Origin of the sequence: Flaviaestuariibacter flavus, from assembly GCF_004337505.1 — a bacterium.
In the GTDB taxonomy this organism is placed as follows: domain Bacteria; phylum Bacteroidota; class Bacteroidia; order Chitinophagales; family Chitinophagaceae; genus Flavisolibacter; species Flavisolibacter flavus.
This window is the reverse complement of record NZ_SJZI01000008.1, coordinates 354438-585123: the sequence shown is the minus strand read 5'-3', so window position 1 is coordinate 585123 and position 230686 is coordinate 354438. Positions and strand designations below refer to the sequence as shown.

The 230686-nt window shown below is 58.2% G+C and carries 171 protein-coding genes and 2 tRNA genes (1 of these 173 running past the window's edge); 80 read left to right on the top strand and 93 right to left on the bottom strand.

Going from position 1 to position 230686, the window contains the following annotated elements; translation table 11 throughout:
- Positions 1-610: the 5' portion of a 1,4-dihydroxy-6-naphtoate synthase gene (locus EPD60_RS06675; RefSeq protein WP_131448099.1), read on the bottom strand. Its footprint begins 212 nt before the window's first position; only the first 610 of its 822 coding nucleotides appear in the window; it begins with the start codon at positions 608-610; its stop codon lies beyond the left edge, outside the window.
- Positions 607-1251, bottom strand: coding sequence for a futalosine hydrolase (mqnB, locus tag EPD60_RS06670; protein ID WP_131448097.1), 645 nt, complete (start codon positions 1249-1251; stop codon positions 607-609). The genes EPD60_RS06675 and mqnB overlap by 4 nt, the downstream gene beginning before the upstream one ends.
- Positions 1252-1410: 159 nt before the next feature.
- Here mqnB and EPD60_RS06665 point away from each other — a divergent pair, with 159 nt between their 5' ends.
- The 7 genes from EPD60_RS06665 (at position 1411) to EPD60_RS17240 (ending at position 7702) form a co-directional block, all read left to right on the top strand.
- Positions 1411-1827, top strand: coding sequence for a 6-pyruvoyl trahydropterin synthase family protein (locus EPD60_RS06665; RefSeq protein WP_131448095.1), 417 nt, complete (start codon positions 1411-1413; stop codon positions 1825-1827).
- A 120-nt stretch (positions 1828-1947) separates the two neighbouring features.
- Positions 1948-2364, top strand: a complete 417-nt coding sequence (locus EPD60_RS06660; protein WP_131448093.1) for a 6-pyruvoyl trahydropterin synthase family protein — start codon at positions 1948-1950, stop codon at positions 2362-2364.
- 57 nt (positions 2365-2421) lie between these two features.
- On the top strand, positions 2422-3021 hold the full coding sequence (folE, locus tag EPD60_RS06655; RefSeq protein WP_131448091.1) for a GTP cyclohydrolase I FolE: 600 nt from the start codon (positions 2422-2424) through the stop codon (positions 3019-3021).
- Between the two features lie 81 nt (positions 3022-3102).
- Positions 3103-3534, top strand: a complete 432-nt coding sequence (locus tag EPD60_RS06650; RefSeq protein ID WP_165871439.1) for a four helix bundle protein — start codon at positions 3103-3105, stop codon at positions 3532-3534.
- A 113-nt stretch (positions 3535-3647) separates the two neighbouring features.
- Positions 3648-4538, top strand: coding sequence for an ACP S-malonyltransferase (gene fabD, locus EPD60_RS06645; RefSeq protein ID WP_131448087.1), 891 nt, complete (start codon positions 3648-3650; stop codon positions 4536-4538).
- Positions 4539-4715: 177 nt separating this feature from the next.
- Positions 4716-5213, top strand: a complete 498-nt coding sequence (locus EPD60_RS06640) for a hypothetical protein (protein ID WP_131448085.1) — start codon at positions 4716-4718, stop codon at positions 5211-5213.
- Between the two features lie 209 nt (positions 5214-5422).
- A complete protein-coding gene (locus tag EPD60_RS17240; protein ID WP_131448083.1) occupies positions 5423-7702 on the top strand; it encodes a pre-peptidase C-terminal domain-containing protein in 2280 nt (759 codons plus the stop codon).
- A gap of 117 nt (positions 7703-7819) precedes the next feature.
- Here EPD60_RS17240 and EPD60_RS06630 read toward each other — a convergent pair whose 3' ends face one another.
- Both EPD60_RS06630 and EPD60_RS06625 read right to left on the bottom strand, forming a co-directional pair.
- A complete protein-coding gene (locus tag EPD60_RS06630; protein WP_131448081.1) occupies positions 7820-8275 on the bottom strand; it encodes a GNAT family N-acetyltransferase in 456 nt (151 codons plus the stop codon).
- Positions 8276-8423: 148 nt separating this feature from the next.
- A complete protein-coding gene (locus EPD60_RS06625) occupies positions 8424-9632 on the bottom strand; it encodes a trans-sulfuration enzyme family protein (RefSeq protein WP_131448079.1) in 1209 nt (402 codons plus the stop codon).
- A 49-nt stretch (positions 9633-9681) separates the two neighbouring features.
- Between EPD60_RS06625 and EPD60_RS06620 the strand changes: the two genes are divergently transcribed.
- Positions 9682-10173 carry a DinB family protein gene (locus EPD60_RS06620; protein ID WP_131448077.1) on the top strand — a complete coding sequence of 164 codons (492 nt, stop codon included), beginning with the start codon at positions 9682-9684 and terminating at the stop codon, positions 10171-10173.
- A 303-nt stretch (positions 10174-10476) separates the two neighbouring features.
- Here EPD60_RS06620 and EPD60_RS06615 read toward each other — a convergent pair whose 3' ends face one another.
- Positions 10477-11238: a DUF6261 family protein gene (locus EPD60_RS06615; RefSeq protein WP_131448075.1), complete on the bottom strand. Its 762-nt coding sequence runs from the start codon at positions 11236-11238 to the stop codon at positions 10477-10479.
- A gap of 576 nt (positions 11239-11814) precedes the next feature.
- On the opposite strand from EPD60_RS06615, the gene EPD60_RS06610 reads away from it, so the two are divergent.
- Positions 11815-12723, top strand: coding sequence for a phytanoyl-CoA dioxygenase family protein (locus tag EPD60_RS06610; protein WP_131448073.1), 909 nt, complete (start codon positions 11815-11817; stop codon positions 12721-12723).
- 342 nt (positions 12724-13065) lie between these two features.
- Here the strand turns inward: EPD60_RS06610 and EPD60_RS06605 are convergent, their stop codons facing one another.
- From EPD60_RS06605 to EPD60_RS06590, 4 genes are all read right to left on the bottom strand, one after another.
- Entirely contained in the window at positions 13066-13596 is a 531-nt protein-coding gene (locus tag EPD60_RS06605) for a hypothetical protein (protein ID WP_131448071.1), read from the bottom strand.
- Positions 13596-14399 carry an ABC transporter permease subunit gene (locus tag EPD60_RS06600; RefSeq protein ID WP_131448069.1) on the bottom strand — a complete coding sequence of 268 codons (804 nt, stop codon included), beginning with the start codon at positions 14397-14399 and terminating at the stop codon, positions 13596-13598. Before EPD60_RS06600 ends, EPD60_RS06605 begins: the two co-directional genes overlap by 1 nt.
- A 23-nt stretch (positions 14400-14422) precedes the next feature.
- Complete coding sequence (locus EPD60_RS06595; protein ID WP_131448067.1) at positions 14423-15319, bottom strand: ABC transporter ATP-binding protein; 897 nt, start codon at positions 15317-15319, stop codon at positions 14423-14425.
- 191 nt (positions 15320-15510) lie between these two features.
- Positions 15511-17226 (bottom strand): capsule assembly Wzi family protein, encoded by a 1716-nt coding sequence (locus tag EPD60_RS06590; RefSeq protein ID WP_131448065.1) that lies wholly within the window; start codon positions 17224-17226, stop codon positions 15511-15513.
- Positions 17227-17248: 22 nt separating this feature from the next.
- Between EPD60_RS06590 and EPD60_RS06585 the strand changes: the two genes are divergently transcribed.
- The 3 genes from EPD60_RS06585 to EPD60_RS06575 all read left to right on the top strand — a co-directional run bounded on the left by EPD60_RS06585 (position 17249) and on the right by EPD60_RS06575 (position 21840).
- Positions 17249-18598, top strand: coding sequence for a dihydroorotase (locus EPD60_RS06585; protein ID WP_131448063.1), 1350 nt, complete (start codon positions 17249-17251; stop codon positions 18596-18598).
- 145 nt (positions 18599-18743) lie between these two features.
- A complete protein-coding gene (locus EPD60_RS06580; RefSeq protein WP_131448061.1) occupies positions 18744-20072 on the top strand; it encodes a MutS-related protein in 1329 nt (442 codons plus the stop codon).
- 106 nt (positions 20073-20178) lie between these two features.
- Complete coding sequence (locus tag EPD60_RS06575; protein WP_131448059.1) at positions 20179-21840, top strand: M1 family metallopeptidase; 1662 nt, start codon at positions 20179-20181, stop codon at positions 21838-21840.
- Positions 21841-21933: 93 nt separating this feature from the next.
- Here the strand turns inward: EPD60_RS06575 and EPD60_RS06570 are convergent, their stop codons facing one another.
- The 4 genes from EPD60_RS06570 to EPD60_RS06555 form a co-directional block, all read right to left on the bottom strand.
- Positions 21934-23598, bottom strand: a complete 1665-nt coding sequence (locus EPD60_RS06570) for a pyruvate dehydrogenase complex dihydrolipoamide acetyltransferase (protein WP_131448057.1) — start codon at positions 23596-23598, stop codon at positions 21934-21936.
- 155 nt (positions 23599-23753) lie between these two features.
- Positions 23754-24398, bottom strand: a complete 645-nt coding sequence (gene rsmG, locus EPD60_RS06565; protein WP_131448055.1) for a 16S rRNA (guanine(527)-N(7))-methyltransferase RsmG — start codon at positions 24396-24398, stop codon at positions 23754-23756.
- Positions 24399-24499: 101 nt separating this feature from the next.
- Positions 24500-25615: a glycosyltransferase gene (locus EPD60_RS06560; protein ID WP_131448053.1), complete on the bottom strand. Its 1116-nt coding sequence runs from the start codon at positions 25613-25615 to the stop codon at positions 24500-24502.
- Between the two features lie 48 nt (positions 25616-25663).
- Complete coding sequence (locus EPD60_RS06555; RefSeq protein ID WP_131448051.1) at positions 25664-26041, bottom strand: four helix bundle protein; 378 nt, start codon at positions 26039-26041, stop codon at positions 25664-25666.
- Positions 26042-26170: 129 nt separating this feature from the next.
- Between EPD60_RS06555 and tgt the strand changes: the two genes are divergently transcribed.
- A complete protein-coding gene (gene tgt, locus EPD60_RS06550; RefSeq protein WP_131448049.1) occupies positions 26171-27310 on the top strand; it encodes a tRNA guanosine(34) transglycosylase Tgt in 1140 nt (379 codons plus the stop codon).
- Between the two features lie 115 nt (positions 27311-27425).
- Here the strand turns inward: tgt and EPD60_RS06545 are convergent, their stop codons facing one another.
- Positions 27426-27665: a DUF6434 domain-containing protein gene (locus tag EPD60_RS06545; protein ID WP_131448047.1), complete on the bottom strand. Its 240-nt coding sequence runs from the start codon at positions 27663-27665 to the stop codon at positions 27426-27428.
- 110 nt (positions 27666-27775) lie between these two features.
- On the bottom strand, positions 27776-28498 hold the full coding sequence (locus tag EPD60_RS06540) for a hypothetical protein (RefSeq protein ID WP_131448045.1): 723 nt from the start codon (positions 28496-28498) through the stop codon (positions 27776-27778).
- A 589-nt stretch (positions 28499-29087) separates the two neighbouring features.
- Here EPD60_RS06540 and EPD60_RS06535 point away from each other — a divergent pair.
- Both EPD60_RS06535 and EPD60_RS06530 read left to right on the top strand, forming a co-directional pair.
- A complete protein-coding gene (locus tag EPD60_RS06535) occupies positions 29088-29834 on the top strand; it encodes a DUF6261 family protein (protein WP_131448043.1) in 747 nt (248 codons plus the stop codon).
- 191 nt (positions 29835-30025) lie between these two features.
- Positions 30026-30493 (top strand): hypothetical protein, encoded by a 468-nt coding sequence (locus tag EPD60_RS06530; RefSeq protein ID WP_131448041.1) that lies wholly within the window; start codon positions 30026-30028, stop codon positions 30491-30493.
- Between the two features lie 255 nt (positions 30494-30748).
- On the opposite strand, the gene EPD60_RS06525 is transcribed toward EPD60_RS06530, so the two are convergent.
- The 3 genes from EPD60_RS06525 to EPD60_RS06515 form a co-directional block, all read right to left on the bottom strand.
- Positions 30749-31723: an alpha/beta hydrolase family protein gene (locus tag EPD60_RS06525; protein ID WP_131448039.1), complete on the bottom strand. Its 975-nt coding sequence runs from the start codon at positions 31721-31723 to the stop codon at positions 30749-30751.
- Between the two features lie 331 nt (positions 31724-32054).
- A complete protein-coding gene (locus tag EPD60_RS06520) occupies positions 32055-33257 on the bottom strand; it encodes a family 1 glycosylhydrolase (RefSeq protein ID WP_131448037.1) in 1203 nt (400 codons plus the stop codon).
- A gap of 15 nt (positions 33258-33272) precedes the next feature.
- Positions 33273-34001: an SDR family NAD(P)-dependent oxidoreductase gene (locus EPD60_RS06515; RefSeq protein ID WP_131448035.1), complete on the bottom strand. Its 729-nt coding sequence runs from the start codon at positions 33999-34001 to the stop codon at positions 33273-33275.
- Between the two features lie 366 nt (positions 34002-34367).
- Between EPD60_RS06515 and EPD60_RS06510 the strand changes: the two genes are divergently transcribed.
- Both EPD60_RS06510 and EPD60_RS06505 read left to right on the top strand, forming a co-directional pair.
- Complete coding sequence (locus tag EPD60_RS06510; protein WP_131448033.1) at positions 34368-35453, top strand: LptF/LptG family permease; 1086 nt, start codon at positions 34368-34370, stop codon at positions 35451-35453.
- 272 nt (positions 35454-35725) lie between these two features.
- On the top strand, positions 35726-37051 hold the full coding sequence (locus EPD60_RS06505) for a citrate (Si)-synthase, eukaryotic (RefSeq protein ID WP_131448031.1): 1326 nt from the start codon (positions 35726-35728) through the stop codon (positions 37049-37051).
- 175 nt (positions 37052-37226) lie between these two features.
- On the opposite strand, the gene EPD60_RS06500 is transcribed toward EPD60_RS06505, so the two are convergent.
- Positions 37227-37565, bottom strand: a complete 339-nt coding sequence (locus EPD60_RS06500) for a response regulator (RefSeq protein ID WP_165871438.1) — start codon at positions 37563-37565, stop codon at positions 37227-37229.
- Positions 37566-37788: 223 nt separating this feature from the next.
- Between EPD60_RS06500 and EPD60_RS06495 the strand changes: the two genes are divergently transcribed.
- The 4 genes from EPD60_RS06495 (at position 37789) to EPD60_RS06480 (ending at position 39221) form a co-directional block, all read left to right on the top strand.
- Complete coding sequence (locus tag EPD60_RS06495) at positions 37789-38046, top strand: YtxH domain-containing protein (protein WP_131448027.1); 258 nt, start codon at positions 37789-37791, stop codon at positions 38044-38046.
- Between the two features lie 58 nt (positions 38047-38104).
- Complete coding sequence (locus EPD60_RS06490) at positions 38105-38446, top strand: phage holin family protein (RefSeq protein ID WP_131448025.1); 342 nt, start codon at positions 38105-38107, stop codon at positions 38444-38446.
- On the top strand, positions 38439-38888 hold the full coding sequence (locus EPD60_RS06485; protein WP_131448023.1) for a hypothetical protein: 450 nt from the start codon (positions 38439-38441) through the stop codon (positions 38886-38888). The genes EPD60_RS06490 and EPD60_RS06485 overlap by 8 nt, the downstream gene beginning before the upstream one ends.
- A gap of 84 nt (positions 38889-38972) precedes the next feature.
- Positions 38973-39221: a hypothetical protein gene (locus EPD60_RS06480; RefSeq protein WP_131448021.1), complete on the top strand. Its 249-nt coding sequence runs from the start codon at positions 38973-38975 to the stop codon at positions 39219-39221.
- 181 nt (positions 39222-39402) lie between these two features.
- Here EPD60_RS06480 and EPD60_RS06475 read toward each other — a convergent pair whose 3' ends face one another.
- Positions 39403-39570: a DUF1328 family protein gene (locus EPD60_RS06475; protein ID WP_131448019.1), complete on the bottom strand. Its 168-nt coding sequence runs from the start codon at positions 39568-39570 to the stop codon at positions 39403-39405.
- 206 nt (positions 39571-39776) lie between these two features.
- On the opposite strand from EPD60_RS06475, the gene EPD60_RS06470 reads away from it, so the two are divergent.
- The 5 genes from EPD60_RS06470 to EPD60_RS06450 all read left to right on the top strand — a co-directional run bounded on the left by EPD60_RS06470 (position 39777) and on the right by EPD60_RS06450 (position 45171).
- On the top strand, positions 39777-39977 hold the full coding sequence (locus tag EPD60_RS06470; protein ID WP_131448016.1) for a hypothetical protein: 201 nt from the start codon (positions 39777-39779) through the stop codon (positions 39975-39977).
- Between the two features lie 252 nt (positions 39978-40229).
- On the top strand, positions 40230-41651 hold the full coding sequence (gene rpoN / locus EPD60_RS06465; RefSeq protein WP_131448015.1) for an RNA polymerase factor sigma-54: 1422 nt from the start codon (positions 40230-40232) through the stop codon (positions 41649-41651).
- A 79-nt stretch (positions 41652-41730) separates the two neighbouring features.
- A complete protein-coding gene (locus EPD60_RS06460; RefSeq protein WP_131448013.1) occupies positions 41731-43284 on the top strand; it encodes a sigma-54-dependent transcriptional regulator in 1554 nt (517 codons plus the stop codon).
- The gene (locus tag EPD60_RS06455; protein ID WP_131448011.1) at positions 43284-43739 is read left to right on the top strand and encodes a hypothetical protein; all 456 of its coding nucleotides are present in this window, start codon (positions 43284-43286) and stop codon (positions 43737-43739) included. The genes EPD60_RS06460 and EPD60_RS06455 overlap by 1 nt, the downstream gene beginning before the upstream one ends.
- A complete protein-coding gene (locus EPD60_RS06450) occupies positions 43726-45171 on the top strand; it encodes a hybrid sensor histidine kinase/response regulator (protein WP_131448009.1) in 1446 nt (481 codons plus the stop codon). Before EPD60_RS06455 ends, EPD60_RS06450 begins: the two co-directional genes overlap by 14 nt.
- Positions 45172-45333: 162 nt before the next feature.
- On the opposite strand, the gene EPD60_RS06445 is transcribed toward EPD60_RS06450, so the two are convergent.
- From EPD60_RS06445 to EPD60_RS06425, 6 genes are all read right to left on the bottom strand, one after another.
- Positions 45334-45585 (bottom strand): hypothetical protein, encoded by a 252-nt coding sequence (locus EPD60_RS06445; protein WP_131448007.1) that lies wholly within the window; start codon positions 45583-45585, stop codon positions 45334-45336.
- Positions 45586-45643: 58 nt separating this feature from the next.
- Entirely contained in the window at positions 45644-46855 is a 1212-nt protein-coding gene (locus tag EPD60_RS06440; RefSeq protein ID WP_131448005.1) for an NAD(P)/FAD-dependent oxidoreductase, read from the bottom strand.
- A gap of 62 nt (positions 46856-46917) precedes the next feature.
- On the bottom strand, positions 46918-47841 hold the full coding sequence (locus tag EPD60_RS06435; RefSeq protein ID WP_131448003.1) for a YihY/virulence factor BrkB family protein: 924 nt from the start codon (positions 47839-47841) through the stop codon (positions 46918-46920).
- Positions 47842-48171: 330 nt separating this feature from the next.
- Positions 48172-48492, bottom strand: coding sequence for a four-helix bundle copper-binding protein (locus tag EPD60_RS06430; RefSeq protein WP_131448001.1), 321 nt, complete (start codon positions 48490-48492; stop codon positions 48172-48174).
- Positions 48493-48496: 4 nt separating this feature from the next.
- Complete coding sequence (locus tag EPD60_RS17295; RefSeq protein WP_262708829.1) at positions 48497-48631, bottom strand: hypothetical protein; 135 nt, start codon at positions 48629-48631, stop codon at positions 48497-48499.
- A 14-nt stretch (positions 48632-48645) separates the two neighbouring features.
- Entirely contained in the window at positions 48646-49113 is a 468-nt protein-coding gene (locus EPD60_RS06425; RefSeq protein WP_131447999.1) for a ferritin-like domain-containing protein, read from the bottom strand.
- Between the two features lie 235 nt (positions 49114-49348).
- Here EPD60_RS06425 and EPD60_RS17235 point away from each other — a divergent pair, with 235 nt between their 5' ends.
- On the top strand, positions 49349-49906 hold the full coding sequence (locus EPD60_RS17235) for a DUF6496 domain-containing protein (protein WP_243647777.1): 558 nt from the start codon (positions 49349-49351) through the stop codon (positions 49904-49906).
- Between the two features lie 95 nt (positions 49907-50001).
- Here EPD60_RS17235 and EPD60_RS06415 read toward each other — a convergent pair whose 3' ends face one another.
- From EPD60_RS06415 to EPD60_RS06405, 3 genes are all read right to left on the bottom strand, one after another.
- Positions 50002-51084, bottom strand: a complete 1083-nt coding sequence (locus EPD60_RS06415) for a DNA topoisomerase IB (protein WP_131447997.1) — start codon at positions 51082-51084, stop codon at positions 50002-50004.
- Complete coding sequence (locus EPD60_RS06410) at positions 51056-51619, bottom strand: low affinity iron permease family protein (RefSeq protein ID WP_131447995.1); 564 nt, start codon at positions 51617-51619, stop codon at positions 51056-51058. The genes EPD60_RS06415 and EPD60_RS06410 overlap by 29 nt, the downstream gene beginning before the upstream one ends.
- Positions 51620-51771: 152 nt before the next feature.
- A complete protein-coding gene (locus EPD60_RS06405; RefSeq protein ID WP_131447993.1) occupies positions 51772-52521 on the bottom strand; it encodes a YciE/YciF ferroxidase family protein in 750 nt (249 codons plus the stop codon).
- Between the two features lie 201 nt (positions 52522-52722).
- Between EPD60_RS06405 and EPD60_RS06400 the strand changes: the two genes are divergently transcribed.
- From EPD60_RS06400 to EPD60_RS06385, 4 genes are all read left to right on the top strand, one after another.
- The gene (locus tag EPD60_RS06400) at positions 52723-53226 is read left to right on the top strand and encodes a hypothetical protein (protein WP_131447991.1); all 504 of its coding nucleotides are present in this window, start codon (positions 52723-52725) and stop codon (positions 53224-53226) included.
- Positions 53227-53241: 15 nt separating this feature from the next.
- The gene (ku, locus tag EPD60_RS06395) at positions 53242-54018 is read left to right on the top strand and encodes a non-homologous end joining protein Ku (protein WP_131447989.1); all 777 of its coding nucleotides are present in this window, start codon (positions 53242-53244) and stop codon (positions 54016-54018) included.
- A 175-nt stretch (positions 54019-54193) separates the two neighbouring features.
- Complete coding sequence (gene ligD, locus EPD60_RS06390; protein ID WP_131447987.1) at positions 54194-56959, top strand: DNA ligase D; 2766 nt, start codon at positions 54194-54196, stop codon at positions 56957-56959.
- 73 nt (positions 56960-57032) lie between these two features.
- Entirely contained in the window at positions 57033-57908 is an 876-nt protein-coding gene (locus EPD60_RS06385; RefSeq protein ID WP_131447985.1) for an SMP-30/gluconolactonase/LRE family protein, read from the top strand.
- Positions 57909-57917: 9 nt separating this feature from the next.
- On the opposite strand, the gene EPD60_RS06380 is transcribed toward EPD60_RS06385, so the two are convergent.
- The 3 genes from EPD60_RS06380 to EPD60_RS06370 form a co-directional block, all read right to left on the bottom strand.
- Entirely contained in the window at positions 57918-58457 is a 540-nt protein-coding gene (locus EPD60_RS06380; protein WP_131447983.1) for a GDSL-type esterase/lipase family protein, read from the bottom strand.
- Positions 58458-58642: 185 nt separating this feature from the next.
- Positions 58643-58891 carry a hypothetical protein gene (locus EPD60_RS06375; protein WP_131447981.1) on the bottom strand — a complete coding sequence of 83 codons (249 nt, stop codon included), beginning with the start codon at positions 58889-58891 and terminating at the stop codon, positions 58643-58645.
- 199 nt (positions 58892-59090) lie between these two features.
- Entirely contained in the window at positions 59091-59957 is an 867-nt protein-coding gene (locus EPD60_RS06370; RefSeq protein WP_131447979.1) for an SDR family oxidoreductase, read from the bottom strand.
- Positions 59958-60066: 109 nt separating this feature from the next.
- Between EPD60_RS06370 and EPD60_RS06365 the strand changes: the two genes are divergently transcribed.
- Positions 60067-60140: transfer RNA gene (locus EPD60_RS06365), tRNA-Ala, on the top strand.
- 510 nt (positions 60141-60650) lie between these two features.
- Here EPD60_RS06365 and EPD60_RS06360 read toward each other — a convergent pair.
- The 3 genes from EPD60_RS06360 to EPD60_RS16875 all read right to left on the bottom strand — a co-directional run bounded on the left by EPD60_RS06360 (position 60651) and on the right by EPD60_RS16875 (position 62715).
- A complete protein-coding gene (locus tag EPD60_RS06360) occupies positions 60651-60917 on the bottom strand; it encodes a MazG nucleotide pyrophosphohydrolase domain-containing protein (RefSeq protein ID WP_131447977.1) in 267 nt (88 codons plus the stop codon).
- A 26-nt stretch (positions 60918-60943) separates the two neighbouring features.
- Entirely contained in the window at positions 60944-62122 is a 1179-nt protein-coding gene (locus EPD60_RS06355) for a THUMP domain-containing class I SAM-dependent RNA methyltransferase (protein ID WP_131447975.1), read from the bottom strand.
- 428 nt (positions 62123-62550) lie between these two features.
- On the bottom strand, positions 62551-62715 hold the full coding sequence (locus tag EPD60_RS16875; RefSeq protein ID WP_165871437.1) for a hypothetical protein: 165 nt from the start codon (positions 62713-62715) through the stop codon (positions 62551-62553).
- 125 nt (positions 62716-62840) lie between these two features.
- Here EPD60_RS16875 and EPD60_RS06350 point away from each other — a divergent pair, with 125 nt between their 5' ends.
- On the top strand, positions 62841-65096 hold the full coding sequence (locus EPD60_RS06350) for a YCF48-related protein (protein ID WP_131447973.1): 2256 nt from the start codon (positions 62841-62843) through the stop codon (positions 65094-65096).
- Between the two features lie 97 nt (positions 65097-65193).
- On the opposite strand, the gene EPD60_RS06345 is transcribed toward EPD60_RS06350, so the two are convergent.
- The gene (locus EPD60_RS06345) at positions 65194-65757 is read right to left on the bottom strand and encodes a DUF1543 domain-containing protein (protein ID WP_131447971.1); all 564 of its coding nucleotides are present in this window, start codon (positions 65755-65757) and stop codon (positions 65194-65196) included.
- Positions 65754-66479, bottom strand: coding sequence for a pirin family protein (locus EPD60_RS06340; RefSeq protein WP_165871436.1), 726 nt, complete (start codon positions 66477-66479; stop codon positions 65754-65756). Before EPD60_RS06340 ends, EPD60_RS06345 begins: the two co-directional genes overlap by 4 nt.
- A 119-nt stretch (positions 66480-66598) precedes the next feature.
- On the opposite strand from EPD60_RS06340, the gene EPD60_RS06335 reads away from it, so the two are divergent.
- Complete coding sequence (locus EPD60_RS06335; protein WP_131447967.1) at positions 66599-67996, top strand: alpha-amylase family glycosyl hydrolase; 1398 nt, start codon at positions 66599-66601, stop codon at positions 67994-67996.
- Here EPD60_RS06335 and EPD60_RS06330 read toward each other — a convergent pair whose 3' ends face one another.
- The 3 genes from EPD60_RS06330 to EPD60_RS06320 form a co-directional block, all read right to left on the bottom strand.
- Complete coding sequence (locus EPD60_RS06330) at positions 67997-69523, bottom strand: hypothetical protein (protein WP_207896550.1); 1527 nt, start codon at positions 69521-69523, stop codon at positions 67997-67999.
- On the bottom strand, positions 69514-70164 hold the full coding sequence (locus EPD60_RS06325; RefSeq protein ID WP_131447965.1) for a DUF4396 domain-containing protein: 651 nt from the start codon (positions 70162-70164) through the stop codon (positions 69514-69516). The genes EPD60_RS06330 and EPD60_RS06325 overlap by 10 nt, the downstream gene beginning before the upstream one ends.
- 81 nt (positions 70165-70245) lie before the next feature.
- Positions 70246-70809 carry a helix-turn-helix domain-containing protein gene (locus EPD60_RS06320; RefSeq protein WP_243647776.1) on the bottom strand — a complete coding sequence of 188 codons (564 nt, stop codon included), beginning with the start codon at positions 70807-70809 and terminating at the stop codon, positions 70246-70248.
- A gap of 106 nt (positions 70810-70915) precedes the next feature.
- Here EPD60_RS06320 and EPD60_RS06315 point away from each other — a divergent pair, with 106 nt between their 5' ends.
- A complete protein-coding gene (locus EPD60_RS06315) occupies positions 70916-71524 on the top strand; it encodes a peptidase associated/transthyretin-like domain-containing protein (RefSeq protein WP_131447963.1) in 609 nt (202 codons plus the stop codon).
- A 44-nt stretch (positions 71525-71568) separates the two neighbouring features.
- On the opposite strand, the gene EPD60_RS06310 is transcribed toward EPD60_RS06315, so the two are convergent.
- The 5 genes from EPD60_RS06310 to EPD60_RS06295 all read right to left on the bottom strand — a co-directional run bounded on the left by EPD60_RS06310 (position 71569) and on the right by EPD60_RS06295 (position 79409).
- A complete protein-coding gene (locus EPD60_RS06310; protein ID WP_131447961.1) occupies positions 71569-75099 on the bottom strand; it encodes a beta strand repeat-containing protein in 3531 nt (1176 codons plus the stop codon).
- A 349-nt stretch (positions 75100-75448) separates the two neighbouring features.
- Positions 75449-76588 (bottom strand): M20/M25/M40 family metallo-hydrolase, encoded by a 1140-nt coding sequence (locus tag EPD60_RS06305; protein WP_207896549.1) that lies wholly within the window; start codon positions 76586-76588, stop codon positions 75449-75451.
- Positions 76576-77079 (bottom strand): zinc-binding metallopeptidase family protein, encoded by a 504-nt coding sequence (locus EPD60_RS17140; RefSeq protein ID WP_207896548.1) that lies wholly within the window; start codon positions 77077-77079, stop codon positions 76576-76578. Before EPD60_RS17140 ends, EPD60_RS06305 begins: the two co-directional genes overlap by 13 nt.
- A 125-nt stretch (positions 77080-77204) precedes the next feature.
- Positions 77205-78014: a DUF1206 domain-containing protein gene (locus EPD60_RS06300; protein ID WP_165871435.1), complete on the bottom strand. Its 810-nt coding sequence runs from the start codon at positions 78012-78014 to the stop codon at positions 77205-77207.
- Positions 78015-78194: 180 nt separating this feature from the next.
- Positions 78195-79409, bottom strand: coding sequence for a GAF domain-containing protein (locus EPD60_RS06295; RefSeq protein WP_131447957.1), 1215 nt, complete (start codon positions 79407-79409; stop codon positions 78195-78197).
- Positions 79410-79791: 382 nt separating this feature from the next.
- Here EPD60_RS06295 and EPD60_RS06290 point away from each other — a divergent pair, with 382 nt between their 5' ends.
- Positions 79792-92193: an Ig domain-containing protein gene (locus EPD60_RS06290; protein ID WP_131447955.1), complete on the top strand. Its 12402-nt coding sequence runs from the start codon at positions 79792-79794 to the stop codon at positions 92191-92193.
- Between the two features lie 80 nt (positions 92194-92273).
- Here the strand turns inward: EPD60_RS06290 and EPD60_RS06285 are convergent, their stop codons facing one another.
- Positions 92274-93083 carry an FkbM family methyltransferase gene (locus tag EPD60_RS06285; protein WP_131447953.1) on the bottom strand — a complete coding sequence of 270 codons (810 nt, stop codon included), beginning with the start codon at positions 93081-93083 and terminating at the stop codon, positions 92274-92276.
- On the bottom strand, positions 93083-93655 hold the full coding sequence (locus tag EPD60_RS06280) for a hypothetical protein (RefSeq protein ID WP_131447951.1): 573 nt from the start codon (positions 93653-93655) through the stop codon (positions 93083-93085). The genes EPD60_RS06285 and EPD60_RS06280 overlap by 1 nt, the downstream gene beginning before the upstream one ends.
- A gap of 99 nt (positions 93656-93754) precedes the next feature.
- On the opposite strand from EPD60_RS06280, the gene EPD60_RS06275 reads away from it, so the two are divergent.
- On the top strand, positions 93755-94798 hold the full coding sequence (locus tag EPD60_RS06275; protein WP_131447949.1) for an NAD(P)-dependent alcohol dehydrogenase: 1044 nt from the start codon (positions 93755-93757) through the stop codon (positions 94796-94798).
- A gap of 195 nt (positions 94799-94993) precedes the next feature.
- On the opposite strand, the gene EPD60_RS06270 is transcribed toward EPD60_RS06275, so the two are convergent.
- Positions 94994-96094: a fatty acid desaturase family protein gene (locus EPD60_RS06270; protein WP_131447947.1), complete on the bottom strand. Its 1101-nt coding sequence runs from the start codon at positions 96092-96094 to the stop codon at positions 94994-94996.
- 177 nt (positions 96095-96271) lie between these two features.
- Here EPD60_RS06270 and EPD60_RS06265 point away from each other — a divergent pair, with 177 nt between their 5' ends.
- Positions 96272-96847: an RNA polymerase sigma factor gene (locus EPD60_RS06265; protein ID WP_243647775.1), complete on the top strand. Its 576-nt coding sequence runs from the start codon at positions 96272-96274 to the stop codon at positions 96845-96847.
- Between the two features lie 4 nt (positions 96848-96851).
- Positions 96852-98273: a porin family protein gene (locus EPD60_RS06260; RefSeq protein ID WP_165871433.1), complete on the top strand. Its 1422-nt coding sequence runs from the start codon at positions 96852-96854 to the stop codon at positions 98271-98273.
- Between the two features lie 189 nt (positions 98274-98462).
- Here the strand turns inward: EPD60_RS06260 and EPD60_RS06255 are convergent, their stop codons facing one another.
- On the bottom strand, positions 98463-101105 hold the full coding sequence (locus tag EPD60_RS06255; protein WP_243647774.1) for an MGH1-like glycoside hydrolase domain-containing protein: 2643 nt from the start codon (positions 101103-101105) through the stop codon (positions 98463-98465).
- Between the two features lie 436 nt (positions 101106-101541).
- Between EPD60_RS06255 and EPD60_RS06250 the strand changes: the two genes are divergently transcribed.
- From EPD60_RS06250 to EPD60_RS06225, 6 genes are read left to right on the top strand one after another with little or no spacing between them, the layout of a single operon-like run.
- Positions 101542-102579 (top strand): LacI family DNA-binding transcriptional regulator, encoded by a 1038-nt coding sequence (locus EPD60_RS06250; RefSeq protein WP_131447943.1) that lies wholly within the window; start codon positions 101542-101544, stop codon positions 102577-102579.
- Entirely contained in the window at positions 102576-103622 is a 1047-nt protein-coding gene (locus tag EPD60_RS06245; RefSeq protein ID WP_131447941.1) for a glycoside hydrolase family 53 protein, read from the top strand. The genes EPD60_RS06250 and EPD60_RS06245 overlap by 4 nt, the downstream gene beginning before the upstream one ends.
- 2 nt (positions 103623-103624) lie before the next feature.
- On the top strand, positions 103625-106150 hold the full coding sequence (locus EPD60_RS06240; RefSeq protein WP_165871432.1) for a glycoside hydrolase 5 family protein: 2526 nt from the start codon (positions 103625-103627) through the stop codon (positions 106148-106150).
- The gene (gene galA / locus EPD60_RS06235) at positions 106131-109514 is read left to right on the top strand and encodes a beta-galactosidase GalA (protein WP_131447937.1); all 3384 of its coding nucleotides are present in this window, start codon (positions 106131-106133) and stop codon (positions 109512-109514) included. The genes EPD60_RS06240 and galA overlap by 20 nt, the downstream gene beginning before the upstream one ends.
- Before the next feature lie 27 nt (positions 109515-109541).
- Complete coding sequence (locus EPD60_RS06230; RefSeq protein WP_131447935.1) at positions 109542-111200, top strand: sodium:solute symporter family protein; 1659 nt, start codon at positions 109542-109544, stop codon at positions 111198-111200.
- A gap of 3 nt (positions 111201-111203) precedes the next feature.
- The gene (locus EPD60_RS06225) at positions 111204-111404 is read left to right on the top strand and encodes a hypothetical protein (protein ID WP_131447933.1); all 201 of its coding nucleotides are present in this window, start codon (positions 111204-111206) and stop codon (positions 111402-111404) included.
- Between the two features lie 68 nt (positions 111405-111472).
- On the opposite strand, the gene EPD60_RS06220 is transcribed toward EPD60_RS06225, so the two are convergent.
- Positions 111473-112504 (bottom strand): branched-chain amino acid aminotransferase, encoded by a 1032-nt coding sequence (locus EPD60_RS06220; protein WP_131447931.1) that lies wholly within the window; start codon positions 112502-112504, stop codon positions 111473-111475.
- Positions 112505-112797: 293 nt separating this feature from the next.
- Between EPD60_RS06220 and EPD60_RS06215 the strand changes: the two genes are divergently transcribed.
- The 4 genes from EPD60_RS06215 (at position 112798) to EPD60_RS16870 (ending at position 115662) form a co-directional block, all read left to right on the top strand.
- Positions 112798-114237 carry an aminotransferase-like domain-containing protein gene (locus tag EPD60_RS06215; RefSeq protein ID WP_131447929.1) on the top strand — a complete coding sequence of 480 codons (1440 nt, stop codon included), beginning with the start codon at positions 112798-112800 and terminating at the stop codon, positions 114235-114237.
- Between the two features lie 61 nt (positions 114238-114298).
- Entirely contained in the window at positions 114299-115153 is an 855-nt protein-coding gene (locus EPD60_RS06210; protein WP_131447927.1) for an FRG domain-containing protein, read from the top strand.
- 99 nt (positions 115154-115252) lie between these two features.
- Entirely contained in the window at positions 115253-115435 is a 183-nt protein-coding gene (locus EPD60_RS06205; RefSeq protein ID WP_131447925.1) for a hypothetical protein, read from the top strand.
- Positions 115436-115500: 65 nt separating this feature from the next.
- Positions 115501-115662 carry a DUF6728 family protein gene (locus EPD60_RS16870; protein ID WP_165871431.1) on the top strand — a complete coding sequence of 54 codons (162 nt, stop codon included), beginning with the start codon at positions 115501-115503 and terminating at the stop codon, positions 115660-115662.
- A gap of 149 nt (positions 115663-115811) precedes the next feature.
- Here the strand turns inward: EPD60_RS16870 and lpxB are convergent, their stop codons facing one another.
- The 3 genes from lpxB to surE all read right to left on the bottom strand — a co-directional run bounded on the left by lpxB (position 115812) and on the right by surE (position 118181).
- On the bottom strand, positions 115812-116930 hold the full coding sequence (gene lpxB, locus EPD60_RS06200) for a lipid-A-disaccharide synthase (protein ID WP_131447923.1): 1119 nt from the start codon (positions 116928-116930) through the stop codon (positions 115812-115814).
- Positions 116931-117103: 173 nt separating this feature from the next.
- Positions 117104-117424, bottom strand: coding sequence for a hypothetical protein (locus EPD60_RS06195; protein ID WP_131447921.1), 321 nt, complete (start codon positions 117422-117424; stop codon positions 117104-117106).
- On the bottom strand, positions 117396-118181 hold the full coding sequence (gene surE, locus EPD60_RS06190) for a 5'/3'-nucleotidase SurE (protein ID WP_131447919.1): 786 nt from the start codon (positions 118179-118181) through the stop codon (positions 117396-117398). Before surE ends, EPD60_RS06195 begins: the two co-directional genes overlap by 29 nt.
- A 106-nt stretch (positions 118182-118287) precedes the next feature.
- Here surE and EPD60_RS06185 point away from each other — a divergent pair, with 106 nt between their 5' ends.
- Both EPD60_RS06185 and EPD60_RS06180 read left to right on the top strand, forming a co-directional pair.
- Positions 118288-119037 (top strand): XRE family transcriptional regulator, encoded by a 750-nt coding sequence (locus EPD60_RS06185; protein WP_131447917.1) that lies wholly within the window; start codon positions 118288-118290, stop codon positions 119035-119037.
- Between the two features lie 368 nt (positions 119038-119405).
- The gene (locus EPD60_RS06180; RefSeq protein WP_131447915.1) at positions 119406-121907 is read left to right on the top strand and encodes a DUF5916 domain-containing protein; all 2502 of its coding nucleotides are present in this window, start codon (positions 119406-119408) and stop codon (positions 121905-121907) included.
- Here EPD60_RS06180 and EPD60_RS06175 read toward each other — a convergent pair.
- The 9 genes from EPD60_RS06175 to guaA all read right to left on the bottom strand — a co-directional run bounded on the left by EPD60_RS06175 (position 121904) and on the right by guaA (position 135321).
- Positions 121904-123289 carry an N-acetylmuramoyl-L-alanine amidase gene (locus EPD60_RS06175; protein WP_131447913.1) on the bottom strand — a complete coding sequence of 462 codons (1386 nt, stop codon included), beginning with the start codon at positions 123287-123289 and terminating at the stop codon, positions 121904-121906. The genes EPD60_RS06180 and EPD60_RS06175 overlap by 4 nt on opposite strands.
- The gene (locus EPD60_RS06170) at positions 123286-124698 is read right to left on the bottom strand and encodes a hypothetical protein (RefSeq protein ID WP_131447911.1); all 1413 of its coding nucleotides are present in this window, start codon (positions 124696-124698) and stop codon (positions 123286-123288) included. Before EPD60_RS06170 ends, EPD60_RS06175 begins: the two co-directional genes overlap by 4 nt.
- A 123-nt stretch (positions 124699-124821) precedes the next feature.
- The gene (gene pdeM, locus EPD60_RS06165) at positions 124822-125502 is read right to left on the bottom strand and encodes a ligase-associated DNA damage response endonuclease PdeM (RefSeq protein WP_243647773.1); all 681 of its coding nucleotides are present in this window, start codon (positions 125500-125502) and stop codon (positions 124822-124824) included.
- An 18-nt stretch (positions 125503-125520) separates the two neighbouring features.
- The gene (locus tag EPD60_RS06160; protein WP_131447909.1) at positions 125521-128082 is read right to left on the bottom strand and encodes a ligase-associated DNA damage response DEXH box helicase; all 2562 of its coding nucleotides are present in this window, start codon (positions 128080-128082) and stop codon (positions 125521-125523) included.
- Positions 128082-129455, bottom strand: a complete 1374-nt coding sequence (locus EPD60_RS06155) for a c-type cytochrome (RefSeq protein WP_131447907.1) — start codon at positions 129453-129455, stop codon at positions 128082-128084. Before EPD60_RS06155 ends, EPD60_RS06160 begins: the two co-directional genes overlap by 1 nt.
- A gap of 155 nt (positions 129456-129610) precedes the next feature.
- Positions 129611-131275 carry an ATP-dependent DNA ligase gene (locus EPD60_RS06150; RefSeq protein ID WP_131447905.1) on the bottom strand — a complete coding sequence of 555 codons (1665 nt, stop codon included), beginning with the start codon at positions 131273-131275 and terminating at the stop codon, positions 129611-129613.
- Positions 131272-132303, bottom strand: a complete 1032-nt coding sequence (locus EPD60_RS06145; RefSeq protein ID WP_131447903.1) for a ligase-associated DNA damage response exonuclease — start codon at positions 132301-132303, stop codon at positions 131272-131274. The genes EPD60_RS06150 and EPD60_RS06145 overlap by 4 nt, the downstream gene beginning before the upstream one ends.
- Before the next feature lie 195 nt (positions 132304-132498).
- Entirely contained in the window at positions 132499-133665 is a 1167-nt protein-coding gene (locus tag EPD60_RS06140) for an ABC transporter substrate-binding protein (RefSeq protein ID WP_131447901.1), read from the bottom strand.
- Between the two features lie 123 nt (positions 133666-133788).
- A complete protein-coding gene (guaA, locus tag EPD60_RS06135) occupies positions 133789-135321 on the bottom strand; it encodes a glutamine-hydrolyzing GMP synthase (protein WP_131447899.1) in 1533 nt (510 codons plus the stop codon).
- Positions 135322-135705: 384 nt separating this feature from the next.
- Between guaA and EPD60_RS06130 the strand changes: the two genes are divergently transcribed.
- Positions 135706-136416: a head GIN domain-containing protein gene (locus EPD60_RS06130; protein ID WP_131447897.1), complete on the top strand. Its 711-nt coding sequence runs from the start codon at positions 135706-135708 to the stop codon at positions 136414-136416.
- 44 nt (positions 136417-136460) lie between these two features.
- Here the strand turns inward: EPD60_RS06130 and EPD60_RS06125 are convergent, their stop codons facing one another.
- Positions 136461-136937 (bottom strand): hypothetical protein, encoded by a 477-nt coding sequence (locus EPD60_RS06125; protein ID WP_131447895.1) that lies wholly within the window; start codon positions 136935-136937, stop codon positions 136461-136463.
- Between the two features lie 279 nt (positions 136938-137216).
- Between EPD60_RS06125 and EPD60_RS06120 the strand changes: the two genes are divergently transcribed.
- Entirely contained in the window at positions 137217-138065 is an 849-nt protein-coding gene (locus EPD60_RS06120) for a diacylglycerol/lipid kinase family protein (protein WP_165871430.1), read from the top strand.
- Here EPD60_RS06120 and EPD60_RS06115 read toward each other — a convergent pair.
- From EPD60_RS06115 to EPD60_RS06080, 8 genes are all read right to left on the bottom strand, one after another.
- A complete protein-coding gene (locus tag EPD60_RS06115) occupies positions 138040-138825 on the bottom strand; it encodes a rhomboid family intramembrane serine protease (RefSeq protein ID WP_131447891.1) in 786 nt (261 codons plus the stop codon). The two genes, EPD60_RS06120 and EPD60_RS06115, sit on opposite strands and share 26 nt — an antisense overlap.
- Positions 138826-139129: 304 nt before the next feature.
- Positions 139130-139546 carry an RNA recognition motif domain-containing protein gene (locus EPD60_RS06110; RefSeq protein ID WP_131447889.1) on the bottom strand — a complete coding sequence of 139 codons (417 nt, stop codon included), beginning with the start codon at positions 139544-139546 and terminating at the stop codon, positions 139130-139132.
- A gap of 346 nt (positions 139547-139892) precedes the next feature.
- Positions 139893-141008 carry a T9SS type A sorting domain-containing protein gene (locus tag EPD60_RS06105; protein WP_131447887.1) on the bottom strand — a complete coding sequence of 372 codons (1116 nt, stop codon included), beginning with the start codon at positions 141006-141008 and terminating at the stop codon, positions 139893-139895.
- Positions 141009-141284: 276 nt separating this feature from the next.
- Positions 141285-141731 (bottom strand): 50S ribosomal protein L9, encoded by a 447-nt coding sequence (gene rplI, locus EPD60_RS06100; RefSeq protein WP_131447885.1) that lies wholly within the window; start codon positions 141729-141731, stop codon positions 141285-141287.
- A gap of 102 nt (positions 141732-141833) precedes the next feature.
- Positions 141834-142100: a 30S ribosomal protein S18 gene (gene rpsR / locus EPD60_RS06095; RefSeq protein ID WP_131447883.1), complete on the bottom strand. Its 267-nt coding sequence runs from the start codon at positions 142098-142100 to the stop codon at positions 141834-141836.
- A gap of 2 nt (positions 142101-142102) precedes the next feature.
- The gene (gene rpsF, locus EPD60_RS06090; RefSeq protein WP_131447881.1) at positions 142103-142459 is read right to left on the bottom strand and encodes a 30S ribosomal protein S6; all 357 of its coding nucleotides are present in this window, start codon (positions 142457-142459) and stop codon (positions 142103-142105) included.
- A 355-nt stretch (positions 142460-142814) separates the two neighbouring features.
- Positions 142815-143714: a DNA/RNA non-specific endonuclease gene (locus EPD60_RS06085; RefSeq protein WP_165871429.1), complete on the bottom strand. Its 900-nt coding sequence runs from the start codon at positions 143712-143714 to the stop codon at positions 142815-142817.
- A 101-nt stretch (positions 143715-143815) separates the two neighbouring features.
- A complete protein-coding gene (locus EPD60_RS06080) occupies positions 143816-144904 on the bottom strand; it encodes an endonuclease/exonuclease/phosphatase family protein (RefSeq protein WP_131447877.1) in 1089 nt (362 codons plus the stop codon).
- A 190-nt stretch (positions 144905-145094) separates the two neighbouring features.
- Between EPD60_RS06080 and EPD60_RS06075 the strand changes: the two genes are divergently transcribed.
- The 4 genes from EPD60_RS06075 (at position 145095) to EPD60_RS06060 (ending at position 157323) form a co-directional block, all read left to right on the top strand.
- Positions 145095-147695: a TonB-dependent receptor gene (locus tag EPD60_RS06075; protein WP_131447875.1), complete on the top strand. Its 2601-nt coding sequence runs from the start codon at positions 145095-145097 to the stop codon at positions 147693-147695.
- Between the two features lie 24 nt (positions 147696-147719).
- Positions 147720-149129 carry a DUF5689 domain-containing protein gene (locus tag EPD60_RS06070; RefSeq protein WP_131447873.1) on the top strand — a complete coding sequence of 470 codons (1410 nt, stop codon included), beginning with the start codon at positions 147720-147722 and terminating at the stop codon, positions 149127-149129.
- 36 nt (positions 149130-149165) lie between these two features.
- Positions 149166-150677 (top strand): DUF5689 domain-containing protein, encoded by a 1512-nt coding sequence (locus EPD60_RS06065; RefSeq protein WP_131447871.1) that lies wholly within the window; start codon positions 149166-149168, stop codon positions 150675-150677.
- Between the two features lie 70 nt (positions 150678-150747).
- The gene (locus EPD60_RS06060) at positions 150748-157323 is read left to right on the top strand and encodes a T9SS type A sorting domain-containing protein (RefSeq protein WP_131447869.1); all 6576 of its coding nucleotides are present in this window, start codon (positions 150748-150750) and stop codon (positions 157321-157323) included.
- 149 nt (positions 157324-157472) lie between these two features.
- Here the strand turns inward: EPD60_RS06060 and recJ are convergent, their stop codons facing one another.
- Together recJ and EPD60_RS06050 are read right to left on the bottom strand one after the other, a co-directional pair.
- Positions 157473-159152 carry a single-stranded-DNA-specific exonuclease RecJ gene (gene recJ / locus EPD60_RS06055; RefSeq protein WP_243647772.1) on the bottom strand — a complete coding sequence of 560 codons (1680 nt, stop codon included), beginning with the start codon at positions 159150-159152 and terminating at the stop codon, positions 157473-157475.
- Between the two features lie 41 nt (positions 159153-159193).
- On the bottom strand, positions 159194-160156 hold the full coding sequence (locus tag EPD60_RS06050) for a polyprenyl synthetase family protein (RefSeq protein WP_207896547.1): 963 nt from the start codon (positions 160154-160156) through the stop codon (positions 159194-159196).
- A gap of 314 nt (positions 160157-160470) precedes the next feature.
- On the opposite strand from EPD60_RS06050, the gene EPD60_RS06045 reads away from it, so the two are divergent.
- The 8 genes from EPD60_RS06045 to EPD60_RS06010 all read left to right on the top strand — a co-directional run bounded on the left by EPD60_RS06045 (position 160471) and on the right by EPD60_RS06010 (position 167560).
- Positions 160471-162042 carry an OmpA family protein gene (locus tag EPD60_RS06045; RefSeq protein ID WP_243647771.1) on the top strand — a complete coding sequence of 524 codons (1572 nt, stop codon included), beginning with the start codon at positions 160471-160473 and terminating at the stop codon, positions 162040-162042.
- 251 nt (positions 162043-162293) lie between these two features.
- A complete protein-coding gene (locus EPD60_RS06040) occupies positions 162294-163106 on the top strand; it encodes an outer membrane protein assembly factor BamD (RefSeq protein ID WP_131447863.1) in 813 nt (270 codons plus the stop codon).
- Complete coding sequence (locus EPD60_RS06035; RefSeq protein ID WP_131447861.1) at positions 163081-163422, top strand: DNA-directed RNA polymerase subunit omega; 342 nt, start codon at positions 163081-163083, stop codon at positions 163420-163422. The genes EPD60_RS06040 and EPD60_RS06035 overlap by 26 nt, the downstream gene beginning before the upstream one ends.
- A gap of 181 nt (positions 163423-163603) precedes the next feature.
- Positions 163604-164794, top strand: a complete 1191-nt coding sequence (gene coaBC, locus EPD60_RS06030; RefSeq protein WP_131447859.1) for a bifunctional phosphopantothenoylcysteine decarboxylase/phosphopantothenate--cysteine ligase CoaBC — start codon at positions 163604-163606, stop codon at positions 164792-164794.
- Positions 164791-165702, top strand: a complete 912-nt coding sequence (gene porD / locus EPD60_RS06025; RefSeq protein WP_131447857.1) for a type IX secretion system protein PorD — start codon at positions 164791-164793, stop codon at positions 165700-165702. The genes coaBC and porD overlap by 4 nt, the downstream gene beginning before the upstream one ends.
- Complete coding sequence (locus EPD60_RS06020) at positions 165699-166082, top strand: DUF4296 domain-containing protein (protein ID WP_131447855.1); 384 nt, start codon at positions 165699-165701, stop codon at positions 166080-166082. The genes porD and EPD60_RS06020 overlap by 4 nt, the downstream gene beginning before the upstream one ends.
- 71 nt (positions 166083-166153) lie before the next feature.
- Positions 166154-166852 carry a CoA transferase subunit A gene (locus EPD60_RS06015; protein WP_131447853.1) on the top strand — a complete coding sequence of 233 codons (699 nt, stop codon included), beginning with the start codon at positions 166154-166156 and terminating at the stop codon, positions 166850-166852.
- A gap of 51 nt (positions 166853-166903) precedes the next feature.
- Complete coding sequence (locus tag EPD60_RS06010) at positions 166904-167560, top strand: 3-oxoacid CoA-transferase subunit B (RefSeq protein WP_131447851.1); 657 nt, start codon at positions 166904-166906, stop codon at positions 167558-167560.
- A 255-nt stretch (positions 167561-167815) separates the two neighbouring features.
- Here EPD60_RS06010 and tamL read toward each other — a convergent pair whose 3' ends face one another.
- Both tamL and EPD60_RS06000 read right to left on the bottom strand, forming a co-directional pair.
- Complete coding sequence (gene tamL, locus EPD60_RS06005) at positions 167816-170134, bottom strand: translocation and assembly module lipoprotein TamL (protein ID WP_131447849.1); 2319 nt, start codon at positions 170132-170134, stop codon at positions 167816-167818.
- Positions 170135-170143: 9 nt separating this feature from the next.
- Positions 170144-175312: a translocation/assembly module TamB domain-containing protein gene (locus EPD60_RS06000; protein ID WP_131447847.1), complete on the bottom strand. Its 5169-nt coding sequence runs from the start codon at positions 175310-175312 to the stop codon at positions 170144-170146.
- Between the two features lie 399 nt (positions 175313-175711).
- Between EPD60_RS06000 and EPD60_RS05995 the strand changes: the two genes are divergently transcribed.
- Both EPD60_RS05995 and EPD60_RS05990 read left to right on the top strand, forming a co-directional pair.
- Complete coding sequence (locus EPD60_RS05995; protein ID WP_131447845.1) at positions 175712-176059, top strand: RNA recognition motif domain-containing protein; 348 nt, start codon at positions 175712-175714, stop codon at positions 176057-176059.
- A gap of 331 nt (positions 176060-176390) precedes the next feature.
- A complete protein-coding gene (locus EPD60_RS05990; protein WP_131447843.1) occupies positions 176391-182753 on the top strand; it encodes a T9SS type A sorting domain-containing protein in 6363 nt (2120 codons plus the stop codon).
- A 123-nt stretch (positions 182754-182876) separates the two neighbouring features.
- Here the strand turns inward: EPD60_RS05990 and EPD60_RS05985 are convergent, their stop codons facing one another.
- From EPD60_RS05985 to EPD60_RS05975, 3 genes are read right to left on the bottom strand one after another with little or no spacing between them, the layout of a single operon-like run.
- Positions 182877-184241, bottom strand: a complete 1365-nt coding sequence (locus EPD60_RS05985; RefSeq protein WP_131447841.1) for a glycosyltransferase — start codon at positions 184239-184241, stop codon at positions 182877-182879.
- A gap of 21 nt (positions 184242-184262) precedes the next feature.
- Complete coding sequence (locus tag EPD60_RS05980; protein WP_131447839.1) at positions 184263-184880, bottom strand: diheme cytochrome c-553; 618 nt, start codon at positions 184878-184880, stop codon at positions 184263-184265.
- 26 nt (positions 184881-184906) lie between these two features.
- Positions 184907-185587, bottom strand: a complete 681-nt coding sequence (locus tag EPD60_RS05975; RefSeq protein WP_131447837.1) for a hemerythrin domain-containing protein — start codon at positions 185585-185587, stop codon at positions 184907-184909.
- 304 nt (positions 185588-185891) lie between these two features.
- Here EPD60_RS05975 and EPD60_RS05970 point away from each other — a divergent pair, with 304 nt between their 5' ends.
- A complete protein-coding gene (locus EPD60_RS05970; RefSeq protein ID WP_131447835.1) occupies positions 185892-188933 on the top strand; it encodes a ligand-binding sensor domain-containing protein in 3042 nt (1013 codons plus the stop codon).
- A gap of 142 nt (positions 188934-189075) precedes the next feature.
- Here the strand turns inward: EPD60_RS05970 and EPD60_RS05965 are convergent, their stop codons facing one another.
- The 3 genes from EPD60_RS05965 to EPD60_RS05955 are packed head-to-tail and all read right to left on the bottom strand — an operon-like array spanning position 189076 to position 192013.
- On the bottom strand, positions 189076-189858 hold the full coding sequence (locus tag EPD60_RS05965) for a LytR/AlgR family response regulator transcription factor (protein WP_131447833.1): 783 nt from the start codon (positions 189856-189858) through the stop codon (positions 189076-189078).
- Positions 189859-189881: 23 nt separating this feature from the next.
- Complete coding sequence (locus EPD60_RS05960; RefSeq protein WP_131447831.1) at positions 189882-190949, bottom strand: sensor histidine kinase; 1068 nt, start codon at positions 190947-190949, stop codon at positions 189882-189884.
- Positions 190946-192013: a sensor histidine kinase gene (locus EPD60_RS05955; RefSeq protein ID WP_165871428.1), complete on the bottom strand. Its 1068-nt coding sequence runs from the start codon at positions 192011-192013 to the stop codon at positions 190946-190948. The genes EPD60_RS05960 and EPD60_RS05955 overlap by 4 nt, the downstream gene beginning before the upstream one ends.
- Positions 192014-192224: 211 nt before the next feature.
- On the opposite strand from EPD60_RS05955, the gene EPD60_RS05950 reads away from it, so the two are divergent.
- The 7 genes from EPD60_RS05950 to EPD60_RS05920 all read left to right on the top strand — a co-directional run bounded on the left by EPD60_RS05950 (position 192225) and on the right by EPD60_RS05920 (position 214109).
- The gene (locus EPD60_RS05950) at positions 192225-192473 is read left to right on the top strand and encodes a hypothetical protein (RefSeq protein ID WP_131447827.1); all 249 of its coding nucleotides are present in this window, start codon (positions 192225-192227) and stop codon (positions 192471-192473) included.
- Positions 192474-193199: 726 nt separating this feature from the next.
- Positions 193200-202736, top strand: coding sequence for an Ig-like domain-containing protein (locus tag EPD60_RS05945; RefSeq protein WP_131447825.1), 9537 nt, complete (start codon positions 193200-193202; stop codon positions 202734-202736).
- A gap of 19 nt (positions 202737-202755) precedes the next feature.
- Positions 202756-209415 (top strand): PKD domain-containing protein, encoded by a 6660-nt coding sequence (locus EPD60_RS05940; protein WP_131447823.1) that lies wholly within the window; start codon positions 202756-202758, stop codon positions 209413-209415.
- A gap of 38 nt (positions 209416-209453) precedes the next feature.
- Positions 209454-210458, top strand: coding sequence for a PorP/SprF family type IX secretion system membrane protein (locus EPD60_RS05935; protein ID WP_131447821.1), 1005 nt, complete (start codon positions 209454-209456; stop codon positions 210456-210458).
- 56 nt (positions 210459-210514) lie between these two features.
- Entirely contained in the window at positions 210515-212500 is a 1986-nt protein-coding gene (locus tag EPD60_RS17340; protein ID WP_165871427.1) for an OmpA family protein, read from the top strand.
- Positions 212501-212531: 31 nt separating this feature from the next.
- On the top strand, positions 212532-213548 hold the full coding sequence (locus EPD60_RS05925) for a PorP/SprF family type IX secretion system membrane protein (protein ID WP_131447819.1): 1017 nt from the start codon (positions 212532-212534) through the stop codon (positions 213546-213548).
- A gap of 105 nt (positions 213549-213653) precedes the next feature.
- Positions 213654-214109: a GNAT family N-acetyltransferase gene (locus tag EPD60_RS05920; RefSeq protein WP_131447817.1), complete on the top strand. Its 456-nt coding sequence runs from the start codon at positions 213654-213656 to the stop codon at positions 214107-214109.
- Here EPD60_RS05920 and argH read toward each other — a convergent pair.
- The 8 genes from argH to EPD60_RS05880 all read right to left on the bottom strand — a co-directional run bounded on the left by argH (position 214106) and on the right by EPD60_RS05880 (position 222389).
- A complete protein-coding gene (argH, locus tag EPD60_RS05915) occupies positions 214106-215410 on the bottom strand; it encodes an argininosuccinate lyase (protein ID WP_131447815.1) in 1305 nt (434 codons plus the stop codon). The genes EPD60_RS05920 and argH overlap by 4 nt on opposite strands.
- Positions 215407-216477 (bottom strand): M20/M25/M40 family metallo-hydrolase, encoded by a 1071-nt coding sequence (locus EPD60_RS05910; RefSeq protein ID WP_131447813.1) that lies wholly within the window; start codon positions 216475-216477, stop codon positions 215407-215409. The genes argH and EPD60_RS05910 overlap by 4 nt, the downstream gene beginning before the upstream one ends.
- Positions 216470-217252, bottom strand: coding sequence for an acetylglutamate kinase (gene argB / locus EPD60_RS05905; RefSeq protein ID WP_131447811.1), 783 nt, complete (start codon positions 217250-217252; stop codon positions 216470-216472). The genes EPD60_RS05910 and argB overlap by 8 nt, the downstream gene beginning before the upstream one ends.
- Entirely contained in the window at positions 217249-218208 is a 960-nt protein-coding gene (locus EPD60_RS05900; protein WP_131447809.1) for a Rossmann-fold NAD(P)-binding domain-containing protein, read from the bottom strand. Before EPD60_RS05900 ends, argB begins: the two co-directional genes overlap by 4 nt.
- 10 nt (positions 218209-218218) lie before the next feature.
- A complete protein-coding gene (locus tag EPD60_RS05895; RefSeq protein WP_131447807.1) occupies positions 218219-219385 on the bottom strand; it encodes an aspartate aminotransferase family protein in 1167 nt (388 codons plus the stop codon).
- Between the two features lie 20 nt (positions 219386-219405).
- Positions 219406-220380, bottom strand: a complete 975-nt coding sequence (gene argC / locus EPD60_RS05890) for an N-acetyl-gamma-glutamyl-phosphate reductase (protein WP_131447805.1) — start codon at positions 220378-220380, stop codon at positions 219406-219408.
- Positions 220370-221569, bottom strand: coding sequence for an argininosuccinate synthase (argG, locus tag EPD60_RS05885; RefSeq protein WP_131447803.1), 1200 nt, complete (start codon positions 221567-221569; stop codon positions 220370-220372). Before argG ends, argC begins: the two co-directional genes overlap by 11 nt.
- Positions 221570-221693: 124 nt before the next feature.
- On the bottom strand, positions 221694-222389 hold the full coding sequence (locus EPD60_RS05880) for a GNAT family N-acetyltransferase (protein WP_243647770.1): 696 nt from the start codon (positions 222387-222389) through the stop codon (positions 221694-221696).
- 477 nt (positions 222390-222866) lie between these two features.
- Between EPD60_RS05880 and EPD60_RS05875 the strand changes: the two genes are divergently transcribed.
- Positions 222867-223697 (top strand): SDR family oxidoreductase, encoded by an 831-nt coding sequence (locus EPD60_RS05875; RefSeq protein WP_131447799.1) that lies wholly within the window; start codon positions 222867-222869, stop codon positions 223695-223697.
- A gap of 2 nt (positions 223698-223699) precedes the next feature.
- Here EPD60_RS05875 and EPD60_RS16860 read toward each other — a convergent pair whose 3' ends face one another.
- On the bottom strand, positions 223700-223870 hold the full coding sequence (locus EPD60_RS16860) for a hypothetical protein (RefSeq protein WP_165871426.1): 171 nt from the start codon (positions 223868-223870) through the stop codon (positions 223700-223702).
- A gap of 172 nt (positions 223871-224042) precedes the next feature.
- On the opposite strand from EPD60_RS16860, the gene EPD60_RS05870 reads away from it, so the two are divergent.
- The 3 genes from EPD60_RS05870 (at position 224043) to EPD60_RS05860 (ending at position 226877) form a co-directional block, all read left to right on the top strand.
- Positions 224043-224714, top strand: coding sequence for a DUF6766 family protein (locus EPD60_RS05870; RefSeq protein WP_243647769.1), 672 nt, complete (start codon positions 224043-224045; stop codon positions 224712-224714).
- A 124-nt stretch (positions 224715-224838) separates the two neighbouring features.
- Positions 224839-226095 (top strand): putative DNA modification/repair radical SAM protein, encoded by a 1257-nt coding sequence (locus tag EPD60_RS05865; protein WP_131447797.1) that lies wholly within the window; start codon positions 224839-224841, stop codon positions 226093-226095.
- On the top strand, positions 226095-226877 hold the full coding sequence (locus EPD60_RS05860; protein ID WP_243647768.1) for a TIGR03915 family putative DNA repair protein: 783 nt from the start codon (positions 226095-226097) through the stop codon (positions 226875-226877). Before EPD60_RS05865 ends, EPD60_RS05860 begins: the two co-directional genes overlap by 1 nt.
- On the opposite strand, the gene EPD60_RS05855 is transcribed toward EPD60_RS05860, so the two are convergent.
- Complete coding sequence (locus EPD60_RS05855; protein ID WP_131447795.1) at positions 226871-228625, bottom strand: M61 family metallopeptidase; 1755 nt, start codon at positions 228623-228625, stop codon at positions 226871-226873. The genes EPD60_RS05860 and EPD60_RS05855 overlap by 7 nt on opposite strands.
- 166 nt (positions 228626-228791) lie before the next feature.
- Between EPD60_RS05855 and EPD60_RS05850 the strand changes: the two genes are divergently transcribed.
- Positions 228792-228865 (top strand) — tRNA-Met (locus EPD60_RS05850).
- 332 nt (positions 228866-229197) lie between these two features.
- Here EPD60_RS05850 and EPD60_RS05845 read toward each other — a convergent pair.
- Positions 229198-229656 carry a DUF4265 domain-containing protein gene (locus tag EPD60_RS05845; protein ID WP_131447793.1) on the bottom strand — a complete coding sequence of 153 codons (459 nt, stop codon included), beginning with the start codon at positions 229654-229656 and terminating at the stop codon, positions 229198-229200.
- 333 nt (positions 229657-229989) lie between these two features.
- Entirely contained in the window at positions 229990-230289 is a 300-nt protein-coding gene (locus EPD60_RS05840; protein WP_131447791.1) for an RNA recognition motif domain-containing protein, read from the bottom strand.
- Positions 230290-230686: the final 397 nt, after the last annotated feature.

Here is a 230686-nt window from a genome sequence, read left to right as displayed (position 1 = left end):
GCGAAGCCCGGATGAGGGCGTCTACCTTTTGCGCCGTTTCCTCGCCAAGTTCGCGCTTGATGGCGATGCACCCCAGCGGGATGGCCGCCCCATTGTGCTGCTCCCAGATATCGCCGAGGTCGGCAACCTTCAGCAGCCCGCGCTGGTGGTAGGTAAATCGGTTCTCATGAATGATCACGCCGAGGTCGACGGCCCCGCTGAGCACAGCGTCCTCGATCTCCGAAAACAGCATCGGCACCCGCTGCGTTACATCCGGGAAAGCGTGGTGCAGCAGGAAGTTGGCGGTGGTGTTCACCCCCGGGATGGCTACCCGGCAGTGCGGCAGGTCGGGGAGGTCAACGAGCTTTTTGGCGATGAGCAGCGGGCCAACGCCTTTGCCGAGTGCCGCGCCCGACTGGAGAAGGCGGTAATTCTGGCTGGTGCCGAAGAGTGCCGGGAAGCTCAGCTTGGTCACATCGAGGCGACCCTGGGCCGCCCATTCGTTGAGGGTCTGCACATCTTCAAGCACCGGCTCGAAGGTGATGCCGCCGGTGTCGATACCACCGTTAACGAGGGCGTCGAAAATAAAAGTATCGTTGGGGCAGGGCGAAAAGCCGAGTGTCAGTTTCATATGGAGTCGAGTTTCGTAAGCACGTCAAGGAGGTGCACATTCAGTTGTTTAATAGCGGGGCCGATGCTCCAGCGCGACTTATCGCGCACGCCGGCCGCATTGGAGAACGACCGGAGTTGTACAAAAGGCAGGCCGCTGCGAAGGGCGGCATAATGAAAGGCGGCGCCTTCCATCGACTCGGCGCTTGCGCCCAGCGCCGCGTAGTGCCCGATGCGCTCCGGCGCCGTAGAGATCTCGTTCACCGTCACCGCGTCGCACCAGGCGAGGCCCGGGAAGAGGGGCAGCACCGAGTTGTTAACGAGCCAGCCGTCGGTCCAGGGGGCGGCGGCGGGGTCGCCGAAGCCGAGGTCGAAGACGCTGCGGAAGCCTCCGCCTTCTTCCACCCCCAGGTCGCCCACGGTATCGCGGCGGATGAGCACCGTTTCGCCAAGCGCCTGGCCAGGGGCGACGGCGCCTGCGATGCCGGCCTGTACGAGGTAGCCCGGGCGGTCGGAAATGAGCCGCGCGGCCAGGTTCCAGGTCGATTCCAGCATGCCCACGCCCGTGATCAGCACATCCACACGCCCTTCAAAGCGGGGCAGGGACTCCAGCACAGGAGCGATCTCAAATTCGGTGGCGGCGCAAAGCAGGATGCGGGGCATGGGGCAAAGCTAAGGCAGGGAGAATGTGCTAGTGTGCTAACAGGGAAATGTGCAAAAAGCGGTAATGCGATGTGGTTGCGTTCGAGTTACCAATTACCAATTACCAATAGACCAATTAACCATTTTACCGGTTTATCTTTGCCGAAATTTTCAGCTGCAATGGTATTTCTCACGCGTGTGGAGCATTTTAATGCAGCACACAAGTTATATAACCCAAACTGGTCGGAAGAACAGAACGAAGCCGTGTTTGGTAAATGCGCCAATTCAAACTGGCACGGGCATAATTACGAGCTTTATGTAACGGTAAAAGGCCGGCCGAACCCCGACACGGGATTCGTGATGGATGTAAAGCGGCTGAGCGGCATTATCAAGGAACAGGTGATTGAAAAGGTGGACCACCGCAACCTGAACCTCGACGTGGATTTCCTGGAAGGACAGTTCTGCTCTACCGAAAACCTGGCCATCGGCATCTGGAACCAGCTCGTGCCGCATCTCCCCGAAGACGTTCGCCTGCACTGCATCAAGCTTTATGAAACCCCGCGCATCTTCGTGGAGTATTTCGGCGACGAAGGATAATTTTCGCTTCGCAGCCAACGATTGCTACATTTATACGTTTAATGGTTCTGTGGTCTGTTCCGGGCACTCTTTCCAAAGATCCAGCCAACCCAGGACCCTAGAACCCAAGAACCTTTTTTAATGGGAGAAAAAGTTTCCGTTTTCCGGCGCGAGCATTTTAATGCGGCCCACCGACTGTATAACCGTGCCTGGAGCGACGAGGTGAACGCCAAGGTATTCGGGAAGTGCAGCCTGCCGCATTTTCATGGCCACAACTACGAGCTCGAGATCCGCGTTACCGGCGAGGTAGATCCGCGTACGGGCTTCGTAATGGATATGAAGGTGCTCAGCGACCTCGTGCAGCAGCAAGTGGTGGAGCGCTTCGACCATAAGAATCTAAATCTCGATACAAAGGAATTCCGGGAGCTCAACCCAACGGCCGAAAATATCGCCATCGTTATCTACCGGCTTCTGCGTCCGTACATCGACCAGAACCTTGACCTGAAGCTGCGGCTCTACGAAACACCCCGCAACTACGTGGAATACCCGGTAGATTAGATGTTCCGATCGCTGATGTGCGATGTCTATTTTTTTTGAATACAATACTTTTTTGCAATGGCATATCATAAGAAAGAATACTACGACGAAGACGTAACCGAAGGCATGATGGCGGCCTACCGCAACATCATCGGGCTTGCCGGCGACGACGTGTCGCGCGAAGGTCTCGCGAAAACACCCGAGCGTGCCGCCAAGGCGATGCAGTTCAACACGCAGGGCTACAGCCAGGACGCGGTGGCCATCCTCAACTCGGCCCGCTTCCGCGAAGACGTGAGCGAGATGGTGATCGTAAAAGACATCGAGCTCTATTCCATGTGCGAGCATCACCTGCATCCTTTTTACGGCAAGGCCCATATCGCCTATATTCCCAACGGCTATATCACCGGCCTCAGCAAGCTGGCCCGCGTGGTGGATGTATATGCCCGCCGCCTGCAGGTGCAGGAGCGACTTACCACCCAGATACTCGGCGCCATCAAGGAAAGCCTCAACCCGCTCGGCGTCGCGGTGGTAATCGAAGCAAAGCACCTGTGCATGATGATGCGCGGCGTGCAGAAGCAAAACTCGGTCACCACCACATCGGCCTTCGACGGTGAGTTTCTCGACAACCATATCACGCGGAATGAATTCCTGAAGCTGATCGGCTCGAGCCTGTCGTAAAGAGTCTATTGGTCTATTAGTCTATTTGTAAACGGCCGGCTCTGCGTCCCATTATTCTGCATGGGAAAAACACTTCAATCCATGGGTAAAATCCCATGGATTTTTCTTTTAGCCAAAATAGGTTCACAGGAAAATGGAACTATGTATTTTCTGGATGATCTTGAAGTGTATCAACTTGCGCAAAAATTCAGTGAGCGAATTTGGGAAATCGTCGACAGGTGGGAGAGCTTTCCAAAATGGAGAATCGGATCGCAACTGACCGAAGCCGCCGATTCCATTTCTTCAAATATCGCGGAAGGTTATGGCCGGTACTTTTTCAAGCAACAGATTCTTTTTTGTCTATATGCTCGCGGTTCAATGATGGAATGCCGGAACTGGCTGCTAAAATCCAAAAGGCGTCGGCTGATTACTATCGATGAATATGATTCCTTAATGGAAGAGCTCAGGGATATTCACGGGAAGCTAAACGGCTACATCAGCAAACTAAAAAGGAATTTGCGAAAGGGGAAATAAGTCCCGTGAGCCTACCTTTGTCCACTTTGGCAGGTTCGGACTATTTCAGAAGCCAGCGGAAAAGTTAGCCTTACCAATAGACTAATAGACCATTAGACCAATAAACACTCTACATGAAGCACGCATTTGTTTTTCCCGGCCAGGGCGCCCAGTTTCCGGGTATGGGCAAAGCGCATTACGATAACAACGCTTTTGCCAAGAAACTGTTTGAGCAGGCCAACGAGCTCCTCGGCTTTCGTATTTCGGATGTCATGTTCACGGGCAGTGAGGAAGACCTGAAGCAAACGAAGATCACGCAGCCTGCCATCTTCCTGCACTCGGTGATCGCTTTCCGCAGCATCGAGGGCGCACGCCCCGAAATGGTGGCGGGTCACTCGCTGGGTGAGTTCTCGGCGCTGGTGGCCAACGGCACGCTTTCCTTTGAAGACGGGCTGCGCCTGGTGAGCCTGCGGGCGCAGGCGATGCAGAAAGCCTGCGAGCAGACGCCTTCTACGATGGCGGCGGTGCTGGGCCTCGACGATGCGAAGGTGGAAGCCATCTGCGCCGAGGTGCAGCAGGAGACCGGCGAGGTGGTGGTGCCCGCCAACTACAATTGTCCCGGGCAGCTCGTGATCTCCGGCTCGATGAAAGGAATTGAAGTTGCCTGCGAGCGCCTCAAGGCGGCCGGCGCCAAGCGCGCCCTGGTGCTGCCGGTGGGCGGCGCCTTTCACTCGCCGCTGATGGAGCCCGCACGCGCCGAGCTGCGGCAGGCCATCGAGGCCGCTTATTTCAACTCGCCCTCCTGCCCCGTGTACCAGAACGTAGTGGCCAAAGGTGTGATCGACAAAGACGAGATCAAGCAAAACCTGATCGACCAGCTTACCGGCCCCGTGCGGTGGACCCAGTGCGTGCAGGCTATGGTCGCCGATGGAGCTTCGCGCTTTACTGAATGCGGTCCGGGCAAAGTGCTGCAGGGACTTATCGGCAAGATCCACAAAGAAGCGGTGGCCGAGTCGGTGAGTTAAATGATCGAAACCTATTTTTTTGAGCGAAGACCGGTTCCCGGTCTTTTTTTATGTGCGATTGCCGGAAGCCTGCTCTGTTTCGGGTGCGCATTAACGAAAAAACCCGGAAGAAATTTTATATCATTTTTTTCGGGTTGTGATTTTTTCTCTATTTTAACAACCTAAACTAAAACAACAATGAGAAAATTGTTCTTTCTTTTCGCAGCACTGCTTGTAATGGCAACGTCTTTCGCTTCGGTATCTCCGGTGAGCATCCCGAAGAATGCCAAGACCATCATGATCCCGGTAGGTAACACCGGAAAGTCGATCTCGCTGATGGATCTCTCCACGATCTCCATCGCCGACTACGAAGCAATGTCGGGCCGCAAGATGAGCGGCATCGACAAGATGGGTTTCCGCAAGGCCCAGAAGAAGCTTAGCAAGAGCATCAATGCCGACGGAACCCTGAAGGGCAAGCTGGCAAAGGCTACCGAAGGTGAAGGCTTCAGCTTCGGCGGTTTCGCACTCGGCTTCTTCCTCGGTCTGATCGGTGTACTGATCGCCTATGTTGCTTTCAGCGACGAAGGCAAGCGCAACCGCATCAAGTGGTCCTGGATCGGTCTCGGCGCTGCCGTTGTACTGTCGATCATCCTGGTTGTTGCCGTATTCAGCTCGGTGAAGAACAGCGTTAACTAAGCCTGTTTTTACTTCGGGTACCACGAAATACCCGACCTCATTTTCCCGAAAGGGCCGGATGCAGATCCGGCCCTTTTTCGTGCACTTTGGATGCCAGACCGTTACTGATAGAAGCGAACGCGTTTTTACTCTATTTCAGCGTATATCTACGATAAACGTTTTTTTGTGCAGCGAGCTGCTTAATTTAATAAGCTAAATCCTTAACACACATGAGAAAACGATTACTTGTATTGGGGCTTATGGCCACATCCCTCTTTGCGTCGGCGCAGCGCAAGTGTGCTTCCTTCGAACACTACCAGCAGCAGCTGGCACGCGATCCGCAGATGGCACCCAACCAGGCGGCCATCGAGCGCTTTACCCAGGCGCATCCTTACGTGGCAGGCCCTAACGGCACCCAGCGCGGCACACCGGTATATAACATACCTGTAGTGGTGCACGTACTCTGGAATACCAGCACCCAAAATATTTCCGACGCACAGATCCAGACGCAGATCGATGTGCTGAACCGCGACTACCAGCTTAATAATTCCGACACCGGGCTCGTACCCGCAGCATTCAAAAGCTTTGTTGCGGATTGTAAAATTTCTTTCTGCATGGCGCAGCGCGATCCTTCGGGCAACGCAACTACGGGTATCATCCGCAAGCAGACCACCAAGACCTCATTCAGCGCCGATACCGATGATGCCAAGTCGAGCACCACGGGCGGCGACAATGCATGGGATCGCAATAGCTACCTGAACCTGTGGGTCGTGCCGGCCATCACTTCGGGCGGCCAGGGCGGCATCCTCGGCTACGCCCAGTTCCCGGGCGGCGCCGCGGCCACTGATGGCGTTGTGATCGGCTACAATTATTTCGGCACTACCGGCACCGCGGCCGCGCCCTTCAACAAAGGCCGCACCGCTACACACGAAGTGGGTCACTGGCTCAACCTGCGCCACATCTGGGGCGATGAGGCTGCCTGCGCCCAGGACGATCTTATCAGCGATACCCCGCTGCAGGGTGCCGAAAACTACGGTTGCCCCACCTTCCCGAAAGTGGATGCCTGCACGGGCGGCAACGGCGTTATGTACATGAACTATATGGACTATGTGGACGACGCCTGTATGTATATGTTCACCGCCGGCCAGAAGAGCCGCATGTACGGTGTGCTGCAAGCCGGCGGCGCCCGCGCTTCGCTCGCTTCTTCGCTGGGCTGCCAGGCCCCGTCCACCACTACCTGCGGTGTACCCACCGGCCTGTCGGCATCGTCGGTTACCTCCAGCAGCGCCACCGTGAGCTGGTCGGCCGTAAGCGGTGCCTCATCGTACACCGTGCAGTATAAGACGACGGCCGCTTCTACCTGGACCACCGCCGCCAGCGCCGCCACGGGTACTTCGGTCACCATCAGCGGCCTCACCGCTTCCACGGCCTACAACTGGCAGGTGAGCACCAATTGCAGCGCCTCCAGCAGCGCCTTTGCGAGCGGCTCCTTCACCACCACGGCCGCCAGCCCGGGCTGCGGCACCAACTATGAGCCCAACGAAAGCCTGGCCGCGGCGGCAGCCGTTGCCACCAACACCGCGCTGTCGGCGGCGATCACCACTACCACCGACCAGGATTGGTTCAAGGTGACGCTCTCGGCTACGTCGAATTTCAACATCTCGCTTACCGGTCTTGCCGGAGACTACGACCTCGTGCTCTACAACTCGGCCGGCACCCAGCTCGCCATCTCCGAGAACGGCGGCACCACAAGCGAGTCGATCACCACGGCCAGCTCCGCGGCGGGTACGTACTATGTGAAAGTGTTCGGCTATAACGGTGCCAACAGCGCCACCTGCTACAGCCTCAACATCGGCGCCACCGCAGTTGCCGTACCCACCTGCCCCGGCACCTACGACAACAGCACCAACGGCACCACCACCGGCGCCGCGCAGATCCCCTTCAACACCGACATCAAGGGAACGATCAGTAGTACTACGGACGTGGACTACTACAAGTTCGTGATCACCACCGGCGGCACCATCACCATTACGCTGGGCACGCTTCCCGGCGACTATGACCTGAAGCTGTTCAACAGCGCGGGCACCCAGGTGGGCATTTCTCAGAACGGCGGCACCACCGGCGAAACGATCAGCTACACCGCCGCAGCCGGCACCTACTACGCGCAGGTATATGGCTACAACGGCGCCAACAGTGCCACCTGCTACACGCTGAAGGTTGCCCTCGGCACCGCCACGCGCCAGATGGACCCGTCGCTGGTGCAGGGTGCCGTGAAGCTGCAGGCTTATCCCAACCCCGCCACTACCACGCTCAACATCAACGCAAGCGGTCTCACCGGTCGCGGACAGCTGCGCCTGATCGACGCCAGCGGCCGCCCGGTGGCGCAGCATTCGATGCTGAAGCCGAACGCCTCGCTGGGCATTCAAACCCTTGCCCGTGGTGTTTACTACGTGCAGCTTGTAGATGCCGAAGGCGTTGTGGTGGGACAAACGCGTTTTGTTAAGCAATAAGCGTGAGCCGTGAGCCGTCAACCGTGAGCGGTTCGATGGCAATGGACCGCCAGACCCACACACACACAATGAAAAGCCTCCGCAATGCGGAGGCTTTTCTTATTCACGACTGACGATTCACGCCCCCGCCGGGATCGAGCAGTTGAACCACTCTCCGTCGAAGGCTGCGTTGTATTTTTTGTAAAAGCTGATGGCGGGCTCGTTCCATTTGAGCACCTGCCACACGATGCCGCTGAACTCGTTGTCGCGCGCTTCTTCAATGAGGCGGTCGAAGAGGAGCTTGCCGATGCCGTGGCAACGCATCGCTTCGGTTACGTAAAAGTCTTCGAGGTACATACGCTGCCCCTTCCAGGTGCTGAAGCGTATGTAGTAAAGTGCGAAGCCCTGCACCACACCATCCACTTCGGCTACGAAGGCCCACCACACGGGGTTTTCGCCGAAGCCGCTTTCTGTGAAATGTTCCAGCGATACCGTTACTTCTTCGGGTGCTTTTTCATAAAGCGCCAGTTCGTTCACGAGTTCGAGGAGGCGGTGACAATCGGAGCGTACGGCGCGACGGAGGGAGATGTTCATGATGCGGCAAAATTAGGGTGCCCGCAGGGAGAGAAAGAACGCGGATTTTTTATGATCTGTCAGGATGTGCGCAGATATCGGTACCACCATCCGCTCAAATCATAATCAATCTGCTGATCCCGCTTCAGCGGGATCAGCGTTCTTTCTCTTATCCGAGCGCCTGCTTCAGGTCTTCCAGGATGTCCTCGATATTCTCGATCCCCACGCTCATGCGGATGAGGCCGTCGGTTATACCGTACTGCTCGCGTTGTACTTTGGCTACGCCGTGGTGCGTCATCGACGCGGGATGGCAGAGGAGCGTATCGCAGGTGCCGAGCGACACGGTGCGGGTGCACAGCTGCAGCTTGTTCATGAAGTCGATACCGGCCTGCAGGCCGCCCTTCAGCTCAAAGGAAAGCATGGCGCCGGGGTGCTTCATCTGCTTCATGGCCACGGCATGATCGGGGTGGGAGGGAAGGCCCGGGTAGTTGACACGCGCCACCGCGCCCTGTGCGTCGAGGAAGCGCGCCACGTCCATCGCGTTGCTGCAGTGACGCTCCATGCGCAGCTCGAGCGTCTTCACGCCCGTGAGGAGCAGGAATGCATCGAAAGGCGATGCGCTGCCACCCAGGAGGCGGTGGGCCTTCGTCATGCCCTTGCTCATGAACTCCATGTCGCGGCCCAGCAGGATGCCGCCGATGGCGGTGCCGTGGCCGTTGAGAAACTTGGTGGTGGAGTGCATCACGAAGTCGGCGCCCCATTTAAAGGGCTGTTGCAGGTAAGGTGTAGCGAAAGTGTTATCGCAGGCCACGAGCAGGCCGGCTTTCTTCGCAGCCCCGATCAGCACTTCGAGGTCCACGCACTGGAGCGTGGGGTTGGCGGGCGTTTCGAGGTACAGCATTTTGATGGCGGGATCGGAGGCGATGAGCGCGTCGATCTTAGCATCGTCGCGCAGGTCGGCCACGATATACTCCACGCCGAAGCCCGGGAGCAGGTTGCCCAGCAATTCGTCGGTGCCGCCGTAAAGCGAGAAGTGGGTGAGCACCTTGTCGCCCTTTTTGAGCGTGCCCATGAAGAGCGATGCCAGCGCGGCCATGCCCGAGGCATGCAGGATTCCTTTTACTTCGAAAGGCAGCCCGAAGCTTTCGAGGGCCGCGATCTTGTCTTCGGCTTCGTTGCTCGTGGGCGATCCCCAGCGGCCGTAGATATAGCCTTCCTCGGTGCCGCTGAAGCGCCGCATGCCCTGCTCGGCGTCATCGTATACATAGGTGCTGGTGGCGTAGATGGGCACCAGGTGGGCGTGGCGCGGGTCGGGGCGATGGCCGGCGTGTACGGCCGTGGTGCCGAAGCCGGAGTGTGTATTTTTTTTGCCGCTCATGACAAGCAATGTTTGTTAATTAGTGTTCCAAAAGTAGAACCATTTCACTATGAAGGAACTCCTGCTTTCCTACGCTGCCTACAACGCCTGGGCCGACGAGCAACTGCTGCAAACGATCGCTACGCTGACGCCCGAACAGCAGGAGCAGGAGCTGGTGAGCAGCTTCCCCACCATCCGCCGCACGGTGCTGCACCTCTGCGACGCGGCCGGCATCTGGTGGCAAAGGATCCAGCTGCAGGAAAAGATCGTGCGGCCCTCCGACAACTTCGCCGGCGACTTCACCGCGCTGGCCGCGCTGCTGCGCCGCCTCGACGCGCAATGGCTCGACTACGTGCAGCGCGCGCCGCAACACCTCTTCACCCACGAATTCATCTACCGCGACGGCAAAGGCGTGCAACACAAATCGCCCACCTGGGAAGTGTTGCACCACATCTTCAACCACGGCACCTACCACCGCGGACAATTGGTGACGATGCTGCGGCAGGTAGGATGCACGCAGGTGCCGGGGCTGGACTTTGTGTTGTGGTCGTGGAAGAAATAGACTTCGCTCAGCCTGACAAAATGCTTGTCATCGCGGGGGCAGCAGTGGAAGGAGCATGTGCCGGAAGTCATTTCTGATTGTCCTTTTGCCTTGCTGCCTTTCAGATCCTGATGCCGCGCATCGGGACGCCAGCGGCCCCGATAGTAGATTACATGATCACAGAATACATGAGCAAATGAATACATGATGTAGTCCTACCTCATGTAATCATGTATTCATTTGTTCTGTGATCATTTGCTCTTACCTCCTTCGTGAAAAAGAGCCGCCCGTAGGGCGGCTCTTTGTTTTATCTTCTGTGACGTATCAGGCTTCGGTTGACTTTTCTTCGGCTTTGGCGGCGTTGCGGCCGGCGCGCTGGGCGAGTTTGAGTTTATAGTCTTCAACGATCTGGTTGATGGCGGCCACCATGCCGAGCCAGGGCTCGGAGCCGCCGGTAAAGTTGTAAGCGCTCTGGATCTGCTCGATGAGCTCGCGGTAGGCTTTGCGGGCCTCGCGGCGGAGCGTGACCATTTCAAAAGCTTCGGGCTTGTTGACGTCTTCGTCGATGCTTTGGCGCTGGAGGTTTGCAAATGCTTCGTTCGAGAATTTGAGGGCTTCCACGAGTGACTCGAGGCCGCAGGTAACGAGTGCGGCGTGCAGGTCGGGGCGGCCCTGCAGGTCGCGCACGAGGCCATTGAGCAATTGGGTTTGCTTGTCGTAATCGGCATCACGCAGGTCGGAGGCGGTGCCATAGGGACGAAGCGCATCGAGCAGGAGCCTGCCGGCGGTGCGGCGCCGGTCGTCTTCACATTTCGAAAATCCTTCGCAAAGCAAGTAGAAGGATTGTGTGCGCTCATCGCGAACGGCATCTTCGGACTGCAAAGCGTCGGTAAAACGTGAGTGTCGTGCCTGCTGGATGAGGAGGTCCATGCGCCCGGTAACGGAGGCGAATGCATCGCGTTTCGTTTGCACCGGTGCCGGTAATGGATTGGCGGAAACAACGCGTTCGATAATCATTTTGGAGAAGTGTACCGCTTCCGCGTTCTGCAGGTGCTGGTACTGGAGCTTTGTAATTGAAGTGAGCATAACAGTGGGTTTTGGGATCAGAAGGTAGAAAGCATTCCGGAGACGGCGAAGCGTTTTTTGAAGAAAATTTCTTCTTTGGCGTTTCGGCGGGAACCTACCTAATTCTGGGTATGGGGCTATCCTGCTTTATAAACGGCTGAATTTCAATGCGTGAAGGTTAGCCGGAATTTCCGGGAGCATTTCACGCCGGCGTGAAGAGCCGCCGGAAATACCGGGAGCATTTTTCGGGAGCGTGAAGGTGTGCCGGAAATCCCGGGAAGGGTTCACGGGCGGGTGAAGGGGTTGCCGGGAATTCCGGGAGGGCTGTACGGGTTTGATTTGGCTTGCTGGATGTTCCGGGGTCCGTGCCCGGGTTTGCACGACGCGCAATAGGTTTTGGGCGGGTTGGTATATTTGAGGTAGGCATTGCACGTAGTGCCATAGCGTCTCCTTAGCGTAAGTGCAAGTGTTGACCGCCATCCGAAAACATACCAACCTTTCCCATCAATGTGTATCGTCCTGACAGCTTAACCTTAGGCGGTTTCCCTATATTTGTTTGAAAGCCAACATACATGTCGACCCCCCCCCCCTTATAATATGCCATGGATCGAATCTCCGTTCTTCGATTCTGAACTAGCTGAAGCAGACCTGGCGGCCTCAGACAAACAGTTCGTCCAAACTTTTGCAGACCAAGGGTATGTCGCGTTCGATACGGGAATTGACACGAAAGTGTTCGATCGCATAATAACAGCCTTGGCACCTAAATATGAAGAAGGACTTATAAAAGGTGAAGCTATTGCTCAGCATAGACTTCAAGATGCCTGGAAATACAATGACGACGTAAAAGCTATCGCTGCAGACCCTTTTATTCTCGGGCGTTTGGAATTGCTGTACCGCCGGCGACCTATTCCTTTTCAAACACTGAATTTTGATGTCGGTACGCAACAAAGGACGCACTCGGATATGATGCACTTTTCTTCAATCCCGGAGCGATTTATGTGTGGAGTTTGGGTTGCTTTAGAGGACGTAACTCTTGACAATGGGCCCTTGCATTATTACCCGGGTTCCCATAAGCTTCCCTTCTATAATATGACGGATGTTGGAATAAAAGCTACGCGTAGTCTGGAGGCTTCCAACCGTTATATGGACTACGCAGACCACTATGAAGAATTCATAGCGAAGGTGGCGGTTAACAAAGGGCTCAAGAAAGAGTTGGCGCTTATCAAAAAGGGGCAGGCGTTGATTTGGGCTGCGAACTTGCTACACGGCGGAGAGCCTATTACCCGGCCGGGGAGTACGCGACATAGCCAGGTGAATCACTACTATTTCGAGGACTGTGTGTATTATTCTCCGATTTTCACGGACTTCGCATTACAAGATGTTTTTTTGCGAAAGATTGTCGATATCGGAACCGGCAAAGAGGTGCCCAATAGATACCTCGGCGAAACGGTCTCTGTAAAGCGAACAGGAAGTAGTCGTTCAAACGCGTACTCACGAATTTTTTAACGTGTGCAAAAGTTGTTCAAGGGAAAGTAGGATTAGTGCGTGAGTGGGCGGTGTTCGCAACGATTCGCCGAGTAGCGGGACGGCGGCCGACAGGGGATTTGAGCTTGCTTACTGTCCTGCATTTTTTTTCAACCAGTCCAATTGCCGGTCATCGCCCCTTCTCCGTTGCGGCACCCCGCTGGGGTGCGATTTTCATTCTTCATCCGTTTACCCCAGGCTTGCGCCTGGGGCTATAAAACCGCCGCCCCTCCGGGGCGTACGCTACAAACACGGCTTCGACAGATTAAATTTCGACAGCCTCTTAGCACTTTCCTACGCGACCATTTAGGGCGGCAGAATTACTTAATTCGCATTCGCCGGCTGCACCAGCTTCGGCTTCGACCGCGCCGGCAACACGATATCCGGGCTCAGGTCGGGCAGGATGCTTTTCAGTTTGTCGGCGCGGTACACGTTGGTGTCGATAAACCACCAGCTTTTACCACCGTCATTCGAGATCACGATCATCGCCGTTTCCACCGACAGGTCGCCCATCGGCGTTTTCATTACCGTGCTGACGGGGAGCACCGATTGCAGCTGGTTCTTGTACGATACGATCGCGGACGGTGTACCGATCAGGTACTTCTTAAAGCTGACGCCGAAACGCTGCATCATGGTGTAGGCGGAATCCATCCGGGTTTTCATCTTCTCCTGGCCACCGGCGAACCCGATGATGTTGGGGTGCATGTATTTCACAAAACCATTGAAGTCATTTTTCATGAAGTTCCTGCCCATATCCATTGCCTGCACCTTGATGGTGGTGGCGTGGTTCTGGGCAGAGGCCCCGATGCACAGGAGCAGGGCGAAAGCGAGGAGGAGTTTTTTTACCAGTAACATCAGAGGTCGCGTTTCTTGATGATCCAAAAGCAAAGTGTCCATACGATCAGCAGGAAGATCAGCGTATAGCCAATGTGGCTGTTGCTCTGTGCCACGATCTCCTTCCAGTGGGCTTCGTCGCGGGTAAACCAGCGCGGGTAGGGGATGAGGCGGTCGGAAACTTCCAGCGGCATGAATTCGAGTTTTACGCCCCATTTTTCCCGGCTGATGCCTACGATGGCCGGCTCGAGCGGGAAATAGTAAAACATGAAAACGCCCAGCGCGATGAAGGCCTTGCGTACCACGAGCGCTACGAGCAGCGCCAGCGACAGCTGCGCAAATACCTGCAGGAAGAACAGGCCGATGTAGCGGCTTCCTTCCCAGGGGTTAACGCCGGGCGTGTTGATGCTGCCGATCGCGAATGCAGTTGCGGCATACAAAAGGGTAACGATTGTGCTGACCAGGAGCACATCGATCAGCTTGCCCAACATGAAATCCTTACGTCCCCAGCCGTCGATGATGTTTTGCCGATGGGTTTTATAGGTGTACTCGTTGGTGATGAACATGATCACCATCAGGGCGGGCAGAAAGATGAACAGGGAGGAGATGTACGCTACCGTTTGCCATGCGTCCGGGAAGGTGAAGGGGTTGGGCAGCATCATCAGGATGGGCCCCATTTTTTTATCCGTCAGCTGGTCCTTGTACCCGGAGGAATAAAAGAAATAGTTCATGCCCGGGTAGGAAGTCGCCACGATGGCCAGCATTGCCCAGAAGGCCGGGTAACCCTTCATTTTGAGCCATTCGGTTCTAAGTATCGATATCATTTCTTGTCGTTGTAATCGGCGATCTAATTGTTGGTAAGCTCGAAGAAGCGGGTTTCGAGGCGTTTCTTTTTCAGCAGGAGATGACGGAGCACGAGGCCTTGTTCAAAGCAGTGGCGGTTGATCTCTTCGAGGTGCGCGCTGCCTTTGGGGAGCGCGAAAGAAGCGGTGTTGGAAACCGGGTCGACGTGCACGGCGTTGCTGAAGGGCGCCAGCGCGCGGGCGAGCGCGGCGAGGTCGGCGGCGCCCGCTTCCACGATGTCTTCGTCCTGCATCACCTCGTTGACGTCGCCGGTGGTGAGCAGCTCGCCTGTCTTCAGGATGGCCACGTGCGTGCATACCTTTTCCACTTCATCCAGCAGGTGGCTGGCCATGATGATGGTATGCCCGGAGTTGCGGAGCTCGGTGATAAGTTCGCGGATCTCGGCGATGCCCACCGGGTCGAGGCCGTTGGTGGGCTCGTCGAGTACCAGCACCTTCGGGTCGCCGAGGAGCGAGGCCGCGATGGCCAGGCGCTGCTTCATGCCCAGGCTGTAGCTCTTGAAGCGGCTCTTGCGGCGCTCAAAGAGGTTCACCTTCCGGAGCACGCGGTCGATGTCTTCGGGGGTGCCGCGGCCGCTGATGCTTTGCGTCACGCGGAGGTTGTCTACCGCGGAGAGATAATGGTAAAAGTTCGGCGTCTCCAGCAGCGAGCCGATCTTTTTGCGCTGTGCCGGCGAGCCCGGCTGCCCCAGCCAGCTATAGTCGCCCCGATCGGCTTTGAGCACGTCGAGCACGATGCTGAGCAGGGTGGTCTTGCCGCTGCCGTTCGGCCCGAGAATGCCGAAGACGCTGCCCTCGGGCACCGAGAAGGATACGTCCCTGAGCGCCTGGACCTTGCCATACGACTTGCTGATCTGCGAAAGGGAGAGAACGGTACTCATGGCGGTTGTTTTCGGCTTCCGTTTGTCTGTTTAGAAAGCACTTTGTATTGCAAAGTAAATAGAAACTTTTCACTTCGCCAATGAATGAAATAAATAATGTGTCGGGTGCGTCGTTCCCGGGCTGGATGGCGGCATGAAAAAGCCCCGGCGCCAGGGCCGGGGCTCATGAAAGGAAAAAAATCAGAAATGGATTAGAAGTCGAAATCCCTCCGGTGAATATTCCAGCGAACGCCCCCGGTAAAGATGAAGGTGCTGGCGTCGCTAACCCCGGCTACGTTCACGCTCTGGCGGCGGTAGGCGCCGTTGAGCTCAAAGAACAAGTTCGGGCGCAGCTGGTAGGAGACGAGCAGGCTGGCCATCGCCACCTTGTTGCGCAGGCCGGAGCCGACGTAGTAGCCGTAGTCAGCAGTGCGGTGGGGAATGCTGTTGCGCACCGGGTCGGCCGGGTCGGGAACCTGGTTGGGGAGGAAGATATTGCCGCCGAATGAAACAAGACCCGTGTCACGCCCCTGGTAATAATACATGGCCTTGGCCAGCAGGAGCCATTTCGGCGCGGGCTGGTAGCGCACGGTGCCGATCACTTCCTGGAAGTTGGCGCCAAGCGGGTGTGCCAGCGGCTGGTTGTAGTGCGTGTAGTTGGCCACCGAGTCGTTGTGCGAGTAGGTGAAGGGCCGCACGCGGTTTACTTCCAGCTGCAGGTCGAGGTTGCGTACGTTGAAGGCATCGATGTATTTGGCACCGAGCTGGTAACCGAATTTGTTGGCCCACCAGCCGCGGTTGCTTTTGATCTCCGACAGCTTGAACTCGTCGAGCAGCAGCTGGCCGTAGAACTGGAAGTGCTTCGCTGCGTTGGCTTTGAAGTCGATGCCGGCAACGGAATTGTCGAAAGAACCGTTCTGCTGCTCCAGCGAGCGGTAAAATATAACGGGGTTGAGGTAGCCGAATTCGAAATGGTTGGTGCGCCCGAAGATCACGCCTTCGAAGAGACCGACGTTAAGCCACTTCGTAACACCGAGGTCGAGGTGGTGCATCACGGCATATTTCTTCGGCTGCAGCTTGTCGGCATTGAGGCGGTTGGCCGAATTAAGCTCCATGAAGAGGTTCTGGTAGTGAAACTTCCAGATGCGCGTGTTGAGGCGGAGAAAAGTTGTAGGAGCGGAGAAATCGCTCAGGAAGAGGCTCCGGTAGCCCGCACCGATGAAGTTGCGGTCGAAGCCGAAGGAGATGTCGATGAACTTTGCCGCGTTGAAGGTCACATAGCCGCGGGCATCGAAGTAGTCGACGCCGCCGGCCGCCTTGAAGTCTTTGTAGAAGCCGGCCCCAGGTACCGCGCGCCTTTCGGCGATAAACTGCTGCACATAGCCCGGTTCGCGCTCCTGGTTGTCGGTAACGATGGCATAGAAACCGATCTTGTCGGCAATTCTGCCGCGGAGCGTGGCACCGCGCGTATTCAGGAAAAGATGCTGTTCATTGTCCTGCTCCTTCGACACCGTGTATTGCAGCACGGGGTTGACGGCAAGGAAGAAATTGGGCTCGTGTACTTCGAACAGGGTGGCCGGCGTGCGGTAGAAGTTTTTCAGGACGGGCTTCCGGCTGGCGTAGTTCGTCCAGTCTTCGGGTACCCATTCCAGGTTGTTGATCTTCGCCAGGTAAAGGTTGTAGCGATCCACCCGGCTCAATTGCGTGCTGTCCTGGCGCAGCAGGGCGGGGATGAACTCCTTGCGGGAAAGCGGGCGGACCGTCGAGTAATTAAGTACGGAGTCGCGCTGGGCCTTCACTTCAAGCCGTTCGATGAGGATCTGCTCGGGCGCGCCCTGCGGCAGGTAGGTGGTCTGTGATGAGGCCAGCACCGGTGCCAGCAGGAGGGCCGCACCGAGTGCCAGCCCCCGTCTTTGTTTATATTGCATCAATTCGGGTTAAATAACAACAATGCAACAAAAATACTACCTGATCAGGGATATACAGGTTGTCAACGAAGGGCGCATCGACACATGCGATGTGCTGATCGGCGATGGCCGCATCGAGCGTATCGGCGGGCGCATCGATATGGGCAACACCGCGGTGACGGAGATCGATGGGAGCGGCAAATACCTCCTGCCCGGCGCCATCGACGACCAGGTGCACTTCCGCGAGCCGGGGCTTACGCATAAGGCTACGATTTATACAGAAGCCAAAGCGGCCGTGGCCGGCGGCGTTACCTCGTTCATGGAGATGCCCAATACGCAACCGCCGGTGTTCACCCAGGAATTGCTGGAAGACAAGTACGCCATCGCCGCGCGCAGCGCCCTGGCGAATTACTCGTTCTTCATGGGCACGTCCAACGACAACCTCGAGGAGGTGCTCCGCACCAATGAAAAGAAAGACGCGGTTTGCGGGGTCAAGATCTTCATGGGCGCTTCCACCGGCAACCTGCTGGTGGATAATTACCTCACGATCGGCAATATTTTCGCCGGCAGCGAGCTGCTTATTGCCACGCACTGCGAAGAGGAAAGCATCATCCGCGCCAACTATGCGCGGCTGAAGGCGGAGAAAGGTACGCTCACCCCGGCCGACCACCCGCTGGTGCGCGACGAGGCGGCCTGCTTCGAGTCGTCGCTCAAAGCCGTGCAGCTGGCGATGAAGCATGATGCGCGCCTGCACATCCTGCACATTACCACCGAGCGCGAGCTGCAGCTGTTCACCAATATGGTGCCGCTGCGCGACAAGCGCATCACCGCCGAAGTGTGCGTGCACCATTTGCATTTTACTTCCGACGATTATGCGAAGCACGGCTACGATATCAAGTGCAACCCGGCCATCAAGGCGCCGCACAACCGCGAGGCCCTGTGGCAGGCGCTGCTCGACGATCGCCTTGACGTGATCGCGACCGACCATGCGCCGCACCTGCGCGCCGAGAAGGCGGGCGACTACGAGCATGCCCATGCGGGCCTGCCGCTGGTGCAACACCCGCTGCTGCTGATGCTGCATTATTACAGGGAAGGACGCATCTCGCTGGAGAAGATCGCGCAGAAGATGAGTCATGCCGTGGCCGACTGCTTCGGCATCCGCGGGCGCGGCTATATCCGCGAAGGCTATTGGGCCGACCTCGTGATCGTGGACCTCAACGAAAGCACCACGGTCAGCAAGGAAAACATCCTCTACAAATGTGGCTGGAGCCCGCTCGAAGGGTTTACGTTCCCCGCCCGGATCACCCACACTTTTGTAAACGGGCATCCCGTTTATGCAAACGGGGTGTGGGATGAATCTCATTGGGGGCAAAGGCTGCGCTTCGACCGGTAGAAAGAACGCGGATTTCTTATGATCTATATGATTAACGCAGTTACTGTTGCCGGCGTCAGCCAATCATAATAAATCATAAAAGATCTGCGTATTCCGCCCGCGGAATCAGCGTTCCTTCTCTCCAGCCCACGACGAAAACATCATTATGCAGATCGACAAAATCACCACGCACGACCTCGCGATCTTTCAAAGCGAAGAGGAGTTCTCCGTTTTTCACCGGCTCAATTTTACCAAGACCGCCGTTGGAAAGGAGTGGCTGCGCCGCTTCTTCCAGCAGCCGCATGGCGACCTGCAGAAGATCCGCGCCACCCAGGAGGTGCTGCGCCTGTTCCAGGAACGCGGGGCGCAGTGGCCGCCCTATATCACCAACGGCACCATGCTGGTGATCGACAAGTTTCTCGACTACGAGCTCGACGCAATCCCTGCCTCGCTCAATCGTATCAACAGCTTCTCGTACCGTGTGCTGCATCCGCAGGATTATTCCATGGCCCGTTTTTCGGTGCGGCATTTCGCCGACTTTTATCGTGGCCTGCGGCAGTTGCTGGTGCTGTTTGCCGATGTGGAGCTGCCGCGGCAGGTATCGTATTTTACCGATCGCATCCGGTCCCTGCTGCGCGAGGAGCCGCTGGAGCGGCTTGCGGCGCTGGAGCCGGGCGCTGTGTTGTCGATCCAGGAAACATTGTATTATGCCTACCATGTCCGGGGACGATACAAGAACAGCACCCTCGAGCTGATCGATGTATTCGGCCGCCTGGAGGCCTGGTATTCGATGGCTGCCGCGATGACCCATTTCGGCCTGCAGTTCCCGCGCTTCGTGGACAGTGCCGAACCCCAATTCAATGCCCGCGGACTTTATCATGTATTGATTCCAAACCCGGTAGCCTACGACCTGGTGATGGATCCGCAGCAAAACTTCGTGTTTCTTACCGGCGCCAATATGGCCGGCAAAAGCACGCTCATCAAAGCGGTGGGTGCGGCGGTGTACCTGGCCCACCTCGGCATGGGCGTGCCGGCGGCGGCCATGGAGCTTAGTCTTTTTGACGGACTGCTGTCCAATATCAACGTGACCGATAACCTCGTGCGCGGCGAAAGCTACTTCTTCAACGAAGTGCAGCGGATCAAGAACACGATCGTGAAGATCAACGACGGCAAGAAGTGGCTGGTGCTGATCGACGAGCTGTTCAAGGGTACCAACGTGCAGGATGCGATGAAGTGCTCGCTCGCCGTGATCAAGGGCCTCGTGAAGATGCGCAATTCGCTGTTCATTCTTTCCACGCATCTCTACGAGATCGGCGAGGAGCTGAAGGTGTATCCCAATATCGCCTTCAAGTTCTTCGAAACGAAGGTGGCCAATGACCAGCTTTCCTTCAGCTATCAGCTCCGCGACGGTATCTCCGACGACCGGATCGGCTACGTCATCCTGCGGCGCGAGAAGGTGGTGGACCTGCTGGAAAGCCTCGGAGAGAATGGCTGATGTCCGATGTCTGATGTCTGATGTCTGATTTGAGCAAGGCGCGGACCTCAGGACGGATTGCAGATTTTTAAGAATTCAGATTTGGGATTTCCGTTTACCTTCCGGTATGCTCAAACGACTTCCGAAAGTCTTACTTCTCCTGCTGGCAGCTGTAAATGTCGGGGCCCAGGATATCGACGTGCTCCATTACAATTTCAACCTGACGCTTTCGGATCAGAGCGACAGCATCAAGGGTATTGCGCTGATCAATTTCGAGACGGTGAAGCCGCGGGCCAGCGTCACCTTTGACCTGGCGGCTCCGCGACGCGACGGCAAAGGCATGGCGGTGCGTTCTGTGAAGGGAGCGGATGTGGAAAGCTGGTCGCAGCGGGATGATAAAGTAGCGATCGTCTTTGATCTAGGCAGCATCGCCAAAACTTCCAAATTGGTTCAGATCGAATACGGCGGCATACCGGCCGACGGCCTGATCATCTCTAAGAACAAATGGGGCGAACGCACCTTCTTCGCCGACAACTGGCCGAACCGGGCGCACCAGTGGCTTCCGTGTAATGACCGGCCGGATGACAAGGCAACCTTCGAGTTTCAGGTAACGGTGCCCAAGGGATACCGCGTTATCAGCAACGGCGAGCTGCAGATGCCCCGGCCGGGCAACACAGGCATCGTACCGCCGGACACGTCGCGCAGCTTCGCGCACTGGCGCTGCGAAGTGCCGCTGCCCACCAAGGTGATGGTGATCGGGGCGGCGCGCTTTGCCAGCAAGACTTTCGAGGACAGTCCGCCAGGGATACCCGTCAGCGCCTGGGTGTTTCCACAGGACAGCGCCAAAGGCTTTTACGACTATGCGCTCGCGCCCTCGATCCTGAAATTCTTCAGCAGCTACATCGCCCCTTTTCCCTATAAGAAGCTCGCCAACGTGCAGTCGAAAACCATCTTCGGCGGTATGGAGAACGCTTCCGCGATCTTCTATGCCGAAGAGAGCGTTACCGGCGACCGCAAGTGGGAAGACGTTATCGCCCACGAGATCGCCCACCAGTGGTTCGGCGATATGGCCTCGGAAAAAAGCTTTGCGCACCTGTGGCTGAGCGAGGGCTTTGCCACGTATATGACCAACATCTATATCGAGCAGAAGTATGGTGTGGACAGTATGAATAAACGTCTTGCCGCCGACCGTGAGGCAATCCGGAAATCCGGTCGCGTAGGCCTGCGCACCGTTGTGGATGATACGACCAACCTGATGTCGCTGCTCAATACGAACAGCTATCAAAAAGGCGGCTGGGTGTTGCATATGCTCCGCCGTGAGGTGGGTGACTCCGTGTTCCGGAAGGTCATCCGGACCTATTACGAGCAGTATAAAGGAAAGAATGCCACGACCGAAGATTTCGGCTCCGTTGTGGAGCAGGTTACCGGCACAAAGTGGGGTTGGTTCTTCGAGCAGTGGCTTTACCGCCCTTCCATGCCCGGTTTGAATATCCAGGAAACCCTGCGCAAGGGCAAGGTGAAGCTTTCCATCAGCCAATCGTCCTTTGCCCGGCAACCTTTTTACTTTACCCTGGAGATCGGGGTGGTGGATGATGCGGGTAAGATGACTATCCATGACATCCCGGTAACGGAGTCGTTGACGGAAGTGAAACTGGACATCGGCGAACGGAATCCGGTAAAGATCGTGGTCGACCCCAATACCAACCTGCTTTTTTATACGCAGGGAGCTACCTACTGGAAGGCGGTCAAGCAAAACCGGGCTACCGGCGAGCAGATCCGGGTGAACTAATAAAGAAAAAGCCTCCACATCGCGGAGGCTTCTTCTTTTATCGTCTATCAGATCTGACATCTGACATCATACATCTGACATCAGTCATGCTCGTTAAACAAGCATGGTTACCGGGTTCTCCAGGAACTTCTTGAACGTTTGCAGGAAGGCGGCACCCACGGCTCCGTCCACCGAGCGGTGGTCGCAGGAGAGGGTCACCTTCATCACGTTGCTTACGCCGAAGCCGTCGCCCTTGCGCACCACTACTTCCTTGATGCGGCCTACGGCCATGATGGCCGAGTCGGGCGGGTTAATGATGGCGGTAAACTCCTCGATGTCCATCATGCCGAGGTTGGAGATGGTAAAGGTGTTGCCGGTGAATTCGTTGGGCTGCAGCTTCTTGTTGCGGGCCTTGCCGGCGAGCTCCTTGCTTTCGGCACCGATCTGCGACAGGGTCTTCTGGTCGGCGAAGCGGACAACAGGAACGATGAGGCCGTCTTCGATGGCCACGGCTACGCCGATGTGCACGTGCTGGTAGGTGCGGATGAAGTCGCCCATCCAGGAGGAGTTGACGGCCGGGTGCTTGCGCAGGGCCATGGCGGCGGCTTTCACCACCATATCGTTGAAGGAGATCTTGACGTCGCTGACCTCGTTCATTTTGGCGCGTGCTTCCATGGCTCCGTCCATGTTGATCTCCATGGTGAGGTAGAAGTGCGGGGCGCTGAACATGCTTTCGCCGAGGCGCTTGGCGATTACCTTACGCATCTGTGATACGTTGGTGTCGCTGTGGCCTTCCTGGCCGGCCACGAACTGCTGTGCAGCCGACGCGGTGGCTGCAGGTGCGGAGGCCGCCTGTTGCTGCGGCTGTGCCGAAGGCTTAAAGTTGTCGATATCGCTTTTGGTGATGCGGCCGCCGTCGCCGGTGCCCTGCACCTGTGCGAGGTCAATACCTTTTTCTTTGGCAAGAGCCTTAGCAAGCGGAGAGGCCTTCAGGCGGCCATCGTCGGAGTTGTTCGCCGCAACGGGAGCGGCGGCAGCCTGGGCGGGTGCGGCAGCTCCTGCTGTATTCCCGGTTGATTGTTCCTGATTCGATTGTGCTGCGGGTGCACCGCCGCCCTTGGCGGCCGCCACGATCGCATCCACATCCACCTTGCCCTGCTCGCCGATGATGCAAAGCAGGTCGTTCACGGCTACCTTTTCGCCGGGCTGTCCGCCCTGGTAGAGCAGCGTGCCGTTCTTATACGATTCAAGTTCCATGGTGGCCTTGTCGGTTTCGATGTCGGCCAGCACGTCGCCTTTCTTTACAGTATCACCCACCTTTTTGTGCCAGGAGGCGATCACGCCTTCGGTCATGGTGTCGGAGAGGCGGGGCATGAGCACCACTTCTTCCATTTTGGTGAGGTCGATGGGAGAGCCGCCGGCAGTGGGTGCTGCAGCGGGAGCCGGCGCGGGCGCAGACCCTTCGGACTTCGGCGTTCCTTGTTCGTTATTCTGCGGTTCGGCCTTTTGGCCACCGGCCAGAAGGCCGCTGACGTCTTCGCCGGGTGCGCCGATGATGCACAGCAGGTCGTCCACCTGGATCTTGCCGCCTTTGTCGGCGCCCAGGTGCAGGATGGTGCCATCCTTGTAGCTTTCCAGCTCCATGGTGGCTTTATCGGTTTCAATATCAGCAAGGATGTCCCCTTTCTTCACGGCATCGCCCACCTTTTTGTGCCAGGCGGCGATCACGCCTTCGGTCATCGTATCGCTCAATCGGGGCATCTTGATCACTTCAGCCATCGGTCTAATTTGATTTTAGGGGCCGAAAATAAGCCAAAAACGAGGAAAATGCCGGGAATCCACGCAAACGATAACGCAGAGAATCCGGTAATGCGGTAATGTGGTAATTCGGTAAAGGGCCGCTGTCGCTCAAATCAGACATCCGAGATCAGACATCAGACATACACGATGTATTTATCGCGGAACCACTCTTCTTCGAAGAGATCGCTGAGCTCGATCATCCTGGGGCGGGTGCCGGTGGCGTTGATCTCCTCGGCGAGGTCGCCGCCCTTGAGGCAGATGAGGCCGGAGCGGAAAACGGTTTCGCTGCCGTCGCCTTCTTTTATGGTGAAGGAGCCTTTCCGGAGCAGGGGCTTGCTCCAGCGGAGCAGGTCGCCGAGCGGGGCCACGGCGCGGGAGACGGCAAAATCGAACTTGCGGCCTTTGATCTCCTCGGCACGGCTGTGCTGGGTGGTGACGTTGTCGAGCCCGATAGCCTCTTTCACGGCCTCGATGATCTTGAGCTTCTTGCCGATGGAGTCGACCAGGTGGAATTTGACGTTGGGAAAGAAAATAGCCAGCGGGACGCCCGGGAAGCCGCCGCCGGTGCCGATGTCGACGATCTCCACGCCGTCGGGGAAGGGCACCGTCGCCGCGATGGACAGCGAATGCAGGACATGCTTCTCGTACAGGCTGTCGATATCCTTGCGGGAGATGACGTTGATCTTCGCGTTCCAGTCTTTATAGAGATCTTCCAGGGCAGCGAACTGCTGGAGCTGGCGCGGGGAGAAGTCGGAGAAGTATTTGAGGAGGATGTCCATAATTGAATAGCGAATATCGATCAAGGAATATCGAAACACGAAGGTAAGTCAGCTGGTAACTGTATTCTTAATTCGGCGTTCCCTGATCGATATTCATTATTCTACCAGGTCTTCTTCGGCTTCCGCCACACCGCCGGCGCAAACCAGATATAATAAAAGAACAGCCACAGGTCCCAGAAAAGAAACATGGGGAAGAGGTCGCGCTCGCCGAGCTGGCTCATGCCTTTGCGCCAGACGGCGGCCAGGGTGATCACGCGCAGGAGCAGCGGGATGAGGGCCAGGCGCCAGTCGAAAAGGAACAGCGCCGCCACAAAGAGCGGGTAGAACAGGAAGTAGGAAGCCGTATAGCCGCCGAGCAGCCACTTGATGCCGGGCTTGTAGTATTTGCCGGTGCTGTAGTGGCGGTTTTTCTGGCGGCGCCACTCCTTCCAGCTTTGCTTGGGTCGCGAAAGCGTAAAGGCCTCCGGATCAAGCACCACGGCTGTGTTCTGGGGGGTGGCCACCTTGTTGATGAACAGGTCGTCGTCGCCGCTGGGGATATGGTTGATGCTCGAAAAGCCCTTATGCCGGAAGAAGAGCCCCTTGCGGTAAGCCAGGTTGCGGCCCACGCCCATATAGGGCTTGCCGGCGAGGGCATAGCCGAAATACTGCAGGGCGGTGTGGAAGGTCTCGAAGCGGATGGCCTTGTTGAGAAAGCCCTTTTGCTTATGGTAGGCCCCGTAACCCAGCACCACCTCGATGCCTTCGTCGAAGGCGTCCTGCATCTTGTAGATCCAGTGCTCGGAGGCCGGCACACAGTCGGCGTCGGTGAGCAGCAGCACCTCGTACTTGGCTTCCTTGATGCCCATGGAGAGCGGGAACTTCTTGCCCGCGATCAGCTTGGCCTCCTGCGTGAGGTCGATGATATTGAGAAAGCGGTAGGTCTTCTGGAAGTCTTCGAGCACGTAGCGGCTGTCGTCTACCGAGTTGTCGTTCACCACCACCACCTCGTGGGTGGAGCGGTACTCCTGCACCAGCACACCGGGCAGGTGGCGGGCCAGGTTTTCGTCCTCATCGCGGGCGCAGATGATCACCGACACCGGGTGCTGCCGCGATACTTCCTTCGGGCGCGGCTTCCACTTGCCCACGCGGCGGAAAAAATAGAGGTAATAAAAGATTTGTATCGCCGCAACCACACAAAAGACGGCGAAGACGGCCAGTCCCCAGCTCATAAGCATACCACGAAGGTAATGCGGTAATGCGGTAATGTGGTAATGCGGTAATGCTTAGGAGGGTTGGTGCCGGGTTGTCTTCCGCTTTGCCGTCAGGATGCTGCTATTGAGCATTTTTTGAATGGATGGAAGACGTTGTAATAGTTTGTCTGGATTCGGAAAGCCCGGACTGAATTTGCACATCAACAGCCATCCTTCTGTTTCGGATGCTTCCTTTTCGCCTATTTTGAACTTATGGATGAAATCAGCGCTGCTTTCCGGCTTCTGCCCTTCGCGAACCTGGGAATGAATAGAGGTTCCGCTTTTAAATAACTGGCGCGACATTTCATACTGCCGGATTCCCTTCAGTTCCTCGCAATAGGCGATGATCCCGAGCGCAAATTCAAAAGTCTGCTGGAGTAATGGGTTTGCGGGATATAAAATCGGAGTCATAGCGGTGTTTTTTCAAATTTCTTTTATTGCCGTTGTATCGACAAAGGGGTTTCCTCAGAATTTCCTGTTGTTTTTACCACATTACCGCATTACCACATTACCGCATTATCACATTAATTTCGCCCGCTTATGGCCGCACTTTCCTTCCAGCTTCATAAAACCGACGATCAGAGCAGCGCCCGCGCAGGCTCCATCACCACCGACCATGGCGTGATCGAGACGCCCATCTTCATGCCTGTGGGCACCGTGGGCTCGGTGAAGGCGCTCTCGCAGCAGCAGCTCAAGACCGAGGTGGATCCCCACATCATCCTGGGCAATACCTACCACCTTTACCTGCGCCCGGGCATGGAAACAATGGAAGCTGCCGGCGGCCTGCACCAATTCATCAACTGGGAGCGCCCCATCCTCACCGACTCGGGCGGCTACCAGGTGTTCTCCCTCGCCGCCAACCGCAAGATCACCGAGGAGGGCGTCACCTTCCGTTCGCACATCGACGGCTCGAAGCACCTCTTCTCACCCGAGCGTGTGATGGACATCGAGCGTACCATCGGCGCCGACATCATGATGGCCTTCGACGAGTGCCCGCCTGCCAACAGCGAGTACCGCTACGCGCTCGACTCGATGAAGCTTACCCACCGGTGGCTCGACCGCTGCTGGACGCGCTTCAACGATACACCGGATAAATACGGGCACACCCAGAATCTCTTCCCCATCGTGCAGGGCGCGGTATTCCACGACCTGCGCAAGGCTTCCTGCGAATACATCGCCTCCAAAGGCGCCACGGGCAACGCCATCGGCGGCCTCTCCGTGGGCGAGCCCGAGCCGGTGATGTACGAAATCGCGGCGCTCTGCTGCGAGCACCTGCCCAAAGACAAGCCCCGCTACCTCATGGGGGTGGGCACGCCCTGGAACATCCTCGAAAACATCGCCCTCGGCGTGGATATGTTCGACTGCGTGATGCCCACCCGCAATGGCCGCAATGCCATGCTCTTCACCACGCAGGGTGTCATCAACATCGACAATAAAAAGTGGGAGCGCGATTTCTCGCCCATCGACCCGGGCCTGAATTGCGAAACGAGTCAATATTATTCAAAGGCCTACCTGCGTCACCTGTTCAAGGCCGGTGAATACCTCTCGCTCAGCATCGCCTCCATCCAAAACCTGGCCTTCTACCTCTGGCTGGTGCGCGAGGCGCGCAAACATATCCTTGCGGGTGATTTCAAAAGCTGGAAAGACGAGATGGTGCCGCGCCTGAAGACAAGGCTGTAAAGGACAAGTCGGGGAGAGAAAGAACGCAGCCTTCGACTACGCTCAGGCTGACACCTGTCACGGTGAGCTTGCCGAACCGGGGCAGGTGTCCCGCCTGCGGACCCGAAGCTTCGGGTCAGCGTTTCTTCGCTCCGCTTTCTGCAGACGTACCTTGCCGGTACGCTTCCAGTGCATCACCCAGGTTGCCGCCGGTGTTGGCGCGCAGCCACTCCATGAACCCGCGGCTGAAGCGAACCTCGCGGTGTAAATGCTCCTGAAAAAAGCGGCGCACATTCTGTGTAAGCCGGAAGTTTTCTGTGATGACGGTTTCCTTTTGGAGCGGGGCATGGTGCCAGTCGATGGTCGGCTTTTTCATTGCTTATTTTGAAAAGGGGGGGAGGGGCTTGCGGATGGCAGGAATGCTGCCCTGTACCCGGTGAACGAAAGCGCGTTCCGACATCCGATGACGATTCCTTCCACGCGGGCCTATTTTTCCTGGTAATAGCCAAACTGGTAGCCATGATGCCCGGAGTTCAATACGGGAACCGTTCCGTTGGCATTTAACAGGAAGCTCGGCGGGTCGGCTGGGTTGTCGGTGGTTTTCCGGTACAAACCGGCAAAGCCTTTCAGCGGACCGGTAGCGAAACGGATCGCTTTGCTTGCCGGATCATATGTGCAGTTTCCAGCCTTGCCGTTGAGCAGATAGGTGGTGTACGACTTCAGGTAAAACGTATACTGGAAATTGAAGCCCTGACCGTTATCCTGGTAAACGTTATACTTGCCCAAAGGCGCATTCTCCGGCGCCGTGCTTTTTTTTGTCACGGCTTTAGATGATGCAAACGAGCAGTTGCTCAGGAAAACCGCATCGCTGATGTTTGATGAACTCGTACCGGTTACCGTCACGATATCGCCTGCCTTGAAGGCGCTCAAAAGCGCCGAGTCTTTGTACGGAACCTGGCATACCACGAAGTTTTCATAACCCGTGGCCGTAAGGTAAACGCGATGCACGTCCTGCTCCTTCCAGAAACTGCTCGCGGGACTGATGCTGCGCACCTTGCCCGTGACCGTCACCGTTTGATTCCGGTACTTGTTTTGAAACATACTCCGGTTGCCGCGGTACTCGTCGTAGAGTTGCTTAACGGTATGCGTTTGTGCGAACGATGAGTGGGAGAATAGAAGGATATAACAGCAGGCGAAATATTTCATCATGTGTCAAAGTTGCTTATGTGACCTAAAGCGTAAACTAATTCAACGGTTATAAAGTAAGCTATTTCTGAACAACCGGATAGGGCATCTCGCTCTGGCAGGTGGGTTTTTTCCGACCAGCGCCATCACCTTGCCTTTGTCCCGACAGGAAGTTCCTCCGGTACTCCAGCATGGCGCGGGATTTCCGAGCCGCTTTATTCTTTGTTGAGCATCGCGCTGCGACGCGGTTCCATATACGTACAGACATATCATTTGAATTGTGCCTGGCATCGGCATTTATTCGATTCGGATCCTACAACCCTTCCGGCACGCCAGTATCTCTTTACCTACCCTGGTAACGTTGTTTCCTGCCTGCCGTTATCATTTTCCATAGAGTAGAAGTGGCCTTTCCGGCAAGCCGGATACTTTTCTTCCAGGGTAGGGGTGGCACTCCCGGCCCGCCGGAAGCTCCGCACCCGGGGTAAGGCGCACCTTAAAACATTGATTCTGAAGTGCCGGCGCGAATTGCCGATTTTTTTCGGGGCAAAAGCTTGCAGAAGTCAGTGTGCCGGAGTATTTTACTGAAACATCTTTTAACCTAAACCCCCTACTTATGATTCCTGAATTCAACCTGCGGCCGTTGCACAACGGCGAGTTCCTCACCTTCACAAAACAGGTTCTGAAAATTACTGACGATCCCGTTCTGCCGCGTACGGTGGTTTCGGTGCGGGCCGACCTGCAGTTGTATTACGACCGGATCGAAAAGGCGCACGTGCTCGAAGACGATTCGGAGATCAACAAAGAGCGCCGCGCGATTGATGCCGCCCGCGACGTGCAGTGGTCGGGACTGTCGCAACTGGCAAAGGCCTTTGCGACCAACCCGGTGCCGGAGAAGGCGGCGGCCGGCAGCCGCCTTGCCACACGAATGGCTGATTACGGCACGGTGGAAGAAGTGACCGACGGTGGCGACGCCGACGAGAGCGCGGACATTACAGGATTGCTTCGCGACTTGCAGCAGCCCGAATATGCCGCTGCCGTAACCCTCATCGGTGCCGGCGACTGGGTTGCCGAACTTACCCGCCTGCAGGCCTTATTTGAATCGAAAAGCAACCAGCGCAACCGTGAACGCACCGAGCGCCAGCAGGAGCGCCCCGAGAACATCGACGCACTGCGTCTGAAGGCAACGAACGCTTACCGGGAGCTCTATCGGAAAGTGAACTCTTTCTATATAGCAGAAGAAGGCGCCGCACCCTGGCAGCGCATCACCAGCGAGTGGACCACCCTGGTGGCCGATACCCGGAACCTCCTCAAATCCCGCCGCGGGCGCGCCGCCGCTGCCAGTACACCTCCGACCGCATAGCGCACATCACCCTTCGAATTCATAGCCCCGGCAACGGGGCTTTTTTGTGCCGATGGGCGCAAAGGGAAAGAACGCAGTTTCTATAAGATCAATATGATTTTTTAAGAGCCCGTTTTTCGCCGGCAATTTTCTGCGCTTATCTTACCAATCATAAAAAATCTGCGTTCTTCGGCCCGCTACTTTTATCCTCCATGCCGCTCATCGCCACCCGCATCCACCTGCTCCGCGCCAGCATCGAATACGGGCTGCTGCTCCTGCTCCTCGCAGGCGGGATGACGTATTACCAGGGCAGCGCCTACCGCGACCGCTGCCGCATGGTGCCGGGCCTCGTGTTCGACCAGGTGGGTAAGACGGCCTACAACGTGGGGGGGAGCCCTTTCAAGCCGCTGCCCGTGTTCCGCTACATCGTCAACGGGGAGCAGCTCGAGGCCGTGCCGCCCAATGCCGACCTGCCCGTCGGCGCCCGTGCCACCCTGCTGGTGGATCCCGTGAACCTTCATGACATCCGGGTGTACAATGCGGGCTTCTGGGTGCACTTCGGTTTCAATACCTTTCCCATCTTTTTGTTCGGGGGAATCCTGTACGCGGTGCTACGGGTGCAGGCGTATAAGGTGGAGGGGAAGATGCGGCAGATGGGGCGCGGGGATCGTCAATCGTGAATCGTCAATCGTGAATGCTGACGCCGGCGTGCGAAGCGACAGCGCAGCTGTCATTGCGAGCGCAGCGAAGCAAACTCCAGCGTTACGCAGGGTGTTTATAGCCGAAGACTTTGCGCATCAAAGCCCTCCTCGGCGCCGACCAGTCTTCAGGTCATGGAGGTTGCTTCGCTACGCTCGCAATGACGGGCATTCGCCCGTCGCTTCGCGAGCTACCAACAGCATTCGCCCTTCGCTTCGCGAGCTACCCCAATCCTCTTACTTAATAAACTTCACAATCGCCGCCACCACCGCCGGCATTACCGGCAGCGCCGGGTTGCTGTACGCCTCCAGGTTGGTTTGCGGGTCGCGGGCGGCCACGAATTTCAGCGCGTGGTTCATCCCCGGCACCACCAGCAGCTTCGCCTTGGGGGCAGCGGCCTTGAGGGCACGGCCATTTTCTTCGGCTACCTGGATGTCGTTGTCGCCCTGGATGATGAGGACGGGCATTTTCAATTTAGCAACGATCTGTGCCGGGTCGTGCGCAAACCAGGAGATCATATAGGGTTGCACGCTGGGGCGGAAGATGGGGATCAGTTGCCGCGGCGCGCGCTGCACCCGGTGGCCGGCGGCAAGCGAATCGATGATGATGGTTGCCGGGCGCATCAGGCTGTCGGGCAGCTGCGCGGCGAGTTGTTTCTTCAGGATGTCTTGCGCGGGGAAGCCCGCGCCGGCGATAGAGACATATCCTTTCGTGCCGTCGGCGGCGAGTGCCCCGATGAGGGCGCCTTCGCTGTGGCCGATCACGTAGCGGCGGGTAAAGCGCTTGTCGGCGGCCAGCAGGGCGAGCCAGGCGCGCGCGTCGGCCACGTAGTCGTCGAAGCGCAGGTCGATCTCGCGCTTCATGGCGCCGGCGCTTTCACCGATGCCGCGCTTGTCGAAGCGGAGCGAGGCGATGCGGTTCTTCGCCAGCTGGTGGGCCAGGTAGCGGAGACTGTTGCCCGGGCCGGGGAGCAGCGGTGAGTTGCCGTCGCGGTCGGTGGGCCCCGATCCGGCGATGATCAGCGCCACAGGCACCGCCTCTTTGCGATGCGGCAGCGTGAGGGTGCCGTGGATGTCGCCGGTGGCGGTGTGGAGCACTACGGCTTCTTCCGTATAAAAGCTGGAGTCGGCGGCGGGGTAGGCGGCCGTGTCGGCTCGCTGCCCGAAGGCCGGGGCAGCTAGCAGGAGCAGGAGGAGGGGGAGGAGGCGCATGGAGCAAATATCGGGGAGGGAAATGTCAGATGTCAGATCTTGGATCTGAGGGAGCCCGCTTTGTGTTGGCTGTAATGGCGTGCGAAGCGACGGCCTCCGGCCGTCATTGCGAGCGGAGCGAAGCAACCTCCCTGACCTTAAGACTAACTGAGTCCGGTAAGCTTTTCAACGCACAACTTCTCGGGCTACGAACACCCTGCGTAACGCCGGAGTTTGCTTCGCTGCGCTCGCAATGACGCTGCGCGTCGCTTCGCGCTATACCAACAAGCTCCGGTGTCGCTTCGCGAACCAACCTCAGAACCCCAGAACCCCAGAACCTCAGAACCCGGCTTTACCGGTAAATCGCCCCGAACCGTTCATCATCCAGCACCGGTCCCCACTGCTGGATGAGGCGCTTGTAGGCCTTGCCCACGGGAAGGATGTTGCGGTCTAGGTCGAAGAGACCCACGGGGTGTACCTCGTTGCGCTCCTCGCGCAGGGCCACCTGCCAGTCTACCTGGTGGGTGAGGCTGTACCAGGTGAAGCCCAGGATGGGCACGCCGTCCTGCTTGAGGCGGTGCAGGTTGGCCCACTGCCGCCACAGCCACTCTTCCGACTCCGGTGCCACGTGGTTGGTTTCCGTGTGCATGATGGGGAGCTTGTAGCGGTTGTAGTACTGGTGGGTGATGACGTAGTAGCCAAAGATGTCGCCGGCCGCCTGCCAGGTGCCGTTGGGCATCACGAGGTGCTCGTTGGTGGCGTAGTAGTCGTTGCCCATCACGCAGCTCGCCTTTACCTGGTTTTGCTCAAACCAGCGGATCTCGTCGCGCGTCATCCCGTTCTCGAGAAGGTATTCGTACATGATCACGCGGATGGGATAGCCGTAGGTGAAGTCGAGGGCGAGAAAGCGCTTCTGGTTGAGGAAGTTGGCCAGGCCCTGCACCTCGGGGCGCACGGGGTGGAAGTATTCCGACGATTCGCTCTGGATAAAGGTGGCGTTGGGCTGGATCTTGAGTATCTCGCGCATCGCCAGCACGTTGCCCTGGCAGAGGTGCTTGAGGGCTGTAACGAAAGCGCGGTCGGAAGTGAGGCGCTCATTCCACCACCCGTACTGCGCCGAGAACATGGCCGTGATAAAGATCTCGTTGATGGGCGTATACAGGGTGAGGTGCGGGTAGCGCTTGGCAAAGGCGCAGGCGTATTCGGAGAAGAATTTCGGGAACTCGGGGTTCTGGAAATTACCCAGCCAGTCGGGCACCCCGAAGTGGCAGAGGTCTACAATAGGGGTGATGCCGAGGTCCTGCATCTTGGCGATGGCCTCGTCGGCATAGCTCCAGTCGTATTGCCCGGGGGCGGTGTTCACCTTATAATAAGGAGGCCCCCAGCGGAGAAACTCGATGCCGAGGTCATAGGTGAGTTTGAAGTCAAGTCCCATATTGCGGTAATGCCCGCATTTTTCCATTTCGTCGATGCGGACGGTGTTCCCTTCCGCGTTGACGATGGTGGGATAGGAGTTTTCGATACCGGTAGCGAACATGAACTTGGCGCCGATCATAGGTAAATCCTTTTCTTATAGAATATCGAGGCGGCCGCCGTCGACCACCAGGGTTGTGCCGTTGATAAAGCTGGCTTCGGGTGCTGCCAGGAAGCAGATGGCCGCCGCGAGCTCTTCGGGCTCACCGACGGCACCATCTATTTTCTCCGCCCCGCTTTTCACGTTGGGGTTGTTCCAGAGCATGGGAGTGTTCACCGCACCCGGCGCCACGCAGTTGATGCGCAGCTTCGGCCAGGGGTACTCGAGGCTTACGCCGCGGGCGAAGGCCTCCATGGCTCCTTTGCTGCTGGCATAGGGCACCACGTTGGCGGTGGTTTCGTGGGCATGCACCGAGCTGACGTTGACGATCGCGCCGTGATCGAGGTGGGGGATGCAATACTTGCAGAAAAGAAACACGGAGCGCAGGTTCACGCCCAGCACGGTGTCCCACTCCTCGGCGCTGAGGTCCACCACCTTTTTGAAGGTCATCATGGCGGCGTTGTTCACCAGCACGTCGATGCGGCCCCAGGCGTCGAGGGCGGCCTGCACGGCCGAGCGGATGTCGGCTTCAACACCAACGTCGCAGCGCGCGAAGCGGGCGGTGCCGCCGCTTTCGGCGATCTGGCGCACCGTTTCGTTGCCGCCCGTCTCGTCGCGGTCGATCACCAGCACGCGGCCGCCCTCGCGCGCCATGCGGAGCGCAGCGGCGCGGCCGATCCCCGAGCCGGCGCCGGTAAGGAGGCAAACTTTATCCTGGAAGCGCATGGCGTTCATTTTACGCAGTGGGGGACGCAAAGGGTGGGCCAAGACGGAAAAAGGTTCTGGGGTTTTAAGGTTCCGGGGTATTAGCCGGAGGGACAGGGCAGCTGTCATTGCGAGCGGAGCGAAGCAAACTCCATGACCTAAAGACTGACCGCAGCCAGTAAGAGCTTCAGTTCATAAACTCTTTCGGATTCGAACACCCTGCGGCAACGGGGAGGTTGCTTCGCTCCGCTCGCAATGACGGCCGAAGGCCGTCGCTCCGCCTACCACCTCCCATCCGAATCGACACCTCTATGTCATTATTAACAACTGCAAACCGTAATCTGCAAACCACGAACTCCCAAACTGAACTATTTTCGTTGCCCGTTCATGAAAAAGCTCGATTGGTATATACTGCGGCAGCTCCTGATCACCTTCGTTACGGCGATGCTCATCTTCACGGTGATCGCGGTGGCGGTAGACAGCTCGGAGAAGACCGACAACTTCGTGCATTCGGGGCTCAGCGGCCGCGAGATCATCCGCCAGTATTATATCGGCTTCATACCCTATATCTGGGGGATGCTGTACCCGCTGTTCGTGTTCATCGCCGTGATCTTCTTCACCAGCAAGATGGCCCAGCGCACCGAGATCGTGGCGATGCTGGCCACCGGCGTCACCTACAACCGCTGGCTGCGTACCTACCTGGTAGGCGGGCTCTTCTTTGCCGTGGTGCTGTGGTTTGCCGCCGCCTATTATATACCGAAGGCCAACGACCTGCGGGCCACCTTCGAGGCCAAGTATGTCGACTCGCCCTCCCCGGAAGAGGCGCTGCGCAACAATGCGCACTACATGCGTACCGACTCCAACACCTACGTGGGACTGAAATATTTCGATACCGTCACCAAGACGGGGAACAGCTTTTTCCTCAACCGGATCCAGGGGCGGCAGCTCATATATAATGAGCGTGCTGATATGATCAAGTGGGACTCGGCGAAGCGCCGATGGCAGCTGGTGAACGTGACGGAGCGCACCGTGGGCCCGAAAGGGGAGACGATCCGGCAGATCCCGGAGCGTTACGAAGACCTGCACTTTGTTCCCTACGACCTGCGCCGCGACAAATACCAGAAAGACAAGCTCACCACGCCCCAGCTGGCGCGCTACATCAAGGCCGAGGAGCTGCGGGGCAACGAGGGGGTCAATACCCTGCGGGTGGAATACTACCGCCGCACGGCCACCTCCTACTCGGTGGTGCTGCTGACGCTGATCGGCGCCATCCTGGCCGGTCGCAAAACCCGCGGCGGTTCGGGCGTGCACCTGGCCCTGGGCATTATTATCTCGGTTTCCTTCATCATGTTCGACCGTTTTTCTACGGTGTTCTCGGTAAAGGGCAACCTGCACCCGATGGTGGCGGCCTGGGTGCCGAATTTCATCTTTACGTTCATTGCCATTTACCTGTACCGGAAGGCGCCGAAGTAGGGATCGTCCGGCCCCCAAAGGGGGCACTTGGGCCGAAGACACTTCTTCCTTCGCAACTTTACTAAAGCAATACACTCAAACAGAAACCCCGGATCGCTTTGCGATCCGGGGTTTCTGTTTGCTATCGACCGGGCGAATGATAGATTAAAGAAAGAATAATTCACCTAAGTTCCCCCTTTGGGGGACAGGGGGCTTTGCGATTCACGTCTCGCCCCTAACTTTAGGGCGCTCAAACAAAACTCTCATCATATACAGAAAACAAGTCATTTCTTATGGGAATCATCAAAGACAGGTTTAAGGAAAAGGCAGACGCCGTTGGCGCCGAGATCAAGGATCTGATCAAGGAACACGGCACCAAGGTCATCGGCGAGGTGCAGCTGGCCCAGATCTTCCAGGGCATGCGCGGCATGACCGGTCTCGTTACCGAAACCTCCCTGCTCGACGCGCAGGAAGGCATCCGCTTCCGCGGCTATTCCATCCCCGAGCTGCAGGAAAAGCTGCCCAAATATGAAGGCGGTTCCGAGCCCCTGCCCGAAGGCCTGTTCTACCTGATGCTGGTGGGCGAACTGCCCACCGAGGACGACGTGCAGCACCTCACCTCCGTATGGCAACGCCGCAGCCACGTGCCCAACCACGTTTTTGCCACCATCGAGGCCCTGCCCGTTACCACCCACCCCATGACGCAGTTCGTGGTGGGCGTGATGGCCCTCCAGACCGAAAGCCAGTTTGCAAAGCGCTATGCCGCCGGTATGAGCAAGAAGGACTACTGGGAAGCCGTTTTCGACGACTCCATGGACCTCATTGCCCGCCTGCCCCGCATCGCAGCCTATATCTACCGCCGCAAATACAAGGGCGGCGACCACATCCAGCCCAATGGCCTACTCGACTGGTCGGGTAATTTTGCCCACATGATGGGCTTCAGCGACGACTCCTTCAAGGAGCTGATGCGCCTTTATATGACCATTCATGCCGACCACGAAGGGGGTAACGTTTCCGCACATACGACGCACCTGGTGGGATCGGCGCTTTCTGACCCCTACCTGAGCTATGCCGCGGGTATGAACGGCCTCGCCGGCCCCCTGCACGGCCTTGCCAACCAGGAGGTAATCAAGTGGATCTTCGAGATGCGCGAGGAGCTCAACACGGAAGCGCCCACCGGTGAGCAGATTGCCGAGTACGTGAAGAAGACACTTGGCGCCGGCAAGGTGGTGCCCGGCTACGGCCACGCCGTGCTGCGCAAGACCGACCCCCGCTTTACCGCCCAGATGGAGTTCGGCAAGAAGCATATGCCCAACGACCCACTGGTGCAGACCGTCTGGAACATCTATGAAACGGTGCCGCCGATCCTGCAGTCGCTGGGTAAGATCAAGAACCCCTGGCCCAATGTGGACGCGCACTCCGGGGCCCTGCTGGTACACTACGGCATGGTGGAGTACGAGTTCTACACGGTGCTCTTTGCCGTCAGCCGCGCCCTCGGCGTGCTGGCTTCCCTCTGCTGGGACCGCGCCCTCAACTTCCCGCTGGAGCGTCCGAAGTCGGTAACCACCGACCTGGTGAAGAAGTTCCTGAAGGGAGAAGACAATGTTTGGGGCGAATAAAATGCTCAATAATCAATGCTCAATTTTCAAGTTCAAAGGGGTGTTTCCAACTTGAAAATTGAGCATTGAACATTGTTTATTGATTATTATCCGCAACAAGCCCCGCCGACGGCGGGGCTTGTTATTTCGCCGCGTAGCGGCGGCACCTACTGGCCTCAGGCTTCAGCCTGGGGGGCTAAAAGAAATTATCCAGGGCCTTCAGGCTGATCGGCTTTTCCCAGATCGTGAGCTTTGCCTCATCGAGATCGGTGGGGATTGTCGGCCGGAAGGCACTGATAAGATGATAGTTTACGCCCGGGTGGTTACGGTACATTTCCGGGAGCTTGTCCCAGCCCAGCCCGTCGGGCAGGTTATAGTCGATGAAAAGGAAATCGGGCAGGATTTCATCCAGCCGTTTCATGCCGTCGGTCAACGTATGCGCAATGTAAACCTCATAGTTTTTGCGCAGGAAATATGACTTCATCAACAGGCATAGATCCACTTCGTCATCGATGATCAACACCTTCTTCCTCATTGCCATATGCTAAGATCCATTCGTTTAGATGCTATAATTTTTGTACCATTCCCGGTGAAAAATAAAGATTTCCACGTATTCATTTGCAATAATTCCGGTTTGCCTGTCCAATTCACCGTTACTAGGTACGCAAGTATTGCACCAGCTGTTGGGTAGGGCCGCGATGGTATGATTATTTCAAATACCGGGAAGCGCATCCTATTCATTTTAAAACAGCAAGTATATGACAGCAAAAACGAAGATGATCCTGGGCCTTGCCGGCGCTGCCGCAGCCGGGGTAGTGGTGGGCCTGCTCCTGGCCCCGGAAAAGGGCTCCGACCTGCGTGGCCGCATCGGCAAAACCGCCGGTGACTGGACCGATTCGCTCACCGACCTGTTTGCGAACGCCAAGGGCGAGCTGCAGAACCTCGCCAAGAAAGGCCGCAGTGCCGCCGACGACGCCGTTGACGGCTTCAACAGCGCCCGCGAGCGCTATAGCTGATTCCAACAACCGAACAGGCTGAAAGGCCTGTTCTTTCTTTTTAAAACAGAAGCCGCTTATGGAAGAACTTAAGACGAAAACCGCCACAATCACGCAAAGCGTCAGCGACTACCTCGATACCTATTATAAGTTGGCGCTTGTAACGCTTACACAAAAGGCCACCAATGTTACCGCCGGCATCGTCGCCGGCCTGTCGGCCTTTTTCCTGCTCCTTTTCACGCTGTTCTTCCTGGGCATGGGGCTGGCCTGGTGGCTCGGCAGCCTGATCGGAAGCACGGCCGGGGGCTTCTTTATTGTCGGCGCCCTCTTCGTGGTGCTGATGGTGGTCGTCCTGGCACTCCGCAAGAAGATCGTCTTCCCCATTCTCAAAAAAGCCATCCTGAAAAAGATTTATGAGTAAGAAGATATCCAGCTACGATGAGCTCCTGGAGGAGAAGGCCCGGCTGCAGGAGTTACTCGGTCTGCAGAAGCAGTCCATCGGCGCCAGCCTCAACTCGCTGCAGCAAGACGTTCGCCCCGTGACCAACGGCCTGCTGGTGGTGGGCCGCGTGCTGACCAAGATCGGCCGCCGCAACCGCCCCACTTCGCCGCTGCTCAACGTGGGCCTCGACATCGGGGTGGATATGGTGCTGCGCCGTTATATCCTCCGCAAGGCCGGCTGGTTCTCGCGCACTTTCGTACCCCTTGCCGCAAGCACCCTGCTGGCCCGCTACCTCAACAGCGAGCAGGAGCCCGAGATCGTCAAGAAGGTGAAGCAGTTCTTCACCAAGCAGATGAACAAGGACGTGCCGCCCGATATGCGTAATGCCGAGGCGCAGCACGAGGAAGACAAAGAAGTTTGATGTCGGATGTCCGATGTCTGATTTGGGTTGGTCCCCAACCAACCCCGGAAACTTAGAACCACAGAACCTTAAAACCTTTTCTTTATGGATAAGCCGTTAACCAACCACATGGGGCTCCCCAACGAGCCCGGTTACAACGATAACCTGCCGGATATGACGCCGCGCCGCGAGGGCGGGATGGAGTCCTTTGCCGAGTCGGATCCCAGCGATCCGCGCAACGACGAGAAAGTGATCGCCAACCGCTCCGAATCGGAGCGCACCGAGGCCCCGGGCGACGCCGCCGGGGACAACAGCGCGCCGCGCAGCAGCGAAGACAGCGACAGCTCGCGATGAGGTCGTGAATCGTCAATCGTGAATCGCCGATCCGCAATGCGCGGCAAAAAGAACGGAGGCCCCTGGCCTCCGTTCTTTTAATAATCAGGCGTCAGCATTCACGATTCACGATTGCCGATTCACGGCAATAAAAAAAGGAACGCAGTGCGCGTTCCTTTTTTTATTGTCCAGGCTCCGGGGCTTAGTCCACGCGGCGGAAACCACCGGCGATGAGGCTCAGCACGAAGAGCACCAGGAAGATAAAGAAGAGGATCTTGGCGATCGAAGCGGCGCCGGCAGCAATGCCACCAAAACCAAAGATCGCTGCGATAATCGCTACTACCAGAAAGATTACTGTCCAACGTAACATAACAATAGGTTTTAGGAGTTAATAAATTTTCTGGTCTGTATAATTCGAGAATGGTGCCAAAAACGGATTTTGCACAGCTCAATATTTTTCCCAAACCTCCGCCACAGTTGAGGAAAAAGGTACCCGGCGCCGGCAGCTCTTCCTTGCTGTTCCCGGCTATATATATTGGTACGGTTTTCCTTGCAAAAATCAGCATAATTCCCGCTATGAGCACCCTGCAACAGCCGATCGCCCCCGCCGCTCCCCGTTCCTTCGGAACCGTTGGTTACCAAATGCCGTCAGCGGCAGCAAGTGGCCCGGACCGCAGCCAGCGCGTCGATCCCTCTTCCGGACGACCGATGGGCAGCTACCCGATCCCTTCGTTCTTCGATTACCGCCTGCACGCGAACAGCCGTGAGGACAAGTAACGGTCAGCTGTAACCGGTTTTAGCGGGCGCAACCTTAAGAGGCTGCGCTTTTTTTATGGATCGGCTTGCCCAAAGCCCGGCTATTGGGTAATGATTTCCCCAGTTTTGGGTAAAAAAGCTCTTCATTATGCCCGGGGTTAAAACTCAACAGGAAATACTAATCTTTAGGGTGCTGTAAATCAACAATTTATAAAAAAGTGTGTTTTTGGTTCCACAGTTGCGCTATACCCGCGTACGCCAAAATCACCACGAATGATCAATCAGCGTTTAGCCCAAAAACAGCGGCTCAAGATTCTGCCCCAGCAGATCCAGCTGCTGAACTTCTTTCACCTCAATACGCTCGAGCTGGAGCAGCGCATCCAGCAGGAGATCGAGGAAAATCCGTTATTAGACGACTCGAACAGCGATTCGGAACTCACCGTAGACAAGTACAGCAAGGACAGTGTGCAGGATTACCAGGATTGGGAGGAGTATGGCTACAACGATGTTCCGGATTACAAGACCGAGTACCACAACTACCTCGGCGACGAAAAGATGCCGGAGCGCCCGCTTACGAGCGGCTTCGACTACCGTCCGTTGCTGAAGGAGCAGTTCAAGGTGGCTTCCACCGACGACCGCGAGGTGGAGGTGGCCGAGTTCATCATTGATTCGCTCAACGAGCACGGGCTACTCGAGCAGGATGTGGAAGCCCTCGCCGAAGACTATTCCTTCCGTCTTGGAAAATGGATTGAACCTGACCTGATCGCCACGGTTCTGACCAAGATCCAGACCCTGGAGCCCGTTGGCGTCGGCGCCCGCTCCATCCGCGAATGCCTGCTTATCCAGCTGCGCCGCTTCAATTCGAAGCGCCCCGATGTGAAGATGGCCATGCGCCTCCTGGAGCACCACTTCACCGACCTGCACAACCGGAACATGGACAAGATCAAGCACCAGCTCAGCATCGATGACGAGGAGCTCAAGATCGTGCTCCAGCTCATCGCCACGCTCAAGATGAAGCCGGTGTGCGAGCAGGAAGATTCCATCGTGATCAACAAGAACATCCTTCCCGATTTCATCATCACCCAGCAAGGCGACCAGCTGGATGTGCAGCTGTACCGCAACCGCTCGGAAACCCTCAACATCAACACGAGCTGGAAGCAGATGGCCGAAGGTTCGCAGCAGGTGAATACCGACAAGAGCGCGCTGCAGTACCTGAAAAACAAGCTGCAGTCCGCGCAGTGGTTCATCAACGCCGTGCAGCAGCGCGAGGCCACGATGCTTAAGATCATGAAAGCGATCGTGCAGCTGCAGTATGACTACTTCCTCACCGGCGACATCAACCTGCTGAAGCCGATGATCCTGAAGAACGTAGCCGAGATGGTGGGTGTGGACATTTCTACCGTATCGCGCATCACCTGCAACAAGTATGTGGAAACGCCCTTCGGGCTGCTGCTGCTGAAAGACCTCTTTACCGAGGGCATTGCTAACGCCGAGGGACAAGTGATTTCCAACAAGGTAATCCAAAGCGCCATCGAGGAAGTGATTGAAAGCGAAGACAAGCACAATCCCTACACCGACCAGCAACTCGTGAATATCCTTGCGGAGCGCGGCTTTTCGGTAGCCCGCCGCACCGTGGCCAAGTACCGCGAGCAGCTGCAGATACCTGTTTCGCACGTGCGCGGACTCTGGGCTTAAACTCAGGCATAAGTTTTTTAATTTCGAATATTGAACTGACCTTAACCTTTTACGAACCTTAACGACAACCCCTCAACTCATGCAAAAGATCCTGATTGTAGATGACGACCGCGACATGTGCCTCCTGCTGAAGCGTTTCCTGACCCGTCATAATTTCGAGGTGCTGGAAGCCTACAGCGGCAAAAAGGCCCTGGAGCTTCTGGAGACCGTCGAGCCCGACCTTGTGATGTGCGACTTCCGCCTGGAGGACATGGAAGGCAATGTGCTGCTTGGAAAGATCAAGGAAATTTACCCGCAGGTGCCCGTGATCATCATTACCGGCTACAGCGATATCAAGATCGCCGTGGAAGTAATGAAGATGGGCGCATACGACTATATCACGAAGCCGCTCTTCCCCGACGAGATCCTCGTGACCATCAAAAAAGCTCTCGAAGCGGCTTCTTCGCAGGATACCGGTGCGGTGCACCAGCCCCAGCGCGTGGCGGCACCGCCCGCCGCGGCAAGCCCTGCCCCCGCTGCCTCCGGAAACCGCGCCGCGGCTCCCGCAGGTGCCCCGGCTCCCGGTGGGCAGATCACGCACTCCGGCGACTATATCTTCGGCGACACGCCGGTATTCCGCCAGCTGCTGCAGCAGATCGACCTCGTGGGCCCCACGAATTATTCGGTGATCATCTACGGCGAAAGCGGCTCCGGTAAGGAAGCCATCGCCCAGGAGATCCACAAGCGCTCGAAGCGCAAGAGCAAGCCCTTTATCGCCATCGACTGCGGTGCCCTCTCGAAAGAGCTGGCTGGCTCCGAACTCTTTGGTCATGAAAAAGGTTCCTTCACGGGCGCCCTCAACCAGAAGGTAGGCTCCCTGGAGCTTGCCAACGGCGGCACCATCTTCCTCGATGAGGTGGCCAACCTCGGTTACGACATCCAGGTTTCGCTGCTGCGCGTGGTGCAGGAGCGCAAGATCCGCCGCGTGGGTGGTCTCAAGGACATCGAGCTCGATGTGCGCATCATCGTGGCTTCCAACGAAAAGCTGTGGGATGCCGCGCGCAAGGGCAAGTTCCGCGAGGACCTTTATCACCGCTTCAACGAATTCTCCATCGACGTGCCGCCGCTGCGTCATCGTCCGGACGATATCATGCTGTTTGCGCAGCACTTCCTTACCGTCACCAACAGCGAGCTGGGCAAGAACATCCGCGGCTTCTCCGCCGAGGTGGAAAACATCTTCCGCAACTACGTATGGTACGGAAACCTGCGCGAGCTGAAGAACGTGATCAAGCGTGCGACCCTGCTGAGCGACGGCGAACTTATCGAGGCGAGCTCCCTGCCCTTCGAGATCTCGCACTACAACAAGCTCCAGTTTGACAAGTCGCCGGCTGCCGCATCTGCCGAGCCCGTGCCCGCCAACTTCGCGCCGGTGATGCCCGCAGCTCCGCGCCCTGCCGAAGATCCTTTTGAGGCAGCCCGCCCCGTAGGCGACGGCACGCTCAAGAGCGCTTCGATCGACGCTGAGTACGACATGATCCTGAAAGCGCTCAAGAAGGTCAACTTCAACAAGAGCAAGGCGGCCAAGCTGCTCAACATCGACCGCAAGACGCTTTACAACAAGATGAAACAATACCAGGAGCTTAACAACCAGTAATGATGCTCACCAACTCCGTTTCGCCCGCCGTGGGCCCTGCTGCAACAGGGCCCACGGGCTGGACGGATCTCAATACCTTACTGAACGCTTTACTTGCCGACTGTGCCGCCACCCATGTGCGCTGCGAGTCGCTGCCCGGCGCCGCGGGCCCCGAGGAGGAGTGGTACCTACTGCTTCGCTGGCTGCTGCAGCCCCTCCGTGCCGCCAGCAGCACCCCGCGCTACGTGCACGTGCAAACAGCCGAATACGGATCCGGCAACGACCTGCGCTACCGGGTTACCGTACGTTGTAATGGCCTTGAAGGCCTTGTACGCGCTTTCGCTTTTGCCAACCCGCAGCTCGCCGGGATCGCGTCCCGCCTCGGGGTGGTGCTCGCCCAGCCGGCAGAAGCCGACGACCATTGCCTCTTCATCCTGGAACTTCCCGGAAAGAAACTGATACATGCCCATCACTAAGCCCACCATCCGCATCCTGATCATCGACGATGACGAGGATGACTACTTCATCACCTCCGAATACCTTCGCCAGATCGAGGAGTACAACCTCGTGATCAACTGGGCCTACAAATTCTCCGACGCCATCGACCAGGTGCAGAAGCGGGCCTTCGACATTTATTTTGTCGACTACCGCCTCGGCGCCAAAACCGGTATCGACTTCCTCAAGGAAGCCATCCGTCTTGGCTGCGAAGAGCCAATCGTATTGCTTACGGGTAAAGGCAACAAAGAGATCGATATCGAGGCCATGCAGATCGGTGCTACCGACTACCTGGTAAAAACCGATCTCAATGCCGACAAGCTGGAGCGCTGCATCCGCTATGCGCTCGAGCGGACAGCCTACCTGAAGGCCCTGCGCGCCAACGAGAAAAAGTACCGGAGCATTTTCGAGCTTTCGAAAGACGTCGTGTTCATCGCCGACAAGGATCTTTATTTCAAGGACGTGAATGCGGCCACCTCGGAGTTGCTCGGCTATGCGGCCGACGAACTGCAGCGCCGCACCGTGTACGACCTGATTGTGGATGAAGGCGACAAGGAACACCTGCGGCGCATACTGGAGCAGGAAGGCGAGGTGAATGACCTGGAAGTGGAGATCAGCACCAGCTCGGGCGACCGCCGCATCTTCATCTTCACGCTCACCGCCGCGGTGGATCCCGACGGAGGCTCTCACTACCAGGGCCTGATGCACGACATCACCAACCTGCGCCGCGCCGAGAAGGCCAACCTGATGGTGGAAAAGCTCGGGGCCACGGGCCGCCTTGTGCGGACGCTTGCCCACGAGGTGCGCAACCCGCTCAACAACATCAATATGTCGGTGGAGCAATTGGTGGGCGACCAGGTGAATGAAGAAGCCGCCCTGTTTCTTGATATCATCCAGCGCAACTCCAAGCGGATCGGTGACCTCATCACGGAACTGCTTGATACAAGCCGTCCCACCGAAATGACCTTCGAGCGAACGACGCTACAGGCGGTGCTTGACGAAAGCATCAGCGAAGCCCTGGACCGCATTACCCTGCAGCACATACAGCTCCGGGTGCGCCGGCCCGAGGAGCCTTGCTATCTCAACGCCAACAAGGAAAAGCTCAAGATCGCGTTTCTCAACATCGTAATTAACGCGGTCGAAGCGATGCCCGCCGACGGCTCGGGAACCCTGGACATTACGGTAACAACCGAAGATGATCGCCACGTGGCGGTAGTACGCGACAACGGCTGCGGAATTCCCGAAGAAAATATCTCCCGCCTGTTCGAGCCTTATTACACCTCCAAGCGCAACGGCATGGGGCTTGGTCTTGCCGCAACCCTCAACATACTGCAGGCACACAAAGCACAGATCGATGTGAGCTCGGCGGTAGGACAGGGAACGACGTTTACAATTTCCTTCCCGGCCGTGTAAAGTGTGGTGGTAGGCTGGTTTGCTAGTGTGCTGGTATAATAAGACAAATCCCTGCCGAAGGCAGGGATTTGTCTTTTAAGGTTGGTAGCTACCGATAACTAGCACACTAGCACACTCCGATACTACATCCGCACAGTTTTACTCATCATGTAGTACAACATGCTACCTACACCCGGGATGGCGATAACAAGAGAGTACCCGGCTTTGTGATCGGATGTTCTGGTTGCGGAAGACGTCGATAATGGCCCAGATCCAGTGGATGGCGCCCAGGCCCGCCGCGGTTACCCAGATCCAGAATCCGGTGGACGATCCGGAGCGCTGGATGCCGATCCCGATAAACAGCATGAGGAAGGTGATGATCCCGAGGATGAAATTGGGATACAAGGTTTGCTTCGCGGTTGTCGTTTCTTTCATGATCTTTATTTAGATCCAGCTTTGAAACATTGCCTTTCAGCGGGTAAGCGCCGAAATTTTATGCCAGTTCGGTCCGCTCAAAAGAAAAAAGCGCGGCATCTGGATGGGCGCCGTTGCGGATGAGCCCGCAGATGATATCGGCCGCAAGCACACTGAAGAGAATGCCGTTGCCGCCGAAGCCCAGCGCATAGAATGTATGCGGCTGTCCCTCAACGGGGCCGATATAAGGCATGCCGTCGGCGGTGCCGGCAAAAAGGCCGGCCCACGAAAATGCCGGCCGGAACGGGATGCGCGGAAAGAGGTTCCGGAAGGCAGCCTCCAGCATTTTTGTTTTCTCGCCGAGCAAAGGAAAGCTGTGGTCGCCGTCGAAGGGCGTGTCTTCGCCGCCAATGATGATGCGGTTGTCGGGCGTGCAGCGCAGGTAGTGGTAGGGGCGCGCCGTTTCCCAGATGAGGCTTCGGTGGTACCAGAAGTGCTGTGGGTCGATGCGCTCGCTGGCGAGCGCGTAGGTAACGGACAACTGCTCCACCGTTCGCGGCAGGTAGCGTTGTGATTCGTAGCCGCAGGCGATGACCAGCTTTTGCGCGCGGATGCGCTTGCCGTGGGCCGTCTCCACCGTCACCCCGGCCGGGTCGCGGTGAATATGCGTTGCATCTGTATTGCCGGATACACGTCCGCCATCCGCAACAATGGCTTGCAACAGGCAGTGCAGGATGGCATAGGCGTCGATAGCGGCACCGGCTGCACTCAAAAGAGCGCCGGGCTTATCGATGCCGAAATGCTGCAGCAGCTCGCGGTTATTAAGCAGGCGCAGGTCAATGCCAAGGGCACGCCGGGCTTCATACTCCTGTTGCAACAGCGGCAAATGTTCGGGCATGCTGGCGAATTGCAGGCTGGGACGGGCTTTGAACAAATACCCGGCGCCAACGGCCTCGCAGATACCTTTCAGGCGCGGCAGGGCCTCATAGCAAAGACGGTAGCAGCGCTCGGCAGCTTCGGTGCCTGCGCGTTCGCCAAGCCTGGTAAGCGGTGTATCCAGTTCGTATTGCAACAGGGATGTGGATGCCGCGGTGCTGCCCATACCCGGATCGCGGCGGTCGATCAGCAGGCAGGCGGTCCCTGCCCGTTGCAAGGCGTAGGCTACGAGCGCGCCGGAGATGCCCGCGCCGATCACCAGAACTTCGGTGTCGGCATCTGTTTGCAGCGGCTCATACCCGGGCACCGGCCCGGATACTTCCAGTGAATACGTATGGGGTGTATGCAGTTGCATAAATGATCGTTGCGGTTAGAACAACCTATCCCCGGATAGGTTGCCTGCACACTTCTTTTCGGCTAGGTGTCGAGGTAAGACGACGGCACTTCCTTCGACTCTTTCTTGATGATAAAAACAGCAGTGTCTTTCGGCCGGATGCCGGCGCCGTGGTGCAGCGCGTACATCTTGGTGAACTCGGCACCGAAGTAAAGAATCAGCGCACTGTAATAGATCCACGAAAGAATGATGATGATGGATGCCGCCGCGCCGTAGGTCACGTCGAGCCCTGAGCGCTCCAGGTAATACGAGATGCCGAATTTTCCAAGCAAAAAGAGCAGGGCCGTGATGAGGGCGCCGAGCAGCGCATCACGCCAGGCGATGCGGGCATCGGGCAGCACTTTGAAGATGACGGCAAAAAGCCCCGTAATCACAACGAGGATGATCGCGATGTTCACCATGTTGAAAAAATAAACCGTGTAGTGGGGAAAGATGCGTGTCAGCCGGTCGCTCAGCAGGTTGAGCAGTGCGTTCACCACCAGCGATACCAGCAGGAGGAAGCCAAGGCCAACCACCAGCGAAAAGGAGAGGAGCCGGTTGGAGAGGTACTTGAGCCAGCCTTTCTTGGGCTTGGCGCGCACCGACCAGATATAGTTGATGGAGTCCTGCATTTCGGTAAATACACCGGTGGCGCCGATCACCAGGATCACAGCGCCGATCACGGCACCTGCGGTGGTGGAGTGCGTGTGGTGAATATTGCGGATGATTTCCTGGATCTGGAGCGCCGCTTCCTTGCCCACCAGCCCGGCGAGCTGCAGGTATAGCTTGCCCTGTACCGCCTCGCGGCCAAAGAAGATCCCGGCGAGCGAAATGATGATCAGCAGGAGCGGGCCCAGTGCAAACACGGTATAGTAAGACAGCGACGCGCTTAGCTTGAAGGCATTGTCGTGCACAAAGCCTTCCCCGGCTTTCGCAAACAGGGCAAAGAAGTTCCGGATGCGTTTCATATCAGTGCACAAGCTAAGAATTCAGTGCCACCCATAAATGGGAAAGCCGCGATGGGGAATTTGCTACCCATGCAGCTGGGCTTCCGGCGGTATGGTGCCCCTGGAAACGCCTGTGCGCCGCACATGCGGGCGTGGCAAAACATTTTTATATAACGGTACAGACACAACGATCTCTCTCATATACACGGTCCATTCTATCAGCAAGGCTGCAGTCTCCACTGTGGCCATTTTTTTTATTTTTTGATCGCTTATAGTTGCTGTCCGATCTGGGTGGCGCCGGACATAAAAAAGGGATCGCACCGCGATCCCTTTTCAATCAGCTCCAAGAAACTAAACTTCGGCGATTCCTGCCAGTGCTTCCGCGCAGGCCATACAGGCATCGGCACAGGTGCGGAAACTGCTTCCTGCATAGCGACCGCATACTTCCGCGCATTCCACGCAGATGCCCACACAAAGAAGCGCGAGGCCGGGAGCTTCGCCGGCGCCGGCGAGGAGTGCGTGGTGGGTATCCAAACAAATTCCGGCACATTCATCCAGCACGCGGCGCGTGCGTTGCGAAATGCTGCAGGCGCTTCGTTCCAGCTCGCCAAGCAATGTTTCGCAGTGCCGCCAGGCCTCGAGGCAATGTATGGAAAGTACCGTGCAGGTCATTCGCTTAATGGTTGGACGGCTTCGTGGGAAGGGGGGCGTCTCTCACGCCGATGGTATTGTCTGTTTCCACGTTCGGACTGTTACTATCGTTGCAGGCTGCCAGCAACACGCTCAGCCCGAGAATCCAACCTTTCTTCATGCCTTTTTTTTTATTCAGGAAGACGTTTTTTGCAGGTCGCGCAGGCGCTTGATCTCATCGTGGCCGATGCGCAGTTGTGTCTTCTGCCGTACGATCAGGTCGCGCAGCGAGGGCTCGAATTCCACCTCGGAGTTGAGCGCCATATCGTAGGCTTTCTGAGCCGCGTCTTCACCGAACTCACAGTTTTCAAGAATCGCCTTGCGGTCTTTGCCGGCTACCACAGCTTTTAGGTCCATCCATACCCGGTAGATCTTTCCCGAGTTGGTGGTGCCGTCGGCCGGGTCGCCGCCGAGACGGGTTACTTCGGTGGTCAGCTCGCGGGCGTACTCGCGGCTTTCCTGGGCATAGCGCACAAAGAGCGGACGGAGATCTTCGGTCTCGTCCTTCAGTTCGTCGATGGCCTTCTCGTATCCCACGATCCGGTCGTTGTTGATGCGGATCAGGTCGTTGAGAAGCGCCGTGATCTTTTCATTATTCGGCATATGGCTCATTTTGCGGGAAGGAGTGAAAAAATCGTACCCCGCGCTACTGAAGAGAAAGAACGCTGATTCCGCGTGCGGAATAGGTAGATTGATTAGGATGTACACGGACGTTGGTGCCGGTATTCGTGCTCATCATAACAGATCATAAAAGATCTGCGTTCCTTCTCTTCTTCCCCGCTCAGGTGGTACGAAAATTTTGCAGTCAGCATATTCACTAACCCCAAACTCCAGCATTATGGCCAAGTATTCAAAAGGCGCAGGCGCCAAGGTCAAGAGGGCGATGGAAGAGCGCAAGGAAGGCTCACTCCGGAGCGGTCGCAGCGGTAAGAAGGTAACTTCCCGCAAGCAGGCGATCGCCATCGGTCTTTCCGAAGCGCGTGAGCGTGGCGAAAAAGTTCCTGAAAAGAAAGGTGCGGCGAAGAAAGCGGCACCAAAGAAGGCAGCGGCAAAAAAGGCGGCTTCCAAAGGCGGAAGAGCCAACGCACGCAAATCCGCGCCGAAGAAGGCGGCAGTAAAAAAAGCTGCGCCGAAGAAAGCGGCTTCCAAAGGGACTGCAAAGAAAGCAGCGCCCAAAAAGGCTGCGGCCAAGAAGGCGGCACCTGCTAAAAAGGCCGCTCCAAAGAAAGCCGCTTCAAAGTCATCTAGTGGCGCTTCGCGCGGCCGCGGCGGCGGCACTTCCGTCAGCCGCTCCGGAGGCTCTACCGCCAAAGGGTCTTCAAAGCGCGGACTTGCCTCGGCCAGCGCCGCCACCAAAACCGCGGTGGCGAAGAAAGGCGGTAAATCGAAAAAATAGTGTGTTGATCTGCTAATGTGCTAAAGCTTCGATATCCCCAAAATGTCAATACCCTGCGCTTGCGCGGGGTATTGACATTTTAGCACACTCGCACACTAAACCAGCTCTTTCAGGATCTTCATCAGCACCCGCTCTTCGCGCGTAAGACCGGAAAGGTTATCGGGCTCCTCGATCTTGTCGAGCTCGTCGAGGTAAAGCTGCAGGCTGCGCTCTTCGTAGAGGCGGATGATGCCCGGGTGCACATAGTATTTTTTGCAAACGGTGCGGGTGTTGCCCAGCTTATGGCTGACTTCATCGAGCGCGCTCAGGGTATTGCGTTTCAGGGCACTGTCGCTTTCGGCGGGGTCCATCACCTTGAAGGCGCGCAGCACATTGAGCGTGCCGGCCCAGGTGCGGAAGTCTTTGGCCGTAAAGTCGCCACCGGTGGCTTCCTTGATATATTGATTTACCATGCCCGAATCGATGGGGTGGCGCTTTCCATCCGCGTCATAGTATTGAAACAACTCCTTTCCCGGGATGTCGCGGCAGGCCTGTACGGCGCGCGCCAGGCGGCGGTTGCGCACCGAGATGTCGTGATCGATCCCTTTTTTCCCCGTAAAGGAAAAGCGCAGCTGGTCGCCCTGTATTTTGACATGCCTGTCTTTGAGCGTCGTCAGCCCATAGGATCCGTTCTGCTTTTCGTAGTCGGCATTGCCGATACGGATATAAGTGCGCTCCATCAGCGAGATGACCGTAGCGATCACCTTGCGGATGGTGAGCTCCTTAATTGCCAGGTCTTCCTCGAGCTGCAGGCGCAGGCTGGGCAAGAGCCTTCCGAACTCAAAGAGGCGGTGAAACTTGGTTTCATTGCGCAGCTCGTGCCAATGCGGATGGTAGCGGTATTGCTTGCGGCCGCGTACATCCTTACCGGTGGCCTGTATATGTCCGTTGGCCCGTGCGCAGATCCACACCTCGGTCCAGGCGGGCGGGATGGCCAGCTTGCGGATCCGCTCCAGCACCTCCTTGTCAGTTACCGGAGCATCTTTCAACGTGTAGGCGAAACCTTTCCCCTTCTTCATGCGGCGGATGCCCGGCCACTGGTCGCTTACATACACCAGGTCGGCGGCGCGGGCGGCTTCGCTGTAGTCGCGGTTGATCTTGAGGTGGTCTTTATGGCTGAGGCTGCTGACTGCTTCCATTTACCTGTTTTTTGAGTTTCAGCCGTTCTTCGCGGCGCTTCTGATGATAGATGGTTTTAGCGTCGCTTATTTCAGAGGCATCGTCAACCGAGTGCGACGTGTGGAGGTCCGAACTGTCTTTAGCCAGTGTGGCAAGACGTACATAGAATTTCTTGAGTACGTCGAGCTCTTCCTGGCTGAGATCTTCCACGTCGATCAGCCGGTTGGAGGCGCGCTCCTCGCAGGCGATGAGCTCGTTAAGCTTCAGCTGAAGGGCAAGCGAGTCCTTGTTTTGCGACTGCTGGATAAGGAACACCATCAGGAAGGTGACAATCGTGGTGCCGGTATTGATGACGAGCTGCCAGGTGTCGGAATAATGAAAGATGGGACCGCTAATAGCCCATACGATGATGATGAGCAGTGCTACTAAAAATGCCGTCGGTGTGCCGGTAGTGCGGGTAACGCCTTCGGCGAATTTTTCAAATTTCGCCTTGACACCTTTCTTGTTTGCCTGCAGAATGGCGACTTCGCGTTGCAGGTCGGAGTTCTGGGACATAAAATGATCGTTTCCACCTATGAGTCTAAAGGCGGGCCAAACTACAGCAGGGGCATGACGGGAGCAACGATCAGCTCTTTTCCGCGCACTTTATTAATAAAAAAAGCGTCCCGCCTTTAACGGGGACGCTTTGCCGCGGGTGCGGTTTCGTTTTATTCCGACTCCTGGCTGGCGGAGATGTTGATGCCGGTTTCGGCAAGCTCCGTCAGGATCTGGTCGGTTTCTTTTTCCTCGCTCAGGGTTTCGGCGAGCAGGTTGGCGATCTCGTTCTGACCGATGGTCTTGGCCAGCTGAACCAGCGAGCCATAAGCAGCGATCTCGTAGTGCTCTACTTTCTGCGCGCAGATGATCAGCGCGGCGTCGCGTACCGAAGAGCCCTTCGGTGTGTCTTCGATGCCTTGCTGCGCTTCTTCCACAAGGCCCGACATGGCCTCGCACTTCTTTGCGCGGGCGGGCATGCCCAGTATTTCAAACACCTGCTCTACGCGGCCGATCTGCTCCTGGGTCTGCTCCAGGTGCGTGTTGAAAGCATCTGTGAGCTCGGGCGAGGTGGCAGCTTTGGCCATTTTGGGAAGCGCTTTCGTCAGGTGCTTCTCCGCCCAATAAATGTCTTTCAGTTCTTCCACAAACAGCTCGTTGAGCAGTGTACGCTCATCGAAAGACGGACCTTTCGAAGCGCTGCGGCCATTGCCGTTGCTGCGCGAAGTGGTGCTGCCATTGCTGCGCGAAGAGCTGGCGCCACCGCGTGCGGCCGCGGCGGTCTTACCGGCAGCACCGCGGGATGCCGCGGCGGAGCGGGATGAAGAAGATGCACTGCTGCGACCCGAAGAAGCGGAACGGGAAGAAGCAGCTTTTGCCTGGCTGCCTTTGCTGCCGGCGGCGGATTTAGATGACTTTGCCATAACTAAAAGGAATTTTTAAGAAGTTGAATCCCGACTCATCAAAAAATAATGCCAGCCGAGGTGCCTGCTACAGCCGCGTTGTGGTGCAATTTCCCCAATGGAAGAGCTACTCCGGACGGGCTTCCGCTCAATTTTTTGTTGGTATTTTATTTGGAGCAGTATACCCGAGTTCTTTTCGATTTCGTTAACAAAACTCTGTGTATGCCACTTAATCAAACCGCCGCTCAGCAGCTTCATTTCCTGCAGGAGAAGATCCGACTCATCGGGAGCGCTATCTTCTTTAATCAAAGCGAATCCGTGCTGAAACTACCCACCTCTGTGGTTCAGATCCTGAAAGTCGACGATTACGGCTATGCCTGGTTCTTCGTCAAGAAGCCCCACCAGGACGTAAAACAGTTCGATTCTGAATTCCCCGTTCGCCTCGACTGCTTCCGCAAGGGTGTCGACTGTTTCCTCCAGGTTTCCGGCAAAGGCTGGATGGTGACCGATCCCGAGGAGATGTATGCCTTTCTTGAAATGAACGACGACATCAACCCGCAGGTGTTCCAGGACATGGTGCTGGTAAAGGTCAAAATGCAGAAAGCGGAATTCTTCGAAACCGCACCTGCCCGCCAGTCGTGGTGGCAGCACGCCGTAAGCTATGTGGCCGCCCTGTTCCGCCCCGGTGCCGGCGTTGGCTCCAACACGTTCTTTCCCGCATCCTAAAAAATTCATACACCTATGGCAACCGCGCGATCGATCTGGTCGGGTACCATCTCCTTCGGACTGGTAAATATTCCTGTGAAGTTGCAAAGCGCCGTGCAGTCGGAAGAACTGCCGCTGCACATGCTGGCAAAAAAAGATATGGCGCCCATCAAGTATGCGCGCATCGATACCAGCACGGGTAAAGAGGTGGACTGGAAAGACATCGTAAAGGGCTACGAATATGCCAAAGGCAAATTCGTGGTGGTCGATGATGAAGACTTCGAGAAGGCGTCGCCGCAGAAGTCGAAGTCGATCGATATCGTGCAGTTCGTCAAGGCCGAAGAGATCGACCCGATCTATTTCGAAAAACCGTATTACCTCCTGCCTGCAAAAGGCGGCGAGAAAACATACCGTCTCCTCGTGAAGGCCCTCGAGGATTCCGGTGTCGTGGGCATCGCCGAATTCATGCTCCGCAACCGTGAGCACGTATGCGCCATCAAGCCCTATAAAGGACTATTGATGCTCGACCAGATGCGCTACGAAGAGGAACTGAAAGAAGTACCTGCTGTTGACAGCGGCCGCGTTGCCGAAAAAGAGCTGCAGCTGGCGAAGCGGCTCATTGAGCAACTGACCGAATCTTTCAACCCCGCCGCATTCAAAGACAATTATATCGCTTCGCTCAAAAAAGTGATCAAGGCGAAAGCCGCGGGCAAACATATCCGGATTGCCGAGCCAGAAGAGCGCAGCGCCACCGTAAAAGACCTGATGGAAGTACTCAAGCAAAGCCTCGACAAAGGCAAGAAGCGCGCGTAGCCGCTGCGGGTGAATTGGTTAACTTGTCTATTGGTTAATTGGTATTGAGAACTATAGTGGATGCCCTCCGAAAGGAGGGTTTTTTACATCCCCGCGTGCGTCAGCCAAATCAGACATCGGACATCAGCGATCGAAAAATTTTCTCCTTTGGCACCGGTTTTTCTGTTTAAGGGATATGGGATTGAAAGCGTATAACGACAAGCGTCGCTTCGATGAAACGACCGAGCCGGAGGGAAAGGAAAAATCTTCCAAAGGCGCGCTCCGTTTCGTGGTGCAGAAGCACGATGCCTCCCACCTGCATTACGATTTCCGCCTCGAGCTGGATGGCGTGCTGCTTAGCTGGGCCGTCCCCAAAGGGCCTTCGCGTAATCCTGCCGACCGCCGGCTGGCCATGCACGTAGAAGACCATCCCTTCGACTACCGCAACTTTGAGGGTGTGATTCCGGAAGGCAACTACGGCGCCGGCACCGTGATCGTTTGGGACGAAGGCACCTATGTGGCTTTCGGTCACGAAGATGCATCGCGGAAGGAGATGGAAAAGGAATTGCGGCGGCAGTACGAAGCGGGCAGCATGAAGATCGTGCTGCAGGGAAAAAAGCTGAAAGGCGCTTACAACCTGCGGCGTATGAAAGACGAGCGCGCCTGGCTACTGCTCAAAAGCAAAGACGCCGCCGCCGCTACCAAAGATGTCACGCTTGACGACCGGTCGGTGAAGACGGGAAAAACGATCACTGAAGTGGCGCTCGAGAACGGAACAAAGCCCAATCACCCGGAAAAGAAGACAAGGGCAGCAAAGCAGGCTGCGCCCGCCGTTGCGCGCACAGCGAAGCAGACTTCGCAGCCTGAAGAAGTCAAAAAAGAGAAGAAGAAACCCAAAGCGAGGCCTTCGCTCAACCTCAAGTCGCTCCTTGGTGCGCAATTCGAAAAGGCAAAGCAGGCACCCATGCCCCAACTCGTTGTTCCCATGCTGGCTACCCTGGTGGACGAGCCTTTCAGCAGCGAAGACTGGGTCTACGAGATCAAATGGGATGGCTATCGTGCAGTTGGATACGTGCAGCAGGGCGAAGCCGAACTCGTCTCGCGCAACCTGAAGCCTTTTACCGAAAAATATACACCCGTGGCCGGGGCGCTGAGCCGGCTTCCCTTCGACGCAGTCTTCGACGGGGAGATTGTTGCCGTGGATGAGAAGGGCCTGGGCAATTTCCAGATGTTGCAGAACTGGCAGAATTCGCCGGTAAGCCTCCGGTACTACATCTTTGATGTGTTGTGGGTGGAGGGCTACGACGTGACAAAGCTGCCGCTGCTGGAGCGCAAGGCACTGCTGCGCAAGCTACTGCCGCCCGAAGACGATGTGCTTCATTACAGCGATCACGTGGAAGGCAAGGGCGATGCATTCTTCAAGGCGGCGCTTAAGCAGGGACTGGAGGGGATCATGGGGAAGAAGGCAGACAGTATATATACGGTTGACGCCCGCAGTCCGGACTGGCTGAAGATCAAGGTCAACCAACGGCAGGAGGTGGTGATTGCCGGCTTTACCGAGCCCCGCAACACGCGCAAGTTTTTCGGCGCTATCCTGCTGGGCGCATACAAGGATGGCGATTTCGTTTACGTCGGCCACTCGGGCAGCGGCTTTAACCGCAAAAGTCTCGAAGACCTGCACCAGCGCATGCTGCCGCTTGCCACCGACGAATGTCCCTTTGATAAATGCCCCAAAGCGAATATGCCCGTTACCTGGGTGAAGCCGAAGCTTGTATGCGAGATCAAGTTCACCGAGTGGACACGCGAAGGCATTGCGCGGCATCCCATCTTCATGGGCCTGCGCACCGATAAGAAGGCGAAGGATGTGATTATAGAAACCTCGAAAAAGACAAAGGCGATGATCAAGAAAGCGGCCCCGAAGAAAACAGCGGTTGCCAAAAAGGCGGCACCCAAAAAAGCAGCACCGATAAAGGCCGCTCCGCGCGGGCGCAAGTTGGCCCCTGCAAAGAAAAGCGCGGGCAAGTCGGCCAGGCAGCTTGGCGACAGTGACGGGGCGGCCCCGGAGCTGAAGATCGGAAAGCAGACGCTCGCGCTCACCAACCTCGACAAGCCCTATTGGCCTAAGGAAGGCCTCGTGAAGCGCGACCTCGTCAACTATTACCTGCGCATGGCGCCCTTTATCCTGCCTTATCTCAAGGACCGGCCCGAGTCGCTGCACCGGCACCCGAACGGTATTGCGGGCCCCAACTTTTTTCAGAAAGACATGAAGGGCAAGATCCCGGAGTGGATCCCAACGCATATCGATTTCAGCGAGAGCACCGGCAAGGACGTCAAATACCTGGTGTGCAACGACGAGGCGACGCTGATCTATATGGCCAACCTCGGTTGCATTGAGCTGCATCCCTGGCACTCGCGCACCGAAAGCTGGCAGCAGCCCGACTGGTGCCTGATCGACCTAGACCCGGAAGGCGTCGGCTTCGACAAGGTGATTGAAACCGCGCAGGTGGTGCGGCAGGTGCTGGACTGCATCGGCGCCAGGAGCTGCGTCAAGACTTCGGGGTCCACGGGCATCCACATCTACATCCCGCTGGGGGCGCAATACAGTTTCGATCAGAGCCGGCAGCTGGCGGAACTGGTGGTAACGCTTGTGAACCGCGAGCTGCCCGACCTTACGAGCCTGGAGCGCAGCCCGTCGAAACGGCCCAACCGCATCTACCTCGACTTCATGCAGAATGCAGAGACGCAGACCGCCGCCGCGCCTTACTCACTTCGGCCGAAGCCCGGCGCTTCGGTGAGCACGCCGCTGCATTGGGATGAAGTGAAGAAGGGACTGACGCCGCAGACCTGGCATATGCGCAACGTCTACGACCGCGTGCGCGAAACGGGCGATCTCTTCAAGCCGGTACTCGGCAAAGGGATCAACCTGGAAAAGGTGTTGCAGAAGGTGGCCGCACTCGTTTGAGTGGCTGCTGCATGTTGCGTACAACCGCAATGCGGCCGCATTGCAATATTTTTATTTCTGAAACGAAATCGCCATGCTGCAAATCTTCGACGACCGGGCCCGCAGGATCCTGAATGAGCATTTTTTTTCCGAAACCTGGTCGACGGAAAACGAGTTCACCGAAGGCCCGGTCTGGAACGAGGCGGGCTACTATCTCTACAGCGATATTCCGGCCAACCGTATTTACCGGATCGATACGGCTACGAGGACGCGCACCGTGTTCCTGGAGCCGAGCGGCTGCACGCTTGAAGATCGATCTTTTCTTTCCGGTCAGCCCGGCTCCAACGGACTCGCGTACGACCGTGCGGGCAGCCTGTACATCTGCCAGCATGGCAACGGCGCGGTGGCGCTTTATGAAAACGATACGCTCCAGACACTGATCGCAGGCCCTGACGACAAGCCTTTCAACAGCCCGAACGATATTGTTGTGGACGCGGGCGGCGCCGTGTTTTTCTCCGACCCGCCTTATGGCCTCAAAGACCAGCAGTTGCGCCCCGACCTGCGGCAAAGTGAAGCCGCCTTCTATTGCTGGCGCGACGGGATGTTGATGGCTTTTTGCAAGGAATACAAATATCCCAATGGCCTTTGTCTTTCTCCCGATGAGCGCACGGTGTACGTATGTTCGAGCAAGCCTTTTGAGCGCAAGCTGTTGCAATACGATGCCTTGACGCTTGAATTCAAGGGGCAGCTTGCGGAGGAAAACTGCGATGGCATCAAGTGCGATCCGCAGGGCAACCTGTGGCTGTGCACGAAAGACGGCATCCTGCTGTTGAGCCCGCAGGGCGAGCGGCTGGCGCTGATTGCGCTGGAAAAAATTCCGGCCAATTGCTGCTGGGGCGGGCAGGGCAAAAAAGACCTTTTCGTCACAGCGCGCGAGCACGTGTATTGCCTTCGCGGACTCCGGCTTTGATCGTTCGGATTATTTCACCAGGTAAGGCTGCAGGATACGTTGCCAGATGGCATAGCCCCCGGGCTTCAGGTGCAGCCGGTCGCCCACATATAATTCTTCCCGCATATTGCCCTGTCCGTCGAGCATCGCGTCGTACACGACAATGAAGTCGGCGCGTTTTTGCTTGCGGAAGAATTTCCTGATAAGCCGGTTGGCTTCCCGCACCTTGGGCTGGATGGAAACGCGCACCGGGCTTGGCTTTACCGATACGTAGGAGATGCGGGTGTCGGGCAGGTTGATGCGGATGATGGCAAAGAGGGTCTGCACGCGGCGCAGCACTTCATCCGCAGAAATACTGTCGGCCGATGCCAGGTCGTTTTCGCCGCAATAGATCAGCACCTGCTTCGGGTGGTAGGGGAGGATCACATCATAGGCATAGCGGATCACGTCGGGCAGCGTGGAGCCGCCGAAGGCGCGGTTGAGCACCGGGTAACCCGGGAACGCTTCCGCCAGGCCCGTCCACCGCGTAAAAGAGGAGGAGCCGACAAAGAGGATCGGCCGTTGGGGCACGGCGGTGCCGCTGTCCTGCTTTTAAAAAGCAGCAACCTCTTTCCAGAATGGCGGGGCGGTCTGCGCGTGGGCAAGATTGCCGGCGAGCAGCAGGAGCAACAGGAGGGAGCGGCGGAGCAGGTGAGCGGCTTTCATGCCACGATGTTACAAAGATTCAGCTGCCCGCGGCCCGGGTGTTGCCCTGATTAACGCAATAGCTTTTCAATAGAGATGTCGTCCAGGTAAGCATCCAGTTGATCGATGTTGGTGATCGCCGAATAGCCTTCGATGTTTTTCCGTGCTACATGGCAATATGCTTCCACGTAATAGCCATCGAGCTGGAACAGCATAATGAGGTAATCCGGTGTCCTTCTTTTTGATACCAATACTCCGAGGTGAAGCAGGGCGGGTCTTTTTTCCGTGAAGCTGAGTCCGATGAATTCCGAGAGTCGCATACTAGTAGTTTTTACAGGTGAGCACTGAAAAGAATACTAAGAACGGTTTCTGAAAAAGCGATTGATAACGGAAGCGAGAAAAAGGAGAATCAATAATAGCGAGATGCAGCGGTTGTCGAATTAAAGTTAATGACGGGCCGAAATTAATTGCAAAAAAAATGCTGCCCGCAGGCAGCATATGTGTAACCGGTGAGTATCCTTACCCGTTCACGATCTCGCCCCCGTTGGGATGGAGCACCTGCCCGGTGAAGTAGGCGCCGTCTTCGGAGGCCAGAAACAGGTAGGCCGGTGCTACGTCGGCGGGCTGGCCGGCGCGGCCCATGGGCACGTCGGAGCCGAAGGATGCTACCTTCTTTCCCTTAAAAGAGCCGGCGATGAGCGGCGTCCAGATAGGGCCCGGTGCCACCGCGTTGACGCGGATGCCTTTCTGCGCCAGGTTTTGCGACAGTGCGCGGGTGAAGGAAAGAATGGCGCCCTTGGTGCTCGAATAATCGATCAGCGAGCCCGAGCCGCGGTAAGCCGTCACCGAGGTGGTGTTGATGATCGACGCGCCTTTTTTCATGACGCCGAGCGCCGCCTTCGTGACCCAGAACATAGAGAAGATATTGGTTTCGAAGGTTTCCTTCAATTGTGCCGTGGTGATGTCGGTGAGGGATTTCTGCTCGGTTTGCGTGGCGGCGTTGTTGACCAGGATGTCGAGCTTACCCAGCTTTTTCACCGTGTCGGCCACGATCTTTTCGCAGAAGCGTTCCTTGCGGATATCGCCGGGCAGCAGGAGGCAGCGGCGCCCGAACTCGTTTTCCACCGCGTTGCGCACCACCTCGGCATCGCGCTGTTCCCCGGGCAGGTAGGCGATGGCGATGTCAGCGCCGTTGAGCGCAAAAAGCAGGGCTACGGCGCGCCCGATGCCGGAGTCGCCGCCGGTGATGAGGGCCACCTTTCCGGCCAGCTTTTCTGTCGGCTGGGCCTTCAGGTCTTTGGGATGGGGTTTCATTTTTTCCTCGATGCCGGGCATGGGCTGGGTTTGCCGCGGGCGTACTTTCTTGCTGCTGGCTCCTTTTTGCATGAAATTTTTTCCCGGTGCGCAAAAAATTTGTGCCGTATAAAAAAACGGCTCCCTATATTTGCAACCCGTTCGGGCGCAAAGCCTTGACGGACAGTTCTTAAAACACGATGGGGGACTAGCTCAGCTGGCTAGAGCGCTTGCATGGCATGCAAGAGGTCATCGGTTCGACTCCGTTGTCCTCCACGCTTTAAAATTGCCTCTCCGAAAGGAGGGGCTTTTTTATACCCTTACCTTAATGCCTGCTGGCTCGAGCGTCCCGCCCGGAGGCGGGAAGGTCATCGGTTCGACTCCGTTGTCCTCCACGCTTTAAAATTGCCTCGGGGAAAAAACGGGCTTTATAATATCCCTGCGTTAACGCCCGCCGGCCGGAGCGTCCGGCTGAAGGCGGAAAGGTTATTGGTTCGACTCCTTTGTGCTCCACAAACAATCCGGTTTTAAAAAAGCCCCGCAGCAATGCGGGGCTTTTTCTGGCGGGATACCGCGTCGCAACGAGTACCAGGCAAAAGGCTTCGTTAATCCGGGAGGTGCCACATCCATTTTTGTCGATTCGCAGTCTTATTCGGGAAATTGACTCGACGATCAACTTTTTCTGATAGAAATGGCTTTCTTCCTCCCCTTACCAGGGACCATTGTAGCCTTAGCGCTGATCTGACTTTTGCGTAAGCAGCGAAAAACGAATATCTATCGAATTCGCTATTTCGACGGGAGTTTTCGGGGATTACTTAAATGATCGTTGACGACGTCTTGCATATCGATATCCAGAATATTGGCCAGGGTTAATAACCACATCAACACATCTCCAAGTTCTTCCTTTGCATTTTGAGTATCCCCGCTGGCTATTGCAGCCGAAAGTTCCCCTACCTCTTCATGAAACCATAAAGCCGTATGGTAGATTCCCCTTTCGTTATCTGACTTAAAATATCTGTCCTTTACAATTTTTTGCAGAGCGGAAATTTCCATGTTGATAAGGTATCATCAATTTATTACTACTGTTCTTCTTTTGGTGCCACACGGCTTCCACTATACAATTCATACTCCAGCAGCCGGCAATCAATTGTGCTGTTATAAAATTCTATTCGGCGCTTGGGTTTCAATCCAATCTTTTTTGCAAGGTCGAAATTGCCTGTAAATACATAACCAAAATACCCGCGACAATTCTTTTTCATAAAATCACCAATACGGCTGTACGTTGCTTCCAGCTTTTGAACGTCACCCAATCGTTCGCCATATTCAGGATTTACATAAACAATACCTGGTACGTCTGCAGGTATTTCCGTATCAGCAAAATCACAGACGGCAAAATCGATGAGGTCGGCGACACCTGCGGCAATTGCGTTCTTTTTTGCATTTTCGATAGCCCGGGCACTGTAATCCGTAGCGATGATCCGAAGACCGGGTACGTCGATAATCTGATTTTCCAGTAAAGCATCCTCCTGTAAATAAACGGATTCGTCATAACCCAGCAAATGCATAAAAGCATAATCCGTTCTGAATAATCCGGGTCGCCTGTTTGTCGCAATCATGGCTGCTTCAATGGCAAGCGTTCCCGAGCCGCACATAGGATTCACGAACGGCGATCTTTTATCCCATTGCGTAGCATAAATAGTCGCTGCGGCCAGTGCTTCCAGCATAGGGGCCTGGCCAGGAATTTTTCGGTACCCATGACGGCCTAAAGAATGGCCGGAAGTATCGATAAAAATCTCTGCATTTTCATTTTTCCAAAACAGGTTGAAGACAGCACCTGTGAGCGCTGCACCTGTTGATGGCCGCGTGCCCCTTATTTCGCGCAACCGATCCACTATGGCATCTTTTACCCGCACGTTTGCATACATGCTGTTGTTGATCGTCGGATTATTTACATTGCTGGTAATGGAGAAATATCCAGGATCGGGTAGAATATTTTCCCATGGATACGTAACAAGATTCTGATAGATGTCATCCGCATTTTGTGCTTCAAACTTTTTCAGGCTATAGAGTACCTGGCTGGCGCAACGAAGATTCAGGTTCAGTTTGATGCAGTCGTTAATAGTGCCGTAGATCCAAACTCCTGTCAGAAACTTTTTTTCTATTGCGAATCCAAGATCTGTCACTTCCTGCTCCAGGTAAGGGGCGAGCCGTTTTGGACACGTAATGACAACAAGCGCTTTGTTCGTAAATAAGTTCATGCACGGCTAAAGGTAAATTCTTCCTGACCGTCAGGGGGAATAAAATATCTTTTACATATTAGTGTTTGTGTTTGATCATAAAACAAGAATAATAATCTTGTTTTCCCATAGCGTCGCCACGCCAGCTTTGGGGTGCCCCGGCGGGCTGATGCAAATCGGGCAAGCAGCCCTTCGACACACAAAGGGTTTGGAATCAAGCCCAAAGGCAACCGGACAAGGCTGAGCCACCTTACCACTACGTACGGGAACATCCATTGAATACAAACCAATCAGCAAAACTGGAGAATATCATCAAATCCTGTAATAACTCGTTCGACCTTTGTCCGCTCTGCTCCACGCTTTAAAAGCGCCTCTCCGAAAGAAGGGGATTTGTGTTTCCTTACATTAAGGCCTTTTGGCTAGCGCGTCCCTGCCCGATGCTTGTGTTCTTACAAGGTGCCTGTCCCCGCACGATGCTCGCGGAGCTGTTTTTCCATCTCCAGCATCCGGCCCCGGCGTACGCCCAGGCGGTAGGCCACGATCAGCGGCAGCAGCATGATAAAGACCAGGATGATCAGCATGACGACGAGTTCATTGACTCCGATGGGTCCCATAACAGTCAGTTTATTGTTTAAGATAGGAAAAGTGCCCGATACGGGCGCAGCACCGGTTTTTCGTCTTCCCCTGAGCCTGCAGCTTCCACCCGAATCCCGTAGCTTCGCGTACCCAATTCATATTGATGAAAACATTTATACAATCCGTACTCCTCCTGGCCGTCCTGTTTTCCGTTGCACCGGTTTCCGCGCAGGGCTGGACGCTGGTGACCCCTGTGAAAACGCAGTCGGCCATCCGCCATGTAGCCATGACGAGCCCGAGCACGGGCTATGCCATCGACAACCTCGACGACCGCCTGCTGCGCACCCGCGACGGCGGGGCCAGCTGGCAGCGCCAGGGCTTCGTATTTTCTTCCGCACCCACCGGCCTTTGGATGTTCTCCGATTCGGTGGGCATCATAAGCACCAACACCGGCACCTTTTTCAAAAGCAACGACGCCTTCGCTACCCGCAGCAGCATCAACACCAGCAGCGGCTCCACTAAGGCGATGCGCTTTCTCAACGGCTCCTTCGGCTATGCGGTGGCCAACAATGTCAACATCAAGACGACCACCGATGGCGGTGCCACCTGGACGCTACGCAACACGGGCAACACCAATAACCTGAACAGCGTGTACTTCCTGGATGCCACTAACGGCTACGCCTGCGGCGTGTCGGGCACTATCCTCAAAACCACCGACGGCGGCCAGAACTGGACGGCGCTCACCACGAATTATACCTATGCTTTCACCGATATCTGGTTCACCACCCCGCTGAACGGCGTGGCAGTAGGCGGCGGCTACATCTCCCGCACCACCGACGGCGGAACCACCTGGACGCCGGTAACGCCGGCGCCCACCACGCAGACCATCAACCGACTGTATTTCTACAACAATACCCTGATGGCGCTTTGCGACGGCGGCACGCTGCTGCGCTCCACCAATAACGGCGCTTCCTGGACAAGCCTATCGGTGGGTACAAAGAACCTATATGCCATCGACATTAATGCTTTTGGGCAGGGGCTCATCGGGGCTGAGTCGACGATTTATAAGACCACGAACGGCGGCCAGAACTGGACGGTCAACCAGGCCGGCACGCAGCATAGCTACCTCAACAAGGTGAGCTTCGCCAACGACCAGGTGGGCGTGGCCGTGGGCTGGCAAACCACCAACGGCATGGCCAATGCGCTGGTGCGCACTACCGACGGTGGCAAAACCTGGACGGGACGCTACCTCAATGCCAGCACGCTGGGCGTACACCTCCGCGCCGACGGGGCCGGCGTCATCGGCGGCGGCAACGGCTACAACGAGCGCACCACTGACTACGGGCAGAACTTTTTCCCGGGCAGCTCGCAGCCCGCGGTGGCCGTTCGTGCCGTGTGGTCGCAGGGGCCTGCCTCCTGGATTCTGGGCGGCGGCTACTTTAACGGCGGCATCTACCGCACCACCAACAGCGGCGCCTCGTACACCTATACACCCGGCGGCAATATCCTCGAGTTCTTCTTTCCCACCGACCTCGTGGGCTATGCCGGCGGCGAAGGCGGCTCAATGATGAAGACCACCGACGGCGGCGCCACCTGGACGAACCTGGCCTCGGGCACTACGGCCAATATTAACTCGATCTATTTCCTCAGCGCCAATGAGGGCTACGTGGCTTCTACCTCGAACGTATCAAAAACCACTGATGGTGGCGCCACCTGGACGCAGCTGAGCGGCTTCAATATTTATGCGCTGCATTTCTATACGGCCGATTCGGGCTATGCGGTCACCGGCAGCGGCAGCCTGCTCAAGACACTTAACGGTGGTGTCAACTGGAGCACCATCGCCTCCGGCGACATCGCCGATATGTCGGTGCGCGACGCCGCCTTTCTCAACGGCCGCGTGGTCGCCGTTGGCCTGCAGGGTGACGTTTTTGTAAGTTACCTCACCTGCAACGGCGCCACCACCGCGCCCACCGCATTGCTGAATAACGGTGTACTGTATTCCACGTTTGCCACCGGCAACCAGTGGTATAAGGATGGAAGCCCGGTTGCAGGGGCCACGGGCAACGTATTCAATCCGGTAGCACCGGGCGTTTACCACGTGGTGAACACCAATGCACAGGGCTGCACATCCGCCGCGTCGAACACGATAACGGTGCTGGTGACCGCTGTGCCCGACCTGCGCCGCAACGGCAGCCTGCGCGCTTATCCCAACCCCGCGCCCACGCAGGTTACGGTCGACGTGCCGCAGCAGCTGCGGATGCGCCCGGTAGTGCTGCGCACCGCGACGGGCGCCGTTGTCTGGCGCCGCGCCGGCATGCCCTCGGCCACATTGCGTGTCGATCTTTCCGGTCTGCCCACAGGGATCTACTTCCTGTCCATCGGCGACAACGTTACAAGGCTGGTGCATCAGCGTCCCTGATCGAAAGACAGTAAAAAGCCCCCGCTGAAAACGGGGGCTTTTTAGTTGAACTGTGGATTATACATTCCTAAAAAGAGGGCCGCAGGCCCTTGTCAGATCAGGGAGCCAGCTTGCTTAGCCTGAGGTAGCCGAGGTGCACTTCATCTTCGCTCCCAGCCGCGGAAGGCCGCAGGAGGATGCGGTAGCGGGCGCGGAGGGCCGCCGGCAGGATGTCTTCGATGGCGTCCACATCGTCCACGTCGATGCCGTATTTGTCATCGATATGGGAGGTGGCACCCTTGAAGCCCGTGTGCCTGTAAAAAGCGGTTTGCCTGGCGCGTTGCACGGCGGCGCCTTTGTCGAGTGCGGCCACCACCATCTTGTAGTGAAACTCTTCAAACTCGCCGGGCTTGTAGCCGCCCAGGTTGACGAAGAACAGTTTCAGTCCTTCGGCGGGTTCCTGCGCACCATTCCGCTCCCGTATTTCTACGGAATGTCCATCCACGAGGCGCACTTCGCGCCAGGCGTCAATGTGGATGGTGCCGCCATCGGGCCAGAAGGCCTTTATTGCAGGCACCGTGGCCGGCAGGTCTTCGGCGATGGTGAAGAAGAGGTCGTGCTGCTCGGTGTGGCGGCCCTTCGGACGGCAGCCCAGCAGGATCATGTAAAGCCTGGGTGTCATGGTGTGCAAGATAGGCCAGGACCGACAGGGCCGATGGTGGCGAGCAGCAGGATGGCGTCGTCGGACATGGCCTCGAACCCGGCGCGCTCCAGCTGCGTGAGCGCGAGGCCATCGCCGGGGTCGAGCAGTCGGTCCGCCACCTTAAAGTCGCCCTGTACTACAAAGACGAACAGCCGGTTGCCATCGCCAACGTCAACCGTGCCTTCCTGCCTTCTATCGAAGCGGCCGATGTGAAGCGCGAGGCGGTGGTCCGCGCCGGCGCTATGCCGTATTTCTACAAGTTGGTTTTTCTGTTTGGTGAGATCAAAAGCGATCGTTTCGTTCATGTCCTCAGCGCCGGCAGGCCAGGCGATCCAGAGCTGGAGGTAGTGCACCAGGGCTGCGTCGTAAGGATTGCGGACCCGGTAGCTGCTCCCGCCGTCGAGGGTGAAAAGCCCGGCTTCTCCTGCGGCCAGCAGTGCGTCGTGGCCGGCGGTGTCGCGGTAGTCGACCGCGCCGGTCACCGGCAGCAACAGCAGCAAGGTACGCTCCTCCGGCTGCAGGCGCAGCTGCTGCTCCGGTGCCAGCGTTTCGTCGTTGAGCAGGTAAAGCGGTCCGAAGGGTGGCTTGTCCGCATCTTTATAGCTTCCGAAGGGAAAGGTATTATAGCTCCGGAACCGCCCGTTGTCCGTAAGTCCGCGCGCCGCGCCCCGGTAGATCCGCGCCGATATTTCGTTTTTCATGGCACCTGGTTTCCGGCAAAAACCGGCAGGAAAGTGCTGCCTTACCGAGGACCTGATGTGCCGGTAGCCGCATAAGCCGGGACTGTGCTTCATCCCGGCCCCATTGATTATATTGGCGAATGAACCGCATTGCCAGTCTGGCCTTATGCCTGTCCATTTTAATCGCATCCTGCAACGGCGATTTCCGTAGTAGCCCGGTCGCTGCGCCCCTGTCCGATACCCTGCCGCGTTACGTGGAGCTGCAGCATCCCGGGTGGATCCGCAGTGCGACGCTGTACGAGGTGAACCTGCGGCAGTATACGCCGGAAGGGACGTTTCGCGCTTTTGAAAGGGAGCTGCCACGGCTCAAAGCGCTTGGCGTCGACATCCTTTGGCTGATGCCGGTGCAACCCATCGGCCGCCAGAACCGGAAAGGCAGCCTCGGATCGTATTACTCGGTGCGGGATTATTACGGCGTCAACCCGGAGTTCGGCGGCATGTCCGATTTCAAACACCTGGTGGATGCTGTTCATCAGCAGGGTATGCGGGTGATCATCGACTGGGTGGCGAATCATTCGGCCTGGGATAATCCCATTGCGAAGCAGCATCCGGATTGGTATACCCGCAACCGCGACGGCTCCTTTCAATCAACGCCCTGGCGCGACTACGACGATATCATCGACTTCGATTACAGCAAGCCCGGCCTGCGCCGCTACATGACCGATGCGATGGCCTGGTGGGTGCGCGAGACGGGTATCGACGGCTACCGTTGCGATGTGGCTGCTTTTGTGCCGCTCGATTTCTGGGAAGGAGTGCGTAAAAAGCTCGATGCGATCCGCCCTGTATTTCTACTGGCCGAGGCTGCCGACCGCGACCTGCACCGCCGCGCATTTGATGCCACTTATTCCTGGGCGCTCTGGGACCAGCTGCATGCCGTGTGTAAAGCAGGTAAGCCGGCGGAGAGCCTTGCCGGCGGTTATATCGCCGAGCACGTGAGCACCTGGCCGGAAGACGCAATACGCGTACAGTTTACCGATAACCACGACAAAAACGCCTGGGAAGGAGCAGCTCCCGCCAACTTCGGCAAGGGGCTCCATGCCGCCATTGTGCTTACGGCATTAATGGACGGGATGCCGCTGGTCTACAGCGGCCAGGAGGCGGGCCTTGACCGTCCGCTGCAGTTCTTCGAGAAAGACCTCATTCCCTGGAAGCCCGACAGCGCCGCGGCGCTCATCAGCCGCCTCTTCGCACTCAAGCACGCCCACCCCGCACTCTGGAACGGTCACTGGGGTGGCCCGATGGTCCGCATTAAGAACAACCGCATGGGGCAGGTACTTTCGTTTGTCCGGGAAAAGGGCAAAGACAAAGTGATTGTTGTAGTGAACCTTTCGGATAAAGAGGCGGACGTGACGCTGGAAACACGCTTCGATGCCGGCAACTATACCGATGCCTTCAGCGGCATGCCGGTATCGCTGGGCGAAGCACAGCACCTGCAACTAGGTTCCTGGAGCTGGAAGGTATATACCTCCGCACCCTGATCAATACGGAACATAGGTTATGCTCGTTTGCGTGCCCATGGCGCGCGGGTAGAGGCGCAGGTATACCTGCCCGGCCAGCGGCAACTGGCCGTACAAGGGCTGAAGCTGGCGGTCGGGAAGATAAGCCGAGAACTGCGTGCCCAGCGCGAGTTTCGTTTGCCGGAGGGTGAGCAGGTCGCGGCTCGCACCCAGGGTAAGCGCGTGCACCGCGAAGAGCGCGTCGTGACCATATTGGTGCTCGTCGAGGTTCAATTCTTCCGTCGACTTCTGCACCCATTCGTAGCGGCTGTAGAGCGCCCAGCGCGGAACGGTACGCGATGCTTCCAGCAGGGCGGCATGCTCGCCCCGGTGACCAGCGCTTTTGTTCATGCCCCACAGCGCGGTGACATTGATGAAACGCTCGCCAAAGCCACGCCTGCTGAAGGTGGCGGAGGCGGTGCTCCGGTGCACATCTTCATCGGGATGCGCCACTTCCGGTGCGCGCAGGAAACCGTGGCTGGCCTGCAGGGCCCAGCTGCGGGATGGATTGAAGGAGAGACGCCCGCTCCACGAATCGAAACGCGGCCGGTCGAAGTCGTAGCGGTGCTCATCGGGCTCACGCCCCGTAAAGGAAGAGCCCTCCAGCTTCCAGTTACCGTAGCGGTACCCGAGCGTGGCTACGCCGAAAGTAATGTGGGTGGCGTCAGTCCAGTGATGGGATAGGGGGGCATCGGGATTGTAAAATGCCGACGGGCGGTGCACATAGGCAACGGGACCAAGCGCCGGCTCGCCCGGGTAGCCCAGGTAGACAAAAGCATCCGATTTTGCGGAGAAGCGATGCGCGTAGCTCACCGATAGCTCCGAAAAAAGATCGTGCGGGTGCTGCCGGTCAACGAGCGGCTCGCCGCGGTAGCTTTCGCCGGTTTGGAAGAGCAGGGGGTAACCGCTTTCGCCCACTGTAAGCGGATCGAGCGACAGCATGGTGCTGAAATGAAAGAGGCCGTTGCTGCCCACGTTGCGCTGCCCCATGAACATCCACATATTGGGCGCATCCCATTTTGCCGCCCCGCGCTGCCCCTGCCCGGTAAGGTCCTGCTCGTTGTAGCGCAGGAAGAGGTTGCCATGGAACATGTACATCCATTTGCCGCCATGAAACATATACCCGAACATAGGTGCATTGTCGGGCAGCCAGGATGTACCTGAGCCGTTGCGGTTCATCGGGAGGTTTCGGGAGAAAGCGTGGGTCATCGGCATGTTGTGCCCGGCGTGAGCCTCATGGTCGTCGTGCATGTGTGTGCCCGACGCTGGTGCTGTTGTGCCGTGATCGTGATCGTGGCCATCGTGGCCTGGCGGCGGCGGCGCGTTCGGCTGCAGCGTCGGTTTTATCCCGCTGCTGTCAATTGCTGCCCCAGGCACCGTATCGCGGCGCGGTGTTTCCTTTTTCGGTAGCGCGTGGTCGTGGTTATGGTCGTGCTGAGCAGATGCGTTGACCGCGGCCAAGAGCAATACGAGCGCAAGGTATTTGCGAATAGATCGGATCAGTGACATGCGCGGTTGTGTTTTTTCAGTTGGTAATAATTGTAGGGGAGGGGCACCAAAAAACCTGCCACGGCCGCCGGGATAAAGGCCAGCCAGTAAGCGGCAGAAGTAAGTTGGGCCTTGCCGCCGGTTATCATAAAGTCGGTGGCATTCATGGCGAGTTCCATAGCTACCATGGAGAGAAAAGACATCGAAAGAGCGATGCGGAGCGCCCGGTTCCAGGCAAAGCCCTCCCGCCGGCGCAGCAATACGGTTTCCAGTGCAACCGACGCCAGGAGACCTGCAACCGTTGCCAGCAATGCCTGCAGCCACATCGGGGTGCCGGGGTGATACACCTGCAGGTACAGGATCATGACGAAGTCGCCGACCGTACAGCCGATCAGGCAGTTGAGCGTGTTGGCCCCCGCGCGCTTCCAGGTGGATGTTTCGTTCCAGAATTTTCCGCCCACGGCGATGGCCTTGAAGCCGGCCGTTTCAATGAGGCCGGCGACCTCTTTTTCGGAAAGCGTGCCGTATACGGTTACGGTCTTGCCCGGCACCGTCATGTCGGCGCTCCAGTGGTGGATGCGGGGCTGGCCATCGAGCACGTTACCCAGCTTCGCCACGCATTTGCCGCAGTGGAGGTTGGTGTTGACGTTAATAGATTTCATCACTGCATGTTTAGAGCACAAAACTCCTGCAGCCGCCCCTGTCGGTCGTTACACGATCTTTAAATCCTTTTACATGATTTTTCAATGCAGCCGGTCGAGCGGCTTGCGCCGGGCGGCACCCACCGCGCGGAAGTGCGTCGGCGTAAGGCCGGTTATCTTACGAAACTGGTTGGAGAGGTGCTGTACGCTGCTATCTCCGAGCCGCCAGGCGATCTCCGAAAGCGTCAGCTCGTTGTAAACGATGAGCTCTTTTGCTTTTTCGATCTTCTGCGCGATGAAGTACTTCTCGATGGTCACTCCTTCCACCTGCGAAAACAGGCTGCTGATATAAGGGTAGTCGAGATGGAGTTCGGCTGAAAGGTAATCGGACAGGTTATCGCACACCTCGTCGGGTTCCTTTTCCAGGCGTTGCAGCAGCAGGCGTTTGATCTGATCGATAAGCCGGGTACGCCGGTCGTCGATAAGTTCGAAGCCCTGTTCTTCGAGGTGGATGCGGAGCTGCTCCTTTTGCCAGTCGTTAAGCGGGGCAGTGAGCTGCACTTCGCCGAGCAGCACGGAATTATGCGCGATGCCGACCGCGTCGAGTATCGCGTGTACCGCGCGGATGCAGCGGTTGCAGACCATATTGCGGATGAAGAGCGTCACGCGGCAAAGTTAGCGTACCGGTGCCTGTTAAAATTTTCGCAACGATGGACGGGCGGAGCGACCGGCCCTGGCGCCTTTGCTAGTTTCGGCCCGATTAAACCAAACCATGCCGCAAATCAAAACCGTGCTGGCGATGGGTGTCTTCACCTTTCTTGCCGCGACTGCTGCCGCCCAAAGCCCGGGCGATGCAATAATCCATTACAAAGGCATCGTGGTAGCCGCCGCCACCCTGCAGCCGATGGCCGGCGCAACCGTCGTCAACCGCAGCCGCCGGCTGCAGGTGCAATGCGATGTGCAGGGCCGCTTCGATATCCCGGCAGCGGCGATGGATACCCTGAGTGTGTCGCATGTGGGTTATGAAACAAAATTGCTCGTGCTTGCTTCCGTCGGTCCCGATGCCGCGGCCGGCGTGCTCCTGTTGCGCACCCGGGAGGAATTGCTTCCCACTGTCACGGTACACAACCGGATTTCGGCGGCTGCATTTGAGCGCGATTTTGCCAATAAGAATATCCCCATTGAAAAGCCGATGCGCTTCTGGGACAGTGCAAGCTTCCGCAGCACGATGAATTCAGTGTCGGGCAGCGGCGGTGAGTCGGCGGTGCTGCGTGGCCGCGCCCAGCACGAGGCCGCTGCCCGCGCCGGGCAGGTGCCGCAGGTAACGCTGTTCAATTTCTTCGAGATGCGGAAACTTTTCGGAGGGAAGAAACGCAAATAAAAAGAGAGCCGGAAGGCTCTCTTTTTATTTGATGATGGCACGTCTTACTGAAGGATGAAGGAAAGTGTCTGCGGTTCTTCGCCCCGCTGCTGCAGGCGCAGGAAGTAACGGCCCGGCGCCATCCCGCTTGCAGGGATCAGCTGCATGCCGGCCTGCAGGGTTCCGCGGGCAAGGCTGCGCCCGGTGGCATCAACGATGGTATAGAAGCCGGCTGCGCCGCAACGAAGTGCGATATTGCCCTGTACCGGGTTTTGCAGCAGCAGCGCCTGGGCGCCGTTCTTTCCGCGCACCTGCACGGTGGCCGAGTAGCGGAAGCGGCCGTCGCTGTCTACCTGGCGCAGGCGATAGTGAAGCAGGCCGCCTGCCGGCTGCAGGTCGGTAAACGTGTATTCACGGGTACTGCTGCTGTTGCCGGCGGCCGCCACGGTGCCGATAGCCTCGAAGCCGTTGCCGCTGCTGCGCTCCACCACGAAGTGCTGCGTATTCTGTTCCTGCGCCGTAGCCCATTCGATACGGACCGTTCCGGCATGCTCATGCCCGCGTACATACAGCCAGCTGACGGGCAATACGGAGCCGGTCGTGCCGGCACTCGCGGCCAGGAAGTCGGCCGTGTTGTACACAGGAGCATCGATCCCGTTATATTCAATAATCTTGAAATGATAGGTGGTCGCATTGCTCAGGCCGGTGACGGTAACACTATTGCCGCTGCCTGCATAAATGATGTATTCGCCCGCCGCCAGTTGCGGTCCGTCGCCGAAATTGCTGTTTCCGCTATACTTGGTAAGATCGGTCGGCGCGGCGCCCGGTGCGCTGCCCGCTTTGGCCAGCACCAGCCGGCCGGTGCCGGTTCCCGGCGTCCAGCTCAGCTGAAGGCTTGTGGGTGTTGCTGTCGCTCCCGGTGCCGAGCTTTTGCCTGCCGGTGCCATGGCAGTGCTGCCGCTGGTTTGCAGGATGCTTGCCGTACGATAAACGATGCCGCTCCCGCTGCCATTGTATTCATACACCGTGAAATAATATTCCGAAGACGGATCGAGGCTGGTGACGTTGACCGTATTACTACTGCCATTGTAAACAATGTACGTTTCATTGCTTAGGTTGGTTCCGCTTCCGAGAGCCGCATTGGCGGGGTATGCGGTGCCATTGGCCGGCACAAAAACAGGGGCAAGCGATTTACGCGCTACCACAATGCGGGCGGCGCCGGTGCCGGAGGTCCAGCGGAAGGTAATGCGGTTGCCATCCACGGATTCGAAAACAGGGTTGCTGGACGCCTGCGTCGGTGTGGGTGCGCTGCCGGGGGTGGTGAAGCTATGCGCGACAGACGTTGTATTATAAACCGGTCCGCTGGAGCCGTTGAATTCGAAGGCAGCGATATAGTATTGGGTGCCGGCCTGCAGGTTGGAAATCGTAAAGCTTGTGGTATTGCCCTGGGCCACTGCATAGTTGCCGGTGCCCAGCTGGCTGCCCGATTTGAATGCAAGAGACCCCGAGTAAGATTGAAGGTTGGCCGGGACCGCGTTCACGGGGCTTCCTTCCCGCAAAACAAAAAGGCGTGAGCTGCCGTTGCCTGCCGTAAAGGTGATCACCGCTGTAGTGGTCGTCAGTGTGCCGTTGCCGATGGCGGACACCTGCTGGCTGGGCGCCGAATGCGTTGCCCGCGATGTGGAGAGCCAGTTACCCGCACTGGTGAGGTAGTCGGGGCCGGAAGCGGTGCTGTTGTATTCGAATACGGCGAAATAGTAGGTGCTCGACGGGTCGAGGCTGCTGACCGTTACCGAGTTGCCGGTGTTGTCAAACACCACATACTCACCGAGGCCGTTGCCCATCTCGGTACCGCTGCCCATGATCGTGGAGGGCGTATACGTTACGCCGTCACTGGGCATCGTGGTTACCGGCGCGCCTTTGCGGGCTACCACGATGCGGCGTGCTCCCGTGCCCGGGCTCCAGTCGAAGCGAAGCGAGTTGCCCTCCACTGTCGGGAAGCTGGGCGTGGTGGGCCCCGATGTTGGCTCGCTGGGAATGGTAAACGATACCGATCCGCCGGGAACGAGGTATACCGGTGCGTTTGCGCCGTTCCAGTCCCAGCATGCCACGTAGTAGGTATGCCCCGGCGTCAGGTTACCCACCGTGGGCGCCCCGCCATTGGTCTTGCCATAGAGCACGTAGGTGCCCGTTGCCACGGGCGTTCCCCCGCCGTAGTTGGTGCCGCCGTCGGTATAAAGCGTGAAGTCGGACGGTGTGAAGGTTATGGGCGCGCCGTCGCGGATCACCAGCAGCCGGTAGTAGCCGTTACCCGATACGATATTGCCGTATTGCAGTTGCGCACTGTTGCCGGTGATGGTGCCTACCGAGAGTGTGCGTGCCGCAGTCGGGGGGAGGGCGGTGGTCAGCGGCTTATTCGTGAGCGTTGTCAGGTAATACGTGTTGCCGTTGGCATCAACATCGTACACGAACACCGCGAAATAATAGGTCGATGCTTTGTCGAGACCGGTAACGGTTACCGCGTTTCCGGTGCCGCGGTACACAACGTATTCCTGGGAGCCGGGGACCCACTCCGTTCCAGAGCTCAGCGACGCGTTGTAACCATAGGTTTGTCCGTTCACCGGCACATTGGTTACCGGACTGCCTTTCCGGGCCACCACGATGGTTTGCGATCCGTTGCCCTTGTCCCAATAGATGCCGAGTGCATTGCCGTCGATCGTGCTGCTGGAAACGCCATTACTCGCTTGTGTCGGGCCGGCGTTGGTGGTAAAGGTGATGCTGCTGCCCGTGTTCATGTAGACCGGCGAGTTATTGCCGTTGTATTCATAGATCGCGAACGTATACTGCGTGTTCGGCTCCAGGTTGGTGATGTCGTAAGACTGCGCAAGGCTGCCCGTGCCGGTGGCTTTTACCAGGACGAATGTTTCCGGGTCGAGAATATAGGTAGACGAAGTGCCCAACCCGAACGAGGCATTGGAGTTGTAGTACTTGTAGTTCTCCGGTGTGGCGCTTACCGACGCAGCCTTGCGGCCCACGATGATGCGCCCCTGTCCGTTACCGTTAGTGAACGTGATCCTTGCTTTATTGCCGGCTACCTGCGACATGCCCGAGATGGCCGCCGGCGTGGTAGGCGCCACCAGGGTGGTTACGGATTTGTTTACGGGCGTAACGTTCGAATAATCCGGGTTCGGTGAGCCGGCGGTGCTGTATTCGAAGATGGCCACATAATAGGTGGTACCGGTTGTGAGCCCGTTGATGGTCATCGAAACGGCGCTTCCGGCCGTCGAGGTATTGCGGGCAACCACCCATTCCCCGGCGCCGGTAAAGCCGGTTCCTGCCGTCGCAAACGTAACGGTAGAGGCGTTTACGCCCGCAGGGGTGTACGTGGTTCCGTCAACCGGTGTGCCTGTTATATCGCTGCCGGCCTTTACCACTACGATGCGCCCGTTGCCCGAGCCGGCGGTAAAGCTGAGGGCGAACTGGCCACCGTCGATTCCGGAGGCAGTGAATTGAACATTGGATGCGGAAGTTGCGGGGTCGGTGGCGTGCACGCGCAAGAAGGCGAGCACTGCCAGAAGCAGCATGCTTGGTTTCATTATGGAGGTTTTAAGGGCTGATCGGGGGTTCAGTAGCCTCCGGGTAAGTGTGGTGTTCTTCCTGGTAGCGTAGCCCGGATATCGTATAAATACGGTAGGCGGACCTGTTGTTCCCGAAACAGGTGGCGCAAAAGTGCTGTATCCATTCGTGCCCGTCCAGCCCTTCCTGCACCAATCGCCGCGGGCAGGGGTATGAATTGCAGCACCGCCGGCTTCAACTGCACCGGCGCGGTGGCCGCTGGTAAAACAAAACCGCCCCTCAGGGCGGCTTTCTATGGATGGATGGTGCTCATCCGCGTTCATCATAAAAATCAAACGAAACCTGCGTTCTTTACCCCAGCTCGCGGGGTCACTGCATCGTCGTCGCAAACAGGTCGCCGGGGTTCCATTGCGGACGCGCGGCAGTGTTGGCCACCGACCAGGAGATCAGGAAGTTCAGCTGCACGTAGGTTTTGGCTGCTGCCCAGTTAAAAATGCCATCAATACCGTCCTGCGGCTTGTGGTAATATTTCGCACGCCATTGCTTCACGAAGTCGACGAGGTTGAAGCCGGGCACATTGCTCTTGTTGCCGTACTTGATGTGAAGCGCCGGAATGCCGCTCATAACGAAGCTGTACTGGTCGCTGCGCACGAAGCGGTTTTCGGAAGGCTCGGGGTCGGCTTCCACATCGAGACCGAGGCGGCTGGCGGCAAAGCGCACATGCTGCATCAGCGTGGAGTGCTCGGCGCCAAGCGGCACCACGGAAAGCAGCGGCGCGATGACCGTGGGCATGTCGGTATTTACATCAGCCACGATACTGGCCTTGGGCACCGTGGGATTGGTAGCGAAATAGGACGAGCCGATCAGTCCCATTTCTTCGCCGGTGACAAATACGATCAGCACCGAGCGCTTCGGGCGCGCACCGGAGGTTTTGTACACCCGCGCGATCTCCAGCAGGGAGGCAACGCCCGAGGCATTATCATGCGCGCCGTTATAGATCGAGTCGCCGTCAACGGGGCGGCTGATGCCGATGTGATCGAGGTGGGCGGAGTGCACCACGTATTCGTTTTTGAGCTTCGCGTCCGAACCGGGAATGAGGCCCACCACGTTGAAGCTTTCAATGTCCTGGTGCGTGGTGTTGTAAGCCAGCGACAGGCTGAAGGGCAGCTCAAAAGAAGCGGGCTTGCCTTGCTTGAGACCGGCGAGTACCGATTGTAGCGAGCGGCCCGACCGGAAGAACAGGCGGTGCAGCAGCGACCCGGTGCCGCTGGCAGCGGCGGGCACCGTGCCGGTAAAGCGGCGGCCGAATGCGGCGGTCTTCTCCGGGTTCATGGTCACATTGCTCTGTACCGGTGCTGTGGGCGCACCGGTGGCGTGGGCGTTGGGGTTGATCAGGAGCACACCCGCGGCGCCGAGGGCGGCGGCGGTATTGTACTTGTTGCCGGCATTGCTGAAATGCGCCTGCAGGGTGGAAGGCAGCCCGTCGGGCGCGCCGCTCACCAGCACCACGATCTTGCCGCGGACGTCGATACCATTGTAATCATTATAGCCGCCCGGGATGGCATGCCATAGCCGGCAAAGACCGGCCTGCCTTCGGCGGCCGTGCGCTCGCGCAGCGGGTGGGCTTCGGGGGTGAAGTCGCGGCCCAGAACAAGCGAGTCGGTATTCCCCTGCTCGTCGCGGAGCACGGCTACTGCAGATGCGTTGACGAGTGTGGACTTGCGGATCACGAGGCGCTGCGTGTAGGCGCCGGCATCGCCGCCGGGGGCGATGCGGAGGCTGCGAAACTGGCTGCTGACATAATCGACCGCCAGCTGGTAGCCCTCGGTGCCGGGCAGGCGTCCCCTGAGCCGGTCGTCGGCAAGGTAGGCTACATGGCCGCGGATGGTGTTGGTGTCGATGCGGTTCATGGCGGCAGTGACGCCGCGCGGAACCGTCACGTTCTGGGCGCCGGCAGCCAGGGTGGCCAGCAGCCCGCAGGCGAAAAGGATGGTGCGCATGCGGACAAGATAGAGAAAAAGATGTCTGATGTCGGATGTCTGATGTGCATCCTTCGTAAGGGCAGACTCCATACGGAAAGCACTGCACTATTCACGATTGACGATTCACGATTGCCGATTCACGTTCAGGCCTGCCCGATGCGATCATGCTTTGCGCGGATGAAATTATAGACTCCGTAGCAGAGCAGGCCGATGCCGAGCGTGGCCAGCAGCCAGGGGCCCCAAGTGCCGGCGGCGATGAATTGAAAAGCCCTGGAGGTGTCGCCCGCCTCGGAGGCGTTGGCGTGGAGAGCGGCGCGGCCAAAGAGCCAGCCGAGGAGGATCCAGACGATGCCGCGGGCGGTGTAGCCTACCTTGCCGGCTTTCTGCAACGTGGCGCCGGGCACGTGCTTGCGGTAGTGTTCCGACCAGCCATACCAGATCTGGTAAATACCCACGCCTAATAGTACGAGCGCGGCCGCGCCGGCCAGCCATTGCCCGGCGGGTTGCTGCAACAGTTGCTGCGCGGCATCCTGCTGCTTGTCGCCACCCGATCGGTGATGGGTAAGCGCATAGCGGGCCGCCAGCCAGGAAAGGGAGCCGTAGCCGATGCCACTGATGGCATAACGGGCCCTGCGGGCAGCGCCTTTGGTGCCACCGCTTGCCGCCACCGGCGGGCGCACCGCCTCGATGAGGCGCCAGCAGGCATAGCAGGCCAGGCCCAAAGCAAGGGCGCCCACCAGCCACAGGCCACCCGGGGCGTCGTCGAGGAGAATGAAGATGCCGCTGCGGTCGGCGCTGCGGGCCGAGCGGCCGCCGATATGAAAGGCGGACATGAACACCAGGACGCCGAAGAGGCAATAGGTGCAGCCTTTGGCCAGGAGGCCGGCCCGGGCAAGGGTGCGGAGCCAGGCAGGTGTTTCGGTGCGGGCAACGGCCCTATGAACGGTGAGCATAAGCACGCTAAAGCAAATGGCTGGCCAGCCCACGGACAGAAACGATGGTTTGGAAGGAAACGGTTTCTTTCTCACTAAATGCACGAACGTTGACGCCGGTGCTGATCCTGTCATTGGAACACGAGGCCGCCGCGCTTTCCGGCGGGCTTTGGGTTCCTGAGTTCAATAGTGGCTGGTTGTTCAGCCCGCGGCGCGATCGGGAAGAAATACGGCCAGGGAACTGCCGCGGTTGCCCAGTTTTTGTACCGAGAGGTTTCCCCCGATCAGTTCAACCAGGTCGCAGGTCAGCGCCAGTTCGGTATGAAAAGGCTTCCCGGTCAGGTGCTCAATGCCCGGTGTGAGCGGGTCGGTAAAAAAGCGTTGCAGGGTGTCGGTGATATTTTGCTCGGTAAGGAGCATGAGGAACTCGACCCCGCCCGACTTTGCCTGCACGAGAAAGGAGATCTCAGTTTTTTCGCTCAGCGAGATCAGCGCACGAAGCGCGTTCCGGAGTATGAGCTCCAGGTCGGCAGGGTCCTGCCGGATGCTGAGCCCGGCGGGCACCAGTGGGCTGAGGCGGCTGCCGCGTTCGCGGAGCAGCGGTGCGAGCTCCTGGAAGATGGTGGCGCATAGGGGCGCTACCGGTGTTTCGGGTACATTGACCGGACCGGTCACCACCGCCTGGCTGATGCGGCTGAGACTTTCGGTGAAAGCGGTAATCTGGGCGCGGTGCAGTGCCGCGCGGGTATTGATTTCGGCTACTTCTTTTTTTGAAAAGCGGCTCTGGCGCAGTGCATCCATGCCATTGTCGATCAGCGCTGCCGCGTTGGCCTGCTGTACCCGTTCCAGTTCGGTCAGCCGCACAACGTGCCGCCGCAGGCTATTGGCCTGCTCCCGGAGGCTCCGTTGTTCTTCGTCCTGGCGCCGCACGGCCAGCCGGAGGCTGCGGAGCTCAATGAGTGCGGTGGCCTGGCGGGCGAGCTTTTCAAGTATGGATGCTTCCTTCCAGGTCAGCTCGCGGGGGCGCGAGTCGATGATACAGAGGGTTCCGAGCCTGGCGCCACCGGGGGAGTGAATGAGGGCGCCGGCGTAAAAGCGGATATTGGGATCACCGAGCACATAGGGATTTGCTGCAAAGCGCGGATCCTGGGTGGCATCGTTTACCACGAAAATATCTTCCTGGAGCAGGGCGTAGTTGCAAAAGGCATTGCTGCGGTCGGTCTCCCGCAGCGAGGTGCCGCGCGCCGCTTTGAACCATTGCCGTTTTTCATCCAGCAGCGTCAGCAGGGAGATTGGTGCCTGGCAAAGATCCGCGGCTAGGCTGACCAGGTCGTTGAATTCGGATTCCGGCTCGCTGTCCAGCAAGTGGAGCTCCTGCAAGGCTGCTACCCGTTCGTTTTCAGAAAACTGGTCCATCTGTCCAAAGTACGACTTTATTCTGTCTAAGTAAAATACTTATTTCTGCGAAATCCGTACAACGGGGCGGTCCGTCTGGACGCCTTACTTATTGGGAAGCCATTGCCGTAACAACCCTATCTCGTCCATAAATAAGTGGAAATACTTGGTTTTCATAAATATTTTCGGCATCCGCCGGCTTAAGTAACGCGTTCGTCTAATTTCGGAGTAGTCCTTAACCGATCAGAATATTTTTGTGCGTAAGTAATTGTACTTATAAATGTTTTTTGATCTGCGCCTTCCAAAACCGAAGCTCTTGAATTCCCGTACCTATCCGCATTTTGGCTACCTATCCTTCGCGGATACCTGCTCATCGTACGATCGTCAACCCAAACCCGTCCATATGCCTCTTTTTTTCGCGAAAGCCGCCCGCCTGGTCCGGCCCTTTTTTGCATTTGTGCTCCTGGTGCTGGTATCCGTCACGGCCGGGGCGCAACAGCCGCCAACGGCACTCCGCTACCCGACGCCCAACGTATACATAGCCGGCGCCAGCAACGTGTTCCTTTCGCCTACCGTATCGGGCAACATTACGAGCTATTCGATCGCGCCGGGGCTGCCCACGGGGCTATCGTTCAACACCAACACCGGTGTGATCTCGGGCACGCCGCTTACTGCAAGCCCGGCTACGACCTATACGGTGACGGCCACCAATGCATCGGGCACCACCAATACGACGCTCAGCATCCAGGTGACCTCGTCGTATTACAACAACAGCAACGCGCAGATTTCCTTTGACAGCCCTACGCCGCTCAGCGGTGATGGCCGGGCCGCCGGGAACCGGGTGCTGTATTCCAACGTCGCCACGCTCAGCGGCACGACCATCGACGCGATCGTGACGACAACGTCTTATGCCAATCTTACTTCTTACGATGTTTACGACCAGTCGGCCGTCAGCGGTACGAACTTTTCCAACAACGATCCGAAGTTCTTTTCGCCGCAACTGACCTTCAACAACACGGCTTCGGCGGCGAGTCCGGGCCAGATCCGCTTCGATATCCAGTTCATACTCGGCGGGTCCTACAACGCGTCCACCAACCCGAACGGGACACCAGTGATTCTTCAGAACGTGACCGTTAATTCCTACGACGTGGATGGAAACGGAACGGCCGGCTCGAATCAATTCAACCTCTTTGGCGGCTTCAACACCTACCAGCTGAGCGCCAGTCCGGCTACCACGGTGGCGGCTACCTACGACGCTGCCACAGGACTTACCAAGTTCCGCTCCACGGTTTCCACCAACAATACCAATGTGCTTGCCGATGAAACCCAGATCCGCCTGAGCTATTCCAATGTCAGCAGCTTCCCGCTGGTCCTGGGCGCGGAGGAAGGCGGACAGGCTTTCTTCTTTATCGACTTCAGCACTTCCAACGCATTCACCACGCCTACTACCGTGGCGGTGCCGAGCATTGACCTGAATACCGGCACCACCGGTGTTAACAACGAAGCCACGGGCTGCGCCAGCGGTCTCGCCTTCACCAACGGCAGCGCCGCTACCAATAACAGCACGCCGTCTACCAACTCATTCGATTCGCTGGTGGTGCGCATCCCCACAGCGCAGCTGCTCAACGGCAGCAATGAATTGCTGCTTGTTAACGGCGCAACCGCCGGCTCCAGCATCACCCTGACGGACGGCACTTCCACCACCACCACGCTTTCGGGTGTCAGCTACACGGTTACCGTCAGCTCGCGCAACGGCATCCGCTTCGTGCGCTTCGTACGCGCAGGAAGCACGGCTGCCCAGATCGAGGCACTGCTCGACGCGCTGCAATACCGTAATACAGCTGCTACGGCTACCAACGGCACCCGCAACTTCACTGTCAATGCATACAACGCGGCCGCGCAGAGTCCCGATGCAATCTTCAGCGCCACACTCAACTGCGTCTCCGTCAGTGGCAATATCTACCGCGATCCGAACGGGCTTTCCGACAATACCGTCAATGCCAGCTCAGGGACGCAATTCGGCGCCAGCGAAGTGTTTGCGGTGCTTACCCGCCAGAGCGACAACGTAGTGGTTGCATCGGCCGGTGTATCGGCCGGCGGCGCCTATAGCTTCGGTACACAGGACCCGGGCAATTATTATATCACCGTGCGCAGCACCAATGCCGTTGTGGGCGGCACGATTACCACGCCCAGCTATCCTGCCTCGAGCGGACAGCCTTATGTAAGCGTAGGGGAGAACATCGGAAGCGGCGCGGGCAGCGACGGGCTCGTGGACGGGCGCATCGTGGTGACCTTGGGTTCTTCCTCGGTAGCCAATGCCAACTTTGGTCTGGACGTGCCGCCTACTACCTCCGGCAGCGTTCTCAGCAGCATCCCCAACCCTGGTGGCTATAATTACTACACGGTGCCCACAACGGGCGGCTTCACCTATAACGACCTCGACGGGTCGGTAGCCTCCATCACCATTACCTCTTTCCCGACGGGTGCGAACGTGATCCGTCTGAATGGTGTTATTTACACCAACGGCGGCACCTGCCCGCCGCAGTCGGCCTGCGTGGCCTGGCCAGGCGCTGTGGTGGTCCCGGTTGCCAACATCGCGGCCATCGCCGTCGACCCGGCAGCCACCGGCAACACTTCAGTGGTGATCCCCTTCCGCGCTACGGACAATGCCGGCGTGCAGGATGTGACGGCATCGGCCAGCACGCTCACGATCAATTTCATTGCGCAGGCTTCGCCCATTACGGTATCCGGCAATGTTTTGGACGACGCCAACGGCAACGGCATTAAGGATGCTGCCGAGCAATACACCAATGTGGCCGGCAGCGGCCAAACGCTGTATGCACTGCTGGTGCAGACATCGAATACCTATTCGGGCGCCGCCACCATCTATGCGTCCACACCGGTGACGGCGGCAGCCACCGGTTACAGCTTCAGCAACGTGCCGTCGGGCAACAACTACGAGGTGCGCATTGCATCGCTGGGTGCCGCACCCACCGACGGCGCAGCCCTGAGCACCATTACGCAGACGCTTGCCAGCGGCTGGACGGACGTGAGCTATAACAACAACGGAACCATCACCACCGGCCTCAATACCACTTCGCCCGTGATCAGTCTCGGCACGGTGACCAGCAGCCGCACCAATGTGACCTTCGGTCTCGACGCACTGCCCACGGCGGTGACGGGTGCTGCCGTGAATGTGACCAACCCCGGCGCAACGAACACGGTAGCGGTTCCGGCAGCGGCCTTCAGCGGCACCGATGCCGATCTTGCCGCCGGCCAGATCAGTTATATACATATCACCGCCTTCCCGGCAAATGCTACTTCGCTCACGATCACAGGCGCGCTGACTCCCGGCGGTGCCGTGACCTCCACGACCTACACGGCGTCCAACTTCCCTGCAGGCGGCGTTTTCGTGGCTTCCAATGCGGCCGGTAACCTGGCAAGCCCCGGCTCTGTGCTGGTGGACCCGGTGAATGGCGCGGTGGCCGTTTCGATACCCTTCCGCGTGGTAGACAACGCGGGTATGGAAAGCACCAACACGGCGGCTGTGAACCTGCAGTTCAGCGACCTCACGGTTTCGGGTACGGTATACGACGATGCCAACGGCGGCACCATCAACGGAACGCCGATTTCCAACGCCAATGGTCAGCTCTATATGAACCTGGTGAGCGGTGGGGTAGTAGTGGCTTCGCAGGCACTCACCAACGGCACCTATAGCTTCGGCACCGCCAACGGTGTGCGCAACGATGTGGCTACCTATAACCTGGTGCTCACCAACAGTGCCGCGGCCACCGGCTCGGTGCTTCCGGGTTCGGCCTGGACCTATACCGCTGAAGGGCTGACAGGCACCGCGGGCGACGGCGCTCCCAACGGTATTTACAGCTTCGGCGCCGTGGTAACCGGCAATACGGTCGTGGATTTCGGTATCGATGCAAGACCCACAACAACCGGCATCACCACGGCCACAACGCAGGTGAACCCCGGCGGCGCCAATAATGTGACGATCCCGGCGGCGACCTTCAGCGGCACCGACCTGGTGGACCTGAACAACGCCGGGCAGATCTCGTATATTCTTATCACAACCTTCCCGAACAATGTCACTTCCATTACGCTCACCGGTGCCCTGACTCCCGGCGGCGCGGTAACGACCACAACCTATACCAGCGCTACGTTCCCCGCTGGCGGTGTGTATGTAGCCACCAACACTGCGGGCAACCCTGCCACCAATGTGCTGGTAGACCCCATTAATGGTGCGGTGACCGTAGACCTCGCTTATAAGGTGGTGGACAACGCGGGTAAGGAAAGCAATAACACCGGCATCGCCCGCCAGCCGCTCAGCGATCTGACCCTGTCCGGTAATGTCTACGACGACGTGAACGCGGGCACCATCGACGGCTTCCCCATTTCCAATGCGGGCGGACAACTCTATGTAAACCTGGTGAACAGCACCACCAACACGCTGGTGGCCTCGAAGGCAGTCAGTGGCGGTGCCTATAGCTTCTCTACCGCCGATGGCCTGATGAGCAGCGTGAGCACGTACCGCCTGGTACTTGCCGCATCGCCCGCCGCAACGGTGGCCGGCCTGCCCAACGGCGCATGGACCAATACCGCTGAAGGAAGCACCGGCACCACCGGTGACGGCACCGGTGATGGTACCTATAGCTTCGGCGGAGCCATCAGCACCAATACCGTGATCGACTTCGGTATCGATGCGCTGCCCACGGTGGCGCCGCTCAGCACTGCGGCTTCGCAAGTGAACCCGGGCGGTACCGCAACGGTTACGGTTCCCGCCAGCACCTTCAGCGCTTCGGATGCAACCGACATCAGCGGCGGCGCCGTGAGCTTCTTCCATATCACGTCCTTCCCCACCAATACCACTACGCTGAACGTATCGAATGCCGCCACTTCGGTGAACGGCACTTACGGTACGGTGAGCTATACGGTCGGCACCTTCCCGGCCGGTGGTATCTATATCCCGACCAATGCGGCCGGCAATCCCACCGCCACAATCACGGCAGATCCCGTGAACGGTGCGGTGAGCGTGGACTTTACCTATACGGCGATCGACAACGCCGGCAAGGAAAGCAACACATCCGGCACTGCCCGGCAGCCGCTCAGCGACCTCACGATCACCGGTACGGTTTACGACGACGCCGATGGCGCAACCGACAACCTGATCGACGGCACGCCGGTGTCGTCGGCGGGCGGGCAGCTGTATGTGAACCTGATCAACACCAGCAACAACACGGTGGTGGCGTCGCAGGCGCTGACCAACGGCACCTATTCCTTCGGCACCGCCAACGGCGTGCAGAATGGCGTTACTACCTATGCGCTGGTGCTGACCAGCAGTGCTGCCTCCACAACGCCGGTGCTGCCCTCTTCGGGATGGGTCAATACGGGTGAAGGCCTGCCCGGCACTGCCGGCGACGCCAACGTGAACGGACGCTACCTGTTTGGCGGCGCGCTGACCACGTCGCAGCAGGTGGACTTTGGTATCGATGCGCTGCCGATCCCGGCGACCCTCACCACCGCCGCTACGCAGGTGAACCCGGGCGGCACGGCTACGGTATCTATCCCCGCGTCGACGTTCTCGGGCTCCGATGCCAATGACGTGAGTGGTGGCCAGATCAATTACATCCACATTATCTCTTTCCCCTCCAACAGCACCCGGGTGAATTTTGCGTCGGCCGCAACAACGCCCGGCGGTGCTCCCGGTGCCTTGACTTATACAGCCGCCTCCTTCCCTGCCGGTGGTGTTTACATTGCCACCAATACGGCCGGAAACCCGACGTCGGCCATTACAGTAGACCCGGTGAACGGCGCAGTAAATGTTGACTTCGTATACAAAGTGATTGACAACGCGCTCGAGGAAAGCAACGGCAGCGGCATTGCCCGCCAGCCGCTCGGCGACCTCTCCATCTCCGGAAAGGTATATGACGACGTGAACGGCGGTGTCATCGACGGCGCACTGATCTCCAATGCCGGCGGCCAGCTTTATGTCAACCTTGTCAATGCCTCCAACAACACGGTGGTAGCCTCGCAGGCCATCGCCAACGGCAGCTACAGTTTCGGCACGGCCGACGGTGTGCTCAACAATGTGTCGTATCGCCTCGTACTCACCAGCAGCCCTTCGGCAAATACCGCCACGCTGCCCTCCGCCGGCTGGGTATATATGGCCGAAGGGGTGAGCGGCACATCCGGCGATGCGACGGCCAACGGTACCTATAATTTCGGCGGCGCCATCATTACGGCGCAGCAGATCGACTTTGCCATCGAAGCACTGCCCGTTCCGGCGACGCTCACGACTGCTACGCCCCAGGTAAACCCGGGTGGCCCCACCTTCGTTACGATTCCTGCGTCCACATTCATGGCTTCGGATGCAAACGATATCAGCGGCGGCGCCGTCAGCTTTATTCATATCACGGCTTTCCCCGCCAACACCACCACGGTAAGTTTCGCTTCGGCGGCTACTTCGGTAGGCGGGCCTTTTGTTCCGCTTGCCTATAATGCAGGCAACTTCCCAACGGGAGGGGTGTATGTAGCCACAGCAAGCAATGGCAACCCGCTTTCCGCCATCACGGTAGACCCGGTTAACGGCGCAGTAAATGTTGACTTAATCTTCACCGCCATCGACAACTCGGGCCGCGAAAGCCTGACAAGCGGCATCGCACGGCAGCCGCTTACCGACCTGGCCATCGCCGGCACGCTTTACGATGATGCCAATGGAACACTCGACGGCATCATCAACGGCACACCCGCAGGCAGTGTGGGTGGAACGCAGGTCTATGTCAACCTGGTGAGCGGTGGCACCGTACTTGCCAGCCAGGCCCTGCCGACGGCCGGCGGCACTGCGGGCACCTTCAGCTTCAGCACCACCAACGGCATCGTAAGCGGTGGCAATTACACGGTGGTGATCGCCACTACGGCAACCGCAACTGCATCGAACCTGCCGGCGGGCTGGGTGAACACCGCCGAGGGCAACAGCAACACAGGCGACGGCAGCGCGAATGGTAGCGTTGCGCTGAGCAATGTGCAGACAACCCAAACGCTTTTCTTCGGCGTCAATGCGATCCCGACCGCTTCGAGCAGCACCATCACGGCGCAAAACAACCCGGGCGGAAACGCGCTGGTGACGATTCCCTCGGCTTCCTTCCCCGGCACCGACCCGGATGTCAATGGTGAGATCGCCTATGTGCGCCTCACGGCATTCCCGGCTAACGCGGTATCCATAACGGTTCTGGCAGCCACGTCCTATGGCGGCACGGCTACCACGCAGACCTACACGTCTGCCAACTTCCCCACGGGCGGTCTCTATATTCCCACAGATGGTCCGGGCTTCCTGCTGCCGGTTGATGCCCTCAAGGTCGACCCGGCCAACGGCGCCGTATCGGCGACTTTCCCGTACACGGTATTCGACATCGCCGGTTATGAAAGCAATGCTGCCGTAACCACGGTGCCCTTCGTGCTCGGGGCTATCTCCGGCACGGTGTATAATGACGTTGACGCCCTCACCGACAACCAGATCGACGGTGTCGGTACCAGTCTCGGCGGCCAGCTTTATATAAATGCGGTTGACAACCTGGGCAACGTAGCGGCATCGGCTCCCGTACAGGCAAACGGTACTTACGTGATCGCGGGCCTGGGCAGCGCCACCTATACACTGACGCTGACGACCAGTGCCGGCTCCAGCACCGCCACCCTGCCCGCCGGCTATGTGAATACCGGCGAGGGTATCGGCGGCAGCATCGTAGCCCCGGCCGACGGCCAGCTGGTGGTAAACCTTTCCTCGGGCGGTATCACCAATGCCGACTTTGGATTCGATGCCCGGCCGGTTGCGAACAGCAGCACCGCGCCCGCGCAGGTGAATCCCGGCGGCACCAACACCATCACGGTTCCCGCTGCCTCCTTCAGCGGCACCGATCCGGATGCGGCCAACGGTGGTGAGATCAGCTACATCCATATCACGGCTTTCCCCACCAATGTGACCTCGATCACGGTCACCGCGGGCACCACCCCCGGCGGCGCGGTGACCACGGCTACCTATACTTCGGGCTCCTTCCCGGGAGGTGGGGTTTACATTGCCACCGACGCGTCGGGCAACCCCGCCACCGCGATACTCGCAGACCCGGTGGACGGCGCCAACACCATCGCGATCTCCTACCGCGTGGTGGACAACGGCGGGCTCGAAAGCACCAACACGGCTACCCTGCAGCAGCCGCTTTCCGACCTGGTAATAGCCGGTACGGTATACGACGATGCCAACGGCGGCACCATCAACGGAATGCCGATCTCCAACGCCAACGGCCAGCTTTATGTGAACCTGGTGAGCGGTGGGGTAGTAGTGGCTTCGCAGGCTCTCACCAACGGCACCTATAGCTTCAGCACCGCCAACGGCGTGCGCAACGATGTGGGCAACTACACGCTCGTGCTCACCAACAGCGCCACCGGTACAACTCCGGTGCTTCCGAGCTCGGCCTGGGCAAATACGGCCGAAGGTCTCAGCGGCACTTCGGGCGACGGCGGTGCGGACGGCAGCTACAGCTTCGGCGGCGCGGTGACAAGTCCGGCTGTAATCGACTTCGGTATCGACGGGAAGCCGACGGCGGTATCGGCGACAGCGGTTACACAGACCAACCCGGGCGGCACCAACAACATAACGATCCCGGCTGCAACCTTCAGCGGCACCGATGCGGTGGATATCAGCGGCGGTGCCATCAGCTACATTCATATCACGGCCATCCCGGGTAATGCCACCTCGATCACCCTTACCGGCAGCAATGCTTTGGGTGGTCCGGTAACTACAAGCACCTATAATCCGGGCAACTTCCCGGCAGGTGGTGTGTACGTGGCTACCAATACTTCGGGTAACCCGACCACGGCCATACTGGTTGATCCGCTTGATGGCGCAGTAACCGTAACCGTTCCCTTCCGCGTGGTGGACAATGCCGGCGTGGAAAGCAACAATACGGCGGTTGCGGCGCAGCCGCTCAGCGACCTGCTGATCACGGGTACGGTGTTCGATGATGTGGACGGCCTCACCGATGGACGCATTGACGGCACACCTATCTCCGATGCAGGCGGCCGGTTGTATGTGAACCTGGTGGACGTTCAGTCGGGCGTCGTAGTGAGCAGCAAGCTGCTCTCCAACGGCACCTTCAGCTTCGGTACGGCCGACGGCCTGCGGAGCGATGTGGCAAACTACCAGCTGGTACTTGCCGCTTCGCCTGCCGCCACCACGCCGGGGCTTCCCGCGCCCGCCGACTGGGTGAATATCGCCGAGGGGGTCAGCGGTACCGCCGGCGATCCGGTGCCCAACGGCCGCTACGTATTCGGCGGTGTTGTTACCACCAACCGGGTGATCGACTTCGCCATCGACGCGCTCCCGGTACCTGCCTTCATTACGACGGCCGTGACCCAGGTGAACCCCGGAGGCATCAACCTCGTCACGATCCCCGCATCCACGTTTGTGGCTTCGGATGCCAATGATATCAGCGGTGGTGTGGTCAGCTTTATCCGGATCGCCAGCTTCCCCACGAATGCGACGACTGTGAATTTCGCGGCTGCTTCCACAACGCCGGGCGGCACACCCGGACCGCTTTCTTACACCAGTGCTACTTTCCCCGCAGGCGGCGTGTATGTAGCTACTGGCAGCAACGGAAATCCCACGTCGGCCATCACCGTCGACCCGGTTGACGGAGCGGTGAATGTCGACTTCGCATTCCATGCAATCGATAACGCGGGCCAGGCAAGCACCATTACCGGCACGGCACGTCAGCCGCTGAGCGACCTGCTGCTTACCGGCACGGTGTACGACGATGTGAACGGCGGCACCATCGACGGCACTCCCATTGCAAGCGCCGGCGGGCAGCTGTACGTGAACCTCGTTTACAACAACACCGTAGTGGCTTCGAAAGCCGTAACGGCCGCACAGCCCGGCTTCTCCTTCAGCACGGCCGACGGCCTGCGTAATGATGTAAGCGGCTACCAGCTGGTGCTGTCGGCAAGCCCCACGGCCACTACGCCGGCACTGCCGTCGGCACAGTGGGTGAATACGGCGGAAGGTATTCCGGCTACTACCGGCGACGGCACCGTTGACGGCGCCTACACCTTTGCCGGCGTCATCGCTGCCAACACGCAGATCGACTTCGGTATCGACGCAAGGCCGGTGCCGCTGCCGCTTATCGTGGCCACGCCAAAGCTTAACCCCGGTGGCAACCTGTTCATCCCGATCGCAAGCGGCATCCCGCTGGCTTCCGACCCTGTTGATGTGGCCGGCGGCCAGGTAAGCAGGCTGCACGTGATCTCCTTCCCGACGAAGATCAACGCGGTAACGGTTACCGCTTCGACCACCCCGAACGGTTCGCTGACGGTGCAGACCTTTACGGCTGCGACCTTCCCGGCAGGCGGTATTTATGTGGCCACCGATGCCGGCGGCAGTACGCTCGATCCCTTCTTCATCGACCCGATTGATGGCGCCGACACCGTGGAGATCAGCTTCCGCGCGATCGACCAGGCCGGCGTTGAAAGTATCGCTACCGGGCTGGGACGGATCCCGATCCTCGACATTACCATTGGCGGCTCCATCTATGACGACGTAAACGGCGCCAATGACGGGGTGATCAACGGCACGCTCATCTCCAATGCCGGCGGCCAGTTGTATGTCAACCTCGTTGACGGCGCAACGAACACTGTGGTGGCTTCGAAAGCGGTTACCGGCGGCACGTACAGCTTCGGCACGGCCGACGGGCTGCGCAGCGATGTGAACACCTATCGCCTCGTGCTCGCAGGATCGCCCACGGCAACCACGCAGGGGCTGCCCGACGCGGTCAACTGGGTGAATACCGGTGAAGGCGACGACGGCACCGCCGGTGACCCGCTGCCCAACGGCCGCTATACTATCAGCACCGCGGTAACGGCGCCCCTCGTGATCGACTTCGGTATCGATGCGCGCCCCGCAACGACGCCGCTCACCGTGGCGACGCCGCAACTCAACCCGGGCGGCACCATCAACGTTGCCGTGCCTGCCGGCACCTTCGGCGGCAGCGATGCCACCGACCTGAGCGGCGGCGCGGTGAAATATATTCACCTGAAGTCCTTCCCGACCAATGCAACTTCCATCACGGTGACGGCGGCAACAACGCCGGGCGGCACGGCCGGCACCAACACCTATACGGCTGCTACCTTCCCCGCTGGCGGCCTGTATGTCGCCACCAACACGGCTGGCAACCCGCTCACCGCTGTATCGGTTGATCCGGTGAACAATGCAAGTGAGGTAGACTTCACCTATGCAACCGTTGATGCGGCTTACGTGGAAAGCAACAGCACCGGAATCGCACGGCAGCCCCTGCTGTCGCTCTCCATCAGCGGTAGCGTGTTCGACGACTACAATGGCAGCACCGATGCCCTGATCAACGGTGTGGGCACCAACGCCGGCGGTACGCTCTACGTGGTGGCCCTCGACGGCACTATGGTGGCGGGCAGCGCCACGGTGGCTGCTGATGGCAGCTATGCCATCTCCGGCCTTTCGGCAGGCGACTACACCCTGCTGCTCACCACCTCGCCCTCGGCGACGGTCGCGGCACTGCCGCCCTACTGGGTCAACACCGGTGAAGGCAGCGGCAGCGGCAGCGACGGAAGCATCAACGGCAGCACGGCGGTAAGCCTGGCATCGGCAAGTGTAGCCGCTATCAACTTCGCCGTTGAGCAACTGGCGGTCGCCGATGCGAAGAGCTATGCCGTCAACCAGTTTACTAGCCCGAGTGTGCTCAATGCCAACATAGCGAGCACCCTCAACCCGGCGATCAACTACGACTACCGGATCATCATGACCGGTCTCGCGTCCGGTGGCAATATTCCGGGTGCGCCTTCAGCGGCAGACGGCGACGGCAACAGCGGGTCTCCGCTGACGCTCGCGGATGGCACGCCCAACACCAGCCTCGTGATCGACCCCAGCTCGTATTTCGGAACGGTGAATGGGGTTAGTGGTCCTGATGGTTTCGTGCTGGTGTACGACGGCGTGCAGCTGCATGCAGGCGGCTGCCAGGGCAGCAACACCGGCAACAGTGTATGCGGCTACTACAATAGCGGCAACGGCACCTGGGAGATCCCGTCCTTCGACTTGTCGAAGCTGACGATCCTGTCCCAACGCGGCAGCACCAATATCGCCTTTGAGTATGCCTTCCGCGACGCGGCCGGTTTTGTGGGCCCGACGGCAACCTACCAGGTCGTGTTCGGAACACCGCTGCCGGTGCACCTCATCTCCTTTACGGGTGTGAAGCGCGGCAACACGGCGGCGCTCAGCTGGACGGTAGACAACGAGACCGACTTCCGCGGGTACGCCGTAGAGCGCAGCCTTGATGGCCGCAGCTTCGAGCAGGTCGGGTTTGTAAATGCCCGCAACCTCGCCACGCTGCAGCGGTATGGTTACAACGACGACCTCGGCGGCATCCGCTCCGCACGAGTGTACTACCGCCTCAGACAACTCGATAACAACGGCTCCTTCACCTACAGCAATGTGGTGAACCTGGCCCTGGATAACGGGGCGGTTGAAAACGCGGTAACGGTACTGACCAACCCGGTTAAGAGTGCCGTGAAGCTGCAGGTGCGCAGCGCCACCGGCGGAAAAGCGCAGGTAGTGCTTGTTGATGCGGCCGGACGCGTGATCGCCAGCCGGCAGCAGCAGGTGCCGCAGGGTACCACCACCTTCAATATAGAAGTGCCCGGCTTTGCGGCCAACGGTATTTATACGGTAGTGACGCTGCTCAACGGCGAGCGCTTTGCCAGCAAGGTGCTCCTGGACCGTTAACCGGCATTCGTATCTGTATCGATAAGAAAAGCCTCCCGTTTCCGGGAGGCTTTTCTTATGAGTTGCATTAGTGCGATCGGTCAGAAGGTAGCGTGAAAGTCGTACCAGCTTACGGTGTTGAGCGGTGCTTTTTTCTCGTACTGGTAGAAGGCGCGGTAGAATTCGGCTACTTCTTCGTAGGTATGCCAGGAGCCCCTGGTGTCTTCGCCGAAGGGCCCCGTGGATCCGTGCAGGTGCCGGAAGGGAAGGAAGCGCTGGAGGCGCCGCTTGATGCCGTTGCGGAGCACCTGGTACTTCGGGAAATACCAGGTGGCGTCGAGCGCCAGGTTGATGGGGCGGTAACCGTAGCCCTGGTGCAGCATCTTGAATTTCGTATAGCCTTTGTCGCGGAGGATGGTGAGCCATTCGAGCTGTACTGCCTCGCAGGAGACATAGCGCGGCTTGTCGCCCTCCGCATTGATATCGCGCAGCGGGTAATGATCGAAACCTTCGATATCCACCTTCAGGTAATACGGTATGCCGTACTTTTCAAAAAGGCCGGCGGTGCGTACACAGGGCACTTCAATCACTTTGAAAGGGGTGCCGTCGCGGGTGCCGGTAGCCTTGTCGAAGGAGCTCCACTCGCTGTATTTGCCATTGATGTAAAAGGGCAGGATGCCCTCGTGGTCGCCTACGCCCACGTTAAGGATCGTAAGCTGTCCGTCGGCGATGGCCTTTGCAAAGCGTTGCTCTCCTTTGCGGGCGAGGAGGGGGTTGGCTTCCACCGCTACTACGCGGTAGCCCCGCTTCAGGTAGTAGCGGGTGTCTTCACCCTCGTGCATGCCGATGTCGAAAATGAGGTCTTTGTTCATGAAGAATTGCCCGCCGGGCGGGGCAGGCAAGGTAGCCATTATTTCGCGAAGCGCTGCACCAGGTAGTTGATCGCGGCGGCCGCAAGCTGGTACCGGAGCGCATCGTCGTTGTCGGATGCTGCCCGCAGGTATTCGCGCTTTATCTTTTCATTGGCGCGCCGCTCCAGGATCTTCACGGTACAGACTCCTTCACCGGTTTTCATTTTGAAGTCGGCGCGTGGCTCGGGTAAATAGGCCATGCTGTTAGCGGTGGTGGTCACGGCGTTGTTGCTCTGTTTCGTTGCCGGCTGCTGCAGATACCGAAGGCGTGCTTCCGAAGGGGGCGGGGCCTCCAGGTGAGCAAACCTTACATCGAAATCCACATCGACGAGGTAGTCGGCATAGAAGCCGGTTGGCGAATCGTCTTCCGTGCTGCGGCAGAAACGAATGCCGGGATTCCGGTTAAGCCGGTTGAGCTGGCCCACGAGGGAGTCGATGGTGAAATCCGGGAAAAACGAGCGCTTTGCCGAACGGATCGCAACGGTACGGGGCGCGCCTGCTCCTGGCTGCGCCGGCTCCTGTGCATGCAGGCAGAGGGGAAGCAGCAGGAGAAATGCGAACAGGTTTTTCATGGAAGGCTTTATCCAAATATACCAAAATCGGGAGGCAAGCTGCTCTACCATTACTGCATCTGGCCCTTGCTTATTTTGGCGCCACAAAACAAGCAACACATGTCAATTACAAAAGCATACGCCGCTTACGACGCGGCCTCGCCGCTCCGCGACTTTGAGCTGGAACGCCGCGCGCCCGGTCCGCACGACGTACAGATCGAGATCCTTTATTGCGGGGTGTGTCACTCGGATATTCACCAGGTACGCAACGAATGGGGCGGCTCCATTTACCCGATGGTGCCCGGCCACGAGATCGTTGGGCGCGTGACCGCAGTGGGCGCACACGTAAAGAAATTCAAGGTGGGCGACCTCGCCGGCGTCGGCTGTCTCGTCGACTCCTGCCGCGAATGCCCCAAGTGCCGGGAAGGCCTCGAGCAGTATTGCGAAAACGGTTCGGTGGGCACCTACAATGCTTACGAGCGCGACGGCAAGACCGTTACCTATGGCGGCTACTCGAAGCAGATTGTGACAACGGAAGATTTTGTGCTGAAGGTTTCCGAAAAGCTGGACCTCAAAGCCGTGGCGCCGCTGCTCTGCGCCGGCGTTACCACCTGGTCGCCGCTGCGTCACTGGAAGGTGGGCAAGGGCCATAAGGTGGGCGTGCTCGGCCTGGGCGGACTTGGTCACATGGCCGTGAAGTTTGCCGCCTCCTTCGGCGCCGAAGTAACGATGCTGAGTCACTCGCCCTCCAAGGAGGCGGACGCAAAGCGGCTCGGTGCGCACCGCTTTGCCCTCACCAGCAATCCCGATATCCTCAGCCAGCTTACCGGTTATTTTGATTTCATCATCAACACCGTATCGGCGCCGCACGACTACGGCACCTACCTCAACCTGCTCAACACCAATGGCGTGATGATCTGCGTGGGTGCGCCCCCGGAACCCGCGCAGGTGGCCGTGTTCAGCCTCATCATGCAGCGCCGTTCCATTGCCGGCTCGCTGATCGGCGGTATCCCCGAAACGCAGGAGATGCTCGACTACTGCGCCGAGCACGACATCGTTGCCGACGTGGAGCTGATCGATATCCGGGACATCAACAACGCGTATGAGCGCATGATGCGTGGCGATGTGAAGTACCGGTTCGTAATCGACCTGGCGACGTTGTAGACCTCACCCCCGGCCCCTCTCCGGAAGGAGAGGGGTGACTCCCGGGAATATTTCCTACTGTTTCAAACAGCTTGCTGTTTGATCCTAATAACAAAGAGCGGATGCTTCTAGCATCCGCTCTTCATTTCGATATTCCTTGTTCGCTATTCGATATTCAACTCCCCTCTCCGTCCCGGAGAGGGGCCGGGGGTGAGGTCAAGCCCTTTCCAGCCTCTCTTCCTCCAGCTCCGGCTTCCGTCCCAGCTCGCGCATGGTGCGGCGATGGCTCCGGATGGCTTCGCCGAGGGTGTCGAAGCAGTGGTAGGGGAGGCCATGCTTTTCGCATTCACGGCGTACGATGCGGCTCAGGGCCGGGTAGTGCACGTGCGCGATCCTCGGGAAAAGATGATGCTCCACCTGGAAGTTGAGCCCGCCGACATACCAGGAAAGTACCCGGTTATGCGTGGCGAAATTGGCCGTGGTGCGCACCTGGTGGGCCGCCCACTCCATTTCGATATTGGTGCCGCTCAGACCCGCCGGGTTGAATTCGGGGCCTTCCACGGCATGCGCCAGCTGGAATACCCAGGAGATCACGATGCCCGTAGTGAGGAAGGTGACCGTTAGCCCGGTAAGCCAGGGCAGCGGGCCGAGCACCCAGATCGGGATCACGATCCACACGGCGATGTTGAAAACCTTACTGGCCCAGAAAACAAGGTGTTCCTTCGTGCTCATGGGCGGCAGCGGGTTGTTGTTGACGCGCTTGCGGAAATATTTCAGGAAGTCGGTGACCCAGATCCAGCTGAACAGGCTGAGCCCGTAGGCCAGCGACAGGTAGCGGTGCTGGTAGCGGTGCACGGGGCGCCACTCCTGCGAAGGACTCTGGCGCAGCAGTTTCGTTTGGGCGATATCGTCATCGATCCCTTCCACATTGGTATAGGTATGATGCAGGATATTGTGTTTCTGCTTCCAGAAAAAGGCATTCCCCCCGATCAGGTTGAGGGAGAGCCCGAGCAGGTTGTTGAGCCACTTTTTCTGTGAAAAGGCGCCGTGGTTGGCGTCGTGCATGATGTTGAAACCGATGGAGGCCAGCACGAGGCCAAGGAGCATGCACCCGGCGATGCCGGCAGCCGCGGGCGGCTTGCCGAAAAGCAGGAACAGGTAAATGGCCGGGGCCAGGGGCAGCAGCACGAGTGCCTTGGTGAACAGGCGCCAGTCGCCGGTGCGGCGCAGGGCGCGCTCCCGGAAGTAAGCGTCTACCGAGCGTTTGAGCGATTGATGGAAGGGTGCGTGAGCGTTGTCGAAGCGAACGTTTGCCATTGAGAGCGGATGGATTGGAGGCCGGAAGGTCGGCAAAAACCGCCGCCCCGCCAACCGCTGCGCTTCAGCTTTGGGAAAACCTTCCCAACCGCAACCCCCAGAACCTTGTTTTAAGAGGCAACCATTTTTCTCAAAGGCCGTATTTTACTCCCGGAACCGCCACATTCCAGCCCGAATTTGGAACTGCAACTGACCATAGAACGCTGCATCCGGCAGGATCATCGAGAGCAACGCGCCCTTTATGAGCACTTTTACGGATATTGCCTGAAGACCGTCTTCCGGTATGTTTATCATTATGATAACGCGGTGGACGTGGTCAACGACGGCTTCGTGAAGGTTTTTCGCAACCTCGAAAAGTTCCGGCAGCCGCCGGGTGTCAACCTCGAGATGATCTTTATGGGCTGGATGAAGACGATCATGGTGAATACGGCGATCGATTTCCTGCGGCGCAATTCCTTTCTGCAGGAGGTGGGAGCGCTGTCCGATTCGGTATGGGAAGAGGCCGCGCCGGGTGTTTCATCCGACAACGCCTTGCTGTATAAGGAGCTGATCACCGAGGTGCGCAAGCTGCCCCCGGCCTACCGGACGGTGTTCAACATGTACGTGATCGACGGTTTCAGCCACCAGGAGATCGCCGACCAGCTCGGGATCGCGGTGGGAACCTCCAAGTCAAACCTCGCCAAGGCCCGTATGAGCCTGCAGCGGATCATTAAAAAAAGTGAGCCCGAACAGGGATATGCAATATCAAAATGACGATATGGACGATTTGTGGCGGAAGGCTGCCGATGAGTACCCCCTGAATACGGGCGGGGCTGATTGGAACAAGCTGGCCGCCCGGATGGGAATCCCGCCGGAGCCCGCCCGGGGCAAGGACCGCCGCTACCTGCTCCTCCTGCTCCTGCTGCTCCTTCCCTGGATGTGCATCGAGTACCGGCGCCAGCAGGGCGAAGAGGTCGCCCGCGTCGCCGGGGGGCAGCCCCCGTCATCAGCTGCCACACCGGGTGCCGCTGCAGTTGCCACAGGCGGTCGCGCTCCGGCCACAGTGCCTTTCACCAAGCCGGCCACGGCGCATGGTCCGGAAGCACCCGGCGCGCCGGCAGCGGATGCCGTTCCCGCAACCGAAAGCACCAGGATGCCGGCGCCCGCTTCGACTACTGCTACGTCAACAAGCCGGGACAACCTGTCCCGGGAGCACCTGCAGCCTGCCGTTGATCCCGTAATGCTACGGGATAGCCGAGTCGCTGCCGGCGAGAGCATACCGAAGCTGCGCACGGCAACGGCGCCCGTCAAATCCTTCGCCCGAAGGAAGAATGCGCCCGGTGCCGCAACCGTTATGACGGAGCGCCGGCGGGATCATTCGAATAAAGACGACCGCACCGAAGCGCCAGTAGCGGAGCCCACGTCCTTGACCCCGGCGAACCCTCCCACTCCCGCAAAGCCCGCGGAGGTACCTGGGGATCCGGCACCGGGAAGTATCCTGCGCGATACATCATCGAAGGGCTCCCTTGCAGTAAGCCGCCCGGACACGACCGGGGAGCCGCCCGTTGCCGCGGAGCAGGCAAGGAAGAAGCCCCAGGCAGCACGGACCCGCCGTCTCTACATCGGCCTGATGGCCGGCGCGGGCGTAACAAGTGTGGAGGGGCAAAAAGTACAGCGCATGGGCAAAGACCTGGGACTTGTTGCCGGTTATGCCGCCGGTCGCCACTGGGCATTCGAAGCCGGCCTGCTCTGGAGCCGCAAGCACTATTACAGCAGCGGCGAGTACGTGAAAGGCGATATCTATACGCCCCGTTACTATACACTGGAAGATGTTACCGGCGACTGCCGCATGATCGAGATCCCGGTGGCGGTGCAATATCACTTTGGCCATGGCGGCCGCGGCAACTGGTTTGCGTCGGCAGGCATTTCCAGCTACCTGATGAAGCGCGAGGATTATTCCTACCTGTATAAGAATACGCAGTATAATACCGAATACCCGGTGGATTATTCTTACCTAAATGCCACGCGCGACTGGGCCGCGCAGCTGCAGCTCAGTGCCGGCTACCGGCTCCGCCTGCCCCGCAGCTTACAGGTGCGCGTAGAGCCCTATGTGCAGTTGCCGCTCAAAGGCGCGGGCTGGGGTAAGCTGCCGCTTACGAGTGCAGGTCTTCGTCTTGCCCTCACCCGTTCGCTGTTTTAAAAAAATAAATGCGTAACCGAGGCCGCCTGATGGGTGGCCTTTTTTAGCTCGCGCTGCACTTCATAACCAGGATGGCCAGCAGCGCCGCCACAATCAGCACAAGGGAGAACCTATAGACCGGCCGGTTGTAGCTCCGTCCATATTTATCCTTTTTCATAAACGGTTTTTGGGTGGATGAAGGTAGTCGATTCAGGTGAGCTGTCCCTCCGGGTTGATCGCATAGCCCGCCGCCGCAGCACCGGAGGCCGTGCCGGCGGCTTCCTTGATCAGCTCGGCAACCAGCGCCGTCCAGCCTGTCTGGTGACTGGCGCCCAGGCCGCAGCCGCTGTCGCCATGAAAATATTCATAGAAAAGTAACAGTTGCCGGTTGGAGGGTTTCTGGTAAAACGCGTTGTAGCTGCCATAGGCGGGGCGCTCGTCGTCGGCATTGCGTGCGAAAAGGCTGATCACCCGCCCTGTGAGGGCGTCGGCCACGGCGCACAGGTTCATGCGCGTGCCGGAGCCGGCTGGGTATTCCACCTGCAGGCTGTCGCCATAAAAGCGGCCATAGCGGCGAAGCGACTTGATCAGCAGGTAATTGATCGGGATCCACACCGGGCCGCGCCAGTTGGAATTACCGCCGAAAATGTCGGAAGTGCTGTCGCCGGGGTCGTAGGCGATGCTGTACTCCGTGCCGTCGATGCTCACCGAGTAGGGGTGCTGCTCATGGTCTTTCGACAGCGCGCGGATGCCGCCGGGTGAAAGAAATTCGGCTTCGTCGAGGAGGCGCTCCAGCAGGTATACAAGCCGTTCTTTTTTTACCAGTGAAAGCAGGATCTCCTGCTGGTCGCCGCGTTCTTCGTTGGGCCAGAACTTATTGTATTTCCTCCGGTAGCGCTCAAACCATTCGGTACGGCGGCAGAAGTCGGGAAGGGCTTCCAGCTTGTGGCGGCCGATGGTGCTCACGGCAAACAGCGAGGTCAGTCCCACGATCGATTTGATCCGCAGGGGCATCGGCTCCTGGCCGGGAATGGAAAGCACATCGTAGAAGAAGCGGTCTTCCTTGTTCCAGAGGTGATGTTCGTTGAGCGATTCGGCGATGAGCACGAAATGCTCGAAGAACCTGGTGGCTGTGTCTTCAAAAGAAGGATCGTGCAGCGCGATCTCGAGCGCCATGTCCATCATACTGAGTGCATAGGTACCCATCCAGCTGGTGCCGTCGGCCTGCTCGAGGCGCATATGCTCGCCGTAAAACGAGCGGTTGAAAACACCGATATTGTCCAGGCCCAGGAAGCCGCCCTCGAAGATATTGTTGCCATTGCGGTCCTTGCGGTTCGTCCACCAGGTGAAGTTGATCAGCAGCTTCTGGAAGATCTTTTTCAGGAACAGGATGTCGCCGGTTCCCTTCTGTACTTTTTCGATGCGGTAAACCTCCATCGCAGCCCAGGCATGCACCGGGGGATTCACGTCGCTGAAGTTCCACTCGTAGGCGGGCAGCTGGCCGTCGGGTTTCATATACCATTCGCGCATGATCAGCAGCAGCTGCTGCTTGGCGAAGGCGGCGTCTACCGCGGCAAAGGCGATGCATTGGAAAGCGAGGTCCCAGGCCGCATACCAGGGATACTCCCACTTATCCGGCATGGCGATGATATCCTTGTTCTTCAGGTGCTGCCAGTCGTGGTTGCGCCCCTGCGCCCGCTGCGGCGCCAGCGGCGTCACACCGTCGGAGCGCTGCAGCCACTTCTCCACGTCGAAGTTGTAAAACTGTTTGCTCCACAGCAGGCCTGCGATCGCCTGCCGGTAGATATTGCGCAGGTCGGCACGGGTGCCGGCGGGCAGCAGCCCTTCGTACCAGGCGTCGGCAGCCTGCTTGCGCGCCGCAAACACTTCGGTGAAACCATCCGGAAAGGGGTGGTCGAGCTCGGTGGCGCTGATCCGTATAAATACGGATTGCGTGCCGCGCGCCGGCACGCGCAGCCGGTGCAGCGCGCCCATTTTGGTGCCCGTGCCGCGCTCGCGCAGCAGGCGGGTTTCGCCGCTGATGACGGCGTCATGAAACGCGTCTTTGGTAAAGAGCTCCGAGTCGGTCTCACCCCGGAGGCGGGCCAGGTTGCTGCGGTTGTCGGTAAAGAGCAGCTCCGCCCCGGGCGCGCAGTAGAAATACCAGGGGCCGATCCGCTCGTGGAAGGCACGGGCCGCGCCGGCGCCCTGCGCGGTGATGACCGGCGTCTGGGCCTTCCCATGGGCCAGCTGCGAAAACCAGAGTGTCGGCAAAACCGTAATGTCGGCGGCACGCGGAGCGCGGTTGCAGACGTCGATGCGTACAAACACCTCGTCGCCCTCGCCGCGCGCATAGGTCACCTGCACGTCGAAGTAGCGATCGTTGTCGAAGAGGCCGGTGTCGAGCAATTCGTATTCCGGCTCGCGGCGCCCGCGGGCAGCGTTCTCGGTCTTGAGCTGCGCGTAGGGAAATTCCGCCTGCGGGTATTGATAAAGAAACTCCATGTAGGAGTGGTCGGGCACGTTGTCGAGGTAATAGTAAAGTTCTTTTACATCCTCGCCATGATTGCCCTCGTAGTTGTGCAGGCCGTAAAGGCGCTCTTTCAGGATAGGGTCCTTGCCATTCCAGAGGGCGACGCCGAAGCACAGCAGCCCGAGGCGGTCGGAGATACCGGCCAGCCCGTCCTCACCCCAGAGGTAAGCACGGTAATGCGATTGCTCAAAGGGGAAATATTCCCAGGCATTGCCATCCGGGCTATAGTCTTCGCGCACGGTGCCCCACTGGCGTTCGCTCAGGTAAGGCCCCCAGAAGGGATGATTGTATTCGGCGGGGTTGGGCACAGCATTGCTCATACGAGAGATCGTTTTAAGGGTATAGCAATGCAAGCGTTGATGAATAAAGATACGAAGCAGGCAGATCTGTGTACCAAGTACACAAGAACCGGGCCTGAACGTGAATCGGCAATCGTGAATCGAGAATCCGCGATGCGCGGTAGGGCGCTTGGCGTCGCTTGGCACGACGGCCTTCGGCCGGCATTGCGAGCGTAGCGAAGCAAACTCCCAGACCTGAAGATTGACCGCAACCCGAGCGTCTTTCACTTCGCAACTTACTCTGGCTACGACTACCTTGCGTAAATCAGGAGCTTGCTTCGCTGCGCTCGCAATGACGCTGCGCGTCGCTTCGCACGCAGGCGCCAACGCTGGCAGCTTAACCACGCATGCCGCCCCCCGAAAAACTTTTTTCTCCCTGCGGCCGTTCTCCCCTTACATTTATGCAATCGATTGCACATTGCCCCGTCGTGCTACCATACAAGACATTGCCCGAAGCCTGCAGGTGAATGCGGCCACCGTTTCGCGGGCGCTCAACAACCATCCCGCCATTTCGGCGGCTACCAAAGACGCGGTGCACCGCGCGGCGCGCGCGCTCCACTACCAGCCCAACCGCGTGGCGTCTTCGCTGCGCCTGGGCAAAACCCGAATCCTGGGCGTCATGATCCCGAGCGCGGAGATCAACTTCTTCGGCTCCGTGGTACACGGCATCGAAAAGGTGGCCAGCGAGCAGGACTATAATATCATCATCTATCAGAGCAACGAGTCGGAAGACTGGGAGCGGCGCGGGGTGCAGACCTTTCTCCGTTCGCAGGTAGACGGTGTGCTGGTGTCGGTGGCCAAGGGCACCACCGATCCGGCGCACTGGCTTGCCCTTCAAAAGCAACGTATTCCGCTTGTCCTGTTCGACCGTGTGAACGCGACGCTGCCGGTTCCCTCGGTTTCCATCGACGATCGCAAGGGCGCCTTCCTGGCTACGGGTCACCTGGCAGTGCAGGGTTACCGGCGCATCGCCTTTATCGGGGGGCAGGCGCACGTGCCCATCTGGGCAGCCCGCCTCCAGGGCTACCGCGAGGCGCTCCTCCACCACGGCCTTCCTTTCGACCCGGCGCTGGTGGTGCATGGCGATGTTTCGGTTGACAGCGGCGCCGCCTGCATGGAAGCGCTCCTCGAACTGAAAAAGCGGCCCGATGCCGTTTGCTGTGTGGAGGACTTCACGGCCCTCGGAGCCCTCCAGGCGCTGCGCGCGCGCGGCATCGCCGTGCCGGATGAAATGGGCGTGGTAGGCTTTGCCAACGAGGCTTTTGGCGCCTTTATCACGCCCTCGCTCACTACCGTAGACCAGCAAACGGTGCGGATGGGAGAGGAGGCGGCGCGCCTGTTCTTCGCGCTCTCCGGGCGGGAAAGCTTTTATTCCGGCAAGCCGAAGCGCCTTGTACTGGAGCCGACGCTTGTTGTCCGCGACTCGTCACAAAAAAACCTAACCGGTAAGAAATGAAACGACTAGCCTGGTTCGTCTTTGCCCTGCTTGCGGCCTGCAGCAAAAGCGGCAACTCCGGAAATACATCCGTGGCGCCGGCGCCGCCGGTTGTTCCGGCGCCTGTCAACGATACTCCTTTTGCCAGGGGAGCCGATGTAAGCTGGATCTCCGAAATGCTGGCGGCCGGACGCCAGTTCCGCGACTCTGCGGGTGCTGCCCGCGAAGGCATGGAGCTCCTGAAAAGCCTTGGTATGAATGCGATTCGTCTCCGCGTGTGGGTGAACCCGGCCGGCGGATGGAACGGAAAGAACGATGTGCTGGCCAAGGCGCAGCGCGCGAAGAACCTGGGCTTGCGGATAATGATCGACTTTCACTACAGCGACTCCTGGGCCGACCCGGGGCAGCAGACGGTTCCCGCAGCGTGGGCATCGCTTGATCAGGGCGGGCTCAGGAGCGCCGTCACATCACATACCGTAGAAATACTGGATGCTCTCAAGACTGCCGGCATCACACCCGAATGGGTACAGGTAGGCAATGAGACCAACAACGGGATGCTCTGGCCCACCGGCCGTGCCTCCACCAATATCGCGGGTTTTGCACAGCTGGTCAACGCCGGTTATGATGCTGTAAAAAGCGTTTTTCCGAATACAAAGGTGATCGTTCATCTTTCCAACGGCTGGGATAATTCCCTGTTCCGGTGGCTTTTCGACGGCCTGCGCAGCAACGGCGCGCGCTGGGATGTGATCGGGCTTTCCCTGTATCCCACTACATCCAACTGGGCGTCAATTAACCAGCAGGCGCTCGCCAACATGAACGATCTTATTACCCGTTATAACACGCAGGTAATGGTGGTGGAGGTGGGTATGCCCTGGGACAGCCCTTCCGAATCGCGGGCATTCCTTTCCGACATCATCTTAAAAACCAGGAGTATCCCCGATAAGAAAGGCCTCGGTGTGCTTTACTGGGAGCCACAGGCCTATGGCGGCTGGAACGGCTACACACTCGGCGCATTCGATAACTCCGGGCGTCCTACGGCTGCCCTCCAGGCTTTCAACAACTGATTATGGCAATGATCCGATTTTTCTTTTTACTGCTGCTTGCCGCATCCGCGCTGCCGGCAACAGCCCAGCAAAAAGGCAGTAAAAACCTGGTTTACGTGGATCGGAGCGGCGTACTCCGCTACACTCGCGATGGTAAGGAAGCTGCCTTTTTCGGAGTTAACTACACGGTCCCTTTTGCTTACGGGTATCGCTCGCACAATGCGCTCGGCCGCGATATTGAAAAAGCCATCGATGCCGATGTGGCGCATATGGCGCGACTCGGCCTCGACGCCTTCCGCGTGCACGTGTGGGATGTGGAGATATCCGACTCGGCCGGCAACCTGCTGCAAAACGAGCACCTCCGTCTATTCGACTACCTGTTGCTGCGCCTCAAGGAGCGAAACATAAAAATACTGGTGACCCCGATCGCTTTCTGGGGCAACGGCTATCCGGAACGCGACGGCAAGACGCCTGGCTTTGCCACCAAATACGGCAAGGGACCCAGCGTGGTAAAGGAAGAAGCATTCGTGGCCCAGGAGAATTACCTGCGTCAGTTTCTCCGCCATGTGAATCCGTATACGAAGCAGCGCTACATCGACGACCCGGATGTGATCGCCCTCGAGATCAACAACGAGCCCCACCACAGCGGCCCGCGCGAACGCACCACCGAATACGTCAACCGGATGGCCGCCGCGGTGCGGGGCACCGGCTGGACAAAGCCTGTATTTTATAATATCAGCGAGTCGCCTTCCTATGCAGGTGCCGTGCTGGCCGCCCACGTGGATGGCCACAGCTTCCAGTGGTATCCTACCGGCCTCGTGGCCAACCACGAGCAAAAGGGTAATTACCTCCCGCATGTCGACCAGTACCGTATTCCGTTCTTCGACTCTTTGCCTGCGCTGAAGAACCGCGCGCTGATGGTTTATGAATTCGATGCCGGCGATGTCTACCAGTCGAACATGTACCCGGCAATGGCGCGCTCTTTCCGCACCGCCGGCTTCCAGTGGGCAACGCAGTTTGCGTATGACCCGCTTGCCACCGCCTCTGCCAACACCGAATACCAGACGCATTTTCTCAACCTTGTTTATACTCCGTCCAAGGCGGTTTCGCTGCTCATTGCTTCGAAGGCTTTCCACCGCCTGCCGCGCGGGAAAAGCTATGGCGTCTTCCCGGTGGATACGCTCTTCGATGTTTTCCGCGTCCGTGTGAACGACGGGAGCGAAATGAACAGCGAGGAGGAATTCTATTACTCCACCACCACTACAACCGCACCGCGCAATGCGGCGCGCCTGCAGCATATTGCGGGTGTCGGCTCTTCGCCCGTTGTCGGCTATGATGGCAGCGGTGCCTATTTTCTCGATAAGACCGGGGAGGGACGCTGGCGGCTCGAGGTATATCCCGATGCGCAGCGGCTGCGCGACCCCTTCGGGAAGGCGTCGCCTTCGCGCGAGGCCGTGCGCGTGGCCTTTGCCGCCAACCGGATGACGCTGCGGCTGCCCGGGCTCGCGGCCGGCTTTCGCCTCGCGGGCCTCGATAGTGCCAACCGCGGCGTGACCATCACGGACCAGGACGGGTTCCTGGTAAAGCCGGGCATCTATGAGATCGGTGCCGCGCCGGTGGCTTCCGCCAAAGTTCCTTTTTATGTACCGGCGCCCTATTCCGGCGCGCCCTATATCCTTCACACGCCTGCTTCCGAAGTCATTGCCGGTAAGCCCTTCACGATCCGCGTTCAGTCGGGCGGCCTTAGCGAGGCGGCCCGGGTTTCGGCGGAGCTGCGCCATTCGCTCAACAAGTGGAAAACGATACAGCTGCAACGGCGCGGCGACGGCTGGTGGGAAGGCGTCGTGCCTTCCGAAATGCTGGAAGCCGGCCTGCTGGAATACCGCATCCTCGTGCAGCAGGGCGATGAGTGGCTTGTGTATCCCGCCGGCATCAAGGGGTATCCTTATGCGTGGGATTATGTGAACGAAGACCGTTACGCGGTGCGGGTGCTGCCGCCCGGCGCACCGCTCGTGCTTTTCGATGCCGCGCGCGACCGCGACCGGCTGACGCCCTGGATCAGCGACTGGCGGAATTCCTCGATCGGCTACACCTATGCCCCGGGCGGCGATGCACTGCTGCTGCGCGCCACGATGAATGAAGTCAAAGCGGGGAGCACCGTGGGCTGGCAGGTATCCTGCGGCGACCGCATGAATGCCCTTGATCCCGGTGATTCTCTTAACGCGTCAATTGCGGTGCTGGCACGTTCGGAAGGGACCGCGAACCTGCGGGTAGCCATCGTGGATATATGGGGGCGGAGCTTTGTTGCGCGGATCCCGGTGGGAACCAAATATTCCGAGCAGCGCTTCCCGCTCGGCTATTTCCGGCCAGAGGAAACCCTGCTGCTGCCGCGTCCCTACCCGGGATTCCAGCCCCTTTGGTTCCGCTCGGCAGCGGCAGCGCAACTGCGTCCGGAGCATATCGACAAGATTCAATTTTCATTTGAAAGCGTGGCGGCAAGTCCCACGCCCCTAACCGTAGAAGTACAATATGCGCGTTTATACCGGTAAATCCATTTTCTGCCGTCTCGCAGCGGTGCTGCTGCTACCTGCCTTTTGCCAGGCACAGCGGCAGAAAACGCTTCTCGACGAAGACTGGCGTTTCGCCTTCGGTCATGCAGGCGACCCGGCAAAAGACTTCAACTACGGTATCCCGGCGCTGTTTGCCAAGTCGGGTAAAACCGAAGGCACACCGCTCGATGCCCGGTTCAATGACAGCGCCTGGCGCCGGCTTTCGCTGCCGCACGATTGGGCCGTGGAGTTGCCTTTTGTCAACGTCAATAATTTCGATGTGCAGTCGCACGGCTACAAGCCCGTAAGTGGCCTCTTCCCCGAGACAAGCATCGGCTGGTACCGAAAGAATTTCGTGGTGCCGCGGAGCGATTCTGGTGCCCGATACGAGTTGCAGTTCGATGGCGTTTTCCGCAACGTGCAGTTCTGGGTCAACGGCTTTTACCTGGGCCGCAACGAAAGTGGCTACCTCGGGGTGCAATACGACGTGACCGACTACCTGCACTACGACCGGCCCAATACCATCACGGTGCGGGTGGATGCCACCCAATACGAAGGCTGGTTTTATGAAGGCGCCGGCATCTACCGCCATGTGTGGCTCAACCGGCACCACAATGTACACCTGCCCGCGGACGGTCTTTTTGCCCGTGGCTCGGTGTCGGGAAGCGATGCAACGCTTTCCGTTGACCTGGAAGTGCGCAACGATGGTTTCACCCCGGAAAAGGTCACGGTAGAAAGCTGGATCACCGACCGGGAAGGCCGCGTGGTGGCCCGCGGTGCGCGGGCGCCGGTTGCTGTCGCACAACGGGACAAGCAAAGTCTGCGGCAGCAACTGGGCGTTAAAAACGTTCATCTCTGGGATGTAGACGACCCGTATTTATACCGTCTCACAACGGTGCTGCGCCAGGGTGTCCGCACTATCGACAGCAGCACGGTCCGCGCCGGCTTCCGCACGCTCCGCTTCGACGGGCAGCAGGGCTTTTTCCTGAATGGCCGTCACCTGAAGATCAAGGGTACCAATAATCACCCCGATCATGCCGGTGTTGGTACGGCGCTGCCGGACTATATGCATTACTACCGCGTGCGTTTGCTGAAGGAAATGGGCGCCAACGCCTACCGCACGAGCCATGGCGCGCCTAACCCGGAGCTGCTCGATGCCTGCGACAGCCTCGGCATGCTGGTGCTTGATGAGCAACGCCTGCTCAACTCCTCGCCCGAGTACACGGGACAGTTCACGCGGCTTATAAAGAGAGACCGCAACCATCCTTCGGTTTTCCTCTGGTCGATCGGCAACGAGGAAGGCTGGATCCAGACGCAGCCCTCCGGGCGCCGCATCGCGCAAAGCCTGCTGGCCCTGCAAAAACAACTGGATCCTTCCCGCTCCAGCACCTATGCCGCTGACGTGGCCAATGTGTTTGCGGGCGTCAACGAGGTGATCCCGGTGCGTGGATTCAACTACCGGCAGTTCGGCGTGGCCGACTACCACCGCGATCATCCGGCGCAGCCGCTTGTCGGAACCGAGATGGGCAGCACCGTCACCACACGCGGCATCTATGAAAAAGACAGCATCCGCGCTTACCTCCCCGACCAGGACATCACCGCGCCGTGGTGGGCGTCTACCGCCGAAACCTGGTGGACCCTGGCGGCGCAGAACCCCTTCTGGATGGGTGGCTTTATCTGGACCGGCTTCGACTACCGCGGTGAACCAACACCGTATCAATGGCCGAATATCTCCTCGCATTTTGGTGTGATGGACGTATGCGGCTTCCCCAAGAACATTTATTACTACTATAAAAGCTGGTGGAGCAACCAGGATGTGCTGCACCTGTCGCCCCATTGGAACTGGCCCGGCAAGGAAGGGCAAGCCATTGAGGTATGGGTCAACAGCAACGCGGACAACGTGGAGCTGTTCCTGAATGGCCGCAGCCTGGGCAAAAAAGACATGCCGCGCGACCGCCACCTCAACTGGAGTGTGCCCTATGCCGCGGGACGGCTGGAAGCCATCGGCTACCGTTACGGCCGGAAGCTGACAGCGAGGGTGGAAACCAGCGGCCCCGCGCGCGAGATCGTGGTGACGCCTTACAAGACAACCATTCTTGCCGACGGCCGCGATGTGACGGTGATCAATATCAGCGCGGTGGATAGCCTTGGCCGCGAAGTGCCCGATGCACAAAACCTTATCCGCTTCGCGGTGCGCGGAGACGCCCGCATCATCGGCGTGGGCAACGGCGACCCGAGCTCACATGAGCAGGACCGGTACAACGACACGGTAGCCACGCGCCGTCTTTTCAATGGTAAAGCACAAGTGATCGTACAGGGTGGCAAGACGCCTTCCTTTATCGGTTTTCTTGCCACTTCGGATGGCCTCTGGAACGGCGGCACCGATATCATCAGTATCCGCCCCGGGCAGGAGCCGAAAGGGAAGCCCGCGGCCTACGCGCCGCGCCGCGCCTCGGGCCGCATGCTGGGTGCCGATATTTCATTCCTGCCGCAACTCGAAGCGCGGGGTGTTCGCTTCTCCGACAAGGGCAAGGAGCAGGACGCAATCGCCATCCTCAAGGACCATGGCATCAACTACATCCGGCTGCGCCTGTTCAACGATCCCGCGGCCGATAGCGGCTACGCGCCCGGCAAAGGCTGGTGCGACCTGCCGCACACGCTACAGATGGCAAAACGCGCGAAAGCCGCCGGCATGAAGCTGCTGCTGGATTTTCACTACAGCGACTACTGGGCCGACCCGGGAAAGCAATACAAGCCGCGGGCCTGGAAAGGGCTGCCCTTCCCGGCGCTGCGCGATTCCGCCTATGCCTTTACCCGCCGCGCACTGCTGGCGCTGAAGGCGCAGGGAACCGAGCCCGATATGGTGCAGTGCGGCAACGAGATCAACCACGGCATCGTATGGCCCGAAGGAAATGTGCAGCACCTCGACAGCCTCGCACAATTGCTGGTGGCAGCCAACCGCGCGGTGCGCGAAGTATCACCGAGCGCACTGCTGATGCTGCACGTGGCCCTTGGTGGCCAGCAGGATGAGTCGGCTGCGTTTATCGACGCAATGCTGCAGCGGGGTGTACCCTTCGACATCATCGGTGAATCGTACTACCCGAAGTGGCATGGTACCCCCGACGACCTGCGCAACAATATGGGCGCGCTGGCAAAGCGCTTCGGGCGCGATGTGGTAGTAGTGGAATATTCACAGCTTAAGCAGGAGGTGGCCGATATTACGTTCAACCTGCCCGACGGCCGCGGGGTGGGCACCTTCATCTGGGAGCCGCTTAATACCTGGGAGGCCGTGTTCGACCGCAACGGCAAGCCAACGCCTTTCCTGCGGCAATATGATATCATCCGCGATCGCTATCTTAAATAAACAAAACCCACAACCGAAAACCTGTATATGAATCTTCAGCTTCGTCCGATCGACTACGCCATTATCGCATTGTATTTCCTGTTTGTAATCGGCATCGGCTTCCTGCTCAAAAAGCGGGTGAAGACCGGTAACGATTTTCTCATGTCGAACCGCTCCATCCCGCTCTGGATCACTTCGCTGGCATTTATCTCGGCCAACCTCGGCGCCCAGGAAGTGCTGGGCATGGCGGCCAACGGCGCCAAGTATGGTCTGTACACAACGCACTTTTACTGGCTGGGTGCCGCCTTCGCGATGGTATTCCTCGGTATTTACATGATGCCCTTCTATTACGGAAGCCGCGCCCGTTCCGTTCCGGAATACCTCAAGCTGCGCTTCGATGAAAAGACGCGCACCTTCAATGCCGTCACCTTCGCGGTGATGACGGTGTTCTCTTCGGGTGTTTCCCTGTATGCGCTGGCCATCCTGATGCAGACCATCCTCGGGTGGGATTTCAACTTCTCCATCTGGATCGCGGCGGGCATTGTACTGGCCTACACCTATCTCGGCGGCCTTACGAGTGCCGTGTATAACGAGGTGCTCCAGTTTTTCCTGATCGTGCTGGGCATTGCGCCGCTGGTGTATATCGGCATGCAGCAGGCAGGGGGCTGGGAAGGCATCGTGCGTCATGTAGACGATGCCAAGCTGCACCTCTGGAAGGGGATGGGCTCTGCGTCCACCAACCCGATGGGCGTGGATGCCTTCTCGATGGTGTTCGGCCTCGGCTTCGTGCTTGCCTTCGGCTACTGGTGTACCGACTTCCTGGTGGTGCAGCGCGCCATGATCTCGCGCAACCTCAACGAAGCGCGCCGCACGCCCATCATCGCGGCCGTGCCCAAGATCATGATGCCCGCCGTAGTGATCCTGCCCGGTATCATCCTGCTCGCCCTGCAGAAGACCGGCGTCGGCTTCGACCTGCCAAAGAATGCTTCGGGTGATACCGACTACAATATGACGCTACCGTTACTGCTTTCAAAACTGTATCCCAGCGGCATCCTCGGCGTAGGCATCACCGCGCTTATCGCATCGTTTATGAGCGGCATGGCCGGGAACGTTACGGCATTCAATACCGTCTGGACTTTTGATATCTACCAGTCGCATATCCGGAAGAACGCTTCCGAGCAGCATTACCTCATGGTGGGCAAGGCCACGACGGTGGTGGGCATCCTGCTGTCCGTGATGACAGCCTACGTGGCAAAAGGTTTCAACTCGATCATGGACCTGCTGCAGCTGGTGTTTTCTTTTGTGAACGCGCCGCTTTTTGCAACCTTCTTCCTGGGTATGTTCTGGAGGCGCACCACGGGCAACGGCGCCTTCTGGGGCCTTCTGGCCGGCACCGGCGCAGCGGCCCTGACCCACGGGCTGACCGTCGCCGAAGGAAAGGGTGGCTGGATCGGCAATATGCACACCTTCTATTCGGGTACCTCGCAGGCGTTCAACATCGCCTGGATCGCCTTCGTGGTGTGCCTGCTGGTAACGGCACTGGTAAGTCTTGCCGGCCGCGCCCGTCCCGACGAAGAGCTCCGCGGGCTCGTTTACAGCCTTACCCCGAAGCAAACCGATGTGGCCAAGCGCTGGTACAAGAACCCGCTGTGGCTGGGCATCGCCGTGCTCATCGTAACCCTGATTCTCAACGTAATCTTCTTTTAAGCCATGAATAACTTATTTGATCTCCGCTTCGTCATCGGCGCTTTTTTCACCATCACCGGGCTGATGCTTTTTGTATATAGTTTCGTCGATCGCCAGGCAATCAACCACTGGTGTGGCCTGCTGTTCTTTGTTTTCGGCGTGGTCATGATCCTGCTCTCACGCTTCAAGCCGGTGCGCGATCCCAACGTGCCGGACGAGTTGTAATCCATGAATAAAACAAAAGCCCCGACGCTACCGTCGGGGCTTTTTTATGCCGGAGCAAACGATACCCGTTATCCTTGGATAATCGTATTCCATCCGTACAGGTCCTCCGCGAGGCCCCTGCGGATGTCGGAGAGGTATTGCTTTGCGCGCCGGCAGAACGCGGCATCGGTAAGTTCCGGAAGCGTGATCTCCTTTCCGCCCACAGCGATCTGCCCGATCGGTGCTACAACGGCCGCGGTGCCGAAGCCGAATGCCTCGGTGAGTGTACCGCGTCCGGAGGCTTCCACCAGTTCCCAGGCACTGATCTTTCTTTCTTCCACCGGCATGCCCCAGGCCCGGGCAATGGTGAGGAAGGAGTCGCGCGTGACGCCGTCGAGGATGGTGTCGGAAAGTGCCGGCGTGACCAGCGTATCGCCGATGACAAAGGCAACATTCATGGTGCCGGATTCTTCGATGTTGAGTTCGTCGCTACCGTCGGTCCACAGCACCTGGTCGAAGCCCGCCTCTTTCGCCAGTTGTGTGGGATACAGCGCGCCGCCGTAATTGCCGGCGCATTTGGCGGCACCCACACCGCCGGGAGCCGCGCGGATATAGCGGTCTTCTACTTTCACACGGAGTCCTTTTGCATAAAGCCGCTGCACCGGGCCGGTGAAGGTGTTGAACAGGTATTCTTCAGATATGGCTACGCCAAAGCGCGCCTCGGTGGCAAAAAGAAACGGGCGGATATACAGCGAAGCCTCGGGCGCTTCGGGTACCCAGGCGCTGTCGCGCCCTACCAGTGCCTTGAGGCCTTCCGTGAACAACTGTTCCGGGATAACGGGCATGCACATGCGCTGCGCCGAGCGGCCAAAACGCTGCCAGTGACGATCGATACGGAAAATGGAAACGGAGCCGTCCACCATGCGGAAGGCTTTCATTCCTTCAAAGATGCTTTGCCCGTAGTGCAGGCCAAGCGCCGTAGGCGACAGGCTGATGGGCTCGAAAGGCCCGATCGAATAATCGCTCCAGCTGCCGCGGTTGCAGACAGCGGTGAGCATGTGATCGGAAACGGTGCCGCCAAAGGCCGCCTGCGGCGCGGGCGCGGTGTGTGAGGGTGTCATATGCTGCTTTTTACCACGGCCCCACCGGGACCGCTTATCAAAATTGACAAAAGGATGGCGGTCGGTACAGATACAAAAAAGGTATTTTTGACCGGAACAGTTGGTGAGAGAAGGAACGCTGATCCCGCAAGCGGGATACGCGGATTGGTCATGATTTTTTATGATTGCTCACGCACGCATGGTTCGGCAAGTTCACCATGACCTTGTCAGCCTGAGCGTAGTCGAAGGCTGCGCTGATCATGACAATCATAAAAGATCTGCGGCCTTTCTCTCGCCCGCATCAATCAACGCGTATGCCCCTAGTCAAAGCCTCCCGCCCCGAACACATCTATTTGCAGCTGGCCCGCAGCATCGAGGAGCAGATCCACAACGGCGTGCTCAAGGTAGGCGACCGCCTGCCCTCGGTACGTACGCTCTGCCGCGAGCAGGGTATTAGTATGAGTACGGTGCTGCAGGCTTACCTGGAGCTGGAAAAGAAAGCGCTGATCGAATCACGGCCGCAGTCGGGCTACTACGTCAGCTACTGGCATCGCCGCATGGCGCCCGTGCCGCCCGTGACGCAGCCGGCGGCCTGGACGGAAGCCAACGAGCCCGACGAGATCATCCGCAAGGTGTACAACTATATGAGCTCGAAGAACGGCACGATGCTGTCGCTCGGTGTTCCGGCCAACGACCTGCTGCCGATCCCGCGGCTCAACAAAGCGCTGGTCCAGGCGATGCGCGAGCTGCCGGGCAGCGGCACCGGCTATGATGATGTGCAGGGCAACCGCAAGCTGCGGCGGCAGGTGGCCCGCTGGGCCATTACCTGGCAGGGGCGGCTTAGCGAGGATGATATCGTGACGACGGCTGGCTGTATGAATGCGCTCTCCTTTTCGCTGATGGCGGTGGCAAGCGCCGGCGACACCATCGCGGTGGAAAGCCCTGTGTATTTCGGCATCCTGCAGCTGGCGCGCTCGCTGGGTCTCAAGGTGATCGAGCTGCCCACACACCCGCAAACGGGTATCGACATCGAAGCGCTCACGAAGCTGGTGAAGGCGGGCAAGGTGCAGGTGTGCCTGCTCGTATCCAACTTCAACAACCCGCTCGGCTCCTGTATGCCGGATGCGCACAAAAGAGAAGTGGTGCGTCTGCTTGATCATTATGGCGTGCCGCTGATCGAGGACGACCTTTACGGCGATGTGTATTTCGGTCCTTCGCGGCCGAAGAGCTGCAAGACCTTCGACGAGAGCGGCAACGTGCTCTGGTGCGGGTCGGTGTCCAAGACGCTGGCGCCCGGTTACCGCGTGGGCTGGGTGGCGCCGGGGCGCTTTCGCGAAAAGATCATCAAGCTCAAGATGTGGCACTCCATTTCCTCCACCACCATCACCCAGGAGGTGATCGCCAATTTCCTCGAGAACGGCCGTTATGAAACACACCTGCGCCGCCTGCGGCAAACCCTGCAGGCCAACTCGTTCCAGTTCATCCGCGCCATCAGCGAATACTTTCCCGAAGGCACCCATGTGAGCCGCCCGCAGGGAGGCTTTGTGCTGTGGATCGAGCTCGACAAGCGGATCCACGTGTCGTCGCTTTACGAGTCGGCGCTGAAGCAGAAGATCTCGATCGCGCCGGGAAGGATGTTCACCCTGCAGGATCAGTACCACAACTGCATGCGCCTCAGTTACGGGCATACCTGGAACGACAAGATGGAAGCGACACTGCGCACGCTGGGCCGGCTGGCAGGGCAGGAGTTGTAGTGCGGTGCAGCCGTGGGCACCGTCCAGGTAACGGTGGCGTAAGATTTTTAGAAAGGTGGTTATGGAATCGTTGTTTACCACTGTGCGGCTCGACGACTGGACTGACTTCCGCGCCTTCATGGACGAGCTCTCGGAGAGCTGGGTTTTCCGGGGGCAGGCTTTTGCCGGGTGGGCGCTGCAAAATGCCATTGAGCGCACCGATTTCATCGGGCTCCATAGTCATGTGGAAGCCGACTTCCTGGCCGAGTTCCAGCGCGGCGCCCGCAACTACCTCTCCCGCGACCAGATCCCCGAGCACCTCATCGAGTGGCTGGCGCTGATGCAGCACCACGGTGCCCCCACGCGGCTGCTCGACTTTACCAAGTCGCCCTTCATCGCGGCTTATTTCGCCTATGAGATCTGCGACCCGCTGGCAGGCGGTGCCATTTCTGTCTGGGCCATCAACATCAACTACCTGAAGGCGCGGGCCACTGAAGAGCTGAGCCGTTTGTACCCCGATGAGCTCGGCGACGGGCAGAAGTTCATCCACGAGCGGCTATTCGAAAAGATCTTTTATGACAACAAGCACGCGCTGGTATTCCCGGTAGAGCCTTTCCGGATGAACCGCCGCTATTCGCTCCAGCAGTCGACCTTTGTGAGCACCGGCAGGTCGGACCTGCCTTTTATGGAGCAGCTGCAATTCCTGGGTGCGGAGATGCCGCGGGCGGTGCTCAAGATCGAATCGCCGGCGGCCCTGCAGAAGGAAGTTTTGCGCGAGCTGCAGCGAATGAACCTGCACCGGGCCTCGCTTTTTCCCGACCTGGACGGCTATGCCGCTTCGCTCCGGATCCGCTACAATGCCCTGCGCTCGCCCGAAGAGCTGCTGTCGGAGCAGCTTCGCAGGCTCGGGGATACGGGTTATCCCTACCTTCCCTGAAATGGAGGGGCGAACCGGCTATTTTTTATTTTTTTTATCAGTGCACCCGTTTAACTTGCTGTTCCACCATCTATCTAAAAGGCAATTAAACGGCCACCTATGAAGCGATTTTTTACCCAATGGCAGTTACCGTTCTTTGGTGCCCGGCACCCCGCGGGCGAACCCAAGAAGAAAACGAAGATTAAGCGCAAGCCGGTACCGAAGTACCCGCCTTCGCCCTCGCCGGAAAGCAATAACCTGCGCGGCCGCGGCGACGAATCTCGGATCACGCCGGCCCCCTGATTTTTGGCAATAGAGTTGCGGCTTTTAAATCAGACATCCGACATCAAACATCACACATCGTCTCTATGGGCGTTCTTCGTCAACTGGCAGAATATCTTTACCTGCGTAAGCCGGATCCGGACCGGCCCGACTCGAAATGGGTGCGCTATATGCACGGTATCAACCGGATCTCGATCATTGTTTTCCTGATCTGCCTGGTGATACTGGCGTTTAAGCTGCTGCGGTAAGCGAACGAACGCAGATGTTTATGATCCTTATGATTAACGCAGCCTTCGACTACGCTCAGGCTGACGATGTCATGGTGAGCTTGCCGAACCATGCCGGCGCCAGTCAATCATAAAAAATCATGACCAATTCGTGTATCCCGCTTGCGGGATCAGCGTTCTTTCCCTTTCGCCACTTCAAGCACCGCCTCCGCCGCCTTGGCCGAGGCATTCCCGCCCTGCTGCAGCAGTTGCTTCAGTTCGTAATAGTCATCTTTTATCTGCGCGAGCCGCGCCGGATCGTTGAGGATGGCACCCAGCTCCCGTTTTACGTTTGCGGGATTGCATTCGCCCTGGATGAGCTCAGTCACCACAGGTTTATCCATGATGAGGTTCACCAGCGAAATGTATTTGATCCTGACCAGGCGCTTTGCGATCTGGTAGGAGATATTCGATCCTTTATAACAGACCACCTGCGGTACGCCGAAAAGTGCAGTCTCCAGCGTGGCTGTACCCGAGGTTACCAGCGCCGCTGTTGCCTGCGCCAGCAGGGCGTAGGTCTCGTTGTGCACGGAAAGCACGCCGGGATAAGCTTTCAGCAGGTCCTGGTAAAAAGCTTCGTCGAGCGAGGCCGCCTTCGCCACCACGAACTGGTAGTCCGGGAAAGCCTTCGCCGCTTCCAGCATTACCGGCAGCTTAACGGCTACTTCCTGCTTCCGGCTTCCGGGCAGGAGCGCTATGACCGGCTTGAGGTATTCTACTTCCGGCCTGAATCCTTCCAGGAACTCGTTGACAACCTGCGTCAGCGGGTGGCCCACAAACTCCACGTTGAATTGCCAGCGGTCGCGGTACCATCCTTTTTCGAAGGGGAGGATCACCAGCATCTTGTCTACCACCTGGCGGATCTTCTTCACGCGGCTTTCCTTCCAGGCCCATACCTGCGGCGAGATATAGTAAACCACGCGGATACCCTGCTGCTTCGCCCATTCAGCCACGCGTAGGTTGAAGCCGGGGTAATCGATGAGTACAAGCACATCGGGTGCAAAGGCGGTGATATCCTGCTTGCAGAAATCGAGGTTGCGCAGGATGGTGCGCAGGTTCATCAGTACTTCTACAAAGCCCATGAAGGCGAGGTCGCGGTAGTGCTTCACCAGCGTGGCGCCGGCGCCTTCCATCAGGTCGCCGCCCCAGCAGCGGATATCGGCCTCCGCATCGCGGCGGCGCAACTCCTTTACCAGGTTGCTGCCTTGGAGGTCGCCCGAGGCTTCGCCGGCGATGAGGTAGTACTTCATAGAACGAAGATAGTGTGCTGGTGGGGTAGTCTGCTCCTGCGCTGGTTTGCTGGCTGGTTTGTTTGCTGGTGGCTGATGCCGTTTGGGTGATCATGGTAAAGCCGCCCGGAGGGAGCGGCTCTACTATATGTCCTTTGCTCGTTCTTGCAGACCAGCACTAGCACATTAGCACACTACAAGACCGCTTTCGCGAGCAGCACCCCGATACCATAAACCAGCGATACGATAAAAATGCCGCGGGCGGTGCGGTCGCGGTCGGTGTTAACGTAGAGGGTGAAGAGCGCGATATTGCCCACCAGGCACCAGGCACCGAAAAAGGTAAGGAGCCGCTTCTGGGCGGCGAACAGGGAGAAAAACTCTCCGAGGGTCGGGTAGCTTTCGCGGAACCGCACGAGGTAGATGGCGAGGAAGATGAGGAGGGGCACCAGCATGCCGAGGAGGAGACCCAGCTTCAGGTCGTCGCGCTTAAGAAAAAATGTTCCAGCTGCTTTCAAGTTGTTGCTTTTGTTTGTAGTGGGTTAGGTCGAACTGAACGGGCACCACGCTCACATAATTGTTGGCCAGCGCCCACACGTCGGTGTCGGTGCCTTCATCGAAGTTAATAAACTCACCGGTAAGCCAGTAGTATTTACGGCCGTGGGGGTCGGTACGCTCCAGGAAGTCCTCCTCGTATTTGGCATAGGCCTGCCGGCAAAGCTTGATCCCCCGGATCTCTTCGGGTGTTGCGATGGGAAAGTTGACGTTGAGCACGGTGTGCTTGTCAGGCGGCGCCTGGAGCATCTGCTCCACGATCTGGCGTACGTAGCGCCGCGCGGCGGTAAAGTCGGCCTCCAGGCTGTAGTCGAGCAGCGAGAAGCCAACGGCGGGGATGCTTTCGATGGCTGCTTCCACGGCGGCCGACATCGTGCCGGAATAAATAACGTTGATGCTGTGGTTGGCGCCGTGGTTGATACCCGAGATGCAGATGTCGGGCTTGTGGTGCAGCACCTTGTCTACCGCCAGTTTCACGCAATCCACCGGCGTGCCGGTGCACTGGTAGGCTTCGATATCGCCGAAATAATGCACACGGTGCAGGCGCAGCGGAACCCCGATGGTAATGGCATGGCCCATGCCGCTCTGCGGCTTGTCGGGCGCCACCACCACTACTTTCCCCAGGTCCCGGATGGCTTCCACCAGGTTTTGGATCCCCGGCGCAGTGACACCGTCGTCGTTCGTTACCAGGATCACCGGCTCCTTCTTCTCGTCAGTCATTCGTAATGCTTTTCGTGTGCCAAAACTCCTGCATTTTTCATGCCTTGCAAAGAAGAGTTTGCGGTTCTAAATAAATTAGTATTTTGCGGCTAAATAAGTTAGTGCCATGGGCCTCTCCAGCAAAAACATCAAGTACCTCCGCAAGCTGCGGGGATGGACGCAGGAAGAATTCGCCAATAAGCTCCGGATCAAGCGCTCCCTGTTGGGCGCATACGAAGAAGAGCGCGCCGACCCGCGTATCGACGTGCTCGAGATCGTGGCCGATATTTTCAAGCTATCCCTCGACGACCTGCTGCGCAAGGACCTGAGCGAATCCAAGGGCAACTATATCGCGCGCCGCCGTGCCCAGAAGCTGGCCGCGGGCCGCAGCGACATCCCCTTCGTGCCGGTGAAGGCCGCGGCGGGCTACCTCGCCGGCTACTCCGATCCCGAGTTCATCGACGAACTCAACACCTTCACCCTCCCGATGCTTGCCGGCGGCGACTACCGCGCCTTCGAGATCGTGGGCGACTCCATGATGCCCACCACCAGCGGCTCGGTGATCGTTGGCGAGAAGGTGGAAAGCCTCGAGGATATCAAGACCAACCAGACCTATATCGTGGTTTCGAAGAGCGAAGGCATCGTATACAAGCGCATGGCCAAGAACAACCGCTCCAAGAACAAGTATACCATGATCTCCGATAACCCTGCCTACCAGCCCTATACGCTTTCGGCGGAAGATATCGTGGAAGTATGGCAGGCCCAGATGATTATCGCGCGTGCCAACCAGCAGCAGCGCTGGGACGTCAACCAGATCGCGTCGCTGGTGACCAACCTGCAGCAGCAGGTGAGTGTGCTGAAGAAGAAGATGAATTAGACCCCACCCCCGGCCACTCTCCGGGAGGGGGAGGGGTGACTCCCGGATAGTTTACTATTGTTTCAACAAGTTTTCTGTTCGGTGCTACTAATACAAAGAGCGGATGCCATAGGCATCCGCTCTTTGCTTTGAAGTGCAATCAGCGTAAGGATCGAATCAATAAAGAATGTTCAAAAGAGGCACCCCGCTCCTCCCGGAGAGTGGCCGGGGGGTGAGGTCTGGGAGGAGCCGGGGACGGGTTCGTAAAAACACGGTTCTTTTCGCGTAATTTCCACAAAAGGTACGGCTGCGCCGGCCGATTCGTGCCGCTACGGCCGAGTTGGGTGCACCGCATTACTTATATTTACGGTTTAACTGCTGCTAAAGGCATGTGGAGGCGCCTCTTACTTTTCCTGAACCTGTTGCTGTTTTCGATCGTCTTGAATGCGCAGCAAAAAACGCTGACAGCGCTGCGCGTCACCGTTGCGCCCCGCATTGACGGCAATCTCGATGAGGCCGCCTGGCAGGATGCCGCCGCCGCCACCGGCTTTGTGCAGAATTACCCCGCCGCCGGCAAGCCCTCCGTTCATCCCGCCAAAGTATATGTGCTTTACGATGATGCCGCACTCTATATCGGTGCTTACCTGTACGACGACCCGGCGCTCATCCGCCGCCAGCTGACGCAGCGCGACGGCGAGTCGCGGCAGGATGTCGACTTCTTCTCGATCTTTCTCGATACCTACAACGACAAGCAAAACGGCTTCCAGTTCGGGGTGACCTCGGCCAATGTGCAGACGGATGCCCGTCTCGGCGGCGCCTCTTCTTCCTTCGACTACGGCGATAAAACCTGGGACGCGGTGTGGCAAAGCGCCACCTCCATCAAGACGGACGGCTGGGTGGCCGAGCTCCGCATTCCCTATATCTCCCTCCGCTTTACCCCGCGCGAGGTGCAGACCTGGGGCCTCCAGTTGCTCCGCTCCACGCGTCGCGATAATGAAAACGCATTCTGGAATCCCGTCGACCCGGCCGTCAACGGTTTTGTGAACCAGTTTGGATTACTGGAGGGGCTCGCCGGCATCCGCGCGCCGCTGCGTCTTAGCTTTTCGCCTTACCTCTCCGGCGGTGTCCGTTTCAACCCGGAAGGCAGCCGCCAACGTACGGAACTCCTGCGCAGCGGCGGCATGGATGTCAAGTGGGGTATCAACCGCAGCTTCACCCTCGATGCAACGCTGATCCCCGACTTCGGCCAGGTGGTGTCCGATAACCTGGTGAACAACCTGACGCCTTACGAGATCCGCTTCCAGGAGAACCGGCCTTTCTTTACCGAAGGCACCGAGCTCTTTAATAAGGCGGGGATATTTTATTCGCGGCGGGTGGGCGCGCGGCCTTCCTATTACGATAGTGTGGAAACGCTTGGGGAAAGGGGGCAATATGCCGTGGAGAAAAACCCGAGCCTGACGCGCTTGTACAATGCGATCAAGCTTTCGGGCCGAACCGACAAGAAGCTGGGCATCGGTGTGTTCAACGCCGTTACCGCACCCATGGAAGCACGGCTCCGCAACCTGCAAAGCGGCAAGGATTCGGCGGTGGAAACCGAACCCATGGCCAACTACAACCTCTTTGTGCTCGACCAGGCTTTCAACGGACGTTCTTTCATAACGCTCACCAACGCCAGTGTGATCCGCAACGGGTCGGCGCGCGACGCCAACACCACGGCCTTCGACTGGGGCCTCTACGACAAAAGCAACAAGTATGCGCTCAGCGGAACCCTTCGCGGCAGCAATGTTTTCGGCTACACACCATACTCGTCCCTGTATTTCTACAATACCGATACCGTAACGCGCGACGGGCGTCGCTTCCTGCGGCCCTACAGCGGCTATGCGGCCCGCCTCCGGCTTGCCAAGGTAAGCGGACAGGTGCGTTACTCCGGGCAGGTCAATATCGAATCCGATAAATACGATCCCAACGACCTCGGCTACCTGCAGGCGCCCAACGAGATCACGTACACGGCGGGTATTTCTTACAATCAATACCAGGCAACGCGCACGTTCATCAATTACAGCTACGGCCTTACACTCTACCACACGAGCCTTTACAAGCCGCACCGGTTTTCGTCCTTTGAAGCAGTGGCAAGCGGCTACGTCATCTTCAAGAATTTCTGGGATATCTCGCTCACCCTCGGTGCGGTGCCGCAGGTGCAGTACGATTTCTTCGAGCTGCGCAAATGGGGATCGCAGCTGCAGCGCCCGGCCTTTTATTACGGCAATGTTTCCGGCAGCAGCGACAGCCGTAAAAAGCTTTATGTCAGCTTCGGCTTCGGCTATGAGCACAGCACACTGGCTGCTAGCCCGTATTACAGTACCAACCTGGGGGCACGCTACCGCTTCAGCAACCGTTTCATGCTCAGCCTCGACCTGGCCCGCCAGCACGACGAGCTGCAGATCGGCTATGCCGGCAGCAGCAACGGTCGTTCCTATATCGGCTACCGCGACTTCAAGGACCTCGCCAGCGTGCTTTCGGGGATCTATAATTTCACCCCGCGGATGAACCTTACCCTGCGGGCCCGTCATTACTGGAGCCGCGTTGAATATGAAGAATTCTTCCAGATCGATGAAAAGGGCGGGCACGAGCCGATGGCCTTTATCCCGGGGCGTGACTACAACTACAACGTATTCAATCTCGATGCTTTTTATACCTGGGACTTCCGTCCCGGCAGCCGCATCATTCTTGGATGGAAAAATGCGATCCACGGCACCACCGCGATCGACGCGATCATGAATCAGTCCTACGGCCGCAACCTGGTACGCACCTTCGACCTCGCGCACGCCAACGAGCTTTCGCTGCGCATCATTTATTTCCTCGATTATAACCAGCTCCGCCGGCGCCGTTAGCCGGTCTGTGTAAAATAAGTCACCCCGTTCTGGTATTTGTGCACGCGGTCCTGCAGGCCGTTGTAGCCACCGTTGATACGCCGCGTGATCAGCTTGAATTGCCGCATATTGGTATCCTCGTCGATGGGTTTGCGGATGTCGATGCCATCGGCGAGGGTGTTGAGCGAGCGCGAATTCCAGAACCAGCCCGCGCTGAGCGCGGCATAGCGCAGTTGTTCCTCGGTGCAGAGCCCCGAGTTTTTGCCGCCCAGTTTTTCGGGGTTCGTAATAAGGTCTACCCCGAATGCCTTGCCCAGCGCGCCGTAGTTGGTGCGGCCGGTGATCTGGATCAGGCCGCGGCCCTTGTAGCGCGGGCCGTCGCCGGGCTCGGTGTTACCGAGGTCTTTCCGGCCATCGTAGGCTTTCCCGGTTGCGAGTTCTTCCGTATAGAAAAGCCCGCCGCTCTCGTGGCCTACCTGTGCCAGGAAGCAAAGCTGGCGCGCGGGTGTGTCGATGTTGTATTTGCGGCAGGTCTCCTGGATAAAGGGCAGGAACTTCGCTGCCACCGTCGCTTTTGCCCCCGTGGTGTTGCGTACCTGCTCGAGGGTGGGCGCCGTGGCATCACTGACGGTTTTTTCAAAGGCCGGCGCGTCGGGTTGTATATCTACGGCCCCGGCCCAGAACCATCCTTCCTGGCTGTGGTACCATTTGCTGCTGTTCCGGACGGCTTCGCCTTCGATGGTGTAGCCATCAAAAGCCAGCTGCACGTTCTCATCGATGGTGCGGACGATCGTTGCCTTGGTGCTGGGTTGCGGGCGCAGGTTGAGCCGGGTGCGGGTGAGGGCGCGGCCGCTGGCTTCCACCTTCTGCGGGTTGGCCGCGGGTGGCGGTGCGGGCACCGCGGGGCGTCCGCCGGCAAGCGCCACCAGCTTGTTGAGGTCCACCTTGAGGCCCGGGCAGGAGTTCTGCGCGAAGATCTCGTTATGACCAATCACGTGCTGCCGGTCGATAGGGATATTCCAGCGGGTGCAGATGTCTTTGATGAGCGCGGCGCTCGCGGCATGCATCTCCTCACTCCACTCGCTGTCTACCTGCCCTTCGTGATCGATGGCGATGGTGTAGAAATTCGGGTTGATGTAAAGCCCCGGGCCGGCGGCCTTGATCAGTGCCCAGGATGGGTCCTTTACCCGGCCGGCATGCCAGGCCACGTCCATCTCCGATACGTACTGATGCACGGCGCCGTCGGCGCCCACACCGTAGTGTGCCGACTTGCCCGTGGCCGGATTGCGGTAGGCTGCATCGGCGTCTGCCAGCGCACCCTGGTGGATGTGGATGACGATGGCTTCGGGGCGGTATTGCTTGCGGCCCGCGGTGAAATTGGGGCTGGGAAACTGCTGGATCATCCTTGCGCGATTTTTTGGTTAAAGGCTTCATCGGTAACGAACTCGGGTTGCTGTGCGCCAACGGCGGTGGCGGCGGCAGGTACGGGCCCGGTACTTACAGTGGTGACGTTGACGGCCGTCGGTGTGGCCGCAGGCGCGTTGTCATCGTCGTCTTTTGCGGCGGGCTTTGGTTTGGCCCCGGCCGAGCGGATGCTGATCAGCTTATTGAGCAGGTCAAACCAGAAGGGCGCGCCCAGCGTCAGGGCGAGGCCGGTGATGATCCACCCAAGCAAAGAAGTACTCCAGTCGAATTTATCGTGCACTTTGGGTTCCAGTTGTGTGATCGCTGATTGCAGCACGGCAACCCGCGCGGTTAGGGCCGCCTCATCGGGCTGTTTTTTCAACGATGCTTTCGTGGCGGCAAGCGAGTCGCGCAGGGCGGCATATTGCTTCCACTCCCTGCTGTCGTGCCAGCCCATGCCCAGCACGTTGCCGGCGGCGGCTGCGTCGTCCTGCAGCATCGTATAGGTCTGGCGCAACATGGAGTCCGCCGCGAGGTCCGCCGGCGTTGACCCGGCATTGGTGGCGATGCGGCCCGAGTCTTTCAGGTGCTGCACAGCAGGAGCCAGCGCCGGCTGCGCCTGGATGGCCATCTGCACCATCTGTTCGCGCGCTGTTTTGTCTTTCGACAGTACGCGGAAGATCTTGATCGTATCCACGTTGCCGATGATCGCGATGGTAAAGCCCACCACGAACAGGATGTTGCGCGTGTGCCGCTTGTACCAGCCGTTGGCGCGGGCCATCGTTTCGTCGAACCACTGCTCGAGCAGGGCCCTGAAGCGGTCAACGTCACCGGCCGCGTCGATATACAGCTGGCGCAGTTGGTCGAGTGTATCGGTCTGGATGGTAGCGGTGAGCGTGTCGTGCACGCCTACCTGCACCGTGGCGGTTGCCGACCGGCCTGTTGGGCCTGTATCAAGCGGGTAGAGGGTACGGTGAATGGCCTGCATCGGGGAGAGCGTGCCATCGAAGTCGCGGCCGCGCAGAATACGCACCAGCGTGGTGGCGAAGTTCTGCGGCTCGATATACGAAGGCTTCGAGCGCGCCACCGACGATGACAGGTATTTCACACTGGGATGCTTGTAAAAGGCTTTGGCCAGCGTGTCTTGCGGCAGGATGCAGGCGATATGCAGGTAGATCTCGCGGAGCCGTGCCCCGGAGCGCTCGACGAGGCGGCCGATGACGGTGCGGCTTTTGAGGCTGGCGGGACTGCGGTCTTCGAGCATCACCCGGATCGCCTTGACCAGCAAGGCGCCGCGCAGGTTGAAAAACGAGGCAATGACTTCCATCAGGATGGTAGCCAGCAGGCTGTACAGCAGGAACACGAAGGCAAGGCCGATAAAGACGTCTAAGGCAATATTATTAAGCATGGCGGGATGGTTTAGTGGTGTTTTCCCGCTTGTGGCATCCGCGACACTGGTCGCGGCAGGTTTTGGTATTACCAAAGTAAACTTTCCTTTCCGGATAACATAGCCTTTCTGCGAAAAGTAGTCTCAGCTCACCTTCATCACGCTGCCTTCTGCGATAATGAAGACCGTCTCGCTTTTCTGGGGGCGGATTGTGGCAAGCCCGGTAAATCCGCCGAAGGCAGGCAGGATGCAGTAGTCCTTGCCAAAGTAAAAACAAGGAAGCCGCAGTGACTGTCGCGCAATCCCGTTCAGCACATAGCCGGGGTGCAGGTGGCCGCAGAACGTATAAACGCCGGGCGGGGCATCGGCCGGGTCGTGGGCGAGGCAGAAGTCGCCGATACGCAGCGGCTCTTCCACCACTTCAATTTCATTTTCGCGGTACCAGTCGGCCGGGAGGATATCGTGGTTGCCGCGCACCAGCACGATCCGCTGGCCGGCAATGTCGGCGCGCCAGCGGCGGAACAGCTCCAGCTCGATATTGGCGCGGCTGTGAAAGAAATCACCGACCACCACCAGCTGCTCCGGCCTGAAGAACTGGAGCAGCGCCAGCAGGCGGTGCATGTCCTGCTTCATCACGGCGCCCGGAACGGCAATGCCTTCCTTACGGAAGTGGCCGCTCTTGCCGAGGTGCAGGTCGGAGAGGAGCAGGATGCGTTGCTCCTCCCAGAAAAGCGCGCGCTGGCCGGAAAGCCAGAGCCGTTGGTTGCGAAAAGGGAAAAGTAAGGGCGCCTGCATCGGCCGCAAAGATCGGGCAGGGTCGGGCATGACGACGCGGCTGATGGTTTAGCGCTCCAATTGCTGCTGCATTTTTTTGATGCGGTCTTCGAGCTTTTCGGAAGTCAGGTTCTCCCGCATGCTGTCGACTTTGATGGGGAAGCAGAGCGGCGTCAGGCGCCGGGGGAAGGTGAGCACCACGCGCGAGCGCTGGATGCGCTCCAGCATGGCACGCAGGCGCCGCTCTTCCATCTGCTGGTCGAACACTTCCTGGTAGGCCTGGCGGAGCAGCACGTTGCCCGGCTCGTACTCGTTGAACACGTTGAAGAGGAGGCCCGCCGAGGATTGCAGGTGCCGCGCCTTTTTCTTTTCGCCCGGCATCCCCTGGAAGATGAGCCCCCCGATAACACCGATGTCACGAAACTTGCGCCGCGCCATCTCCGTGGCATTCACGCTGTGCTGAATATCGGCCAGCAGGTTGTCGGGCGAAAAGAGTGCGTACACATTGCTGTCGTCTACCGGCACCGGCTGGTCGCTGAGCAGCTCGAAGCCGTAGTCGTTCATCGCGATGGAAAAGGTAATCGGCAGCAGTTTCGAGATGCGGTAGGCGAGGAGTGCCGCGGCGGCTTCGTGTACCAGTCTACCTTCAAACGGGTAAACGAAGAGGTGGAAACCATCGTCGGTCTCAATCTGCTCGATCAGCAGCTCGTCGGCGGCGGGAATGTGGGAGAGGTCTTTCTGGAGATTCAGCAAGGGCGCCAACGCACCTATTTCGGAAGGGACATTTTTTAACTTTTGACTTTTTACTTTTGAATTCCCGGCAATGTCAAACTGCTCACGCAGCACCGCGCCGAGGCTTGCCGACAGCGGCAGGCGGCCGCCGTTCCAGCTTGGTACGATGGCTTTCTTCTTGTTCGACTTGCGTACGATCACGGTCATGTCTTTAATCATCACCAGCTCCAGCTGCCGGCCGGCAAGCGTAAAGGCGTCGCCCGGGTCGAGACGCGAGATGAAGTATTCCTCGATCATCCCGATATAGCCGCCGCCAAGGAATTTCACCTTGAGCATCGCATCGCTAACGATGGTGCCGATGTGCATCCGGTGGCGCATGGCCACGCGGCGGCTGTTGATCTTGTAAACGCCGTCTTCCACTTCCACCTTCCGGTATTCGTCATACTCGCGCAGCGCCTCGCCGCCGGCGGTGATGAAGTGCAGGATGGCGTCGAAGTCGTCGTCGGTAAGCTCGCGGTAGCACCAGGTACTGCGGATCTCGGGCAGCACCTCTTCGGGACGGAAGCCGTCGGAAACGGCCAGCGTGCAGAGGTATTGCGTGAGCACATCGTAGCACAGCACAAAGGGCTCGCGGCTTTCGATCTGCTGGCGCTTAACGGCTTCCTTGAGCGCCGCCGCTTCCATCAGCTCCAGCGAATGCGTGGGCAGGAAGTAGATGCGGCTCACCGCGTCGGGCTGGTGGCCGCTGCGGCCGGCGCGCTGCAGGAAGCGCGCCACGCCCTTGGGCGAGCCTACCTGGATGACGGTTTCCACGGGACGGAAGTCGACGCCGAGATCGAGCGAAGCCGTGCATACCACGGCTTTCAGCTTGCCTTCGTGCAGCGCCTCTTCCACCCAGGTGCGCAGCTCCATATCGATGGAACCGTGGTGCAAGGCGATGGCGCCCGAAAGCTCCGGCGCGATCGTCAGCAGGGTGTGGTACCACTGCTCGCTCATGCCGCGGGTATTGATGAAGATGAGCGTGGTGCGGCTTTCTTCAAGTATGGGGAGCACTTTGTGCGCGAGGCGGATGCCCAGGTGCCCGGCCCAGGGATATTTTTCGATCTCGTCGGGGAGGATGGAGTCGATCTCGATCTGCTTGCGGATGTCGGTCCGTACAATTACGGGTCTGATGCCCAATGCATGGACCACAGGAGCCAGCAACACATCCATCGCTTCGTTGAGGTTGCCGATGGTTGCGCTGATCCCCCAAACCGAAAAAGATGTCTGATGGCGGTTGTCTGATGTCTGATTTTTGCGCTCGCCAGCTGGCTGTCTGTACGGCTGGGCGCGCCGAAGTCCCACGATCCGGCTGATGGCGAGCTCTACCTGCACCCCGCGTTTGGAGCCGATCAGCTCGTGCCATTCGTCCACGGCGAAGAGGCGCAGGTGTTTGAAGACTTCGCGATAATGCTTTTGGGCAAGCAGCAGGTGCAGGCTCTCCGGGGTGATGAGGAGCACTTCGGGCATATGCCGCTTTTGTTTGGCGCGATCGCCCGGCGACGTATCGCCGTTGCGGATGCCCACTTTCCAGGGGATTCCGAGCTCGGTAAGCACTTCCTCCATTGCCCGCGCAATGTCCTTGGCCAGGGCACGCAGCGGCGTCAGCCAGAGTAGCTGGAGGCCATTGCTGCTCTTGCTCGTGTAGCTGTCGGGATGCTCGTTGATAAAGCGGATGACCGCTCCCAGGAAGACCGAAAAGGTCTTGCCCGTGCCGGTAGGCGCGTTTACAAGGCCGCTCTTTCCGTCGATGATGTGCTGCCAGGCTTCCTCCTGGTAGGCAAACGGCCTGAAGTTCTTTGCCGCCAGCCATCCTGCTACGAGCTTGTATCCCGGTGTTTCGGTCAGGCGTTGCGGCATCAAAGTGTTTTCAGGTATTCGATGACTGCTTTCCGTTCCGCGTCGCTGAGGGCATCGCCGAAGGTGTGCCCCGTATTTCGGTAGCCGGGCAGGTCGGTGTTATACCAGCCCGCCTTTGCCTGCGGCCCTTCCTGGTATATCCAGCCCACACGCTTGTAGTCGTAGTCGTTCTTTTTGAAGTTGCGTGTCCAGTAGCGCGGGCGCTGCCGGCTGTCAAGCACTGCCTCGATGGTCGGCACCGAGCCGTTGTGCAGGTAAGGCGCCGTGATCCACACACCGTCGAGGGGCGGCGCGATATAGCCCGAGAAGGGCACGAGCTGCGCCGGGTGATCGCCCTGCCGGAACCAGCTTCTGTTGAACCAGTCTACGAACTGCGGCGTGGAGTAATTGCTTGCATAGAGCAAAGAGTCGGTGCCGATCACTTCCGATGGAATCAGCAGGTTGGGATATTTTCCATTCTTGCCATAGGTGCCGTGACAGCCGGAGCAATTCGCTTCAAAGACGGCTTTCCCTTTCGTAGCCAGCGGGCGGTCGATGCTGCCGGAGTATACGGGTGCCTTGAGCGAATAGATGTAAGCCAGCAGGTCGGGCATGTGTTCGTCAACAAGCCGCGACTCGCTGGTATCGCCGGTGGTGAGCAGGTTGGAGGCCATCAGGAAGCGCCCGAAGTCGCCGCGACCGAAGCCGTTGTAGAACATGGCGTTCTTCTTTTTCAGCAGCCACCAGGGTGGTGTGTCGGTGGGCACCACGGCGTGGTTCTTCGGCAGCAGGGCGCTGTCGCTCCAGCGGAAGGTAGCCGGGTCGCGGTGCGCCACCAGCAGCGCGGCGAGGTGGTCGGCGAGGTTGACGCCCCGTACATCAGCTACCAGGTCGGGCGCGATCGTTTTCGTTACCTGCAGGAAGGCGGCCGAAGCTTCGTATTGCTTCGGGAACTTTTTCTTCAGCAGGTTTTCAAGCGCCGTGAGGCTGCGCGCGTTGATGCCGCGGCCTTTCGTAAAATCGACACCGGCATTACCCAGGCCCATCACCAGCTTGCCGTCGAACACCGAAGCATGGCATTGCAGGCAGTTGGGCGCCACGATCACTTCACCGTTGGCGGCACGTTGCGCCGTAAAGTCGTACGGGATATTCGCATTGAGTCCCGTACGCGGCAGCAGCGACGAGTCGAAGCTGATATAGCCCATGCGGAAGATGTTGAGCGGGAGACCGCCGCGCACATAATCGCCGTTGACGAGATAGCGGTAGCCGTCCTGCGCGTTCCCGCCACCGCGTTGCTTGCTGGGCGGAATCGGTACGGGCTTTTCGCCAATGCCGATATAGGCAGAAGCGATGACGCCGATGCAGGTGAGCAGGAAAAATGCCGTCTTTTTCATGGGATGATGCCTTGCCTTAAAGGTACTGCGGGACGGGGAACGCTGATTTGATAAGATGCTTAGGTTTTGTTAGGATTTGAACAGAAGCCGTCTTTCAAATGGCGGGTTTTAGATCCTGATGCTGCGCATCAGGATGACAGCAGCGTTGAGCGTTCTTACTTCCCATACACTTCCAGCAGCTGCTTCAGCTCTTCGAGCGTGTTGATCTCATCGGCTTTTTTGTCGTGGCGCCAGCGACTGATACGTGGGAAGCGAAGCGCCACACCGCTCTTGTGGCGGTTGGAGGCGGCGATGCCCTCGAAGGCGATCTCGAACACCAGTTCGGGCTTTACCGTGCGCACGGGGCCGAACTTCTCGAGCGAATTCTTTTTGACAAAGGCATCCACCTGCGCAAATTCCTTGTCGGTAAGCCCGGAGTAAGCTTTGGTAAACGGTACCAGCTTGTCGCCGTCGCGTACGGCGAAGGTGTAGTCGGTATAAAGGTTCGAGCGGCGGCCCGCGCCTTTCTGCGCGTAGATCATCACCGCGTCGATGGTGAGCGGGTCGATCTTCCATTTCCACCAGTCGCCGCGCTTGCGGCCTACCTGGTAGGTGGATGACCTGCGCTTCAGCATAAAGCCTTCGGCGCCCATCTCGCGCGAGCCCCGGCGCAATTCTGCCAGCTCCTGCCAGGAGCTGTACGCCACGATCTCCGACAGCAGCAGGATCGGGTGATTAATGCCGCGCACGACCTCCTCGAGCCTGGCCCGGCGCTCCGACAAGGGCCGCGTGCGCCAGTCTTCGCCTTCCCACTCCAGCAGGTCGTAGGCAAAGAAAGAGATCGGTGCTTCCTGCAGTTGTTTCTTTGTGACGTTCTTGCGGCCGATGCGGGTTTGCAGCAGGGCGAAGGGCAAGGGCTTGCCATCCTGGCTCGGAATGATCTCGCCGTCGAGCACCACGCCTTCGGGCAGCAGGGGCAGCAGGCTCGCGTATTCCGGGAATTTTTCCGTCATCAGCTCCTCACCGCGGCTCCACACGAAGAGCTCGCCCCGGCGCTTGATCAGTTGCCCGCGGATGCCGTCCCATTTCCATTCAGCCTGCCACTCCCGCGGGTCGCCGAGCTTTTCGAGCTCGGGCTCCTCGATAGCATAGGCGAGGTAAAAAGGATAGGGTTTGGAAGCGTCGGCCGTGCCCGCTTCCTCGCTCAGTAGTTCATCAAAGGAGATCGTGGCGGGATCCCAGTTGCCGGAGATGCGGTGCGCGATGACGGCGGGGTCGGTCTTCACTGTTTTCGCCAGCGCGTTCACCATCAGCTTTTGCGATACACCGATGCGGAAGCCGCCCGTGATCAGTTTGTTGAATACAAAGCGCTCGGCAAAGGACATCTCCTGCCAGCTCTCGAGGATAAAATATTTTCGGGCTTCCTCGCTTTGCTTATCGAGGCCTTTGAGTTGTTCGATATAATAGTGCAGCGGCTCGGGATGCTCCGGCTGGCGGTCGCTCTCCGGGAGCAGCAGCGCGATGGTCTCGGCAAGGTCACCCACGGTATGATAAGACTCTTCAAAAAGCCAGAAGGGCAGGTTGATCATTTCCACGGCCCAGGTAGCCAGTTGGGTTGTGTTCACAACACGCTTGGGCCGGCGGCCACTGAAGATCGCGATCATCCAAACCTTGTCTTTGTCGGGTGCCCCGTAGAAATACTGGACGAGTGCGTTGAGCTTCTCGGTCGTTTTGGTGCTGCTGCCGATGCGGAGCACGAGGTCGGCGAAGGCGCGGAAGCCTTCGAGGCCGGTGCCGGGCGCGGGCAATGCTTCTTCGGTATGAATTGCTTCTTCGCTCATAAATCCTCGCTGATTTTTTCTTCCTCGCTCGGTGTGGGCCCGGCGTCTTCGTCATTGCCGTACTCGGTGATCACCTCGCGGGCCTGGATGCCCTGCTCGTTGAGGTAGCGGCTGAAGGCGGCCTGGAAACCGTGAGTCACGTACACGCATTCGGCCTCCGTGGCCTTGCAGGCCTGCAGCAGCCCGTTCCAGTCGGCGTGGTCGGAGAGGGCGAAGCCCGCGTCGGCATTCTTGCGGCGGGTGTTGCCGCGCACCATCATCCAGCCGCTGCAGATACCCACGGCATGGGGACTGAAGCGGCGGATCCAGCTCGTACCCTCGGCGCTCGACGGCGCAATCACCACGGCGCCCTTCAGGTGCTCCTTCGGCGTTTCGGGCGTCACGCGCTCCACGGGCGGTAGCTTGTGCCCCGCGTTGACGAGCGCCATGTGCATATTGTACACAGCGCCGTGAACGAGAATGCGTTCGCTTAACTCGCTTAGTGGCTGCAGCAGGCGCTGCGCCTTGCCGAGACTATACGCAATGAAGATGGATGACTTTCCATTGCTCTGGTTTTTGCGGACCCAGTCCTGCATGCCGCGGTAGATCTCGGCCTGCGGCTTCCAGTTGTAAATAGGAAGTCCGAAGGTGGACTCGGTCACGAAATGATGGCATTTCACCGGCTCGAAGGCGCCGCTGATGCCGTCGTTCTCCAGCTTGTAGTCGCCGCTCACCACCCAGATCTCGCCTTCGTATTCCACGCGGATCTGGGCCGAGCCGATGATGTGGCCGGCGGGATGATAGGACACCTTGACGCCGTTGATGAAGGTCGTTTCGCCGTAGCCCACACCTTGGTAATGGTTGGGGCCGAGGCGGGCCTGCATGATGGGAATCGAGTCGTGGTGGGCGAGGTAATACCTGCTGCCCCAGCGGGCATGGTCGCTGTGCGCATGGGTGATGAGCGCGCGGTCCACGGGCCGCCACGGATCGATGTAGAAGCCGCCCGGGCGGCAATACAGGCCTTTCTCGGTGAATTCGATCAGGGGCATGGGTGCTGTTGTTGCGGGATGAGCTAAAAGAATAATGCCATCAATGCAACAGCAGGGCAGCCGGAAGGTTGGGGGCGAAAGAACGCGGATTTTTTATGATCTGTTATGATGAACGCGGATATCGTTACCGGCGTAAGCCAAACATAAAAATCATAACCAATCTGCGTATTCCGCCCGCGGAATCAGCGTTCCTTCTCACGGCAGCGCGCTCTTCACGCCATTCACCACCCGGATAAAATACAGGTGCTTGTTTTCAAAGTAATCGAGCTCGGGCTTGCTGCGGTTGAGGAAGACGGGCTGGATGTCGAACGTGGTGAATACATTGTTGCCCTTGCGCGGCAGGTTGGAGGCCATGTCGCCCCTGGAATCGAGCAGGAGCAGGGCAAAGCGCAGCATCGTTTCGTAGCCACGGTAGTAGAGGTCGGTGGCGCGGCCATTTTGTTTTGCGCTGAAATCTTTGGCGATGGCCGTTTGCAGGGCCGTCGGCTTTGCGTACCAGAACGGTGTTGTGTACAGGATGTCGAGGCCTTTGAACTCGGTGTGGCGGAAGGGAAGCCCGTCCCAGGTGGGCATGCCCGCCAGTTGGATCTTGTAGTCGGAGCCGGCGCTGGTAAGGCCTGCGGCGAGTTCGGAGGCGAAGTCTTCATCGAGGGAGCCGGCGATGCAGATGTTGCGGCGCGTGCTGTCGAGGGCAGCCACTACTTTCCCGTCATCGAATTCAGCGCCGAGGTCAACCACCTGCAGGCTGAGGGCTTTACCGGTAGCCGATTTGGCGGCGTCGAGAAAATATTCCTTTACCTGTGCTTCCTGTGTGCCGGGGCGGGTGAAGAGTACCACGTGATCGTTGGGGGCGACCTTCTGGTAGTGGCGGTACAGGGCTTCGCAATGGGTGCGGAGCGTAGAGTTGAGCACCACGTAATAGGGATTGTCGGTAACGCCCGCATCGTTGGGGAGGGTGGCCGATACGAAGGGGATCTTACGGCGCAGGGCCTCTTCTGCCAGTTGCCGCGTTTCGGCCGGGTTGGAGGGCGCGATGAAAAGCCCGGCATTGGCGAGCGCGGGATCGCGGAAGACGCGGGCCAGCGGCGTTTTCGAGGATCGCAGGTCCACCACGTGCACCTCCAGCGGCGCGCCGGCGCGGTTCAGCGAGTCGAGGGCGGCCTGGGCACCGAGGTAGAACTCGAGGCCCGGGTTGAGATACTTGGGAAAGCTGGTGTTGAAGCGGTAGTTGTTGCCCGCATCAAAAGCCGAATCAAGGTACAGCGGCGAAAAGAGTACGATCTTCTGTCGCTGTTGCGCGGCGGCACCCAGGGCAAAGAACGCCAGCAGGAGCAGGAACCCGTATCGCTTTAATGATGTCATAGTGGTAAGGGTGTTTATAGGTTTATTAGTTAATTGGTCTATTGGTTAATTGGTTCTTCGCTATTTCTATCCTGAACGGAGCAAGTAGCGTAATTGCTTTTTACCAACAGACCAATAGACAACTTACTCCCACTCAATCGTCGCCGGCGGCTTCGAAGAGATATCATACACCACGCGGTTGATGCCCCGTACGGAGTTGATGATCTCGTTGGAAACATCGGCCAGGAAGTCGTAAGGCAGGTGCGCCCAGTCGGCCGTCATCCCGTCTACGGAAGTTACGGCGCGGAGGGCCACCGTAAACTCGTAGGTGCGTTCGTCGCCCATCACGCCCACGCTTTTCACCGGCAGTAAGATGGCGCCGGCCTGCCACACGGTTGCGTAGAGGTTGTGGCGCTTCAGGGCTTTAACATAGATGTCGTCGGCGGCCTGCAGCAGGGCGACCTTCTCGGCCGTGATCTCGCCGAGGATGCGGATGGCGAGGCCGGGACCCGGGAAGGGATGGCGGCTGATAAGATCGTCGGGGATGCCCAGCTCGCGGCCTACTTTCCGCACCTCGTCTTTGAAGAGGTAGCGCAGCGGTTCCACAAGCCCGAGGTGCATCTTTTCGGGCAGACCGCCCACGTTGTGGTGGCTCTTGATGGTCACCGACGGACCGTGTACCGACACGCTCTCGATCACGTCGGGGTAGATGGTGCCCTGGCCGAGCATCGACACGTTTTCAATGCGGGCGGCTTCTTCCTGGAAAATATCGATAAACAAGCCACCGATGATCTTGCGCTTCTGCTCCGGGTCGCTTTTGCCGGCGAGCGCATCGTAAAAGCGCTGGCGGGCATCGATACCGGTAACGTTTACTCCGATGCGGTTATAGGTATCAAGCACCTGCTGGAACTCGTCTTTGCGCAGCACACCGTTGTCCACGAAAATGCCGTGGAGATTGGTGCCGATGGCGCGGTGGATGAGCGTGGCCGCCACGGTGGAGTCCACGCCACCCGAAAGGGCCATTACCACCTGGCGGTCGCCGATGCTGCGCTTCAGCTCGGCCACGGTATCGGTCACGAAATGCGCGGGCGTCCAGTCCTGGCTGCAGCCGCAGATATCAACGAGGAAGTTCTTGAGAATCTTTTTGCCTTCGATAGAGTGGTATACCTCGGGGTGAAACTGGAGGCCGTAGAGTGCCTGCTCCGTTCCGGAGGCCTTGAAGGCGGCCACGGGGATAGAATCCGTAGTTGCCAGCACGGTGAAGCCTTCGGGGAGGCGCTTGATCGAGTCGCCGTGGCTCATCCACACCTGCGAGGAGGTACTGAGGCCGCCGAGCAGGGCGTCGTCCTGCATCTTGTGGAGGATGGCGCGGCCGTATTCGCGCTTCGAGCTTTTCTCCACCGACCCGCCGAAGACCTTGGCGGTGAGCTGGGCGCCGTAGCAAACGCCCAGCACGGGGCGCTCCGCGGCCATGCCGCGCACGTCTACGATGGGCGCGCCTTCGTCGTTAACCGAAAAGGGCGATCCCGACAGGATGATGCCCTTGATGGAAGGGTCGGCCGGGACAGGCTTGTTGAAGGGGATGATTTCACAGTAAACATTGGCTTCGCGTACCGCGCGGGCGATGAGTTGGGTGTATTGCGAGCCGAAGTCGAGGATGATGATCTTTTCGGTCATAGCGCCCCGAAGGTAAGACAAAGGGAATCTTTCGATGTCCGATGTCGGATGTCGGATTTGGGATTCCCGGCACGAGCCGAATCAGCACCTGTGTAAAAAACAACAATGCCGGTGTCGATTGCGAAAACAGTGCGGTAAACCGGAAAATTTGTCCTGTTAGCTGCGTCAATGGTGTGTAAGATGCGGGAATGGCTATGTAAACCGAAAAAATGGCCGTGTAATCCGGAGGACGAAGTGTCGAGTAAATTGGAAAAACGCTATTGTTAGCCTTATCCTGCCTAAGCGGGAGGCCGGGGCGCTTTGGCAGTTCAAACCTTTATTTTACTTTTCCGGCCGGTAACCGCCGGCCCGTTTGCGGCATCTTATCACCAAAACTATCCTGCTATGCGCTCCTTCCTGGTACTAGGACTTTCCGTCCTGCTTTTTTCTTCCTGCAAATTCATGGGCCGCCGCGTGCGGGGCAACGGCATCCACGGCTCCGAGCAGCGGACCGTCCGGGATTTCAACCGCCTCGAAGTATCCGGTGACATCGATGTAGTGCTGGCCCAGGGCACCCCTTCGGTGCGCATCGAGGGCGACCAGAACCTGCTCCAATACGTGGAGCTCGACCAGAGTGGCAGCACCCTCCGGGTGCATCTCCGCCGCCATATCAACATCAGTACGGAAAATGAATTCAAGGTATATGTGACCGGCCCCGGCTTCCGCTCGGTGGAGGTGACGGGCTCGGGCGACGTTACCGGCAGCGGGCGCCTCCGCGGCGAAAATCTCAAGCTCGGGCTCACCGGCAGCGGTTCTGTAACGCTCGACGTAGACATGCCCCGTGTTCGTGCCGAAGTAACCGGCAGCGGTGATGCCCGGCTTAGCGGCGCCACCCGCACCTTCGAGGGCGAGATCAACGGCAGCGGCAATATTTCGGCCTTCGGCCTGATGAGCGAGGATACGAAAGTGGAAATTCACGGCTCGGGCGACGCCGAGGTTTTTGCCAGCAAGCAACTCAACGTCGACATCGCCGGCTCCGGCGACGTGGCCTACAAGGGCACCGCCAGTGTCAACCAATCGGTGCATGGCTCCGGCAGCGTGCGGAGAGTGAATTAGGTAATGGGTCTATTGGTTAATTGGTACGTGTTTGCTACCAACCTTTAAAACCTTTTCGCTACAAGCGCGCCTTCCCGCATCACATCCTGGTTCAGGAGGCGGCGGCTTTTGGCATCGAAGGTTTTGACGATCGCGTTTTCCCCGTTATAATCCATAATCTGGTAGCGCCCCGTAATCGCATCGCTGTGGTAGATGATGCGGCCTTCGTTGTCATAGCGGTATTGGTAGAAATACGGGCGCTGCCCGCCGGTATAGCCAATGCGTTTGAGGAAGATATCGCTGAGTGCCACCTGCTTCTCCAGCAATTTGCCGGAAGCACGCTCGTAGCGGAGTACGGTGGTGCTGAGCGTGTCGCGGCCTTCGGTAGCGTATTGCAGCACGACGCTGTCGAGCTCGTCGGATTCGGTGGCGGCGGTAGCAGGCACAACGCACTGGTAGGTGCTCACCATGCTGATAGTGCCCTGGGCGGATACCGTGCCGGCACTTGCCAGCAGGGCGAGGAAGAGGAGGAAACGATTCATAGACTCACGGGTTCTTTGCTTCACACTTAATAAAACAAAGCACTCGCCGGAAATGGCATCGGTGCGGCCGGGGCGCATGAACGGCGGGAAAACGGTATGGAAGCGGCTTTTTTTCCATCCTTGTTAACAGAAGCGCGGCCGCTATCAGCCGCCGCGGGCGCGGGTTGCGGAATTGCTGCCTCAACTCCGGCGACGGTGCGGGCAGCAAGCGCCGCAAGGCTTAGTTCGCTGGCCCCGAAGTCCTATCTTAGCCACCGCACTACCTTTATTTCCCCGTGTATGGAGCCGCTCATCGCGCTGTTTTGTAATCCTTCTTCCGATAATGCCCGTGCCCTGCGGATGACCGACGAGGTGGGCCTGCACCTGAAGCGCCGCGGTATCCCGTTTATGGCCTTCACCGATGGCTGGCCCGCCAGCCTGTCGCGCTTTACCCAGGTGTGGATCGTGGGCGGCGACGGTACCCTCAATTATTTCATCAACCAGTTTCCCGATGTGCGCGTGCCGCTGGCGGCCATCCCGGGTGGCTCCGGCAACGATTTTCACTGGATGCTGTACAACGGCGAGCTGGCCCTGCCGCAGCTGGTGGAGCGCCTCCTGCAGGGGAATACCCGCGCCATCGACGCCGGCTCCTGCAACGGCCGCCTTTTTCTCAACGGGCTGGGTATCGGCTTCGACGGCGCCATCGTGCGCGACCTCCTGGGCAAAAAGAAGCTGGCAGGGAAGGCATCCTACCTGTTGTCGGTGCTCAAGCACATCCTTACCTACCAGGAAAGCTCCGTAGGTGTGCTTGCCGATGGCACCGAATACCGGAAGAACGCCCTGCTGCTGTCGGTGGCCAACGGAACGCGCTATGGCGGTGATTTCCTGGTGGCGCCAAAGACGGTGCCCGACGACGGCCTGCTCGACATCAACTTCGTGGGCGCCATTGCCCCGCTGCAGCGGATGCGCTACCTGCCGGTGATTGAGCGGGGCGAGCACCTGGAGCTTCCCTTTGTGTGGTACCGCCAGGCTGCCGATATCGTAATAGAATGCGCGCAGGAGCTGCCGGCCCACCTCGACGGGGAGTACCTGAAAGCGGCCCGCTTCGAGGTGCGCTGCCTGCCTAAAAAGTTCGTCTTCTTCGTTTGAAGTATTCGATCCGGTCGAGCACCTGTTCGTAAGTATCGGTATGGGTAAAGAGCCGCACCAGCAGGAGGCCGGCGATGAAGCCGCCGATATGGGCGGCATAGGCGATGCCGCTGCCTTCGTCGGAGCCGAGTGCCCCCAAGCCGTTGATTACCTGGAACACGAACCAGAGTCCCACGCAGATAAATGCCGGGAAGGGCCAGAAGCCGAGGATGAACCATATCCGGACGCGGTTGCGCGGGAAGAGCAGCAGGTAGCCGCCAAGCACACCCGAGATGGCGCCGGAAGCCCCGAGGCTGGGGATAAAGGGGTTCTGGCCGATAAAGGCGGTGGCCGCCACGTGGGTGGAGCTGGCCGCGAGTCCGCACAAAAGGTAAAAAGCCAGGTAGCGGGCGTGGCCCATCACGTTTTCGAGGTTATCGCCAAATACCGCCAGGTAGAGCATATTGCCAAAGATGTGGGCGATGCCGCCATGCAGAAACATGGAGGTGAGCAGGGTAAGGTAGATGGGGTAGGGGCCGGGCTGCAGGCCGGGGAGGTGCTGGCGGGCGCCGCTGATGGGGTCTATGATGATGCGCGACTCCGATACGAGGTCGCGGCCCGTGAGGATCTCGGCCGGCACCGTGGAGTAGCCAAAAGTAACCGGGATATCGGTTCCGAGGCGTTGCCAGTAAACGAACACGAAGATATTAAACAGCAGCAGCGCGTAATTCACGTAAGGCGTGCGGATGCGGCCGGAGTTGTCGTCACCGATAGGGAACATGCGGGAAGGTGCTGCAAAAATCCCACCCTGACCTCACCCCCGGCCCCTCTCCCTGGGGGAGAGGGGTGCCCCTGTTGAACATTCATTATTGTTTGATACTTTCTGGTGACTGAACTTCAAAAACTAAGAGCGGATGCCGAAGGCATCCGCTCTTTTAGTATTAGCTCCAAACAGAATACTGTTTGATACTGTAAGAAATATTCCCGGGAGGCACCCCTCTCCGCTCCGGAGAGGGGCCGGGGGTGAGGTCCACGAAAAAGTCCCGCCGCAGGGGCAGGACTTTCAATATCTGGGTTATGACCATTTAGTAGCTGTCACGGAAACCACCGCCACCGCCGTAGCCGCCACCGCCGCGGTTGCCACCGCCGCCATAGCCGCCGCCACCTCGGTTGCCACCGCCACCGCCGTAGCCGCCACCGCCGCCGAAGGAGCGCTTCTTGAAGCCGCCGCCGCCACCGCCGTTGCCGCCGGAGCCGCCTTCTTTGGGACGCGATTCGTTGACCACCAGGTTACGGCCGTCAACTTCGGAGCCGTTGAGCTGCGCAATGGCCGCCTGTGCTTCGGCATCGTTGGGCATTTCCACGAAACCAAAGCCTTTGCTGCGGTTCGTCATTTTGTCCTGGATGATCTTGGCGGAAGAAACTTCACCGTACGGGGTGAAGAGGTCGCTCAGGTCCTGGTCTTTCAGGTTCCAGCTGAGGTTGCCTACGTAAATGTTCATGATCGAAAATTTTGAAAAAATGAAAATGTACTGTCAGTTAACATGGATCCGAACAAGCAGGCCAAACCGCGATGTGTGACTGAAAGAACATGTGAACGTAGTAAAAATAAGGTTTTCCGGATAAAATTCCAATTATTTGGACTTTCCTTAAAACCGTGTTCCAAGGTTCGGGGGGGTCTGTGGTTCTGAGGTTCTGAAGCCTTGGGATTTTCAGAAAATGCGGCCTTTCAACCTTCCCGATTCATTAATGGACCCATTAACCAATTACCCCCCGAAACGTAAAAGCCCCCGGATACTCCGGGGGCTTCGTTACGTGCGAGTGTTGTCAATAGCGCGCGTCAAGTTCTTACTGCTTCATCACTTTCATGCTTTCGACGTTGCCATTGCCGTCATCCACACGGAGAATATAGAGACCGGGCGTGAGACCATTGAGATTGAGCTGGGTCTGGATGCCGCTGTTGTTGGTCACCTGGCGAACCGTTCTGCCGTCGGCCGTGGTGAGGCTTACCGAGCCACCGGCCTGGATGCGCTCATGCTGTACCGTTAGTACGTCGCGGGCCGGTACCGGGAAGGCCTTCAGGACGATCGTGGAGGAGGTGCGGCCACTGAGTTTCACCACGCTGCTGTACTTGTAGCGGCCGTCGATGTCGACGTTCTTTACGCGGTAGTATACGGTGCCTTCGGGAGCGTTGTTGTCAACGTACTGGTAAGCCGGCTTGCCGTTGGCGCCTACCGAGCCGACGCGGGTGAAGTTGGAGCCGTCGGTGCTGCGCTCGATCTCGTAGCTGCGTACATCCACTTCCTGGGCTACATCCCACTGAACGCGGGTGGAAGCAGTGCCTTCCTTGCGGGCGGTGATACCCATAAAGGTCACCGGCAGGATGATAGCGCCCTGGTCGCCGCCGAGGGAGATGTCATCGAATTCCCAGTCGCAGGGCACGGTGCCGCGGTAGGAAATCTCGATGCGGAACTTCTGGCCCTGGTACAGGTCGCCGTCGTTGAGACGGATACAGATGCGGCCGGAGTCGGAGGGGAAGTTGGTCCAGACAGGGCCGTTTGCCGTGGTGGCTACGATGTCGTAACCGGCTACGCAGCTACAGGCTACGTTGATGATGCGTACCCGGTACTGGCCGCCGGCGCAGGCCTTGAAGCGCCAGCCCAGGTCAATACCGCCGCTCGGCTGCTGGTTTACATAAACACAGGAGATGATCGAGGCGCTGCGGGAGGCGAGGCCGCTGTGCTCTACCCACATGCCGCGGGTAGAATCCCAGTTGAACTCGGTGTAATCGGATTCCGTAAAGATGCTGGGAGAGCGGTAGTCGCCGGACTCGGTGTCGAAGTCCTGGATCACGTCACAATTGGTGCTGGGAGCTACGTAGGTGGCGTTTTGAGCAGAGGCGAATACGGTGGTCAGGACGGACAGGGCAATAAAGAGCCCTTTGAGGGTAAAAGTGTGTTTCATTTTAGGTTAGCGTTTGTCGTTAAAAAATCGGTTTCAGGTTACTGCCTGGCAGGGTCTCGTCAGAGGAGAATTGGATGAGAGTCTGTTGGGTGTTTCTCGTGATGCGCTGTGTGCCGCATCTGGGAGATAATTTTCCAATCCCGTGCCGATTTTTAACAAAAGCGCGCTACGGCCCCGCTTCGCCACAAAAAAAACTACAATGTGTTTCGCAAATGGGGCATAAATGAAAAAGTCCACACGAAACCGTGTGGACTTTTTCAAAAAAGAGTGTGGTACTTATTCAGCAACCACTTCGAAGGTCACCTCAGAGTGGTGTCCGTTACCGAAATCAATAGCCGCTTTGTAGCTACCGAGTTCTTTCACGTCGTCCGAGATGGTGATCTTCTTGCGGTCGATGTCGTAGCCTTTCTGGTCGCGGATAGCGCGGCTGATCTGCAGCGAAGTAACCGAACCGAAGATTTTGCCCGAGGTGCCGGTCTTGGCGCCCACCGTAACGGGGCCTTCCTGCAGTTTGGCAATTACTTCCTGGATCTGGGCGAGCATGGCGGCTTCCTTCTTGGCAGCAACCTTCTGGCGCTCGGCCAGCTGCTTGCGGTTAGAAGGGGTAGCTTCCACGGCGAGGCCGCGGGGAAGGAGGAAGTTACGGGCATAGCCGTTCTTCACCTTTACCAGCTCGTTCTTGCCACCCAGGTTGTCTACGTCTTGAATGAGAATGATGTCCATTGTTGTTGTTTTGTCCCAGTATTACTACTGTCTCCCGGTTTTATCCCGGGATTAGGGAGGTTAATGTTCTCCCTTCCTTTTGGGGAAGGGCAGGGGAGGGGGTTACTTCAGGAGGTCGGTTACGTAGGGCAGCAGGCTCATCTGGCGGGCCTTCTTGATGGCTTCGCTCACGAGGCGCTGGTACTTGAGGCTGTTGCCGGTAATGCGGCGGGGCAGCATCTTACCCTGGTCGTTCAGGAACTTCTTGAGGAACTCCACATCTTTATAATCGATGTAGCGGATGCCATACTTCTTGAAACGGCAGAATTTCTTCGGGCGCTTCTCCTGCTTAATGGCGGTCAGGTATTTAATTTCGTTTGCGCGTGCCATGATTAAGCCTCCTGTACTTTTTCGGTTCCGGTAGGTACGCCACTACGCTTTTTGTTGTTGTACTCAACGGCGTATTTGTCGAGTTTCGTTAAAAGGTGACGGAGCACGCTCTCATCACGCAGAAGCTGGATCTTCAGCTTCTCATTGAAGTCGGATGACGCACTGTATTCCATAACCCAGTACAGACCGGTGGTCTTCTTCTGGATGGGGTACGCCAGTGATTTCAGGCCCCAGGGGTTCTCGCCTACGATGGTGCCTCCGTTGTCGGTCACCAGTGCAGTGAACTTGCGCTGAGCGGCTTTGAACTCATCGTCGCTCAGAACAGGGGTAAAAATCACCATCAATTCGTAATTGTTCATTACTTGTGATTTGTGGTTAAAAAAGATTGTTTTCCCTTTCGGGAGCGCAAAGGTAAGGCTTTTGGGGCAGCTTTCGGCAGGAGGGACAGAAGGTTTAGAAAGCTTTGGGAACCCCGGGGGAAAGGTTTTGAAAAAGAAGAAGAGTTTTTCACCGCAAAGAGAATAAGATAAGACGTTGATACGCTAAGGAGGTTCTGGGTTCTGAGGTTCTGGGGTTCTGAGGTTGGTTTGATGCCAGAGATCAGCGATAAATAAAAAGGTCCCGCCATCGGCGGGACCTTTTCAAATGTATTCCTTAAGCGAAACGCTGATTCACCTTCTTTTCTTTGCGGCGAAAAACGCTTCTTGTCCTTAATTAACGGAACTGCTTCTTTTTCAGGTACGTACGCACGTTTTCGCGTACGGCGCTCAGGAAGCTGGCCGGTTTGCCGGCGCGCGACAGGCGGGCTTCGATGGAGTCGATCGGCACCAGGTAGCTCTGCCAGGCCGTGGCCGGAGCGCTTACATACAGGCGGTTGTCGTTGGGCATATCTACCGCCAGCACCTGCGCCGAGGTATCGATACGGTTGAGGTCATCGCCGCCCTTGGGCAGGATCACCGCGATCTTGTACACGTTCTTCGGAACCGTCAGCACGCCCGAGCCGAGCGTATTGGTGACTACGTTGTTGTTGCCCACACCGCCGGTGCCATAGTTGCCCATATAGATATAGGCCTCTTTGGTGGAACCGAGCGAGGTGCGGATATAATCTTCCAGGTTACCCCAGGGGCCCTGGTTGAAATTGGGCGCCTGCGGGATCATGTTGGTCATGAGGAAGGTGCTGGAGTTGGCCGCCACCGAAGACAGGCGGTCGCCGGAGGGGATATTGTGCCCGCGGTTGAAGGTGTTACCCACGTAATCGCTGGGGCGGATATTGTAGTAGCTGGCAGGGAGCTTCGGGTTTTCCCGGAAGTCGTTCTGACGCTGCACGCCGTTGCCTGCCGTGTCTTCGGGGAGCTGGAGGTGCCAGCCCACCCACACGGGGATGCCGCGCGAGGCGCTGTAGGCCACATGGTACGTAGGCTCGGAGATGAGGTAGTTTTCCGAAAATTCCGCCGAACGACGGGCGCTGGTGGGATTGCCCAGCAGCAGGGCGTCGTTTTCGCCGAACACTTCCGGTGCGGTTGTGGTCGTTTCGGTGGTTGTCTCTTTTTTCTTGTCGCAGGCGCCCAGCGTCAGCAGTGCGGCGAGGGCGGCCAGAGTTAGTTTATTATTCATTTTGGTAGCTGTGGAAGATGTAAAAGTATCCCGTTTTACCGAACCCGGGCGCATTTTGGCCGGCAGGGTCCGAAGCAGGGGCAAAGGCGTCCTTTTATCGGTTAAGGCCTTTTGATGAAAATGAGGTAGGTGGGGAAGTGGTCGCTGTAGCCGCCGCGGTAGGAGGTGCCGTCCCAGGTACGCATCGGGTAGCCCTTGTAGCGGCCCATATTCTCGGTCAGGAATTCCTTGTTGAAGATGCGCTGGTTGAAAAAGAAGAAACCGCGCTGGTCCTTCGGCAGCCAGGCCTGCGAGATCATGATCTGGTCGAACAGGCTCCAGGCATCCTGGTAGGCGAGGGTGCCGATACCGTTGTTGTACATATTCGTCCAGGGGTTGTAGATGCCGCCCGGCTGCACGTCCTTCATATCGCCCTTGGCGCCGAGCACCTTGGTCACGGAGGCGTTGGTGGGGTCGTCGTTGAGGTCGCCCATGATCACGAATTTCGTGTTCGGGTCGAGCTTCAGCAGCGAGTCGGAGTGGTGCTTGCTCACGGATGCGGCGGCCTTGCGGCCCGGCGCCGAGCGCTCCTCGCCGCCCACGCGCGAGGGCCAGTGATTCACATATACATGGATGGTTTCGCCATCAAGCTTGCCCTGCACCCACAGCACGTCGCGGGTGAAGCGGCGGTCGCCCTTGGAGCCCGCGGGGAGTTCCACATGAAGGGGCGCCGAGGCTTCGGGGGTGAAATATTTCGGGTTGTAGAGGAGGGCTACGTCGATGCCGCGCGCGTCCTTCGAATCGTAATGAACGATCTGGTAGTTACGCTTCGCCAGCAGCGGGTGCTTCACGAGGTCTTTGAGCACCGTGTCGTTCTCGATCTCCGCCACGCCGATCACCGCGGGGCCGTCGGGCGACACCTCGGTGCCGATCTGCGAAAGCACGGAGGCCAGCTTGCCGATCTTGTCGAAATAGATTTTCGTATTGTAGTTGCGCACGCCGGTGGGCAGGAACTCCTCGTCGTCGACGATCGGGTTATCCACCGTGTCGTAAAAGTTTTCGAGGTTATAAAATGCGATCACCGCTACTTTGTAGGGTTGCTTGCCACCGGGAGGTGCCACCTGCGTGCTCTTGCCCTGGACAGGAGCTTGCTGGGCGAAAGCATTAAAAAAAAGGATAATAAGGAGGGGGAGGAGGCAAGCTTTTTTCATAATTTGCGGGCAATTTCAGAAAATCGAGTCGGCAAAGCTACTGAATTGAGACGACCTGCTATATGGATTTGGATGCACGCCAATGTTAACGGAGGTTAACAATTTAACATTTGTTGATATCCCCCATTCTTCGAAGACGGCCAGATTGACTAGCTTTGCCTCCCTTTCCGAACTATTAACTAGCTGTTTTATGCATAAATTAAGATTGCTGCCCATGCTGTTGTGTGCAGGCCTTGCGGCCCAGGCGCAGCAAAACCCAGCCACCGACACGACCCGCCGCGGGAATGACTCCCTGCTCAATCAAAGCAAGCAGGACGTGCTGGACAACATCCCGACGATCTCCCTCGACGAAAACGACCAGGGCGACGCCGGCACCCAGAACATCTCTTCGATCCTCACCGCCGGCCGCGATCCTTACTTCAACGCCGCTTCCTTCAACTTCAGCGCCGTCCGCTTCCGTCTTCGTGGCTACGAGAACGACCAGTTCTCCACCTACATGAACGGTGTGCCGATGGACAACCTCGATAATGGCTTCGCACCCTATGGGCTGTGGGGCGGTCTCAACGACGTGATGCGCAGCCGCGACGTCGAATACGGCCTTCACTACACCACGTTTGCTTTCGGCGACTTCGGCTCCAACACCAACATCGACGTGCGGGCTTCGAAGCAGCGCGCGCAGACCTCGGTGAACTATGCCAACGCCAATCGTAACTACACGCACCGTGTGATGCTGACCCACGGCACCGGCCTGAGCCGCCGCGGCTGGGCCTTTATCGGCTCGCTGAGCGCCCGCTGGGCCGAGGAAGGCTATGTGCCCGGCACCTGGTATAAGAGCCTGAGCTGGTTTGCCGGTATCGACAAGCGCGTCAACGAAAAGCACCTGCTGTCGCTGGTGGCTTTCGGCGCCCCCACCGAGAACGGCCGCCAGGGTGCCGCCACCCAGGAAGCACAGGATCTCGCCGGAGACCCCTACTACAACCCGAACTGGGGCTACCAGAACGGCAAGAAGCGCAATGCTTCGGTAGGCAAGACCAACCAGCCCGTGCTGGTGCTTACGCACGATTTCCGCATCAAGAATAACGTCTCCCTGCTCACCGGCGTCGGCTACTCGTTCGGCGAGCGCAGCATCACGGCGCTCGACTGGTACAATGCTCCCGACCCGCGCCCCGACTACTACCGCAACCTGCCCAGCTACCTGGAGCGCTTCTCCTCGGTGATCGACCCCGAGCAGGCAAAGCGTGTACGCGAGGCCTGGATGACCGACGTAAACGTGCGCCAGATCAACTGGCAGAAGCTGTACGACGCCAACCGCGCTTCGATGATGACGATCAACAACGCCGACGGCGTTAACGGCAAGACCGTAAGCGGCCTCCGCTCGCGCTACGTGGTCCAGGACCGCATCATCGGCACCCAGCGCCTCAACCTCAACACCACGCTCAACGCCCGTGTGAACGATCACCTCGACATCACCGGCGGCCTCACCTTCCAGAACCAGAAGAACCACTACTACCAGAAGGTGAACGACCTGCTGGGCGGTGACTTCTACATGGACCTGAACCAGTTTGCCGAGCGCGACTTCCCCACCGATCCTTCGGCCAACCAGAATGACCTGAACAACCCGAACCGCATCGTGCGCGTTGGCGACCGCTACGGCTACAACTACAATATCGACCTTACGCAGGCCACCGCCTGGGCGCAGGGCGTGTTCAAGTTCAACAAGGTTGACCTCTTCGCCGCCGGCCAGTATGGCTACACCTCCTTCCAGCGCGAAGGCTTCGTGCGCAGCGGACTTTTCCCGAACGACTCGTACGGCAAAGGCATCAAGAACGAGTTCAACCCCTACGCTGTTAAAGGCGGGGTGACCTACAAGTTCAACGGCCGTAACTATGTATATGCCAACGCCGGCTACCAGGAGCGTGCGCCTTACTTCGACAACGTATACGTATCGCCGCGCACCCGCAACACCCAGCAGGCCAATGTGCAGATGGAGGAGATCAAGACCTTCGAAGGTGCCTACATCCATACGGCGCCGAAGCTGAAGCTGCGTATCGGCGGCTTCTACACCCACATGGACAAGCAGGTGGACGTAATGTCTTATTTTGACGACGTGCTGGGCAACTTTGTGAACCTCGCGATGAGCGGTGTTAGCCGCCAGCTGTTCGGGGCCGAGCTCGGCGCCGAGTACAACATCGGCTATGGTGTAACGGTGAATGCCGCCGCCGCCGTGGGCCGCTATTACTACGACAGCAACCCGAACGCTACCATCACCGCTGACAACAACGCACAGGTGCTGGCCGCCCGCCAGATTTATCTCAAGAACTTCCGCCTGCCCACGCCGCAGGAAGCATATAGCCTTGGTGTAACCTACCGCTCGCCCAAGTTCTGGTTTGCCAGCCTTACCGGTAATTACTTCCGCGAATCGTACCTGTCGGTAAACCCGATGCGCCGCACCTGGGAAGCGCTGAAAAATGCGCCCGCCGGCTCGGCCGACTATGACCGCATCTTCGACCAGACCCGCTTTGACCAGCAGTATACCGTGGACTTCTTCTTCGGATGGACGAAGCGCCTGGGCCGCGCCTACAACATCGGCGGCAAGCCCACTACGTTCGTATTCAACATCGGTGTAAGCAACCTCACCAACAACCGCAGCATGATCACCGGCGGCTACGAGCAGCTCCGCTTCGACGGTACGGCCGGCGTTGACGGTACAGCCAATATCGATAAGTTCCCGCCGAAACTGTTTTATGCTTACGGCATCAATTATTTCACTTCCGTTGGTCTCCGCTTCTAATACCCATTAAAAAAGACTATGCATATGCTCCGCTCTTTTGCTAAACCCGCCCAGGCGCTCATCGTGCTTGGCATCCTGGCCAGCGCCTGCAACAAGCAGCCGGTAGGACCCACGGAACCGGATCCCTACGATCCGAACAACTTCACCACGCTGGCTTACCTGCGTTCGCTGTATACGGGCTCCGACATTGGTGTGCCCGCCAACACGCGCACGATCCGCGCCACGGTGGTGTCGAACTACAAGAACGAAGCCGCCGGCAACTTCCGCATCCAGGATGAGAGCGGCCGCGGGATCAATATGTTCCTCGGAACAAGCTTCACCGATACGGCGCTGCTGGCCCTCGGCAAGACCGTCGACATCAATGTCAACGGCGGCACCGTGAGCACCTTCAACGGCGACGTGCAGATCAAGAACCTCAGTGCTACGGCTTTCACCAGCGTAAACACACCGATGGTGATCACCCCGCGCACCGCCACGATCCGCCAGGTACTCGACAGCCTGCAGCCCTGGGCTTCTACAGTGGTGAAGCTGGAGAACGTATCGCTCGCAGTAGGCGCTCCCGGCAGCACCGGCACCAATGTGACCGTAACTGACGCCACGGGTTCCATCGTAACCTTCGTGCGTACCACTTCCGGCATCACGCTCAACAGCGGCAACGCCCAGAGCCTCACCGGTTATGTTTCGATCTTCCAGAACACCTCCGGCCAGGTAACCCCGCAGATCATCCTCCGCACGCAAAGCGATGTGGTGACCGGCGGCAGCGGCCCTGTAACTCCCGGTACGGGCATCGCGCTCACCGGCACTTCGCCGCTGACCATCGACTTCAACAGCATCGGCACCGGCCAGCTGCCTACCGGTGTCAGTGTACGCACCGGCGCCCGCGCCGATACGATCGGTACGCCGGCTACACTGAACCAGGCCACGGCCACCAGCCTCTGGAAGACCTTCACCGCCGGTTTCAAGAACTACGCTTCGGCTACGGGTCTTAACCAGGGGACCGACTCCACCACGCAGGTGGGTGCCACCAACCGCGCCCTCGGCTTCCGCCAGACCAGCGCCATCCCCGCCGGCGGCGACCCCGGTGCGGCCTTCGTGTTCCAGCTGGCCAACACTACCGGCAAGAACCTCCAGACGATGTCCTTCCAGCTGCAGTCGCTCGACACGGCTTCGAACGTAAACCGTGCTACTACCTGGATGGTGGATTACGGCATCGGCGACAACCCGACGACCTTCACGCCCGTAAATACCGTAACCGGCTCGATGATCACCGGCAACCACGTGTTCAGCAACAATGCCATCACGGTAACCCTGCCGGCGGCACTGAGCAACCAAAGCCAGAAGGTGTGGATCCGGATCGTGACCCTGGCGCCGAGCACCGGCACCAACAACCGCGGTACCGCCGCCATCGATGACGTGAAATTCACCTGGAACTAAAAAAGGGCATCCGACCGGACCCGACAAACGAATAATATGAACCGCATCTCCTTAAAGAAATTCATGGCCGCCGGCCTCGCCACCATTACCGGCGCGCTGGTGCTGGTGTCGTGCAAGCGCACCTACGACGCGCCGCCCCCGGCGGGCGTGCCCGGTATCGTGGCCAATATCTCCATCAAGGACCTCAAGGCCCTCGACTCTATCCCGTACAGCGTTTACCACATTACCCAGGATTATGTGATCCGCGGGGTAGTAAACATGGACGACAAGAGCGGCAACTACTACCAGCAGATCTCCATCCAGGATTCTACCGGCGGTATCATCCTGCGCCTTGCCGGCTCTAACCTCAACACGCAATACCCGGTAGGCCGGGAGCTGTTTGTGAAGGTGAAAGACCTGTACATCGGCGAATACGGCGGCATGCTCCAGCTCGGTGGCGGCGCCGACTCCATCAACGGCGGTGTGACGATGCTTTCGCCAGTATTGCAGGACCGTTTCATTTTCAAGGGTGCGCTCAACCAGCCGGTAGTGCCGAAACTGGTGGACATCGCTTCGCTCACCACCGACCGCCAGAGCATTTATGCCAACACGCTCATCGAGGTGCGCAACTACGAGTTCGCAGCCGCCGACACAGCGAAGGGCTTTGCCGACGTCGGCGCTTCGGGCAACCGCGTTGCCCGCGGCTGCAGCCTGCCTACCTCCGCCAACATCACGGTGCGCACGAGCAACTTTTCCAACTTCGCCAACGTGAGCGTGCCCAACGGCAACGGCACCCTGCGCGGCATCTACTCCTTCTTCGGCAGCACCAAGCAGCTGTCGGTGCGCGACACCAGTGATGTGCAGTTTTACGGCCTCCGTTGCGGTGCCACCACACCGCCGCCGCCCACGGGTGGCAGCGGGTCCACGATCACGCTGGGCACCACATCTCCCTACACCATCAACTTCAACAGCCTGGCAAGCGGCCTTCCGGCCGGCGTGCGTGTCGGTACTGCCTCGAGCGCAACCTCGAATGATACGTCTGCGCAACTGGTAACCACGGCAACGCAGCTGTATTGGAATGCCACCGGCGGCGGCTGGAAAAGCCTTGCCTCGGCCACTTCGTCCACCGTTACCCAGGGTTCGGGTAATACCGAGCAGGATGCCAGCACCGACCGTGCCCTCGCGGTGCGCCAGACCGGCTCCATCGGCGACCCCGGCGCTTCGGTCAGCTTCATCCTTGCCAACACGACGGGTAAGAACAACCTGAAGTTCGAGTTCGAGCTTCAGAACCTCGACCCCTCTTCGGGCCGCAGCACGGTCTGGGCGGTTGAATACGCCATCGGCGACACACCGGCCTCGTGGACGGCGGTAACCCCCGCTTCGGGATCGCTCACCACGGGCGGCACCACCACGGCCTGGGGACCTTCCAATATCGTTGTGAACCTGCCCGCTGCCACCTGGAACCAGTCGCAGAAGGTATGGGTCCGCGTTATTGCCAGGTCGGCCACCACCGGCGGCGGCAACCGTGCCACCTCCGGATTCGATAACGCCAAATTCTCCTGGAACTGATAAAGCAGAATAAGCCGCCCGCAAGGCGGCTTATTCCCTTTCAACTACTGCATCCGACACAAACTGTATTATGAAAAAACTTTACTTTCTGCTTTGCCTCGTGCTGACGACCCTGGCCAGCTTCGGCCAGCTTGTGTATGAGCCATTCAACTACACGCCCAGCGCCACTGTTGGTCTTCACGAAGCTTCCGGCGGCGTTTGGCAAAAACTCAATTCAGGCGACTCCATACTGACGATTTCGGGGAGCCTGAACTACAGCGCGCTCGCCGCATCTTCGGCGAACCGCGTTAAATTTGACGGAAGCGGTACGGATTATTTCCGTCAGTTCGGTACCCAATCTACCGGAACAGTTTACGCTTCCTTCCTGCTCAACATTACGTCGCTCGGCTCGCTCAACAGTACTACCGGTGGTTACTTTGCCGCTTTCACAGAGGGCACTACTTCCACTACGATCGGTGCTTCTGTTTGGGCCAAGGCTTCCGGCACAACCCAGTATAACCTCGGTATTTCTACCCGCAGCAGCAGCACAACTTCGTTTTCCACTGCAAACCTTGACCTGAATACTACCTATCTCGTTGTAATTGCTTACCAGATGAATAGCGGTACGCAAAACGACGTAGCGATGTTGTGGATCAACCCCACGTCGCTTGGAGCTACAGCCCCCCCGGCCGATGTAACGGCCGCTTCTCCTACGGGCGCAACGGCCGATCTTGCAAACGTAGGGCGCTTTCAGCTTCGCCAGGACAATGCAACGAATACGCCGTTTGTTGAGTTCGACGAACTACGCATCGGCCTGGATTACGCTTCCGTAACACCGGCTGCTCCGGCTGGTACCGCCACCCTGAGCGCCAGCGCTTTGGCGGCGTTCGGCAACGTTTGTGTCAACACCACTTCCGGTCCGAACAGCTTTACCATCAGCGGCTCTAACCTCAGCACAGCTGCGGTCACCGTGGGCCCTCTTGCCGGCTATAGCTTCTCTACCACTTCGGGCGGAACCTATACACCTTCGCTTTCCATCACCCAGCCGGGCGGCACTTTCAGCCAGACCGTGTATGTGAACTTTACACCGACCGCAGCCCAGTCCTACAATGGGAACATTCCCGTTGGCGGCGGTGGTGCTACTGCCATCGACGTGGCGGCTTCCGGAACCGGCATCGCGGCTTCCGTTCCTACAGTTGCTACTGCTGCACCCAGCGGCACTACCACTTCGGGAACGACGCTTAACGGAACCCTCAGCGCTACCGGCTGCTCCGCAGTGACGAGCTACGGTTTTATCTACAGCACCACATCCGGTTTTAATCCCGCCACGCAAGGCACCACCGTAACCAGCACCAACCTGGCCGGAACTACCTTCTCTGCACCGGTAGCCGGTCTTACCCCGAACACTACTTATTACTATGTCGCCTTCGCAACGAATGGTACCGGAACCGCCTATAGTACGCAGGCCCAGTTTACCACCGTTGCGCTGCCGGCGCCTTCGGCACCGGTAGCCATCGCTGCTACCAATATCACCGGCAACAGCTTTACCGCGAATTGGAATGCCGCAACGGGAACGACTACCGGTTACTTCCTTGATGTATATACCCAGGCCCCGGGCACCGTGGTCGGTGGCAGCATCGCCGGATGGGACATCCCCACTGCCAATGACGCCGGTCGTTTGGCCAGCAGCGGTAATACGGCCAACGTAAACGTACGTGAGCTTGTGGCTGTTAATGGTGCAGCGACGGTTAGCTATTCCTACCCCACGGGCCCCAGCGGCGGTCAAAGTCCCTTAGCGGTGTCTACTACCGGCTGGGATGCCGGCGTTGATACGAAGTACTGGATGGTGGAAGTAAACACCACCGGTGTGTCGAACCTGAAGCTTTCTTCGCTCCAGGCAAGCTCCAATACCGGACCGCGCGACTGGAAAATCCAATACCGTGTAGGCAACAGCGGCACCTGGAACGATGTGACCGGCGGCGCTGTAGCAATCACTACTTCTACAAGTGTTTCTCCGGTTCAATACTACGGCCCCAGCAACCTCGCGCTTCCCGCCGCCGTGGACAACCAGGCGCTGGTGCAAATCCGCTGGGTGGTAAACAGCACGACTGCTGTAAACAACACGACGGTTGCCAGCGGTGGCACGAGCCGTATCACCAGCATTTATATCAAAGGCGATTATGCGGGTACGGTGAACACCTATGTGCTCCAGAACCAGAACGTGGGTAACGTGACCTCTTATAACGTTACCGGCCTGGCTCCGAATACAACTTATTATTACGTAGTACGCGCCGACAACGGCGGCAGCACTTCGGCCAACTCGAACGAGATCAGTGTAACGACGGCTGCAGCAACGCCTCCGGCTTTCAGTGCCGGTACACTTGCTCCTTTTGGTTCGGTATGCGTTGGTGACACCTCATTGCCACGTTCGTTCACGCTCTCCGGTTCGAACCTGACGAACGCCAACATTACGGTTGGTCCCCTGGCCAATTACAGTTTTGCGCTGAGTGCGAGCGGTCCCTGGCAAAGCACTTTAACCATTGCCCAACCGGGCGGTAGCTATAATGCTCCCGTGTGGGTTCGTTTTGTTCCTACGGCCTCCCAGGCTTATAATGGAAATATTTCCGTATCCGGTGGCGGTGTCACCACCGCTGCACAAGTAGCGGCATCCGGGACCGGCGTTATTTTCGCGGTAACTACCGGAACAGCGTCCGGTGTAACAACATCAAGCGCAACGCTCAACGGCACGGTTAACTTTAATGGTTGTTCGGTAGCCAATGATGGCGGGTTCAAGTATAGCACAACGCCCGGATTCGACCCGGCTACATCGGGAACAAACGTTGTTTCCAGCTCCCCGGCGGGTGGCAGCTTCTCTTCGTCCATCTCCGGACTTGCTGCGAATACCACCTATTACTTTGTCGCTTACGTTACCCGCTTTGGCAGCGTGTCACCGGTTACGGTTTACGGAGCCCAGCAGTCGTTCACGACCACAAACAACCCGACTGTTTCTGCAGGCACTCTGGCTCCTTTTGGCGGTGTTTGTATCAATACAACGGCTCCCACTGGCAGCTTCACGGTTTCGGGAAGCAACCTGGTTTCGAACCTGACCGTGAACGCCCTGCCTGGATATGCATATTCGACTTCGGCCACAGGTCCGTTTACTGCAACGCTTAACCTCCCCGTGGTGGCCAATTCAGTCAACACCACTGTTTTCGTTCAGTTCACACCCACTGCTGTTCAATCTTACGACGGCAATATCCAGATCACCGGCGGTGGCCTGGCAGGTCCTGTAAATGTACCCGCGACGGGCTTCGGCACGAACAACGCTCCCTCGGTAACTACAGGCACTGCCACTGTTGGCGGTTCCACTACGGCTACCGTCGGCGGCTCCATTACGGCTACCGGCTGTACCGCCATCAGCGGATATGGCATCAAGTACAGCACCACCAGCGGCTTCAACCCCGCGACCACCGGTACGCAGGTGGCCGGCAGCAATCTTGCCGCCGGTTCCTTCACCGTGCCGGTGACGGGTCTTACACCTGGAACAACCTATTACTATGTAGTATATGCCACCAACGCCGGCGGTACTACTTACGGCACCCAGCAGTCCTTCACCACGCCGAGCCCCGCTATCACGGCCTCGACGCTGACCGGATTCGGCAACCAGTGTCTCAATACGGCTTCGTCTGCCCAGAGCTTCACCATCACCGGCACCAACCTCACGGCTGCTGATGTAACGGTAGGTCCCCTGGCCGGCTATACCTTCAGCACCACTTCGGGTGGTACTTATACCAACAGTCTTACATTGACCCAGCCCGGCGGCTCCTTCAGCCAGCAGGTATTTGTAAAGCTGACCCCGACGGCTGTTCAATCCTACAGCGGTAATATCCCGGTATCGGGTGGCGGCGTTTCCACCACGGTAAACGTAGCTGCAACGGGCGCCGGCATCAACACGCTTCTGACCGTTACCACGGCGGCAGCAACCGGCGTTACCGGCAACGGTGCCACCATCCCCGGCACCATCAGCAGCAACGGCTGCTCGGCCCCGACGGCTTACGGCGTTATCTGGAGCACGACCACCGGCTTCAACCCGGCCAGCACCGGCACAAACGTGGCGGGCACCGGCATCACCGGCGGCAACTTCAGTGTTAACCTGAGCGGCCTTACCTCCGGTGTTACTTATTATTATGTAACCTATGCCACCAACGCGGGCGGCACGGCTTACAGCTCCCAGGGCAGCTTCACCACGACTTCTGCTGCTATCCCCGTTGCGCCCCTGGCTACAGCTGCCACCAACATCACGTCCAACAGCTTTACGGCCAACTGGAACGCGGTAGCTGGGGCTACCGGCTACTTCCTCGATGTGTATACGCTGGGTGCCGGTACCGGCACCACCACTATCGCGGGCTGGGATATGGCTACGAACACGGCCGCTGCGCAGACTGCCAACCAGGGCAATGCCAATAACATCAATATCCAGACGCTGACTCCCAACGGGTCGGTGCTGGCCTCTACGCCTTACCCGAGTGGCTTCTCCGGCACCTCCGGCACGCCGAACCCCTACGCGGTAGCGGCGAGCGGCTGGGATGCAGGCGTCGGTACCAAGTACTGGCAAATCACACTCAACACCACTGGTGCCACGGGCCTGTCGCTCTCCTTCAACCAGGGCAGTTCGGCCTCAGGTCCGAAGGATTTCAAGCTGCAGTACCGCGTTGGCGCTTCCGGCACCTGGACCGACATCCCCAGCGGTGTCATTGCCATGCCGGGTGTAGCCGCGGCCCCTGCCAACCCCGCTACCTGGACGGTTGTCAACAACCTGCCGCTCCCGGTTGCTATGGAGAACCAGGCGAACGTGGCCATTCGCTGGCTGCTCAACTCCGACATCCGTAACGACGGTGCTACCGGCGTAGCCAACACGGGCACCAACCGCCTGTCGGGTATCTATGTAAAGAGCACTTCGGGTGCCGCGGTACCGGTATATGTTACCGGCTACCAGAACCTGAACGTGAATAATGTGACCTCGTTCAACGTAACCGGCCTTGCGCCCAACACCACTTACTACTACGTGGTGCGCGCTACCAACAGCGCCGGCACATCGCCGAACTCCAACGAGATCACCGTGACCACGCTGGCGGGTCCCTCGCTCACCGCGACGGCGCTGACCGCCTTCGGAAACCTTTGCCCGAACACGACCTCGGCTGCCAACAGCTTCGCCATCAACGGCACAAACCTGAGCAACGCCAACATCACCGTAGGCCCGCTTGCAGGCTATGCCTTCAGCACCACGGCCGGCGGTACCTATACCCCGACGCTGACGCTGATACAGGCCGGCGGCACCTACAGCCAGACCGTATTTGTACAACTGACGCCCACGGCCGTCCAGTCGTACAACGGTAATATCCCGGTATCGGGTGGCGGCGTTGCCACGGCCATCAACGTGGCCGCATCGGGCGCCGGTGTCAACAACCCGCCCACGGTTACCACGGGTGCGGCCTCGGCCGTCACCAACGTTTCGGCGACCCTCGCCGGCAGCATCACTGCCACCGGCTGCTCGCCCGTAACGCAGTACGGCTTCGAGTGGAGCACTACCGCCGGCTTCGCCAACGGTACCGGCACGCAACTGCTGTCGACCAACCTTGCCGGCACTGGCTTTACCGCCAACCTGGCCGGCCTGACCGGCGGCACTACCTACTACTACAAGGCCTTCGCCACCAACGGCGGCGGCACGAGCTATGGCGCCGAGCAGTCGTTCGCGACGGCAGCCGCTCCGGTAGTATCGCTCACGGCTTCACCGGTAGGCACCTTCAGCGGCGTGTGCGTCAACACCACTGCCATTGACAGCTTCACGGTCACGGGTGTAAACCTTACCACCGCCAACGTGACCCTGGCTGCTCCCGCCGGCTTTGCACTGTCTACATCCCGCACGGGTCCGTTCGCTTCCACGCTGAGCCTCACCCAGCCGGGCGGCGCTTACAGCCAGAAGGTATATGTGCAGTTTGCGCCTGCCGCGACCCAGACCTACAGCGGTTTTATCCAGCTTAGCGGCGGTGGCTTCGGTGCTACGAACAACATCACCGTAGCCGGCTCCAGCATTGCTACACCGCCCGTTGCAACCACCGGCGACAGCACCAATATCCGCTTCGATGGAGTAACCCTCCGTGGTTCCTTCGGTGCGGCTGGCTGCTCGGCGGTAACGCAGTACGGCATCGAGTACAGCGGCGTTCCCAACTTCGCACCCGGCTCGGGTACCCAGGTTCCGGCCACGGCCAACACCTCGGGCTCCTTCGCGGTGACGCTGAACAACCTCGTACCCGGCACGACCTATTACTACCGTGCTTATGCCCGCAACGCCGGTGCCTTCGGCGCTGGTGCGGTGAAGAGCGTGACCCTCCCGGGCCTGCAGGCCGGACTGGCGGTGTTCCCGCAGCCCGTCGCGGGTGGCAACACCCTCCGCGTAACGCTGAATGGCATCCAGCCGGGCAATTACGGCATCCGCCTGTACAGCAGCGCCGGTGAAGAAGTGTATCGTCGCTTCGTCAACATCCAGGCTTACTTCATCAACGAGCAGCTGCAGGTTCCTGCGTCACTGCCTGCTGGTGTGTATGTTCTGCGTGTAACAAGCAACACCTCCGTGGTGGCGCACCGCACGATCATCGTAGTACACTGATAATTTCAGCCGATAACAGAAAAAGCCGCTTCAGCAATGAAGCGGCTTTTTTTATAATCACCTGAACTGTTTCAGGACAGGTTTCGCAAAAGAAAAAAGCATCGCAAGCGATGCCTCTTTAATACGGTGCTTCCCGTGATTTTCCGATGCTACTCCGATAACCTGACGTCCACAACCCGCAGTTGCAGGCTCTTTTCGCCGTTCCACTCATTGATGTCGAGCTTGTATACAACGTCGACCGGCTTGTTTTGCTCCAGCAGGGGCATTTTGTCGGCCATGCCGAAGCCAATGCCGCTGAAGGTGAGGCCGTCCTGCCGCAGGGAGAAGCGCAGGTGCTTTTCTTTTACCACGCGGCTGTAGCCGGTGTTCATCACGCGGCGGGTAATGAAGGTCGGGCGCAGGTTATCGGGGCCGAAGGGCTCCATCTGCGAAAGAATATTGAAGAAGGACTGGGTGATGTCGCGGAATCTCAGCTCAATATCAATCAGGATCTCCGGCACCAGCAGGTCGGGGTGGATCGATTCTTTCACCACTTCTTCAAAACGCTCCACGAAGGCATCCACGTTTTCCGGGGCGAGGGTCATGCCGGCGGCATAAAAGTGACCGCCGTATCCGAGCAGCAGGTCTTTGCACTGGTGAATGGCCTCGTACACATTGAAGCCCGAAACGCTGCGTGCCGAGCCGGCCACCACGTCGCCGCTCTGCGTCAGCACGATGGTGGGGCGGTAGTAGTGATCAATGAGGCGGGAAGCCACGATGCCCACCACGCCTTTATGCCAGTGCGGCTGGTAAAGCACCGTGCTGAGGCGGTTGAGCAGGGTTTCGTCGCCTTCGATCAGCGACAGGGCCTCTTCTGTGATGCTGGTATCGGCCACCTTCCGTTCGCTGTTGTCGGTATGCAGCTGCTCCGCCCATTCCTTAGCCTGTTCGATGGTTTCGGAAAGGAACAGCTGCACCGCCTTGCGGGCATCGTCCATACGACCTGCCGCGTTGACGCGCGGGGCGATCATGAACACGAGGTTGTTAATCTCAAGATTCTTTTCGTGGCCGGTGAGCTCGGTAAGCGCCCGGATGCCAAGGTTGGGATCGCGGTTGGCCTTTTCGAGCCCGCAAAAGGCAAGAGTGCGGTTTTCACCGCTCATCGACACGATGTCGGCGGCAATGGCGGTAGCCACGAGGTCGAGGTAGCGGTAAGCTTCCTCCATCGGCAGCTGCATTTTGTCGCACAGCGCGCAGATGAGTTTGAAGCCCACCCCGCAGCCACAAAGTTCTTTGAAAGGGTAGGGGCAGTCGGCCTGCTTCGGGTTGAGGATGGCCACCGCCTCGGGCAGCACCTCGTCGGGCAGGTGGTGATCGCACACGATGAAGTCGATGCCGAGGCATTTCGCGTAGGCGATGAGGGCGACCGACTTGATGCCGCAGTCGAGTGCAATGATGAGGGAAAAGCCGTTTTCGGCTGCGAAGTCGATGCCGGCCTTGCTGACGCCATAGCCTTCGCGGTAGCGGTGGGGGATATAAAAGTCGAGTTTGTCGTAGTGCCGCGACAGGAAGTGGTACATGCAGGCGACGCTCGTGGTGCCGTCAACATCATAATCGCCAAACACCAGGATCTTTTCCTCCCGGTTGAAGGCGCTGAGCACGCGGTCCACGGCCTTGTCCATATCCTTCATGAGCCAGGGGCTGTGAAGCTGGGACAGCTCCGGGCGGAAAAAGGCCCGGGCGGCGTCAAAGGTTTCGATGCCGCGCTGCACCAGCACCTGGCACAGGGCGGGGTGAACACGGAGCTCCTTAAAAAGGGCTTCTGCTTTTTCCTGTTCATTGAAAGCCATCCGCCAGCGCTTGGCGGTTACAGGGCTCGTTCTTGCATCCATTAATACCTCCTGTCGGTTACAAAGTTCACGAGATCGGCAAAACCCGCCCGGATGGGCGAGTCGGGGAAGGTGGCCAGCAGGTCGAGCGCTTCTTTCTTGTACTGCTGCATCACGCCCTGCGTATAGGCGATACCGTTGTGCTGCTGTACGGCGTCGATTACAAACTGGACCTTCCGCTTGTCCCTGTTTTCGTTCTTGATGATGTAGATCAGTTTCCGCCGGGTGGCTTTGTCGGCGTTGTTGAGCGTATAGATCAGAGGTAAGGTAAGCTTTTTTTCCTGAATATCGTTGCCCGTGGGCTTGCCTACGTCTTCGGAAGCGTAGTCGAAAAGGTCATCCTTGATCTGGAAGGCGATGCCTACTTTTTCCCCGAAAGCGCCCATGCGTGCGGTGAGCTCCTCATCGCCCGAGGCGGAGAAGGCGCCGGCGGCGCAGGCGGCGGACAGGAGGGAGGCGGTCTTTCCGGAAATGATCTCGAAATACACCGACTCGTCGAGGTTCAGGGTGCGCGACTTCTCCAGTTGCAGGAGTTCGCCCTCGCTCATCTTGCGGACGGCGCCGGAGAGCAGCTGGAGAATGCGGAAGTCATTGTTGTCCAACGACAAAAGAAGACCCTTGGCAAGCAGGTAGTCGCCCACGAGCACGGATATCTTGTTCTTCCACAATGCGTAAACTGAGAAAAAGCCTCTACGTTCGGGCGCGTCGTCCACCACATCGTCGTGTACCAGCGTGGCGGTATGCAACAGCTCAACGAGTGAAGCGGCGCGGTACGTGGATTCGTTGACGTTACCGCACAGTTTGGCGGAGAGGAATACAAACATGGGCCGCAACTGCTTGCCCTTGCGCTTTACAATATAGCGCATGATGCGGTCCAGCATGGAAACCTGGCTCGCGGCGGCCTCCTTGAACTTTTGCTCAAGGATCCGCAACTCATCTTCAATCAAATTAACGGGCAGCCGCATTCGTAAATTGCCGGAAAGGTACAAATGCGCTGATTAATAAAACACTATGGTACAGGAATTGCTATGATGAGCCTGAAAAATTGACTTGTATTTTAACGCAAAGGATTACAAAAGTTTGGTTATTGCACGTCAAGTTTTATTTTTGCTCCTTAATAGGACTTAGTTTTTCAAATCTTAACACCCAGTGTATGGCAAGCAAAAAAGTTACTCTTCTGGCAGGCTTATTATGTCTGTTGGCATCGGAGGGCTTCTCTCAGACGACCACGGTTGGTAAATCCAGCGTCGGAGACTCCTCTGTAATCCCTTCCCGCAGGATGCCGCAGCATACTGAATTCATGAACGGCACCTACAATTTCCCGGCAAAACCCCGTAACCAGTGGGAGATCGGTATCAAAGGCGGTCTCTTCAACGTTATCGGTGACGTGGATGCACGTCCGAGTTTTGGCCTTGGCGCACACGTGCGCAAAGCATTCGGTTACCTGTTCAGCGCCCGTATGGAGTACACTTACGGCGTAGCAAAAGGTCTCAACTGGCGCCCATCGTACAACTACCGTAACAACCCGGCCTGGACGACGAACATCGGCAACCCCGCCGGTTATACGCCGCTGAGCCCCACGAGCGGCACCCCCGGCTCGCCCGCAATCACTCCCGTTTATTACAACTATAAGACGAACGTTCAGGACCTCGTTCTGGAAGGCGTGCTGACGCTCAACAACGTTCGCTTCCACCGCTCCAAGACCGGCTTCGCGCTTTACGCCTTCGCTGGTGTGGGCGGCTCCGTATATGATGCCAAGGTGAATGCCCTGGACGCCAACGGAAAACCCTACAACTTCAACACCGTGGCCAGCGGCAGCGGCAACACCTTCAAGACCCGCAAGGCTACCCGCAAGGCGCTGCGCGAGCTGATGGACAATACGTATGAGACCTCTGCCGAGAACTACGGCGAGCGTCGTCCGAAGCTGTTCGGCATGAGCTACCGCACCATCGGTTCCGTTGGTGGTGGTATCGCCTTCAAACTGAACAACCGCTTCAACATCGCCCTGGAAGACCGCTTCTCCTTCACCAACGACGACCTGTACGACGGTCAGCGCTGGGCTGAGCAGACGCCTGGTTCCCCGGTGCTCACGCAAAACTTCGACACCTACAACTTCGCTTCGCTGGGCCTCAATGTTAACCTGGGCTCCAAGTCGACCGAACCCCTGTGGTGGCTCAACCCCCTGGACTACGCTTACAGCGAGATCCGCAACCCCCGCCTGATGAAGCTGCCGAAGCCCACGCTTCCGGATAGCGACGGCGACGGTGTTACCGACCAGTTCGACCAGGAGCAGACGCCCGCCGGTTGCCCGGTTGACTCGCACGGTGTAAGCCGCGATACCGACGGCGACGGTGTTCCCGACTGCCGCGATAAAGAACTCATCACCCCGACCGTATGCCAGCCTGTTGATGCTGATGGCGTAGGTAAGTGCCCCTGCCCCGATAGCTGCGGTACCGGTGGTACCGGCGGCGGCCTCACCGCTTGCGCCAAGAACCTCGGTTCCCTGCCCTCGGTTACCTTCAACGGCAACAACCCCGCTCTCACCAACGACGCCCGCAGCATGCTGGCCTCGGTAGCAGCCCGCCTCCGCAACAACCCCGGTTGCCGCATCGTGGTGATCGGCTACTGCCAGAGCACCAAAGCCGAGCAGCAGCGTAGCTGGGATCGCGTGAACGCCGTGATCAACTACATGGTAGAGAAAGAAGGCCTCAGCGCAGACCGCTTCATCTTCCAGTACGGCCAGACCGGCGGCGACTGCAACACGGTTGACCTCCGCGCAGCCAACGAAGGCGAAGAAGGACCGGCCAACGTACCGGCTCCCCACCCGAACCTCCGCGCCGGTGGTCGCTAAGCAAAGGCTTGTCTCTTAAGTCCTTAATACAAAGCCCCTCGAAAGAGGGGCTTTTTTATTTTATGATCGCTGATCTCCGATGTCTGATTTGAAGCAGCCCGGAATCCCCAAACCTTAAAACCTTAAGACCTCAGAACCTCAGAACCCGGAACCTGCTCCCCGGGCTTTTAGTTAAATCTTAACTGCCCCGCTTTGCGGGTTTCGGCATTAACCCGAATATTTGCCGGTAATATTTACCTTTGCCCCTCTTTATGCGTTTAATTGTTGCATTTGCACTGGCTTTTCTGATTACGGGCTGCGATAACGTGACCAAGGTCATGAAGAGCAAAGACCCCGAGTACAAGCTCCGGAAGGCCGAAGATTATTTTGCCCGCAAGAAATACAACTGGGCCCAGGAGATCTATGAAGACGTGATGCCTTATTTCAAGGGCACGCCCAAATTCGAGGACATCTACTATAAATACGCGTATACCGCTTATAACCAGCGCGACTGGGTTAACGCCGAAAACCTGTTCAAGACCTACGTGGAGGTGTTCCCGCACAGCACCCGCGCCGAGGAAATGGAGTATATGCGCGCTTTTACGTTTTATAAGCAGTCGCCCAAGGCCGAGCTCGACCAGAGCAACACTATCAAGGCGATGGGTATGATGCAGACCTTTATCAACACGCATCCCGGGTCGGCCCGCAACAAGGAAGCCGGCGCCATCGTAGACGCCTGCCGCATCAAGCTGGAGACGAAAGACCGGAAAGCCGCCCAGCTTTACTTCGACCTTGGGCAGTTCCGCGCTGCAGCAGTAGCCTACGAGGCCCTCCTGATCAATTACCCCGATGCCCAGCAGGCCGACATGTACAAATTCATGTCGATCCGCAGCTATTACCAGTTTGCCCAGATGAGCGTGGAAGAGAAAAAAGAAGAACGCTATGGCAAGGTGATCGACGGCTGCACCGACTTCCTGGACCAGTTCCCCCAAAGTACCTACACCAAGCAGGTGCAAGAATTCTTATCTTTGTCGCAAAATCAGTTAAAAACAATCGCCCATGAGCCGTCTAAGACGCCAGCATAGCACCAGCCAGACAAACAACGTTGAGGCACAAGACCTGAATGAGTTGAAATCGAAGACTGGCAACGTGTATGAGTCGATCGCCATCATCGCCAAGCGGGCTAACCAGATCAATATCTCCCTGAAAGAGGAGCTGCACAGCAAACTGGAAGAGTTTGCCAGCCACACCGACAGCCTGGAGGAAGTGCACGAAAACAAGGAGCAGATCGAAATCTCGCGCGCTTACGAGAAGATGCCCAATCCCGCCCTGCTCGCCACCCGCGAGTTCATGGAGGATAAGGTTTATCACCGCAAGAACGAAGACGACCTGTTTGCTTAATCGCTGCGGACCGCAACTGAATACAAAGCCATATCGATACGATATGGCTTTTACTTTAAATGTTCAATAATCAATGCTCAATTTTCATGGTGCAGGGAAAGCTCACTTGAAAATTGCGTATTGAACATTGAATATTGAACATTGAACATTCTTTCACGCCTGCTTTTCTATCTTTAGCCCCATGTCCCTCTCCGGCAAAAAGGTTCTTATCGGCATCACCGGCAGCATCGCCGCTTACAAGATTCCCATCCTGGTGCGCCTCCTGGTCAAGGAAGGCGCCGAGGTGCGCCTGCTGATGACCGGGGCCGCGAAGGATTTTGTGTCGGAGCTGACGCTTTCCACCCTGTCGAAGGCACCCGTGCTGAGCAAGCTGTTTGATGAAGGTGCCTGGGCCAACCATGTGGCCCTCGGCCGCTGGGCCGACCTGTTTGTGGTGGCGCCCCTCAGCTGCAATACGCTCGCAAAAATGGCCTCCGGTCAATGCGACAACCTGCTCCTTGCCACCTGGCTCTCCGCCACCTGCCCCGTGGTGATCGCACCGGCCATGGATGAAGACATGTGGCTGCACGGCTCCACCAAAGACAACCTGCAAAAGCTGGCCTCCTGGGGCGTGCAGATGCTGCCCGTAGAGCACGGCGAGCTGGCGAGCGGGCTGATCGGCCCGGGACGCATGGCCGAGCCCGAGACCATCCGCGACTGGATCGCCCGGTTTTTCGAGTCGGGCCGGCAGCTGGCTGGTAAGAAGGTGCTGGTTACCGCCGGCCCCACATACGAAGCACTCGACCCCGTGCGTTTTATCGGCAACCACTCTTCCGGCAAAATGGGCTATGCCCTGGCCGGCGAGCTGGCGGCCCGCGGCGCGGAGGTGCACCTGGTATCGGGCCCCGTGGCCCTGAAGCCGCTGCCCGGTGTGCAGCTGCTGCCGGTGCGCTCGGCACGCCAGATGTACGAGGCCAGCCTCGCGCTTGCCGACTACGACATCGCCGTGATGGCCGCCGCGGTGGCCGACTACACCCCGGTGAATGTAAGCGGGCAAAAAATAAAAAAGACGGAAGGCGAGCTGACGCTTAACCTCCGTAAAACCGATGATATCCTCGCGACGCTCGGCGCGCGTAAGGAGCCGGGACAGCTGCTGGTAGGGTTCGCCCTGGAAACCGAGCAGGAGGAAGCCCATGCCGAAGAGAAGCTCCGGCGCAAAGGCGCCGACCTGATCGTGCTCAACTCGCTCAACGACGCGGGCGCCGGCTTCGGAACCGATACGAACAAAGTGACGCTTTTTTATAAAGACGGCCAGCGCCGCGCCCTGCCGCTGCAAAGCAAGCAGGAAGCCGCCCGGGCCATTGTGGATGCCATAACTGAATTGATGCCATGAAAAAAATAATAGCGATCGCCCTCTTGCTGTGGAGCAGCGCCTGCGGAGCCCAGGAGCTGCAGGCCCGCCTGTCGGTGGTGGCCAACCGCGTTTCGTCGCAGGTAGACAAGAAGATCTTCAACACCCTGCAAGGCGCGCTCACCAATTTTCTCAACAACCGCAAGTGGACCGGCGACAACTGGCAGGCACATGAGCGCATCAAGTGCAACTTCCTGATCAATATCGATCAGGACCTCGGCAACAACGTGTTCAAGGCCTCGCTAACCGTGCAGGCAGCGCGGCCCGTATACGGTACTACGTACGAATCACCGCTGCTCAACGTGCAGGACAACGACTTTACCTTCCGCTACGTAGAGTTCCAGGCCATCGAATTCAACGAGAACCGCGTTGCCGGCAACGATCCGCTGACCGCCAACATCACGGCCATGCTGGCTTTCTACGCCAACATCATCCTGGGGCTAGATTACGATTCCTATTCACCCCGCGGCGGCGATCCTTTTTATATCAAGGCACAGAACATCGTGAACCAGGCCCCTGAAAGCCGCGACATCTCGGGCTGGAAGGCGTTCGACGGGGTGCGCAACCGCTTCCGCTTCGTGGAGAACCTCACCGACAGCCGCTACAACCTCTTTCACGATGCCCTTTATTCGTACTACCGCACCGGTTTCGACCAGATGATCGATAACGAGGATGCGGCCCGTGCGGGCCTCATCAACGCGCTCAATACGCTCGACAACATCAACCGCGAAAGCCCCAACACGATGTTCGTGCAGGTGTTCTTCCAGGGCCGCAGCAACGAATTGTACCGGGTTTTCAGCAAGGCCAAGCCCGAGCAAAAAGCCCGAGCCCGCGAGCTGCTCTCGCGCCTCGACGTTTCCAACAACTCCCTGTACAAAGACCTGAAATGAGGATAGCCCCGATCCTGCTGTGCGTGCTTCTGCTGGCCTGCAAAAAGAAAGACAAGCGCCCTGCCGACGTGTTGCCGCCGCAGGCGATGTCGCGCGTGCTGCGCCAGGTGTTTCTTGCCGATGAATGGGTGGCGGTACGCTCCGAGCGCGACACCTCCGTAAAAGCCTTTCCCTCCAACATCGCACTCTATCGCGGCATCTTCCGCAAGGAGGCGATTACCGAGGAACAATTCCGGAAAAGCCTGCGCTGGTACCAGGATCACCCGGTGGAGCTGAAGCCCGTAATGGATTCTATGATGAAGGGTCCTTTGCTTGAAGTGCCGCCCCTGGCCGACACTATGAGCAGCGGTGAGCGGCCCTTCAGGAAGCGCCCGGTTTAGCATCGGCCGCCACTTATTCTTTCCCTCCTGCTTCCGCGCCGATCCTTATTTTTGAGCCCTATTTCTTGCTTATGAATAAGGTTTTTGAAAACGCCGATGCCGCGCTGTCCGACATCGTCGACGGCGCCACCATCATGCTGGGCGGCTTCGGTCTGTGCGGAATCCCTGAAAACAGTATCAATGCCCTGAAGGAGCGCGGTGTAAAAGACCTTACCTGCATCTCCAACAATGCCGGCGTCGACGAGTTCGGACTCGGGCTGCTGCTGCAAAGCCGCCAGGTCCGCAAGATGATGGCGTCGTATGTAGGCGAGAACGCCGAGTTTGAGCGGCAACTGCTGACGGGCGAGCTGGAGGTGGACCTGATTCCGCAAGGCACGCTGGCCACACGTATCCAGATGGCCGGCATGGGCATCCCGGCGTTTTTCACCCCCGCCGGCTACGGCACCGAGATCGCCGAAGGCAAGGAGGTGCGTGAGTTCAACGGGAAGAAATACCTGATGGAGGAAGCGCTCGGCGCCGACTTCGCCATTGTAAAAGCCTGGAAGGGTGACCGCTACGGCAACCTCGTATTCCGCAAGACCACCCGCAATTTTTCCACCTCCATGGCCAAGGCCGGCCGCATCACCATCGCCGAAGTGGAGGAGCTTGTAGAGCCCGGCGCTCTCGACCCCGACAGCATTCATGTCGCCGGCATCTATGTGCACCGCATCTTCCAGGGCAGCAATTACGAGAAGCGCATTGAACGCCGGACGGTACAACTCACTAAATAATCCCAGAACCAGGATCGGAGATCAGAGATCCGAGATCGTAAAATATTTCATGTGGCTTTAGATAAATTCGGCATCGCCAAACGCATCGCTCAGGAGCTCCGCGACGGCATGTATGTCAACCTCGGCATCGGTATTCCCACCCTTGTATCCAACTATGTTCCCGAAGGCATGTTCATCATGCTGCAAAGCGAGAACGGCATGCTTGGCATGGGGCCGTACCCCACCGAAGAAGCGATCGACGCCGACCTGATCAACGCCGGCAAAGAGACGGTTACCGTGCTGCCCGGCGGTGTATTTTTCGACAGTGCCGAGAGCTTCGGGATGATCCGCGCCGGCAAAGTAGACCTGACGGTGCTTGGTGCGATGGAAGTCAGCGACAGCGGCGATATCGCCAACTGGAAGATCCCCGGTAAGATGGTGAAGGGCATGGGTGGCGCCATGGACCTGGTAGCCTCCGCCCGCAACATCATCGTGGCCATGATGCACACCAACCCGAAGGGCGAATCGAAGCTGCTGCCGCAGTGTACGCTGCCCCTCACCGGCGTCGGCTGCGTGAAAAAGATCGTGACCGAGCTCGCCGTGCTCGACGTAACGCCCGAAGGATTCAAACTCCTCGAGCGCGCCCCGGGTGTGAGCGTGGAGGAGATCAGGGCGAAGACTGCGGGCAGGCTGATCGTTGACGGGGAGGTTCCGGAGATGGAATTGTAACTGATGGCGGCGCGCATGCGTTCGCACAAAAGCCCCGCCTTGCGGGGCTTTTGTCATCCTGAGCGTAGCGAAGGATCCGAGAGTGCGAACCGGACGAAGAGTTCAGACAAGTTTAAACGGTACCTTGCGTGGGCACTATTCTCTTTTTGTTACTTCAGATGCTTCGCTGCGCTCAGCATGACAAAGGCAGGCCGGAGGCCTGCCTTTGTGCACCAACTCTTTCACCTTTCCCTTGGGAGAGGGGCGGGAATGAGGTCAGAACGGATACCCGATCGCCAGGTTATACACCACGTTCTCGCGCCGGTATGCCCGGTTGAGCAGGTTGATCTGGTTGATCACCCAGGGGTTATCGAGCCAGGGCTTGCGGATGGGGAAGCCCACGTCGAGGCGGATGACGAAGAGGGTGACGTCGAGTCGCACGCCCAAACCAGCGTCCACCGCCAGGTCGTTGAGGAAGCCCGCTTTGAAGCCGGAGCCGGGTCGGCTCGGGTCTTCGGTCTTCAGCCAGATATTACCGGCATCCAGAAACACGGCGCCGTACAGCGGTCCGGAGATGTGTGGGCGGTACTCGGTATTTACCTCCAGCTTGATGTCGCCGGTCTGGTCGGGCAGGAAGGTCGTAGCCTTTAGCTCGCGGAAGGTGCCGGGGCCCACCGAGCGGCTGCGGAAGCCGCGCAGTGAGTTGTTGCCGCCGGTGAAGAACTGCTTGATATAGGGCATCTGCGTGGAGTTGCCATAGGGGATGCCATAGCCGATATTAAGACGGTTGACCCAGCTCGATTTGAGGCCGATCTTGCGGTAGTAGCGCCCGTCTACTTCCAGCTTCACGTATTGGTCAAACGTAGCGCCGGCGATTTGCTTCGGCCGCGTTTTGGCTGTAGCGCCGGTAAAGAGGCCGGCGAGGTTGCCCGCCATATCCAGCAGTCCCATGAAGTAAAAGGAATTCAGCTTCACCAGCCCGTTGGCCACTTCGTTGTATTGAAACAGTACATTGGAGCCGAGAATGAACTGCGAGTCGATGACGCGCTGCAGGTAGGGGTAGTTGTTGAGGCTGTCGCGGAATTCTTTCGTCACATTAATCGGCTGGGTGTAGTTGACGCTGAACGGATTTACTTCCCAGGAGATCTTTGGTGAGGGCTTCCAGCTATAGCCAAGCTGGCCACGGTACGAGTTAACAGTGTACAGCCGCGTACGCGTCAGCAGGTCGTAGCCGATCTGCATATTGGTGCGCGGTACAAAGGCACTGGTTGTGTTCACCTTGAAGAAGGGCACCACGAAGCGCGGAATGGAAAGGGTTGCCGCAGCACCGGTTCGGTAGGTATTATAGCCCTGGAAGGTGCCGCCAAACTGGGTTTCCGTGCCGATATACGCCGTAATGGCCAGTTGCTCCGCCTGCTTGAACGTATTGCGGTTACGGAAGGTGAAGTTGATCTGCGAGCCGTTCAGGTTATTCGACTTGGTGGTGACGCCGAACTCGACGCGCAGGTTTTTCTTTGGCTGCGGCGTCAGGTAATAATACGCATCGAGCTTCGCGCTGTCGGTCACCGGCTCGAAGCGGTTCTTTACGTAGCGGAATTCGTTGAGGTTGATGAGGCGGCTCAGCGTTGTATTATGATCGGTGCGGTTGTAGATATCACCGGGCTTGAACACCATGATGCGCGGCCACATCCAGGGCTTGAAGCGCTTGCGGCGGTCTACGATCAGGAAGCCCTTATAGTTTTCGGCTGTTGCGATACTGGTATCGGGCCGGTAGTTGCTGGTAGCCGTATCGTTGCTGAAGTTGGTGTTGGCGAGGCGGTAGTTGGCAAAGATGTACGTGTTGTTGATGCGGTAGGCGAGGAGCGAAGCCTCCGGCGCGTCCCGCTTCACGGTCAGCACCATATCCACTTTGTGGTTACCGACGGTGCTGTCTACCTGCAGCAGCAGGTAGTCGGGGCTGAAGAAGAAATAGCCCTTTTCCTTGAGCCGCGCATCGATCCGGTTGCGCTCGCCGCGGATCAGGTCGAGGTCATAGGCCTCACCCGGCTTCAGCAGTGTGTTGCCCGCATCTGCGAGGATATCCCTCCCGAGCTGGAAGGAGTCGGACGGGAAACGAATGCTGTTGATGGTGTATTGCGAATTGGCCTCAACACGAAAGCGGGCATAGCCTCTCTTTCCCTTTACTACGGTATCGCCCGATACCTTGGCCAGGAAGTAGCCCTTATTCTCCATATGATTCTGGAGCAGCTTCACGTTGTTGGGAATGTCTACCTGGCTTACCAGCACCGGCGGCTCACCCAGCTGGTTGCGCAGGCGCCCGAAAAAGGAGTTGGGCTTCGCCTTGCGGAACATGTTATAGATGCCCAGCTTGATGGGGATGCCGAGAAAGCGCGTGTTGGGCTTCGGCCGGACCATATCTTCCAAGTCTTCGTGAATGACCTTCTTCTGCCTTGCCGAAAGATCCTGGTTATTCACCTGCTCAATTCTCGGCCCGGTGTACAGGTGCTCGCCGGGAGGCAGGTGTTTGGTTGCGCCGCATGCTGCCAGCACAACGGTGCCCATGAATGCCACTGAGTACAATAATGCCTTGCTCATGTTCTTTTCTTATTCCTGTTCGGGTTCTTCTTCTTGTGCCGTTGCCTGTGCCACCGGCGTGGGTACCGCGGGTTGGGATTGAACCGGTTGCGCCGGCTGCTGCTGTTCTTTATCCTTTGCTTTTTCGCGCTGACGGATCTCCCGGCGGGTCTTCCGGCTCTGGAAGATCTCGCGGAGCCGGTTGTAATCTACCTGGAGCGTAAACGTGAGCCCGGTTTCAATTACGTAGCCATCCACGATACCCTCGTAATCGTTGCGGCGGTAGAAGCGCAGCATATAGCGGCCGTCGCGGCTTAACTGGTAATTCACCTGCACATTGCCGGCGATGTTGTTCGACGACTGGTTGCTTTGCTGCGGTCCTTCGAGCTCGAAGTTGGAGCCCACCGTCACCTGCAGGCGGTCGTTGAGCAGGCGCTTGCTGACGCCTACGTTCAGGTCGGTGCGGGCGCGGCGTTCTCCGGTGGTATAGTCGTCGCTGCTCGTTACATCGAAGTTGAGGTCAACGCCCGAGATCAGGCCCGATGCGAGGTTGTTCAGTTGCTCGGTCAGCAGCTTGCTTACCGACGTACGCGCAAAGGAGCTTGCGTCGAAACCGCCACCGCTGGAGGCGAATGGGTTGTCGCCCACGAAGCGGTTGAGAAGCAATACTGCAAATACCTGCTTGTTCAGCTCCGACGGCTCCTGGCGCAGCTGTGCCAGCCTGGTATTCACAACGCTCAGCACGTCACCGGCCACCGTATAATTACGGTCGTTGGGCAGCTGGATATCGAAGGTGAGCTCCGGCTTCAGCAACTCGCCCCGCAGCTCCAGCAGGATCTGGAAGGGCAACTTCTGCAGGAAGTAGTTGCGCTGCGATTGTTCGGGCACCTGCTGCTCAACAAGGTCGAGCGGGGCGGTATTGGCCTCGTAGCGGCCCGTTACATCCAGTTGAGCGGACGTGGGCTCACCCAGCCAGGTGATCTTACTGCCACGGTCCACCGTAAACCGGCGGCGCAGGAAGTTCAGGGAGAACTGGTAGGCTCCTTCGTCAATGATATAGGAGCCCGTCAGCGTAATCTTGCCGCTGGGGTCGATGCCGGCATTCAGGTTACCCGTGCCTTTCAGGTTGAGCAGGTCCCCCTGGGCAACGTCTACGATCACATTGAAGGAGGCCGCCTTGTTGATGTCAATGTTCACCGAAACGTCCATGCCCTTCACCTTGGTCCGGTTGAGCGAATCGGCCCCGGCCAGGAAGAAGGAATCGACGCCCGGGTTGCTGAAGTCGACAAACTCCACCACGCCCTCGCGCGAAACCACCCCGGGGTCACGCTGCGGGATCACGATGGTGAAAAGGGTGCCTTCGTTCACGGCCAGGTTTCCGTCCACCACGGGCGCGGCCTCAGTGCCGCCGATGTGGAGGTTGGTATTCAGGTACAGCTGGCCGTAATAGAGGCTGTTGTTTTTCTTCTGGGTATTCAACGCGCGGAAGTTGCGGGCGGTCGCATCCAGATCGAAATTGTAGTTGATGAAGTTGGAAGTCGCAACATTGCCATTCAGATTCAGCGCATTGTTGGCTGAGTCGCGGATGGTGAAGTTGTCGAAGCGGAAGCCGTTTTCCGTTACGCGCAGCTCCTCGTTGTCGATGCGCAGCGGGCCGCCGAGAGCCACCGTGCTGATGCTGGTATTGTTGAAGCGAAGGTTACCCGCCACCTTGGGCGCCGCCGTGGTGCCCTGGATGCGTGCGCCACCGGTGATGGTGCCCGAGGCATCGGTGATAAAGCTTTGCAGGGCGCCGCGGAGTGTTTGCAGTTGCAGCGCCCGCACGTCGAGGTTCAGGTCGAGACCGATGGGGCCGCCGGCCTGCGGGATCATGGTGCCGGTGAGGGCCACATCGTTGCCGCGCCCGGTGATATTGATGTCGGCGATATAGCGGTCGCCCGTAGCGTTGTTGACGCGCAGGGCCACGTTGCCGATCGTATCACGCTGGAAGGAAAGGTCCGAGATGGTCAGGTCGCTGGTGAAGAGCGGGTTCTTCGGCAGGTTGCGGAAGATGGCGCCGCCGTTGATCGTGCCGTCGGCAAGTAGCGAGTCGGAACGCAGGAAGCCCGTGATGGTACCGATACGGAAGTTGGTGAACTGCACGTTGAGCGGCGAGCCCGGTCCCGCGGTGCTGTTAAGGGCGATCGACTGTCCCTCGCGGCTCAGCACGAAGTTGGAGGCACCGATGCTGGTGGGTGTCACAATAAGCTGGTTGCCGCCCGAAATGGTCCAGGCCTGGTAGTTGAGCAGCAGGCTGTCGGGCCGCAGCGACAAGGTATAGGTACCGGGCGTCGGCTGCGTCAGCACGCCGCCAAGGCGGTATTTGGCAACATTGCCCTTGTCGTTTACTCCCACGTTGAAGTCGATCACGTTATTGCGCACGGTGGCGGTAACACGCGAGTTGTAAATATTCATCGTGCTGCCGTTGCTGAAGCGGCTCAGGTCGCCGGTGAGCTGCAGGCCCTGCGGCGTGGTGGTCACAGCCAGGTTCAGCCCCGAAAACGCAGTGGTGCCAAAGGCAAGGTCGGGAGCGTTCACTTTCGCATTGATGCCACGCCCGGTAGCCAGCGAGCCCTCGGCGTGCAGGGGCTGGTTAAAGCTCAGTCCGGGCACCAGCGCCTTGAAGATGGGCGCATTTTCGGCATCCAGCCGGAAGGTGATGTCATAAGGCTGCACCGTCTGTGCTTTGTAGCGATCGCCCACACCGAAGTAGGGCTGGATATTGTTTTGAATGATATAGCCCAAGTCGGAAAAGCGGTAGCGGCCGTTGAGGTCGGCATTGGCGAAGTCGCTGCGCAGCCGCATGAACTGCTCGGCACCCGAATGCCCGGCCACAAGGCTCAGGCTGTCAACCGGCGCTCGGGTGGTGCCCGATACGAACAGTGCCTGCGTCAGCAGCACATTGGCATCGAGATAGTCGGCCGTCAGCTCGTTCACCTGCGCATCCAGCTTGCCGCGGAACACGAGGGGCTGCGTGGTGAAGCCGAGCGGCTGCGTTTTCACGCTATCGATAAACCCGTTGACGTGCATGCGCATCGTTTCGTAATTGCCTTTCGCCGTCAGGTTGAGGTCGATATTGGGATCGCGGATATCCGTCTTCACCGAGAAGTTGCTTCCGTTGAGACTTCCGTCGAGCCGGATATTTTTATAGTTGTACTTGTTGTAAACGATCGAAGGCACCGAGCCGCTGAAGGTGGCTTTCATCGTAGCGGGTGTGGTGCCCGATCCGGTAACGCGGAAGTTGCCTGTCAACGTACCCACCGGCGACTTGCCGCGGAGGATCTTGTCGAGGCGGATGGACCGCGTGCGCAGCGAGCGGATATTGTACGAAAGCTTCGCGGGATCCATGATGTTGCGGAAAGAGCCATCGAGATTGACATTGCCGTAATCGGTGGCCATTGCCAGGTTGGTGCTTACGCTGTTCATGTTACCCGACACGGTTCCGCTTACGTTGAACGTCTCGGGAAGATCCATCTGGGCATTGTCCAGCCGCTTGCCGGTCAGCAGCGCGATATCGCTTTGGGAGGTATGCAGGCGGCGGATGCGGAAGGTACCGCTGCCGGCGGTGGGGTTGCTCAGGCCCGCGAGTGTACCCGATGCGTCGATCTGGGTATTGCGCAGCCCGTTGAACTGCAGGGCGGCGATATTCAGCCTGTTCATCGTGCCGTTGCCCTGCAGGTTCACGGTCCATACCGCATTGGGATTGGCAAAGGCCGGGTTTTTCTTTAATTGCGGCGCAAAGGCAAGGATATCCTTCACCTGGACGCGGCTGTTGCGAACATCTACATCAAAGAAGGTATTGGCGAAGTTTTTCACCAGCGCCTCCTGCGAGGCGTAGCGCAATTCGGCCGAGCGCTGGAGCGAGGTGCCGGGCGTGCGCAGCGTCAGGTTGCGGATGTAGGCTATGTTGGATGCATACAGGAGGTCGCCGTGCAATTCGTTGAGCACGAAGCCGCTCTTTTCGCGCAGCGAGGCGCGGGCAATATTGGCGGCGATCGAATCTTTGTTGAGCACCAGGTTGCGGATGGAGAGGTTCATATCCTGCCCGTCGAAGTGGGCGAAGTCGATGCCTGTGGCCTGGCGCGGGCTGTTCTCGTCGTCGTAGCGGATGCGGTTGCCGTTGAGGTCGATGGCATCGATGCGTACCACCCAGTCCTGCTTGACGGCTTCGTCGGTTTTCTTGGCAACGGCTTCCTTCACCGCGCGTGCGCCCTGCTTGCGGCCGAGGCGGATCACGAAATCGTTGCGGTCGAGGCGGAGGGAGGCGAGGTGCAGCACCTGCTTGTCGAGATCGATATTGCGGCCCCGCAGCAGCACGTCGCCGATCTTCAACTGCGTATAGAAGGCGGATGTTTCGTTTCCATAGTCGATATACGAATCGCGCAGCCTTGCCTGTCCGATCCGGATCTGCGGCGTCAGTGCAGCCGTCGCCTTCTGGTCGGTGGCCTTGATGGCAGGCGCGGTCAGCGGCCTTGTCTGGTAATAGCGCACACGCAGCCCCGTTACATCGAAGTCGGCGATGTTGAAACGCAGCTTGTACGGGTCGAGCGAATCGATCTTCGTGTGTGCCGACGCGACCCAGGCGTCCATGTCGTTGCCGGTGAGCACGTCTTTGTACACCACGTGGCAGTTCTTCATGTTCACGTTGTTGACCTCGAACTTCATCACGGGCGCTGCGGCGGTGTCAGGGTTTTTCTTTTGCTCGGTGGCGAAGGCGTCGAGCACGAACTGGAAGTTGTACACGGTGTCGGGAAGCACGCGCTTCACCTTTGCGGTGATGTTCTCGAACTGTACGTCCTTGATGGCAACCTCGTTGCTGAAGAGGCGGAAGAGGGCGATGTTCAGCCGGATGGAGCCCCCGGCGATCAGGGTGTCGTGCGTGCGGTCTTCGATATAAACGTTTTCGGCCACCACGAGGCGGGGGAGGCCGATCCGCACCTTGCCGATCTCGACACGGGTCTTTAGCTTACTGCCCAGGTAGCTCTCGAGCTTGTTGGTGGCGAATTGCTGGCCCGGTGGGGTCAGCAGCAGAAGCACTGCCACCACAACAAACAGCATCAGGAAGAGTATCGTTTTGAGGAGGACGCGGGCGACACGCTGAACCGGGCTGCGGTGCGTCGTAACGGTGGTGGTTTTCGTAGTATTTATTTCTTTCGGCATCGGAAGGTCCTGTTGGTGCTCCTAGCAAAGCAAATCCGGTACCCTGCCCCGGCCGTAGTAAAACCGGACAGATTAGGCCGTTTCACGCGCGCTTTCAGCGGCGTCTGCGCTTCTGTGGAACTAGTTCCACACGGCTGGTAGCCACCCGCGGATTACCGGTTTGCGTATTTTTTTGTCCACCGGCGGGAAGGAGCTGAGCCGTAGCCGGCTTAACGTAAGATTAAAGAACTAAGCAAGCCGGTACGACCGGAAAGCCTTATCTTTGTACCGTTATTTGAGTGCCTCGCGTTAAGTACAAGTGTCCAATCAGCCGTTCAGCCCACTCTGTCTGTTCGTTCGTTCGTCCTTTACTTCTGCCTCGACCTCAAAATTTTTATTGTTCTTTTTAAAAAGTAAAGCATGAACATTTACGTTTCCAACCTGAGCTTCAACGTTCAGGACGAAGACCTCCGCGCCTTCTTCACCGAGTACGGCGACGTTTCCTCCGCTAAAGTGATCACCGACAAGTTCACCGGCAAGAGCCGTGGCTTCGGTTTCGTTGAAATGCCCGATAACGAGGCTGCCCAGAAGGCAATCTCCGAGCTGGACAACGGCATCGTAGAAGGTCGCACGATCCGCGTTATGGAAGCTCGCCCGAAAGAAGCTCGTCCCGAGCGTCCCGGTGGTGGTGGTTTCGGTGGTGGCAACCGCGGTGGCGGTGGCTACGGCGGCGGCAACTCCGGCGGCTACAACAAGAACCGTTATTAATTAACGATAGCCCCTTGATCGAAAAACCCTCCCTTGCGGAGGGTTTTTTCATGCCTGTGCGGGATTCGTTAAAAAAAGGCAAACAGGAATAAATGATTCCCTTACCTTCACCGTGAGGACAAGAGTTCTAAGTGCTGATGTCCATCGAAAAACCTAAACAACAACTGCTACCTCCGAGAAGCTCCAAAAACAAACTTTCCTGTTACCGTTGATGAAACTGCCGGCTGCAGCCTGCTGCTTTTCTGCGTTTTCATACGGCCGAAGATTGTAACCTGGCCCGGTGCGCGCCTGCCAGCCGCCCGGTTCCTTATAAAGCTAAAACACGGCAATCATGACCAACCTTAACTGTCTCCGAAGGGTTACCGCCCTTCTTGCCTGCCTGCTTGTGGCAGCAGTTTCCTTTGCCCAGACGGGCACCGCCAACGGTACCTATAACTGGAGCAGCATCGGCGCCGCAGACGGCGGTGGTACCGGCTTCAAACTGCAGGGCGACAAGTTCAAAGTGAGCAACATCCTACAAAATGATGTGTCTGCTCCGACTACCATGTATGCAGGTACCGGTGCCGCCGGGGCCGGTGTAACGCAATCGGTGACCATCAAGGCCGAAGGCGGATCGGTGATGAAGACCTTTACGTTGCAAAACATGAGCGTATTCACCTTTCAGAATGCCCGGAACCTGAACGTGCTGACCATCACGCTTTACGATTACAGCGGTGTTCAGATCGCTCAGCATTCACTTTCCGGGGTTTACCAGCTCCCTGCGACAGGCACATCGCTCACATCGATTCCCTTCAGCACGCCCTGGCCGGCTGGTGGTTACAACCTTGTCAACTCCATCACCCTGGACTACCAGTATGCCACAACCGGCGCAACAAACTTCACGTTCCAGAATATCACGCTCGCCAATATCAGCGCGGCTACGCCGACGACCCTGACGCTCGGTACCATTTCGGGCACGACCTTTTGCGCAGGAAGCAGCCTGAGCATTCCCTTTACCGCGTCCGGATTCAACTCCGGCAATACCTTCACTGCCCAACTCTCCGACGCGTCCGGCTCCTTCACTTCGCCGACCACCATCGGTTCCGTAACAAGCACCTCCTCCGGCACCCTTCCCGCCACAATTCCGGCAGGACAGGTCTCCGGCACAGGCTACCGCATCCGGATCGTGGGCAGCAACCCTTCGTTTACCTCCTCGAATAATGGCACCAACCTGACCATCAACGCCAAGCCTTCGGCCAGTATCACTTCATTTACGGATGTCTCCTGCTTTGGTGGCTCCAATGGATCTCTTTCGGTTACCGCTTCCGGCGGCACCCCGACTTATGGCTACTCCTGGTCGCCCGCGGGCGGCACGGCTGCAACGGCATCCAACCTTTCGGCCGGAAGCTATACGGTAACTGTCACCGATTCCAAGGGCTGCCAGGCCGCCGCTTCCCGTACCGTTACCCAGCCTGCTTCCGCGCTTTCCGCTTCTACCGTCGTAACCAATGTTGCCTGCTTCGGCGGTAACACCGGAACCATTAACCTGACGCCTACGGGTGGTACGGGGCCTTATACGTTCAACTACGGCGGCGGTGTTACTTCCGAAGACCGGATGAACCTTACGGCCGGCACTTACGGCGTGACCATTACCGATAACAAAGGCTGTCAGTTCACCTTGTTCCCGATCAGCGTGACCCAGCCTTCGGCACCGGTCAGCGGCAGCACAGTGGTGACCAACGTGTCCTGCTTCGGCGGCAACACGGGCGCCATCAACCTGACTCCTTCGGGCGGCACAGGCCCCTATACATTCCTCTGGAATAACGGGGCCACAACAGAAGACCGCACCGGCCTGGTTGCCGGTACCTATTCGGTTACGATCACCGACGCCAACGATTGCCAGGCGGCCGTCAGCAACATCATCGTCGGGCAGCCGGCTTCAGCGGTCAGCGGCAGCACGACCGTGACGAACGTTTCCTGTTTCGGCGGCAACACCGGAAGTATCGACCTGACACCCGCGGGCGGCACGCCCGGGTACACATTCCTTTGGAACAATGGTACTACGACTACCGAAGACCGTTCGAACCTCGTTGCCGGCAATTACTCCGTTACCATCACCGACAGCAAAGGCTGCCAGGCGACCGTGAGCAACATCTCGGTTACTCAGCCTGCCACCCCGGTTTCCGCTACTACGGTTGTAACGAATATTGCCTGCTTCGGCGGTAACACCGGAGCCGTCAACCTGACGCCTTCGGGTGGTACAGGTCCTTATACGTTCCTCTGGAATAATGGCGCTACTACCGAAGATCGCACGAGCCTGACAGCCGGAACCTATTCGGTTACCATTACCGACGCCAAGGGTTGCCAGTCGACCTTGAGCAATATTACCGTCAGTCAGCCTGCCTCGGCCCTTTCCGGCGGCACGTTAGTGACCAACGTTTCCTGCTTTGGCGGTAACAACGGTTCCATCGACCTGACTCCTGCCGGCGGAACTCCGGGATATACTTATCTCTGGAACAACGGCAGCACAACTACACAAGACCGGGTCAACCTGCCTGCAGGCACCTATTCGGTAACCATCACCGACGCTAACGGCTGCCAGGCGGCCGTCAGCAACATCACCGTGAGCCAGCCGGCTTCCGCTGTTTCGGGTTCAACTGTTGTTGGCAACATCCCGTGCTATGGCGGCACCGTCGGTTTCATTAACCTCACTCCTGCTGGTGGTACCCCGGGCTATACCTATCTCTGGAATAACGGCACTACTGCAACGGAAGACCGCACCGGTCTTGCCGCGGGCACCTATTCGGTAACCATCACCGATGCCAACGGTTGCACCGGCACCGTGAACAATATCGTAGTCGGTGAGCCGGCTGCGCCGGTTTCCGGAAGCACGGTGGTTACCAACGTCGCCTGCTTCGGCGGTACCACCGGCGCCATCAACCTGACGCCTGCGGGTGGTACCCCGGGATATACCTATTCCTGGAGCGACGGAGCGACGACTGAAGACCGTACAGGGCTGGCTGCGGGCACCTACTCGGTGACGATTATCGATGCAAACAGTTGCCAGGGTTCTGTAGTTAACATCGTGGTGAGCGGCCCGGCCGCTGCCGTGTCGGGATCAACCGTAGTAACCGATGCGACCTGCGCCGGCGGCGATGGTGCGATCAACCTGACGCCTGCCGGTGGCACCGCACCCTATACTTTTAACTGGAATGACGGAGCTGCAACGGAAGACCGCACCGGTCTTGCCGCGGGTACCTACACGGTAACCATCACCGATGCCAACGGTTGCACCGGATCTGCACAGGCTACGGTAGCTTCGGCGGGCAGCGTCGGCACCATGAACCCCGTGAGCAACCAGACCGTCTGCTCCGGCGGAAATACGGCCACCAATTCCTTCTCCGGTGCCGGTGCAGGAGTTACTTACAACTGGACCAACAGCAATAATGCCATTGGCCTTGCTGCATCGGGGTCGGGTAACATCGCCAGCTTTACCGCAGCCAACGGGGGTACAACCAATATCGTCGCAACGATCACGGTAACACCCACCTCCGGTGCCTGCACGGGTACGCCAGTGACCTTTACCATTACCGTTAAGCCAGCCCCGACCGTTAACGCTGTCAGCAGCCAGACGGTTTGCGCAGGCAGCGGCACGGCGGCGGTCAACTTCAGCGGTCCGCTGAACGGCACTTCTTACAGCTGGACGAACTCCAATACGTCTATCGGGCTTGCTGCCAGCGGCTCCGGTACCATCAACGCCTTCACGGCGGTGAACAGCGGGACAAACCCGCAGGTTGCGACCTTCACGGTAACCCCCTTTGCGGACGGCTGCTCGGGTATACCTGCCAGCTTCACCATCACCGTGAACCCGCTGCCCACGGTAAATGCCGTAAGCAGCCAGACGGTTTGCAACGGTGCCTCCACTGCGGCGGTAGCCTTCACGGGCAACCTCTCCGGCACCGATTACAGCTGGACGAATTCCAATACCGCGATTGGTCTCGCGGCCGGCGGTTCGGGCAATATCCCGGCATTCACCGCCACCAACAACGGCACGGCGCCGATATCCGGAACGATCACGGTTACACCGGTGCGCAGCCTGCTGAACTACCGCATTTTCTCAACGCATTACGGTAACGGCGGCCTCGGTAACTACGGGCAGTACGTGTACAGCTCCGGTGACTTCGATTATGTATTCTCCCTGAACCAGCCGCAAACTTCATTGTATGCAAGCGGTCAGGCGCTGCCTTCGCAACTGCTGCCTTTCTTCAGCTCGGGCGACCTGACAGCGAATGGCATCCCGGTTCCCAACGGCGGTGACTATTATGGTGTAGAGATCACCGGCACCTTCGTGCCGAAAGAGAGTGGTTCCTATCAATTCATTGTCGACGGCGACGACGCGGTGGAAGTTTCCATCAACGGTGCCCTGGTTGCGGGCAACTATGGCCCCCACGGTTTCAACGGTGGTGTTCTTGGCTCCGTTAACCTTACGGCAGGCACCTCATACAGCTTCCGCGCCCGCATGCAGGAGTACGGCGGCGGCGATGGTATGTCGGTGACCTGGAAGCGCCCTTCGCAAAACACCTTTGCATTCCAGACCGACGAATTCGGCGGCTGCGCCGGCACCCCGGTTACTTACACCTACACCGTCAACCCGACACCGACAGTCAACGCAGTTGCCAACCAGGCATTGTGCGCAGGTGACGCAACCACGGCTGTTACTTTCGGCAGCCCGGTCAGCGGCGCCGCATTCAGCTGGACCAACAGCAACACGGCAACCGGGCTTGCAGCTTCCGGGACAGGTAATATCCCTTCATTTACCGCTACCAATGGTACCAATGCCCCGATCGTGGGTACGATTACGGTGACGCCCCAGGCCAATAGCTGCTCCGGCACGCCGTCTACCTTTACTATCACGGTAAACCCGGTTCCAACAGCCACGCTCACGGTTGCGGCACAAGACCAATATGTGTGCACTTCGGGTGGCTCCACGAACATCAATGTCTCCGGAGGCCCCGCCTTCGGCAGCATCCGGTATAACGTGAACGGCGGCGCCACACAAACGGCGAACCTCGACGCTTCGGGTTCGGTGCAACTGCCCACCGGTGCGCTCACTGCGAACACCACTTATACCGTAACATCCGTGAGCAACACCACCTGCACCACTTCGCTAAGCCAATCGGTAACGGTGTATGTCGGTGTGATCTCGGTAAGTGTGGCCGGCGGTGGCATTAACCGGGAGTATTGCGCCGGTGCAACTGCACCTGCCCAGACCTATACCGGTAACTTCCCCGCAGGCACCCAGTACACCTGGACGGTGCGTGGCGGCCTGTCCATCGGGATGAACGCCTCCGACACGATCGGCACCGGGGCCGCACTGCCTTCGTTCGTAGCCCAGAACGCTACCAACCAGCAGATCTCGGCCCGCGTATCGGTGATCCCCGTGGTTACCGCGCCGGCAGGTTGCAAGGTGGTCAGCCAGGATTATGTCATTCGCGTTAACCCGCTGCCGCAGGTACAGGTGGTTGCGGGTGGCAACCAGGTGGTGTGTGCCGGTACAGCTACCGCGCCCATCCAGCTGCTTTCCAGTCTTAACACTACCTCCGGTGTCATTCAGCGCTGGACTTCTTCCAACCCCGCGGTCGGCGGAGCCATTACCGGTGGCGCCACGCCTTCGGCTTCCTTTATTCCTTCCTTTACCGCCCAGAATAACTCGGGCAGCGCCACGATTGCCACCACCTATACCATCACCCCGTACCTCGGTTCTTGTGCAGGTCCGGCAATTACGACGACGCTTTCGGTAAACCGCGCAGTAGGAACCATCACCTACGCGGGCGGCCCCGGCTTCTGCCAGTCGCTGGGTGTGCTCAACCCGCGCCTCACGGGCGGCACGGGCGGCACCTTCTCCTACGTTAACCTGGGTACGGGTACAGTCGCAGGCCTCAGCTTCAATACGGCTACCGGTGCGGTGAATACCGTCAGCTCCCAGCCTGGTAACTACCGCATCACTTACAGCTTCAGCGGCGCTGCCGGAGGCTGTGGCGGAACAACTACCACCGATATCAGCATTCAGCCCGGTGTGGGCATCGCCGCACAGCAAAACCTGACGGTATGCGCAGGCCAGCCCCTGTCCATCACCTTTACCTCGCCGCAGGACGGCCAGCCGGGCATCAGCTACATCTGGGGCCTGGGTGGTACCAATTCCAACCTGCTGGGTGTGCCCCTGTCGGGAACGGGCAACACCATTACCATGACCCCGCAGAACCCGACGGCGTCACCCATCCGGGTGCTGACAAGCGGTAAGGTGAGCATCGCCGGCGGCGGCGCTTATTGCGGCTCGGCCCAGACCAGCTTCTACATCACCGTAAATCCCTGCGGTCCGATCACCCAGAGCGGAGATACCGGTGCCGGCGGCAGCCTCACGGCCCGTACCGCTGTGGCTCCCGTTGCTGCTGAAGCGGGTGCCAACAGCGCTCTCAGCGTGGGGCCCAACCCCACCCAGGGACGCACCACGGTATTCCTGCGCGGCGAGGAGCGTGGCAAGACCTACTCGGTGCAGCTGCTCTCCCAGCAGGGAGCCGTGCTGAGCCGCCCGGCCGCCTTCAGCGGTGATCGTCATACGGTAGACCTCACCGGGCTGCCCGCAGGTGTGTACCTGCTCCAGCTCACCGACACCCGCAGCGGAAAAACCATCCGCAGGCAGGTAGTGAAGCTGTAAACCGTAGAATTACTGTTAAGAAAAGGCCCCGTAGAAATACGGGGCCTTTTTGTCGGTACGAAAAAGGCATCCTGGAAAGGACGCCTCGACGTATCTGCTTATGATCCGAAAACTTTTGATTGATTATCGCTCTTCTTCCTGCGCAAGTGCCGGTAGTTGCGATTCTTTGACTCCTGCTCCCAGCAGCTCGGCCATATAATGGGCGCAAAGCGAAAAAGTCGGGTAGCGTCCAAATTCGCCCGAAAGACGGCGTACCCTGGCCGGGTAACCGGGATTATGCAGCACGCGGTCCACCGCCTCGCGGATGGCGCCGGGCTTCGGCTTTTCCGTCTTCAGGTCGATGCCGATTCCGAAGTAGCCCACGCGGGCATTGATCTCGTTTTTGCCTTCGTGCAACCCTGCCGCAATAAGCGGGAGCTGGTGTTCGATCGCGATCATGGTGCCGCCGTAGCCGCCATTGGTGACGTAGGCATCTGCATAAGGCATGATGTCATCGAAAGGAATGAAATCCTCGATGATGATATTTTCCTCCGGGAAGCGGGCACGGAGCGCATCCGTCTGGCTGCCGCCGGTGGTGCATACCACCAGGGTATCACTGCCGCGAAAAGCCTCGAGCGTGGGCACCAGCAGCTTCTCTGCGTCTTTCTCCACCGTTCCCTGCGTTACCACGATCACCGTGTCGAAGCGGTCCAGGCGCGGGTCGTACCAGTTTTCAGCAGACGCCGGTTTGCGATGGGGGAGCAGTGCGCCTACGAATCGGATATTGCTGCCAAGGTCACTGCGCTTGTATTCAAAGCCGGGTACTCCGCTCTGAAGCACCCGGGTGGCTTTGCGGGTGATGATATCGAAAATATTGGTTCCCGATGCCTCGATGCGGTGCTCCCGCAGGAGCCGGCGCAGTACCCGGTTGGGCCGTGCAAATAACACGCGGTCGGCAACAAAGCGCAGGAGGTCCTGGCGGCGGCGCCCCCGGAAACCCGATGAAGGAGTCATGCCAAGGCCCGCGGGAGGCAGGTCGCGGGAGGTGGCGGTAAGCGGAAGAATGCCCATCGCAAAGACGGGGATCCTCATCTTATCGGTCACAAACAGGGAGCCGCCGAATGCGATATCGCAAACCATAGCCTCAAACGGGAACTCCGAATGGATCGCTTTGAGGTCTTCGAAATATTCCGGCGAACGGAGAATGAAGACTTCCACCAGGTCGAACACCAGCTTGGCTACCTGTGAGCGATGACGGCTGCGTTCGGGAAAGAGCGCATCGATGTCGCCATGAACATCCATCGCTTTGACGAACGGATAGTGCTGCTGCCCCAGCGCTTCGGTTTTTGGGCGGTAGTGCACCGATGTGTACCAGCGCACATCACAGCCCTGCTCGGCCAGGTATCTGGCAAGACCGGTGAGCGGATTGAAGTGTCCGTCGAGCGGAACGCATGCAAAGAGCACACGGGTTCCCGGCTTCAGTGTCTGAAGTGATTTTGGAAGTTGCATCGTATGGTTTTGAGTGGGTTCTTATTGCTGCGGCGCTCCTGCCGGCGGCGCCCAGGCCGGAACTACGTTGTCGACCGGCGGCGTTGATTTGAGGTAGGCGAAGATGGCGCTCAGGTCATCATCGGTTGCGTTGCGGAAATTCTGCCAGGGCATCGGTGGCAGGAGGCTGCGGCTGTTTGCCAGGCCCTTGTATTTGCCTTCCCGGAGGGCACGGAAAAATTGCTCTTCGGTCCAGTTGCCGATCCCGGTTTCACTTGAAGTCAGGTTGGCAGCATAGGATACGCCCCAGGGGCCTGCAAAAGCCGTGAGGTTCGGGTGAAACAGCAACCAGTCTTTTGATGCCTTGGCATCGATGGCGCCAATCGGCATGCCGGCGGGGTGTCCCGAAAGCAGGCGCGTCGAATCAGGAACCGGGCCTTGTGGCGTCATCTTTTTCGGTGAGTGGCAATCGTTGCAACCCATGATGGTTACGAGGTAGCGGCCACGGGCAATGCGGCCGGCTTCGTCGACCATCTTTGTTCCGGTAGCATTATTCATACCCTCGTTTTTTTCTGAAGAAGAAGTGGCGCCGTTACAGGCTACCATGGCCGATACGCAGACCAGCAAGACGGCGCCGAGCGCCACAATGGTTTTTTTCATAACAGTTGATTTATGAGTAAAAATACTCATATAAAGGTAGGTGTGTTTTCGAGGCGTTCGCGTAACCGGAGCCACCGCTGGGCTGGAAGCACTGCTGCCGCTTTTTGAAGCAGGCTGTCATAAACAACGAGCGGTGCTGCCGCGGCCACACCCTTCATCCAGGCGGAACAGTCGGGCACTGTATTGCCCAGCAGCATCCAGTGTGCGGCCAGGTCGGCGATCCAGGGCTGTACGCTCTGCACGATCCGGGCATTGAGGGTCTGCAGTTCGCTATCGTCGTAGTAACGCCAGAGCAACTCGTTGAGCAGGCTTTCTTCTTTGGCCATATGCTGCAGGTTGAAAACGAGGAAGGCATTGAACGCGATCCGGAGCGCATCGCCGCGCTCGCGGCGGGCAACTGCGTCGGGAGCAAGGAAAAAGGTCTCTACCGATGCGGTCAGCTCCTGGCCAAGCAGGTGGTCGGTCACGTGCTCCTGTGCGAAGCGGTCGGAAACGGAAGGCTCATAGGTGGCAACGGCCGGTAACACATGGTGGTCTTCGTGGCGGGCGTGCTCTTCAAAAAGCAGCAGGGTTTCGCGCACGCGGTCGAGGGCGGCTTCCGCCTCGGCCTCGTTTGCGAAATCGGTTTGTTGAAGCAGGGTGGCGGTTTCGAACAGCAGGTGGCGAAGCCCTTTGTGGATAAGGAGGAAAATGTTGAAGCGTTGCATAGGTTAATTATTGATTTGGTTATCCCAGGATATTGGATTCAGGTGGTGTTCTTTCGGTTATCCTGGCTTGGTTTCGTTTCACAAAAATGCGTTGCCCGACCGCCCTTGTCAAGCCGCTCCCGCATGAACCGGGTAAAATGCGGAATGGGCTGTATGCCGCTCCGGAAGCGGCTTTCAGCGTGTTTATACGGAGTTTCGCCGATGAATTGGGAAAGCAGCGTCATGAACTGTCGCGGGCGGCGTTCATTTGGCGTTCCGTTTCCTCCGGGCCGCGTAACTTTGAAATACCAAAATCAACACTGCCTTGCGCCGCTTCCTGACCCTGATCCTGTTCATCGGCTTCCTGCTGCCTGCCCGTGCGCAGCAAACCCGACAGTATGCATTCCAGCATTTTACCACAGCGCAGGGATTGGCATCCAACTTCATCAACAATATCGCGCAGGACAGCGACGGTTTTATCTGGCTGGCAACCCACAACGGTTTGCAGCGCTACGACGGCAACCGCTTTCAGACCGTGAGGCCGATGCCGCACGATGCTTCAGATGGGGCGCTCGACCGGGTACAAAGCGTGTGGGCCGATCAGAAAGGAAATATCTGGCTGCTCGCTACCAACAACCGGGTGGCGCGCTTCGATACGCGTCGCTTTGAATACCGCGAAGCCCGCGTGCTGCCCGCGCAGCGAACCTTCACTTACGTTGGCAAATACCTGTTTGAGGGAGAAGGAGGAGCGCTGTTCCTCAAAGACGACTTCGGCCCGCTGTACCGCTATGACGCCGCCACCAACACTTTTCGCGCTACCAATGAGCTACCACTTTCGGCCGCCGGGGCCAGGGGCGCCGCCCAGGTGCAGTGGGACGCCACCGAGCGTTGCTACTGGATCTGCGGCGATACGGGGCTTGTACGCTACGACCCCTCGACGAAGCAGCTGGCAATGCGCGGACACATGCCGGTCAACGCGCGGATCAGCTCCTTTATAACCGAAGCCAACGTATACCAGGTATACGTTTCCGCGCGGTATGTTTATTACTGGTCCTGGGGGGCAGCTACAAGCACGCCATCGTTTGTGCGTATCGACAAGCGCAACGACCGGAAAGAATTATGGAACCTCACAAAGGAGCTCGGTATCGGCTACCATGAGCCGACCGGCTTTCTCGAACAACGCTCCGGCCGCACCTGGGTGCACGGCAACCCGATCCTGGCCGAATGGACAACCCGGAACCACCCCTTCATCCTGGTATCGCGCGAGACGGCCAACGACGGCAGCATCCGCTTCGACCAGCTCTATCATGCCTATGAAGACCGCGAGCGCAACGTGTGGCTCGCCACCGATAACGGCATCTTCCTTTTCAATCCCGACGGGCAGCTATTCAACTCCTACAACCTGATGCGCCCCGGCGGAAAGCCGGCGGAGGCGCCGGTGCAGACCGTCTGCCAGATGGCCGACAGCAGCTTTTTTATCGGCACCTGGGGCAGCGGCCTTTTTTATTATGACAAGGATTTCAACCCGCTGCCGCTTCCGCCGAGTCTCAGGGCATTGAATTTCCCTTCCTACTGGGATATCGCAGTCAACAAGGGCACCGGGCAGGTGTGGATGGGTCTGCAGCCCGGGCGCATCGTGGTGTATGATCCGCGGACGAAAGCGACGCGCGTTTTCAACCCGACTGTGCTCCGCGAGCGCACGGTGCGGCAGGTAGTTTCCGACCTCGTTGGAAATATCTGGCTCGGCCTGCAGGACGGGCGCGTGCTTAAATGGGATATTGCCAAGGCCAAAAACGATCCTTCGAAGGGCTATGAAGAAGTGTTGAAAGCGGGTATGGTCATGAAGCTCCACCGCGACAAGCTGGGTTATATGTGGATCGGTACCTGGGAAGGCGGTCTTTACCAGCTGAATGCCAATACGGGCAAACTGGTGCAGTCGTGGACGGCGACGGGTCCGGAAGGCTACCGCCTGTTCAATAACCAGGTGACCGACATGTCGCACCTCGACGACAGCACCATGCTCATTACAGCGGGTTGCATCAACATCCTGAATACGCATACCGGGAAGATCACGTTCTTTTCTTCGGCCGACGGTCTGCCGGCCGACAATGCCATCTCCATCCAAAAGGACTACAGCGGTATTTTCTGGGTCGGGCTGGCAAACGGGCTGTGCCGCCTCAACCTGAATAAGCGTACAGCGGTTTTCTACGACCGCCGCGACGGGATGGTGTACGATAACTTTGCAAAGACCGGCGTGGAGCTGCTTTCCAATGGCAAGCTCCTGTTTTTCACCGATCACAACATCCTGCATTTCGACCCGCGTCGCTTCCAGCAAACAACGCCGCCCCAGCCGCCGCAGATCACGGCGATCACGCTTCAGGGCGTGTCGCTCAATATGGACTCGCTCCGCCGCTCGGGCCGGCTGGAGCTGCGCTACGACCGCAACGCGCTCTCCTTCGAATTCAGCGGGCTGACGTTCACGCCGCAGAAAAAGCTGCACTACTTCTATCGTCTCGAGGAGCTGGACAAGGGCTGGATGCACATGGAGAACGACTTCCGCGTGTCGTATAATTACCTGCCGCCCGGCCACTATACCTTCCAGGTGCGCAGTGAGAATGCCGATGGCCTTACCAGCGATGCGGCCTTTTCTATACCGATCACCGTGCGGCCGCCGCTGTGGCAAACATGGTGGTTCTATGCACTGATGATCCTGATCGGCGCCTTCGGCCTTTACCTGATCGACCAGGAACGCCTGCGCCGCCTGCATTCGCTGCAACAGGTGCGTACCCAGATCGCGGGCAACCTGCACCAGGAAGTGGAAACGACCTTGAGCGACATCCACGTGCTGAGCGAGATCGCCAAGATCCGTGCTGGCGCCGACATCGAGCAGTCGAAAGATTTTATCGACCAGATCAGCCACAAGAGCCGCGGTATGATGGAAGCCATGGACGATGTGCTCTGGAGCATCGACCCGGCCAACGACAGCATGCACCAGACACTGATGCGCATCCGGGAGTTTACCGACGGCATCAAGAGCAACCATACCATGGATATTGACCTGATCGTCGACCGGAAAGTGGAGCGGCTTGCCCTGCGGATGGTGCTGCGCCATGAGCTGTTCTTCTTCTATAAAGAATCGCTGCAATTCCTGCTGGCCCATGTCATCTGCGACCAGGTGTTCATCAACCTGAAGCTGAAAGGAGACATGCTGCTACTCGAAATCATTACCTCCTGCGAAGAGGAGGTGCCCGAATTCGGAAACCGCTACCGCGAATCGATCGGTGCACGTGTGCAGAATATGAACGGCCTGCTGGAAATGACCACCGATCACAGCAACCTGTCCATAGTGCTGCGGGTAGGACTGTAGATTTTTCGATCTCCGATCTCCGATTTCTGATTTGTTTGATGATCAGAATATTTGTTGAAATAAAAAAGGACCGCATGCGGTCCTTTTTAAATCGTGGGATCTGAACATCTGCAAACAAATCAGACATCGGATATCTTCAGATTTATTTCCCTAACCAGTTCTTGAATTCCGATACCTTCTCGCGCGACACCACGGCTTCCTTGTCGATCTCGGGTTTGAGTTCGAGCAGGAGGCGGTTGCCGAAATAATCGTGGATCTGGTGCACGCTGCTGACGCTGACCAGGAAGGAGCGGCTGATGCGGAAGAAGGAGTCGGGACGGAGCATCTCGCAGAGCTCGTCCATCGTATAGTCTACCACAAACTTGCGGTTGTCGTAGGTCTTGAAGAAGTTGAGCCTGCCGTCGCTGAAGAAATAAGCGATCTCGTCCACCTCGATCGAAACGAGCTTTTGCCCGAGCTTCACCAGGAAGCGCTTGCGGTATTCCTTTGTCTGCAGCTTTTGCTGGAGTTCGCGCACGATATCTTCCACGGTCAGCTTGGTGCTCTGGGCCGCTTCTTCTTTATACATATTGCGCATGGCGTGAAATTTCTCCAGCGCCTGCTGAAGGTCTTCTTTCTGCACCGGCTTCAACAGGTAGTCGATGCTGTTTACCTTGAATGCCTTCAGCGCGTATTCGTCGTACGACGTTACGAAGATCACGGGGCTCGTTACCCGGGCCTGGTTGAAGATCTCGAAGCTTTGCCCGTCGGCGAGCTCGATGTCCATGAGGATAAGATCGGGCGTGGGGTTTTGCTCCAGCCAGGACACGGTGCCCTTGATGCTGTCTGATTCGCCCACCACCACCGCATTTTCATCTACGGCGGCCAGGGTTTTTTTCAGTTTCTTGATGGCGAGTTCTTCGTCTTCGACAATCAGGATGTTCATGAGCTTTCGTTTTAGTGAGGTGTTTAAATAAATGTGGGTTTGAGGTTTTTGCTCCAGATCAGCGGCAGCACCACGCAAAAGTTCTTGCTGTCTTCAAGGATGTGGAAGCCCTGCTGCCCGATGAGGGCATACTTGTGCTCGATGTTACGCAGCCCGATCTTGCTGGAGAACTTCTGCACGTTGCGTCGCTGCAGGTTGTTGCTCACCACGAGCTTGTTGCCGGCGGTGGTGAAGATGTCGATCACCAGGGGCTGCGCGCGGGAGTGGATATTGTGCTTTACCGCGTTTTCCACCAGCAGCTGGAGGCTGAGGGAAGGCATCAGGTAGGGCTCGTACTTCCGGTCAACGTCGACCCGTAATTGTACGGTATTGCCGTGGCGCGTCTGGAGCAGGCGGAAATAGGATTCGATGAACTTGAGCTCGGTGCTCACCGTACTGAGGCTGTCCTGGTTGTTGCGCAGCAGGTAGCGGTACACTTTGCTCAGCTCGTTGAGAAAGATCTCGGCCTGGCGTTCGTCTTCGGAGATGAGCGACGACAGGGTGTTGAAGCAGTTAAAGAGAAAATGCGGGTTCACCTGGCTCTTGAGCGTCTGGAATTCCTGCTGCACGTTGAGCTGCTGCAGCCGCTTTTTTTCTTCGAGGATCTGCTTCATCTGTACGAAGAAGTGGTCCGACTCCCACAGCGAGGTCGACATCAGCATAAGGGCGAGGCCGAGCACGAGCGCAAAGTAGTAGTTGGCCGGCACAAGGCGGTAGCCCAGGAAGCCGAAGAAGTCATAACCGTAAAAGACAGCCGAATAGGTGGCAATCGTGATGATGATATGGGCCGCCGACAGCAGCAGCAGGCGACGCGTTGTCTGGCTTACCTGCGCATAGCGCCTGCGTAGCCAGTGCATTACCAGTATTTCTACATACCAGGTGAGGGCGCCGGTGGCGTAAAGGAGGGGTACGGAATATATCCAGACCCTCGTGTCGGTGAAAAGCCGTCCGCGAAACAGGAGGTTGTTGAGCAGGATTGATATGAAGGGCATGGCGATCAGGAAAGACCACCATTCGGTGCGGTTGGGCCGTATCCAGGTCAGTCTTCTCATACGACTGCTCCTTCGGGTTTAGCGATCAGGGGTACGATGATGATCCGCTCGGCGGGCGTGTCTTCGATATGCAGCACCTTGCCCACGAGGAGGCGGAACTTTTCGCGGATGTTTTCCAGGTTGGCGTCGCCGCTCAGGGCGCGTTCGCTCATAATGCGCTCCTGCCGGTTGTTGCGGATCACCAGGGTTTTGCCCATCGACCCGAGGCGTACCTGCAGGGGCTGCTCGCGGCTCAGCGCGTTTTGCTCGAGCATGTCTTCGAATACGAACTGCAGGGTGAGCGGCGGCAGGAGGAGCTCCTGGGTAGCCGCATCCACGTCCACTTCAAGGCGGAAGGCGCTGCCATGACGCTCGCGGAGCAGGTAGGCATAGGAGCGGAGAAACGCAAGCTCCTGGCGCAACGGCACCAGGTAGTCTTCGTTGTTGCGGAGCAGGTAGCGGTAAACCTTACTCAGCTCATCAAGAAAGGCCTCGGCCGAATCGGGGTTTTCGGGGATCAGGCTGGAGAGCGTATTGAGGCTGTTGAAGAGAAAGTGCGGGTTTACCTGGCTCTTGAGGCTCATGAGCTGACTCTGCAGGTAAGCATGACGCAGCTGCTCGGTTTCGCGCAGGGTGCGCTTGTAATGGGCAAAGCGCGCGATGCCTTCATTGAGAAAGGTCAGGAAGATGGTAAGGATCGCGCAAAGGCAAACGATGACCAGCAGGTCGCTCTCCAGGTAGCGATAGCCAAGAAAGGAGAGGGCGTCGTAGGCGCGGAGCATCCCTGCGAGCAGAACGTAGTCGGACAGCAGGAAGAGCGCCAGCGCCAGCAGCAGGCGGCGGTTGGAACGTTCCGCGCCCGGAAAGCGGCGGGCCAGCAGCAGCGCTACGTAGGTATAATAGAGGTAGGCGAATCCGAGCACGAGGAAGGTGGCTGCCGTAGCGGAGAGGAAGGGGGCCGCCCCGGCAAAATAGCGGCCGCCGAACAGGAAGATGTTCAGCAAGACCGTTAGGGGCAGCATGCTGGCGAGCAGTATCGTGCCGTCTTTCCCTGAGTACTGGGGTATGCGCAACCGGAAGCTCATCAGGCATACAAGGTATTGTGTTTCTGTGGAATGGATCGGCTTAAAACGAGGGGTTGGGACAGTCAAAGCATGAATTGGTCTTTTTGCCGGACAGACCGGCCTGCCCGGGCTGGCGAAGGGGGAGGGGGGCCTGCCGGACAATAGTGGCTGCCGGTCTATTTTATTTTTTTTTGGCTCAAAAGGATAGGAAATTTGTAGAAACGAGCCCGCTATGAAAAGCCCTTTCCATTTCAGCGACGAACCCGCACCGATACTGCCCATCTGGGAGCAGGGCGTGCTGCTGGCTGAGCGCCGTGAAGGCTTCCACCAACTGCGGTTATACCAGCTTGATGAAAACTATATCGAGGTGACCCACCACTGCCACTTCAACGTGGTACTTCGCGTAGCTACTTTCCGTGATACCGCCCACCTTGATCCCTACCTGGATGCGATTTCCCTGGACGGTCTCCTCTGCGATTAAGCGCTTTTTGTAGCCGTAATTCTACTTGCTCCCCAACCCGGGAGCTTTTTTATTTCGGGGCTTTTCCCGCCTCACAGTGGATTTGAGGATGCCGGCCCGCAAATCGGGAAATAGCGGGAACAGATCGTGGAAGCCGCTTCCATACCTTAAAAATGGCACAATCCTTCGATAATATATCTACGAAGCGAGCGCGCCGCGAGTAGTTTGGCGGAATGTGATCGAGAGAACGGCCGCTGGCTTCAAACTTATTCGGCTCCCCTTTGGAGCAGTTGCTAACCTATCCAAAAACACGCGGCCCCCCGAAACCCGGGGGCCGCCCTTTTTTATACCGGTACCACCACTGCAGCCGGTGTGCGACCTCCCTCGGTGTTTTACCATTCATTCGGGCAAAAGCGAAAAAATTATCCCCAGAAATGGGCAGTTTTACTGTGGAAATTGATGCCGGCATAAGTACTGGTAGGTGGTAATCCTTATAGAGGCTGCCGATATACAACACCGGACATTAGAATGTTAATAATGCGTTTCGGCAATCTTAAAGATTTCTGAAAATTCGTTAGATTGCGCAGTCTTTTGGAATTTCTGATCCTTCAGACAACACACTGACCTGCCGGACACCAAACATCGCTAGACTGCTTTCATTCCTGAACGCTATCTGCTCCTTAAGCAAGGCCCACCGCGGCTTACGACTGTGACCAAACTTTTTCGTTGACTATACCTTACATTGTTATGAGAAAACGTTTACCCGCTCTCCTCACGAGAGGCCTTTTCATGATGTTGGCACTGCTCGGCTCCGTAGCCGAGATGCAGGCCCAGGTCGATATTACGATCGGCACTGGTACCGCTGCCAACACCTCTTCAACCTATCCGACCCCGCTCCAGGACTTCTACGAGGGTTCGCGTGCGCAGTACCTCTACCGCGCCTCGGAGCTGCAGGCAGCAGGTATGGTTCCCGGCTTTATTTCGGCCATCAAATTCAATGTAGTAGGTCTCAACACGAGCACCGCGTCCTACGCACCGATCGAAAACCTTACGTTTAAGATCGGTACCACTACGGCCAACACGCTCAACCCTGGTCAGTGGGAGCCGGTAACACAGGTGTGGACCACAGGCGTTCCGGGTTATACGCCGACCATGGGTCTCAACACATTCACCTTTACCCCTTCCGGGTTTTTCTGGAACGGTACCGACAACATCGTGGTGGAATCCTGTAACGGGGATCCGGCCGGTATCACCGGCACCACCTGGACCAACAACACACAGGTAGCCTGGACAACGGGGCTGCCTTTTGTTGCGTCGCACCTGTACCGCGCCGATGCCGAAGGCAACCTTTGCGGCACCGCCAGCGTAACGCCTCCCGGCTTCAGCGACGACCCCAACGCCCGTCCCAACATCGTATTTGTATATACGCCCGCTACCGCATGTAGCGGTACGCCCACTCCGGGCACCACGGTGGCCACGCCCGCCGCGGTTTGCCTCGGCGAGTCCTTTACCCTCTCGGTAACCGGCTCCACCGTTGCCTCCGGCCTCACCTACCAGTGGCAATCGGCTCCGGCCGCTTCCGGTCCCTGGACCAACATCGCCGGCGCTACCAGCCCGGTACTTACCACTACCCAATCGGTAACAACGTTCTACCGCCGTGTGATCACCTGCTCGGGCAACTCCGCCGAGTCGACACCGGTGCAGGTTCAGTCGCCGACGCTCGTCTGCGGTACCTTCCGTATCGGCAACACTGCTTTGGGTGCCAACTTCGCCACCCTCAACGACGCCTATAACTATATTAAGTGCGGTATCAGCTGCCCGGTTGTATTCAACGTGGATCCCGGTTATGGTCCCCTCAACGAGCAACTGATCATGAACCCGGTTCCGGGTGCATCCGCAGTAAATACGGTTACCTGGAATGGCAACGGCGCTTCCATCAACTTCACTTCCTCGAACAGCAATGAGCGCGCGGTCATTAAGCTTAATGGCGCCGACCACATTACGTTCAACAACTTCGTGATCAACGTAGGCGGCACTACCACCACCAACTATGGTTATGGTGTGCAGCTGCTCAACGACGCTGACTCCAACACCGTTAATAACTGTACGATCAACGTAAATATCACGAGCAACTCCACCCAATACGGTGGTATCATCATGAGCGCCTCCGCTTCGGGCCCGACCACCACGGGTTCGACGCTCAGCGACGGCAACGTTTTCTCCAACAACACCATTAATGGTGGCTACTACGGCATTACCCTGGTGGGCTCGTCTACCGAAGCCGTTCGCCAGAACTCAGTGATCCGGAACAATATCAAAGACTTCTACCTTTATGGTATCTACCTGACGGGTAACTTCAATACCGTTATTGATTCCAACACCTTCAGCCGTCCGAACCGTCTTTCCGCGAACATCTCCGATTTCTACGGGGTTTATGGCACGGCGCTGAGCACGCAGGTGATGATTTCGCGCAACACCTTCACCAATCCCTTCGGCGCGGCCGCTGCGAGCACCAACACCTTCTACGGTGTTTATTTCACCAGCACGGATGCCCTCGGTGGCCTGGAAAACAAGGTGTACAACAACCTGATCTGGAACCTCACCGGCAGCGGTAACGTTTACGGCTTCTACAATGCGGGTTCGGATAATATCTGGTACCACCACAATACGATCGTGCTTGATGGAAGCCCCGCCACCTCTTCGGCTACCAACCTTGCGCGCGCATTCTACCAGACCACGATTGCCGCAGGTATCGAGTTCAAGAATAACATTGTGGCGATCACCCGGAACGGCAGCTCCACGAAGCACGCCATTTACATGAACACGCCGACCAGCTCGATCGTGTCTGACCACAACGACTTTTATATTAATGCTCCCGGTGGCGCCAACTACGTAGGTTTCCTGAATGCCAACCAGCAAACCCTTGCCAACTGGCAGGCTGCCAGCCTGCAGGATGCCGGCTCGATCGTGGCGAACCCGGTGTTTACCGATCCGACCAATGGCAATTTCAAGCCTACCAGTCCCTCGGTTAATAACCTGGGCGAACCGCTGGGCTACACCGACGATATCGTCGGTACTCCCCGCAACCCGCTGACCCCCGATATGGGTGCCTGGGAATTTGAGCCGGCTGCTTGTACGGCCCCGCCGGTTCCGGGTACTACGGTAATCACCCCCGCATCTGTTTGCGAGGGCTTCCCGGTACAGCTCACCGCTGCCGGTGCGTCTACGGGTCTTACGCAGACCTACCAGTGGCAATCATCTACCACCCTGGGCGGTACGTACACCAATATCGGAAACGTGCTGTCGACGCCTGATACGACAATCACCGCGGCTGCTTCCCTGTTCTACCGTGTGGCCGTTACCTGCTCGGGCATCACCAGCTACTCGACCCCGATGCAGCTGAACGTGAACCTGCGCCTGCCCGGTGGCACCTATACGCTTGGCGCGGGTGGTACCTATCCCACCTTCGCAGCCGCCAAGGCAGCGATGGCTTGCGGTATCGCCGGTCCGGTCGTGTTTAATGTGACCGCTGCATCCACAACCTTCAACGAGCAGCTCATCCTGGATTCGATCCCGGGTACTTCGGCAGTCAACACGGTTACCTTTAATGGTAACGGCAAGACGCTGACCTACCTGTCGACCAATACCAACGAGCGCGCGACGCTGAAATTCAACGGTGCCGATCACGTAATATTCAACAACCTGATCATCACCGCCCAGGGTACTGCAACCACGGAATACGGTTACGGTGTTCAGTTCATCAACGGATCCGACTCGAACCGTGTCTTTAACTGTACGATAAACGTTGCTACCAATAACAGCTCTACGAACTTCACCGGAATCGCTATGAACGCATCCGCCAGTTCCGCCACTACCACGGGCGCCACCAATTGCGACGCCAACGTAGTGGACAGCTGTACGATCAACGGTGGTTACTATGGTATGACCATGGTCGGTGGTTCCGGTACCCCGGTTACTTACAACGTTGCTTCGCGCAACACGTTCCGGAACTTCTACCTGTATGGTATCTATGTCAGTTACTCGGAGAACATGACGATCGAGGCCAACGACATTTCGCGCCCCAGCAACACTACGCTGACTACGTTCTACGGTGTTTATGCACTGAATCCCACGAAAGCTTCGAAGATCACGCGCAACCGCATCCACAATAACTCCGACGCGCTCACTACGAGCGGCAGTGCGGCTTACGGTATGTATCTCTCCGGCTTCGACTCGCCGGTTGGATCGGAGACCTACGTGAGCAACAACGCTATCTATAATATTAACAGCAACAGCGACATCTACGGTATCTACAATACGGGCTCCGATAATATCCGTATCGTTCACAACACGATTTCGCTCGATAACCAGGGCAGCACCTACTCTTCTGCTGACTGGACCCGCGGCTACAACCAGACCGGTAATCCCGGCGGCGTGGTATTCCGCAACAACATGATTACGATTACGCGCACCGGCAACGGCACCCGTTATGGTATCTATGTAACTGAAGTGCCCACCGACTTCGTATCCAACAACAACGACATCTATGTAAACAAAGGTGCCAGCGGTGGTGAAGCTGCCGTTGGTTATAATGGCTCCGCCCAGGTTACACTGGCAAACTGGAGAGCTGCTACCGGCCTCGACCTGAACTCGTTCAGCCTTGACCCGCTGTATACCGCTCCCAACGCTACGCCGGCCGACTTCACGCCGCGCATGCCGCCCCTTGACAACCAGGGCGCTCCCGTGGGTGTGTTGGTTGACATCAACAACCAGGGCCGCAGCGCTACAACGCCGGATATCGGCGCCTTCGAATTCGCGATCCCGCCCTGTACGGCGCCCCCGACCCCCGGCACGGCCGTAGTGACCCCGAATACCGGAATCTGTATGGGTACCCCCCTGCAGCTGACCCTCACCGGTCATTCTTCCGGCGCCGGCCAGACCTACCAGTGGCAGACCTCGCCGACCAACGGCTCCGGCGCTACCTGGACCAACCTCGGAGACCCGATGATGTTCCCGGATACCACGGTATTCGCTACCACTACGCTTTACTACCGCGCTGCGCTCACCTGCTCCGGCCAGACCTCCTTCTCGGCTGCCCAGCTGGTGACGCTGAACCCCGCACTCCTTAATGGTGTGTATACAGTAGGTGCCGCCCCGAGCGACTACCCGAACCTGAGCACCGCTATCGCCGCCCTTGAGTGCGGTGTGACCGGCCCCGTAACCTTTATGGTGAAGCCGGGTACGTACAACGAGCAGCTGCGTATGCACGCCGTTGCCGGTACCGGCCCCAATGTTCAGGTGACCTTCCGCGCACAAACGGGCGATCCTGCTTCTGTTATTGTAACATTTGCCGGCACCGCCACCCGCAACTACACCCTCCAGCTCGACAGCGCCAGCTACGTTACCTGGATGAACATGACCATTACGAACACGAGTTCCACCAATGGCCGCGTGATCGAAATGGCGAATTCTGCTGCCAATGACAGCCTGTACAACCTGGTGATCAATCCCCAGGTAACTACAAGCACCGGCACAACCGTGGTCGGTATCTACGCCGCCAACCTGCGCGGCGGTAATAACCTGATCAAGAAGAACACGATTACCAACGGTACCTATGGCATCTACTTCCAGGGTAACAGCACCACCACGACGCGCAACAACCGCGTAGACAGCAACACGGTTAACAACTCGTATTCTTACGGTATCTACGCAGCCAACATGTGGAGCACCCGCGTTACCGCCAACACGGTTAGCCGTGTAGCGCCCATGGCTGCTACCAGCTACGGCATTTACCTGTCGAATGTTGACTCGGTATATCAGGTAGCTTACAATAAGATCGACGTCTCCGGTTCCACCGGTACGGCCTATGGTCTTTATCTCACAGGTTGCGACGCGAACTTCGTCGACAGTGCCCGCGTAATGTCGAATACCATTTCGATGAACAACGGCATGACCGGTGGTGTTTACGGTATGTACCAGAGCACGTCGAACAACAACTTCACGATCAACAACGTAATCAGCGTCGCTACCACCAACGCTACTTCCTATGGTCTGTACAGCACAAGCGGCGGCAACAACCGCTACTGGAACAACACGGTGAACAACTTCTCCGCCACCGGTACGTCGAGCGACGCTGCATACTTCGCTAACTCCGCCGCTCCGGTTGACATCCGCAACAACGTGTTTGCACACCAGGGTGTAGGCCGTGCGCTGGAGATCACCAACACCAACGGCATCTACAGCGACTACAATATGCTGTACACTGCCGGTACCGTGCTGGTACGCCAGGGTACGATCAACTACGCTACGCTCGACGCCTGGGTTACCGCGGCTTATTGGGATCTCAACTCGATCGTGTACAAGCCTGGATTTGTATCGAACACCGACCTGCACCCCAACCTGACCGCAGCGGATGTGTGGGCAATGCACGGCCGTGGTACGCAGATCGCCGGCAACAACTTCGATTTCGCCGGATCCTTCCGCCCCACCACCCTCCGCGAGGGCGTTCCCGACCTCGGCGCCTATGAGTTCCTGCCGACGGTAGCACCCCCGGCGCTCACTGCCATCCCGGCTACACCGGCTGCCGGTTCCACCCAGACGTTCATGTTTGGTACGGACACGGTTGCCAAGGTGACCTACGCTCCGGGTACCACGGTTCCGACCACGGCCACCCTCCGTCGCTACTCCGGTGTACTTCCTGCCGGCATTGACCAGGTGACCAACCGCAGCATGTATTTCTACAACCAGGTTGAAATCACCGGCAGCCAGCCTGCTAATTATAAGCTGCAGCAGTTCTACATCGATCCCTGGCAAGGCTTCATCGGTAGCGAAGACTCTATCCGTCTTGGCCGTACGAATGCCGCCAACACCTGGATCACGGAGCTTCGCAGCACGGTCAACCCGGTGCTGAACTACATGCAGCGCGACAGCCTGAACTTTATGGACCGATTTACCGGTCTTACCAACGGTCAGGTGATCATGCCGCCGCCCGCTAACTATGCGCCGCAGATTGACTCGTCGAACCGCGGCAAGCGCTTCTGGGTTGCCTACCAGCGCAGCTATGACTTCTTCGCTTCTTCGAACTCGCAGAACATGGTGCTTTACCTGTCTACCGACAACCAGGCAGCCAATGTTACCGTGAAGATCAAGGGCACGACCTGGGTGCGCACTTATGCCATCCCGGCCAATACCGCGATCAGCACCGAGATCATTCCCAAATCGGGTCTTATCGATGCCCGTCTCCTGCAGGAAGGCCTGTACGGCAAAGGCATCAGCATCGAAGCCGACGTTCCGATTACTGCCTATGCGCACATTTACTCGTCCACCAACTCGGGCGCTACGATGCTGCTCCCGGTAGGCACCTACGGCTTCGAATATTATACACTCAACTCCCAGCAGGATTATACCTCTTCTGACGCTTACAGCTCTTTCTTTGTGATCGCCGACCGCGACAACACGAAGGTGCAGATCACGCCGTCGAAGCCCACCCTCGGTGGCCGCCCGGCAGGTGTACCTTTTGAAGTGGTACTGAACGCCGGTGACGTTTACCAGGTGCTTGGCGCGATGATCAGTGGCACGGTTGGCTATGACCTGACCGGTTCTACCGTGCGCTCGGTGCCCAACTCCGACGGCAAGTGCTGGCCGATGGCGGTATTCGCCGGATCGACCCGTACCGGCATCAGCTGCGGCAATGGAGCCGGTGGTAGTGGTGATGTGATCATCCAGCAGGTATTCCCGTACCAGGCCTGGGGCACCCGCTACCTCACCGCGCCTACCTCTAACGGTACGGCAGCGTCCAGCCTGATGACCAACATTTATCGTGTTATGGTTAAAGACCCGGCGACCCAGGTGTTTGTCAACAACACGCTCCTGACCTCGCCTGTGCTGATAAACGGTACTGCCCGTTATTATCAGATTGAAAGCAACACCGCTGATGTAATCACGGCCAACAAGCCGATTATGGTGGCCCAGTACATGGCATCCTCCGGCCTTTGCGGAAATACCTCCGGCGATGGTGACCCCGAAATGTTCTACCTGAGCCCGGTTCAGCAGGCGGTTAAATACGCCGGCTTCTACCGGAACAACCTGTCGGCGATCGACGAGAACTACCTCACCATCGTTATCCCGACGGGTGGTCTCCCCACGCTGAAGCTCGATGGCCAGCTCCACAGCGCCGGTGCTTTCGACTACACCTACCCGCACCCCAACATGCCGGGCTATTCGGTGGTTGTGAAGCGCTGGGGCGCAGGCAATGGCCAGAACGTGGTGCAGAGCGACTCCGCCTTTACCGGTATTGTTTATGGTCTTGGATCAGTGGAAAGCTATGGCTACAACGTGGGTACCCTGGTGAAAAACCTCAACGGTATCCCGGCTATCAGCAATACGCTCAGCACAAGCACTACCCCGAGCTCATTCACCTGTGTAGGCTCTCCTTTCCAATTCCGCATCCAGGTGCCGCTGAAGCCCGTCTCGATCAAGTGGCAGTTCAGTGCCGTACCGGTGATGAGTCCGAACTCCGACGTTATCCAGAATAACCCGGTTCCGACCGACTCGACGCTGATCAACGGCCAGATGTATTATACCTATACGGTTACGGCTAACTACACGGTTTCTACCCCGGGTACCTTCCTCGTGCCGATTTCATTCACGCACCCCGAGATCGAAGGTTGTAACAGCACACTGGAAACCACTTATCCGCTGAACGTTGTGGCTACTCCGAAGGTTGACTTCACAACAGCATCCTTCACGGTGTGCCCCAACAACCCCGTAACGTTCACTGGCGCTGCCACGACGGTAAACGGTACAGCGATCAACACGTGGAGCTGGAATATCAATACAACCCCGCCTGCCACCGGTAGCGCGCAGAACCTGACCACCACCTTTGCCAACCCGGGCACGTACAACGTGACGTTTAAGGCGGTAACGGTTGATGGATGCGTGGCCGATACGACAAAACAGATCACTGTGGCTCCGACCACAGCTGTTAATGTAGTAGCTGATACAGTAGGTGTCTGCGCCGGCAACCCGGTTGTATTCAACGTACAAGGCCCTGTCACTGGCATTACCTACAACTGGTACGATGCTGCAACGGGCGGTACGCTCCTGAGTTCGGGAACAAGCTTCTCGGCTCCGAACACCATCGGAACGGTCAACTACTACGTGGAAGCTACCAACGGCACTTGTGTCAGCGCACGCCATCGGGTAACCGCCATCATCTCGGCTATCCCGACGGTAACGGTGGTTAACGCCAACGTGCCGGTATGCCAGGGCAACCAGGCTACCTTCACCATCGCTTCGCCTGTGACCGGCGTAACCTACAACTGGTACGCTGTTGCGACAGGTGGTACCCCGGTTGCGAGCGGCACCACCTATACGGCTCCTTCGGTTGCCGGTTCGCAGACCTTCTACGTGGCAGCTACCATCAACGGTTGCACCAGCGCCCGCCAGACGGTAACTACGTTCCAGACGGTGATCCCGGCCTTCACCCTTGTTCGTGATACGATCGGTATCTGCCAGGGCTCTACCGCGACGTTTACGGTTTCCAACCCTGCCGCCGGCGTTACGTACAACTGGTACTCTGCCGCCACGGGTGGTACACTCGCCGGCACCGGTACCAACTTCAATGCTCCTTCGGCACCGGGCACCGTGAGCTACTTCGTTGAAGCAACGCAGAACGGATGCGTTACCAACCCGCGCAAGCAGGTGGTTGTCCGCCTCTCCGTACCGCTGGCAACACCGGTGGCTTCGGCCGACTCGATCACGCAAAACTCGATCCTGTTCCGCTGGAACGCAGTTGCGGGTGCTACAGCCTACGAAGTATCTACCAACAACGGTGGTACCTGGTCGACCCCGACCAGCGGCAGCCTCGGACTCACGCACCGCGTGAACAACCTGACGCCCGCACAGACGGTAACGCTCCTGGTACGCGCCATCGGTTCCAATAGCTGCGAAACGAGCGCCAACGGTACTGTAACTGCAACCACCCAGGTTGGTGTCTGGTATATCCCGACTGCCTTCTCTCCGGGTGCAAGCGCCAACGGTCCGGCTGAAAACGACCAGCTCCGCATCTACCCCAACAGCAACACCGGTATCGCAAGCCTGCGGTTCATGGTATTCAACCAGTGGGGTGGCAAGGTTGCCGAGTCTACTGATCCGCGGATGCTGTGGGATGGTACCTACAAAGGAAAAGCACAGCCCTCGGGTGTTTATATGTATGTATGTCACATTGTGATGCAGGATGGACGTGTCTTCGACCTGAAGGGCTCTGTAAACCTGATCCGCTAATTGTAAAAACACCGCTCGAATGAAACTCTGGTTTCGGCTCGTGATGAGTATCGTTTTACTGGGATGTCTTCGTAGCTCCGCCCAGAATATTACCAATAAGGGTACAGACTTCTGGGTGGGCTACGGGCACCACCAGTTTATGGAGCAGGGCCAGGACAACAGCCAGGAAATGGTCCTGTACTTCGCGGCCGAACAGGCGGCGACGGTAACGGTAACCATCCAGGGCACTACCTGGACACGCACCTACTCGGTGCCTGCCAACTCCACGATCGCTTCGACTACTATTCCGAAGTCAGGTACATTCGACGCACGTCTTATTTCACTGCCCTGTACGTTCGTGCCCCCGGGCACGGCATGCGGGGGGGAGGGTAAGTTCTCCAACAAGGGTATTCACATTACGAGTGATGTTCCCATTGTCGCCTACGCGCACATCTACGGCAGCGCCTCCTCGGGTGCCACGATGCTGACACCGACCGATTCGTGGGGTTACATGTATTATTCGGTCAACAGCGAGCAGTCCTATGCCGCCAACTGCTTCTCCTGGCTCTACGTAATTGCCAAAGAAAACAACACGGTGGTGGAAATCACCCCGACGGTGGTTACACGTAGTCAGAAGCCGGCAAGCGTACCGTTTACGGTAACCCTGAATAAAGGCGAGATCTACCAGGTAATGGCTGGTCCGGAAGCTGCTTCCGCAAAGAACCAGATGACCGGAACGCGGGTCAAGTCGATCGCCAATTCGAGTGGCCAGTGCTATCCCATTGCGGTATTCTCCGGTAGTAGCCGTACTGCTAATATCGTGTCTTCCTGTTCGGGCGGGGGCGGCGACAATGACAACCAGCAGCTCTTCCCGACCACGGCCTGGGGAAAGCGCTATATTCTTGCGCCCCTTTCCCAATCCGGCAGTGCCAGCAGCAAACAGACGAACAGCTACAAGATCGTGGTCACCGACCCGACTACTGTCGTTCGACGCAATGGCACTCCGCTGACGGGCCTGATCCTGAACCGGTATTATCAATACACCGATACCGACCAGATCCCGGATTACATCGAATCCGATAAACCGGTTATGATCGCGCAGTTCATGACGGGCGGTAGTTGTGTGGGTTCGCTGGGCGACCCGGAAATGATCATCCTGAGCCCCATTGAACAGGGGATTAAGAAGATCAACTTTTACCGCAACACCAAAGAAAGTATCAGCGTCAATTACCTCACTTTGGTAATTCCGACCGCGGGTCTTACATCGCTTCGCATCGATAACGGTGCCCCTGATTTCACCTACCCGGTGACTACCGCGCCCGGGTACTCGGTCGCCATTAAGCGCTGGACGGCTTCGCAATCGCAGTCCTTCGCCTTCAGCGACTCCGCATTTACCGCGGTTACCTATGGCCTCGGAAGCGTGGAGAGCTATGGTTACAACGCGGGTACCAACCTGAACAACCTCAACGCCATCAGCAGCATCAAGAATACGCTCGACACGTCGAATGCGCAGCGCAACCAGTTTACCTGTACCAACACGCCGGTTGAGCTGTCGGCACTGATTGCCTACCAGCCCCTGAGCCTTAGCTGGAACCTGAGTGCGCTGCCCTCCTCGGTGATTACACCGAACACGGACGTTGTGCAGGCTCCGGCTGTGTCTACAGGCACCGTTGTGGTGGACGGTATCACCTATTACCGCTACAAGCTTCCCGGGTCTTATAAGTTCAAGCAAGACGGCACCTTTACGATCCCGATCGTCACTACCAGCCCGACAATCGACAACTGTTCGGCCAGTGAAACGTTGCGGATCTTCGTAGAAGTACGGAAGGCCCCCGAGGTTAACTTCAAATGGAACAGCATGACCTGCACGCTGGACTCCCTCCATCTCCGGAGTGATACGCTGAAGGCGCCTTTCCAGGAAAACCGTTACTTCTGGAATTTCCTTTCGGGTACGGATACGATCTTCCGCTCCGATATCGATACGCTGCTCAGTCCCGGCTGTTACCCGATCAAGCTGTCGGCTGTAAGCACCGAAGGATGCCTTGGCGATACGACCAAGACCGTATGTGTTACCGGCGGCCCGCAAACAAATATCATCGCCAATGATTCGACTATTTGCGTTGGCGATTCGATTTCCTTTACCTCGGGGTCGGGCGGACCGGGCACCTGGTACTGGCAGTTCGGTTCCGGCAGCATTCAGACATACAGCAACAATAATCCCCGGGTAGTGCGCTTCGACACCGCCGGAGTTTACACGATCAAGCACCTGTTCAATGCCGGCGGCGCCTGCCAGACCGACACCGCACGCCTGCAGATCACCGTATTCGCCAAGCCGAAGCCTTCCTTTACCGTTCCGGATTCCTGCCTCGCGCAAGGAGCACCAATAGCGTTTACGAATACCACGTCGGTAGCCGATACGCAAACGGTCCGCACCTGGGCCTGGAATTTCGCCGATCCTTCGGGCGGAACCATTACTTCGGCTGCGCAGCATCCTACTTACGCTTACAGTAATGGCGGCACCTATAATGTTGTACTGGGCGCTACCACGTTTAACGGATGTTTCAAGGATACGACGATCGCGATCCAGGTAAAACTGAAGCCGGTCATTAGTTTCCCGGCACCAGCCCCGGTTTGCCAGAACGCACCAACACCGGTTTCCGTTGCTACCGCTACCGTAACCAACGGTGTTACCGGCACGGGTGTTTATTCGGGTCCGGGAGTAACGTCGGCCGGTATGCTTAATCCTTCCGTAGCCGGAGCCGGACAGCATACGATCTGGTATGTGTTCACCACTGCGGCTGGTTGTAAGGATTCGGCGTCCACCCAGGTAACGATCGCTGCGAAGCCCCAGGCCAACTTCACCTGGCCGGGAGGCAGCTGCCGCGATACGGGCCTGATCACTTTCTCCAACCTCTCTACCGTGAGCGGCGGCGGAACGATGACGTACGCCTGGGATTTTAACGATGCCAACGCAACGCCCCCGTCGAACCCCAATACTTCAAATGTTGCCGAGCCCACGCACGACTTCAGGCCCGGTACTTATAATGTGAAGCTTACAACGACGGCTGCTTCGGGCTGCATCGGCGACACAACCATCCTTGTCACAATTTATGTGAAGCCCAAAGCAGTTTTCGGGCCTGTGACACCGGTTTGCGAGAACGTCACTACGCCTGTTTCCGTGGCCAATGGCTCTGTAACCAACGGCGTGAACGGCACCGGCCGCTACGGTGGCGCCTTTACCGATGCCGCGGGCAACTTCAATGCCGCGCAGGCGGGCCCGGGCAACCATACGGTTTGGTTTGTATTCACCAGCGCTCTTGGCAACTGTACCGATTCGGTGACGCAGGTGGTGACGGTTAAGCCCCGCCCGCACCCGAACTTCACGGTTCCGGGCATGGGTTGCATGGAAGACTCCAACGTATTGTTCACAAATACAAGCAGCATCATCGGAAACATCCCGATGACCTATAGCTGGAACTTTGGCGATGTTAACGCAACGGCTGCCAACCCCAACACTTCTACGGCAGTCAACCCGACCCACATTTTCCGTACAGCTACTTATACGGTGCAACTGTCGGCCGCTGCCTCCAACGGCTGCCAGGGCGATACCTCGATCACTCTCAGCTTCACGCTGAAGCCGTTGCTTACATACGGCACCCTCAACGCGGTTTGTGTCAACCAAAGCGCGCCGGTTTCTGTAGCACTTGGCCAGAACACCAATAACGTTCCGGGAACAGGCGTTTATCGCGGTCCGGGTACGGATGCCGCAGGTAACTTCAATCCCGCGGCCGCAGGCCCCGGCCAGCACACCATCTGGTATGTATACAGCACTGCCGGTACCTGTAAGGACTCCGTGTCGCAGACGATCCTCGTTTACGACCGGCCGCATCCCAACTTCACCTTCCCGGCCGGCTGCCTCCCGGTAGATGGTCACATCCAGTTTACCAACGCCACTACGATCGGTGATGGTCAGTCGATGACCTATGGCTGGGACTTCAACGATCCGAATGCCGGCGCCGGTAACCCGAACACGTCGACGGCGATCAACCCGACTCACAATTACCGCAATACCGGCGCTTATAACATCAAGCTTACCGCTACCAGCGCCAATGGCTGCGTAGCCGACACCACCATCAACACGACGCTGAGCGTGTTGCCCCAGCTGAGCTATGCATCGCTTCCGGCAGTTTGTGAGAACGCGGCACCTGTTTCCGTGGCTGCTGCCTCGGTGCTCAACAACGTCACCGGCAACGGTACCTATGGCGGTGGGGTGGCAGGCCTCGATGCCGCCGGCATGTTCAACCCCGCACTTGCCGGACCAGGTACCCACACCATCAAGTATTATTTTACATCGACCGGCAACTGTGTTGATTCCATTTCACAGACCATCGTGGTACATCCAAAGCCGCGTCCGAATTTCACCTTCCCGAACGGCACCTGTATGCCCGACGGCTCGGTGACCTTCACTAATACTTCGACAATCTTCGGAGGAACCGCGATGACCTACGCCTGGGATTTCGGTCACCCGGCTTCCGGTTCCGCCAACACTTCCAACCAGCAGAACCCGACACATGTTTTCGACGATGCAACCTTCGCCATCAAGCTTACAGCGACCTCGGTTGACGGCTGCACGGCGGATACCACCATCAATGCTACTTTCAGCGTGAAGCCGGCGCTTAATTACCCGGCGCTCGCCGCGGTATGCGAGAATGTAGCCGGTATGGTGCCCGTGAACACGGCAACCGTTACCAACAACCTTTCCGGAAACGGTGTTTACAGCGGCACCGCCACGGATGCCGCCGGCAACTTCAACCCCGCAGTTGCAGGCCCGGGCCAGCACATTATTACGTATACCTTCACTACCGCCAGCGGCTGTTCCACATCGGTGCAGAGCCCGATCGTGGTGAAGCCCCGCCCGCACCCGAACTTCACATTCCCGGCTGGCGGCTGTCTCGACACGGGACGTGTTCAGCTCACCAACGTAACGCCGGCCCTTGGTTCGAATACATTTACCTGGAGCTGGGATTTCAATGACGTTGGTTCAGATGCCAGCAACCCGAACACCTCGACCCTGCAGGACCCGGTACACACCTTCGGGAACGGCACCTTCAACATCAAGCTGACCGCGAATGCTTCCAATAACTGTTCAGCGGATACGACCATCGCTGTCACTTTCAGCCTGAAGCCGAAGTTGGCCTTTGCTACCCCGGCAGCGGTATGCGCTTCGGTGCCTGGAACCGTGTCGGTAGCCGGTGCTTCCGTTACCAACGGAGTTGGCGGTCAGGGTGTTTATAGCGGAACCGGTGTTGACGCCCTTGGTAATTTCAACCCTTCGGTTGCCGGTGCCGGTACGCACAACATCACGTACACCTTTACTTCAACCGCCGGTTGCGTGAAGGATACGACGGTTCAGATTGTAGTGCATCCGAAGCCGAACGCGCTGTTTTCCGTTACCCCGGATATCTGTATCGACAAGCTGGCGACCGTCACCGATGCCTCGGTGGTTGCAAGCGGCTCGATCACTACCTGGATCTGGGATCTCGCAAACGGCCAGACGCCGACTAACACCAACGGAGCGCCCTTTACTACGGGCTATTCCAGCGCCGGTGTTGACACGATCAAACTCACGGTAGTCAGCGACAAAGGCTGCTACAGTGATCCCTATAAGAAAAACCTCACCGTACATCCGTTACCTGTTGTCAACTTCAACGCACCTGCCTCGGTTTGCCTGCCGGGTGGCCCGGCCGCATTCACCAGCACTAGCACTGTCGGTGATAACTCCACGCTCACCTACCAGTGGAACTTCGGCGATAGCTCGCCGCTGGCTTCCGGCGGATCCGTTACCCATGTTTATGCAGATTCCAATGCGTACAACGTGACGCTGACGGCTACCTCCGCTTATGGCTGCGTGAAGGACACCATGAAAGTGCTTTCTGCTTTCTTCAATAAGCCGACAGCTAATTTCTCGGTAAACAAAGCGGAGCTCTGCCAGGGCGAGGTGAACGAATTCACTGACCTGAGTACTGCCTCCGGCAGCACGATTGTACGCCGCCTGTGGACCTTCGGCAACGGCGACACCGATACTACGGCAACGCCGGATATCGTATACGCAAAGCCCGGGACCTACATGGTGAAACTGCAGGTAACCAACGGGGTTGGCTGTACGGCCGACACTACCCGCCAGGTAGTGGTGCACCTCCAGCCGAAGATCGACGCGGGTCCTTCCTTCGTGGTTCCGGTGGGTACTGCGGTACGCTTCAACCCGACGGTCAACTCGTCGAACCTGCAGTTTACCTGGACACCCGGCCAGGGCCTGTCGAATGCGAACATGCTGCGGCCCACCATTACGGCTAACGGTAACGGCATCTATTACCTCACCGCCACCGGCGACGGCGGCTGTACGGCGACGGACTCCCTTACGGTGCTGATCCTGCACCCGGTGAAGATCCCGAATGCGTTCTCTCCGAACGGCGACGGCATCCACGACACCTGGGCGATCGACAACCTGAAGGATTACCCGGGCGCCACCGTGGAAGTATTCAACCGCTATGGCCAGAAGGTATTCCATTCCAATGGCTATTCGACGCCCTGGGATGGCCGCTTCAACGGTTCGGTGCTTCCTTTTGCCACTTATTATTATGTAATCACGCTGAAGAACGGCTTCGCGCCGATCACCGGCTCAATCACGATCATACGGTAACCGACACAAACCTATAAACGACTTCAAAACGAATGAATATGAGAGCGACGAACAGGGCTTTACTGCTGTTGCTGGCAGCAGGTGCGCTTGCCCAGAAAGCACAGGCACAGGTAGATCCGCATTTTTCGCAGTATTATGTGTATCCTTCCTGGCTGAACCCGGCTCTGACCGGATCCTTTGATGGCAACTACCGTGTTGCGGGCATTTACCGTTCGCAGTGGGGCAACGTGAGCAGTCCTTTCTCCACGAAGGGCCTGTCTTTCGACATGACCACCGAGCGTAACCTCAACATCGGGGCGAGCCTGCTGAGCCAGTCGGCCGGCAATGGCGGCTATACCTACACGACGGGCTATGTCAACGCCGCTTATACCGGTGTACGTCTCGGAAAGGCGGAGCAACACCGCATCGTTTTTGCAATCCAGGCCGGCCTGATCGACCGCCGCTTCAATCCTTCAAAGCTCTCTTACGGCGATGAATGGAACTCGGTTGGCGGCTATCGCCCGAACACCACCCAGGAATCGATGGCGCAGCGCAAGGCCTCGTCGTTCGACGCAGGTGCCGGTGTTCTGTACTTCGATGCCGAGCCCGGCAAAAAGGCCAACGTCTATGGCGGGGTGTCCTTTTCGCACCTGACGCGCCCCACCGATAACTTCAGCGCGAGCGGCTCCGCCAAACTGCCCCTGCGTACTACGATCCATGCCGGTGTTCGCCTCAACCTGACCGAAAATTTCTCGCTCACGCCCAACGCACTTTACCTGATGCAGGGAAATGCCGAGGAGAAGATGCTCGGCGCCTACGGTCAATACCGTGTCAACGGTGAAACCGACCTGCTCTTTGGTCTTAACTACCGCTTCGAGGATGCCTTCGTGCCCTTCGCGGGTTTTTCGTACAAGAGCTTCACCCTTGGTGCCAGCTACGACATCAACACGTCGGACCTGGGTAAGATGGTGCGCGGCTCCAACGCATTCGAGGTCTCGCTTTCGTACATCATGCGCCGCAAAGCCAAGACGCCCGAAGTTGAGTTTGTGTGCCCGAGCCTCTGATCCCGATAACCGCCAACGAATCGCGAGCAATCGCATCCTTCCAAAACAAGATCGAAATGAGAAAAGTATTGATAGCCGGTGTAGCCGCCCTTAGCTTCGGCGCCGCACAGGCACAGTTCACCCAGGATTACCTCAAAGCTGCTGACGATTACTACCGCAAGGGTGATTATTATTCGGCTGCCCAGTATTACGAAAAATTCCTTGCCCGCAACACCAAGGGCGGCTCGGCAGGCTACAACCCTTATGTGGTGCAGGCGGCCGTGAAGAAGGGCGGCACTTCGGGACGCACCAGCACGCGCGAAGAAGCGGTGTACAATACCGCCGAGAGCTACCGCATGCTCAACTACTATGCGAAAGCCGAGCCCTTTTACAAGGAGGCGATGAACCAGCAGCAGCAATTCCCGCTGGCAGCCTACTACCACGCCACCACACTGCGCGCCCTGGAGCGTTACGAAGAAGCCCAGGCCGCTTTCACCACGTTCCTGGCCGGCTATAGCAACAACGACCAGTACCGTACCGCGGCGGAACGAGAAATCAAGAACCTGCAGTTCATCCAGCAGCAGCTGAAGCGCTCCGACCTGGCCATGTATAACCTGCAGAAGGCGCCCGCCGGACTCAACGATACCGGTGCCAACTATGCGCCCGTATTCATGGACAACAACACGGTGCTGTTTACGTCCACCCGTCCTGTGACCGGTGACGCCAACAAAACCTACCTGAACCGTATTTATACCGCCAGCATGGGTGGTGGCGCTGTGAGCAATGTAGCGCAGGTGGCCGTGCCCCAGGACAACATGCACCAGGGCGTAGCCGCTGTTACCCCTGATGGCAACACGTTTTTCCTCACGCGTTGGACGATCGCCAACAAGGTACGTTCGGCTAACGTGTTCCTTACCCGCAAGAGCAACGACGGCAGCTGGTCTGCACCGCAGTCGGTTGCTTCCCTCAACCAGGAAGGTGCCAGCACGCAGCAGCCCTTCGTGATGCCGGGTGGCCGCCAGATCCTTTTCTCTTCTAACCGCACGGGCGGTCTCGGTGGCTTTGACCTTTATATTGCCGACCTCGGTGCCGACGGCGCGGTGAGCAATATCACCAACCTGGGGCCGACGGTGAATACGTCCTTCGATGAGCAGGCCCCGTATTACCACGCTGCTACCGGCACGCTGGTATTTTCCTCCAATGGCCGTGTAGGTATGGGTGAGTACGACCTGTTCTGGAGCAAGGGAACGCCGGGCAACTGGTCGGAGCCGGTGAACTTCGGCTACCCTGTTAACTCCGTAAAAGACGATATCTATTTCGCAAGCAAGGGTGGTGCCCGTAACATCCTTGAGGATGTTCTGCTGAGCACTGACCGGGCCTCGGCCTGCTGCCTCGAGTTGTTCTCGCTGCAGAAGAAGCGCGCGCTCAAGCAGATCAGCGGTACCGTGCTTTCCTGCGACAACAAGACCCCGCTCGCCGGCGCCTCCGTTACGATCCTTGATACCGTCAACAACCGCACGGTAGCCACACTCACGACCGACGCCAACGGCCGCTATGTATTTACGATGGAAGACTTCCAGCCGGTGAAAGCCGTCGCTACGGTCAAGGAATACTATACCGGCAATGTTCAGATCGGCACCCCCGCCGACCTCGACGCCGAATCGACCACCAGCCCCGAGCTTTGCCTCGTTGCCATTAAGTACGACGAGCCGGTAGTGGTGAACAACATCTTCTACGAATTCGCCAAGTGGAACCTGAAAGAAGAGTCCTTCCCCGAACTGGACAAGCTGGTGAAGCTGATGAGCGAGAATCCTTCGATCCACGCAGAGATCGGTGCTCACACCGATGCCATCGGCTCGGATAAGGCCAACCAGATACTTTCGGAAAAACGCGCACAATCGGTAGTCAATTACCTGGTAAGCAAAGGCATCAGCAAAGACCGCCTCACCGTGAAAGGCTACGGCGAAACAATGCCGATTGAGCCGAATAAGAATGAGGATGGCTCTGATAACCCGGCCGGCCGCGAGAAGAACAGAAGAACGGAATTCAAGGTGATCAAATAATCGTTCTGTTCATCTTTAACGAAAACACCAAATGAAAACTACAATAACGGGGCTTCTGATGCTAATGGCCTTCGCCGGACAGGCGCAGCAGAAGCCCCATTATACCCAATACGTGCTCAACCAGTATATTATCAACCCGGCCATCACCGGTATTGAGAACTATACGGATCTTAAACTGAGTCACCGCCAGCAGTGGGTGGGTATTAACGATGCCCCCGCCACTACGTATTTCACCATTCATGCGCCCCTGGGTAAGCAGGATTACCGTACAACGGCTACCTCTTACGGCATGAAAGGCGAAAACACACGCGGCAAAAGCTATTGGGAAGAATATGGAGCGGCCATCCCGCACCATGGCATCGGTTTTCAACTGATCAACGACAAAACCGGTCCCATCAGCACGGTAACCGCGTCCTTTACCTATGCCTATCACCTGGGCCTCACACCCCGCATGAGCCTCTCCGGCGGCTTCGGGCTTGGCGTTTCCCGCCTCCAGCTCGACCAGAGCAAGCTCGATTTCGGTTCGGGAAGCATTGATCCGGCCGTCTCCGGCAACACGGCATTTCAGAAGCTGAAGCCGGATATCAGTGCTGGTCTTTACCTGTACTCCTCCGACTTTTTCGTAGGTCTTTCGGCGCAGCAGATCGTGCCCGCCCAGTATTCGTTTTCCAACGGCGCGATCGCGACGCAGGGCAACAAAACCGTCCCCCACATTTTCGTTGTCGGAGGCTATCGCCTCGGTGTTGGCGAAGACTTCAACCTGATGCCTTCGGTGCTGGTAAAGTATATCAGCCCGCTGCCGATGCAGGTAGACCTCAACCTGAAGCTGATGTACCAAGACAGGGCCTGGATCGGTGGCTCCTTCCGGAAGGAAGACGGGTTTGCCGGGATGATCGGACTGAATGTATCCAACACCTTCAACGTAGGATATTCGTACGATTACACCACCTCGGGCCTGCGTTCGTACACGAAGGGAACCCACGAGATCATGATCGGTTTCCTCATCGGCAACCGCTATGGCGACAGTTGTCCCCGCAATCTTTGGTAAGCATCCGCGATTGGAATAACTTAGAAAGCAGGCCCCGGCCTGCTTTTTTCATTTTGCTTCTGAACCGGGATTGCCAGATCCGGCAGGCGATGCACTCGGCTTTCTGTGTTGCTCCAGCACGTGTATATCGATACCTATGGCCTCGAAGGTGTGAGCCCTGAGTTTGCCAACTTCATGAGCACGCGCTTTTCCGTTGAGCGCATCAATTTCCTGATCGCTGCCGCCGTGCTCACTGTTGCAACCTTTCGGGAGAACCTCATCGGGGCTGCCGAAATAGTGCGTCCTGCGCGCTGTCCGCTGAACCGGCTCTCCGGTACGGAGTCGAGCAAGCTTTACGTGCTGGAGCGTTTTTGCGGCCAGGGCGTTGGGTATGCCCTGCTTCGGTGCGTGGAGGCACTTGCCGCGGCCGATGGCGACCCGCAGCTATGGCTGGAGGTTTGGAGCCGCAACCCGAGAGCAGTCGCATTTTACGAGCGCCAGGGCTACCGGGCTCTCGGAACGGTGCCCTTCCGGATGGAAGTCAACTGCTACGAAAACCTGGTCCTGGCAAAGGCACTTTAGGCGTCGAAGCGCGCTGCCACTTTCTCAAAGGCGGCGCGTATTTGCCCGGTAGCAAGATTCCCGATACTGCCCTCGTGCACATGGTGCAGTGGCCTGGCAGCATCCCATTCAAATACACCTTGCTCGATGTCGTTGCCAACCTGGCGGTAGGCTTCGCGGAAGGGGATGCCCTGGTTCACCAGCTCATTAACGGCTTCCACGCTGAATACGTATTTATACAGGTCTTCGCGCAGGATGTCGGGGCGTACCTGGAGCTGCTCCAGCATGAGGCGGCACAGGCGCAGGCAATCCGTCAGTTCGCCGAAAGCCGGGAAAAGGATCTCCTTGGTGAGTTGCAGTTCGCGGTGGTAGCCGGATGGCAAATTCGTGAGCAGCAGCGTCAGCTCATTGGGAAGTCCCTGCAGGCGGTTGCACTTACCTCGGATCAGCTCGAAAACATCGGGGTTTTTTTTATGGGGCATAATACTGCTGCCCGTGGTAAGGCCCGGGGGGAAGGAGATAAAGGAAAAGTTCTGGTTCAGGTAGAGGCAGCAGTCCATCGAAAACCGGGCAAGCGTGGAAGCGATCGCGGCCATACCGGTTGCCACGAACTTTTCCGTCTTGCCGCGGCTCATCTGCGCATAAACCGAGTTGTAGTGCAGCGCGCCAAAGTGCAGCAGCTCGGTAGTGCGCGTGCGGTTGAGCGGGAGCGAGGAACCGTAGCCGGCGCCGCTTCCCAGCGGATTCTTGTTGGTAACTTCATACGCAGCCGCCAGCAGGGTAAGATCATCTACCAGGCTTTCGGCATAAGCCCCGAGCCACATGCCGAAGGAGGAAGGCATAGCCAGCTGCAGGTGGGTATATCCCGGGAGCAGCACCGCGCGGTAGCGCTCACTTTGCTTTTGCAGGAGCGAGAAGAGTCCTTCCACCTCGTCGCGAAGGGTGCGCAGCTGCGCGCGCAGGAACAACTTGATGTCGACCGCCACCTGGTCGTTGCGGCTGCGGCCGCTGTGAATTTTCTTGCCGATATCGCCGATGCGGCGTGTCAGCAGCAGTTCCACCTGCGAGTGCACATCTTCAACGCCTTCTTCGATGCGGAAGGTGCCGGCCCCGATCTCCGCCGCTATTTCCTTCAGCGCATCCACGGCCTGCACGGCCTCTTCGCGGGTCATCAGTCCAACCTCGCCCAGCATCGTTACGTGCGCAATGGAGCCCTGTACATCGTAAGGTGCCAGGAGCAGGTCGAATTCCGTATCGCGGCCAACGGTAAAGGCTTCGATGATGGCGGATGTTTCGGTATTGTCTTTTTGCCAGAGCTTCATACGCTTTGCTTTAGAAGTTCGATATATAAAGTGATGGCCTCGCGGATCTCGGAAAGGAGGATGTATTCGTCGGCCGTGTGGCTTCGGGCCGAGTCGCCGGGGCCGATCTTCAGGGCGGGAAACGGCAGGAGCGCTTTGTCGGAAAGTGTCGGCGAGCCGTAGGCGCTGCGGCCCATTGCTTTGCCCGCGCGCACCAGCGGGTGGCTATCGGCGATCACGCTGGAGCGCAGGCGGAGGCTACGCGGGCGAAGCTCCGCGCCCAGCTCATGCCGGAGGATGGCTACGGCTTCTTCCAGGGTATACAGTTCGTTCACACGCACATCAATTACATAGCGGCAGGTATCGGGCACTACGTTGTGCGCTTTGTTGTCTGTTTCAATCACCGTCACTTTTGCCGATACCGGGCCGAGCAGCGGCGACACACGGTCGAAAAGGCCCTGCTGCAGGCGGGCGATGTCTGCCATCGCATTCAGGATCGCGCTTTCGCCTTCGTTGCGGGCAGCGTGTCCTGCCCGGCCTTTCGCCAGGGCATCGATCACTACAAGTCCGCGCTCCGCCACTGCCAGCTGCATGCCGGTGGGCTCGCCCACCAGTGCGCCATCGATGGCACCAAGCTGCGCAAGCACCGAGCTGATGCCGCCTGCGCCGGAAATCTCTTCTTCTGCCGTAGCTGCGAAAACGAGGTTAAAGCCCGGGTCTTTCCCGTAGAAATACAGGAAGGCGCCCAGGAGCGCCACCAGCGAGGCGCCGGCATCGTTGCTGCCAAGACCGTACAGGTGATCATCCACCACGTCGGGCGAAAAGGGGTTGCGGGTATAACCGGGGGCGGGTTTCACCGTGTCGTGGTGGGAGTTGAGCAGCCAGGTGGGGCGGTCGGCGCGGAAGCCGGGCGAGCGCGCGATGATATTGTTACCGTAGCGTTCCGCCGGGATTCCTTTTTGTTCCAAAAAGGTGGCAACCAGGGCTGCTGTCGCGTCTTCCTCGCGGCTGAAGGATGGTGTGGCGATCAGCTGCCGGAGCAGTGTAGTCACTTCCGTGAAGATGGTATCGTGCGTTTTTTCAGTCATGTACAATGCGGGTGCCGGCCGTGCCGGCCACCAGTTGGGGCAGTTCGCCGGCATTACCGATAATCACTTCAGACACACCGGATGCGAGCGCTGCGAAGGCGTTATCAAGTTTCGGGATCATGCCGGCCGAGACGATCCCTTTTTCTTTGAGCTCAAGGTAAGCCGCGGGCGTGATTCTCGGGATCGCTGAATCATTGTCGGCCGCATCGCGCAGTACGCCGCGTTTCTCAAAAGAATAGAGGAGGTGCACTTCGTAAGCCGCGGCCAGGGCCCGGGCTGTTTCCTGTGCGATGGTGTCGGCATTGGTATTGAGCAGCTGGCCCTTCCCGTCGTGCGTAATCGGGGCCAGCACCACCGCGTCGCCGCCTTCCAGCAGGCGCTGCAGGAGAAATGCATTAACGGCGTCGACGTCGCCTACAAAGCCATAGTCCAGCGCCGAGCGGCGCTTGTGCGCGCGTACCGCATCGCCGTCGGCGCCGCTGAGCCCGATGGCGGGGCAGCCGGCGGCCTGCAGGCGGGCCACGATGTTTTTATTTATGTAGCCGGCATATACCATCGTAACGATGCGCAGGGTTTCGGCATCGGTAATGCGGCGCCCGTCTACCAGTTGTTGCGGCACATTCATGGCCTCGGCCATGCGGGTGGCGAGCTTGCCGCCGCCATGCACCAGCACCTTAACGCCTTCCACCGCCGCAAACTGTTCCAGGAATGTATCCAGGGCGGCCTCGTCGTCGATGACGTTGCCGCCGATCTTGATCACATAAGCCCGCTTCATTTTTTTCGGTTTTGCAGGATTTCGGAAAGCACGGCCTGTGCCGCCCATACGCGGTTGCCGGCCTGTTGGGTAACGATGCTGTGCGGGCTGTCGAGCACTTCGTCGCTCAGCTCCACGTTGCGCCGCACCGGCAGGCAGTGCATCACCAGCGCATCGTTGGTGGCTTTGAGCTTCTCAAGCGTCAGCATCCAGCTTTCATCGGTTGAGAGCAGCTGACCGTATTGTTCATAGCTGCTCCAGTTCTTGACATAGATAAAATCGGCATCGCGAAGGGCCGCATCCTGGTCATGCGTAATGGTGGCACCCTTCGTGAATTCTTCCTTCAGCTCATAGCCTTCCGGGTGGGTGATGACGAAATCGGCCGCGCCCCAGGCGTTCACCCATTGGGCGAACGAATTGGATACGCATTGGGGCAATGCTTTTACGTGGGGCGCCCAGGTGAGCACCACTTTCGGGCGACGCGGCTCGCGGAAGTGCTCCGTGATGGTCACCAGGTCGGCGAGGCTTTGCAGGGGATGAAGCGTGGCGCTCTCAAGGCTTACCACCGGGATGCCGGCATATTTTACAAACTGCGTGATATAGCGTTCGCTGTAGTCTTCTTCGCGGTCTTTCAGCGAAGGGAAGGTGCGGATCGCAAGGATATCGAAGTACATGCCGAGGATCGGGGCGGCATCTTTTACATGTTCTACCGTGGTGCCATTCATGATGGCGCCGTCGGTAAATTCCAGTGCCCAGCCTTCCGCACCGACGTTGAACATGATGGCTTCCATCCCCAGCTGCTGCGCCGCTACCTGGGTGCTGAGGCGTGTGCGCAGGCTCGGGTTCAGAAACAGGCAACCGATGCGGGCGCCTTTGCCGAGCGAGGCATGGCGGTAGGGCTCGGCCTTGTAATCCTGGGCGGAACGGATGAGGGCGGGTATATCGGTGACGTCGGCCGCGGAAAGAAATTGCTTCACGGTGTTGGTTTTATGCGGGTGAGGAAGTAGTGGCAGCGGCTTCCAGGGCTGCGATGCCTTTGCGCAGTGCTGCAAGGAAGGTGTCCGTTTCTTGGGCACCGAGGCTCAGCGCCGGCAGCAGGCGTACTACGTTGGGCTTGGCCTCGCCGGTAAAAATGTGCTCGTGGTGGAGCAGGTGCGCGCGCAGGGCCTTGAGCGATGCCGGCAGGTCGAAGCCGATCATCAGTCCCTTGCCGCGGATGCCCTCCAATTGCGGTATGGTTGCCAGTCCTTCCATCAGCGCTTTACCCTTGGTGGCGGCGTTTTGCATCAGTTCTTCCTTTTCGATCACCTCCAGCACGGCGAGCGCGGCCGCGCAGGCCAGGTGGTTGCCCCCGAAGGTGGTGCCGAGCATCCCGTGCTTCGGCGCCATGTGCGGGGCAATGAGAATGCCCCCGATCGGGAAGCCGTTGCCCATGCCTTTGGCCATGGTGTAGATGTCGGCGGCAACGCCGGCCCAGTCGGCGGCGAAAAAGCGGCCGGTGCGCCCGTAGCCGCATTGCACTTCATCGGCAATGAAAACGGCGCCATGCTCCGTGCAAAGCGAGCGGATCGCCTGCAGGAAGGAATCGGTGGCAACGGTGATGCCGCCAACGCCCTGGATGGATTCGATGATGACGGCGGCCGTATCGGTTCCATGGCTGCGGAACCACTCGTGCAGGGCGTCTTCGTCGTTATAAGGCAGAAAAACAATGTTCTCCGTTTCGTTCACCGGCGCTACGATGGCCGGGTTGTCGGTGGCGGCTACGGCCAGCGAGGTGCGCCCGTGAAAGGCCTTGGAGAAGGCAACCACTTTGCGGCGGCCGGTATGGAAGGAGGCGAGCTTCAGCGCGTTCTCGTTCGCTTCGGCGCCGCTGTTGCAGAGAAACAGCTGGTAGGCCGTGCGGCCGCTCACTTCACCCAGCTTGTCGGCAAGCGCCTGCTGCACGGGGATCTTCACGGAGTTGGAATAAAATGCGATGCGGTGCAGCTGCTCCTCGATGCGGGCCACCCAGTGCGGGTGCGTATGGCCGATACTGATCACGGCATGGCCGCCGTACATATCGAGGTAGCGGTTGCCGGCATCGTCCCATACATAGCTGCCTTCGGCACGGCTGATGGTAATATCGTTGAGCGGGTATACGTCGAACAGTTTCATGGTGGAATGCGTTGGCTCGCTCAGAAGGCGAGTGGTTTTAACAGGAGGCCCGCGGTTTCATCGAGGCCCATCATCAGGTTGAAGTTTTGTACGGCCTGCCCGGAAGCGCCTTTCAGGAGGTTATCGATGGCGGAATGCACCACCAGTTTCCCATCCACCACTTCGGGTTGCAGCACGCACTTGTTGGTGTTCACCACCTGCTTCAGGTGTATGGGACTTTCGCTGACCGTGGTAAACGGGTGCCCTTCATAAAATGACCGGTACAAGTCTGTCGCCTCCTGCTGGCTGCCGCTGAAATCGACGGTAGCGCTGACGAAGATGCCGCGCGGAAAGTCGCCGCGCCAGGGCACGAAGTGGAGGCGGAAACCTTCGGGTTGGAGGCTTTCCACCGATTCGCCGATTTCGCCACCGTGCTGGTGTGCAAGGGTTTTATAAGCCTGGATGTTGTTGGCGCGCCAGCTGAAATGCGAGGTCGCACTCAGTCCCTGGCCAGCCCCCGTGGAGCCGGTGATGCCGGTGACGAACGCTTCGCCGAGGCCACCCGCTTTGGCAAGCGGTAGCAGGGCGAGTTGGATGGCGGTGGCAAAGCAGCCGGGGTTGGCAATATTATGTGCGTTGCGAATCGCATCGCGCCGTAGTTCCGGCAGGCCATAGGTGAAAGAGCGTTCACCGATGCCCGATTTGGATTGAAGACGGAAATCCTGCGAGAGGTCGATGATACGTACCGAAGGGTTGATCTCATTTTGCCCGAGGAATTTGCGGGCCTCGCCGTGCCCGACACAGAGGAAGAGCAGGTCCACGCCCGGCTGCAGCACGCTGCTGAAGGTGAGCTCGGTTTCGCCCAGCAGGTCGCTGTGTACGCTGTGCACCGGCGCGCCGGCACTGCTGCGGCTGTGTACGAAGGCGATCTCCGCGTGCGGGTGCCGGAGCAGGAGGCGGAGCAGCTCACCGCCGGTGTAGCCGGCGCCGCCAACGATGCCCACCTTAGCTTTCATGGCCGCTTTCTTTAACCTGTTGATAAATGGCTACCTGGTTGCCGAAGATCTTGCTGAAGCCGCGCACATCGTCGCCGGTCCAGCCGCTGTTCATCTCCCCGTATTTGCCGAATTTGGCGCTCATCAGGTCGAAGGGCGATTCGATGCCGGTAACCTGGAAGCGGAAGGGGAGGAGCTGTAGAAATACGGTGCCCGTAACCTGCTCCTGGCTGCTGGAGAAGAAGGCTTCGATGTCGCGCATCACCGGGTCGAGGATCTGGCCTTCGTGGAGCCAGTTGCCGTAGAAGAGCGCCAGCTGGTCTTTCCAGTTGAGCTGCCACTTGGTGAGCACGTGCTTTTCGAGCGCGTGGTGCGCCTTGATGATAATGAGGGGAGCAGCGGCCTCGAAGCCCACACGGCCTTTGATGCCGATGATGGTGTCGCCCACGTGGATGTCGCGACCGATGCCGTAAGGCGCGGCCAGCTCCTGCAGGTTGCGGATGGCGTCAACCGGGTGTTCGAAGCGCTGCCCGTTGACGGCTACCAGCTCGCCTTTTTCAAATTGCAGCTGCACGTCTTCGCTGCCGGTTTTGGTGGCAGGCGTCGGCCAGGCTTCCTCGGGCAGGGCGCCATTGGAATGGAGGGTCTCTCGGCCGCCCACCGACGTGCCCCAGAGGCCTTTATTGATGGAGTAGACTGCCTTTTCGAAATTCATCTCCACTCCTTTGCTTTTCAGGTAGGAAATTTCTTCCTCGCGGCTCAGGCGCAGGTCGCGGATTGGGGTGATGATTTCAAGTCCCGGAACAAGGATGTGGAAAATCATATCGAAGCGCACCTGGTCGTTGCCGGCGCCGGTGGAGCCGTGGGCCACGGCATCGGCGCCGAGGGCTTTGGCATGTTCGGCGATGTGCAGGGCCTGTACGAGGCGCTCCGCGCTCACGCTGAGCGGGTAGGTGTTGTTCTTCAGTACGTTTCCGAAAACGAGGTAGCGGATGATCCGTTTGTAGTAAGAGCGGACGGCGTCGACCGTGGTATGCGACTTTACGCCCAGTTTGTAGGCATGGGCTTCAACCGCTTTGAGCTCCTCGTCGGAGAAGCCGCCGGTATTGACGATCACGCTGTGTACCTCATAGCCTTTTTCTTCCGTGAGGTACTTGACACAGTAGGAGGTGTCGAGGCCTCCGCTGAATCCGAGAACAATTTTTTTCATGTGGTGAGTGGTGAATGGTCAATGGTGAAAGATCAATGGATGTCGCTTGCCTGGTACATCAGGAAATTTCTCTGGTGAAGTGGCGCTGGTTTGCATTGACCATTGATCATTCACCATTGAGCCCTTAGTGTAACAGGTTAAAGAGAAACATTTTCAGCTTGCGGCCGGAATTGCGGTCGATCTGCAGGCGCTTGAGGAAGCGGTTTTGCTTAAAGCGGAGGAGGCGCTCAAACACCGGCTTGCGCTTTTCGAAGTCTTTCTTCACTTCTTCAACAACCACGTGCTCCTTGGGGTCGAACAGCATGGCGGTGCAGAGGCAGTTCTTACGGCCTTTGCTCATGAGGATCTCGTAATTAACGCAGCTTTGGCAGCCGGCCCAGAATTTTTCGTCCTGCGTGAGCTCCGAATAGGTCACCGGCTCATAGCCAAGCTCGCTGTTGATCTTCATCACGGCGAGGCCGGTGGTGAGACCGAAGATCTTGGCGTCGGGGTATTTTTCGCGGCTCAGCTCGAAGATCCGATGCTTGATGCGCTTGGCCACGCCGCTCTTGCGGAAAGCCGGCGACACGATGAGCCCCGAATTGGCCACGTACTCGCCTTCCCAGGTTTCGATGTAGCAAAAGCCTACCCAGTCGCCTCCTTCGGTAAGGGCGATCACCGCTTTGCCTTCCTCCATCTTCTGGGCCACATAGGCCGGGCTGCGCTTGGCAATACCGGTTCCCCGGGCCCTGGCGGAGGCTTCCATTTCGTCGGTTATAGTTTGCGCATAAACCGAATCAGAGGGCGTTGCCACCCGTACGATGATTTGCTGTTGATCCACGATGTCCAAAAGAGTTGTAAAAAAGGATAACCAATCCCAAGAAAAAACCGTTCCGCAAACGTTCACTGATAGGGGCCAGGGTCAGCGGCTTGTCCTATCAGGATCCACGTCGCGACAAATAGCGGAAAAGGTCAAAGCACACATCATACATCCGGGTCTGGGCCGGTGTAAAGAAGATGAAGTGTTTGGTATGTGTGCCTGATTGCATGAGCGCCGCAAATATAAGAAAACCGGGGATGGTACGCCGGCTTTCGCTTTCTCACGCAAAATTAATGGGTCGTGAACTGCATTCACGTTAAATTTTTTCAGCTTCCCGGCGCCCTCAATTGAGGGCCTGGGCCCGCGTCGGTAGCGCTTACGGGTTAACTGCGCCGAAGTGTAAAGGAAACTGCTTACCTGCCGGGCACCACCCACCTTCGGGCCGCCGTCCCGATTTTCGCGGGCGTCATTTCTTTTTGCCCGAGTTTTGCAGGCGCTATGAAGGATCAACGCAGCAAGCAGAAAGTTATCGTCATTACCGGCGCATCGAGCGGCCTCGGCGAAGCCATGGCCACGCATCTCGCGCAGGCAGGTCATATCGTGTACGGCACCGCGCGTGCCCTCGAGGGCCAGCAGCGTCCTTTCCGCACGCTGAACCTCGACGTGACCGATCCCGAAAGCATTTCAGCCGCCTTTGCCCGCGTGGTGCAGGAGGCCGGCCGCATCGACATGCTGGTGAACAATGCCGGCCTTGGTATCGCTGCCCCGGTGGAGGAGCTTTCGCTCGCCGACGCGGCGCGAGTTTTCGATACCAACGTGATGGGGGTGATCCGCACCTGCCAGGCGGTGCTGCCCCTGATGCGCCGGCAGGGCCGCGGCCGCATCGTCAACATCAGCTCCATCGGCTCGGAGATAGGGCTGCCTTACCGCGGCCTGTACAGCGCCAGCAAGGCGGCTGTTGACCGGCTTACCGAGGCCCTGCGCACCGAGCTCGCTCCCTTCGGGGTGGAGGCCTGCGTGGTGCAGCCAGGCGGGGTGCGCACCGACATCAACCGCAACCGCATCCGGGTAGACCTTGCCCCGGGCAGCCCGTACAAAGAGAGCTTCGAGCACACCTACCGGCTCATCGACGAGAGCGTGTCGGGTGGCCTGCCGTTGGAAGCCTTCGGCATCCTGCTGGAGAAGATCCTGGAAGCACCGCGCCTCAAGCGGGTATACCGCCTCGGCAAGCCCCTCGAGAAATTCTCGGTGCTGCTGAAACGCCTGCTTCCGGCGCAGACCTTCGATAAGATGATCGGAAAGCATTACGGCCTCGGCGGCCGTCCGTAGAACTACGGGCAGGAAACACCCTTCTTTATTTCTTCAAGCTTTATTCGCAACTCGCGGATACTGGCCCATAGCATTGCCAGCTCGCGTTCGGGCGCTTCAAGCGTCAGCAATTCGGCGTAGCGGTCTTCCAGCTCGGAGATCGATGCCGTGATGGATTGGATGCGTGGTTCCATGATGTAGCGTTCAAAAAAACGTCAAGTGCGTAGGAGACAATGGGTTGACTGAGCCTAAGGTAAGCTCATTTCAAGCGAATCGCCCCGTTGGCTGCGCATTTTATCATCCTCTTAAGCACCAGCCCGGCGGTGGCATCCCGTTTGTAATACAATCCTGAAAGTGGAGGTCGATTTGGCTAAACAAAAACGTAAAAGCAATATTTGGCGGAACAACGGCCTGACCATCGTGGCCTTTGCTTTCTTTCTGCTCACGTTCGTGGGCCAGCTTTTCTCAGGCGTTCTGCAGTACAACGAAGAGCAACAACAGGAGGGAGGTGCGCCGGTGTCGCTGGGAAAATACCTGGCCACGGGTCATTTTATCGAAGCGACCTTTGAAAACTGGGAGAGCGAGTTCCTGCAGATGGCCATGTTCGTGGTGCTCACCGCCTTCCTTTACCAGAAAGGCTCCGCCGAATCAAAGGATCCTGATAAGGACGAGGAGGTAGATCACGACGACAAGCCGCCGGGACCGGATACGCCCTGGCCCGTGAAGAAGGGCGGCTGGATCCTGAAGTTCTATGAAAACTCCCTCAGCATCGTGTTGTTCCTGCTCTTCCTGCTTTCGTTTGTGCTGCACTGGTATGGCAGTCTCAAATCTTTTAACCAGGAGCAGGCACGGCTGGGCAAGCCGCTCGAGTCCGCCTTCCAGTTCCTGGGTAACAGCAAGCTTTGGTTCGAATCTTTTCAGAACTGGCAGAGTGAATTCCTGTCGGTGGGCGTCATGATCCTCTTCACCATTTTCCTCCGCCAGAAAGGTTCCGCCCAGTCGAAGCCGGTGGAAGCCCCCGATTCGCAAACGGGATAAAAATGTCGCAGTTTTCCGCCCGGATTTTTCCATTCATTAAACATTCGTTAGGAGCATCACAAAGCGAGCTGCGCCGACCCTTTTTTGCTAACCTGTTTAGTAAATTCGGGGATCAAACGGACCTATGAACGAACGGGTGTTGGAGAAGCTTTCGATCCTCGCGGATGCGGCAAAATATGATGTTTCCTGCAGCTCCAGCGGGAGCAGCCGGAAGAACAAGGAAAAGGGATTGGGCAATGCCGAAGGCATGGGCATCTGCCATGCGTACACCGAAGACGGACGCTGCGTGTCGCTGCTGAAGATCCTGCTCACCAACCACTGCATTTTCGACTGCGCTTATTGCGTGAGCCGCCGCAGCAACGATGTGAAGCGCGCCGCCTTCACCGTGGAGGAGGTGGTGGACCTGACCATCAATTTTTACCGCCGGAATTATATCGAGGGGCTTTTCCTGAGCTCGGGGATCTTCAGGGATCCCGACTATACGATGGAGCGCCTGGTGCAGATTGCGAAGAAGCTGCGCACGGAGCACCGCTTTAACGGCTATATCCACCTGAAGGCCATCCCCGGCGCGAGCCCGGAGCTGCTCGAGGCCGCGGGGCTTTATGCCGACCGCCTCAGTGTGAACATGGAGCTTCCGACCGAGCAAAGTTTGCAATTGCTGGCGCCCGAAAAGAAGACCGAAGATGTCATCCGGCCCATGACCGTGCTGAAGGAGCGCATCATCGCCAACCGCGACGAGCGGAAAACGCTGGTGAAAGCGCCGCTCTTCGCGCCGGCAGGCCAGAGCACGCAACTCGTGGTGGGCGCATCGCCGGAAAGCGACCGCCAGATTCTACTGCTCTCCGATTCTTTTTACAAGAACATGAAGCTGAAGCGCGTTTATTACTCCGGCTATGTGCCCATCAGCGACGACAGCCGCCTGCCCTCCATCGGAACGCCGGTACCCATGATCCGCGAAAACCGGCTTTACCAGGCCGACTGGCTGCTGCGTTATTATGGTTTTGACGTGAACGAGATCCTTGCAGCCGACGAGCCTTTCCTGGATCTGCAGGTGGATCCGAAGCTGCAATGGGCGCTGCGCAACCTGCACCAGTTCCCGGTTGATGTGAACACCGCCGACCTCGATCTCATCCGGCGGGTGCCGGGCATCGGGCTGAAGTCGGCGCAAAAGATCTGGGAGGCACGGCGCTTCACAAAGCTGACCTGGGAGCACCTGAAACGCTTCAATATCGCTGCCAACCGGGCCCGCTACTTCCTCGACCTGCGTACCGGCACCGGCCTGCGCCGGGAGTACAGCGCCGACCAGATCCGCGGCTTTATCCTGGGCGGCGCGCAAAGCAAGTACGCCGCCAATCATTCACCGCAGCTTACCATTTTCTGATGCTGCAGACGGTGTTGTATGACGGCAGTTTCGAAGGCTGGCTCTGCGCGGTGTTCGATGTATTCGATTATAAATTCGAAGCCGTAGACCTGTGCCGAAGAGACCGCTTCCAGGGAACTATTTTTGGTGCCGTGCACGAAGCGCGTTTTCTTGAAGCGCATGCACAGCGCGTGTGGCGCGGCCTGCAGCGCAAGCTGAGTGCCGAAGGACTGCAGGCGGTATCCCAATGTTTCCTTGCCGACGAGGCGGGAATCGCAAACACGCTGCTGCGCTATGTGAGCTACGTGTTTGCCAGTGAAGGATCGGTAGAGCAGGACTTCAGTCACCCGGATGTACTAGCCGTGTCGCAAGTGGCGCGCAAGGTATGGAAGGAGCAGCACCGGATGGAGGCCTTCGTGCGTTTCCAGAAAACGGCCGATGGTCTTTATTATGCGCTGATTGAGCCGGACCACGACGTGTTGCCGCTCATCGCCAAGCATTTTACCACCCGCTATGCCGACCAGCGCTGGCTGATCTACGACGGGCGACGGCGCTACGGCATTCATTACGACGGCGCGCGGACGCATGCCGTAGAAATACAATTTTCGGAAGCCGCCGCCGGCGGGCGCGAAGTGGCTGCCGTTTATGACCCGGAAGAAGCTTTTTACCAGCAGCTGTGGAGGCAGTATTTCAAAAGCGTCAACATCGCCGCCCGGAAGAACACGCGCCTGCAGGTGCAGCATATGCCTCGGCGATACTGGAAATACCTCGTGGAAAAGCAGCCGGGCAGCACCCGCTATTGACCCCGCAGCCAGGCTGCGCGCAGGCGTTCCATTGCCGGCGAGGTCCTTGCGGGCGTAAGGTGCACCGCCTCCCGTGTGGCGGGCGTGACGGTTGCCCGTACCAATTGAGGGCGCCCGTCTTTTCTTATGGCAACACCTACGATCTCGCCCACCTTGATTGCCCGCATCCGGCTGAAGAATTCGCGCTGGGTGGTCACCGTACTGCCGCCAAAGGCGAGCAACTCGTCGCCGGTGTGCAGACCCGCGGCTGTCCAGCAGCTGTTAGGGCGGTTGAGCCCGAGCCGCAGGATCCCCTGCGCGTCCTGCCAGGCATACATATCGACGTCGGGGCGGGGCGCGCCGCCGCTGCTGTCGGTGACGGTTTGGCGGGTGAAGCGCCAGCCCATTTCGGCCAGTGTTGCGGCAACCGGCAGCTCCCGGCCGTTGTTGATATAGCTGTTAAAGAACGTATCGAGCCGGCAGCTGCAAATGCTTTCGGCCTCCTGCTTTATATCTGTCTCCGTAAACCCTTTACCGCGGAAGCGCTGGTAAAAGCGCCGCATGAAATCGTCGAGCGTTTTTGCGCCGCCGGTGGCCGTGCGGATCTTCCAGTCGAGCAATGTGGCAATGACCTCACCCTGCTGGTGGGGGCTGGCGTTGTAGTCGCCGAGGCTGCCCGGGGTGGCGTTGGCGTCGAGGCTCACGCGGGCGGGCGGCAGCAGGTAGTTGCCGCTGTTGCGGTAGTAGGATTCGAGCACCGTGCGCAGGTGATCGGCGCGGGTGCTGTCCGGAACCGGCAGCCGCGCGCGGCGCAGCAGCAGGTCGGCATAATAAAGCGTGAAGCCTTCACTGAACCAGAGCTCGCGGGCCGGGCCGGGGTTTTTCCAGGTCAGCCCGCCATAGCCCCTGGGGCGCAGGGCCACCAGGTTCCAGGCATGCAGGTATTCGTGTGCGATATCCGCCAGTTCCTCCGCCCGCTCCGGCCCGCGCAGTCGTTCGGAAGAAACGCCGAGCGTGGCGCTGGCGGCGTGTTCGAGGCCGCCATAGGCGCTGTCCTGCAGCAGAAACCAGTAGGATTTGAAGGGGTATCCGCCGAAGAGTCGCCCGGCTTGCGCGGTCAGCGCCATGAGCTCGCTGTTGAGTTTATCCAGCAGGCCGTCGGCGGCCGGTGAGGCATAAGCGACCACGTGCGTCGCCTCTTTGCTGAAATGACTGCGGGAGGCGATGCGGCCGGCGAGGATCGGCGCATCCATGAGCGCGGCGATATCCGGGGCGCGCCAAAGGCCCGGCGCGGCCGGCGCCAGCGCCGTAAACACTTTCCAGTCCTGGGGCAGCTCCAGCTGCACCTGTGCTGCCACTGCCGGCATCGAGGTGGGGTATAGAAAGGTGTGCGGCCCGCCCAGCAGGGCGATGCCGCTGCCCAGGTGCGGGCGCCATGCGGGACGAAAGCCTTCGGCCTGTGGCAGCTCCACGCGGTAGCTGACCAGGGCGTCGCCGCCGGCTTCATGGGTGAGCTCCCAGAGCGCGCTGTCGAGGCGACGAACGCTGCCCCCGGCAACCCTGAGGTCACGCACGTAGCGCCAGTAGCGGTCGTCGTATTCGGGATGTGCGTAGGTGGCAAGGTTGAAGACTTTAGGCGCGCCGGGCACGGTGAGCTCCACACTGATGGTACGCCGCGCCGTGTCGGGCCGGACGCGGTAGGAGAGTGCCTGCTGCGCGGCGGCAGTGCAGGAAAGAAGCAGCAATAACAGGAAGGCCGTGATGCGCATACCAGGGTTTGCGAAAAGGTACGTATTCCGGAATAGATTGGGGGCGGCGTCATCTCGGGTTTGTTTGCACCCTGGTTCCCGATTTTCGAATTTAGTTTGTTGGAAACGGCTGATCTCCTTATTTTTGCAGCCCTTTCCGCCACGGCTACAGCTTCGGCGGACAGTGGCCGAGGTAGCTCAGCTGGTTAGAGCATCGGATTCATAACCCGAAGGTCGGCAGTTCAAGTCTGCTCCTCGGTACCTCAAAAGCCCTCCAATCGGAGGGCTTTTACTTTTACACAAATGCATCGGATTTATATCCGCCGGTTGGCGGACGGCAGTTCAAGTCTGCTCCTCGGTACCTCAAAAGCCCTCCCACCAGAGGGCTTTTTACATTGGAGTCTCTGAGGGATATCTGCATACAGGCAGTGGGCGATCACAATCTGTTGCCCGGTGCCTTAGGGAGGCTTCCGGTTTTTCGGCAAAAGCCTCTTTTACTTTCGGTTCAGATTGTTGTCGAACCGGATGTGATTTGGAAATAGATATTGGTGGCCTTTTCAAAGTGACTATTACGAATTAGCGGCCAAAAAATATTAATTCTTTGTACAAGAAAGTAAATGTTCATCGCTGATACACGCATGCCGATATGCAATTATTTCACTCTCGGCGTATTTTTCTAAAATGCTTGTCAATTGGGAGAAATTTATCCGAGGCGGCACGTCAACGACCAGGTAAAATTCATCGGCGCGCGTGGTGGCTTCGATGCCCAAATCATGAAGGGTTTTGAGAAGTCTCTCAATGAATTCAGGTTTTTTTATCATGATTTGTATCACACTATGGCCCGACGGGGAGATAACTGTATCGACGTAGAAATTTCCATTGTCTTCCTCCAATAAAATAATATCTCCAAAGGCCACCGCATGGGAAAAGACAGGAATTGAGGAAACCAAATAGTAATCGCCTATTTGCCGGCACAGCACTTTTTCAAACTTCAGCGTACCGTTGTCGTCATAAGGGAGATCTATTTTAATATTTGGGCGGGTTGTATCCATTGCTTGGGTTGAATTTTACACTTGCGTCATTGCTTCAGGTATCTTCCGTGAACGCCTCGCAGCAAACTTATCAGTGTGCCCGAATCCAGGAACATAAGACCGGAGGAAGATCCTGGTGAAATTAACGGGCCGGAAAACCCGCATACAGAGTTGTTAGCCAATGATGGCAATAGTGTAAATCTCCAGAGTATTCCGGTTGCGTATTAAGAGCTGCAGGGTATTCTCTTTGCGATACTTGTGCGCCACCTTCCGAGAGGGTATTTGGCGTTCTTTGCCGGCTGGGGATAAAAAAAGCCCGGTTCAGAACCGGGCTTTTTTTGACGTAGGATGCTATTAATAACGGTTGTTATTGTAATTACCACCACCGCTAAAATTGCGGGCGGGAAGGTCTTCTTTCGCCTTGGCTTCCGATACTTTGATTGTTCTGCCATCAAAAGAAGTTTCGTTCAGTTCGGCGATTGCTTTTCTGGAAGCAGCGTCATCCGACATTTCAACGAAACCAAAACCTCTCGATCTGCCCGTTTCGCGGTCAGTTATGATTTTAGCAGTAGTTACCTCTCCATAAGGAGCGAAAAAATCTCCCAGATCTTGATCCTGCAGGTTGAAGCTCAGGTTCGAAACATAAATGTTCATGTTCTTGTGTAATTAAAAATTTAAAAAGCTTGAGGAAAGCAAGAAGTAAGGGACTAACTAAGGTGCGGTTGAAGCAGGATAATTAACGATCACTAATGCGAGGCTCAAATAACACGGTGAAAGTAGGCTTTTATTCCGGAAGGATGCGCCAATACTTTGCTAAACCTCAAACGGTCAATGGTAACAAAGACCCAGGCCGACCCGTTCAGATCAGTAACAGGCCCCATAGATCATCGTGCCTTGCCGTCCGGCACGAACAGAATTCTTCGCCGGATTGCCGTGCACTCCGGATCTTGGCTATTTGTTGAGGTTCTGATGCGGCGGAAAGCGGTTGGGCACCTCACTGCTGCAATAGGCGAGCGTTTATCTACACCGGTGAGTGCAGCAACGAGCCATG

Coding starts and splice junctions, on each gene's coding strand:
- mqnB (WP_131448097.1), bottom strand. CDS start 1,251: ATGCCCCGCATCCTGCTTTGCGCCGCCACCGAATTTGAGATCGCTCCT.
- EPD60_RS06665 (WP_131448095.1), top strand. CDS start 1,411: ATGGTATTTCTCACGCGTGTGGAGCATTTTAATGCAGCACACAAGTTA.
- EPD60_RS06660 (WP_131448093.1), top strand. CDS start 1,948: ATGGGAGAAAAAGTTTCCGTTTTCCGGCGCGAGCATTTTAATGCGGCC.
- folE (WP_131448091.1), top strand. CDS start 2,422: ATGGCATATCATAAGAAAGAATACTACGACGAAGACGTAACCGAAGGC.
- EPD60_RS06650 (WP_165871439.1), top strand. CDS start 3,103: ATGGGTAAAATCCCATGGATTTTTCTTTTAGCCAAAATAGGTTCACAG.
- fabD (WP_131448087.1), top strand. CDS start 3,648: ATGAAGCACGCATTTGTTTTTCCCGGCCAGGGCGCCCAGTTTCCGGGT.
- EPD60_RS06640 (WP_131448085.1), top strand. CDS start 4,716: ATGAGAAAATTGTTCTTTCTTTTCGCAGCACTGCTTGTAATGGCAACG.
- EPD60_RS17240 (WP_131448083.1), top strand. CDS start 5,423: ATGAGAAAACGATTACTTGTATTGGGGCTTATGGCCACATCCCTCTTT.
- EPD60_RS06630 (WP_131448081.1), bottom strand. CDS start 8,275: ATGAACATCTCCCTCCGTCGCGCCGTACGCTCCGATTGTCACCGCCTC.
- EPD60_RS06625 (WP_131448079.1), bottom strand. CDS start 9,632: ATGAGCGGCAAAAAAAATACACACTCCGGCTTCGGCACCACGGCCGTA.
- EPD60_RS06620 (WP_131448077.1), top strand. CDS start 9,682: ATGAAGGAACTCCTGCTTTCCTACGCTGCCTACAACGCCTGGGCCGAC.
- EPD60_RS06615 (WP_131448075.1), bottom strand. CDS start 11,238: ATGCTCACTTCAATTACAAAGCTCCAGTACCAGCACCTGCAGAACGCG.
- EPD60_RS06610 (WP_131448073.1), top strand. CDS start 11,815: ATGCCATGGATCGAATCTCCGTTCTTCGATTCTGAACTAGCTGAAGCA.
- EPD60_RS06605 (WP_131448071.1), bottom strand. CDS start 13,596: ATGTTACTGGTAAAAAAACTCCTCCTCGCTTTCGCCCTGCTCCTGTGC.
- EPD60_RS06600 (WP_131448069.1), bottom strand. CDS start 14,399: ATGATATCGATACTTAGAACCGAATGGCTCAAAATGAAGGGTTACCCG.
- EPD60_RS06595 (WP_131448067.1), bottom strand. CDS start 15,319: ATGAGTACCGTTCTCTCCCTTTCGCAGATCAGCAAGTCGTATGGCAAG.
- EPD60_RS06590 (WP_131448065.1), bottom strand. CDS start 17,226: ATGCAATATAAACAAAGACGGGGGCTGGCACTCGGTGCGGCCCTCCTG.
- EPD60_RS06585 (WP_131448063.1), top strand. CDS start 17,249: ATGCAACAAAAATACTACCTGATCAGGGATATACAGGTTGTCAACGAA.
- EPD60_RS06580 (WP_131448061.1), top strand. CDS start 18,744: ATGCAGATCGACAAAATCACCACGCACGACCTCGCGATCTTTCAAAGC.
- EPD60_RS06575 (WP_131448059.1), top strand. CDS start 20,179: ATGCTCAAACGACTTCCGAAAGTCTTACTTCTCCTGCTGGCAGCTGTA.
- EPD60_RS06570 (WP_131448057.1), bottom strand. CDS start 23,598: ATGGCTGAAGTGATCAAGATGCCCCGATTGAGCGATACGATGACCGAA.
- rsmG (WP_131448055.1), bottom strand. CDS start 24,398: ATGGACATCCTCCTCAAATACTTCTCCGACTTCTCCCCGCGCCAGCTC.
- EPD60_RS06560 (WP_131448053.1), bottom strand. CDS start 25,615: ATGCTTATGAGCTGGGGACTGGCCGTCTTCGCCGTCTTTTGTGTGGTT.
- EPD60_RS06555 (WP_131448051.1), bottom strand. CDS start 26,041: ATGACTCCGATTTTATATCCCGCAAACCCATTACTCCAGCAGACTTTT.
- tgt (WP_131448049.1), top strand. CDS start 26,171: ATGGCCGCACTTTCCTTCCAGCTTCATAAAACCGACGATCAGAGCAGC.
- EPD60_RS06545 (WP_131448047.1), bottom strand. CDS start 27,665: ATGAAAAAGCCGACCATCGACTGGCACCATGCCCCGCTCCAAAAGGAA.
- EPD60_RS06540 (WP_131448045.1), bottom strand. CDS start 28,498: ATGATGAAATATTTCGCCTGCTGTTATATCCTTCTATTCTCCCACTCA.
- EPD60_RS06535 (WP_131448043.1), top strand. CDS start 29,088: ATGATTCCTGAATTCAACCTGCGGCCGTTGCACAACGGCGAGTTCCTC.
- EPD60_RS06530 (WP_131448041.1), top strand. CDS start 30,026: ATGCCGCTCATCGCCACCCGCATCCACCTGCTCCGCGCCAGCATCGAA.
- EPD60_RS06525 (WP_131448039.1), bottom strand. CDS start 31,723: ATGCGCCTCCTCCCCCTCCTCCTGCTCCTGCTAGCTGCCCCGGCCTTC.
- EPD60_RS06520 (WP_131448037.1), bottom strand. CDS start 33,257: ATGATCGGCGCCAAGTTCATGTTCGCTACCGGTATCGAAAACTCCTAT.
- EPD60_RS06515 (WP_131448035.1), bottom strand. CDS start 34,001: ATGCGCTTCCAGGATAAAGTTTGCCTCCTTACCGGCGCCGGCTCGGGG.
- EPD60_RS06510 (WP_131448033.1), top strand. CDS start 34,368: ATGAAAAAGCTCGATTGGTATATACTGCGGCAGCTCCTGATCACCTTC.
- EPD60_RS06505 (WP_131448031.1), top strand. CDS start 35,726: ATGGGAATCATCAAAGACAGGTTTAAGGAAAAGGCAGACGCCGTTGGC.
- EPD60_RS06500 (WP_165871438.1), bottom strand. CDS start 37,565: ATGAGGAAGAAGGTGTTGATCATCGATGACGAAGTGGATCTATGCCTG.
- EPD60_RS06495 (WP_131448027.1), top strand. CDS start 37,789: ATGACAGCAAAAACGAAGATGATCCTGGGCCTTGCCGGCGCTGCCGCA.
- EPD60_RS06490 (WP_131448025.1), top strand. CDS start 38,105: ATGGAAGAACTTAAGACGAAAACCGCCACAATCACGCAAAGCGTCAGC.
- EPD60_RS06485 (WP_131448023.1), top strand. CDS start 38,439: ATGAGTAAGAAGATATCCAGCTACGATGAGCTCCTGGAGGAGAAGGCC.
- EPD60_RS06480 (WP_131448021.1), top strand. CDS start 38,973: ATGGATAAGCCGTTAACCAACCACATGGGGCTCCCCAACGAGCCCGGT.
- EPD60_RS06475 (WP_131448019.1), bottom strand. CDS start 39,570: ATGTTACGTTGGACAGTAATCTTTCTGGTAGTAGCGATTATCGCAGCG.
- EPD60_RS06470 (WP_131448016.1), top strand. CDS start 39,777: ATGAGCACCCTGCAACAGCCGATCGCCCCCGCCGCTCCCCGTTCCTTC.
- rpoN (WP_131448015.1), top strand. CDS start 40,230: ATGATCAATCAGCGTTTAGCCCAAAAACAGCGGCTCAAGATTCTGCCC.
- EPD60_RS06460 (WP_131448013.1), top strand. CDS start 41,731: ATGCAAAAGATCCTGATTGTAGATGACGACCGCGACATGTGCCTCCTG.
- EPD60_RS06455 (WP_131448011.1), top strand. CDS start 43,284: ATGATGCTCACCAACTCCGTTTCGCCCGCCGTGGGCCCTGCTGCAACA.
- EPD60_RS06450 (WP_131448009.1), top strand. CDS start 43,726: ATGCCCATCACTAAGCCCACCATCCGCATCCTGATCATCGACGATGAC.
- EPD60_RS06445 (WP_131448007.1), bottom strand. CDS start 45,585: ATGAAAGAAACGACAACCGCGAAGCAAACCTTGTATCCCAATTTCATC.
- EPD60_RS06440 (WP_131448005.1), bottom strand. CDS start 46,855: ATGCAACTGCATACACCCCATACGTATTCACTGGAAGTATCCGGGCCG.
- EPD60_RS06435 (WP_131448003.1), bottom strand. CDS start 47,841: ATGAAACGCATCCGGAACTTCTTTGCCCTGTTTGCGAAAGCCGGGGAA.
- EPD60_RS06430 (WP_131448001.1), bottom strand. CDS start 48,492: ATGACCTGCACGGTACTTTCCATACATTGCCTCGAGGCCTGGCGGCAC.
- EPD60_RS17295 (WP_262708829.1), bottom strand. CDS start 48,631: ATGAAGAAAGGTTGGATTCTCGGGCTGAGCGTGTTGCTGGCAGCCTGC.
- EPD60_RS06425 (WP_131447999.1), bottom strand. CDS start 49,113: ATGCCGAATAATGAAAAGATCACGGCGCTTCTCAACGACCTGATCCGC.
- EPD60_RS17235 (WP_243647777.1), top strand. CDS start 49,349: ATGGCCAAGTATTCAAAAGGCGCAGGCGCCAAGGTCAAGAGGGCGATG.
- EPD60_RS06415 (WP_131447997.1), bottom strand. CDS start 51,084: ATGGAAGCAGTCAGCAGCCTCAGCCATAAAGACCACCTCAAGATCAAC.
- EPD60_RS06410 (WP_131447995.1), bottom strand. CDS start 51,619: ATGTCCCAGAACTCCGACCTGCAACGCGAAGTCGCCATTCTGCAGGCA.
- EPD60_RS06405 (WP_131447993.1), bottom strand. CDS start 52,521: ATGGCAAAGTCATCTAAATCCGCCGCCGGCAGCAAAGGCAGCCAGGCA.
- EPD60_RS06400 (WP_131447991.1), top strand. CDS start 52,723: ATGCCACTTAATCAAACCGCCGCTCAGCAGCTTCATTTCCTGCAGGAG.
- ku (WP_131447989.1), top strand. CDS start 53,242: ATGGCAACCGCGCGATCGATCTGGTCGGGTACCATCTCCTTCGGACTG.
- ligD (WP_131447987.1), top strand. CDS start 54,194: ATGGGATTGAAAGCGTATAACGACAAGCGTCGCTTCGATGAAACGACC.
- EPD60_RS06385 (WP_131447985.1), top strand. CDS start 57,033: ATGCTGCAAATCTTCGACGACCGGGCCCGCAGGATCCTGAATGAGCAT.
- EPD60_RS06375 (WP_131447981.1), bottom strand. CDS start 58,891: ATGCGACTCTCGGAATTCATCGGACTCAGCTTCACGGAAAAAAGACCC.
- EPD60_RS06370 (WP_131447979.1), bottom strand. CDS start 59,957: ATGCAAAAAGGAGCCAGCAGCAAGAAAGTACGCCCGCGGCAAACCCAG.
- EPD60_RS06360 (WP_131447977.1), bottom strand. CDS start 60,917: ATGGAAATTTCCGCTCTGCAAAAAATTGTAAAGGACAGATATTTTAAG.
- EPD60_RS06355 (WP_131447975.1), bottom strand. CDS start 62,122: ATGAACTTATTTACGAACAAAGCGCTTGTTGTCATTACGTGTCCAAAA.
- EPD60_RS16875 (WP_165871437.1), bottom strand. CDS start 62,715: ATGGGACCCATCGGAGTCAATGAACTCGTCGTCATGCTGATCATCCTG.
- EPD60_RS06350 (WP_131447973.1), top strand. CDS start 62,841: ATGAAAACATTTATACAATCCGTACTCCTCCTGGCCGTCCTGTTTTCC.
- EPD60_RS06345 (WP_131447971.1), bottom strand. CDS start 65,757: ATGACACCCAGGCTTTACATGATCCTGCTGGGCTGCCGTCCGAAGGGC.
- EPD60_RS06340 (WP_165871436.1), bottom strand. CDS start 66,479: ATGAAAAACGAAATATCGGCGCGGATCTACCGGGGCGCGGCGCGCGGA.
- EPD60_RS06335 (WP_131447967.1), top strand. CDS start 66,599: ATGAACCGCATTGCCAGTCTGGCCTTATGCCTGTCCATTTTAATCGCA.
- EPD60_RS06330 (WP_207896550.1), bottom strand. CDS start 69,523: ATGTCACTGATCCGATCTATTCGCAAATACCTTGCGCTCGTATTGCTC.
- EPD60_RS06325 (WP_131447965.1), bottom strand. CDS start 70,164: ATGAAATCTATTAACGTCAACACCAACCTCCACTGCGGCAAATGCGTG.
- EPD60_RS06315 (WP_131447963.1), top strand. CDS start 70,916: ATGCCGCAAATCAAAACCGTGCTGGCGATGGGTGTCTTCACCTTTCTT.
- EPD60_RS06310 (WP_131447961.1), bottom strand. CDS start 75,099: ATGAAACCAAGCATGCTGCTTCTGGCAGTGCTCGCCTTCTTGCGCGTG.
- EPD60_RS17140 (WP_207896548.1), bottom strand. CDS start 77,079: ATGCGCACCATCCTTTTCGCCTGCGGGCTGCTGGCCACCCTGGCTGCC.
- EPD60_RS06300 (WP_165871435.1), bottom strand. CDS start 78,014: ATGCTCACCGTTCATAGGGCCGTTGCCCGCACCGAAACACCTGCCTGG.
- EPD60_RS06295 (WP_131447957.1), bottom strand. CDS start 79,409: ATGGACCAGTTTTCTGAAAACGAACGGGTAGCAGCCTTGCAGGAGCTC.
- EPD60_RS06290 (WP_131447955.1), top strand. CDS start 79,792: ATGCCTCTTTTTTTCGCGAAAGCCGCCCGCCTGGTCCGGCCCTTTTTT.
- EPD60_RS06285 (WP_131447953.1), bottom strand. CDS start 93,083: ATGGCTACCTTGCCTGCCCCGCCCGGCGGGCAATTCTTCATGAACAAA.
- EPD60_RS06280 (WP_131447951.1), bottom strand. CDS start 93,655: ATGAAAAACCTGTTCGCATTTCTCCTGCTGCTTCCCCTCTGCCTGCAT.
- EPD60_RS06275 (WP_131447949.1), top strand. CDS start 93,755: ATGTCAATTACAAAAGCATACGCCGCTTACGACGCGGCCTCGCCGCTC.
- EPD60_RS06270 (WP_131447947.1), bottom strand. CDS start 96,094: ATGGCAAACGTTCGCTTCGACAACGCTCACGCACCCTTCCATCAATCG.
- EPD60_RS06260 (WP_165871433.1), top strand. CDS start 96,852: ATGGACGATTTGTGGCGGAAGGCTGCCGATGAGTACCCCCTGAATACG.
- EPD60_RS06255 (WP_243647774.1), bottom strand. CDS start 101,105: ATGAGCAATGCTGTGCCCAACCCCGCCGAATACAATCATCCCTTCTGG.
- EPD60_RS06245 (WP_131447941.1), top strand. CDS start 102,576: ATGAAACGACTAGCCTGGTTCGTCTTTGCCCTGCTTGCGGCCTGCAGC.
- EPD60_RS06240 (WP_165871432.1), top strand. CDS start 103,625: ATGGCAATGATCCGATTTTTCTTTTTACTGCTGCTTGCCGCATCCGCG.
- galA (WP_131447937.1), top strand. CDS start 106,131: ATGCGCGTTTATACCGGTAAATCCATTTTCTGCCGTCTCGCAGCGGTG.
- EPD60_RS06230 (WP_131447935.1), top strand. CDS start 109,542: ATGAATCTTCAGCTTCGTCCGATCGACTACGCCATTATCGCATTGTAT.
- EPD60_RS06225 (WP_131447933.1), top strand. CDS start 111,204: ATGAATAACTTATTTGATCTCCGCTTCGTCATCGGCGCTTTTTTCACC.
- EPD60_RS06220 (WP_131447931.1), bottom strand. CDS start 112,504: ATGACACCCTCACACACCGCGCCCGCGCCGCAGGCGGCCTTTGGCGGC.
- EPD60_RS06215 (WP_131447929.1), top strand. CDS start 112,798: ATGCCCCTAGTCAAAGCCTCCCGCCCCGAACACATCTATTTGCAGCTG.
- EPD60_RS06210 (WP_131447927.1), top strand. CDS start 114,299: ATGGAATCGTTGTTTACCACTGTGCGGCTCGACGACTGGACTGACTTC.
- EPD60_RS06205 (WP_131447925.1), top strand. CDS start 115,253: ATGAAGCGATTTTTTACCCAATGGCAGTTACCGTTCTTTGGTGCCCGG.
- EPD60_RS16870 (WP_165871431.1), top strand. CDS start 115,501: ATGGGCGTTCTTCGTCAACTGGCAGAATATCTTTACCTGCGTAAGCCG.
- lpxB (WP_131447923.1), bottom strand. CDS start 116,930: ATGAAGTACTACCTCATCGCCGGCGAAGCCTCGGGCGACCTCCAAGGC.
- surE (WP_131447919.1), bottom strand. CDS start 118,181: ATGACTGACGAGAAGAAGGAGCCGGTGATCCTGGTAACGAACGACGAC.
- EPD60_RS06185 (WP_131447917.1), top strand. CDS start 118,288: ATGGGCCTCTCCAGCAAAAACATCAAGTACCTCCGCAAGCTGCGGGGA.
- EPD60_RS06180 (WP_131447915.1), top strand. CDS start 119,406: ATGTGGAGGCGCCTCTTACTTTTCCTGAACCTGTTGCTGTTTTCGATC.
- EPD60_RS06175 (WP_131447913.1), bottom strand. CDS start 123,289: ATGATCCAGCAGTTTCCCAGCCCCAATTTCACCGCGGGCCGCAAGCAA.
- EPD60_RS06170 (WP_131447911.1), bottom strand. CDS start 124,698: ATGCTTAATAATATTGCCTTAGACGTCTTTATCGGCCTTGCCTTCGTG.
- pdeM (WP_243647773.1), bottom strand. CDS start 125,502: ATGCCCGACCCTGCCCGATCTTTGCGGCCGATGCAGGCGCCCTTACTT.
- EPD60_RS06160 (WP_131447909.1), bottom strand. CDS start 128,082: ATGCCGCAACGCCTGACCGAAACACCGGGATACAAGCTCGTAGCAGGA.
- EPD60_RS06155 (WP_131447907.1), bottom strand. CDS start 129,455: ATGAAAAAGACGGCATTTTTCCTGCTCACCTGCATCGGCGTCATCGCT.
- EPD60_RS06150 (WP_131447905.1), bottom strand. CDS start 131,275: ATGAGCGAAGAAGCAATTCATACCGAAGAAGCATTGCCCGCGCCCGGC.
- EPD60_RS06145 (WP_131447903.1), bottom strand. CDS start 132,303: ATGCCCCTGATCGAATTCACCGAGAAAGGCCTGTATTGCCGCCCGGGC.
- EPD60_RS06140 (WP_131447901.1), bottom strand. CDS start 133,665: ATGACATCATTAAAGCGATACGGGTTCCTGCTCCTGCTGGCGTTCTTT.
- guaA (WP_131447899.1), bottom strand. CDS start 135,321: ATGACCGAAAAGATCATCATCCTCGACTTCGGCTCGCAATACACCCAA.
- EPD60_RS06130 (WP_131447897.1), top strand. CDS start 135,706: ATGCGCTCCTTCCTGGTACTAGGACTTTCCGTCCTGCTTTTTTCTTCC.
- EPD60_RS06125 (WP_131447895.1), bottom strand. CDS start 136,937: ATGAATCGTTTCCTCCTCTTCCTCGCCCTGCTGGCAAGTGCCGGCACG.
- EPD60_RS06120 (WP_165871430.1), top strand. CDS start 137,217: ATGGAGCCGCTCATCGCGCTGTTTTGTAATCCTTCTTCCGATAATGCC.
- EPD60_RS06115 (WP_131447891.1), bottom strand. CDS start 138,825: ATGTTCCCTATCGGTGACGACAACTCCGGCCGCATCCGCACGCCTTAC.
- EPD60_RS06110 (WP_131447889.1), bottom strand. CDS start 139,546: ATGAACATTTACGTAGGCAACCTCAGCTGGAACCTGAAAGACCAGGAC.
- EPD60_RS06105 (WP_131447887.1), bottom strand. CDS start 141,008: ATGAAACACACTTTTACCCTCAAAGGGCTCTTTATTGCCCTGTCCGTC.
- rplI (WP_131447885.1), bottom strand. CDS start 141,731: ATGGACATCATTCTCATTCAAGACGTAGACAACCTGGGTGGCAAGAAC.
- rpsR (WP_131447883.1), bottom strand. CDS start 142,100: ATGGCACGCGCAAACGAAATTAAATACCTGACCGCCATTAAGCAGGAG.
- rpsF (WP_131447881.1), bottom strand. CDS start 142,459: ATGAACAATTACGAATTGATGGTGATTTTTACCCCTGTTCTGAGCGAC.
- EPD60_RS06085 (WP_165871429.1), bottom strand. CDS start 143,714: ATGAATAATAAACTAACTCTGGCCGCCCTCGCCGCACTGCTGACGCTG.
- EPD60_RS06080 (WP_131447877.1), bottom strand. CDS start 144,904: ATGAAAAAAGCTTGCCTCCTCCCCCTCCTTATTATCCTTTTTTTTAAT.
- EPD60_RS06075 (WP_131447875.1), top strand. CDS start 145,095: ATGCATAAATTAAGATTGCTGCCCATGCTGTTGTGTGCAGGCCTTGCG.
- EPD60_RS06070 (WP_131447873.1), top strand. CDS start 147,720: ATGCTCCGCTCTTTTGCTAAACCCGCCCAGGCGCTCATCGTGCTTGGC.
- EPD60_RS06065 (WP_131447871.1), top strand. CDS start 149,166: ATGAACCGCATCTCCTTAAAGAAATTCATGGCCGCCGGCCTCGCCACC.
- EPD60_RS06060 (WP_131447869.1), top strand. CDS start 150,748: ATGAAAAAACTTTACTTTCTGCTTTGCCTCGTGCTGACGACCCTGGCC.
- recJ (WP_243647772.1), bottom strand. CDS start 159,152: ATGGCTTTCAATGAACAGGAAAAAGCAGAAGCCCTTTTTAAGGAGCTC.
- EPD60_RS06050 (WP_207896547.1), bottom strand. CDS start 160,156: ATGCGGCTGCCCGTTAATTTGATTGAAGATGAGTTGCGGATCCTTGAG.
- EPD60_RS06045 (WP_243647771.1), top strand. CDS start 160,471: ATGCCGCAGCATACTGAATTCATGAACGGCACCTACAATTTCCCGGCA.
- EPD60_RS06040 (WP_131447863.1), top strand. CDS start 162,294: ATGCGTTTAATTGTTGCATTTGCACTGGCTTTTCTGATTACGGGCTGC.
- EPD60_RS06035 (WP_131447861.1), top strand. CDS start 163,081: ATGAGCCGTCTAAGACGCCAGCATAGCACCAGCCAGACAAACAACGTT.
- coaBC (WP_131447859.1), top strand. CDS start 163,604: ATGTCCCTCTCCGGCAAAAAGGTTCTTATCGGCATCACCGGCAGCATC.
- porD (WP_131447857.1), top strand. CDS start 164,791: ATGAAAAAAATAATAGCGATCGCCCTCTTGCTGTGGAGCAGCGCCTGC.
- EPD60_RS06020 (WP_131447855.1), top strand. CDS start 165,699: ATGAGGATAGCCCCGATCCTGCTGTGCGTGCTTCTGCTGGCCTGCAAA.
- EPD60_RS06015 (WP_131447853.1), top strand. CDS start 166,154: ATGAATAAGGTTTTTGAAAACGCCGATGCCGCGCTGTCCGACATCGTC.
- tamL (WP_131447849.1), bottom strand. CDS start 170,134: ATGAGCAAGGCATTATTGTACTCAGTGGCATTCATGGGCACCGTTGTG.
- EPD60_RS06000 (WP_131447847.1), bottom strand. CDS start 175,312: ATGCCGAAAGAAATAAATACTACGAAAACCACCACCGTTACGACGCAC.
- EPD60_RS05995 (WP_131447845.1), top strand. CDS start 175,712: ATGAACATTTACGTTTCCAACCTGAGCTTCAACGTTCAGGACGAAGAC.
- EPD60_RS05990 (WP_131447843.1), top strand. CDS start 176,391: ATGACCAACCTTAACTGTCTCCGAAGGGTTACCGCCCTTCTTGCCTGC.
- EPD60_RS05985 (WP_131447841.1), bottom strand. CDS start 184,241: ATGCAACTTCCAAAATCACTTCAGACACTGAAGCCGGGAACCCGTGTG.
- EPD60_RS05980 (WP_131447839.1), bottom strand. CDS start 184,880: ATGAAAAAAACCATTGTGGCGCTCGGCGCCGTCTTGCTGGTCTGCGTA.
- EPD60_RS05975 (WP_131447837.1), bottom strand. CDS start 185,587: ATGCAACGCTTCAACATTTTCCTCCTTATCCACAAAGGGCTTCGCCAC.
- EPD60_RS05965 (WP_131447833.1), bottom strand. CDS start 189,858: ATGAACATCCTGATTGTCGAAGACGAAGAACTCGCCATCAAGAAACTG.
- EPD60_RS05960 (WP_131447831.1), bottom strand. CDS start 190,949: ATGAGAAGACTGACCTGGATACGGCCCAACCGCACCGAATGGTGGTCT.
- EPD60_RS05955 (WP_165871428.1), bottom strand. CDS start 192,013: ATGAGCTTCCGGTTGCGCATACCCCAGTACTCAGGGAAAGACGGCACG.
- EPD60_RS05950 (WP_131447827.1), top strand. CDS start 192,225: ATGAAAAGCCCTTTCCATTTCAGCGACGAACCCGCACCGATACTGCCC.
- EPD60_RS05945 (WP_131447825.1), top strand. CDS start 193,200: ATGAGAAAACGTTTACCCGCTCTCCTCACGAGAGGCCTTTTCATGATG.
- EPD60_RS05940 (WP_131447823.1), top strand. CDS start 202,756: ATGAAACTCTGGTTTCGGCTCGTGATGAGTATCGTTTTACTGGGATGT.
- EPD60_RS05935 (WP_131447821.1), top strand. CDS start 209,454: ATGAGAGCGACGAACAGGGCTTTACTGCTGTTGCTGGCAGCAGGTGCG.
- EPD60_RS17340 (WP_165871427.1), top strand. CDS start 210,515: ATGAGAAAAGTATTGATAGCCGGTGTAGCCGCCCTTAGCTTCGGCGCC.
- EPD60_RS05925 (WP_131447819.1), top strand. CDS start 212,532: ATGAAAACTACAATAACGGGGCTTCTGATGCTAATGGCCTTCGCCGGA.
- argH (WP_131447815.1), bottom strand. CDS start 215,410: ATGAAGCTCTGGCAAAAAGACAATACCGAAACATCCGCCATCATCGAA.
- EPD60_RS05910 (WP_131447813.1), bottom strand. CDS start 216,477: ATGACTGAAAAAACGCACGATACCATCTTCACGGAAGTGACTACACTG.
- argB (WP_131447811.1), bottom strand. CDS start 217,252: ATGAAGCGGGCTTATGTGATCAAGATCGGCGGCAACGTCATCGACGAC.
- EPD60_RS05895 (WP_131447807.1), bottom strand. CDS start 219,385: ATGAAACTGTTCGACGTATACCCGCTCAACGATATTACCATCAGCCGT.
- argC (WP_131447805.1), bottom strand. CDS start 220,380: ATGAAAGCTAAGGTGGGCATCGTTGGCGGCGCCGGCTACACCGGCGGT.
- argG (WP_131447803.1), bottom strand. CDS start 221,569: ATGAAAAAAATTGTTCTCGGATTCAGCGGAGGCCTCGACACCTCCTAC.
- EPD60_RS05875 (WP_131447799.1), top strand. CDS start 222,867: ATGAAGGATCAACGCAGCAAGCAGAAAGTTATCGTCATTACCGGCGCA.
- EPD60_RS16860 (WP_165871426.1), bottom strand. CDS start 223,870: ATGGAACCACGCATCCAATCCATCACGGCATCGATCTCCGAGCTGGAA.
- EPD60_RS05865 (WP_131447797.1), top strand. CDS start 224,839: ATGAACGAACGGGTGTTGGAGAAGCTTTCGATCCTCGCGGATGCGGCA.
- EPD60_RS05860 (WP_243647768.1), top strand. CDS start 226,095: ATGCTGCAGACGGTGTTGTATGACGGCAGTTTCGAAGGCTGGCTCTGC.
- EPD60_RS05855 (WP_131447795.1), bottom strand. CDS start 228,625: ATGCGCATCACGGCCTTCCTGTTATTGCTGCTTCTTTCCTGCACTGCC.
- EPD60_RS05845 (WP_131447793.1), bottom strand. CDS start 229,656: ATGGATACAACCCGCCCAAATATTAAAATAGATCTCCCTTATGACGAC.
- EPD60_RS05840 (WP_131447791.1), bottom strand. CDS start 230,289: ATGAACATTTATGTTTCGAACCTGAGCTTCAACCTGCAGGATCAAGAT.